This is a genomic window from Ferrovibrio sp. GW821-FHT12F09 (assembly GCF_058806775.1).
The window spans coordinates 1,022,400-1,248,526 of sequence record NZ_JBXAPZ010000002.1 but is presented as its reverse complement, the minus strand read 5'-3'; the positions used below and the strand labels follow the sequence as shown (position 1 = coordinate 1,248,526).

The window sequence follows — 226,127 nt, the reverse complement described above, 5'->3', positions numbered from 1 at the left end:
CACCTTTAATGCCTGTGCCTCGGTTGTACCGGGTGCTGCCGCGAGAGAGATGGCCACCGCCAGTGCGATACGCATAATCGTCATGATTTCCCCTGTTGTTTATATCTGTCAGCCTGATGCTGACATGCGGATTTAACGGGGCTCCAACTGCAGGCTGATTTCCCGGTCGGGTGCCAGCGTGATGCGGGCCTGCATGCCCACCGGCGTGGGGTCGGCCAGGCTCAGGCGATAGCGCTGTACGATCATGGCCAGCATGATCGTCATTTCTGCCAGCGCGAAATGATTGCCGATGCAGGTATGCTTGCCGACGATGAACGGCATGTAGGCCTGTTTCGGCCAGGCATCGTCGAGGAAGCGCTGCGGCCGGAACGCGTCCGGATCGCCCCAGAGCGCCGGATCGCGATGCATGCCGAAAATCGACAGCAGCAGCAGGCTGCCGCGCGGGATCGCCCGGCCACGGAAGTCGTCATCCTCCATTGCCTGCCGTGAGATATGGTAGACCGACGGATAGAGCCGCATCGTCTCGTTGATCGTCGCGGTGGTCAGCGGCAGGCGCTTCATGCTTTCCAGGTCCGGCGCCTCGCCGCCCAGCACCTGGTTCAGCTCGTCATGGATCTGCTCGACCAGCGCCGGTCGGCTGGCCAGCGCATAGAGCATCCAGGCCAGCGCTGTGGCGGTGGTCTCGAACCCGGCGATGAACAGCGTCTTGGTTTCATCGCGCAGGGCTGCATCGTCCAGCGCCACGTTGCCGTCCGGCTCGCGGGCGGCCCGCATGGTCTGCAGGATGTCGTGCTTCACCGGGCAGCCATGGCGACCGGCGATATGGCCGTTCACATAGTCGTCCAGGATGGCGCGAGTCTCGTGCAGGCGGCGGTTGCCCCTGGTCGGGGCCCAGAGCGGGGGCGCGAACCATGAGGTGTTGCGCTTGCGCAGCAGCTGCAGGCTGTCGCGTACGGCGGCGCCGAAGCGTTCGGAATTGTCGCGGCCGACATCGGTGGAGAGCAGGGCGTGGCCGATCACGTTCAGTGACAGATGCTGGGTCTCGGCGATCGCCTGCACCGGCCGGCCGGCGCGGCGTTCGGTCTCCCAGCGGTCCAGCATGGCCTGTGTCGCTTCCTTTGCTGCCGGCGCCATGCGCTGCAGGCCGTCGGGGCGGAAGGCCGGCAGAATCTGGCGGCGGCGCTTCAGCCAGAAGGGGCCATCGGTCGACAGCAGGCCCTGGCCGTTGATCACCTGGCTGTTGCGATACTGGAAGCTGCGTTCGTATTTCTCGTGCCGCGTCACCAGCACCTGGCGGATATAGTCGGCATCGGTCACCGCCAGGAAGCGCTTGTGCAGGATGCGGAACCAGGCGATCCCGCCATGGCCGGCGCCCACCTGGGCCGGCAGGAGATGCGCGGTGGCGGCGAACTGCGCCGCATGGCCGAACAGCCAGTGGCCCCGCGCCTGCGGGAAGCGGTCAAGCGGCGGAGACGGGGCGGTGGCGGTCATGCTCATGGGGCGGTCTCCGTGGCGGCAAGCAGGCGGCGGGTCTCGGTGACGAAGCCGTCGTCCAGTCCTGCAGCATTCTGCAGCAGACCCGACAGTGTGGCGGCGAACCGTGACAACGGTAATCCATCGACGATGGCGTGGTCGGCGCCGGCCGACAGGCAGAGCAGCTTGCGACCGTCGCGCTCCAGCACGCTGCCGATGGCCAGCGTGTAGGTGAAGATGTTGGGTGGCAATGCCCAGAAGGCGTTGGTGACGCCGGGGCTTTGCAGGTTGGTCAGGCCGATGGTGCCATGGAACTGCTTCAGCAGGCGCGGATCGCGGCGGATGCGCCAGGCCAGCAGGTCGCGCACGAAGCCCGGCATGCGGGCGATGCGCCGGCGCAGCTTCACCAGGTCATGCAGCGCGAGATCGGCATCGGTGGCCCGGCGCAGTTCCAGGTTCAGTTCGGCCAGCGAGCGGGTCTGCGCGGCGCGGAAGGTGTAGCCCACTGCCATCTGCATGCCGTTGGGCATGCGCCGGTCGATGGCGGTCGAGACGTCGATGTCGTCAAACCGGATCAGCGATTTGCCATGCCGGAAGGTGTGCATGATCGGATGCTTCTTTGCCGCCTGCGTCAGGCAGTAGGCGACGAAGGCATGGAAGGACACGGCGATGCGCAGTTCGCGGCGGTATTGCGCGATCAGCGCCATGGCGCCGGTCACATCCACTTCGCCGAAGCCGTAGACGGTGTAAGGGCGATGCAGGTTCAGCGTGCCGATCACGGCATTGCGGACCACCGGCCATGGGCGCGACTGGAAGCTGGCATCCTGCTGCATAACTCTTGCCGCTGCGGGTCGCCTGAAGCAACCCGCGATGCTGCGGCTCCCCCGTCTGTTTGGAATCCCCTGGCCGCATCGGCGATGCGCCCACGGAGTCTCTATCAATACCAGGGGTTATCCGCCACTTTTTTGTTCGCTTGCTGGTGGCGGGATCGGCTTGCCGCCGGAGTCGCCGCCCCGTAGATTGCAGCATCCTGTTGTACCGGCCCGATTCGTGGATTGTCGCGTCTCCGGCCCCGTCCCGCGAATGTCGCCATGCTGAATCCCGGCCTCGAGCTTCTGACAGACTATCCGTTCACCCGCCTGCGCGCCCTGCTCGATCACGAGCCGCTGCCGCCGGGTGTCACACCGATCAACCTGTCGATCGGCGAGCCGCAGCATGCGTTGCCGGATTTCGTGGTCGAGACCCTGACGCGCGATCTCTCCAGCCTCAGCCGCTATCCCACCGCCAACGGTTCGCCCGAGCTGCGCGCCGCCTGCGCCAACTGGCTCAATCGCCGCTATCACCTGCCCGATGGTCTGATCGACCCGGAAAAGCAGATTGTGGCGCTGAACGGCACCCGCGAGGGGCTGTTCATGGTGGCCCAGGTGGTAATCCCGCAGAAGAAGGGCCCGAAAGGCGAAAAGCCGCTGGTGCTGATGCCCAACCCCTTCTACCAGACCTATGTGGGTGCGGCGGCGGCCTGCGGCGCCGAGCCCTATTTCGTCGCTGCGACGGCCGAGAACGGCTTCATGCCCGATTTCTCAAGCCTGCCGCGCGAGGTGCTGCAGCGTACGGCGCTGGTCTATCTCTGCTCGCCGGCCAATCCTCAGGGAACGGTGGCCAGCCTGGACTACATGGCACGCCTGATCGAGCTGGCGCGCGAGCATGATTTCGTTATCGCCTTCGATGAATGCTATGCCGAGATTTATTGCGACGCGCCGCCACCGGGTGGGCTGGAAGCCGCGATGAAGCTGTCGGGCGGCAAGGCGACGAAAGACGCGCTGAAGAATGTCGTGGTTTTCCATTCGCTGTCCAAGCGTTCCAGCGCCCCGGGCCTGCGCTCGGGCTTCTGCGCCGGCGATCTCGAGATTCTCCAGGCCTTCATCAAGCTGCGCAATTACGGTTGCGCCGGCCTGATGATGCCGGTGGTCGAGGCCTCCACCGCGCTGTGGAACGACGAGGCCCATGTCGAGGCCAACCGGGCGCTCTACCGCCAGAAATTCGACATGGCGCAGAATGTCCTGGGCAACCGGTTCGGCTTTTTCCGCCCGGCCGGCGGCTTCTACCTCTGGCTGGATGTCGGCGATCCGGAGGCGGCGGCCCTGAAGCTGTGGCGCGAGGCCGGCATTCGCACCCTGCCGGGCAATTATCTGACCCGCCCGGAAAATGACGGCGAAAAGGCCGGAAAACCGTATCTGCGCATTGCCCTGGTGGCCGATCTGGAGACCACCCGCACGGCGCTTCAACGAATCAGTAACGTTCTGGGGGCTTAACTACCCAGGCTAGGGCGAATCGGCTCGGCCTGGCTCCGTTTGTGTTGCCGAATATAGTTAAGAGGATGGCATGGCCGCCAGGTCCAAGAAGAAACGCTCGTTTTTCCCCGAGGGCTTCGACGACTTCCTGCTGCTGCGGGCCCGGGAGGGCGGCGGCATCCTGATTCTCGGTATCGGCTTCCTGCTGGCGCTGGCGCTGGCCACCTTCGATCCGGCCGATCCGAATTTCAATCACGCCACGCCGATGGCGCCGCGGAACTGGCTTGGCCTGCCCGGCGCCTATATCTCCGACGTGCTGCTGCAGACGCTGGGTCTTTCGGCCTGGCTGTTCGTGCTGCTGCTGGCCAGTTGGGGCTTCCGCGTCGTCTCCCATCGCGGCCTGCCGCGCTGGTGGCTGAACGTCGCCCTGGTGCCGCTCACCCTGATCCTGTTCGCCTGCTTTGCCGCCGCCCTGCCGGTGCCCGCCATGTGGGCCATGCGCGCCGGCCTCGGCGGCGTGGTCGGTGACTACATCCTGTATCACCAGCTGGTGCCGTTCGGCGTCATGCTCGGTCTGCCGATCTCGGCGGTGCTGCCGGCCGTCGTCTGCTTCGGCTTTGCCGTGCTCTGCTTCTATTTCGCCTCCGGCCTGTCCACCAGCGAATGGCGCAGCATGGGCGCCGGCCTCGGCTTCGGCGCCGCGGCCACCACTGGCCTGGCGGCGCAGGGCATCTATCATGGCGGCAAGGCGGCCATGCGCGGCGGCCAGGCCGCCCATGGCTTCTTCGGCCGCCTGAAGGAATTCTTCGCCGGCAGCCGTGACGATGACGACGACAAGCCGGTGGTGCGCAAGGCCGAACCGAGCTTCGGCAAGGCCAAGAAGACCCGGGCTGCCGACGACGACTATATCGATCCGGACGATCTCGATGAGGTCGACGACGACGAAGATGACGACCTGCCGCGCCTGCCGGTGGCGAAGAAGGCCGACGAGGGCCGTGTCACCCGGCGTATTGAGAAGCCGAAGAGCGGCAGTCGTGCCGCCCGCGAGGCCCAGACCACGCTGAATCTCGGCGATGCCGGCGATTTCGAACTGCCGGAACTGTCGCTGCTCAAGCCGGCGCCGGCCGACTCTGCGCGCGAAAAGATCAACGAAGATGCGCTGGAACAGAATGCGCGCATGCTGGAATCGGTGCTGAACGAATTCGGCGTGCAGGGCGAGATCACCAAGGTCCGTCCTGGTCCGGTCGTCACCCTCTATGAGCTCGAACCCGCGCCGGGCACCAAGTCCAGCCGCGTCATCGGGCTTTCCGATGATATCGCGCGTTCGATGAGCGCGCTGTCGGCCCGTGTCGCGGTCATCCCCGGCCGCAATGCCATCGGCATCGAACTGCCCAATGCCAAGCGCGAGACGGTTTACCTGCGCGAATTGCTGGCCTCGGCGGAATTCGAGGCGCCGTCGACCAAGCTCGGCCTGGCGCTGGGCAAGGATATCGGCGGTTCGGCCATTATCGCCGACCTGACCAAGATGCCGCATCTGCTCGTCGCCGGCACCACCGGCTCGGGCAAGTCGGTGGCGATCAACACCATGATCCTGTCGCTGCTCTATAAGCTGACGCCGGATCAGTGCCGCTTCATCATGGTCGACCCCAAGATGCTGGAACTTTCCGTCTATGACGGCATCCCGCATCTGCTCGCGCCAGTCGTGACCGAGCCCGGCAAGGCCGTCGTCGCACTGAAATGGACCGTGCGTGAGATGGAGGACCGCTATCGCAAGATGTCGGAACTCGGCGTGCGCAATATCGCCAGCTATAACGAGCGCCTGGCCCAGGCCAAGGCGAAAGACGAGAAGCTCGGCCGCACCGTGCAGACCGGCTTCGATGAAGGCGGCAAGCCGATCTACGAGGAACGCCCGGTCGATCTCAATCCGCTGCCCTTCATCGTCGTGATCGTCGACGAGCTGGCTGACCTGATGCTGGTCGCCGGCAAGGATATCGAGGCCGCCATCCAGCGTCTGGCGCAGATGGCGCGCGCCGCCGGCATTCACCTGATCATGGCCACCCAGCGTCCCTCGGTCGACGTCATCACCGGCACGATCAAGGCGAACTTCCCGACCCGCATCTCCTTCCAGGTGACCTCGAAGATCGACAGCCGCACCATCCTGGGCGAGCAGGGCGCCGAGCAGCTGCTGGGCATGGGCGACATGCTGTTCATGCCGGGCGCCGGCCGCATCAGCCGCGTGCACGGTCCCTTCGTCTCGGACGAAGAGGTCGAGCGTGTGGTCAAGATGCTGAAGGACCAGGCCGAGCCGGTCTATGTCGAGGCGGTCACCGCCGATCTCGATGGCGGCAAATATGGCGCCCCGGGCGGCGGCGGCGAGGGCGGCGGCAGCGAGGAAGACAATTTGTATGACCAGGCCGTGGCCCTGGTCTGCCGCGAGCGTAAGGCCAGCACCTCCTTCATCCAGCGCCATCTGCAGATCGGCTATAATCGTGCCGCCCGCATCATGGAACGCATGGAAAAGGAAGGCGTGGTCGGCACCGCCAACCATGTCGGCAAGCGCGAAGTGCTGGCCCGCAACATCGAGGCGGCCGAGTAGGCTGCCGGGTGCATATTCAAGTATGAAGAAGTCCGGCTGCCACGCCGGACTTTTTTATGCCGCAATCCCACGGCATTATTCACTTGGGTGAATCGCGTGGGCGCGGTTCGGTCGGCAGGATGTGGCAGAATGAAACGCGGGGGGCAGGTTGGCATCTGGTCCAGGGGACTGGCGGCGATGCTTGTCCTCATGCTGTCCTGGCCGCTGCGGGCAGAACCTGCCCTCCCCAATGACGCCTATATCTGGCAGCGCAAATGGACGGCCTCCCTGGCCGACGCGCTGCAAACCTCCACCCCCCTGATCCGGCAATGGCGCGTCCTGGCGATGGATATCGATCGCTATGGCTGGCCGTCGATGACGGCTCCCGATCTGGCGCTGCTGGCGGCTTCCGGCCGGCCGGTCATGATGGTGGTCCGCATCGACGGGCAAAGGATGGATGGCGATATCCGCATCCTTCACAGGGATCTGCCGAACCTGGCGGCGGCATGGCGCCATGCGGGCGTAAACCTGCGCGGTGTGGAGATCGATCATGATGCCGGCACGGCGCGGCTGCCGGCTTATGCCGATGTCCTGGCCGAGCTGCGGGGCGTGCTGCCGCCTGATCTGGTCCTGTCGATCACCGCTTTGCCGACCTGGCTTGGCTCGCCGCTGCTGGAACAGCTGCTGAAAAGCGCCGACGAATGCGTGCTGCAGGTGCATGCCGTGCTCGATCCCATGCGCGGCCTGTTCGATCCGGCGCAGGCAAAGGCCTGGATCGAGGCTTTCGCCCGGCGCACGCCGCGGCCCTGGAGCCTGGCCCTGCCGGCTTACGGCACGCGCATCTCCTGGAATAACGATGGCCGCATGATCGCCATCGAAAGCGAACGACCCGTCCCGGTCGATGGCGCCGCGAGCCGTGAACTGGTGGTGATGCCGCAGGTGCTTGCCAGTTTCCTGCGCGATCTGGGCGAACGCCCGCCGGCGCGGCTGACCGCGATTGCCTGGTTCCGTCTGCCGACGGCTGAGGATACCCGGGCCTGGAGCCTGCCGGCCTGGCATGCAGTGCTGCGGCAGGATTCTCTGCGCAGCGCCTTGACCGCCGCGCCGCGCTCGACGGAGACGCCGGGGCTGTTCGATATCGTGCTGACCAATGCCGGCAACATTGATGACCGCCTGCCGCTGCAGGTCTATCTGCCGTCTGGCTGTGCCGCGGATGGCATCAACGGCTATGCGATCGGGCGTGATGGTGGCGGCACCATGCTGATCCGCCGCCAAGATGGGCTGCTGCGGGTCGGGCGCGAAAGACGGATCGGGTGGCTGCGCTGCGAGGGCGGTGCGCCGGTGGTAAAACTTGAACGATAGGCTGAGGACTATGATGCAGAAGCACAGGGCCATCTTTTGGGCCGCGGGTTTTGCCCTGGCGGGGACCGGTATCGCCGTGGCCTGTGGGCCGAATTTTCCCTGGCAGCTGCTGGATAACCGTGCTGAAACGCTGGAGGCGGTCCCGGCCAACAGCTTCAGCTGGGAAGTCGGGCAACTGGTGCCGTTATCCGGTCCGCGGTTCAGGAGCAGTTATGTCGCGCGCGAAACCGCCGAGGCTGACGGCATGGCCTCGCATCATGTGGCCCTGGTCAAGACCATGCGCATGGTGGCCGATGGCGATGCCGCCTTTGCGGTCGGTGGCGGCTTGCCGCCGGCGGTCCGGCTCTACACGGCTGGCGCGGTGGATTATCTGCGCGCCATCGGCGATGGCCGCATGCCGGCGGCCGAGCGCGTGGTGATGCTGGAGCGAGCCGCCAGTCGCTTCGCCGCGGTGCTGCAACAGCCCGACGCCGCGAGCCGGGCCACCTGGGCCGCTTATATGCTCGGCAAGTCACGAGCCGCCATTGCGCGCCTGGTGCCGCCTGCCGATGCCTGCGATGTGACGTCTGCGGCAGAATCGTTCCAGCAGGTCCGCTCGCTGGCCCGCCAGGGCAGCCCCGATCCGCTTGGCCTGGCGCTGGCCAGCTATGGCGAAGAGGCACGGTTGCATCTCGATATGGCCGATGCGCCGCAATCCTGCGAGGCCGGTCGCAACGGGCAGGCTTTGCTGCGGGCGGTGACGCTCTACGCCGATCAGGCCAATCAGGAAAGTAACAGCAGCGGCAACGATTCGCTGCGGATCGTTTTGCACCGGATTCTTGATGATGACGCTCTGCTGCGCAGCGCCGCGGCGCAGCCGCTGCTGCAGCGCCTGCTGGTGGCCCATCTGCTGTATGGGGAACGCTACGCTGTCGATATCGACGATGGACCGCTTTTGCGCGGACGGAGCGGCGGCAGCGCTGCGGTGGAGCGTCTGCTCGCGGTGCTGGACGCGCAGGGGCTGCCGGCTGTGGCCGGCATCGATCGCCTGGCTGTCCTTGCTTATGACCTTGGCCGGTTCGATCTGGCGGGACGGCTCGCGGATCGGGCTGCCGGACCGCTGGCTGGCTGGGTGAAGGCCAAGCTCGCCCTGCGCGCCGGCGATCGCGACGGCGCCGCGGCGCAGTATGCGATTGCGGTTCGTGCGGTGACGCCGGGCGGCGCTGATCTCGAACCCGGTCTGCGGTTCCGTCTGCGTGGCGAGCAGGGCACGCTGGCCCTGGCGCGCGGCGACTATGTGCAGGCGCTGGAGCATCTGTATGGGGCGGCACCGGTCTACTGGTCGGACCTTGCCTATGTTGCCGAGCGGGTTGTGTCTTCGGATGAACTGAAACGCTTCATCGATGCGGCCGTGCCGGAAAGTGGCGATCAGGGCCCGAAGGATCAATGGGGTCGCATTCCGCCCAAGCCAGATATGGAATTGCGCCAGCTGCTGGCGCGTCGTCTGGTGCGCGAGGGACGGGTCGCCGAGGCCATTCCCTATTTCCCGGTCCGCTGGCAGCCCCACTGGTCAGGGCGGCCGATGCCGGTCCGGCAGCAGGCCGCGGATTATGCGGCGGCCCTGCGGGCCGCCGACAAGGCCTGGACCGGGATCGGCCGCGCGGAAGGATTGTATGCTGCGGCCCGGCTGGCCCGGTACAGCGGCATGGAGATCATGGGCTACGAGCAGGCGCCCGATTTCTTCATCTTCAATGGCGCTTATGATGTCGGCTCCGGGCAGACGGATGTGCAGGTGGGTCCGTTCGTGACGCGAGGCGAGGTCGAGCGCTTCGAGGCCAGCACGCCGGTCTCCGACCAGCGCTTTCACTATCGCTATCTGGCGGTGAGCCAGGTCATTGCGGCGGCCGACCAGCTGCCGCCGCGGTCGCAGGCCTTCGCCGCCGTACTGTGCCATGCCTCCGTCTGGCTGCAGAGCGTCGGCGCCATCGAACAATCCGATGCGATATACCGGCGCTATCTGCGTGAAGGTGCCTATGTATCCTGGGGGGCGCAGTTCGGTCTGGATTGCCCGGCGCCGGATTTTGCCGGCGCGCATAAACGGCAATGGGACTATTATGTGCTGCCGGTCAAACGTTGGCTCAAGGCGAACCTGGCTGTTGTCATCGCCGGTATCGCGCTGGTGGCTGTAGGCGGTGCGGTCGCGATACGACGCCGGCGGCGCACCGCTTAATTGCCGGTCGCCGCGGCCAGCGCCGCCTGGCGCGCATTCTTCAGGGCACGTTGCGACTGTGCCGGATCGTGTTTCAGCGCGCGCGCCAGCAGCAGGCCACCGACCAGCACGGCCAGCACGGCATGGGCACGATCTTCCGCCTGGCGTTTTGTCGACGCCTCGATCACGCCGCTGAAGAGGGTCAGCAGTTTCGCGATGCCGTCCTCGTACGCTGCCTGCACTACGCCGCCGGCGCGCTGGGCTTCCATGCCGACCGACGCCATGACGCAGCCATGCTCCGGCCGGTCGCGATGTGCCTCGGTCAGATAGGTTTCCACCACGGCTTCCAGCGCCTGGCCTTCTGGCGCCTTGGCGGCGATGGCCAGCAGGCGGGCGCGCATGGCCGCCAGGGCCTCGGTTACCGCCGCGGCGGCAAGGTCGTCTTTCGAGGCGAAATGCCGGTAGAAGCCGCCATGGGTGAGGCCGGCTTCAGCCATCACCTCGGCCAGGCCGGTTTCGGCCAGTCCTTTGCCGCGGATCATGCGGCCGGCCGTTTTGACGATCTGGCGGCGGGTTTCCGCCTTTTCCTCGGCCGAGCGACGCATGAAGACCTTTCTGCGCTGCAAAAAAAAGCGCTTGACGGATAGATGATAGCAATCATCTAAATAGGACGGCAAGAGAAATTACGGAGAGCCGCCCATGTCGACCACCCTGTCCGCCCATGATCCCATCGTCATCGCATCCGCCATCCGCACGCCGCTGGGGCGTTTCGGCGGCGCGCTCGCTTCAGTGGCGGCCAACGAACTTGGCGCCGTGGCCATCAAGGCGGCCTTGGAACGTGCCGGGGTGAAGGGCGATGAGATCGACGAGGTGCTGATGGGCTGCGTGCTGCCGGCGGGCCAGGGCCAGGCACCGGCACGGCAGGCGGCACGCAAGGCCGGGCTGCCCGATCACGTTGGCGCCGTCACCATCAACAAGGTCTGCGGTTCGGGCATGCGCGCCACCATGCTGGCCCATGACATGCTGCGCGCCGGTTCGGCCGATATCATGGTGGCCGGCGGCATGGAGAGCATGTCGGGTGCGCCGTATCTGCTGCCGCAGATGCGGTTCGGCCATAAGGCCGGCCATACCAGGGTGCTGGATCACATGGCGCTGGATGGCCTGGAAGACGCCTATGAGCGCGACCGCGCCATGGGCACCTTTGGCGAGGATTGTGCCGCGAAATACGGCTTCACCCGTGCCGAGCAGGATGCCTATGCGATCGAGACGCTGACCCGCGCCCGCAAGGCCGTGGAAAGCGGCTGGTTCGATGCCGAGATCGTCAGCGTCACGCCGACGGTGAAGGGCGCCGAAACCGTCAGCCGCGACGAGAATCCGCTGAAAGTCAGCCCCGAGAAGATTCCGACCCTGAAGGCCGCCTTCAAGGCCAACGGCACCATTACGCCGGCCAGTTCCAGCGCCAATGCCGATGGCGCGGCCGCCATGGTGCTGACCCGTGCCTCGCTGGCACAGGAGCGTGGCCTGCCGGTGGTGGCGCGGATCGTGGGCCATGCCGTGCATGCCCAGGATCCGGCCTGGTTCACCACCGCGCCGATCCCGGCGATCCGAAAGCTGCTGGGCAGGATCGACTGGAGCGTCAACGACGTCGACCTGTTCGAGATCAACGAGGCTTTCGCGGCCGTGCCGATGGCGGCGATGCGCGAGCTGAATATCGGCCACGACCGGGTCAACGTGCTGGGCGGCGCTTGCGCACTCGGCCATCCGATCGGCGCCACCGGCGCGCGGATTATCGTCACCTTGCTCAATGCGCTGGAACGCTCGGGCGGCAAGCGCGGCGTCGCCTCGCTCTGCATCGGCGGCGGCGAAGCCACGGCGATTGCCATCGAGCGCGCCGCATGAAACCCGCCCTGTCCTATGCGCCGCTGATCGTGCTGCTGACGGCGCTGGCCGCTATCGGCATGCTGTCGACCAATATCTATCTGCCGGCCCTGCCGGTGATCGGCCAGGCGTTGCAGGCCGATGCCGATACGGTGCGCCTGACGCTGACGACCTATCTTGCGGTCTTTGCGGTCTGCCAGCTGGTCGCCGGACCGCTTTCGGATCGCTACGGCCGCCGGCCGGTTCTGGTGGTGGGCCTGGCGCTGTTCTTCGCCGCGACGCTGCTTTGCGCCACAGCAATGGATATCGAGACGCTGATCGTCGGACGCGCGTTGCAGGCGGTCGGCGCCTGCGCGGCCTCGGTGGTCGGCCGTGCCATGGCGCGCGATCTGTTCGATGGCGCCGCTCTGGGCAAGGCGCTCGGTCTCATCATGACCGGTGTGGCGGTCGCACCCGGTTTCGGCCCTCTGCTCGGCGGCCTGCTGCAGGAAGCGTTCAACTGGCGCGCGCCGTTCTATGCGGTGGCCGGTTTCGGCATCGTCATCCTGCTGCTGGTGCTGCGCCTCCTGGGCGAGACCCGGCCGGCAACCACCCATCGCCCGGGCCTGGGCGGCGCTTTCGCGGCCTATGGCAGCCTGCTGGCCAGTCCGCTGTTCCTGCAGCCGGCCCTTGCCACCACCTGTGCGCTGGGCGCGCTGTTCGCTTTCTTCGCCGGTGCGCCGGGCCTGTTCATCGCCGCCTATGGCCAGAGCCCGACCGGCTTCGGCCTGATCTCCAGTTTCACGGTGTTTGCTGTCTTTGCCGGCGGCTACAGCGCGCCGAAGCTGATGCGTCGTTTCGGTGCGGCAACGGCCAGTCGCATCGGTTTTCTGGTGCTCAGCGCCGGGGCTGCACTGATGTTGGCACAGGTCAGCATCCTGCCGGGCCTGTGGCCGGCCATCGGCGCCACGCTGGTCTTCCTCTATGGCATCGGCATCGTCAATCCGCTCACCGTGTCAGCCGCCCTGCAGCCGTTTCCGCAGCGCGCCGGTGCAGCCTCTGCCCTGATCGGCGCCCTGCAGATGGCTGGCGCCACCCTCGGCGCGGCGCTGGTCAACCTGCTGCCGCTGCCGGGCGTGCAGCCGATGCCGATGGCCATGCTGGTGATGGCGCTGCTCGGTCTGGTCAGCATGCTGCCGCGGCCGCAGCCGGTGGTCACGCCGGCGTAACCTGAACGATCGTGGCCTGAGGGTTCCCTTCAGGCCTGCCGGGCCTCTATTCTCCTGCGGATCATATCGCAGGAGAATCGCCATGGACGTGCGCGCCGCTGTCGCTTTCGAAGCCAAGAAGCCGCTCAGCATCGAGACCGTGAAGCTGGGCGGCCCGCGCGCCGGCGAAGTGCTGGTCGAGATCAAGGCCACCGGCGTCTGCCATACCGATGCCTATACGCTGTCCGGCCTCGATAGCGAGGGCAAGTTTCCCTGCATCCTCGGCCATGAAGGTGCCGGCGTGGTGGTCGATATCGGTCCCGGTGTCACCAGCGTGAAGAAGGGCGATCACGTCATTCCGCTCTACACGCCGGAATGCCGCCAGTGCGACTACTGTCTGAGCCGCAAGACCAATCTCTGCCAGTCGATCCGCATCACCCAGGGCGCCGGCCAGATGCCTGATGGCACCAGCCGCTTCAAATGCCGCGGCGAAACCGTGTGGCATTACATGGGCACCTCCACCTTCGCCAACTACACGGTGCTGCCCGAGATCGCGGTGGCCAAGATCCGGCCGGATGCGCCGTTCGAGAAGGTCTGCTATATCGGCTGCGGCGTCACCACCGGCATCGGCGCTGTGGTCTACACCGCCAAAGTGCAGGCCGGCGCCAATGTGGTGGTCTTCGGTCTCGGTGGCATCGGGTTGAACGTGATCCAGGGCGCCCGCATGGTTGGCGCCGACCGCATCATCGGCGTCGACATCAATCCGGCGCGTAAAGCGATGGCCGAGAAATTCGGCATGACGCATTTCGTCAATCCGAAAGACATGAAGGACGACGAGCTGGTGCCGCATCTGGTCGAGCTGACCAAGGGCGGTGCCGATTTCAGCTTCGAATGCATCGGCAACACCAAGACGATGCGCCAGGCGCTGGAATGCTGCCACAAGGGCTGGGGCGAATCTGTCATCATTGGTGTGGCGCCCTCGGGCGCGGAAATCTCCACGCGGCCGTTCCAGCTGGTGACGGGTCGGGTCTGGAAGGGCTCGGCCTTCGGCGGCGCGCGCGGGCGCAGCGACGTGCCGCAGATCGTCGACTGGTACATGGACGGCAAGATCAACATCGATGACCTGATCACCCATGTGATGCCGCTGGACAAAATCAACGATGCCTTCGATCTGATGCATGAAGGCAAGTCGATCCGCTCGGTGGTCACGTTTTAATGGAACGCATTAAAAACTGGGCCTGCTTCGACGGTCAGCAACAGGTTTGGCGCCATCGTTCGGCCGTGCTGGGCTGCGACATGGAATTCGCCGTCTACCTGCCGGCCCAGGCCGCCGACAAGGGCACGCATCTGCCGGTGCTGTATTATCTCTCAGGGCTCACCTGCACCTGGGAGAATATGGTGGCCAAGGCCGGCGCCCAGCGCTATGCCGCCGAGCATGGCCTGATCCTGATCGTGCCAGACACCAGTCCGCGCGGCGTGGCCATTCCCGGCGAGGATGATGCTTACGATTTCGGCTCCGGCGCCGGCTTCTATGTCGATGCTTTACTGTCGCCGTGGTCGCGGCATTACCGCATGTATTCCTACGTCACCGAAGAATTGCCGGCACTGGTGGCGCAGCATTTCCCGGTGGAGGCGGCGCGCAGCGGCATCTTCGGCCATTCGATGGGCGGCCATGGCGCGCTGGTCTGCGCCTTTCGCAATCCGCAGCGCTATAAATCCGTCTCGGCCTTCGCGCCGATTGTCGCGCCATCGCAGGTACCCTGGGGCGAGAAGGCCTTCACCGGGTATCTGGGCGCCGACCGTTCCACGTGGAACGCCTGGGATGCCACGCAGCTGGCCGCCACCACCGACTGGCACAAACCGGTGCTGATCGACCAGGGCACGGCGGATGAATTCCTGGAGCCGCAGCTCAAGCCACAGCTGCTGGCCAATGCCTGTGCGGCTGTGGGCATGCCGCTGACACTCCGGCTGCAGGCCGGCTACGACCACAGCTATTATTTCATCGCCAGCTTCATCGGCGACCACATCGCCCATCACGCAGCCCAACTCAAACGCTAGTCGGCGGCGTCGGTCTTCACCGGACCATAGGCATCGGCAGGCGCATGGCTGTCGATGAAATGCAGCAGCATGCTGTGCACGCCAGCATCGCTCATCAGGCGGCGATGACCCAGCCCGTCAACAATGCGGAACTGCGCGGCCGTCCAGGCCGCAGCATTCTCCTGGCTGTGCTGCAGCGGCACCACGCGGTCATCGCGGCTGTGCAGGATCAGGCCTGGCATCGCCAGGCTGCGCAGCTTGGGCGGCAGGTAAAGTGAGTCCATGCTGCGGCCGACCAGCCGCTCGATGGCTGTGAAGACGCGCGCGGTCTGTGCTGCATCCAGTTTCAGCATGGTCATCAGCGCGGCAGCGAACAGGCGCGGATGGTTGGGCGGCGCCAGCAGAGCCAGGCGCTGCGTCTTCAGCCCCAGTTCGGCAGCAGCAAGCACTGTGGCGGTGCCGCCCATGGAATGCGCGATGGTGGTGTGGATCGGCGCGGCACCGATGGCTTCGGCCTCGCGCCCCACAGCGGCAACCGCGGCGGCCAGCACCGGGATCGAGGTCACCCCGGCAGTGCCGACCGCACTGCGGCCATGGCCCGGCAGATCGAGGGCCAGCACGCGAAAGCCGCGTGTCACCAGCTTGTCGATCAGCGGTGCCCAGCTGACATGATCGTCCTCCCAGCCATGCACCAGCAGGATGGTGGGATCGCCGGCCCGGCCGAAGCTCCAGGCAGCGACCGGCCCGAAGGGACTTTCAGCGCCAAAGGGTGTTTCACGTGAAACATACCGGGAACGATCGGGTCGGGGTTTCTGCCAGGGCCGCAGGAACAGCCGTGCGGCCCGTTCGGCGGCCCATGCGGGCGCCAGGGCGAACCCGGCCTGAATCAGGCTGCGCTGGCCTATAAAGGCTAATAATGCACGAATGTTCGTGCTTTTATTGACGTTGGGGGCGGACTTAGCTTTGGACATGATTGGACCTGTGCGGTGGGGAGGGTCTGCCGCAGAATATAGAACGGTCGTACTATTTCAAGTTCTATTTCTCGGTCCGGTCTAGCCGAATTTCTACTTCCCGGTCGACGTATTCCCATTCTGGAGTAGCGCGCAGCGCTGCCAGCAGACCGTCGAAGGCCGCGGTATCGGCGGGCGCGAACTCGAACCAGGTGAGGAAGTCGAAGGGCTCTCCCAGATCGCGGGCATGGAACAGTTTACGCGCGACGGCGGGCAGATAGGTCATGCCGATGGCGATATGGCGCGATTGCTCCTCGATGATCGCCCGCCGCTCGTCCTGGGCCAGCAGCCACCAGGCCGCGGTCTTGCGGATCGGGATCAGCGCGGCGCAGCGCGCCTCGGGACGGCCCAGTCCCGGCTGTATGGCGGTCAGGGCCTTGCGCTCGGCCTCGCTTGTGTAGCGCAGATTGCTGGCCACGCCGCGCAGCTGCCAGGGGGAATCTTCCGCCTCCAGCAACCCGTCATACAGCGACAAGCATGACGCCATCGGCAGGCCGTCGCCGGCCAGTGTGGTGATGGACAGAATCTTCCACGGCCCCGTCGGCCCGCCGACGAAGCTGGTAAAGCGCGATTCCATTTTTGGATTCCCCCGGTGCAACCGGGGCGCTGAGACCCGGCGTCAGCCCAGTTTTACCGCAGTTCCACTGGCGGCGACCATCAACATTTGGCGATCACTGCCGCCGATCTGCTGGTAATCCAGGTCCATGCCGATCACGGCATCGGCGCCCAGTGCCTGGGCTTCCTCCGTCAGGCTTTCCAGCGCCAGCGCCTTGGCCTTGCGCAGTTCCTTTTCGTAAGAGCCCGACCGGCCGCCCAGGATGTCGGTGATGCCGGCGAAAAAGTCGCGGAAGACATTGGTGCCCATCACGGCTTCGCCGGCGACGATGCCGAGATAGCTGGCGACCTTGCGGCCCTCGACGCTGTCGGTGGTGGTGAGGATCATGGCTGGCGCTCCGTGGTTGTCCGACCAGCAGCTTAGGCAGGATGCCTTGATTTCGCCATCTGCCGGGGCTACCCCTCATAGCCATGACTGATCGCCGCCGCTTCCTGCTCGCCATGGCCATCGCCGCAACCGCAGCGCAGGTCCCCTTTGCCGCCGCCTATGCCGCCGCTCCGGCGGGCAGCGCCAAGCTGACGCCCCAGGACCGCACCGATCTCGACCGCATTTCCGAATATTTCAACCGCGTGCGGACCATGCAGGGCCGTTTCCTGCAGGTCGCCCCCGATGGCGGCGCGGCCGAGGGCAAGATCTACATGAGCCGCCCGGGCCGCTTCCGCTTCGAATTCGACCCGCCGGTGCCGATGCTGATCGTGTCGGACGGCGCCTATATCATCATGGAAGACCGCGAGCTGAAATCGGTGGAGCGCATTCCGCTGGGTGCGACCCCGCTGGATCTGCTGCTGCGCGACAAGGTGGTGTTCGACGACAGCGTCGGCATTTCCAAGGTGGAACGCGGGGCCGCCATCCTGCGGGTGACGCTGTTTGCGCCGGACCGACCCAAGGAAGGCTCGCTCACCGTGGTCTTCGGCGACAAGCCGCTGGAATTTGCCGGCTGGACCGTCACCGATGCCCAGGGCAAGGTCACCTCGATCACGCTCAACCAGATCGACTTCAACCCGCAGATCAATCCCCGCCTGTACACCTACGGTGACCGGCCGGCGGTGGAGCGCGCCCTGCAGCAGCGCCGCTGAGCGGCCGGCGACACCATACCGTGGTACCATCAGGTAACTGCCCGGCCCCGTAGAATGGCGGGCGGGTATACCATCTGGTTATGGGGCAGGGTCACGGTGTCATAAGCCGCTGCAATCCCGTGAACTTTCGTCGAAAAACCTGCGATTTGACCGGCACGGCGGTTGCGGCCCTTCCGAAGGCTGCTATAACCTCGGCCCCTGAAGGGCACTCACAGAAACCCGGGTTTTGCCCGGGGTCAGAAAACCCGAAGGTCAGCATGAATATCCATGAATACCAGGCGAAAAGCCTGCTCGCGAAATACGGCGTCGCCGTCCCGCGTGGCGGAGTCGCGTTCACCGCCGATGAGGCGCTCACCGTTGCCAAGCAGCTTGGCGGTCCGGTCTGGGTGGTGAAGGCCCAGATCCATGCCGGCGGCCGCGGCAAGGGCGGCGGCGTCAAGGTGGTGAAGTCGCTCGACGATGTGGCCGCGCAGTCTAAGAGCATTCTCGGCATGACCCTGGTCACTCACCAGACCGGTCCCGAGGGCAAGCTGGTCAAGCGCCTCTATATCGAGGAAGGCTGCGACATCAAGCGCGAGCTTTACCTGAGCTTCCTGGTCGACCGCGCCACCTCGCGCATCACCGTGATGGCTTCGACCGAAGGCGGTATGGAGATCGAAGAGGTCGCCGCCTCGCATCCCGAGAAAATCCTCAAAGTCGCCATCGACCCGGCCAGCGGCCTGCAGCCGCATCATGCGCGCCAGATCGCCTTCGGCCTCGGCCTCGAAGGCAAGCAGGTGCAGTCGGCGGTGAAGTTCATGCAGGCGATGTACGAGGCCTTCGTGGCGCTCGACGCCTCCATCGTTGAAATCAACCCGCTGGTCGTCACCGGTGCCGGCGAGATGATCGCGCTGGATGCCAAGATGAACTTCGACGACAACGCGCTGTACCGCCACAAGGATGTGGAAGACATGCGCGATCCGGACGAGGAAGACGCGTCCGAACTCGAAGCCGCCAAGTGGTCGCTGAATTACGTCAAGCTCGATGGCGAGATTGGCTGCATGGTCAATGGCGCCGGCCTGGCCATGGCCACCATGGATATCATCAAGCTGTACGGCTCCGAGCCGGCCAACTTCCTCGATGTCGGCGGCGGCGCTACCAAGGAACGCGTCACGGCGGCTTTCAAGATCATTCTTGGCGACAAGAGTGTGAAGGGCATCCTGGTCAACATCTTCGGCGGCATCATGCGTTGCGACGTCATCGCCGAGGGCGTGGTCGCCGCGGCCCGCGAGGTCAAACTCGCCGTGCCGCTGGTGGTGCGCCTGGAAGGCACCAACGTCGATCTGGGCAAGAAGATCATGGCCGAGAGCGGCCTGCCGATCATCTCTGCCGACAATCTCGCCGACGCCGCCGAAAAGGTGGTGAAGGCCGTGAAGGGAGCCAAGTAACATGGCTGTTCTCGTCAACAAGGACACCAAGGTCATCTGCCAGGGCATCACCGGCAGCCAGGGCACCTTCCACAGCGAACAGGCGATTGCCTACGGCACCAAGATGGTCGGCGGCGTCACCCCGGGTAAAGGCGGCACGCAGCATATCGGCCTGCCGGTGTTCAACACCGTCGCCGACGCCGTCGAAAAGACCGGCGCCAATGCCTCGGTGATCTATGTCCCGCCGCCGTTCGCGGCCGACTCGATCCTGGAAGCCATCGACGCGGAAATTCCGCTGGTGGTCTGCATCACCGAAGGCATCCCGGTGCTCGACATGGTCAAGGTCAAGCGCGCCCTCACCGGCTCGAAGACCCGCCTGATCGGCCCGAACTGCCCGGGCGTCATCACGCCCGGCGAATGCAAGATCGGCATCATGCCCGGCCATATCCATCGCCGCGGCAAGGTCGGCATCGTGTCGCGTTCCGGCACGCTGACCTACGAAGCCGTCGCACAGACGACCGCCGCGGGTCTGGGTCAGACCACCTGCATCGGCATCGGCGGCGATCCGGTCAACGGCACCAACTTCATCGACGCGCTGGATCTGTTCCTCGGCGACGACGAGACCCAGTACATCATCATGATCGGCGAAATCGGCGGCAGCGCCGAGGAAGAAGCCGCCGAATTCCTGATGAAGTCGAAGGTGAAGAAGCCGACGGTCGGCTTCATCGCCGGTCGTACCGCGCCTCCGGGCCGCCGCATGGGTCATGCCGGCGCCATCATCTCGGGCGGCAAGGGCGATGCGAATACCAAGCTGGAGGCCATGCGTTCGGCCGGCATCCGAGTTTCGGAAAGTCCGGCAGCGCTCGGCACCACCCTGGTCGATTTCTTGAACGGCAAGTAAACGGGAACATAGAGGGCGGCGCCGGCCAACAAGCGGCGCCACGACATCGATGACGGCGCAGCTTGAACGCACGCAATTTCTCTACGGTGGCAACAGCACCTTCGTGGAGGAGCTGTACGCCAAGTACGTAGCCAACCCCGACAGCGTCGACGCCTCGTGGAAGCAATTCTTCGAGGCGCTCGGCGATGACTTCGCCAGGCCGAGCGACGCCCTGAGCCGGGCCTCCTGGGCGCCGGCCAATGCGCTGATCCAGCTGGACGATGAAGGTCTGTTGGGCGCGCAGGGCAAGGCGGCGAAGGCGGCCGACCGCGCGGTCAAGGGCGGCGCTTCGCCGGCCGATGCCCGCAATGCGGCGCTGGACACCATCCGCGCTGCCATGCTGATCCGCAACTACCGCATCCGCGGCCATCTGATGGCCAATCTGGACCCGCTGGGCATCCAGGCGCCGGGCGCGCATCCGGAGCTGGAACCGGAATCCTACGGCTTCACCGAAGCCGACATGGACCGGCCGATCTTCATCGACAATATGCTGGGGCTGGAAAGCTCCACGCTACGTGAAATCCTGCAGATCCTGCGCCGCACCTACTGCGCCAGCATCGGCGTGGAGTTCATGCACATCTACCATCCGGAGCAGAAAGCCTGGATCCAGGAGCGCATCGAAGGCCGCGACAAGGAAGTGCAGTTTACGCCCGAGGGCAAGAAGGCGATCCTGAAGAAGCTGGTGGAAGGCGAGATTTTCGAGCGCTTCTGCCACATGAAGTTCACCGGCACCAAGCGTTTCGGCCTGGAAGGCGGCGAAGCGCTGATCCCGGCGATGGAAGCCATCATCAAGCGTGGCGGCCAGCTCGGCCTGCAGGATATCGAGTTGGGCATGCCGCATCGCGGCCGCCTCAACCTGCTCGCTAACGTGATGGCCAAGCCCTATCGCGCCATCTTCACCGAATTCAAGGGCATGGCCTACCACCCGGACGATTTCCAGGGCTCGGGCGATGTGAAGTACCATCTCGGCGTGTCGTCGGACCGCGAGTTCGATGGCAACAAGGTGCATCTCTCTATGGCGGCCAATCCGTCGCATCTCGAGATCGTCAATCCGGTCTGCCTCGGCAAGTCGCGCGCCAAGCAGACCCAGATGGGCGATATCGAACGCGGCCAGGTGATGACCGTGCTGCTGCATGGCGACGCGGCCTTTGCCGGCCAGGGCGTGGTGGCGGAATGCTTTGCACTGTCTGAGCTGCGCGGCTATCGCACCGGCGGCACCATCCACATCATCGTCAACAACCAGATTGGCTTCACCACCAATCCGTCCTACTCGCGCTCCTCGCCCTATCCGTCGGATGGCGCCAAGGTGGTGCAGGCGCCGATCTTCCATGTGAACGGCGATGATCCGGAAGCCGTGACCCATGTGGCCAAGATCGCCGTGGAGTTCCGCCAGAAGTTCAAGAAGGACGTGGTCGTCGACCTGTTCTGCTATCGCCGTCACGGCCATAATGAGACGGACGATCCGTCCTTCACCCAGCCGATCATGTACCGCACGATCGCGACGCACCCGACCACGCGTCAGATCTATGCCAAGCGCCTGGTCGACGAAGGCACGCTGACCGAGGCCGAAGCCGAGGCGATGGTGACCGACTTCCAGAACCAGCTGGAAGAGGAACTGGAAGCGTCCAAGTCGTTCAAGCCGAACAAGGCCGACTGGCTGGAAGGCAAGTGGGCCGGTCTGGAGATCGCCTCGGGCGACGAGCGCCGCGGCACCACGGCGGTCGAGATCGAGACCCTGAAGAAGGTCGGTCTGGCCATCACGACGGTGCCGGACGGCTTCAACATCCACAAGACGCTGGCACGCAACACCGCCAACCGCCGTGCCGCCATCGAGGCGGGCGAGGGTATCGACTGGGCGACCGGCGAAGCGCTGGCTTTCGGCTCGCTGCAGGTGGAAGGCTATGGCGTGCGCCTGTCGGGCCAGGATTGCGGCCGCGGCACCTTCAGCCAGCGCCACAGCGTCTGGCATGACCAGCAGAGCGAAGAGCGCTATGTGCCGCTCAACCATATCGCCGAGGGTCAGGCCAATTACGAAGTGATCGACAGCCTGCTCTCCGAGGTGGCTGTCCTCGGCTATGAATACGGCTACAGCCTGGCCGAGCCGAACACGCTGGTCATGTGGGAAGGCCAGTTCGGCGATTTCGCCAATGGCGCCCAGGTGGTGTTCGACCAGTTCATCTCTTCGGGCGAAGCCAAGTGGATGCGCATGTCGGGTCTCGCCGTGCTGCTGCCCCATGGCTATGAAGGCCAGGGTCCCGAGCACAGCTCGGCCCGCCTGGAGCGCTATCTGCAGCTCTGCGCCGAAGACAACATGCAGGTGGCGAACTGCACCACGCCGGCCAACTACTTCCACGTCCTGCGCCGGCAGGTGCACCGCAAGTTCCGCAAGCCGCTGATCCTGATGACGCCGAAGTCGCTGCTGCGTCACAAGCTGGCGGTCTCGAAGCTGGAAGAGATGGGTCCCGGCTCGTCCTTCCATCGCGTGCTATGGGACGACGCACAGCCGGCCGACGACGCCAAGGTCAAGCGCGTGATCCTGTGCTCGGGCAAGGTCTATTACGACCTGTTCGAGGAACGTCAGAAGCGCGAGATGAAGGACACCGTGATCCTGCGCCTGGAACAGCTTTACCCGTTCCCGCACAAGGCGCTGATCAAGGAGCTTGGCCGCTACAAGAATGCCAAGACCGTCGTCTGGTGCCAGGAAGAGCCGAAGAACATGGGCGCCTGGGCCTTCGTCGAGCCGTATATCGAAACCACGCTCACCGAGCTGGGGCTGAAGTCGAAGCGTCCGGTCTATGCCGGCCGCGTCGAAGCCGCTTCGCCCGCCACCGGCCTGATGAGCAAGCACAACCAGCAGCAGGCCAAGCTGGTGGATGACGCCTTAACCGCATAATTGCTGAAGACGCACGGGAAACCGAGGGGCGTTTTTTAGGACAAGGGAAGTACATCATGGCAGTTGAAATCCGCGTTCCGCAGCTGGCGGAATCGATCTCCGAGGCGACCATCGGCAAGTGGTCGGTCAAGGCTGGCGATGCGGTCGCCCGCGACCAGCTCCTGGTCGAACTCGAGACCGACAAGGTGACCGTCGAGGTGAATGCGCCGGAAGCCGGCACCCTGGGCGAAATCCTCGCCGCCGAAGGCGCCACCGTGCAGGTCGGCGATCTCTTGGCCACGCTCACCGCTGGCGCCGGCGCTGCGAAGCCCGCCGCCAAGCCCGCTGCGGCTCCGGCCGCGGCCCCCGCTCCGGCGCCGGCTGCCAAGCCCGCCGCCGCTCCGGCTGCTGCGGCACCCGCCGCCGGCCAGGCGCTGCCGGCCGCTGCCAAGCTGGCCGCCGAAAAGAACGTCAATGTCTCGGGCGTCACCGGCTCGGGCCGGGATGGCCGCGTCACCAAGGGCGACGTGATGGATATTATTGCCGGCGGCGCTGCGGCTCCGGCCGCGCGCCCGTCGGTGCCGGCCGGCCCGCGTGCCAATGGCGAGCGCGAAGAACGCCAGCGCATGTCCAAGCTGCGCCAGGTGATCGCCCGTCGCCTCAAGGAAGCCCAGAATACCGCCGCGCTCCTCACCACCTTCAACGAGGTGGACATGTCGGCGCTGATGGCTGCCCGCAAGCTCTATGTCGACAACTTCGAAAAGAAGCACGGCGTGCGGCTGGGCTTCATGTCCTTCTTCGTCAAGGCCTGCGTCCAGGCACTGAAGGAATTCCCGGCGGTGAATGCCGAGATCGAGGGCGACGAGATCGTCTTCAAGAACTACTACAACATCGGCTGCGCCGTTTCGACGCCGACCGGCCTCGTCGTCCCCGTCATCCGTGACGCCGACCAGCTGTCGTTTGCCGGCATCGAGAAGACCATCTCCGACCTGGGCAAGCGCGCCCGCGACGGCAAGCTCGGTATCGACGAGCTGCAGGGCGGCAGCTTCAGCATCACCAATGGCGGCGTGTTCGGCTCGCTGATGTCGACCCCGATCATCAATCCGCCGCAGTCGGCCATTCTGGGCATGCACAAGATCCAGGATCGTCCGATGGCTGTGAACGGCCAGGTGGTGATCCGTCCGATGATGTATGTGGCGCTGACCTACGATCACCGCATCGTCGACGGCCGCGAGGCGGTCAGCTTCCTGGTGCGCGTCAAGGAATCGCTCGAAGATCCACAGCGTCTCCTCTACGAGATGTAAGAGCCAATGGCCGGGGCGATGATCGTCCGCGTCTGGAGCACGGCCTATGCGCCGGGACGGATCGGGGAGTTCATCGCCTTTGCCGACCAGCGTCTGCAGCCTTTCTTCCGCGACCAGAATGGCTGCCTCGCCTGCTTCTTCACCCATGACGAACAGGAATGGCGCACGATCACCTTCTGGCGCGATGCGGCGGCGGTGGAGGCGGTGAAGGACTCTGCCATCTACGCCGCCATCTTGGCCGATCTGGTCGCCAGCGGCCTGCTGATTGGCAGCCAGCAGGTCAAGAAGCTGAATTTCGCCGGCGGCGGCCTATATGGCCCGTTACCGCTTTGAAGACTGGGCCACGTTAAGTTTCCGGAGAACCATCCATGAGTGAACAGGCTTTCGACGTTGTCATCATTGGCGCCGGTCCCGGCGGCTACACCATGGCGATCCGCTGCGCCCAGCTCGGCATGAATACCGCCGTGGTGGAGAAGGATGCCGGCCTGGGCGGCACCTGCACGAATGTCGGCTGCATCCCGTCCAAGGCGCTGTTGCATTCCTCCGAGCTGTATCACACGGCTGCTCACGGCTTCACCCAGCATGGCATCAAGGTCGGCAAGATCGATATCGATCTGCCGGCGATGATGGCGCAGAAGCAGAGCGTGGTGACGGCCTCGAACAAGGGTATCGAATTCCTATTCAAGAAGAACAAGATCACCTGGTTGAAGGGCACCGGCAAGCTGCTGGGCGGCGGCAAGGTGGAAGTGACCGGCGAGAGCAAGGGCACCTATGCGGCCAAGCATATCGTCATTGCAACCGGTTCCGAAGTCACGCCGCTGAAGGGCATCGAGATCGACGAGAAGCAGGTGGTGTCGTCCACCGGCGCGCTCAAACTGCCGGCCGTGCCGAAGAGCCTGGTGGTGATCGGCGGCGGTGTGATCGGGCTGGAACTTGGCTCGGTCTGGCTGCGCCTTGGCGCCGAGGTGACGGTTGTTGAGTTCCTCGATCGCATTCTGCCGACCAATGACGGCGAAGTGTCGAAGCAGATGCAGCGCATCCTGGCCAAGCAGGGCATGAAGTTCAAACTCGGCACCAAGGTGACCGCCGCCAAGCCGGGCAAGGCCGGCGTGGCGCTGACCATGGAGCCGGCAGCCGGCGGCGACAAGGAAGAAGTCACCGCCGATGTGGTGCTGGTCTCGATCGGCCGTCGTCCCTATACCACCGGCCTCGGCCTGGACGCTGCCGGCGTGCAGCTGGACGAGCGCGGCCGCGTGAAGACCGACGGTCATTTCCAGACCACTGCCAAGGGTATCTATGCCATCGGCGACGCCATCATCGGCCCCATGCTGGCGCATAAGGCGGATGAGGAGGGCATGGTGCTGGCCGAGATGCTGGCCGGCCAGAAGCCGCATATCAACTACGACGCCATTCCAGGCGTGGTCTACACCTGGCCGGAAGTGGCCAGTGTCGGCAAGACCGAGGAAGAACTGAAGGCCGCGGGCATCGCCTACAAGACCGGCAAGTTCCCCTTCACGGCCAATGCGCGCGCCCGCGCCATGACCATGACGGACGGTTTCGTGAAAATCCTGGAAGACGAGAAGACCAAGAAGGTGGTCGGCGCCCATATCATCGGCGCCGATGCCGGTCATCTGATCCAGGAACTGGTGATGGCGATCGAGTTCGGCGCCTCGGCCGAGGATATCTACCGCACCGTCCATGCTCATCCGGCGCTGACCGAGGCGGTCAAGGAAGCGGCCCTGGCCGTCGATGGCCATACGATCACGATCTGATCGGCCCGCTCTGTTTGATGCGAAAGGGCGGCTATCCAGCCGCCCTTTCTGTTTTTAGTTGTCACCCTCGGATCAAGCCCGCGCATGACGATGTGAGGTGAGTCCACGTCCATGACCGCCCCTCCTGAATCAAAAGCCGTTGCCGCGCTGTGGGTGCTGGGTGCGGCCTTTGCCTTCTCGCTGCTCTATGCCTCCGGCAAGCTGACCGGCGGTCTCGTGCCGGCGATCCAGATCGTTTTCATCCGCTACCTCAGCGGCTTCGCCACCGTCAGCGGTATTGCCGCCGTGCAGCGCGTGCCGCTCAACCGTCTGCTGGCGCGCGGCCGGCGCCATCTGCATGTGCTGCGGGCGCTGTGCGGTGTCAGCGGCGGCGGCTGCAGCATCTATGGCGCCACCCATATGCCGCTGGCGGATGCCTCGGCGCTGGCGCTGCTGCAGGGTGTTTTCACCATGGGGCTTGCTGTGCTGCTGCTGGGCGAACGCATCACCGTGCGGCAGGCTTTTGCCGCTCTGCTTTGCGTGGCCGGCGCCCTGGTGATCGTGCGCGGCAACACGGCCGGGTTCAGCCTCGACAGCCTGGCGGAAACCGGTGTCGCCCCACTGGCGATGATCGCCGGCGCGTTTCTCACGGCCTGCGAGGTGATCCTGATTAAGGTGCTGTCGCGCCAGGAGAGCATGCTGTCGATGCTGCTGCATGTGAACGGCATTGCCACGCTGCTGCTGGGTGCCGCCATGCTGGTACTCTGGGTGCCGGCGGCGCCACTGACGCTGGCCGCTCTCTGCCTGATCGGCCCGATGGCGATCTTCGGCCAGATGTGCAACGTGCGCGCCTACCGCCTCGCCGATGCGGCCTGGCTGGCGCCATTCACCTATGCCTCGGTGGTGTTCGCCGCGCTGATCGGCTGGGTCGTGTTCGGCACGCTGCCCGGCCTGGTCACCTGGGCCGGCGCCGGGCTGATCGTTGCCGGCGGCCTGCTGCTGCTGCGCCGGAGTTGAATCCGTCTAGTAATGCAATTCCGCGATCACCGCGCGGTCGTCGCTGGCATCCCAGGACTGCACCACGATGGTTTCGGTGGTGTTGAAGCGGCAGACCACGCTGCGTTGCGGCGTGCCGCGCGGCAGGGTCAGGGTCGAGGTCGCATTCACCGGGATGCCCGGCGGAATGCCGGCGCCCGGCTGGCCGTCGAAGGTGACGATGTCGCCGCGGCCCTGGCCGAAATAGCCACGCGGACGGCTGATTGTGATGATCGAGCCGGCCTGGCGGTCGCGGTCGGCCACCACGGCGGTGCGCAGGTGGATCTGCGACGACGAGCGCGGAAAGGGCGAGCGGTAGATATGCGTCTTGGTCTGGCCCGCCACGCTGAGCACGAATTCATAAGTCGCCGTCGGGCTGGCCGTGAAAGGCCCCCAGTAGCCGTCGACGCCAGTGACTTTGGCATGCACCTGGCGTAGCCGCGCGCCGGTCTGCGCATTGGTCTCGTAAATCTCGACCTGCGCGCCTTCGACCGGCAGGTTGGTCGGCACGCCGCGCACCATGCCGTTGACCTTGCCGTTCAGCACCGGTGCGGCTTCCGGCTTGATCGCGGTGGTGGCCGGGGCCGTGCCGATGATGAATTCCCAGGTCGCGGCGAAAGCCTTCTCATGGAAGGCGACCTCGCGATGGTCGAGGCCCGGCAGCACAACATTCTTCGCGCCGGCCAGCGCCGGGCCATCGGCGGTGATGCCGGTCGCCGTCCCGGGCATGCCCAGCGCCGCGCCATCGGGCTGGGCGAATTTGTCGAGTCCGTCGCTGCGCGTGGTCATCCAGGCGACGCCCGGCACGATCTCCGAGCCGGCATTGAGCTGGCGCAGGAAATTGCTACTGCCGTTGAACTCGCTGCCGACCAGCTGGGTGGTTGAGGCGATCACGCCATGATTCGGTGTGCCGCAGAGCACGGCATGGCTGACATAGGCGGCGCCCGGGCCATTCTTCAGGTAGTTGCGGATGGCATTGCCACCGCGCGAGGACCCGACCAGCGCCACGCGGCCGGCCTTGGTTTCGTCCAGCGCCTGGGCGATGGCGGCCGAGAGCTGTTCGAACTGGTCGCGGCTGGAGGACCGGCCGGCCTGGTATTCGTCATCGTTGGTGCGCGACAGCGGATAGGGGAAATCGATGGCGAACAGCCGGCTGGCGGGGAAGCCGTTGCTTTCCCAGCGCCAGAAAGTGGTGTGCCACAATGCCGCCGTGTCGCCATTGCCGTGGACGAAGATCACCGGCGTGGCGCTATCGTATTTTGCCGCCGTGACGGCGGCCTCCTGGGAGCGCGGGGCGCAGGCCAGCAGCGGGGCGAGGCCGAGAGCGGCAGTGCCGGCCAGCATGGCGCGGCGGGTCGGGCGATGGAGCTGGGACATGGATGCTTCCTGGTTCTTATGGGCCAGTTTCATGGCGGAGAAATACGGACGGTCGAACCGGTCTTTTATGACCTGGAATTGTGACGATACTCTGGCGCTTCCGGGCTGATCGTTGAATACTACGTGAGGTATGGCAAGCCCTGTTTTGCCATCAGTCCTTTGTTGATCCGCCCATTGCCGCCGGTTCCATGTCCTCCCGCGCCCTGATTGTCCTGCTCGCCGGCCTGGAAGTGCTGGCCATCCTGCCGATTGCCAGTTTCCCGGCCCTGATGCCGGACTTCATCGCGGCCTGGGGCCTGACCAACACCGAGGCCGGCTGGATCGCCGGCGTCTACTATCTCGGCTATATGCTGGTGGTGACCTGGGCGGTGATGCTGACCGATCGCATCGATGCGCGCCTGGTCTTCGCCGTCGGCGCCGCCGTCACCGGCCTCAGCACCATCGCTTTCGCCCTGCTGGCCGACGGATTCTGGTCCGGCTTCATCCTGCGCGCCATCGGCGGCGCCGGGCAGGCGGCGATCTACATGCCCGGTTTGCGTGCGCTGACCGACCGCCTGAAGGGCGGCGAACAGAGTCGCGCTGTCACATTCTACACCGCCAGCTATTCGATTGCCGTCGCCATGAGCTTCACCGTCACCGGCCTGCTCAGCGAGTGGTTTGGCTGGCGCTGGAGCTTCGGTCTGGTCGGCATCTCCTGCCTGGCTTCGGGTCTGCTGGCCTGGCGTATCCTGGCACCGCAGATACCGGAAGGCGCCACGGCGGCCAGCGGCTTCCAGCTCAAACCCGTGCTGCGCAACCGCGATGCCATGGGCTATATCATCGGTTATGCCGCCCATGGCTTCGAGCTGACCGCCATGCGTGCCTGGCTCACGGCCTTCCTGGTCTTTGTGCTGGCGCGTGAACCGGCGGTGGCCGCCGTGCTGCCCAGCGCCACGGTGCTGGCCGCCATCGTCACCCTGATCGGCCTGCCGGCCAGCCTGCTGGGTAACGAGATGGCGCTGAAATTCGGCCGCCGCCGGGCGCTGATCGCCATCATGACCATCTCCGGAATGTTCGGCATCGGCTTCGGCTTCAGTGCCGTGCTGCCGGTCTGGCTGGTGCTGCTCTACTGCGCCCTCTATTTCATCTTCATCTGCGGCGATTCCGGCGCACTCACCTCAGGGATGATGGCCGCGGCCGAGCCGGCCCATCGCGGCTCCACCATGGCGCTGCATTCAGCGCTGGGCTTCGGCGTCTCGGTGCTAGGACCGCTGTTCGTCGGCTTCGCGCTGGATGCCGCCCAGTATCTGGGCGGCGGCAGCCAGTCGGTGCTGAGCTGGGGACTGGGGCTGGCGATTATGGGGCTGGGTGCCCTCATCGGCCCGCTGGCCCTGCTGCGCACCCGCCGGACGGCAGTCTGAACGCGTACCAATAGCCTGAATTGGTTCGCTTTCCCGGCTCGCGTTGACCGTTCGTGAGCGATCCGGTCTAATCCTTGGCCATGTGCGAACGTTGCGAGATGTTGCCGCCCGGCGTCGAACTGCTGCATGACACGCAGCAGGACCAGATCGCAGCCAAGCGGCGCTACAAACGCCAGCAGCGTATTCTCGACCTGCTGGCGCTGATGGAAAATCCCGACGCCTTGCCGCCGCGCGAGGCCATGCGTATCGGCCAGGAAATCCTCGCCCTGCTGGCCGAGGTCGACGACGATCCGCATATGACCGCCACCCATACTGCTGCTGGCGGCCTGCCGCGCCTGCGTCGTGGTGCCCGCCCGAATTTCAAAGCCTTCTCCTGACGTCAAGAAAGATCGCTCCTATGCATGCTCCGGTGCCGCGCGTCCTCGCTTCCAACAAGAAAGCCGTCTTCGACAGGATCGAGGCCATGCTGCCCGAGCTGGAGCAGATCTATCTCGACCTGCATCGCAACCCTGAACTCTCGATGCAGGAAGTGCGCACCGCCGGTGTCGCGGCGGCCTGGATGAAGAAATACGGCTTCGAGGTGCATGAGCAGATCGGCAAGACCGGTGTGGTGGCGCTGCTGAAGAATGGCGACGGTCCGGTGATCCTGCTGCGCGCCGACATGGACGGGCTTCCCGTGAAGGAGAAGACCGGCCTCGACTATGCCAGCACCCAGACCGGCACGGATCGTTTCGGCCAGCATGTGTCGATCATGCATGCCTGCGGCCATGACATGCATGTCACCTGGCTGATGGCGGTGGGGCGTCTGCTGTCGGAAGCGCGCGACAGCTGGAAGGGCACCGTGATGGCGGTGTTCCAGCCGGCCGAGGAAATCGGCGCCGGCGCCCGCGCCATGCTGAATGACGGCATGGTCAAGAAATTCCCCAAGCCGACGGTGTCGCTGGGCCAGCATGTGGTGCCGATGCCGGCCGGCAGCATCGGCTACAAGCCGGGCGTCGCCATGTCGGCGGCCGATAGCTGGGAAGTGAAGATTTACGGCCGTGGCGCCCATGGCTCCAAGCCGCAGAACAGCATCGATCCCGTGGTGATGGCGGCGGCCACCGTGATGCGTCTGCAGACCGTGGTGTCGCGCGAGGTGGCGATGGCTGATAGTGCCGTCGTAACTGTAGGCACAATGCAAAGCGGCCTGAACGAGAATGTGATCCCCGACGAGGCGTTGCTGCGGCTGAACATCCGCACCTTCAAGGAAAGCGTGCGTACCCGCGTGCTGGCCTCGGTGAAGCGCATCATCGAGGCGGAAGCAGCGGCCTCGGGCGCGCCGAAACCGCCGTCGATTTCCGAGATCAGCCAGTTTCCGCTCACGGTGAATGACGAAGCCGCCACCATGCGCACGGTCGAAGGCATGCAGGCCTGGTTCGGGGCCGAGCGCGTGGTACAGGTGGAGCCGGCCTCGGGCAGCGAGGATTTCGGCCTGTTCGGCACGGCCTGGAATGTCCCGTCGGTCTTCTGGGTGATCGGCGGCACCGACCCTGAGCTGTTCGCCAAGGCGACGGCCGGCGACGATCCCAGCCTGCTGCCGGTCAACCACTCGCCCTTCTTCGCGCCGGTGATCCATCCGACCCTGCGCACCGGCATCGAGGCGATGCTGGCGACGGCCTATACCTGGCTGGACTAGGCGGCCGGCCGCGCGAAAACCCCGCCATCCAGCATCCAGCTGAAGCTGGCGGGGAAATCGAAATCGGGTTCGTTCGAGGCGGCCAGCGCGGCTGCGCCCAGCGACGCGCCATTGGCCAGTTCGGCAAGCAGGCGGTCCTCGCCGTGATTCAGCTTGTGCCACACCACCTCGATGCCGCGGCGCCAGACCAGCAGGCGTTCGCTGCTGCCGGCCATGCGAATGCGGTCGACCACGGGTGAGTCCGGCTGGTGCACCTGCCAGATCTGGCTGACCGGGAAGGGCGTCGACAGCCGCTGGGCCGACGGATGCAGCGGCAGTGGCAACTGCGCGGTCAGCTCGGCTTCGGGCAGGTCTTCCGGATGCAGGATGTCGGTATCTTCCGCATGTTCGGCAAGATTGAGCGCCCATTCGAAGGCGGCGATATCCGGCAGGTAATGGTGGCCGCCCAGATCGGGCAGGGCCGCCAGGAAGGTGGGGAAGCTGCTGCCATAGAGCCGCAGGATCGGCGAACGCGGCGGGTCGAAGATCAGAAAAGCGCGTGCGGTCTGGGCGAAGAAGGCCTCGCCGACCAGAGCGCGGGTGACCGGAAAGATCGTCGCCAGGGTTTCCAGCAGGCCGGCACGGAAGCGGTCGGCATAAATCTGCAGCCGACCTTCCGCCGGAATCGCATCGCCGATCACCTTCTCGGCCACCGCATGCAGTGAACCGGTCAGGGCGTCGGCGAATTCGCGCTGGCGTTCAAGCAGCGCGCTCATCGCTGCCTTCCGTCATGACTGTATCGCCCGGCAGGTCGCTGGGGCGCAGCGCCGCTGCACGCTGGCGCGCCGCATGCTCGGCCTCCGAGATCAGATGCGCCAGCGGCGGCAGGTTGTTGTCCCATTCCAGCAGGGTGGCGGCATGGGGGAACCGCTGTACGGCATTGGCATAGAGGCGCCAGACCGGCTCGGCCACCAGGGCGGCATGGTCGTCGATCAGCATGGGTCGGCCATCGGCGTTGCATTCGCTGTGGCCGGCCAGGCGGATTTCATGCACCGCCGGCGCCGGCAGGCTGTCGAGATAGGCTTCGGCCACGGCCAGGGCGGATTCGCGGCCAACGTGATTGGCGCTGGACACATACAGATTGTTGACGTCGCACAGGATGCCGCAGCCGGTTTCGCTGCTCAGCCGGCTGAGGAATTCCGCCTCGGCGATCTGGCTTTCGCGGAAGCGCAGATAGGTCGCCGGATTGGCCATCAGCAGCGGGCGTTTCAGCCGCGTCTGCACGATATCGACATTGCGGCAGCAGCTCTCAAGGCTGTCCGCTGTATAGGGCAGGGGTAACAGATCATTATAGTACCGCCCCTCGACGCCGACCCAGGCGAGATGCTCCGACACCAGGGCGGGATCGAGCCACTCGACCAGCCGCACCAGGCGTTCCAGATGTTCGGCATCGGGCAATTCGCTGCCGCCCAGGCCCAGGCCGGTGCCCTGGATCGCCACCGGCCAGTGCTGGCGGATCTGTTCCAGGTAATGCCGTGCCGCGCCGCCGCCCATATAGGTCTCGGCATGGATTTCCAGCCAGCCGATCGTGGCGGGGCGTGTCTGCAGCAGGTCGATGTGATGCGGCGGGCGCAGGCCGATGCCGATCTGCTCGGGCGACAGCACCGCGGGCCCGGCCGGGGCGGGGTCGGGTCTGTTCACAGCAATAGGTGCCTGCTCCGTCATGCGGATGCGCAAAATCCCAGTTTCACGGACGGCGCGCGCGGCCTGCCAAGCCCCCCGCGCCCGTTCCGCATACTGTAGCATCCTGTGGACAGAATTACCCGCCGCGATATGGCGGGGATTCAGATCAACTTGGGGTTTCTTCCTGCCGCTGGGCCGCGGGCAGGCCCAGCCGGCCGAGGCCCGGCAGCTTGATCGCCGGGCGCAGCAGATCGACGCCGATGGTGAAGCCGAGCAGGTTCAGCTCCAGGCCCTCGCGGGCCGCTGCCGTCACGCCGGCCAGGCCGAACAGTGACAGCTGCCAGCCGGTGCCGCTCGGCGCCGGCGCGATCAGCCGGGTCGCACCGATCCAATCCTTGCCCACGGCGGTGGGTGGCAGTTGCAGGCCCAGTTCCGGCACCTCGCGGGCGAGGTAAGCCACGAAGCTGTTGGAATTCGGCCCCGGCCACATCACGTAGTCGTCGCGCCAGGGATAGCGTTCGGCGGCCGAGATCAGCAGCGGGATGGCGGCGGCGGCTTCCGGGCCGCGCAGGTCGTGCAGCAGTTCGGGCGCATTGCCGGCCCAGTAGCCGTCGGGCGTGCGCTGGCTGATCCGCACCGGCGAACCGCCCCAGCCGACCACCTCATAGCGGGTATAGCCCGGTGCCCCGGCGGGTTTGACCACCACCCAGGTATGGACGGCCAGTGCGCCGCGCCAGCCCCAGACCCGGGCGGCGTAAACCTGCACAACGGCGTCCTGCATGGAGACCGGATCGGGCGCCAGGCCGGCGGAATCCCAACGCGTCTGCGACCAGTGCTTGCGCTCGGCCGTTGCAATCGATGCTCCGCTGGCCAGCAACGGCACGGCGATCAGGCCGGTGAGAGCCAGAAGGGTGTAGCGGATGAGGGAACGGATTTTGAGGGTCATGTCTGCCTGCACGCCGGGAGCTTGCTTGGAGAGCATAGGATGTCGGTCGATTAAGGCAAAGCTGCGACGCGCCGGTGTGACGGCGATCAACGGAATTGTGTATCAGACCCGGGCGCGCGGATGGGCCGTTGCATAAACCCTGAGCAGGGCCTCGGCATCCACCTCGGTATAGCGCTGGGTGGTGGCCAGAGAGGCATGGCCCAGCAGCTCCTGGATGGTGCGCAGGTCGCCGCCGGCCGCCAGCAGATGCGTGGCAAACGAATGCCGCAGGGCATGCGGTGTGGCGGTTTCCGGCAGGTTCAGGGCGCGGCGTGCATTGCGCATGGCCTTCTGGATGATGGCCGGATCGACGCGCTTGCCGCGCATGCCATAGAACAGCGGCGTGCCGGCGCTGACCGGATACGGGCAGAGCTTCACGTAAGCGGCGATAGCCGCGCGCACGACCGGCAGGATCGGCACCAGCCGCTGCTTGTTGCCCTTGCCGGTGACGGTCAGGCTGTCGCCCTTCGGAATCTCGTCGCCATTGAGGCCAAGCGCCTCGCCCAGACGTAGGCCGGCACCCCAGAGCAGGGTGAGGATCGCCGCATCGCGCGCCTGCAGCCAGGGTGCGGTATCGGCCTCGTCGGCTGTATCGATCACCTGCTGCGCCGACGCCACGCTCAGGGGCTTGGGCACGCTATGCGGTCGCTTGGGCGTGCGGATCAGGTTGGCGGCGGCATTCTCAATCACGCCATCGCGCTGCAGGCGCCGGAAGAAGCTGCGCACAGCGCTTAAATTCCGCGCCAGCGACGTGGCCTCGATGCCATCGTTGCGGCGCCGGCTGAGATAGGCGCGGAAATCGGCCTGGCGCAAACCGCGCAGGTCGTCCATTGCGGCGGCCTCGCCCAGATGGTCGCTCAGGAAAGCCAGAAAACCGGAAAGATCCTGGCCATAGGCGCGCAGCGTATGCTTCGAGAAGCGTTTTTCCTTGGCGAGCCAGCGATACCAGGCTTCCGCCGCCGCCTTCACATCATCGGCGGCGAGGAAGAACGGCAGGCGTTCTTCTGGAGACTCGTTCAGGGCTGCGGCAGATCGAGCCACGAGCGCACCGAACGGCCGAGCACGCCGGCAAGGAATTGCAGCAGCTCAGTGCCCTGGTTGGGCTGGAACTTGTCGCCCTCGCGCGATCCCAGCGCCAGCATGGCCTGCGGCGCGGTGGGGCCGAAATCGAGCCGCGCCAGCGCATCCGATTGCACCAGCGTGGCGGCCGGCCCGTAGAGCCAGTCGGCGGCATCGCATTTGTCGCGCGCGATCGCCGGCATGGCGCCAAGCAGCGTCTCGATGGCGCCGCTGGGCAGCACGACCACGCCGCCGGTAGCGATCTCCTTCATCTTCTCCGGATCGCCTTCGACACAGAGGCTAATGACATCCACCTCCAGCAGGTCGACCCAGTCCTGGGTCGCCATATGGATCATGTGCTCGAAGCTGCCGGCCTCCAGCAGCATCAGCACGGCGGCATGCACGCGCTGGGTGGCCGACAGATTCTGCCGGCTGGCATCCAGCAGTTCGTTGCCGACATGCGACACGCGATGCAGTTCGCCCTGCAGGCGCTGCACCATAAAACGCTGCAGGTCGACCACGTTGTCGCCGCTCTGCGGGCGCGCCGGTGGCAGCAGGATGTCGCAGAGGTCCGGGTGGCGGATCAGCAGATCGGGATGCTGCTGCAGCCAGGCAATCACTTCGGCCTCGGTCAGGCCGGCAAGGGCGGCAAGGGGTGCGGTGGTGCTCTCGGCCATGGTCAGCCTGCGCTCCTCACTTGGCGTCCAGGATGGACTGGCCGGTCTTCTTCCAGTCGGCCAGGAAGGTCTCCAGGCCCTTGTCGGTCAATGGGTGTTTGACCAGGCTCTTGAGCACGTTCGGCGGCAGGGTGGCGACATCGGCGCCCAGCTTGGCTGATTCGATCAGATGGATCGGATGGCGGATCGAGGCGACCAGCACTTCGGTCTTGAAATCGGGATAGCTGTTGTAGATTTGCACGATGTCGGCGATCAGCTGCATGCCGTCCTGGCCGATATCGTCCAGCCGGCCGACGAAAGGCGAAATGAAGGTGGCGCCGGCCTTGGCGGCGAGGATCGCCTGGGCCGGCGAGAAGCAGAGCGTGACATTGACCATGATGCCGTCATCCGACAGCACCTTGCAGGTCTTCAGGCCGTCCATGGTCAGCGGCACTTTCACCGCCACATTGGTGGCCAGCGCGGCGAGTTTGCGGCCCTCGGCCAGCATGGTGGCATGATCGGTGGCAGTCACCTCGGCCGAAACCGGGCCCTTCACGATCTTGCAGATTTCCTTGATGGTGCCGACGAAGTCCTTGCCCGTCTTGGCCACCAGCGACGGGTTGGTGGTCACGCCGTCCAGCAGGCCGGTATCGTTCAGCTCGGCAATCTCGGCGATGTCGGCGGTATCGACGAAAAACTTCATGTCCTAAACTCCATGGGCAACCGGTACGGCCCGAATCGGCCGCGATGCTACAATCCGTTTGGTTAACAATACCCGACCCGCCACGGCCCTTCCACCGGAACAACCCGCTTGACACCAGCCGACCAGATCCGCGTTTTGCTGCCCTTGCCGCTGGCCGAGCCCTTCACCTACCGGGCGGGCGAGGCCGGACCGCTGCAACCTGGCGACATCGTGGAAGTTCCCATCGGCAGCCGCGTGTCGCTCGGCGTGGTCTGGGATGGCGCGCCCGACCCGCTGCCGGAGAAGGCGAAGCTGAAATCGGTGCTGCGGCATTGCGACGCGCCCGGCATCGCTCTGCCGCTGCGCCGGCTGGTCGACTGGGTGGCGGCCTATACACTCAACCCCACCGGCGCGGTGCTGAAGATGTGCCTGCCTGAGCCGCGCGCCCTGATCGAGGCGCCGCCGGTGCGCCAGGTGCTGCGACCCGGCACCGTGCCCCCCGATCTGCGCAGCAGTGCCCAGAGAGATCGTGTCCTGCAGATCGCATCCGAACGCCCCGGCCTGGGCGTCACCGAACTGGCCGAGGCCGCTGCCGTCTCGCCGGCGGTGGTGCGCAAGCTGCTCGAACTGGGCGCGCTGCAGGCTGACAGCGTGCCGGCCTTCCGCGCACCCCCGGTGCCGGAATGGCAGAAGCCCGGCCGGCCGCTCAATCCGCTGCAGGCCGAGGCGGCGGCCGGCCTGCGCGCCGCCGTTGCGGCCCGGGATTTCTCCGTCACTTTGCTGGAAGGCGTCACCGGTGCCGGCAAGACCGAAGTCTATTACGAAGCGATCGCTGAAGCGCTGAAGGACGGTCGTCAGGCGTTGGTGCTGCTGCCGGAAATCGCGCTGACGCAGCAGTCGCTCGATCGCTTCGAGCAGCGCTTCAATGCGCCGGCCTGGGCCTGGCATTCCGAGATGACCGAAGCGCGTCGCGCCGCCACTTTGCGCGCCATCAGCCGCGGCGAAGCCCGCGTGGTGATCGGCGCGCGCTCGGCGCTGTTCCTTCCTTACGCCGATCTGGCGCTGGTCGTGGTTGATGAGGAGCATGACGCCTCCTACAAGCAGGAAGAGGGCGTGATCTACAATGCCCGCGACATGGCGGTGGTGCGCGCCAAGCTGGAGGGCGCCGCCTGTATCCTCGCTTCGGCCACGCCATCGCTGGAAAGCCTGCATAACGTGGCGCGCCGCCGCTATGCCCATGCGGTGCTGCCTGAACGCCATGGCACCGCGGCGCTGCCGCGCATCGACGTGGTGGATCTGCGCAAAGAACGCCTGCCGGCCCAGCGCTTCATCAGCGCGCCGCTGCGCCATGCTATCGAGGAAACCATCGGCAGCGGCGAACAGGCCATGCTGTTCCTCAATCGCCGCGGCTATGCGCCGCTGACGCTCTGCGGCGCCTGCGGTCATCGTCTGGCCTGTCCGAACTGTTCGGCCTGGCTGGTCGAGCACAAGCGCCACGGCCGCCTGCAATGCCATCATTGCGGCCACCAGGAACGCCTGCCGCAGCACTGTCCGCAATGCAATGCCGAGGACAAGTTCAAGGCCTGCGGCCCCGGCGTCGAGCGCCTGGTGGAAGAGGCGGCCAGCCTGTTTCCCGATGCCCGCATCGCCATGATGGCATCCGATACCGCCAATACGCCGACGCAGATTTCCGAAGTGCTGACGCGCATGGAAAACCGCGAGATCGATATCCTGATCGGCACGCAGATCGTGGCGAAGGGCCATCACTTCCCGCTGCTGACGCTGGTCGGTGTGATCGATGCCGATCTCGGCCTGTCCGGCGGCGATCCGCGTGCTGCCGAACGCACGCATCAGTTGCTGACCCAGGTGGCCGGCCGCGCCGGCCGCGCTGCCCATCCCGGCCGGGTGCTGTTGCAGAGCTTCCTGCCCGAGCATCCGGTGATCGATGCCCTGGCCCGCCATGACGGCGCCGGCTTCCTCGCCGCCGAGATGGCCGAGCGCCAGCGCGCCGGCATGCCGCCCTTCGGCCGCCTTGCGGCGCTGATCGTCAGCGGCACCGACCATGCCGAAGTGGAGCAGGCGGCCCGGGCGCTGGCGCGGGCGGCGCCGCGCGGCGCGGGTCTGCTGGTGCTGGGTCCGGCGCCGGCGCCGCTGCATTACCTGCGCGGCCGGTTCCGCGAGCGCCTGCTGCTCAAGGCGGCGCGGGATATCGACGTGCCGGCGGTGCTGCGGGAGTGGGTAGCAAAAGTAAAACTACCCTCAGGTGTAAAGCGCGCCATCGACGTCGATCCGTATAGCTTTCTGTAACTGTTGGGTCTTTAAACTGCCGGCAAGGCCGCATCCGCCAGGGATGACGGCTGCACGACCCGAGGGGAAGATTTCATGCGGTTCCATCGTCCACTGGCCATGTTCGTTCTGGCGCTTGCGACCCTGTCGCTGGCCGGCTGCTTCGAGGCCAAGGAAACCGCGCCCGACCAGCGCCATATGGCGCTCAGCAACTTTGTGCAGTTCATCCAGAAGACTGGTGGCCTGAAGAGCCTGAACACCTTCTTCAAGCGCCGCCCGGAGATCAATTCCGAGGAAAGCCTCGGGGTGATCTACGATGGCGCCCGCACCCAGGGTGAGGTGATGCGCTTCAAGGACAAGCAGCTGGCCAAGGAAATGCTGCCGGCGCTCAAGGCCGTCCGCCAGCGCCTCGGCGAGTCGGAAAACTGCGCTCTGCGCGGCTATTTCATCGCCTGCGGCGAAGAGAAATTCGTCGATATTTTCAAGAAATGGGAATAAGCGCGACCTAATAGCCGCGTTTGTAATCCACCACGCGCAGCAGCGGCTGGCCCGTCTGCAGGCGCTGGATATTGTCGACGATCTGCGGTGCCACATGGGCCGGGATGCTGTCGGCGGCGTTATGCGGCGTCACCGTCACCTTCGGATGGGTCCAGAAGGGATGCTTCTCGCCCAGCGGTTCCTCGTCGAAGACATCCAGCGTGGCGCCTGACAGCCATTCGCTGTCCAGCGCATGCAGCAGGTCGGCCTCAACCACATGGCCGCCGCGCCCGGCATTGATGATATAGGCCCCACGCGGCAGCAGGGAGAGCGAACGGCGGCTGATGATGCCGCGCGTCTGCGGCGTCAGCGGCAGCAGGCAGATCAGCACGTTGCAGAGCCGCAGGAAGCTGTCGAGATGCTCGTCGCCATGGAAGCTGGTGACGCCGTCGATGGCTTTCAGGCCGCGACTCCAGCTCACCATCTGGAAACCGAAGGGCAGCAGCTTCTGCGCCGCCGCCATGCCCAGCGTGCCCATGCCCATGATGCCGATCACCCGTTCGGCGGCATCCACCGGCGGCAGCCATTTCCAGGTCTTGTTGCGCTGGTTCAGCGCCATGGCTTCGACCTGGCGGTGGAAGCGCAGCACATGCAGCAGGATATATTCCGTCATCGCCACGGTCAGGCGGTCGTCCACCACGCGGGCCAGCGGCACCTGGCGCGGCAGGGTGGCATCGGCCAGGATGGCATCGACGCCGGCGCCGAAGGCGTGGATAAGCTTCAGGTTCGGAAAGCTTTTCAGCAGGCCGGGCGGCGGCTTGGCCACCACGGCGGCCTCGATCTCGTTCGGATTGCCGGTATTGGGATGCAGGCGGATATCCAGCGTCGGGTCGACGGCATACATCGCGGCCGCCCATTCGGCCGGGTCATGGGCCCTGGTGTAGATCAGGACGGCCATATCAGCTGCGCACCGCCGTCTCGTGATGCACGGCGATCTCGAAGGCGGCGGCGATCAGCGCCTTGGTATAGTCGGTCTGCGGCGCCTCGAAGATCTGCTTGGCGGTATTTTCCTCCACCACCCTGCCGTCCTTCATCACCATGACGCGGTCGGCCAGCGCGCGGACCACACGCAGGTCGTGGCTGATGAACAGATAGGCGAGGCCGTGCTTTTCCTGAAGATCGCGCAGCAGGTCGACGATCTGCGCCTGCACGCTCATGTCGAGCGCCGAGGTCGGCTCGTCCAGCACGACAAATTTCGGCTTCAGCACCATGGCGCGGGCAATGGCAATGCGCTGGCGCTGACCGCCGGAGAATTCATGCGGATAACGGTCCATGGTGGCAGGATCGAGGCCGACTTCGGTCAGCGCTGCGGCCACCATGACGCGGCGCTCGGCGTCGGAAGCGCCAATACCATGCACCTGCAGGCCTTCGGCGATGATGTGGAACACCGACAGCCGCGGCGACAGCGAGTCGAACGGGTCCTGGAACACGATCTGCATCTGCCGGCGCAAGACGCGCATCTCGCTCCAGCTTTTGCCCTGCAGCGTCTCGCCCTGGAAGCGGATTTCGCCCCGGCTTTTCTGCAGCCGCAGCAGCGCATAGGCCAGCGTCGACTTGCCCGAACCGCTTTCGCCGACCACGCCCAGTGTTTCGCCGGCGCGGACCTGCAGGCTGATGCCATCCACGGCCTTGATATGGCCGACGGTGCGGCGGAGCAGGCCGGCGGTAATCGGGAACCAGACCTTCAGGTCTTTCGTCTCGGCCACGACCGGCGCATCCAGCGCGGCGACCACGGCAATGCCGCGCGGCTCGGCGGCCAGAAGTTTTTTCGTATAGGCGTGGCTCGGCTGGCCGAAGACCTGTGCCACCGGGCCGGCCTCGACGATCAGCCCGTCGGTCATCACGCAGACGCGGTCGGCCACATTGCGCACGATATTGAGGTCATGGGTGATGAGCAGCAGTGCCATGCCGAGCTTGACCTGCAGCTCTTTCAGCAGCTTCAGGATCTGCGCCTGGATGGTGACGTCCAGCGCCGTGGTCGGTTCGTCGGCGATCAGGATATCGGGTTCGTTGGCCAGGGCCATGGCGATCATCACGCGCTGCCGCTGACCGCCCGACAACTGGTGCGGATAGGCGCCGAGCCGCTTTTCGGCATCTGGCAGGCCGACCAGGCGCAATAGTTCCAGCGTTCGGGCGCGGGCCTGGGCGGTGCTCAGGCCCTTGTGCAGGGTCAGCACCTCGTTGACCTGGCGCTCGATGGTGTGCACCGGGTTGAGCGAGGTCATCGGCTCCTGGAACACCATGGCGATGCGGTTGCCGCGGATGCGGCGCAGCACCGGCTCCGGCGCACGGATCAGGTCCTCGCCCTTGAAACGGATGCTGCCCGCCGGATGGCTGGCCAGCGGATAGGGCAGCAGTTGCAGGACCGACAGGGCCGTCACTGACTTGCCCGAACCGCTCTCGCCCACCAGCGCGAGCGTCTCGCCGCGACGCAGGTCGAAACTCACGCCGCGCACGGCGTCGACGGCACGGGCGCCCTCGCCGAAGCGGACCTGCAGGTTATCGACCTGGAGCAAAAGCTCGCTCATCGGAAAATCTTCCGCGGATCGAAGGCGTCGCGCACCGCTTCGCCGATAAAGATGAGCAGGCTGAGCATCACCGCCAGCGTCATGAAGGCGGTGATGCCGAGCCAGGGCGCCTGGATATTGGTCTTGCCCTGGGCCAGCAGTTCACCCAGCGAGGGCGAGCCAGGCGGCAGGCCGAAGCCGAGGAAGTCGAGCGCGGTCAGCGTGGTGATCGAGCCGTTCAGGATGAAGGGCAGCATGGTCAGCGTCGCCACCATGGCATTGGGCAGCAGATGGCGGAACATGATGCCGGCATCGGAGACGCCGAGCGCGCGAGCGGCGCGCACATAGCCGAAGTTGCGGGCACGCAGGAATTCCGCGCGCACCACGCCGACCAGCGCCATCCATGAGAACAGCAGCATGATGCCGAGCAGCCACCAGAAGTTCGGCTGCACGATCGAGGCCAGGATAATCAGCAGGTAGAGCGTGGGCAGGCCCGACCAGATTTCGATGAAGCGCTGGAACAGCAGATCGGTCTTGCCGCCGAAATACCCCTGGACCGCGCCGGCGGTCACGCCGATCACCGAACTGAGGACGGTCAGCACCAGGCCGAACAGCACGCTGATGCGGAAGCCGTAGATCAGGCGGGCCAGCACGTCGCGGCCCTGATCGTCGGTGCCGAGCAGGTTTTCTTTTGACGGCGGCGCCGGGGCCGGGCGGCCGAGATCGTAATTGATGGTGCGGTAGCTGTAGCGGATCGGCGGCCACAGCATCCAGCCGTCCTTCTCCTTGACCAGGTCTTGCACGAAGGCGTCGCGGTATTTCGCCTCGGTCTCGAAATCGCCGCCGAAGGTGGTTTCGGGATAGGCCTTGAAAGCCGGGAAATAGAATTGCCCGTCATAGCGCAGCAGGAAGGGTGAATCGTTGGCGATCAGTTCGGCGCCGAGGCTGAGCACGAACAGGAACAGGAAGATCCACAGCGACCAGAAACCGCGCTTGTTGGCGCGGAAGTTGCGCAGGCGCCGGGCGGTCAGCGGTGAGAGCGTCATGCCGGCGCCTTCATGCCTGCCGGCTTTCGAAATCGATGCGCGGGTCGACCAGCATGTACATCAGGTCGGAAATCAATCCGACCACCAGGCCGAGCAGGGTGAAGATGAACAGCGAGCCGAACATGATCGGGTAGTCGCGCTTCAGCGCCGCCTCGAATCCGAGCAGCCCCAGCCCGTCCAGCGAGAAAATCACCTCAATCAGCAGGGAGGAGGTGAACAGGATGCCGATGAAGGCGGCCGGGAAGCCGGCGATGACGATCAGCATGGCGTTGCGGAAGACATGGCCATACAGCACGCGGTTCTGGGTCAGGCCCTTGGCGCGTGCGGTCAGCACATAGAGCTTGTTGATCTCTTCCATGAAGGAATTCTTGGTCAGCATGGTCAGGCTGGCGAAGCCGCCGATCACCATGGCCAGCACCGGCAGCACCAGATGCCAGAAGTAGTCCAGCACCTTGCCGGCCAGGCTGAGCTGGGCCCAGTTGTCCGAGGTCAGGCCGCGCAGGGGGAACCATTGCAGGAAGCTGCCGCCGGCAAACAGCACCACCAGCAGCACGGCGAACAGGAAGCCCGGGATGGCCTCGCCGATGACGATGGCGGCCGAGGTCCAGATATCAAAGCGGCTGCCGTCGCGCATGGCCTTGGCGATGCCGAGCGGGATCGAGATCAGATAGACCAGCAGCGAGGTCCATAATCCGAGCGAGATCGAGACCGGCAGCTTTTCGATAATCAGCTCGATCACCGGCCGGTCCTTGAAATAGCTCTTGCCGAAATCGAGCCGCAGATACTGCCCCAGCATCAGCAGGAAGCGCTCATGGGCCGGCTTGTCGAAGCCGAACTGCTTCTCGATGCGCTTGATGAATTCCGGGTCCAGGCCCTGGGCGCCGCGATAGCGGCTGCTGGTGTCGCCGGCCTGGGCGAAGGCGCCGGCGCCCGGTCCGGCTTCGCCGCCGGTGGCGCCCGAGACCCGGGCGGTGACATCGGCGGCCGTGCCGGTGACCTGGGCGATCACCTGCTCGACCGGGCCGCCGGGCGCGAACTGCACCACGACGAAGTTGATCAGGATGATGCCGAACAGGGTCGGTACGATCAGCAGCAGGCGGCGGAGGATATAAGCGAGCATCAGCGCTCGGCTTTCGGTCGCCAACTGCGGACGAACGCATCTGATTCAGCGATTTGCGCCGTGCTGAGTTTCTTGGCGGTCAGGTCGCGGTTCTTGATCGCCAGATCGCGGCCGGAGCCGGGCTGCGAGCGAAGCGCGGCCAAGGCGAACCAGCGATATGCATTTTCAATATCCTGTTGCACGCCTTTACCCGAATACAGGGCAACGCCCAGGCTGGTCTGGGCGGGAGCATAACCTTGCAACGCGGCTCGCTGGTACCATTGTGCAGCCGCGACTTCGCTTTTCTCAACACCTTGGCCACGGATATGCAGAATTCCCATAGAATGCTGCAACTCCGGGTCCCCTTGTTCAGCCGCCAGGCGAAGCCATTGCGCCGCTATGACGGAATCGGCCGGTATGCCATCGCCATCAGTATAGACGAGGAATAGCTTCTTCTGTGCTTCCGCATAACCCTTGTCCGCCGCCGCTTGATAAAGGGTGAGTGCTTTCGCTGGATCCTTAGCCAGCCCCTCTCCGGAAGCGTGCATAAAGCCCAGTTTCATCATCCCCTGCGGATCGCCCAGATCGACGGCCTTGCGATACCATTCGGCCGCCTGGGTCAGGTCTCTCGCAACGCCCCAGCCAGAGAAATACAGGAAGCCGACATAGGTATGGGCTTCGGGATGGCCGAGCTCAGCAGCGCTGCGGAACCAACGCATGGCTTCGTTGTAGTCCTTCGGAACGCCAAGACGGCCGGTGACATGCGCGAGGCCGAGGCTTTTCTGCGCCTCGGCATCGCCGGCATTTGCCGCCGCAATGACCTGAGAGGGATCGACCTTGTAGCTGTTTCCGCCTTCGGCGCCAGGCTGGATGACGAATTGCGGCGGACCACCTGCGGGCGTGTCGGCTGCGGCCGCAGAAATCGGCATGGCAAATAGGGCGGTGAGGGCGAGGGCAGGAGCCACTTTCATCATGTGCATTTATGTCATCTCTGGCGCGCCAGGTTCAATGCCTTGTCTTTCACCGGATCGATCCACCAGGTCTCGATCAGGCCGACATCATAGGCCGGTTTGCGGGCCGGGCGGGCAAACCGGTCCCAGTAGCCCAGCTTTACCGTGCCGCTGTACCAGTTCGGCACCACATACCAGCCCCACATCAGCACCCGGTCCAGCGCCCTTGTGGCGGCGCGCATTTCGTCGCGGCTGCGGGCGGAAACGATATGCTCCACCAGGTCGTCGACCACCGGGTCGTCGATGCCGGAATAATTGAAGCTGCCCACCGTGGCAGCCGAGCGCGAGGTCCAGAAGTTGCGCTGTTCGACGCCCGGCGTCAGCGGCTGGGCAAAGCGGCGGCCGATCACGTCGAAATCGAACTTGCGCATGCGGTTCTCGAAGCCCGAGACATCGACGACACGGATCGACACGGTGATGCCGATCATTTCCAGGTTGCGGGCAAAGGGATTGATCAGGCGCTGGAAGCTCGGCTCGTAGAGCAGGAATTCCAGTTCGAAGGGTTTGCCCCTGGCATCCACCAGCTTGCCGGCCTCGACGCGCCAGCCGGCTTCCTTCAGCAGTTCCTGAGCCCGCTTCAGGTTGGCGCGGTTGCGGCCCGAACCATCGCTGACCGGCGGCTGGAATTCTTTTGAGAATACCTCCGGCTGCACGCGGTCGCGGAACGGTTCCAGCAGTTTCAGCTCGGCGGCCGATGGCAGGCCGGTAGCGGCCAGGTCGGAATTCTCGAACATCGAGCGTGTGCGCTTGTACAGGCTGTAGAACAGCGTCTTGTTGGCCCATTCGTAATCGTAGGCCAGATTGATCGCTTCGCGCACGCGGGCATCTTTCAGATGCGGCTTGCGGCTGTTGAGGAACCAGGCCTGCACGCCCGACGGCGTCTCGTCTCGCAGCACCTCGCGCTTGATGCGGCCCTGGTCGAAGGCCGGTTTGCCTTGATACTGCGTCGCCCAGGCGCGGGCGATGATCTCTTCGCGGAAGTCGTATTCGCCGGCGAAAAACGCCTCCAGCGCGATATCGCGGTCGCGGTAGTAATCCTCGCGCACGATGTCGAAATTGTAGCGGCCGCGGTTGACGCCCAGGTCTTTCGCCCACCAGTCCTTCACCCGTTCGAACACCAGCGTGCGGCCGGCATCGATGCGACCAATACGATAGGGGCCGGAACCGGTGATCGGCGTTATGGTCGGCGCGGCGAAATCGCGGCCCTGGAACCAGGCCTTGGGCAGGATCGGCAGCTGCGCCACGATCAGCGGCAGGTCGCGGCGGCTTTCTGTATCCTTGAAGCGGAACAGCACCCGGCGCGGGCCTTCCGCCGTCACGCTTTCCACATCGCGGAGCGTCAACTGATACAGCGGGTGCCCATCGCGCTGGGCATTCTCCATGGTGAAGACCACGTCTTCAGCCGTGATCGGCCTGCCGTCATGCCAGCGCGCCTGAGGATGGATGGTGAAGGCGGCCCAGCTGCGGTCGGGCGCCAGTTCGGCGCTTTCGGCCAGGTCGCCATAAATCGCGTCGGGCTCGTCGACGGCCCGGGTCATCAGGCCCTGGAAGGTGAGGCCCAGATTCTGCGCCAGCACGCCCTTCAGGATCAGCGGATGCAGGTTGTCGAAGCCGTTGAGCTGCCAGCTGCGCAGCTCGCCGCCCTTGGGCGCATCGGGATTGACGTAGTCGTAATGCCGGAAGCCGGCCGGGTATTTCAGTTCGCCGAAGGCCGAGAGGCCATGGCGCGGCTGCGCGGAAATCGCGCCGCTCAGCAGCAGTAAAGCCAGACCGAGGAGCGGCGCCGCCCTCACGCGGGCTGGCCCTCGGCGAGCTTCAGGCGATGGCGCAGATGGGTTTTCACGGCCGACCACTCATTCGGCAGAATGCTGAACACCACGGTGTCGCGCATCGTGCCGTTGCCGGCGATCTGGTGATTGCGCAGGATGCCGTCCTGCTTCGCGCCCAGCTTGGCGATGGCCTCGCGGCTCTGCTGGTTGAAGAAATGCGTGCGGAACTCGACCGCGATGCAATCCAGTGTCTCAAACGCATAAGTCAGCAGCAGCAATTTGCATCGCGTGTTGAGCGCACTGCGCTGCACGCTCTTGCGATACCAGGTCGAGCCGATCTCGACGCGGCGGTTGGCGGCATCCACATTCATGTAGGTGGTCATGCCCACCGGCTTGCCCTGCGTCTTGTCGATCACGGTGAATGGCAGCATCGAGCCTTTCTCGGCCAGGCCCAGTCGACGGTCGATCTCCGCGGTCATCTTGTCCGGCGTCGGGATCAGCGTGTACCACAGGGTCCACAGCTCGCCGTCCTGCACCGCCTCGACCAGCGCATCGTGATGCTCATGGCTCAGCGGCACCAGGGCAACGGCGCTGTCTTCCAGCGTAACGGGCTTCAGCCAGGTCATCGGGATTCGCGTCTTTCTTACTGGGAGCGATTGGCAGGCAGTTTGGCGGCCTTGGCGGGATCGATCCACCAGGCCATGAAGTCGACGCCGTTCTTGGGGTATTTTTCGGGCTTGCCGAACTTGTCCCAGTAGGCGATGCGGGAGGCGTTATAGCCAAGCGTCGGTGCGATATACCAGTTCCAGGTGAGCGCGCGGTCAAGCGCGCGCACGGTGGGGATCAGGGCTGCGCGCGACGGCGCCGCGGCCACGGCATCGATCAGCGCATCGATGGCGGGGTTCTTGATGCCGGCGATGTTGCGGCCGCCGGGATTGTCGGCGGCGGCGCTGGAAAAGAAGCTGCGCTGCTCATTGCCGGGCGAATTCGACTGCGCCCAGCCGGAATAGACAATGTCGAAATCGAAGCTGCGCGTGCGGTTCACATACTGCGCGCTGTCGACCGTACGCATGGTGAGCGTGATGCCCAGACGCTGCAGGCTCTGCACCCAGGGACCGCCCATGCGTTCATAGGTGGCATCCTGCAGCAGCAGTTCCAGCACCAGCGGCTCGCCCTTCGGGTTGACCAGCTTGCCGTTCTTGATCTCCCAGCCGGCAGCTTTCAGCAGTTGCGTGGCCTCGCGCAGGTTCTTGCGGTCCTGACCGCTGCCATCGGAGGCCGGAGCGCGCCATGCCGGGCCGAAGACTTCCTTGGGCAGCTTGTCGCGCAGTGGCTCCAGCAGTTTCAGCTCGTCCGCCGAAGGCTCGCCGCGGGCAGCGAATTCGGAATTATCGAAATAGCTGCTTGGATGATAATAGGCCCCGTAGGCCATATTCTTGTTGTACCACTCGAAGTCCCAGGCCAGTGCCAGCGCCTGGCGCACGCGGGCATCCTGCAGCTTCTCGCGGCGCAGGTTGAACACGAAGCCGCCGATGCCGCCCGGCCGCTCATGTTTCACTTCTTCCTTCTTCACCAGGCCCTGGCTGATGGCCGGGAAGTCGTAGAAGACCGCCCATTCGCGCGCGCTGTTCTCGCTGCGGAAATCATACTGGCCCGACTTGAAGGCCTCGCGCGCCACGGTCTGGTCGCGATAGACGTCGTAACGGATGCGGTCGAAATTGTAGCGGCCCTTGTTGATGGCCAGGTCCTTGCCCCACCAGTCGGCGCGGCGCGCATAGGTGATGGTGCGGTTGGGCTCGACGCTGTCGATGCGGTAGGGGCCGGAGCCTTCCCATTTGTCCAGCGTCACCTTGTCGAAGCCGCGCTTTTCCCACTGCGCCTTCTGCAGCACCGGCAGTTGGCCCATGATCTGCGGCAGCTCGCGGTTCTTCGGGCCGGAGAAATGGAATTTCACCTTGCGCGGGCCCAGCACCTCGGCCTTCTGCACATTGCTGTAGTAATACTGGTACATCGGTTCGCCATTGGCCTTGATCTGGTCGAAGCTCCAGGCCACATCCTCGGCGCTGATCGGCTTGCCATCGGGCCATTTCGCCTCGGCGCGCAGGTTGAAGACGATCCAGCTCAGGTCGTCGGGGACGTCCACCGTCTCGGCGATCAGGCCGTATTCCGACAGGTCGTCGTCGGGTGGCGTGGTCATCAGGGTTTCATAGACCATGCCGAGGCCGGGGGCCTCGTCGCCTTTCGGGATGAAGGGGTTGAGGCTGTCGAAGCCGCCAGGCGTGGACAGCTTCAGTTCGCCGCCCTTGGGGGCTGCGGCATTCACGTAATCGAGCTGGGTGAAGCCGGCCGGGTATTTCGGCGCATCGCCGAGCGTGAGCGCATGGCTGGTCTTGACGGCGGGAGTCTGGGCGAAAGACGGGGCTGCGAGCGAGAGAGCGAGAAGGGCAGGCAGCAGCAGGTTTCGCATCAGGTCACTCCCACGATGTTGTCACGTCCCCGACAGATACTGCATGGCGGCCTGGTGCAGCGCCGGGTTGGCGGCGGCCAGGACGCGGGCCGGGCTCACGGTATCCAGCGGCCGGCCCTCCCAGTCGGTGATCACGCCGCCAGCCCCGGTCACTACCGGGATCAGGGCGGCATAATCATAGGGCTGCACGCGGCTTTCCACCACGATATCGACGAAGCCCGAGGCGATCAGGCCGTACACAATACAGTCACCGGACAGGCGGTTGAGCCAGCAGGCCCCGCGCAGCCGCTCGAAGGCGTCGTGTTCGGCCGCGTTGAACAGGCCCACCGAGGTGGTGGCCACGGCGGCCTTGCCGATATCGGTGCCCGGATTGGCCCGCACCGGCTTGCCGTTGAAGGTGGTGAGGCCCTGCAGGCTGCCGGTCCAGCGGTCGCCGGTGATCGGCTGGTCGATCACGCCCAGCACCGGACGATTCTCGTAGGTCAGAGCGATCAGCGTGCCGAAGATCGGCAGGCCGGTGACGAAACTCTTGGTGCCATCGATGGGATCCAGGATCCACTGCCAGGGCGCATCCGGCCGGGCATGGCCGTATTCCTCGCCATAGATGCCATGGTCGGGATAGGCCTGCTCGATGGCCTGGCGCATCGCCGCTTCGGCGGCGCGGTCGGCCACCGTCACCGGTGAATTGTCGCCCTTGGCTTCCACGTCCAGGCGCTGGCGGTAATGCGGCCGGATGGCGGCGCCGGCCAGATCGGCGAGCTGGCCACCAAAGCGCACCAGCTCGTCGGCGCGCATGAAAAAGGCCGGGATGTCAGACATGGCGACGCTCCCGGCCTTGTTCGATGGTCAATGGAAATGCCTTACGGCAGCGGCTTCGGGCTATCCGACAGGCTGCGCAGATAGGCGATCAGATCGGCGCGCTCCTTCGGGCTCTTGGCGCCGGCGAAGGCCATCTTGGTGCCGGGCGCATAGGCCTTGGGGTTCTTCAGGAAGGTGTAGAGGTTGTCGTAGGTCCAGGCGCCTTCGGTCTTCTTCAGGCCGTCGGAATAGGCGAAGCCGGCCATATGGCCCTTCGGGGCCTGCACGATGTCGAACAGGTTCGGGCCGACCTTGGCCGGGCCACCCTTGTCGACGCCATGGCAGGCGGCGCATTTGCCAAAGGCCTTCTTGCCGTTGTCGACGCTGGCGGCTGCCAGCAGGCCGGCGACCGGCGGATCGGCTTCCTGCGCGGCGGCGGGCGCGCCGCCGGCCGGGGCTTCTTCCGGCACGTCGATCTTGTAGGCGGCTTCAGCCAGTTTCTTCGGATGGACGACCATGTTGCCGACCTGGTGCACGCCCATGATGATCAGCAGGCAGAACAGCACCGCACCGGCAATCTTGTTAATCTCAAAACTATCCATCGGAAGGCTCCTGGGGACCGCGGAGGGACGGCTCTGGCCAAGTGGCCGAAACCGCCCGAAAATCGCCGGGAGATTAGCGGCTTCCCCGACCCGTTCGCAACCCGTATATATCCGCAGGTCCGGGGCCGGCGGCCACTGCGGCTGCGGCGAAGTGCCGCACCGGCCCTGTCCGATCTCGCTGCTTTTTCAAGGCTTAAGAAATGACCGCGGCCCCAGAGAGTCACCTGCCGAAAAACCCCATCGTGCTGATCCCGTCGCGGCTCGCCTCCACCCGGCTGCCCGACAAGCCGCTGGCCGATATCCATGGCCTGCCGATGATCGTGCATTGCCTGCGCCGGGCCCAGGAAGCCGGCTTTGCCCGTGTCGCCGTGGCCTGCGGCGACGCCGCCATCGCCGAGGCGATCCGGGCCCATGGCGGCGAAGCCGTGATGACCGATCCGAACCACCCGTCCGGCTCCGACCGCATCTTCGAGGCGCTGACCCTGCTCGATCCGGACCGTCGCCATGACGCCATCGTCAATTTCCAGGGCGATCTGCCGGCCATCGACCCCGGCGTCATTGCCAAGGTGCTGACGCCGCTGTCCGATGCCGCCATCGACATCGCCACGCTCGCCACGCCGATCGTGGAGAAGCACGAGATCGACGACCCCAATGTGGTGAAGGCCGTGCTCAGTCTGGCACCGGGACAGACGGCCGGGCGTGCGCTTTATTTCAGCCGCCGTCCGGTGCCGTCGGGCGAGGGCCCGCTGTGGCACCATATCGGCATCTACGCCTATCGCCGCGCGGCGCTGGAGCGCTTCGTGTCGCTGCAGCCCTCGCCGCTGGAGCAGCGCGAAAAGCTGGAGCAGCTGCGCGCGCTGGAAAACGGCATGAGCATCGCGGCAGCCGTCGTTGACACGCTTCCACTCGGTGTCGATACTCCGGCCGATCTCGCGCGTATCCGCGCGGTCATGCAGCCGAAATAACCCCGTTAATCCTGCAGAAATCGAGTCCCTCATGTCGCCTGTCGCCACCATCGCCACGGAAGCCACCGATCCCGCCAAGGTCGTGGCCTTTCAGGGTGCGCCGGGCGCCTATTCGCATCTGGCCTGCCGCGAGGCGCTGCCCGATCTGGTGCCGCTGCCCTGCCCGAGTTTCGAGGATGCCTTTGCGGCCGTGCGCGAGGGTAAGGCGGCCTGCGGCCTGATCCCGATCGAGAACTCCACTGCCGGCCGCGTGGCCGACATTCACCAGCTGCTGCCCGAGGGCGGCCTGTTCATCACGGCGGAACATTTCCTGCGGGTGCGGCACCAGCTGCTGGCGCCCAAGGCCGCCTCGCTCAAGAGCGTGAAGCGCGTCTACAGCCATGTGCAGGGCCTGTCGCAATGCCGCAAGGTCATCAAGGAACTCGGCCTGGAAGCGATCGTCGCCAGCGACACCGCCGGTTCGGCCAAGGATGTGGCGGCGCGCAACAGCGCGGAGGAAGCGGCCATCGCCTCCACCATCGCGGGAGAGCTGTATGGCCTGCAGGTGCTGCGTCCCGATATCGAGGATAACAGCACCAACACCACGCGCTTCATCAAGCTGGAGCGTCAGCGCCGCGATCCCGATCCGCAGGCGAAGGGCAGCCTGACCGCCATCATGTTCCGGGTGCGCAGCGTGCCGGCGGCGCTCTACAAGGCGCTGGGCGGGTTCGCCACCAACGGCGTCAACGTGGTGAAGCTGGAAAGCTACCTGTCCGACGGGTTCAAGGTGGCGGAATTCTACGCCGAGATCGAGGGCCACCCGGCCCAGCGCAGCGTCGACCTGGCGCTGCAGGAACTGGCTTATTTCAGCTCCTCGCTGAATGTCATCGGCGTCTTCACCGCGCATCCTTTCCGCACGGCCTGAATCTTCCACCTGACCGCCGGGCTGCACAAATCTTCCAGACCCGTGCGGCCGGCCGTGCTGAACTGGCGGCATGAACCATGAGCAGGTTGCCGCGTTTTTTCTGTTTTCCCTGATCGCCGCGATCACGCCGGGGCCCAGCAACGTGCTGCTGACCGCCACCGGCATGCAGGCCGGGCTGCTGCGCGGCCTGCCCTGCCTGTTCGGCATCGGTGCCGGCATGGGATCGATGATGTTCCTGGCGGCCTATGGTTTCGGCGCGCTGGTGCTGCAGCATCCGCAGGTGATGCAGGCGGTGCGCTTGCTCGGCGCGGCCTTCCTGCTCTGGCTCGCCTGGAAGATCGCCACCGCCCCGGTCGGCGAGAGCGGCAGTGCCGCGCCGCCGCGCCCGACCGGCTTCCTGGGCGCGGCCTTGCTGCAATGGGTCAATCCGAAAGCCTGGCTGGTCTCGGCCGGCGCGGTCGCCACCTATCTGCCGGGCGAGGCCGAGTGCGCGCTGCTGCGCGCGACGATCTTCACGCTGGTCTTTGTCAGCGCGGCGCTGCCCAGCAGTCTCGTCTGGCTCGCCTTCGGCGCGGCGGCGCAGCGGCTGCTGCGCGATCCGCGCCGCCAGCGCGGTTTCAATATCGCGATGGGTCTGGCGCTGACAGCGTCGGTGGCGATGATCCTGCGCTGAACACACCAGTGGAGATTTCATGCGTGGCCGTCGTCTCGCGGAACGCGCGACAGCCCTGACGATTTTGTGCGAATCAACCTGCAAAAAATCATCCTGACAGCCAAGCTTCGCGGCATAATGGCGGCATGACGAAGCTGACGCGACGGCAGGCATTGCTCACCGGCACGGCCGCGGCCCTGCTGCCGCGGGCGCTGTCGGCCACGGCACTGCCGGCGGAGGCCGATGTGGTGATCGTTGGCGCCGGCCTCGCGGGTTTGAGCGCGGCGCGCGCCCTGCAGGAGCGGCAGCGCACGGCCGTGGTGCTGGAGGCGCGCGAGCGTATCGGCGGCCGCATCTGGACCGAGTCGCTGGCATCCGGCATCCGGGTCGATCTCGGCGCGCATCTGCTGCGGTCGGCCGATATCAATCCGCTGGTGGCGGAACTGCGGCGCCGCGACATCCGCCTGCAGGCCGATGACGGCGACTACTGGCTGTTCGATGGCGGCCGCGACGCCGACGAGCATGACTACGATATCCTCGGCTTTGCCTATGACCGGCTGGACGATGCGCTGCTCGATGCCCGCACGCTGCGCAGCGATGTCACCCTGGCCAGCCGGGTCAAGGTCGATGGCAAATGGGCCGACACGGCGCGGGCGCTCGCCGGCCCGCTGCATATCGGCATCGAATACAGCGCGGTGGCGGCGCTGGACGCGCCGCGGCTGGCCGGCACCGGGAATGACGCCTGGTTCAACGGCGGCTTCGGGCCCTGGCTGACGCAATATGCCGAGGGCCTGCCGGTTTTCCTCAACCGCCCCGTCGTGCGGATCGACTGGAGCGGCGATCATGTGGTGGTCGCCACCGCCGAGGGCCAGGTGCGGGCCGAGGCCTGCATCGTCACCGTGCCGGTGGGCCTGCTGAATGTGCGCGAGAGCATCGTCTTCCAGCCCGGCCTGCCCCAGGGCCAGCGCGATGCGCTCGGCCGCCTGTCCATGGGTCTGCTCGATCGCATTGCCCTGCAGTATGAAGCCGGCAGCTTCGAGGCGCCGGCCAACACCCAGGCGCTGCCGCGCATCAGCGGCACTCGCGGCATGAGTTTCCGCATCAACGCGCAGGGCCTGCCGCTGGCGGTGGCCACCGTCGGCGGCGACTATGCGCGCGAGCTGGAGGCCCAGGGCGATGCGGCGATGATTGCCGCGGCGCGGCTACAGCTGAAAGCCATGTTCGGCGAGGCGCTGGACCGCCGTTTCGTCAAAGGCGTGGCGTCGGGCTGGGGCAGGGATCCGTGGAGTCGCGGCGCCATCGCCTGCACGCGGCCTGGCTTCGCCACCGCGCGCCGCAATGCCGGCCGCGCGCTCACCAGCGCCACCGGCCGCGCCCGTGTGCTGTTTGCCGGCGAGGCCTTTGCGTCGGTCGACTGGACCGGCTCGGCCACCGGCGCCTGGCTTTCGGGCCGCCAGGCGGCGGCGGAAGCACTGCGGCTGTTCGGGTAAATTGGTCCGCCCGATTGGTGCGGCTTGCCTGACAATACTGGGCGGGTCGATACTGCCCCGGATTTTTCCTCGCCCCTTCAGCAAGTGAGTCTCGCCCGTGAAATTCCGCAATCTCGGCCGCTCCGGCCTCCTGGTTTCCGAAGTCGGTCTCGGCTGCAACAATTTCGAGATGCGTCTCGATCTCGAAGCCTCGCGCAAGGTGATTCACAAGGCGCTCGATCTCGGCATCACGCTGTTCGACACCGCCGATGTCTACGGCAACAAGGGCGGCTCCGAGACGCAGATGGGCAAGATCCTCGGCGCTCGCCGCAAGGACATCGTGCTGGCGACCAAATTCGCCATGCCGATGGACGATGTGGGCGTCAAGGTCGGTGCCTCGCGGCGCTATATCATGCGTGCGGTGGAAGACAGCCTGACCCGCCTGCAGACCGACTACATCGATCTCTACCAGCAGCACCAGCCCGATCCGCGCACGCCGATCGAAGAGACGCTGCGGGCGCTGGATGACCTGATCCGCCAGGGCAAGGTGCGCTATATCGGCAACTCGAATTTCGCCTCCTGGCAGTTGGCCGATGCCGACTGGACGGCAAAGCAGCTGGGGCTGAACCGCTTCGTCTCGGCGCAGGACGAGCTCAGCTTGGTCTTCCGCAAGGCGGAAGCCGAGCAACTGCCGGCCTGCGAGCGCTTCGGGCTGGGCTTCCTGCCGTTCTTCCCGCTCGCCAGCGGGCTTCTCACCGGCAAGCACAAGGCCGGTGCGGCCGCCGAAGGCTCGCGCCTGGCCAATACCCAGCGCCTAGCTGATCGCTACATGACGCCGGCCAATGTCGCCACGGTGGAACGCCTGCGCGGCTGGTGCGACAAGCGCGGCATCGGCCTGACCGATCTGGCCTTTGCCTGGCTGCTGGCCAGGCCGCAGGTCTCCAGTGTGATCGCCGGCGCCACCAAGCCGGAACAGCTTGAGCAGAATGTGAAGGCCGGCGAGACGAAACTTTCGGCGGAGGACCTGGCCGAGGTGAAGGCGCTGCTGGAGGGCTGATCGCCCGGCCGCTGTCAGGCAATAATATCTGGAATAAGCTGGTTCTCGATCCGGGTGATCTGATCCTTCAGCGCCAGCTTGCGCTTTTTCATGCGCTGAATCTGGATCAGGTTCAGGCTCGGCTGCTCGGCCAGCGCCGAGATGGCATCGTCGAGGTCGCGATGCTCCGCCCGCAGGTCGGACACCTTGCGCTGCAATTCCTCGGTATCGATCGGACCGGGAAAATTCATGCCGTCACTCAAAACCTACCAACGAACCGCGAAAGCCCGGTACCATAGCACGGATGACGGAACACGACACCGGGGCAAAAGCCCTTTCAGACAATGGGGTTAAGGAGGCGGGCAAGGTTCCCGGTTTCTGGACCTTCTCGCTCGCCCTCTATGGCCGGCCGGGCGTGGCGACGGCCTGCCTGGCGCTGCAGGACCGCCATGGCGCCGATGTGAATCTGCTGCTGCTCGGCTTCTGGCGCACGGCGCGCGGCCTGGCGGCCTGGGACGGTGTCGAACTGGCCCATGCGCAATCGGCTGTCGCTCCGGTCAATGCCGTGCTGCAGCCCTTCCGCGAGGCCCGCCGCGCCCTGAAAACCCTGGTCGCCGACGAGCCGGCGGCCGGCCGGCTCTATGACGAGGCCCGCGCGCTGGAGCTGAAGCTGGAGCAAGTGGCGCAGGCCTGGCTCGCCGCCGTCAGCCGCATCAGTCCGGCGCTGCGCCGGCCGCTGCCGCTGTCGCGCGCGGATGAAGTAACAACGGCCGCCGCGCATCTCTCGGCCTATCTGCAGGTGATCGCGCCCGACAACCCGGATGCGATGCAGCTTGCCGCCGATCTGCTGGGTGCCGCGCTCAAAGAGGATTAAACGGCGGGTCGTCCGCTCCAGCGTTTGACCAGACCGCTATCCAGCCCGAAGAGATCGAGCACGCGGCCGACCGTATGGTCGACCAGATCGTCCAGCGTCTTCGGCATGGCATAGAAGGCCGGCATCGGCGGCGCCACGATGGCGCCCATCTCGGTCACCGCCGTCATGTTGCGCAGATGGCCCAGATGCAGCGGCGTCTCGCGCGGCACCAGCACCAGGCGGCGGCGTTCCTTCAGCGCCACATCGGCGGCCCGGCTCAGCAGGGTCGAGGTGACACCGGTGGCGATCTCGGCCAGCGACTTCATCGAGCAGGGCACGATGGCCATGCCGAGCGTCTGGAACGAGCCCGAGGAAATCGCCGCGCCGATATCGCCGATGGCATAGACGGTATGCGCCAGCGCCTTCACATCCTTGATGCTGCGGTCGGTCTCGTAGGCGATCGTCATCTCGGCCGCGCGACTTAAGACCAGATGCGACTCGATGCCGCCGGCCTGCAGCGCCTCCAGCAGGCGGATGCCGTAGATCACGCCCGAGGCGCCGCTGATTCCGACCACGAGGCGACGCTGGGCCGGTTTCCGGATGATTGCAGGCGCAATTTTACCAGGAAGGGTCGCGGCTTGGCTGCGCTTCCTGATGTCGCTCGTAACGCGTGGCGTTTTGCCGGTTGCACGCTTGGGTGCAGATTTGTCCGGGGTTTTCCGTGTGCGGCGCATACAAAAATTCGCTTCTGTGAGAATTTACCAATTTGGGGCTGACAAAGCGGAAGGCGAGTGCTTAGCTACTTCTCAGGCGCGGACCGCAGCGGTCGTGCCGTCGCCGGGCGACCGCAGCAAAGTCGGTTGACGCGCTCCGAACCGAAAGGAGGAGCCCGCGATGAACAATTTGGCGCATCTCGACACTCTCATCGAAAAACATCATGGCCTGCAAGCGGCGATCGATGATGAGATTCACCGCCCGATGCCCGATCAAGCCCGCCTCACTCAGCTCAAACGCGAAAAGCTCAAGCTGAAAGAAGAAATCACCCGATATACGCAGTAGTCGCCGCGCCGGACCAGCGCTTCATTTAAGAGCCCTGGCCTTCTCGCGCAGTTCGAACTTCTGAATCTTGCCGGTCGAGGTTTTCGGCAATTCGCCGAACACCACGGTCTTTGGCACCTTGAACCGTGCCAGGCGCTCCTTGCAGAAGGCGATGATCGCGTCCGACCCGCTCTGGTCGGGCGCGATCGACGCGCCGTTACGCAGCGTGACAAACGCGCAGGGCGTTTCGCCCCAGTGTTCGTCGGGACGCGCGACCACCGCGGCCTCGACGATATCGGGATGCATGTAGAGCACGCCTTCCACTTCGATGGTGGAGATATTCTCGCCGCCCGAGATGATGATGTCCTTCGAGCGGTCCTTGATCTGCATGTAGCCGCCGGGATGCAGCACGCCGAGGTCGCCGGAATGGAACCAGCCGCCGGCAAAGGCTTCCTGCGTCGCCTTCGGGTTCTTCAGGTAGCCCTTCATCACGATATTGCCGCGGAACATGATCTCGCCCATGGTCTGGCCGTCTTCCGGCACGCGCTGCAGGGTCTGCGGATCGAGCACGGTGACGTCTTCTTCCACATGGTAGCGCACGCCCTGGCGGGCTTTCACCGCGGCCTTCTCGGGCAGCGGCAGCGCATCCCATTCGTCATGCCAGTCGCAGACCACCGCCGGGCCGTAGACCTCGGTCAGGCCATACACATGCGTCACGTCGAAGCCCATCTTTTCCATCGCCGCCAGCACCGCGGCCGGCGGGGCGGCACCCGCCGTCATGCATTTGACGCCGGGCTGCAGCTTGGCGCGTACCTCGTCGGGCGCGTTGATCAGCATGGTCAGCACGGTGGGCGCACCGCAGAAATGCGTCACGCCGTGATTGAGGAAGCTGTCGAAGACCTGTGCCGGATCCACCTTGCGCAGGCAGACATGCACGCCGGCCAGCATGGTGATGGTCCAGGGGAAACACCAGCCGTCGCAATGGAACATCGGCAGCGTCCACAGGTAACGCGGATGCTTGGGCAGGTTCCAGGTGACGGCATTGCCCACGGTATTGAGGTAGGCGCCGCGATGATGCGTGACCACACCCTTCGGATTACCGGTCGTGCCCGAGGTGTAGCCCAGCGAGATGGCATCCCATTCGTCCACCACACCGCGCCATTCCCAGTCCACATCGCCGGTCTGCAGGAAGGCTTCGTATTCCATTTCGCCGAACAGCTCGCCGGTGCTGCAGAGATGATCATCGATATCGATCACCAGCGGCTTGTTGCTGGAGATATGCACGGCCGCTTTCACGGTGGCGCTGTATTCGCGGTCGGTGAACAGGATTTTCGCCTCGCCATGCTCCAGGATGAAGGCGATGGCGGCGGGATCGAGGCGCGTGTTGATCGCATTGATCACCGCGCCGGTGGCGGGAATGCCGAAATGCGCTTCCAGATGTGCCGGCGTGTTCGGGGCGATGATCGCCACCGTGTCGCCGCGCGTGATGCCGCGCTTCTCCAGCGCCGAGGCGAGGCGGCGGCAGCGTTCATACAGCTCGATATAGGTATAGCGCAGCTTGCCATGGATCACCGCCAGCCGGTCGGGGAAGACATCGGCGGTGCGGCGCAGGAAGCTCAGCGGCGACAGCGCTTCGTAATTGGCCGGGTTCTTGTCGAGGTCGCGATCGTAAATCGTGGGCATCTGGCGTCTTCCCCTGCAGGCGGGTCAAGCTAGAGCAAACCCAGCATCCGCGGCAACAGCCGGAAATCGCCTCGATACATGAGGAATCCTTGAGTCTTAACGGTCTGGCCTAGAGGAAATGCAGGCCCAGGCCGTCATGCAGCAGCTTCAGGCCGCACAGGAACACCAGCACATAGGCGATACGGAAGAAAATGACGTCGCTCATCTTGTGGTGCAGCCAGATGCCGAGATAGACGCCGCCCACCGCCACCGGCACCAGGACCAGTCCGGTGCCGAGGTTGCTGAGGGTGAACTGTCCCAGGAACCAGTAGGGGATCAGTTTCACGTAGTTGACCACGGCGAAGAAGACGACGGTGGTGCCGACAAAGACGGTTTTGTCCAGGCGCTGTGGCAGCATGTAGACATACAGCGGCGGGCCGCCAGCATGGGCGATGAAGCTGGTGAAGCCGGAGCAGGCACTCCAGACCAGGCCCTTCGGCCAGCTTGGCCGCGCGGCATCGACCGGCGCCCGTTTGAGCCATTTCTGCAGGGTGAAGATGATGGCGATGATGCCGATGATGACCTCGACGCCCTCGTTGCTGATATAGCCGGCGGTGAAGGTGCCGATGGCGATGCCTGCCAATGCGCCCGGCAGGATGATTTTCATGTTCGCCTTGTCCCAGGTGCCGCGATAACCCCACAGGCCGGCGAGGTCCATGGCGCAGAGCACCGGCAGCATGATGGCGGCGGCCTGCAGCGGCGGCAGCACAATGGCCAGCAGCGGCATGGCGACCAGGCTGGAGCCGGGGCCGAAGCCGCCCTTGCTGAGGCCCACGATCAGCACGGCCGGGAAGGCCACCGCGTAGAACCAGGGGTCGGCAATCATGGGAAAATCGGGCATGGCGGCAGGGTCTGGCTGAGCGGAATTACGGCGGGAAGGTGGCGGGCGGTTCGGTTGCCCCGTTGAGTTGCGCGGGAGCGATGCGAAGTTTATCCTCCATATCAAGTTTACCGGCCAAGACCAACGGACAGAAGCAAAGCATGCAAACCGGTGTCGCCGCCGCAGTCGCCGCCATGGAACAGGCGGTTCGCCGCCTGGATGCCGCCCTGGCCCAGCGCGGGGCGGCGTTCCGCAGCCTGGCCGAGCAGCATGGCCAGGTGGCCATCGAGCTGAAGGCCCTGCGCGAGGAGCTGCAGCAGGCCCGCGACGAGGCCGCCAGCCTGCGCGAACGCGCCGCCCTGGTGGATGCCCTGCGCGCCGAACTGGCGCAGATGCAGAGCGATGAGGCTGCGGTGTCGGCCCGGCCGGCGGCGGATAGCGGCATCCTGCGTCAGGCGCTGGCCGACCGCGACAGTGAGATTGCCGCGCTGAAAGGCGAAGTCGATGACCTGCGCACCAAACTGGCCTCCGCCGTGGATGCCAAGGCGGCGCTGCAGGCGATGGTGACGGCGCCGCGGCCTGTGGCCGACCATGCCAATGGCAGCGAGGCGGCGGCACTGAAAGCCGAACTGGCTGTAGCGCGGGCCGCGCAGGCCGAGATGCAGGCCTTCCAGTCCGGCATGGCGGCGCGGCTGGAGGCGACGATGGCGCGGCTGCGTCAGGCGCTGGATGCCGATGCGAAGGTTTAAGGAGGCTTGCGATGGCTGAGATCAATGTCACCGTCAACAACCGCCTCTATCCCATCGGCTGCGACGATGGCGAAGAAGAGCAGGTGCGCCGGCTCTCCGGCCTGGTCGATGGTCGCGTGCGCGAACTGGCGGCCCTGGTGGGTCAGGTGGGCGAGGCGCGGCTTTTGCTGATGACGGCGCTGACACTGGCCGACGACCTGGAACAGGCCCAGCGCGACGTGGCGGCGATGCGGCAGGAGGTTAATGCCCTCTCGGAAGAGCAGAAAACCGCTGCTGGCGGCGCTGATGCGCTGCTTGGGCTGGCAAAACGGCTGGAAGACATTGCCGCAAGGCTGGAGACCACCTAAATAAGGCCTTGGACGGGTTCTGCCCGGTGCGTTGGCGTCCATAACCCTGGGGCCAATGCTCATCTCTAGGGAGCTGTCCCTGGCCGGAGCCCTGGTTCCGATCACACGGCGCCCACCTGGTACGCCAGGCCACAGAGGTTAGTTCATGCTAACGGCCATGGTGGGCCCGTCCACTTCCTCCAGGCTTTTACGCGACAGGTCAGGTTGAGCCCGCAAACCGATCCCGCGCTCGACCAACGCAAGGCGAGCCTCCGCATCAAACTGAAAGCCCGGCGCGCCGAAGCCTTTGCCGCCAACGGCACTGCCATTGCCGCGCTGGCGGCAGACCGGTTCCGCGCCGCCATTCCGGTGCGGCCGGGCCAGGTGGTGGCGGGCTACTGGCCGATGGGCGACGAACTCGATCCGCTGCCGCTGCTGCTCAGCCTGCAGCGGCAGGGCGCGCAGATCGTTTTGCCGGCGGTGCAGAAGGGCACGCGGCTGCTGCAGTTCCGGCTCTGCGAGGATTTGGCCAGTCCGCCGCCGGGCGGCGCCTATGGCATTCCGGCGCCGCAGGAAGGCGCGGCGACGCCGCCGCCCGATATCCTGCTAGTGCCGCTGATCGGTTTCGATACGGCCGGCCGCCGCCTCGGCATGGGCGGCGGCTATTACGATACGACCCTGCAGGCCCTGCGTGCGGCTGTGGATAAGAAGATTGTGGCCGTGGGCTATGCCTTCGCGGTACAGCAGGTGGCAGAGTTGCCCCACGGGGGCCATGACGAATTGCTGGACTGGGCGGTGACCGAACGCGGGTCGCTCAGGTTCGAGAGATAGGACGACGATGAAACTTCTGTATTGCGGCGATATTGTCGGCCGGTCCGGGCGTGATGCCGTGGTGGCGCGGATTCCGGAACTGCGTAAAAGTCTCGGCCTCGATTTCGTGCTGGTCAATGGCGAGAATGCCGCGGCCGGTTTTGGCATCACCGCGAAAATCTGCGAAGACTTCTATGCCGCCGGCGTCGATGTGATCGTGCTGGGCAACCATGCCTGGGACCAGCGCGAGACGCTCAGCTATATCAACACCGACCCGAAGCTGCTGCGGCCGCTGAATTACCCGAAAGGCACGCCCGGCAAGGGCGCGGCCGTGTACACGCTGCAGAACGGCAAGAAGGTTCTGGTGATCCAGGTGATGGGCCGCATCTTCATGGACCCGCTGGACGATCCCTTTGCCGCGGTCGATGGCGAGTTGCAGAAATATCGCCTGGGCGGCGGCGTCGATGCGGTGATCGTCGATATCCATGGCGAGGCGACGTCGGAGAAGATGGCGATGGGCCATTTCTGCGACGGCCGCGCCTCGCTGGTCTGCGGCACCCACAGCCATATCCCCACTGCCGATGCGCAGATCCTGCCCGGCGGCACGGCCTACCAGACCGATGCCGGCATGTGCGGCGACTACAATTCGGTGATCGGCATGGAGAAGACCGAACCGGTGAACCGCTTCGTCAAGCGTGTATCGGGCGGCCGCTTCGAGCCGGCCAATGGCGAGGCCACGCTCTGCGCCGTCTATGTCGAAACCGACGATCGCACCGGCCTTGCCACCCGCATTGCGCCGCTGCGTCTGGGCGGGCGGTTGCAGCAGACGACGCCGTGATGGCATGGGCGGCCGTTTCGACGCGCTGCTGACCGAGGTTCGCGGCTGCACGCTCTGCGCCGCCCATCTGCCGCTCGGGCCGCGCCCTGTGGTGCGGATGAAGCGTTCGGCAAAACTTCTGATCATCGGCCAGGCGCCGGGCACCAAAGTGCATGAAACCGGCCTGCCGTGGAATGATCGCAGCGGTGACGTGCTGCGCGGCTGGCTCGGGATGGACCGCGACAGCTTTTACGACATGACGCAGATCGCGGTGATGCCGATGGGCTTCTGCTATCCCGGCCGTGATCCAAAGGGCGGTGACAATCCGCCGCGTCCCGAATGCGCGCCGCGCTGGCATGACCGGCTGCTCGCGCATCTGCCGGCTCTGAAACTCACCTTGCTGGTCGGACAGTATGCCCAGGCGCATTACCTGGGGACGGGGCGGGCAAAGACGATGACCGATACGGTGCGCCATTTCCGCGCCTATCTGCCCGACGGGTTCTTCCCGTTGCCGCATCCGAGCTGGCGCAATATCGGCTGGCAGAAACGCCAGCCGTGGTTTGCCGAAGAGGTCGTGCCTGCACTGCGCATCGCCGTGCAGGCGGCGCTGGCTCAGTAAAGCGGCTGGCGCATCACGAAGTCGACCACGCAGAACAGCCGGTCGATCTGCGTGCCGTCGCTGGACAGCGGCATCACCATATCGACCACCGAAAGAAAATCCTTGTGCGGGCCGACATAGGGCACGCGGTTGACGCGCGGTTCGCGCGCGGCCGTCACCGTGGCCAGACTGTCCCACAGGCGGCTGCCAGGCTGCTGGTGCGGCAGGTCGCTCATACACTGGCCGGTATAGCGGGCATTCATCATGCCATCGACATGGGTGCCGAGCAGGCGGTAACGGAAATCCAGCGGCCAGCCGGGTTTGGTGTCGCGCAGCACATCCATCAGGATCAGATGCGGCAGCAGGCGCACCATCTCCAGCGGATCGATATCGGCGCGCCCGGGCATCAGCCGGCCGCGGCGCTTGCTGTCCCAGTAAGCATACGCCTCTTGCAGCAGCGGGGTCGCTTCACTCAGGTCCGGTGCCGGCATCTATGCTGTCTTCGGAATGAAATCGACAATCGACATCAGCATATGCACTTCAGCGCCATCATTCGATAGGGGCAGGATCAGGTCGACCAGCGAGAGGAAATCCTTGTGCGGGCCGACATAGGGCACGCGGTTCATCTGCGGCTGCCGGCTGTCCACCGTGCGGGCGAAGTTGCGCCACAGCTGGCTGTCGGGCTGCTGGTGCGACATGTCGCTCAGATGCACGCCGGTGTAGCGCCGCGACATGTGGGTCTCCACGGCGGTGCCGAGCAGGCGGTAACGGAAATCCAGGGGCCAGCCGGGCCTGGCGTCGCGCAGCACATCCATCAGCACCACATTTGACAGGAAGGGCACCATCTCGATCGGGTCGATATCGGCACGCGCGGGCATCAGCCGCCCGCGGCGCTTGGCGTCCCAGTATTCATAACCACGCAGCAGGGCTGGCGTGGCGTGGCGCGCGGCCATGGTGTCGCGCAGGTCGGACAAAGGCGGCAATCCCTCCGGGTGTCCGCCCCAGTCTTCCAGTTATTCCTGCGTTTCAAAAGCAGTTTTCGCTCAACCCCCGGACGAGGATGCGGGGCCGGAGGGCTAACGGAGCGTTAGCCCAGCTGGGTGAACGGGTGGGTGCCGTCGTGCAGCCGCACCGCCGGAAACAGGTCGACGCAGATCAGCAGATGGTCGACCTGCTCGCCGTCGTCGGCCAGCGGCATGACGATATGGAAGATGCTGCTGATGTCGCGGCTGCGCCCCACATAGGGCAGCACGCCCTTGACCGGGGCGCGGCAGTCCACCGCGGCGGTCAGGTGGTCCCAGACCAGGCTCGGCGGCCGCTGATGGGCCACCTCGCTCAGGCGCACGCCGATGTAATCGACATTGCTGAGCGCCTGCATGCGGCTGCCCATCTCGACATAGCGGAAGTCATGCGGCTCGCGCTCGACGGCGACCAGGATGGTCTGCGCCCGCAGCGGCTCCAGGGCCGGATCGGCCATCATGACGCCGCGCGAGGGCATTTCGGTCGGGCCGCGCGCCGCCAGCCACAGGCCATGCGCTAGGGTCAGCAGCGCCGACTGCGGATAGCCGGGCAGGCCATGGGAGCCCGACTTGGTCGGGCCCGGTACTGCCACCAGCTGCGTGAAATTCGTCATGCCCCTGTTAAGGCCTTGTTTCATATTTATTATTTTAGTCAGACGTCAGCCGAACACCGGCTTATGCCGGAGCAAACACTAGCGGTCCCGTTGATTCGGCGCAATCCGACTATCGCCCATGGCAGCCATGGCCGGCGCGGCGGCGCGGAACTGCGGCTTGCTTTTGCACGGGCGGCGCTTTATCCGGCGCTGCATCGTCTGCCGATGACGCGTGAAATATGGTAAACATGCCCGATTCGGTCGCTTTTTCACGATTTAGCCGCAGGTTCCGTCATGGCTGGCCATTCCCAGTTTAAAAACATCATGCATCGCAAGGGCGCGCAGGATGCCAAGCGCGCCAAGATTTTCACCAAGCTGATCCGCGAACTGACCACCGCGGCCCGCTCGGGCCAGCCCGATCCGGCCGCCAATCCGCGGCTGCGCGCCGCCATCCAGGCCGCCCGCGTCGCCAACATGTCGAAGGACACGCTGGAGCGCGCGATCAAGCGCGGCGCCGGCGGCGATGCCGCCGACAATTACGAAGAGGTGCGCTACGAGGGCTACGGCCCCGGCGGCGTCGCCGTCATCGTCGAAGCGCTGACCGACAACCGCAACCGCACCGCCGGTGAAGTCCGCGCCGCGTTTTCCAAGAACGGCGGGGCGCTCGGCGAGACCAATTCGGTCGCCTTCATGTTCGATCGCGTCGGCGAGATCGTCTTCCCGGCATCTGCCGCTTCGGCCGAGGCGCTGTTCGAGGGCGCGCTGGAAGCCGGCGCCGAGGATGTGCAGTCCGACGAGGAAGGCCACAGCGTCACTTGCGCCCAGGATGACTTCGCCGCCGTGCGCGAGGCGCTGGAGAAGAAGTTCGGCGATCCGAAATCGGCCAAGCTGGTGTGGAAGCCCAAGACCACCACGCCGGTCGAGGGCGAGAAGGCCGAGACCCTGTTCAAAATGATCGACGTGCTGGAAGACAGCGACGACGTGCAGACGGTCTATGCCAATTTCGAGATGTCGGACGACGAGCTGAAGAAGCTGGCCGGCTAGGCGCGAAGAAGGAGCGGCTTGAGTTCATCCATGCGCATCATCGGTCTCGATCCGGGCCTGCGTGCCACCGGCTGGGGCGTCATCCTCGCCGAGGGCAACCGGTTGAGCCATGTGGCGCATGGCACCATCCGCACCAACCCCGATGACGAGTTGGCCTATCGCCTGCGCACCGTGCATGACGCGCTGGCCGAGCTGCTGGCCGAATGGCAGCCGCAGGCCGCCGCCGTCGAAGAGACCTTCGTGAACAAGAATCCGTCTTCGACGCTGAAATTGGGCCAGGTGCGCGGCGTGGTGCTGCTGGCGCCGGCCCTGCTCGGGCTGCCGGTCGGCGAATACGCGCCCACCGTCATCAAGAAGGCCGTGGTCGGCACGGGTGCTGCCGACAAGGACCAGGTGCATGCCATGGTCAAACGCCTGCTGCCCGGCTGCAATGTCACCGGCGCCGATGCGGCCGATGCGCTGGCCGTGGCGATATGCCACTCGCATCATGCCGCCACCGCGCGGGTGATCCGCACGGCTGAATTGCGAGCGGCGCGATGATCGCCAAGCTCTCAGGCCTGCTCGACTCTGTGTCGGAAACCGCCTGCATCCTCGATGTCGGCGGCGTCGGCTACCAGGTCTACTGCTCAGGCAGAACGCTGCGGTCGCTGCCGCGGCCGGGCGAGGCGGTGCGTCTGCATATCGAGACCCATGTGCGCGAAGACCATATCCATCTGTTCGGCTTCCTGTCCGAGGCCGAGCGCGGCTGGTTCAATTTGCTTCAAACCGTGCAGGGCGTCGGCGCGAAAGTGGCGCTTGGCATCCAGTCGACGCTGGCGCCGGATGAACTCTTCCGCGCCATCGCCGCGGCCGACAAGACCACGCTGAACCGCTGCGACGGTGTCGGGCCGAAGCTCGCCGTGCGCCTGATCACCGAGCTGAAGGACAAGGTCGGCGGCATCGCGCTCGGGCCGGTGGCGCTGGCGGCGCCGGGCGAGATCGCGGCTGCGGAAGAAAAGACCGGCGGCCCGGTCGCCGATGCGCTCTCGGCCCTGGTCAATCTCGGCTACAAGCGCGCCGATGCCTTCGGCGCCGTTACGACTGCGGCGCGTGCGCTTGGCGATAAGGCGAATGTGCAGCAGCTCATTCCGGCAGCTCTCAAGGAGCTGGCGCGATGAGCGAGGCACCCAGGATTGTGGCTGGCGCGAAAGCCGAGGGCGACGAGTTCGAGCGTCATCTGCGCCCGCAGGTGCTGGGCGACTTCATCGGCCAGGCGCGGGCGCGTGAGAATCTGAGCATCTTCATCCACGCCGCCAAGGAACGTGGTGAGGCGCTCGATCACGTCCTGTTGCACGGCCCGCCGGGCTTAGGGAAAACCACGATGGCGCAGATCGTGGCACGCGAACTCGGCGCCGGCTTCAAGGCCACGTCCGGGCCTGTCATCGCCAAGGCCGGCGATCTCGCCGCCCTGCTGACCAACCTGGAAGCGCGCGACGTGCTGTTCATCGACGAGATCCATCGCCTCAATCCGGCAGTGGAGGAAATCCTCTATCCCGCGATGGAAGATTTCCAGCTCGACCTGATCATCGGCGAGGGGCCGTCGGCGCGCAGCGTGCGCATCGATCTGCCGCCGTTTACGCTGGTCGGCGCCACCACGCGGTCGGGCCTGCTCACCACGCCCTTGCGCGAACGTTTCGGCATTCCGCTGCGGCTCAATTTCTACGAAGTGGAAGAGCTGGAACTGATCGTGCGGCGCGGCGCCCGCATTCTGGATCTCGAACTTGACGCCTCAGGCGCCAGAGAAATCGCCCGCCGCGCCCGCGGCACTCCGCGCGTCGCCGGGCGGCTGCTGCGCCGGGTGCGCGATTTCGCCGTCTATGCCAAGGCCAAGATCGTCGATGCCGCCACCGCCGATGCCGCCCTGTTGCGGCTGGAGGTCGATGCCCGCGGCCTGGATGCCATGGACCGCCGCTACCTCACGGTGATCGCCCGCGACTTCCAGGGCGGCCCGGTCGGCGTCGAGACCATTGCCGCAGCGTTGTCCGAACCGCGCGACGCGCTGGAAGACATCATCGAGCCCTATCTGATCCAGCAGGGCTTCCTGCAGCGCACGCCGCGCGGCCGCCTGCTGACGGCCGCCGCCTTCACCCATCTGGGCCTCAGCCTGCCGGCCAGCCTGGCCACCGCCGGGCAGCTGGATCTGCTGGGAGACGACGATGTCTGACGCCCAGCCCCATCGTTATCCGGTCCGGGTCCAGTGGGAAGACACCGACGCCGCCGGCATCGTCTATTACGCCAATTACCTGCGCTTCATCGAGCGCGGCCGCTCCGACCTGCTGCTGCAGAAGGGCATCAGCCAGCGGGAAGCCCTCGCCGGGCCAAATGGAGATAAGACGGCCGGCGTCGCCTTCGCCGTCCGGGCCTGCCAGATCGACTACCTGAAGCCGGCCCGGCTGCACGAAGAATTGACCGTCACCACCGAAATCACCGACCTGCGCGGCGCCAGCCTGACCGCCCGCCAGGATGTCTGGCGCGGCGCGGAATTGCTGGTCCGGGCGGAGGTTAAGCTGGCCTGTATCGATTCGGCCGGCCGGCCCCGGCGCGTTCCGCCCGCCATTGCGGCGGTTTTCGCCACACTTTCACCAAATTTGTCGCATTGATCTGCTAACTCTTAACCAAAGGATTCGTAACCATGGACAGGACCGTCGCCGCCGCGCAGCTCGGAGGCTCCTCTGCCGCCGCCGATCTCTCGCTCTGGGCGCTCTTCCTCCAGGCCGACTGGATCGTCAAGGCCGTCATGCTGATGCTGATCCTGGCCTCCTTCTGGTCCTGGGCGATCATCTTCGACAAGCTGATCAAGATTCGCCGCACCGTGATCGACACCGACAAGTTCGAAAACGACTTCTGGTCGGGCGGTTCGCTCGACGCCCTCTATGACCGTCTGTCGATGGCCGGCCCGCAGCATCCGATGGCGGTGCTCTTCGTTGCCGCCATGCGCGAATGGCGCCGCTCCACCGAGCGCGGCCTGGTGCGCGGCAAGCAGGGGCTCGGCTCGCTGCAGGTTCGCATCAACCAGGTGATGCGCGTCTCCATCGACCGCGAGATGGAGCGCCTGGAACGCTACCTCGGTTTCCTCGCCTCGGTCGGTTCGGTCTCGCCCTTCGTCGGCCTGTTCGGCACCGTCTGGGGCATCATGAACTCCTTCCACGCCATCGCCTCCAGCAAGAACACCTCGCTGGCCGTGGTGGCGCCGGGCATCGCCGAGGCGCTGTTTGCCACGGCTCTGGGGCTTCTGGCGGCCATTCCGGCGGTCATGGCCTATAACAAATTCTCCAACGATCTCGGCCGGCTCAATGTGCGGCTCGAAGGCTTTGCCGGCGAGTTCTCGGCGCTGATGTCGCGCCAGCTCGACGAAGAGGCCGCCTGATATGGGAATGTCAACCGGAGGCGGCTCGACCCGCGGCGGCCGGCGCCGGCGCGCACCGATGTCGGAGATCAACGTGACGCCGCTGGTCGACGTCATGCTGGTGCTGCTGATCGTCTTCATGGTGGCCGCCCCGCTGCTCACCGTCGGCGTGCAGGTCGACCTGCCCAAGACCCAGGCGGCGGCGATCCAGGGCCAGGACGAACCCTTGAGCATCACCATCGATGCCAAGGGCGGCATTTACCTTCAGGAAAGCCAGATCGAGTTAGACCAGTTGGTGCCGCGCCTGCAGGCGATCGCCGGCAATGCGCCGGACCGCCGCATCTTCGTGCGCGGCGACCAGGCGATCAATTACGGCAAGGTGCTGGAAGTGATGGGGGTCATCAACACCGGCGGTTTCACCAAGGTGGCGCTGGTCGGCAATCCGCCGAACGCGGCACCGGCGCGGCGCTGACGGATCAGTAGAGGGTTGGGTTAAGGGTGCAACGCAAGTCCTACATATTCTCGGCCAGTCTGCATGGCGGCATCGTTGCCTTTGCCGTGTTCGGGCTGCCGCATCTGTTCGACACGCCGCGCGAGCCCGAGCCGATGGTGGTGCTGGCCGAATTCGCGCCCATCGCCGAGAAGACCAACGTCCCCAAGGTCCAGCCCAAGATCGTCGAGACCAAGGCGCCGCCGAAGGAAGAGCCGCTGCCTGAGGCCAAGCCCGAGCCCAAGCCGGAACCGCCCAAGCCGGCGCCGCAGGCGGTGACCCCGCCGCCGCCGCCGCCCCCGCCGACGCCCGAGCCGCCCAAGCAGGTGGAAGCGCCCAAGCCGGCGCCGATCCCCGAGCCGGTGCCGAGCCCGAAGCCGCTGCCGAAACCTGAAAAGGTGGTGGAGGCGCCCGAGCCGCCGAAGGTGGCCGAGAAGCCGAAGCCGGAAGCCAAGCCAGCGCCGCCCAAGCCGCCGCAGAAGACCGAAGAGAAGAGCAAGGCGCCGGACATGTCCGACATCGCCGCGCTGGTCAACAAGATGAAGACGGCGCCGCCGCAGCCCAATCCGGCGCCGCAGACGGCCGCCAAAAGCCCGCCGCCGGCCGCGTCGCCGCGCATGGAAGGCCCGAGCAATCCGAACCTGCCGGTCTCGATGAGCGAGAAGGATTTCATCCGCAAGCAGGTGGAAGACAAATGGCAGTTCGATCTGGGCGCGCGCGATGCGCAGAACCTGATCGTGCGCATCAAGTTCAGCCTGCATCCCGATGGCCGCCTGAAAGGCCAGCCCGAGATTGTCGACGCCGCCCGCATGTATATGCCGGGCCAGGAAGCTTATCGCGCCGCCGCGGAATCCGCGCGTCGCGCCGTGCTCAAGGCCGAACCCTTCCAGTTGCCGCCCGGCGACAAGGACAAGTGGGGCCAGGACATCATTCTGAACTTCGACCCGCGCATGATGCTGGGCGGGTAAATGAACAAGGAGACCATGATGAAGCGGATGCCGATTCTGCCCCTGGGCATGATGAGGACTGGCGTGCTGGCGCTGCTGCTGGCGCTGTTCGCCGCGACTGCCGGCCATGCCGCCGTCGAGATCGACATCACCAAGGGCAACATCAAGCCGATCCCGATCGCGATTTCCGATCTCGATGGCGACAACCCGCAGGCGCTGAAGCTCGGCGTCGATGTCGCCCGCGTCATCCGCGCCGATCTGGAACGCTCGGGCCTGTTCAAGCCGGCCGATCCGCGCGCCCATATCCAGTCGCCCGCCCAGATGCGGGTGCAGCCGCGCTTCGGCGACTGGCGCGTCATCAATGTCGATGCGCTGGTCAACGGCCGCATCGAAGTGCAGCCCGATGGCCGCCTGCGCGGCGAGTTCCGCCTTTGGGATGTGGCCGCTGAAAACCAGATGACCGGCCTGGCGCTGTTCACCACGCCGGATAACTGGCGTCGCCTGGCGCATCTGATCGCCGATGCGATCTACAAGCGCGTCACCGGCGAGGACGGCTATTTCGACACCCGCATCGTCTATGTCGCCGAGAGCGGCCCGCCGGACAAGCGCATCAAGCGCCTCGCCATCATGGACCAGGATGGCGAGAATCATCGCTTCCTCACCGATGGCCGTTTCCTGGTGCTGACGCCGCGCTTCAGCCCGAGCCAGCAGGAAATCACCTATCTCAGCTACTTCAACGACAAGCCGCGCGTGTATCTGTTCAACATCGATACCGGGCAGCAGGAGCTGGTTGGCGATTTTCCCGGCATGACCTTCGCGCCGCGCTTCTCGCCCGATGGCAACCGCGTGATCATGTCGCTGGCAGCGGACGGCAATTCCGATGTCTACATGATGGATCTGCGCACGCGGCAGCGTTCGCGCCTCACCGCCGATCCCGCCATCGACACTTCGCCGTCCTTTGCGCCCGACGGTCGCCGCATCGTGTTCAACTCCGATCGCGGCGGCACCAAGCAGATCTACACGATGAATGTGGATGGCTCGGACCAGAAGCGCATCAGCTTCAACCAGGGCCGCTACTCCACGCCGGTGTGGTCGCCGCGCGGCGATCTGATCGCCTTCACCAAGGAGTATCAGGGCCAGTTCTCCATCGGCGTCATGCGTCCCGATGGCAGCGGCGAGCGCATTCTCTCGTCGAACAGCGTGGTGCAGGAAGCGCCGACCTGGGCGCCGAACGGCCGCGTGCTGATGTTCTATCGCGAGACGCCCTGGAATTCGCAGGGCCGCGGCCAGCGCGTGCGTCTGGTCTCGATTGACCTGACCGGCTTCAACGAGCGGGAGATTCCTACCCCGATCGATGCTTCCGACCCGGCCTGGTCACCACTTTCGCCTCTGGTGCGGTAATCGTTCTGCCTACGGTGATATCCACAGGGGTCCAAAATCGCTCCGGCCTGTGGATAACTAGGACTTATCCCGACCCCTGTGGCAGAAATGCCGCAGGGGTCGGTTTAGTAAATACAAGCCCTTACACCTATTGATTCAGGAAAAACCGGTAGATATAGTCCACCGTGACGTAATGGCTTGAACCAAGGTTCAGCGGCGTAAGCGAACCTAGTCCGTTAGGACTGGGTGCCTCGCGAATGTTCGCTAAATTCTTTGGTTTGTCAGACGGTTCGTCCTGAGAGCGACAAAACTCGACCCCCGGGATGGAACGCAAGTTTTGGTCTCAAGTTTTGTCTTGTAGTTCTCAGGTTCTGACTCACTCATCGAAACCCTTGGAGGGATAATAAAAATGCGCCTCAACACCTTCGGCTCCAAGTTCCTGGCCGTGGCTGCCGTTGGCCTGCTTCTCGCCGCCTGCGAATCCGCCCCGACCCCGACTGCCACCACCAGTGGCGCCGGCGGCGCTCAGACCGCCACCGCGCCGGCCACCAGCATCGCGCCGGGTTCCGTGCAGGACTTCCAGGTCAATGTCGGCGACCGCGTCTTCTTCGACTATGACAAGTTCGAAGTGAAGCCGGCCGGCAAGGCCACGCTCGACAAGCAGGCTGCCTGGCTGAAGCGCTATGGTCAGTGGAAGGTCGTCGTGGAAGGCCATGCTGACGAACGTGGCACCCGCGAATACAACCTGGCGCTCGGCGATCGCCGCGCCAACGCCGTGAAGACCTACCTGGTCAACCAGGGCATCCCGGCGAACCGCGTCACCATCATCTCCTACGGTAAGGAGCGTCCGGTGGCCCTCGGTTCGAACGAGGCCGCCTGGGCCCAGAACCGTCGCGGCGTGACGGTGCTGTCGAACTAATTCAGCCGCGGGCCGTTTCATCACGGCCTGCACTGAGGGTTCTTGGAACACCCGCCTGTCGGAAGACAGGCGGGTGTTTCTTTTTGCGTGCCGCAGTTTCGCCGCAAATCCCGCGTTTTTCCGCCGCAAAGACGCGGCCTTCTGCGGCAGGCAGTGCAAACGAGAAGGGGAGTGCCTTTATGCAGACGAATCAGTGGGTCATCCGGTCGGCTCTGGTCGCCGTTCTGGCCCTGGGGCTGGCGGCTTGTGAGTCCGCCCCGCAATCCAGCAACACCATGTCCGGCAGCGGCCGTGCCACCGATCCGTCGATGAGCGGCACCGGCGGTCGCGGCATCACCAGCAGCGAGCTGGGTGGCGCGCCGGGCAGCCTGGCCGAAGCCCAGCGCATGTTCGCCACCGAAGTGGGCGACCGCGTGCTGTTCGATTACGATTCCTTCGCGCTGAAGGCCGATGGCCCGGCGATCCTCGACAAGCAGGCCGCCTTCCTCAAGCGCTTCGGCCAGTATCGCATCGTCGTCGAAGGCCATGCCGACGAGCGCGGGACGCGCGAATACAATCTGGCCCTGGCCGAGCGCCGCGCCACCACGGTGCGCAACTACCTCGCCAACCAGGGCATCGCCGCCGCCCGTCTCTCGGTGATCTCCTACGGCAAGGAACGGCCGACCGCCGTCACCTCCAACGAGGCTGCCTGGGCGCAGAACCGCCGCGCCGTCACGGTGCTGGCCCAGTAAGACCGGGCGGGATTCGCAGATCACGCCTCACCCGCCGGTCAAACCGGCGGGTGAAATCTGCATCGCCGTTGCGATCCGCCATGCTTTTGACGTAAACCCCGGTAAAATCGATAAACTCGGTTTTCCGCCCCGATTCGGGATCGCCCGGGTCGGCCACCGTGGGGTTCGCCATGTCTGCGTCATCGCTCATCCGCTCCGTCACCCTTCTGCTCCTGCTCGGCACCGCCGCGTTGCCGGCTGCCGCCCAGGACGCACAGACGATCCAGCGCCTCAATCGCCTGGAAGGCGATCTGCAGACCCTGCAGCGCCAAGTCTATCGCGGCACGCCGCCGGGCGTATCGGGCGGTGGCAGCAGCAGCAGCGGCGGCCTGACCGAGGGCGGCGACGGCGCCTCGGCGGCCAATCGCCTGAATGCCCGCATCGACGATCTGGAAAACCAGATCCGCCAGCTCACCGGCCGTTTCGAGGAGGTGGAATTCACCGCCAGCCAGGCCAACCGCCGCATGGACAAGCTGACCGAGGATGTCGACTTCCGCCTCAACCAGCTCGAACGCGGCGGCAGCGCGCCGAGCGGCCAGCAGACCGGCAGCGTCGAGCAGGTGAAGCCGACGCCGGCCCAGCAGGGCGTGCCGGCCGCCGGGACGCCCGTGGTGCGCGGCTCGACCTCGTCGACGCCGGGCCAGGCGCCCACCAAGGAAGGCATCCTCGGTGCCATGCCCGCCGATGCCCAGGGCCGTCCGCTGCCTGGCAACGCTGGCACCGCCGCCGCGCCGCAGGCCGCACAACAAACAGCCCGCGCCCCCGCGCCGCCGCCGCCGTCCGGCAAGGGCAAGCTGCCCAACGGCACGCCGCAGGAGCGCTACAACTACGCCTACAAGCTGCTGGTGCAGAGCGACTATGCCGATGCCGAGGCCGCCTTCCGCGAATTCCTCGGCGCCCATCCGCAGGATGCGCTGGCCGGCAATGCGCAATACTGGCTCGGCGAGACCTATTACGTGCGCGGCCAGTACGAGCCGGCCAGCCAGGCCTTCCTGCAGGGCTATTCGGGCTACAAGGGCAATTCCAAGGGCAAGGCGCCCGACAGCCTGCTCAAGCTCGGCATGTCGCTCGCAGCATTAAAGAAGAACCCGGAAGCCTGTGCCGCACTCGGCCAGCTCAACAAGGATTTCCCCGACGCGCTGCCCCATGTGAAGGACGCCGCCCAGCGCGAGCGCTCCAAGATCGGGTGTAAGTAAGCCGATCCGATGACCGCAGCGCTCACGGCCGCTGATTTCGGCCGGCTGCTGCGGCCGCTGCTGCCGAAAGACGCGACAGCCATCGCCGTTGCGGTGTCGGGCGGTGCCGACAGTCTGGCGCTGGCTTTGCTCACGGCGGACTGGGCCAGAGCGAAGAATATCGCCATCACGGCTTTCATCGTCGATCACGGCCTGCGCAAAGAGTCTGCCGCCGAGGCGAAGCAGGTCGCCGCCTGGCTGAAAGCCGCCGGCATCGCGGTCGCCATCCTGAAATGGACCGGGCCCAAGCCCGCCGCCAATCGCCAGGCCGCCGCCCGCGCCGCGCGCTACGACCTGCTGATGCAGGCCTGCGCCAAAAACAACATCCGCCATCTGCTGGTCGCCCAGCATCGCGACGACCAGGCCGAGACGGTGCTGCTGCGCGCCCTGCGCGGCTCCGGCGTCGACGGGCTGGCGGCGATGGCGCCGGCGCGCCCCTTGAGCGACAGCCTCACCCTGCTGCGGCCGCTGCTCGATATCCCGAAGGCGCGGCTGGTCGCCACGCTGCAGAAGCGCAAACAGCCCTGGATCGAAGACCCCAGCAACGCCAGTCCGGCTTACCTGCGCGTGCGCCTGCGCCGCGCGCTGGATGTCCTGAGCGACAACGATGCGGGGCAACGCGCCGAACTGGTGGCGCATCTGGCACAGACCGCGCGCAACTTCGCCCGCACAAGACAGATGCTGGACGAGGCGGCCTATGACCTGCTGCATCGCCTGGTGCAACTCGATGCCGCCGGCTTCGCCTGGCTCGATCCCGCACCCCTGCGCAGCGCGCCCGACGAGATCGCGTTGCGCAGCCTCAGCCGTCTGCTCGGCGCCATCGGCGGCGATCCGCTGCCGCCACGGCTCGACCGGCTGGAACGGCTGCTGACCGCCCTGCGCGCGAAGACCGTCGCGCCGCAGACCCTGCATCGCTGCCAGATCCGTCCGCTGAAGGGCAGGGCTGCCTTGCTGGTCTGCCGCGAGGCGCGCCATCTGCCAGACGCCATGCTGCTCAAGGCCGGCGCCGACCTGCTGTGGGACGGTCGCTTCCGCATCCATGGCGGCCGCCGCAGCGCCGGCCTGACCCTGGCGCCGCTTGGCCGCACCCGCCCGGACGGCATCGCCGCGGCGGTTCTGGCCGCCGTGCCGCCCGCCGTCTGGCCCGCCCTGCCGGCCTTGTGGCAGCGCAACCGGCTGCTGGCGGTGCCGGCTTTGGGCTGGGGCAAGCTGCCGGCCGGGCTTACAATCGCCTTCCGCCCGGTCCTGGCGGCGCCGGCGGTTGTGACACAGGCCTGAAATCCCGGCGAAAATCGCTCCCGTAACCGCTTGTTTAGCCCTGCCGCGGTCATATCTATGGTCTGGGCCGGCGAAAATCGGCTAAAGTTTTTGGGCCCCGGAGAACAGCCTCCGCCCGGCGCTTTTGTTAGAGGATATCGCTTCTGTGAACATGTTCGGTCGTAACCTGGCTTTGTGGGTCATCATCGGTCTTCTGGTGGTGGCGCTGTTCAACCTGTTCCAGGGCCCGAGCGTGCGCGGCGGCAGCCAGGCGCTCGCCTATTCCGATTTCCTCAACGACGTCGCCAACGGCCAGGTCACCGATGTGACCATCCAGGGCGGCAACACCGTCACCGGCCATTTCCGCGACGGCCGCCTGTTCTCCACCTACACGCCCAACGACCCGACGCTGGTCTCCAAGCTGACCGAGCGCGGCGTGCGCGTGACGGCCGCGCCGCCCGAAGAGGGCAACACGCTGGTCAATATCCTGATCTCCTGGTTCCCCATGCTGCTGCTGATCGGCGTGTGGATCTTTTTCATGCGCCAGATGCAGTCCGGCGGCGGCAAGGCCATGGGCTTCGGCAAGTCCAAGGCGCGCCTGCTGACCGAGCGCCATGGCCGCGTCACTTTCGAGGACGTTGCCGGCATCGAGGAAGCCAAGAGCGAACTCGAAGAGATCGTCGACTTCCTGCGCGACCCGCAGAAATTCCAGCGCCTGGGCGGCAAGATCCCCAAGGGCTGCCTGCTCGTCGGCCCGCCCGGCACCGGCAAGACCCTGCTGGCCCGCGCCATCGCCGGCGAAGCCAACGTGCCCTTCTTCACCATTTCGGGTTCCGACTTCGTCGAGATGTTCGTCGGCGTCGGCGCCAGCCGCGTGCGCGACATGTTCGAGCAGGCCAAGAAGAACGCGCCCTGCATCATCTTCATCGACGAAATCGACGCCGTCGGCCGCCATCGCGGCGCCGGTCTCGGCGGCGGCAACGACGAACGCGAGCAGACGCTGAACCAGCTGCTGGTCGAGATGGACGGCTTCGAGGCCACCGAGGGCGTGATCCTGATCGCCGCCACCAACCGCCCCGACGTGCTCGATCCCGCCCTGCTGCGTCCGGGCCGTTTCGACCGCCAGATCGTGGTCCCCAATCCCGATATCATCGGCCGCGAGCACATCCTGCGCGTCCATATGCGCAAGGTTCCGCTGGGTCCGGATGTCGAGCCCAAGATCATTGCCCGCGGCACGCCTGGATTTTCGGGTGCCGATCTCGCCAATCTGGTGAACGAAGCCGCGCTTCTCGCCGCCCGCCGCAACAAGCGCGTCGTCACCATGGCCGATTTCGAGCATGCCAAGGACAAGGTGATGATGGGTGCCGAGCGCCGCTCGATGGTGATGGGCGAAGAGGAAAAGCGCCTCACCGCCTTCCACGAGGCCGGCCACGCGCTGGTCGGCCTGCATGTGCCCAAGCATGATCCGCTGCACAAGGTGACCATCATCCCGCGCGGCCGTGCGCTGGGCGTCACCATGTCGCTGCCCGAGAAAGACCGCCTGTCGATGTCGCAGCTCGAACTGGAATCGCGCCTGGCGATGATGTTCGGCGGCCGCATGGCCGAGGAGCTGGTCTTCGGCAAGGAAAACATCACCACCGGCGCGTCGAACGACATCCAGCAGGCCACCGGCCTCGCCCGCCGCATGGTCACCGAATGGGGCATGAGCGACAAGCTCGGCCGCCTGCGCTACTCCGACAACGAGGAAGAGGTCTTCCTCGGCCATTCGGTGACGCAGCGCAAGAATGTCTCGGACGCCACCGCGCGCCTGATCGATGAGGAAATCCGCACCATCATCGACACCGCCGAAGGCACCGCGCGCCGCATCCTGACCGACTATCGCGCCGATCTCGACAAGATCGCCCTGGCGCTGCTCGAATACGAGACGCTGTCGGGCGACGAGGTCCGCGCGCTGCTGCGTGGCGAGCCGATCGTGCGCACCGACGACCGCACGCCCACCCCGGGCAGCGACAGCGGCCCGCGCTCGGCGGTGCCGACGTCGAGCCGTGGCGGCAGCAAGCCCGGTTTCGAGCCGGAGCCCCAACCTGGTGCGTAAGCAGTCCGGCGCCTGATACTTTTAAGCTGTCATGCCCGGACTTGATCCGGGCATCCACGAAAACGTCCGGCTCAACACCGGGCGTTTTTCTTTGCCGGTTTCGCTCGTTCACCAAGATCGTCATCCCCGCGAAAGCGGGGATCCCATTTGTGTGTCGCCGAAAGAAATGGGACCCCGGCTCGCGCTGCGCTTGGCCGGGGTGACGATCTTTGAGAAGGGGCGCGCTTACATAAACCGTCACCCCGGGCCTGACCCGGGGTCCAGTTTTTTGTGCCGTTACTTCGCCGTGTCCGCCGCCGGCACGGCAACCGTCTCGGCGAGGAAGCCGGCCAGCCAGCGCATGCCGGTATCGTCCGTCGTCGCCGGCGCCTGGGCCATGCCGGGCTGCGCGGTCTGCTGCGCCATGCAGTCGATCAGGTCGGTGAGGTACGCCTGGCTGAATTCGGGATGGAACTGCACGGATAAAACCGGCGCATCGGTGTAGCGCAAAGCCGCAAAGGCGCAGGCCGCGCTGCTGGCTACAACGTCCGAACCCGGCGGCTGCACGACGATCTGGTCCTGATGAAAGGCCGGCATCGCCACAGTCCGGCTCTCGCCGCCGAGCGTGGTGCTGTACTGCTCCATGCCGATGCGGAAGCCGACAGGGGCTTTCTCCACCCGGCCGCCCAGGGCCTCGGCGATGATCTGGTGGCCGAAGCAGACGCCCACGATAGGGCGCTTCAGCGTCGCCGCCGCGCGGATGAAATTTTTGAGCGGTTCGATCCACGGCAGTGTGTCATAGACGCCGTGGCGCGAGCCGGGGATCAGCCAGGCATCGCAGTCCGTCGGCGCGCCCAGAGCTTCGCCGTTCACCACCGAGATGATCTCGAACCGGGTCGAGGGTAGCAGGGGCCTGAGCTGCGCCGCGAACATCGCGGGATAGCTGCCATAGCGCGCCTGCAGCGGCGCGGGCACCGGCCCGCATTCAATGATGCCGATTTTCATGATTATGCCCGGCTAAATCGCTCTTTCGACAAGCTATACGAATTCAATTGATAAGCCTAGATTTTGGGGACATTCACCCGCCCACACCTGATCAGGGTTTAAGTCATGGATAAATGCAAACGCTGCGGGGCGGACAAGCTTATTCGCGCGCACATAATACCAAGAGCGTTTGGTCATATGGCGCGCGGTGGTGGAACTGACTTGAGTCAAATATCTGAAGATAGCCGTAAGCCTTCAAAAACAGGCCCGTGGGATGATCGTATACTGTGCGACACGTGCGATGGCCTGCTCGGATATTTTGATAATTTCGCCATATCTTTCTTAAGAGACAATGTGGAGAAAGATTTCGGGCAGAAAGATACCCTGTTCGAGATAGATAATGTTGATACTGGGCGTTTAATAAGGTTTGTCATGGCTGTGCTGTGGCGTGCTTCAATTAGCCGTCAAAATATCTTCGATGGAATAAATCTTGGTCCATACGAAGATATTTTTAAAAACACGTTGTTTGGGAATGATCCTGTACCGAAAGAATTTGAGGTTCTTTTTATTAGATACTCAAGTCAGAAGTTTATGATGCATCAGCTTTTGGAGATGCCACAAAGACTTCGAGATGGGAATGTGAATTTTTATTCGTTCCAGATCGCCGGCTTTCGAATTATCACGAAGCTTGGAAAGGCGCCCTTGTCGGATAATATGAAATATTTTGCAGTAAATGAGGGTGAGGATAAAATTCGTAGTGGTGTATGGGATTTTGATACTTCGCCGGAGCTGCAAGGCCTTGTCGAGACGGCTCGCCGATGGCGAGACCGTCGTCGATAGCTTGGCTTGAAAATCACCGCTCCGTCAGCGCCAGCTTCGCCCCCAGCGCCACGAAGGCCGCCGCAAAACTCCGCCGCAGCCACAGCAGCACGCGCGGCCGGCTGATCACATGATCGCGCACGGCGGCGGCAAATAACCCATACAGCGCGAAGACCACAAAGGTCATCGCCATGAACACGCCGCTCAATTCCAGCATGCGCGCCAGCACCGCCGGATCATCGGGGCTGACGAACTGCGGCAGGAAGGCGACGAAAAAGATCGACAGCTTCGGATTGAGGATGTTGATCAGGATCGCCTGCCAGATGATGCGGAACGCCGGCTGGCCCCCGTCGCCGTTGCCATGGCCGCCGCCGGCATCGTCCGCGCTCAGGCGCAGCGTGCCGCGGTCGCGCCACATCTGCACCGCCATCCACAGCAGGTAGGCGACACCGGCATATTTCACCGCATCGAAGGCCAGCGCGCTGGCATGCAGCAGGGCGGCCAGGCCGGTGATCGCCGCCAGCATATGCGGCAGGATCCCGAGCGTGCAGCCGAATGCCGCCACCACGCTGGCGCGACCGCCACGCGAGAGGCCGGCGGCCACGGTGTAGATCATGCCGGTGCCCGGCGTGGCGACGATCACAAGCGCGATCAGCAGGAATTCCAGGGTCATGGTGTCTCCGGCGCAGTCCGGCGCTCTGGTGCGCAGGCCGCAGCTTGCCCGTGGCGCCGGGACACTTGCAAGGGGAAGACTTGCAGGAGGGCAGATTTGTGGGAGCGGCGTGCGGCCGGTGCTGTGGTCAGCGGCCAGGGGTCAGCGATCAGCGGTATACTGGAAATACGACAGCACGTGGTCGATGGCCGCGCCATCGCCGGCCAGCGGGCAATGGCAGTATTCCAGGGCCACCATCTTGACCGCATGGTTGAGCAGCGGCCGGCCCTGGTACAGCACGCTGTGGCCGCATTCCAGCACGGTCTGGCGGCGCTGCAGGGCGCTGTCGCTGCCGGGGATATCGGCCACGATCTCGTCGATATAGCGGCGCAGCATCGGCACCGGACAGGCGGTCAGCACATTTTCGCCCGCCACCCTGGTCAGGAAGCGCGGGGCAGCGCCGGTGCCAGTGCCGCTGCGCTCCACCTGCACCAGCACGATGCCGGGCAGCAATGCTGGAATCCGCAGCGGATCGAAGGCGCTCCGCCCCGGCAGCCGGTCGGCCGGATGGATTTCGATCATATACTCAAGAAACCTGGCCAGCGCGCGCGACTGGGCCAGCGGCAGGAAGCCGTGCAGGGCCTGCAGGTTGGCCTCGGCCAGATCGGCCGGCGCGGCGGAGGCGGCCGGCGAAGGGGTGGGCGGGACGGTCATCGCGTGCTTATCCGCCCACGGCGCGACGCCAGCAAGGTTAATTCTTCATTCGTCCGGCCGGGGCGGGGGGCGGGGATAAGGATCGCCAGGGTAAGGCCGGCCGACGGCTTGCTTTTTCGATGAGAACATGATAAGAACAAATGATCCGGCTGTCCGGCCAGATTTCGCCGATAGGTGGTAAAACCGGTTAACGCGAAGCCGAACGAAGCCAGACGAAGGCCAGGGAAGCCAAACGAAGCCCGGGCGAAGGCAAACGAAGCGAAACGAACGCAAACGAAGCCGAGCGAAGCAAAACGAACAGGCGCGATTCCGGAATGACCCCGTGACAGCACATGCACCGATATGCGGCCTCGACTGGTCGCGGCCATATGTCATGGGCATCGTCAATGTCACCGATGACAGTTTCTCGGGCGACGGCCTGAAGGCCGATGCCGCTGCCGCCATCGCGCAGGCCCGGGCCCAGGTCGCCGCCGGTGCCGACCTGATGGATTTTGGTGCGGAATCGACGCGGCCGGGCGCCGCCACCGTCACGCCCGACCAGGAAATCGCGCGCCTGCTGCCGGTGCTGGCCGGCTTGCAGGATCTCGGCGTCCCCGTCTCGGTCGATACCCGCAACGCCGCCACCATGCAGGCGGTCTCGGCCGCGGGAGCGGCCATTCTCAACGATATTTCGGCGCTGCAAGGGCCGGGCAGCCTGGCGGTTGCGGCGCAAAGCGGCCTGCCGGTGGTGCTGATGCATATGCAGGGCGAGCCCGGCAGCATGCAGCAGGCGCCGCGCTATGCCGATGTGGTGGCCGAGGTGCTGGCCTATCTCGGCCATCGCATCGAAGCCTGCATCGCTGCCGGCATTGCGCGGCAGCGCATCATCCTCGATCCCGGCATCGGTTTCGGCAAAACCGTCGAACACAATCTGCTGCTGCTGCGCCATCTCCATCGGTTCCACGATCTTGGCTGTCCGCTGCTGGTCGGCGTGTCACGCAAGAGCTTCATCGGCGCGGTGGCCGGCGCGGCCGATCCGGCAAAACGCCTGCCCGGGTCGCTGGCGGCGGCGCTGTCCGCCGTGGCGCAGACCCGCCCGGGGCAGGGCCTGATCCTGCGCGTGCATGACGTGGCCGAAACCGTGCAGGCGCTGAAGCTCTGGCGCGCAATCGCCGGCGATATGTAACAAGGCGTTACAGGCCAGGCTGCGGATTCGCTGCGTAAACGCTGCCGTTTCTGAATGGTCTGTGGCATAGTCCGCCGCAGCAAATTCGTAACGGGACCCGAGTCGCATGACCCGCAAATTCTTCGGCACCGACGGCATCCGCGGCCTGGCCAATACCGAGCCGATGACGGCCGCCACCGCGCTGAAAGTCGGCATGGCCGCCGGCGCGTTCTTCACCCGCGGCGACCATCGCCATCGCGTGCTGATCGGCAAGGACACGCGGCTCTCGGGTTACATGCTCGAACCGGCGCTGGTCGCCGGCTTCACCGCTGTCGGCATGGACGTCTTCCAGGTCGGCCCGATGCCGACGCCCGCCGTGGCGATGCTGACGCGGGCGCTGCGCTGCGATCTCGGCGTGATGATTTCTGCCTCGCACAATCCTTTCCACGATAACGGCATCAAATTGTTCGGTCCCGATGGCTACAAGCTGTCGGATGGCGCCGAGGCCGAGATCGAGGCGATGATCCTCGGCGATGCCGATCCGGCGCTGGCCGATGCGTCCAAGCTCGGCCGCGCCCGCCGCCTCGACGATGCCGGTGGCCGTTACGTGGAATTCGCCAAGGCGACGCTGCCCAAGGGCCGCACGCTCGCCGGCCTCAAAGTCGTGATCGACTGCGCCAACGGCGCCGCCTACAAGGTGGCGCCCGCCGTGCTGTGGGAACTCGAGGCCGAGGTGATCCCGGTCGGCGTCAAACCCGACGGCTTCAACATCAACCGCGACTGCGGCTCCACCCATCCGCGCGCCCTGCAGGAAGCCGTGGTCGCCCATGGCGCCCATGTCGGCGTGGCGCTGGATGGCGATGCCGACCGTCTGGTGATGGTGGACGAGCGCGGCCAGGTGATCGACGGCGACCAGCTGATGGCGGTGATCGCCGAAAGCTGGCTGCGCCAGGGCCGCCTGGAAAAGGGCGGCCTGGTCGCCACCGTGATGTCCAATCTGGGCCTGGAGCGGTTCGTCAACAGCATCGGCGTCGAGCTGATCCGCACCAAGGTCGGCGACCGCTATGTGCTCGAGGCCATGCGCGGCGAGGGCTACAATCTCGGCGGCGAACAGTCGGGCCATATCATCCTGTCGGATTTCGCCACCACCGGTGACGGCATCGTCGCCGCCCTGCAGGTTCTGGCGGCGCTCTGTGAATCCGGCAAGCCGGCCAGCGAATTCTGTCGCCGCTTCACACCCTATCCGCAGCTGCTGCGCAACGTGCGCCATGCCGGCGGTGCGCCGCTGGAGCAGGCGACGGTGAAGTCGGCCATCGATGCCGGCGAGAAGCGTCTGGGCAAGAGCGGGCGTCTGGTCATTCGCGCCAGCGGCACCGAACCGCTGATCCGCGTGATGGCCGAAGGCGAGGACGAGACGCTGGTGCAGACCGTGGTCGACGATATCGTCACCGCGCTGGAACAGGCGGCATGAACGTCGCGCCTTCGGCAGCGAAAAAAGGCCGCGTTCTCATCATCGCCGGATCTGATTCCGGCGGCGGCGCCGGCATCCAGGCCGATATCAAGGCGGTGACGGCGCTGGGCGGCTATGCTGCCACCGCCATCACGGCGCTGACCGCCCAGGATACCCGCACGGTCCATGACATCTTCGATGTGCCGGCCGCGTTCATTGCATTACAGCTGAAGGTCGTGCTGCAGGATATCGGCGCCGATGCGATCAAGACCGGCATGCTGCATCGCGCCGACATCATCGAAGCCGTGGTCGATGCGCTCGAACGCTATGCCCCGGATATTCCGCTGGTCGTCGATCCGGTGATGGTGGCCAAGGGCGGTGCCTCGCTGCTGCAGCCTTCGGCGGCCGATGCGCTGCGCACCAAGCTGATTCCGCGCGCCACCCTGATCACGCCGAACCTGCCCGAGGCCGCCGTGCTGTCGGGCCTGACCGTCGAGGCCGAGTCCGACATGGCGGCGGCGGCGGAAGCGCTGCTGCGGCTCGGACCCCAGGCCGTGCTGCTGAAGGGCGGCCATCTCGACGGCGACCGGCTGGTCGATCTGCTGCAGGAAGGCGCGCGGGTCACGGCCTTCACCGATACGCGGCTGCAGACCACCTCCACCCATGGCACCGGCTGCACGCTGGCCTCGGCGATTGCCACCGGGCTGGCCTTCGGCCTGTCGCTGAAGGATGCCGTCACCGAAGCGCGCGCCTATGTGCGTCGCGCCATCGAGACCGCGCCGGGCTTCGGCCATGGCCACGGCCCGCTCAACCACGCGCATACCATCACGCGGATAAAAGTTTAAAGCAGCAGCGTCAGCAGCACGGCCACGATCAGCAGCAGCGGCGCCAGCGCGATCACCACGCGATAGGTCTGGCGCTCGGCGCCGGCGATGCCGGCAAAGGCGCAGGCCATGGCGATCTTGCCCGGGAAGAAGGGCGTGAACAGGCTGCCGGTCACGTTCTGCAGGGCGCTGACCCAGACGACATTCGCTCCGGCCGAGCCGGCCAGTGCCGCCTGCAGCGGCAGCATCAGGCTGTTCGATGCCGTGTTGCTGCCGGTGAGTCCGCCGGCGATGGCGGCAAACAGCGGCGTCGCCAGCAGGGCCTGTTCGCCGGCCACAGATTGCCAGGCGGTCGCCAGTTCTGCGGGAATGCCGCTGGCGGCCATCAGCCGCGCCATCACCAGGAAGATCAGCGTGGTGCCCATGGCGATGCGGCCGGCCTTCCAGCTCTGCGCCATGATGACGGGCCACTGCTGCGGCTTCAGCATGACCGCGCCATAGACCAGGGCCGTCAGCAGCAGCATCACGCCGGCCTGGTAGAGCCAGGGGAAAGCCGGCATGTCGGCAAAGGGCTGCGCCACGCCGTGACTCTGCAGCAGATGCGACAGCGGCGCGATCAGCCGGGTCGACAGCAGCACGGTGAGCAGCAGCAGATAGGGCGCGGCGATGCGCAGCATGCGCTGCGGCGTCGGCCGGTTCGGATCGAGCGCATAGCCCAGCGCCAGCAACGGCGCGGTGGCGATCAGGCCCGCGGTATCCACCGAGGCATAGCGGTTGCCGAGCCACAGCAGGCCGAGCAGCGCCACGGTCCAGGCCAGATCCAGCGCCATGTTTTTCGCCGTGAGGCCGAGCTGCAGGCGCTGCGACCACCACCAGAACCAGCCGAGCAGCACGACCAGGAAGCCCGGCATCAGGCTGGCGCTGTAGAGCCCGAAGGTCTGCAGCGGCAGATGGCCTAATGCGGCCCCGATCAGCGTGCCGATGCCCAGCCCGCCCCAGGGCACCAGCAGCTGGCTCAGCACGCCCATGGCGATGGCGGGCAGCGGCGCGACGCCCAGGCGCAGCAGGCCATGAATGGCCAGCGCATAGCCGACGCCGAAACCGATGGCGGTCTCGATCAGGCCACTGGCGATGAAGCAGAGGAAATAGGCCTGGCGATGCCGCGAGACGGCGACCTTCGGCGTCGCGGCCTCTGCCGCCGGCGGCGCGGCGGCCAGGATCACGTGATGCACGGTGAGGCCGGCGAAGGTGACGGCGATCGCATGCCAGGCCAGCCAGGCGCCCTTCAGGCTTTCCAGCGCGAAGAAGGGCAGCAGCGGCTGCTGTCCGTGCAGCGCCACGATGGCAGCGGGCAGGGTGGCGATCAGGCCGGCGAGGCTCGCCTTGATCAGCGAGACGCGGCCGGTCGCCACCAGCCCGATCACGATGGCGATCGGCGCCAGATACAGCAGGATGGTCACAGGAACTCCGGACTAGACGATGGCCTGGCGGGCTTCCGGGCCACGCTCGATCAGGCTGCGCAGGCGGCGCAGGCCTTCGGCAATATCGCGCCGGTCGGGCGAGGGCGCCAGCGAGATGCGCACCCAGGGCGCCGGATTGGGCCGGGTATCGAGCAGGAAGGATGTGCAGCTGGCGATCCGCACGCCCTGGCCCAGCGCCTGGTTGGTGAAGGCATTGGGTTTCCACGGCGCGGGCAGTTCCAGATAGCAGTGCAGGCTGGCCGGATTGCTGCGCAGCGTCAGGCCCTCGAAAGCCTCAACCGCCATGGCGTTGCGGATCGCGGCTTCCTCGCGCAGGCGTTCGACCAGGGCGGCGGCGGTGCCGTCCTCGATCCATTGCCGCACGATCTCCTGGTTCATGCGCGGATTGTTGACCGCGATGGCATGCAGGGCATCGGTGAACCGCTCGATCAGCGCCGGCGGCGCGGCGATCCAGCCCACGCGCAGGCCGGGCGCCATGCATTTCGAGGCACTGGTGATGTAGATGGTGCGTTCCGGCGCCAGCGACGCCACCGGCAGCGGCCGTTCGCGCACCAGGAAGCCGTAGACATCGTCCTCGATGATGGTGAGGTCGTATTTGCGCGCGACGGCGACGATGGCAGCGCGGCGTTCGGCACCCATCATCACGGTTGTCGGATTATGGATGGTGGGCTGGATCAGCACCAGACGGCTGCCGGTGCGGCGCGCGGCCTCGGCCAGCGCCTCGGGGATCATGCCCTCGTCGTCCATCGCCACGCCTTCCATGCGGATCGGGCGCTGCTGGGCGTTCTCGTGTACGCCGCCATAGGTCAGCGCTTCCACCAGCATGATCTCGTTCGGCATGGTCATCGCGGTGATGACGATGGCCAGCGCCTGCTGGGCACCGGCGGTGGCGATCACCTGTTCCGGCGCGACCACCAGCCCGGTGCGGGCGATCCACTGGGCGGCGGCGACGCGATGGGCCGGGTCACCCAGCGTGCGGCTGTAGCCGAGCAGGTTCTGCAGGCCGCGCTTGGCCGACAGCTTCTGCAGCGACCGCCGCAGCAGGTCTTCGTAATCGGGCAGGGAGGGTTCGTTGCGCGACAGTTCGATCACGCCCGGCGTGCCGAGACGGGCGATCTCCATCTGCTCGGGCGCGATGATCTCGCTGCTGCCCAGCATGGGGCCGGTCATCGGCGACGGGCTGTTGGTCATGCTGTCGATCGGCTTCACGAAAGTGCCGCGTCCGACTTCGCCTGAGAGCAGGCCCTTCTGCTCGGCCAGCATATAGCCACGACTGACGGTGCCGACGGTGACGCCGAGCTTCCAGGCGAGGTTGCGCTGGGGCGGCAGCTTGGCGCCGACCGGCAGTTCGCCGGTCTGGACCGCAGCTTCGATGGCCGAGGCCAGCGCCTGGTAGCGCGGGCCGGGGAACTGTTCGAGATTGGGGATCCACATTGTCATGGTGACAATACTGCCATTGACTCAATGAGTGAGTCAATCAATTATCGCAATCACCCGGATTGACCGGGTTCAATCATTAGAATTGATACAAACAATGGAGCGTGTCATGACAAATTGGACCAGTACAATCGACCGGCCTTCCGAAATTGGCCCGGTCGAACGCGCGGGCAGCACGATCGGCCGGGTTATCGACCGCACTGTGACTGTCAGCGCCCAGGGCGCGACGTCGGTGGTGCTGATGCTGCTCGACTGGCAGCGCCAGGCCCGTGAACGGTCCGACCTGGAAGCCCTGCCGCCTGAGATTCTGAAAGATGTCGGGCTGACCCGTGCCGATGTGCATGCGGAAACCCGCAAACCGGTGTGGCTTCGATAACAAGTCCCGGTTCTACGCTTAAGCCCCCCGGCTGCCGGCGTCGCGCGGCATAGTTGCCCGCCGCGACGCCGGCTTTTCCCAGGCCATCCATGTCCGCTGTTCCGCCTGATTCCGTGTTCCTGCTGGCCCCGCTGGCGATCTTCGCCGCGGTCACCTCGATCACGCCGGGCCCGAACAACATCCTGCTCACCGCGTCGGGCGCCAATTTCGGTTTCCGCCGCAGCGTGCCGCATATGCTGGGCATCAGCATCGGCTTTCTCTCTCTCATTATCGTTTCCGGTCTTGGTGTCGGCGCGCTGGTTGCTGCCACGCCCTGGCTGCATGGCGCGCTGAAAATCGTCGGCGCCGCTTATCTGGTCTGGCTGGCCTGGCAACTGGCCCGTGCCGGCGCTGCCGACACGATGAGCCAAGCGCGTCCCATGCGGTTCCACGAGGCGGCACTGTTCCAGTATGTCAATCCGAAGGCCTGGATGATGGCGGTGGGTGCGATCGCCGCCTTCACCACGCCGGGCGGCGACTATGGCATCGAGCTGGCGCTGATCGCGGCGATCTTCACCCTTATCAATCTGCCCTGTGTTTCGCTGTGGGCGCTGTTCGGCGTGGGCATCGGCCGCTTCCTCACCGATGCGCGCGCCCGGCTGGTGTTCAATCTGCTGATGGCGGGCCTGACCCTGCTCTCCGCCCTGCTGCTGTTCGTGTAAGGAAGCTTGCGATGAAACTGCCGATCTATCAGGTCGATGCCTTCGCCGATGCGGTGTTCAAGGGTAATCCGGCCGCGGTGATGCCGCTGGAAAGCTGGCTGCCCGACGATGTGATGCAGAACATCGCCGCCGAGAACAATGTGGCCGAGACCGCTTTCTTCGTGCCTGAGAATGACGGCTTCCGCCTGCGCTGGTTCACACCGGAAGTGGAGGTGGATCTTTGCGGCCATGCGACTCTGGCCAGTGCCTGGGTACTGTTCAACCGGCTGCAGTCGTCGCGCCGGCATGTCGATTTCTATACCAAAAGCGGCACGCTCACCGTGACCCAGGACGATGCTAGCCGTCGTTTGTCGCTGGATTTCCCGATCCGTCCGGCCCAGCCGGTGACGCCCGGTCCTGGTGTGGTGGAAGCCATGGGTGTGACGCCCGTCGAAGTGCTGGCGGCGCGCGACTATCTGCTGGTCTATGACGACGCGGCGAAAGTCCGTGCCATGAAGCCCGACATGATGGCACTGATGAAGATCGACAAATTCGCCGTCATCGTCACCGCACCCGGCGACAAGCCCGGCATCGACTGCGTCTCGCGCTTCTTCGCGCCGGCGAAGGGCATCCCGGAAGATCCGGTCACCGGCTCGGCCCATTGCAGCATCGTGCCTTATTGGGCCGCGAAGCTGGGGAAGACAGAAATCACGGCCTATCAGGCTTCGGCGCGCGGCGGCACGCTGCATTGCCGGCTGGAGGGTGAGCGCCTGCATATGGCCGGCACGGCCAAGCCCTTCCTGGAAGGTACGGTTACGCTTTGAGGCCAGCGAACAAGGTTCAGTTTCGGCGGTTGCCCCGATAATCGCCGGAAACCGGTGCAAGCCGGTCGGGCGCGGTGCTGTCCCCTGTTGAGCACCGCGCCCTTTTTCCTGTCTGATAGGCCTATGACCGACTCGCCAGACGCCACCATCTCTCCCGCTGCCGGCCCGGCCGATATGGTCGCGGTGCGCCGGCTGTTCACCGCCTATGCCGAGTCGCTGGATTTCAGCCTTTGCTTCCAGGGCTTCGACGAAGAACTGGCGGGGCTGCCGGGCAAATATGCGCCGGCAGAAAAGGGCGCCCTGCTGCTCGGTCGTCTCGGCGCCGATCCCGTGGGCGTCGTCGGCCTGCGCGACCTGGGCGACGGGATCGCCGAGATGAAACGGCTCTATATCGCACCGGAAGGCCGCGGCCAGAATCTGGGCCGGCGCCTGGCCGATGCCGTGATTGCCGAGGCCCGGCGTCTGGGCTACCGGGCGATCCGGCTGGATACCTTCCCCTCGATGGTGGCGGCCAATCGCATCTACGACACCTTGGGTTTTGGCGATATTCCGGCCTATTACGACAATCCCTTGCCCGGTGCGCGGTATCGTGAGCTGAAATTATGAACATTGTTCATTTTTATGAACGGTGATATGGTTTTCTCCAGAAACGGAGGAAACCATGAGCCAGGAACCCGCCAAAAAAGAGCCCATCGTCCTGTATGAGCGCGACGGCCGCGTCGCCCGCATCACGCTCAATCGTCCCGAACACCTGAACGCCATCCATGAGGACACGCCGGATGCGCTGCGCGCCGCCGTGGAGCGCGCCAACCAGGATGACGATGTGCATGTGATCCTGCTGACCGGCGCCGGGCGCGCCTTCTGCGCCGGCTACGACCTCAAGGAATACGCCGAGAAGCCCCGCCCGGTGAAAGGCAGCCAGGACATGCCCTGGGATCCGCTGGTGGATTACCAGTGGATGCGGCATTCGACCGACTGCTTCATGAGCCTGTGGCGCTCGCTGAAACCGGTGGTGGCCAAGGTGCGCGGCTTCGCCGTGGCAGGCGGCAGCGACATCGCGCTGTGCTGCGATCTGGTGGTGATGGCCGAGGATGCGAAGATCGGCTATCCGCCGGCGCGCATCTGGGGCTGCCCGACAACGGCCATGTGGGTCTATCGCCTGGGCGCCGAGAAGGCCAAGCGCATGCTGCTGACCGGCGATCTCATCGATGGTCGCACGGCCAAGGACTACGGCCTGGTGATCGACACGGTGCCCGAGGCCGCACTGGACGATCATGTGGAAGCGCTGGTGGCACGCATGGCCAGCGTGCCGAAGAACCAGCTGATGATGCAGAAAATGATGATCAACCAGGCCTATGACAATATGGGCCTGAATTCGACGCAGACGCTGGCGACGCTGTTCGATGGCATCACGCGGCATTCGCCCGAGGGCGTCGCTTTCAAGGCGCGCTGCGAGCAGATCGGTTTCAAGGCCGCCGTGAAGGAACGTGATGGCGGCGATCCGCTGGCCTGGAAAAATGCCCGCTGAAACCGCCGCGATAAGCGAAAAGAAGAAAAGCGGGCGGCGCGATGCCGTCCGCGCCTTCAAGCGCGATGCCATCCTGACGGCGGCGCGTGTGCTGTTTGCCCGCGACGGGCTGGATGGCACGACGCTGCGCGCCATCGCCGCCGAAGTCGGGGTCGCCGTCGGCACGGTGTATCTGCATTATCCCAGCAAGGAGGCGCTTTATGCCGACCTGCTGGCGGGATCGCTGGCCGACCTGCACAAACATCTGCGCGAAGCGGTGGCGAAGGCCGCCGCCGATGAGCAGCTGATGGCCGGGGCGCTGGCGTTCTATGACTTCTACCGTCGACGTCCCGATGACCTCTATCTCGGCCTCTACCTGGGTCAGGGCTTCCGTCCCACCAGCCTGACGCCGGAGCTGGACCGCCTGCTCAACGGGCGGATGATCCAGGGCTATACCGTGCTGGGCGATGCCATGCAGCGTCTGAGCAAGCTGGATCCGGAAGCGGTGCGGGCGGAAACCGTATCGCTGGTGGCGGCCGTCGGCGGCGCCCTGATGCTGGAAACCACCGGGCGGCTTAAGGTGCTGGGCGATACCGGCGAAGCCGTGGTGCGCCGCCATGTGGATCACCTGATCGGGCGGTTGCGCGCCGGGCCCTGAGCGGCGAACATAGAGGCCCGCCCTGCGTTCTTCCGGTTCCATTTCAGAGAGTCTGCCGTGAGCAATTTCCGCGAAACCTTCCGCGGTTCTGTCGCCGCCTGGGAATGCGACCAGTACGGTCATATGAACGTGCAGTTCTATACCGCCCGCATCAGCGATGCGGCGGCCAGCGTGATGCTGGCGGCCGGTTTCGGCCAGGAGGCCTTCAAGGTCCACAAGCTGGGCATTGCCGCCGTCAATGCCGAGACCCGGTTCGTCAACGAGCTGCATGCGGGCGACCTGATCCGCATGGAAAGCGGCGTGACCCTGGCCGAGGGCAAGAAGATCAAGTTCCACCATCGCGTCTACAATGTGGAGACCGGTGCGCTCTGCATGCAGGCCGATGTGCTGGCCCTGTGCTTCGATCTGGTCCAGCGCAAGTCCGTGGCTTTGCCGGCCGACCTGCAGGCGGGCTTCAAGCGCGTGCTGATCGACGCCAATGCCGCGCCGGTGCAGGAAGCGCTGCCGCCGGTGGAAGACGGCTTCGTGCCGACCGGACGCTCGCCGGTGCAGCCCTGGGAATGCGACCGCATGGGGCATCTGAACGTGCAGTTCTATCTCTCGCGGTTTGCCGAAGCCGAGAAACAGCTCCTGATGTCGCTGGGTTATGGCCCGACGCGGCGCCAGGCCGACAAGGTGGCAGTGCGCCCGCTACGGCATCGCATCCAGTTCAAGCGCGAGAATCACGAAGGCGCGGTGCTGCGCCTGCGTACCGGCATCCGCCGCGTGGCCGCTGATCGCCTGCATCTCTGTCATGAACTCTACGAGGCCGAGACCAACACGCTGTCGGCCACCTGTGAGGCCCTGCTGATTCTCGACCGTCTGGATGGCGGCGGTCCGCTGGCGCTGCCCGCCGATGTGCGGCAGGCGGCGGAAAGCCTGAGCGCACAGTTGCAGGCGCCACCCGCGCCGGAACTGCCGACCGGCCCGCCGGTGCCGGAGCTGCCGGTGCAGGGCATGCAGGAAACCTGTCGCGGGTCAGTGGATCGCTGGGAGGCCGAAGAAACCGGCCGCATGGCGACGCGCTTCTATATGGCGCAGTTCTCGCAGGCGGCCGGCAACATGCTGGCCGGCGGCGAGATGACGGCGGACAGCATGCGCGGGCAGGGTCTGGGTTCGGCGGCGCTGGATTACACCATCGACTATTTCCGCCCCCTCAATATTGGCGACGCCTATCTGGTGTGCACCGGTATCCTGGAGCTGCGCGAGAAGACCTGGCGGTTCTGCCATTTCTTGCTCGACAGCAACACGCAGCAGCCGCTGGCGCGCGCCGAGATCGTCGCGGTGCTGTTCGACCTCAAGGCCCGCAAGTCCATCGCGATGCCGGACAATGTGCGGCAGGCCTTCGCCAAGCGGCTGGTGACGCCGCAACCGGCGGAATAGGCCGGAGGAGAGGGCGCGATGGGAACCCTGCTGAATGTCTCGCTGCCCTTCTTCGGCCTGATCTTCGTCGGCTATGCCGCCGGCTATACCCGCATCATCACCGCGCAGGCCTATCTCGGCCTGAACGCCTTCGTGATCTGGTTCGCGCTGCCGGCGATGCTGTTCATCAAGATGGCGCAGGCGCCGGTCTTCACGGCCTTCGATCCGAAATTCGTCGCCGCCTATACCGGCGGTGGCCTGATCGCCTGGGCCTTCACCGTGGGTTTGAGCCGCCTGCTGTTCCCGATCAGCTGGGGCGAGCGCGCCGTGCAGGGCATGGGCGCATCCTTCGGTAATGTCGGCTTCATGGGACTCCCGATCCTGGTGACGCTGTTCGGCGATGCCGCCGTGCTGCCGGCCGTACTGATTATCGTGTTCGACCACATCATCCTGATCCCGCTGACCACGGCGATCATCGAAGGCTCCAACGGCGGCCAGGCCTCGCTGGGCGCGATCTTCCGCCGCGTCGCTATTGGCATGGCGCGCAACCCGCTGATCATCTCCACCTTCGCCGGCCTGTTCTGGGGGCTGACCGGGCTGTCGCTGTTCGGCCCGTTGGAGACCTTGCTCAACCTGCTGGCCAATGCATCGGCGCCCTGCGCGCTGTTCGCGCTCGGTCTGACGCTGGTCGGCCGGCCGATCTCGGAAGGGCTGGAACAGATCTCGCTCACTGCCATCGGCAAGCTGGCGGTGCATCCGATCATGGTCTGGATGCTGGCGGCCTTCGTGCTCAAGCTCGATCCGTTCCTCACGGCGGTGGCGGTGATCCAGGCCTCGATGCCGACCGCGGCGAATGTTTATATCCTCGCCACCCAGCAGAATACCTATGTGCAGCGGGCGTCATCCACGATCCTGGTGACGACGGTGATCGCCACCGTCACCGTCTCGGCCTTCATGGTGCTGTTCACGGCCTACTAGAGTTTGGTCCTGACCGACCAGAGTTCGGGGAAGAAGCTGCGTTCCAGGGCCTGTCTCAGGTAAGCCACACCGGCGCTGCCGCCTGTCCCCTGGCGCATGCCGATGATGCGTTCCACCGTCTTCATGTGGCGGAAGCGCCATTGCTGGAAGCTGTCCTCCACATCGACCAGTTCCTCGGCCAGTTCGTAGAGATCGAAATGGGTCTCGGACTCGCGGTAGATGGTGCCCCAGACGGCGTCGACGCGCTCGTCGGCCTGGTGCGGTTTGGTCACGTCGCGCTTCAGGATGTCATCGGGGACGGCGAGGCCGCGCCGGGCCAGCAGCCGCAGGGCCTCGTCATAGAGGCTCGGTGCCTCGAAGGCGGCCAGCAGCGGGCCATGGATGTCGAGGCGGTGCTGATGCGGTTTCAGCATCAGGGCATTCTTGGCGCCGAGCTTGAATTCGATCTGGCGGTACTGCCAGGACTGGAAGCCGGACGACGAGCCCAGCGCCGGCCGGAAGCGCAGATAGTCGGCCGGGGTCATGGTGGCCAGCACGTCCCAGGCCTGGATCAGCTGGACCTGGATGCGCGAGACGCGCGACAGGCATTTGAAGCTGGGGCCGAGATCGTCGCTGCGGATGCAGGCCATGGCCCGGTCCAGCTCGGCATTCAGCAGTTTCATCCACAACTCCTGGACCTGGTGGATGGTGATGAACAACAGCTCGTCGGGCTCGCCCGACAACGGCTGCTGTGCCGCCAGCAGGGTATCCAGCCGCAGGTAGTCGCCATAGCTCATGCGGTCGGAGAAGTCGGTCTGGATGCCGTCCGTCGTCATGGTTCTTGCTCCCGGAAACGTTTTAAACCTAAAATATTTCCTGACAGACGGGAAGATGGAAAGCGCATGGCCCTGCTCGACCTGAAACGGCATTTCACGCATTTCCTCGGGGCCGATGCAGCCCGGCTGCATTTTGCCGCCCACAGCCATCATCCCTGGCCCGATGTCAGCCGCACGGCCCAGCTCTTGGCCTGGGATCAGGCGGCAGAACTGATCGACGACAAATGGGAGACCGTGCTGGGGCCGGTGCTGCAGGGCGTGCAGGGTCATATCGCCCGGCAACTGAGCCTGCCCGATCCGGCCAGCCTGGTCTTTGCGCCCAACACCCATGAGCTGGTGAAGCGGCTGCTGTCCTGTTTCCCGGCCAACCGCGCCATCCGCATCCTCACCAGCGATGGCGAATTCCATTCCTTCAGCCGGCAGATCGCCCGCATGGAGGAAGAGGGGCTGGCGCGGGTGCAGCGGGTCGCCACCGAACCCTTCGAGAGCTTCGCCGAGCGCTTTGCCGAAGCGGCGCTGATCGGCCATGACCTGATCTATGTCAGCCAGGTGTTTTTCAATTCCGGCTTCGCGCTGGAGGATTTCGACCGGCTGGTCGCCGCGGCCGGCGAAGCCATGCTGGTGGTGGACGGCTATCACGGTTTCATGGCGCGGCCGACCGACTGGTCGGCCCATGCCGCGCGGGTCTTCTATCTGGCCGGCGGCTACAAATACGCCATGGCGGGCGAGGGCGCCTGTTTCATGCATTGCCCGCCCGGCTGGGGCGCGCGGCCGCGCGATACCGGCTGGTATGCCGCTTTCGGGGCGCTGAGCAGCAGCGATGGCGGCGTGGGCTATGCCGCCGATGGCTGGCGCTTCATGGGCGCCACCTTCGATCCTTCGGGGCTGTACCGCTTCCGCGCGGTGCAGGACTGGCTGCAGGCCGAGGGCATCACCGTGGCCATGATCCATGACCATGTGCGCGAACTGCAGCACCGCTTCATTGCCGGCCTGCCGAAGGGGCCGCTGACCGCGCAGCAACTGCTGCTGCCGGTGCAGCTGCCGCACGGCAATTTCCTCACCTTCGATCTCGATGACGCCGAGGCCGTGCAGCAGCGGCTGTCAAAGGCCGGCGTGATCACCGATCACCGCGGCCGCCGCCTGCGCATCGGTTTCGGCCTGTATCACAGTGCCGCCGATATCGATGCGCTGCTGCTGCGGCTTCAGGACTTGTAAGATGGGTCCTTGGCATCCAGCAGCCGCAGCAGGCCGGCCCAGGCCAGGCCGCTGACATCGATCTTCATGCCCTGGACCTGCTGCTTCACCATCTCCTGCACGCCGGGCTGCGGCGGATGCAGCCTGGCGCCGCCGCTCATGGCGCGCACCTGGGCCTGACAGGCGCGTTCCAGCAGGTGGATGTTAAGGAAGGCCTGGGCCACGGTTTTGCCGCAGGCCAGCGTGCCGTGGTTGCGCAGGATCATCAGGTTGTTCTGGCCCAGATCGGCGACCAGCCGCTCGCGTTCATCGAGGTTGAGCGCGATGCCTTCAAACTCGTGGTAGCTCAGTGTGCTCAGCGCCACCATGGCGGTCTGGCTCAACGGCAGCAGGCCCTCGGCCATGGCCGAAACCGCGATGCCGTCGCCGGTATGCAGATGCAGCACGCAGCCGACATCGTGACGGGCGGCATGGACGGCGGAATGGATGGTGAAGCCGGCCGGATTGATGATGTAGGCGGTGGGCGAGACGATATTGCCGTCCAAATCCACCTTCACCAGCGACGAGGCCGTGATCTCGTGGAACATCCAGCCATAGGGGTTGATCAGGAAATGCTCCTGCGGCCCCGGCACCCGGGCGGAAATATGGGTGAAAATCAGGTCGTCCCAGCCGTAATGCGCCACCAGGCGATAGGCGGCAGCAAGATCGGTGCGGGTCTGCCATTCTTCCGGCGACACCTGTGTGCGGATATCGGCAACCGGCTGAAGGGCTGCGGCAGCGGGCGGGGTCATTTGTGTTCCTCCGGTTCTTTTTATTGGACTTTAGTCTGATCCATCGGCGGCAAACGGTCAAATCGGCTGACGTCTGTCCAATGGTGCAGTGCAGGGCGTAACGCGCACATAAAATTTTCTTGCTCCGAGCAACGTATACGACCAATGATGGCGACGCTCGATTTACATTCCGAATCAAAACACAGCCGGAAACCGGCGAAACATCCTTGGGAGGATACGATGACCGAGCGTAAAGATACCCCCATTGCGTCCAAAAACTCGGGCGCGTCCAAGAAGCCCGGCCGTCGCCAGTTCCTGCGTGGCGCCGGTCTGGCTGGCGCCGCCGCCGTTGCCACCGTGGCAATGCCGAGCGTGTCGCGGGCCCAGACGGTGACGCTGAAATACCAGTCGACCTGGCCGACCAAGGACATCTTCCACGAGATGGCCTCCGACTTCGCCACCCGCGTCAACGATCTTTCGGGCGGTCGCCTGAAGCTGGACGTGCTGGCCGCTGGTTCGGTGGTGCCCGCCTTCGGCATGCAGGATGCCGTGCATAGCGGCGTGCTGGATGCCGGCCATGGCGTGTCGGCCTACTGGTATGGCAAGCACAAGGCCTTTTCGCTGTTCGGCACCGTGCCGCCCTATGGCTGGGATGCCAACGGCGTGATGGCCTGGATGAACTACGGCGGTGGCTACAAGCTCTATAACGAGCTGATGCATGACATCCTTAAGCTGAACCTCGTCGGCTTCATGTCGGGCCCGATGCCGGCGCAGCCGCTCGGCTGGTTCAAGAAGGAAATCAAGACCGCCGACGACCTGAAGGGTATGAAATACCGCACGGTCGGTCTTTCGGCCGATCTGTTCAAGGAAATGGGCGCGGCCGTCACCATCGTGGCCGGCGGTGAAATCGTGCCGGCGATGGATCGCGGCCTGCTCGACGGTGCCGAGTTCAACAACCCGTCGTCAGATCGCGTGCTGGGCTTCCCGGACGTTTCGAAGGTCTACATGCTGCAGAGCTATCACCAGGCTGCAGAAATGTTCGAAATCCTGTTCAACAAGACCAAGTACGACAGCCTGCCGGCTGAGCAGAAGCAGATCCTGAAATATGCTGCCGAGGCTTCTTCCGCCGATATGTCGTGGAAGGCGCTCGACCGCTATTCGAAGGACCTGGCCGAGATGCAGACCAAGGACAAGGTGCGCGTCTTCCGCACGCCGCGCGTGGTACAGGATGCGCAGCTCAAGGCCTGGGATGTCGTGCTGAAGGCGCAGAACGAGGAATCCTTCTTCGCCAAGGTCAGCAAGTCGCAGATCGATTGGGTGCGCCGTACGGTGCGCTACGAACTGCTGAACAACCCGAGCAAGGAAGTGGCTTACAACCATTTCTTCAATCGCAAGGGCTGATACGAAGCACGTCGAGTATTTGCGGGAACCGCCGGGCGACCGGCGGTTCCCGTCGTTTAAGTGGGACACGCATAAACGCCGCATAAAACAGGCGGAATACGCGGAACAGGGACGCGCATGGATAACAAGCTGGTTTTCTGGATCGACACCATCAACACCTGGCTGGGCAAAGCATTCGGCTGGTGCATCCTGCTGCTGACGGCGGCGACGAGCTACGAGGTCTTCGCCCGCTATGTGCTGGGCGCGCCCACGGAATGGGCTTTCGATGCGGCCTACATCCTTTATGGCACGCTGTTCATGATGGCCGGCGCCTATACGCTGGCCCGCAACAGCCATGTGCGCGGCGACTGGATCTATCGCAACTGGAAGCCGAGCACCCAGGCCAAGTCGGACCTGATCCTCTATTTCCTGTTCTTCTTTCCCGGCATCATCACGCTGTTCTACATCGGCTGGGACTATGCCGCCTATTCATGGTCGGTGAAGGAGCGCAGCCTGTTCACGCCGGCTGGCCCGATCATCTATCCCTTCAAGACCATTATTCCGATTGCCGGCGTGATGCTGATCGCCCAGGGCATCGCAGAGGTGCTGCGCTGCATCTATTGCATCAAAAATGGAAACTGGCCGCCCCGCCTGGGCGATGTTGAGGAGCTGGAACAGGTGTTGCAGAAGCAGTATGGCACTGAAGGTGCCAACGGGGAGAAGGTGTGATGACGGATCCCCAGGTCGGCATCCTGATGCTGGTGGTGTTCCTGTTCGCCATCGGCTTCGGCTTCCCCATCGCCTTCACCCTCATGGCCATCGGCGTCGGCTTCGGCTACTACGCCATGGGCAGCCATATCTTCGAACTCTTCGTGCAGCGCACCTTCAGCGTCATGGCCAATGACGTGCTGATATCCGTGCCGCTATTCCTGTTCATGGGCTACATCGTCGAACGCGCGAACATCCTGGACCGATTATTCTTGAGTATCGAGCTGGCAGCGAAAAACCTGCCAGGCTCGCTGGCGGTGGCGACATTGCTGACCTGCGCGCTGTTTGCCACGGCCACCGGCATCGTCGGCGCCGTGGTGACGCTGATGAGCCTGCTGGCCCTGCCGGCCATGCTGCGCGCGGGCTATGACCCCAAGCTGGCGGCTGGCGTGGTCTGCGCCGGTGGCTGTCTGGGCATTCTGATCCCACCCAGCGTGTTGCTGATCCTGTACGGCGCCACGGCGGGTGTGTCGGTGGTCAAGCTCTATGCCGGCGCCTTCCTGCCGGGCCTGATGCTGGCTGGCCTGTATATGGCCTATGTGATCGGTCGTGCGGTGATCAATCCCTCGCTGGCGCCCAAGCCGCCGAAGGAAATCCTCGATGTGCCGCTCAGCAAGGTGATCTGGGCTCTGGCAACGTCTTTCCTGCCGCTGGCCCTGCTGATCGTCACTGTGCTGGGCGCCATCCTGTTCGGCCTGGCAACGCCGACCGAAGCGGCCGCCGTGGGTGCCGCGGGCGCCATCGTGCTGGCGATCAGCTACAATAGCTTCAGCTTTGCCAAACTGACGGAATCGGTCTACCTGACCGCCCGGTCGGCGGCGATGGTGTGCTGGCTGTTCGTCGGTTCGGCCACCTTCTCGGCGGTGTTTGCCTATCTGAATGGCCATGAAGTGGTGCGCGCGCTGATCGACTATCTCGATCTGTCAGGCACGCAGTTCATGATCCTGGCCCAGTTCATCATCTTCCTGCTGGGCTGGCCGCTGGAATGGACCGAGATCATCATTATCTTCGTGCCAATCTTCCTGCCGCTGCTGCAGCATTACGGTGTCGATCCGCTGTTCTTCGGCATCCTGGTGGCGCTGAACCTGCAGACCTCCTTCCTCACCCCACCGGTGGCGATGGCGGCCTTCTACTGCAAGGGCGTGGCGCCAAAATCGCTGTCGATCGATGACATCTTCAAGGGCATCTATCCCTTCGTCTTCATCGTCTTGCTGGCGATGGTGCTGATGTACATCTTCCCGGAGATCGCACTCTGGCTGCCGGATCAGCTCTATGGCAGCGGTGCCGATACCGGGAGCATCCAGCCGGGTGGCGAAACCGGCAGCACGACACTGTTCGAGCCGGATGCGCCGGTCGACAACGAGGGCGAGGTTGCCGCGCCGGCTGACTGACCATCACCCGCGACAGTCAAAAAAAGGGCCGGAGAGATCCGGCCCTTTTCATGTGGCTGTGTTGCAGATCAGGCGGCGTAGAAGCTCTTGCCGCCAGCTGCCATGTCACGCAGCAGCTTGGGCGGCGTGAAGCGGGCGCCATGCTTCTGCGCCAGCTGGTCGCATTCGGCGACAAACGGCTGCACGCCGACAGTGTCGATATTGCTGATCGTACCGCCACGGAAGGGCGGGAAGCCCCAACCCATGATCGAGCCGACATCGGCATCACGGACGTCGATGATGACGTTTTCCTCGACGCAGCGGGCGGTCTCGACCGACTGGATATAGACCATGCGCTTGATCACATCGGCCAGCGCCGGCTGCTCGGCCTTGACCGGGAACTGCTCGGCGAGGCCGGACCACAGCTTCTTCTTGCCGTCGGCCGGATACTCGTAAAAGCCCTTGCCGGCCTTCTTGCCCAGACGGCTGAGCTTTTCCACCATCAGCGTCAGCACCGGGGCCGAGCCATCGGGCTTGTAAGCCGCGCCGAGGTCCTTCTGCGTCTGGGCGCGGACGCGATGCATCAGCTCCAGCGACACTTCGTCGGCCAGGGCCAGCGGACCGACCGGCATGCCGGCGGCCTTGCCGGCATTCTCGATCAGCGCCGGGGCGACACCCTCGGCCAGCAGGGTCAGGCCTTCGTTCACATAGGTGGCGAAGACGCGGCTGGTGTAGAAGCCGCGGCTGTCATTGACGACAATCGGCGTCTTGCGAATCTTCTTCACGAAGTCCATGGCGCGCGCCAGGGTCTCGTCGGAAGTCTGCTTGCCGCGGATGATCTCCACCAGCGGCATCTTGTCGACCGGCGAGAAGAAATGCAGGCCGATGAAGTTGGTCGGCCGGCTGCTGGCTTCGGCCAGGCCGCTGATCGGCAGCGTCGAGGTGTTGGAGGCGAAGATGGCGGTCGGTGCGATCTGTGCCTCGGCCTTCTTGGTCACGTCGGCCTTAATAGCGCGGTCCTCGAACACCGCCTCGATCACCATGTCGCAGCCCTTGAGGTCGTCATAAGACGTCGTGGCCGTGATCAGACCGAGCTGCTTCTCCTTGTCGGCCTCGCTGGCTTTCCTGGCCTTGACGCGCTTGTCGAGCAGGCCGGCAGTATAGGCCTTGCCCTTGTCGGCCGACTCCTGCGTGCTGTCCAGCAGCACGACCTGGAGGCCGGCCGATGAGGCGGAGTAGGCGATGCCCGCACCCATCATGCCTGCGCCGAGGATGCCGATCTTGGTATAGGCCTGCGTCGGCACGTTCTTCGGGCGATTGGCCAGCTTGTTGGCGTCGCCGATCGAGAAGAACAGCGAGCGGATCATGTTGCGCGCTTCCTTCGACTGCGTGCAGGCGACGAAATAGCGGCTTTCGATCTTCAGGCCGGTATCGATATCGACCAGCATGCCCTCATAGACGCAGGACATGATGTATTGCGCATTGGGATAGTTGCCGAGCGTCTTGGCGCGCAGCATGGCATTGCCGGCGGTGAAGATCTGCGCACCCTTGGGCGTGTTGGCGGCTTCCGGCACGCGGAAGCCCTTCTGATCCCAGGGTTTCACATGACCGGCCTGGCCCTCGGCCAGGATCCAGGCCTTGGCACGGGCGAGCAGTTCTGCGGGCGCGACGACCTCGTCGACCATGCCGAGCGCCAGGGCGGCCTTGGGATCGACCTTCTTGCCTTCCAGCATCATGGGGAGCGCCTTGGACACGCCGATCAGGCGCGGCAGGCGCTGGGTACCGCCGGCACCCGGCAGCAGCCCGATGGTGGCTTCCGGCAGGCCGATCAGCGCTTTCGGATTATCGGCGGCGATGCGGCGATGGCAGGACAGGCATATCTCGTAGCCGCCGCCCAGCGCCGTACCGTTCATGGCGGCGACGAAGGGCTTGCCGGCCTTTTCGATGTCGCGGAACAGCTTCTGCAGGCCGAAGCTGTTCTGCAGCGCCTGGGCCGCATCTTTGCTTTCCTTCAGCAGGTTGGTCAGGTCGGCGCCGGCGACAAAGTCGTTCTTCGCCGAGGTGACGATCACACCCTTCACGGCCTTGTCGCCAATCGCCTTGTAGACCGCCTCGCGGAAGGCGGCGAGGCTGTCGCCGTTCATCACGTTCATCGGCCGGTCGGCCATGTTCCAGGTAATGGAGGCGACGCCGTCGCCGTCAACGCTATAGTCGATCATGTTTCTGCCCTGATCCTGTATGGCGCTTAGACGCGCTCGATGATGGTGGCGGTGCCCATGCCGGCGCCGACGCAGAGCGTGACCAGCGCCGTGCTCTTGCCGGTACGCTCCAGTTCGTCGACCATAGTGCCCAGGATCATTGCGCCGGTAGCACCCAGCGGATGACCCAGCGCGATGGCGCCGCCATTCACGTTGATCTTGTCATGCGGGATATTCAGCGCCTGCATGAAGCGCAGCACCACCGAGGCGAAGGCCTCGTTCAGCTCGTAGAGGTCGATATCCGAGGGCTTCATGCCGGCCAGCCGCAGTGCCTTTTCGGCGGCAAACGAAGGTCCGGTCAGCATGATGGTCGGCTCCGAGCCGATGGAGGCGAAGCTGCGGATGCGGGCGCGCGGCTTCAGGCCGGATGCCTTGCCGGCTTCCTTGTTGCCGATCAGCACGGCGGCGGCGCCGTCGACGATGCCGGATGAATTGCCGGCATGATGCACATGCTCGATGCGCTCGACCTCGGGGTAGCGCTGGGTGGCGACGGAATCGAAGCCGAACTGCTCGCCCATCACGGCGAAGGACGGATCGAGCGAAGCCAGGGTCTGCATGGTGGTTTCGGGGCGCAGATGCTCGTCGCGGTCGAGAATCGTCAGGCCGTTGATGTCCTTGACCGGAATGATCGACTTCTTGAAGCGGCCTTCGTCCCAGGAGCGCTTGGCGCGCTTCTGGCTTTCAACCGCGTAAGAATCGACATCGTCGCGGCTGAAGCCGTATTTGGTGGCGATCAGGTCGGCCGAGATGCCCTGCGGCACGAAATAGGTCGAGATCGCCACGGCCGGATCGGTGGCCCAGGCGCCGCCATCGGAACCCATCGGCACGCGGCTCATGCTTTCGACGCCGCCGCCAATCGCCATCTGCGACTGGCCGGACATGACCTGTGCGGCCGCCATGTTGCAGGCCTCCAGACCGGAGGCGCAGAAGCGGTTGATCTGCACGCCGGCGGTGGTCTCGGCATAACCGGACTGGATCACGGCGACGCGGGCGATATCGGCGCCTTGTTCGCCCACCGGCATGACGCAGCCCAGCACCACGTCGTCCACGAGCGAGGTGTCGAGCTCGTTGCGGTCCCGCACGGCTTCCAGGGCCGTGGTGGCGAGGCGCATCGGGGTCACTTCATGCAGGGCGCCGCTGGCGCGGCCCTTGCCGCGCGGCGTGCGCACGGCGTCATAGATGAAGGCTTCGGTCATGGTTTCTCTCCCTGGGCTTGTTATTCCGCCGGATTCCCGGATTACAAAGTACGGCTGATCAGTTCCTTCATGATTTCGTTGGTGCCGCCATAGATGCGCTGCACGCGGGCATCGGCATAGGCGCGGGTGATCGGATATTCCCACATGAAGCCGTAGCCACCGAACAGCTGCAGGCAGCGGTCGAGCAGCTTGCACTGCAGGTCGCTGCACCAGTATTTCGCCATCGCCGCGGTGGCCGGGTCCAGCTTGTGCTGGGCGACCAGTTCGATGCACTTGTCGACAAAGACGCGGGCGATCTGGGTTTCGGTCTTCAGCTCGGCCAGCTCGAACTTGGTGTTCTGGAAATCGATGACCGACTTGCCGAAAGCCTTGCGCTCGCGGGTGTAGTCGATGGTCCATTTCAAGGCGCCCTCGCAGCCGGCCACCGCCATGATGGCGATCTGCAGCCGCTCCCAGGCCAGTTCCTGCATCAGGTAGAAGAAGCCCTGGCCTTCGCCGCCCAGCATGTTTTCCGGCGGCACGCGCACATCGGAGAAGAACAGCTCCGAGGTATCCTGAGCCTTCATGCCCAGCTTTTCCAGGTTGCGGCCCTTGGTGAAACCCTCGCGGCCGGCTTCCACCAGGAACAGCGTGGTGCCCTTGGCGCCTTCCTTCGGGTTGGTCTTGGTCACCACAATCACAAGGTCGGCATTCTGGCCGTTGGTGATGAAGGTCTTTTGGCCATTGATGACGTATTCGTTGCCGTCCTTGATCGCGGTGGTCTTCACGGCCTGCAGGTCGCTGCCGCCGCTCGGCTCGGTCATGGCGATGGCGCCGATCACCTCGCCGGTGGCCATCTTGGGCAGCCACTTTTTTTTCTGCTCTTCCGAACCATAGGCGAGGATATAGGGCGCGACGATGTCGGAATGCAGCGAGAAGCCCGGGCCAGTGCAGCCGGTACAGGCCTGCTCTTCCATCAGGATGGCGGAATAGAGCCGGTCGACGCCCGAGCCGCCGTATTCCTCCGGCATGGTGGCGCAGAGGAAGCCGTTCTCGCCGGCCTTGCGCCAGATTTCCTTCGGCACCACGCCGTCTTCTTCCCATTTGGCGTGATTGGGGATGACTTCGCGCTCAAAGAACTTGCGCGCCGCCTCGCGGAACATCTGATGATCTTCCGTGTAGATGCTCCGCGGGATGCCGTATTCGGTCATTCTCGTTATTTCCTCCGGCTAGACTTGGGCCATGCACTGCACGGCTAGTCCTGTTTAGAAATTGGCGGCCTTCAGCATCATGGTGCTTTCCGAGCCGGCCTGGATCTTGGCCAGCTGTGCCGCCGTATCGGGCAGCATGCGCTCCATGAAGAAGCGGGCGGTGATCAGCTTGGTCTCGTAGAAATCCTTGTCCTCGGCGCCCTCGGCCAGCTTCTGCTTGGCCACCTGGGCCATGCGGGCCCACATGAAGCCGAGCGTGACCAGAGCGAAGAGGTTGAGGTAATCCCACGAGGCCGCGCCGGCCTCGTCGGGGTTCTTCAGGCCGCGTTCGCTGACCACGGCGGTGGCGGTCTGCAGGCGGGCAAAGGCCTTGGCCAGCGGCATGACGAAATCCTTGCCGATGCCGGGATTCATCATGTTCTCTTCGATGAAGCTTGAGACGGGGTGGAAGAAGCGGCGGGCGAGGCGGCCGATACCGGTCGGCAGCTTGCGGCCGACCAGGTCGAGCGCCTGGATGCCATTGGCGCCTTCATAGATCATGGCAATGCGGGCATCGCGCACGAACTGCTCCATGCCCCATTCGGCGATATAGCCGTGGCCGCCATAGACCTGCTGGGCCATGGTTGCGCACTGGTAGCCGTAATCGGTCATGTAGGCCTTCACCATCGGCGTCAGGAAGGCGACCAGATCGTCGGCCTCCTGGCGGCGCTCCTCATCGGGATGCTTGGCGGCGATGTCCAACTCGATGCCGGTCCACAGCGCCAGCGCGCGGCTGCCCTCGACGAAAGCCTTGATGGTCAGCAGCATGCGCCGGATGTCGGGATGCACGATGATCGGATCGGCCGGCTTTTCCGGATTCTTGGTGCCGGTGATCGAACGGCCCTGGAGCCGGTCATTGGCATAGGTGAGTGCGTTCTGGTAGGCGACCTCGGCCTGGGAGAGGCCCTGTACGCCGACGCCGAGGCGGGCGGCGTTCATCATCACGAACATCGCCTGCATGCCCTTGTGCATCTTGCCGACCAGCCAGCCCTTGGCATTGTCGTAGTTCAGCACGCAGGTGGAGTTGCCGTGGATGCCCATCTTGTGTTCGATCGAGCCGCAGGAGACGCCGTTGCGGGCACCCAGCGAGCCATCGGCATTGACCAGGAATTTCGGCACCACGAAGAGGCTGACGCCCTTGATGCCTTCCGGGCCGCCCGGAATCTTGGCCAGCACCAGATGGATGATGTTTTCGGCCATGTCATGTTCGCCGGCCGAGATGAAGATCTTGGTGCCGGTGATCAGGTAGCTGCCGTCCGCCTGCGGCTCGGCCTTGGTGCGCATCAGGCCCAGATCAGTGCCGCAATGGGGCTCGGTCAGGTTCATGGTGCCGGTCCATTTGCCGGACGCCATGTTGGGCAGATACGTGTCCTTCTGCTCTTCCGAGCCATGCCGCAGCAGCGCCTCGTAGGCGCCATGGGTCAGGCCGGGATACATGGCAAAGGCCATGTTGGCCGAAGACTGGATTTCTGCCATGGCGATGCCCAGCACATGGGGCAGGCCCTGGCCGCCGTATTTTTCCTCGGCGGTCAGCGCGCCCCAGCCGGCCTCGCAATACTTCTCATAGGCGGCCTTGAAGCCGGTCGGCGTGGTGACCACGCCGTTGTCCCATTTGCAGCCTTCCAGATCGCCAACGCGGTTCAGCGGCGCGGTGACCTCGCTCATGAACTTGCCGCCTTCTTCCAGCACGGCATCGATCACATCGCGGCTGGCATCGGTGAAGCCCAGCAGGTTGCTCATCTTTTCCATCTGCAGCACATCGTGCAGCACGAACTGGAAGTCCTTGATCGGGGCGGTATAGCTCGGCATGGCCTGTCTCCCTCAATCCCTGCTTAATTGCGCAGGGGCTTGCCCTTGGTGAGCATATGTTCGATGCGGTCCAGCGTGGCGTTGGTCTTGATCAGCGCCATGAAGTTCTCGCGTTCCAGCTCCAGCAGCTTCTTCTCGGTCACCACTTCGGTGATGTCGGTGTTGCCGCCCGAGACCACATTGGCCAGCGCGCCGGAGACAACGACATCATGCTTGGTGGCCTTGCCCTGCTGGGCGAAGCCTTCGACGGCCAGGCTCATCGCTGCCTTGGCCGTGGGGCCGGGCAGGCTGATCTCCACCGGCACCGGCGGCTTGTAGTCTTCCGCCAGCTTCAGCGCCTTGGCTTTGGCATCGGCCAGCAGGCGACGACGGTTCATGGTGATGCCGTCGCTGTCGCGCAGGATCAGCATGTCGCGGGCTTCCATCGCCGAGGTCGCAACCTTGGCGGTCGAGATCGCCTCGAACACCTGGGCCAGGGCCGGCATCGGACCGCCGGGGCGACGCTTGTTGGTGATGGCGCGGGTGATCAGCTCCTTGCAGCCGCCCCAGCCCGGGATGACGCCGACGCCCACTTCCACCAGACCCATATAGCTTTCGGCATGGGCCTGAATGGCGGAGGAATGCAGCGTGATCTCGCAACCGCCGCCCAGCGCCATGCCGGCGACCGCCGACACGACCGGGAAGGGCGCGTATTTCAGCTTCATATAGGCGTCCTGGCCTTCGCTGATGCCCTGCTCGATGGCGGGCCACATGGCGATATTGGCCTGGAACAAGGCAATGCCGACATTGGCGCCGACCGAGAAGTTGTCGGCGTCATGGCCGATGATCAGGGCCTTGAAGCCCTTCTTGTCGATTTTGCCGGCTTCCTTGACCATGGCGATGATGTCGGCATCCACCGCATTCATCTTGGTGTGGAATTCCAGGCAGGCGACGCCGTCGCCCACATCCCACAGGCTGGCACCCTTGTTCGATGAAATCGGCTGCTTGCCGCGCTTCTTGTCGGCCAGCATCCAGGCATCGGGCGCCACCACGATCTCGGCATAGTCGCCCGACGGCATCAGGCGATAGGCCTTGTCGCCCTCTTCCTTGTAGAAGGGGCGGCCGGCGGCAATTTCCACCATCTTCGGGATCGGCAGACCGGAGGCCTTCAGCTTGTCGGCAAACCACTGGGTGCCGAGCTGGTCGATCTGCTGGTAGGGGCCGTATTTCCAGGCATAGCCGGTCTTCATCGCGGTATCGACGGCGGCGATGTCGTCAACGATCTCCGGGACCAGGTCGGCGGCATAGGACAGCACGCGGCTCAGCACGCCCCAGGCATACTGGCCGCCCTTGTCGGGGTGTTCGACCAGCGCGCGCAGGCCCTTGCGAGCCACCTTGGCGGATTCGAGATTGGCGCGGATGCTGGCGCGGAATTCACCGGTCTTGAGATCGAGCGCTTCCTTGCCGCGGGCGCGGTAGAAGCCGCCCTTGCCCTTGCGGCCGGTATAGCCGTCCTTGATCAGCTTCTGCATCAGGGCGTTCAGCGGGTGATCCGCCTTGTAGAACTGATGCAGCGGATCGGTCTTGGGCAGGGTCTTCAGCATCGAACCGACCACATAGGGGCCGAGGTCGATGCCGGTGAGGTCGGCCAGACCGAAGATGCCGGTCTTGGGCACGCCCATCGGCTTGCCGACGATGCTGTCGGCTTCCTCGACGGTGAGGCCGAGGTCATAGGCCAGCGCGGTGGCCACCGTGGACCAGTAGATGCCGATGCGGTTGGCGATGAAGCCGGGACGATCCTTGCAGTCGACCACTTCCTTACCGAGCTTGACGTCGCCGAACTGGCGCAGCGATTCCACCACGTCGGTCTTGGTCTTCGGACCCTTCACCAGTTCGAACAGCCGCATGTAGCGCGGCGGGTTGAAGAAATGCGTGACGGCGAAATCGGCGGCGAAGCTTTCCGGCAGGCCTTCGGTCAGCAGGTCGAGCGGGATCGTCGAGGTATTCGAAGTGACGATCGAACCCTTCTTGCGCTTCTGCTCAAGCTGGGCGTAGAGCTTCCGCTTCAGCTCGACATTCTCGATGATCGCCTCGCAGATCCAATCCACGTCGGCCAGCTTGTCGAGGTCGTCTTCCAGATTGCCCGGGGTGACCAGCTTGGCCACGCGCGGATGCATGAACGGCGCTGGCTTGGTCTTCAGCATCTTCTCGATGGCGCCCTTGGCCAGCGCGCTGCGGTCATTGGCACCCTGCGGCACGATATCCAGCAGGATGACGGGGATGCCGGCATTGGCGACATGGGCGGCAATGCCGGACCCCATCACACCGGCGCCGATCACCGCGACTTTCTTGATCTCGGTCATGATCTGACTGCTCCGGTGCGACTTAGACGGCTTCCAGAACGGTGGCGATGCCCTGACCGCCGCCGATGCACTGGGTGGCCAGCGCGAACTGCTTGCCTTCACGCTTCAGCAGCGACGCGGCCTTGCCGGTGATGCGTGCACCGGTGGCGCCCATCGGATGACCTAAGGCGATGGCGCCGCCGTCCAGATTGACCTTCTTCATGTCGTATTTGGCTTCGGCGACGCAGGCGAGCGCCTGGGCGCCGAAGGCTTCGTTCAGTTCGATGATGTCGATATCGCCGAGCTTCAGCCCGGCGCGCTCCAGCGCCTTCTTGGTGGCCGGCACCGGACCGATGCCCATCATCTCCGGCGCACAGCCGGCGACAGCCACCGACTTGATGCGGGCCAGGACCTTGAGGCCATGGGCTTTGGCGAAATCTTCCGAGCAGACCAGCGTGGCGGACGCGCCATCGGTCAGCGGTGACGAGGTGCCGGCAGTGACGGTGCCCTTCTCATCAAAAGCCGGATTGAGGCCGGCGAGGCCTTCCGCCGTGGTCTCCGGGCGGATGCAGCCGTCGAGTTCGACGCGGTTGTTGCCGTCGACGATGGCGACGATCTCGTCCTTCAGCTTGCCGGCCTTCTGGGCCGCCAGCGCCTTGGCATGGCTTTCGACAGCCATCTGTTCCTGGGCCTTGCGGTCGATGCCGTATTTCTTGGCCAGATTTTCCGCGGTGATGCCCATGGAGACATAGGCCTGCGGATATTCCTTCAGCAGGGTCGGGTTGGGCAGGGTGTTGAAGCCACCCATCGGCACGCGGGTCATGCTTTCGACGCCGGCGCAGATGAAGGCCTCGCCGGCGTTCATCTGGATGGCGCCGGCAGCCTGATGGATGCTCTGCATGGACGAACCGCAGAAGCGGTTCACCGTGGTGCCGGCCGCATCCTGCGGGATGCCGGCCAGGAAGCTGATCAGGCGGGCGACGTTCAGGCCCTGCTCGCCCTCAGGGAAGGCGCAGCCGACAATCACGTCCTCGATGGCTTTGGGGTCGACGCCGGTGCGCTCGATCAGGGCCTTGATCACCTGCGCGGTCAGGTCGTCGGGGCGAACCTTGGCCAGCGCGCCCTTGCGGGCCAGCGTGAAGGGCGAGCGGGCGTAGCCGGCAATCACCACGTTGCGCATCATGACGGAGTCTCCTTCGAGAACGGACAGACGTTTATCTGGTTATAAAAAGGCGGACGGGAAGAGACGGTGGCGCCGGAATGCGGCGCCACCCGCTTATTCGGCGACGGCAGCCAGGTCCTGCATGCGGCCATGCACGAAATCCTTGAAGGTGACGGCGGCCGGGCGGTCGCGGTTCAGCTTCAGGAAATCGTCCAGGATGCGGACATCCTGCTTCAGCTGCGTGATGGCGTCGTCGATATCCTTGCGCTGGAGTTCCAGGGCGGACAGGCGGTCGCGCGAACGCTTCAGCGTCAGGGTCAGTTGTTCGACGCGGCCATCGCCCAGGTCGTAGAGGTCGATCATCTCGCGGATTTCGGCCAAGCTGAAGCCCAGGCGCTTGCCACGCAGGATCAGCAGCAGGCGGGCGCGGTCGCGCTTCGCATAGACCCGCATCATGCCCTGACGGGACGGATGCAGCAGCCCCTTGTCCTCATAGAAGCGGATGGCGCGCGCAGTGACTTTGAATTCGTGCGCCAGATCGGTGATCGTGTAGGTTATATCCGACACGGCAGGCCCTCCCTAAAGGCTCAAATTTTGATCGGGTCGAGTCTTAGTTTACGCTTACGTCAACGTCAACTCGAATCTCGTTCGTAGGCAAATGTTGAATTAATTACCGGAAATCCGGCAAATATGGCAAAAGCCATAGGCTGGCAATTATGGAGGAAACAACAATGTCCGACAATCGGATATCTACCTATGCGGAGTTCTGGCCCTTCTATCTGCGGGAGCATGCCAAGCCGGTCACCCGGGCCTGGCACTACTTCGGCACCACCCTGGCGCTGGCCAGCCTGGCCGCCCTGATCCTGACCGGCCAGTGGTACTGGCTGGTGGGCGCCCTGCTGATCGGCTACGGCCCGGCCTGGATCGGACATTTCTTCGTCGAGAAGAATAAACCGGCCAGTTTCAAATACCCGCTCTGGTCCTTCATTTCGGACTTCCGCATGTATTTCGCCTTCCTGTCCGGCGGCATCGGCCGCGAGCTGGAACGGGCCGGCGTGTCCGTGGCGGGGCCGGCAACGGCCTCTGCGGCAAAATAACAGACGCAACAAAATCGCAACGATAACCGTGCCACTTTGCTAAAAGGCTTCTAAGCTGGCCTGCCAAGCCGGTCGCGCGTTCGTCAGGGTCTTTCGACAATTATGCAGATCTACCTCCCCATCGCCGAGCTTTCGGTCAGCATCTGGCTGCTGCTCGGGCTCGGCGGGGCGGTGGGTTATCTCTCTGGCCTGTTCGGCGTCGGCGGTGGCTTCCTGCTCACGCCCATGCTGATCTTCATCGGCGTGCCGCCCCCGGTGGCGGTGGCCACCTCGGCCAACCAGGTGGTGGCGGCCAGCGTTTCGGCGGTCTACGCTCACTGGCGCAAGGACAATGTCGATTTCAAGATGGGCGGCGTGCTGCTGGTCGGCGGCCTCATCGGGTCCAGTTTCGGTGCCTATCTCTTCACCGTGCTCAAGCGCCTCGGCCAGCTCGATGCGGTGATCGCGCTGTCTTACGTCATCATCCTCGGCACCATCGGCAGCATGATGCTGACCGAAAGCATTCGGGCGCTGCGGGCCAAGCCGAGCAGCAAGCCGCCGGTGCGACGCAAGCGGCTGAACGATCATCCACTGATCCGCGCGCTGCCGTTCAAGATGCGGTTCCGCAAGTCGCAGCTCTATATCAGCATGCTGCTGCCACTGGTGCTCGGCGTCCTGGTCGGCATTCTGGCGGCCATCATGGGCGTGGGCGCCGGCTTCCTGCTGGTGCCGGCGATGATCTACCTGCTCGGCATGCCCACCGCCATCGTTGTTGGCACCTCGCTGTTCCAGATCATCTTCGTCACCGCCAATGTGACCATGCTGCATGCCATCACCACCCAAACGGTGGATGTGACGCTGGCGCTGCTTTTGCTGGTGGGCTCGGTGATCGGGGCGCAATACGGCGTGCGCCATGGGGCGCGCCTGCGTGGCGAACAGATCCGCGGCCTGCTGGCCGCCCTGGTGCTGGCCGTCGCCATTGCGCTTGCCATCGAACTGATCCTGCCGCCCGATGACCAGTTCTTCCTTGAGGCGGGGCCACGATGACGCGGCTGCTGCTGGTCCTGCTGCTGCTGTTCGGCGCCGGAAAAGCCCTGGCGCAGGCGACGCCGAACGCACCGCGCGGCCCGGCGCCGGCCGATGCGCCGCTGATTACCGACCTGTCATCGCATCTGATCGCCATCACCTCCAGCTTCACCGGCACGGAACTGCTGCTGTTCGGCGCCATCGATGAACCCGGCGAGGTGATTGTGGTGGTGCGCGGCCCCACCGCCACCTCGGTGGTGCGGCGCAAGCGGCCGACGCTCGGCCTGTGGCTGACACGGCGCTCGGAGAGCTTTGACAACGTGCCGTCCTATTATGCGGTGGCGACCAGCAAGCCGCTGGACCAGATCGCGCCGCGCAGCCTGTTGCAGCGCCTGCAGATCGGCACCGGCAATCTGCGCTTCCGCTATCTCGGCCTGCGTCGCGGCGAAACCATCGGCGATTACGAGAAATCCATCGTGCGTCTGAAAATCCGCGACGGGCTCTATCGCGAGAATATCGGCGCCATCGATTTCCTGGGCCCAAAGCTGTTCCGCACCGAAATCAGCTTTCCCTCCACCGTGCCGGTCGGCACCTACCAGACCGAAGTCTATCTGGTGCGCGACGAACGCATCGTTGCCGCGCAGTCGACGCCGCTGTTCATCGACAAGCAGGGCATCGAGCAGGAGGTCTATGATTTCTCGCGCACCGAGCCGGCGGTCTACGGCCTGGTCGCCGTGCTGCTGGCAGTGTTTTCCGGCTGGCTCGCGGCGATTGCGTTCCGGCGCGGGTGAGGGCGAAGTTTTTTCCTGTCCGTCTTGCGCCTGTGCCTGATTGTGCCAAGCTGGCGCCAGACCTTTTGGCAGAGTGACGACGATGGATACGGATACCCTTGAACAGACCCGGCAGGGTCTGCGCCGCTTCGTTCGCGAGCGGCTGGTTCCCCTCGAACAGCAGGTGGCCGAGGAAGACAGGGTGCCGGACGATATCCGCCGGGCCTTTGCCGATATGGGCCTGTTCGGTCTTTCCATCCCGGAAGAATACGGCGGCCTCGGCCTCAACCTGGCCGAAGAGGTCGATCTGGTCTTCGAGCTGGGTTGGACCTCGCCGGCCTTCCGCAGCCTGTTCGGCACCAATGTCGGCATCGGCAGCCAGGGCATCCTGATCGACGGCACACCGGAGCAGAAGGCAACCTGGCTGCCGAAGCTGGCGAGCGGGGCAGTGATCTCATCCTTTGCGCTCACCGAACCCGATGCCGGCTCCGATGCGGCCAGCGTGAAGACCCGTGCCGAGAAACAAGGCGATCATTACATCGTCAATGGCACCAAGCGCTTCATCACCAATGCACCCCATGCCGGCATCTTCACCCTGATGGCGCGCACCGATCCCGCGAACAAGGGCGCCGGCGGCGTCACCGCCTTCATCGTCGAGGCCAATACGCCAGGCATCACGATCGGAAAACCCGACAAGAAGATGGGCCAGCGCGGCTCGCATACCGCCGACGTGATCTTCGACAATGCGAAAGTGCCGGCGGTGAATATCATCGGCGGCCGCGAAGGCCAGGGCTTCAAGACGGCGATGAAGGTGCTGGATCGCGGCCGGCTGCATATCTCCGCCATGTGTGTTGGTGCCGCCGAACGCCTGATCCATGAATCGCTGAGCTATGCGCGCGAGCGCAGGCAGTTCGGCCAGGCGATTGCCGAGTTCCAGCTGATCCAGGCCATGCTGGCCGACAGCAAGACCGAGGCCTATGCGGCGCGCTGCATGGTGCGCGACGCGGCCAAGCGCTATGCCGCCGGCGAGAATGTGTCGATGGAGGCCAGCAGCTGCAAGCTGTTCGCCTCCGAGATGGTTGGTCGCGTGGCGGATCGCGCCGTGCAGATTCATGGCGGCGCCGGTTATATCCAGGACTATGCGGTCGAGCGCTTCTACCGCGATGTGCGGCTGTTCCGGCTGTATGAAGGCACCAGCCAGATCCAGCAGCTGGTGATCGCCCGGCAAATGCTGCGCCAGGCCGAAGCCGGCATGGAGTCCTGATCGCATGCCGGAGGACGGAACAGGACGCGCATCGGCGGCCCGCACGGCTTTCCTTCTGGTCGGCATCTGCTTTGTGCTGAATGTGCTGTCACGCGGCAGCGGCGAGGCCTTTACCACCTTCCTGCTGGCGCTGACGGTGGAGTTCCAGGCCAACCGCGCCGATGTGGCCGCGATCTATTCGCTGCAGATGCTGCTGGCCGGCATCTGCGCGCCGCTGGCCGGCTACTGCTTCGACCGCTTCGGCCCGTTGCGGCTCTATGCCGGCGGCCTGATCCTGCTGGCGGCCGGCCTGCTGCTTGCCTCCTTTGCCGGATCGCTATGGCAGCTCTACCTGTTCATCGGCCTCGGTCTCGGCAGCGGTGCGGCCTGCCTGGGCAACGCGCCGCATTCGGCGCTGCTGGCGCGCTGGTTCGAAAATGTGAAACTCTCGCGCGCCATGAGCGTGGTCTATGCCGGTCTGGGCATCGGTTCGCTGCTGCTGGTGCCGCTGGCCCAGTTCGTGATCGAGACCTGGGGCTGGCGCAATGCCTATCGCATGCTAGCCGCGATTGCGGTGCTGGTATCGCCCATCCTGCTGCTGGTGTCCTGGCCCACGGCCCAGGTTGGCCGCATCCGTCCGCCGCCGCCGGTCAATCGTGATGGCACGGATGTGGTGGAAAAGATCGTCGCCATCGAATGGACCATCGGCACAGCGATGCGCAACCCGGCCTTCTGGGGTTTGGCCTCAGTCTTCTTCTTTACCTCGGCGGGCATGTTCTCGGTGATGGTGCAGGCGGTCGTCTATCTGGTCGAACTGGGTTACGCGCCGCTGAAAGCCGCCTCGATCTACGGCCTGATCGGCGTGCTGACGCCGGTCGGCATTCTCGGCTTCGCCTGGATGGATGGGCGCATCGGCCGCCACACCTCGGCGGCACTGTCCTATGCCTTCAGTCTGGCAGGGCTGGGCGCGCTCTGGCTGCTGAAGCTGTGGCCCGCCGATATCGTGCTGTGGGCGTTTGTCCTGCTGGTCGGTCTGTCGTTCGGCGCCCGCGGCCCGATGGTGGGCGCCACGGCGGCGCGGATTTTCCACGGTCCCCGCTTCGGCATGATTTTCGGCACCATCCTGGTGGGCGGCGGTCTTGGCGTCGCCTTCGGCACGCTCTGCGGCGCGACGCTGCACGATCTGACCGGCGGCTACACCGCGGTCTTCCTGTTCTCGGGCGCCTGCGTGATCATGGGTGCGCTGCCCTTCTGGACCTATCGTTCGCTGCGCGCCTACGGGCCATAAGGCACCGGGAAGTGCCTGGGGACCGGATTGCATCCGTGCAATCCGACGGGTTGAAAGGGCAGGCGGAATGCCTATCATTTGTCCCCAAAATGCCCCCCGTGGCGCCGGCAAGGCGCCTGCCCTGAAAGGATTGCCCGCATGACCAAGTTCGGCCAGAGCCAGCCGGTTCGCCGTGTCGAGGACCAGCGCTTCATCACCGGCAAGGGCCGCTATGCCGATGACATCAGCCTGGCTGGTCAGGCCTATGGTGTCTTCCTGCGTTCGCCGCACGCCCATGCGAAAATCCTCAAGATCGACACCACCACCGCAAAGGACGCCCCTGGCGTGCTGGCGGTCTACACGGTGGCCGATCTCAAGGCCGCCAATATCGGCGACCTGCCCTGCACCATCCCGCTCAAGAACCGCGATGGCAGCAACCGCGCCGACCCGCCGCGTCCGGCGCTGGCCGACGGCATGGTGCGCCATGTGGGCGATCCGGTCGCCTTCGTCGTCGCCGAGACGGTGGCGCAGGCGCGCGATGCCGCCGAACTGATCGAGGTGGATTACGACAGCCTGCCGGCAGCGGCCGATCTGGCCACCGCCATGGATGCCGGCCAGCCGCAGATCTGGCCGCAGGCGCCGAACAACCGCGTCTTCGACTGGGAAGTGGGCGACAAGGCGAAGGTGGATGGCATCTTCGCCGGTGCCGCCAAGACCGTAAAGCTGACGCTGGAAAACAACCGCATCGTCGTCGCCTCGATGGAAGCACGCGTGTCGCTCGCCGCCTTCGACAAGCAGACCGGCCGGTTCTCCCTGCATGTGCCGACCCAGGGCGTCTGGGTCCAGAAAAAGCTGCTGGCCAAGATCTTCGGCCTGCCGGACGAGAAATTCGCCGTCTTCACCGATGACGTCGGCGGCGGCTTCGGCATGAAGATCTTCATCTATCCCGAACAGGTGCTCACCCTGTTTGCCGCCCGCGCGCTCGGCCGTCCGGTCAAATGGACTTCAGAACGCAGCGAGGCCTTCCTCACCGATACGCATGGCCGCGCCAACCTGACCCATGCCGAGATGGCGCTGGACAAGGATCACAACTTCCTGGCGCTGCGGATTCACAACATCGCCGATATGGGTGCTTACCTGTCGACCTATGCGCCGATGATTCCCACCATGGCCGGCACCAAGGTGCTGTCCTCGGTCTATCGTTTCCAGGCGGTGCACAGCCGTGTCGAGGGCGTGTTCACCAATACCGTGCCGGTGGATGCCTATCGCGGCGCCGGCCGCCCGGAATCGAACTACATCATGGAGCGCCTGATCGATGTCGCCGCGCGCGAGCTGGGCATCGACCGCGCCGAGCTGCGCCGCAAGAACTACATTCCGCCGACCGCCTTCCCCTGGACCAGCGCCATGGGCCTGGTCTACGACTCCGGCGAGTTCGAAAACACCGCCGATACTGCGCTGAAGGCCATCGACTGGGCCGGCTTCGAGGCACGGCGTACCGCAGCGAAGAAGAACGGCAAACGCCGCGGCATCGGCATGGCCTATTACCTGGAAGCCACCGGCGGGGCGCCGACCGAACGGGCGGAAATCCGCTTTGCCGAAGACGGCTATGTCGATGTCTATGTCGGTACGCAGTCGACAGGCCAGGGCCATGAAACCGCCTATACCGAGATCGTCGCCGATCAGCTTGGCGTAGACTTCGACAAGATCCGCATCAAGCAGGGCGACAGCGACATGATCCCCACCGGTGGCGGCACCGGCGGTGCGCGCTCGCTCTATTCGCAGGGTGGCGCCATCCTGAAGACCAAGGATGCGATCGTCGAGAAGGGCAAGGCGGTGGCTGCCGACATGCTGGAAACCGCGGCCGGCGATATCGAATTCGCCGCTGGCCGCTTCAGCGTTGCCGGCACCGACCGCGCCGTCGGCATCATGGATGTCGCGGAGGAGGCGCGGAAGCGCTCAGGGGTTGCCTACGGCCAGGCTGCCGGGCTCGACACGGCCGTCGATCATCAGATTCAGGCGATCACCTTCCCCAATGGCTGCCATGCTTGCGAGGTGGAGATCGACGAGGCCACCGGTACAGCCGAAGTGGTGCGCTATGTGGTGGCCGACGATATGGGCAAGGTCATCAACCCCACCATCGTGAAAGGCCAGATTCATGGCGGTGTGGTGCAGGGCGTGGGCCAGGCGCTGTATGAGCGGACCGTCTATGACGCAGACGGCCAGTTGCTGACCGGCAGTTTCACCGACTATTGCATGCCGCGCGCCGACAATTTCCCCGAGATCGACGTGATCCTGTGCGAAGTGCCGTGCAAGACCAATCCGCTGGGCGTCAAGGGCGCAGGCGAGGCGGGTGCGGTGGGCTCGGCGCCGGCCACGATCAGTGCCGTGGTCGATGCGCTGGCCGATCTGGGCGTCAAGCATGTCGATATGCCGGCGACCGCAGAGAAGCTGTGGCAGATCCTGCATGGAGATGTGAGCCAGGCTGCCGAATAAAAGGCCACGGCCCAGCAAACGAAAACGGCGACCATCGGTCGCCGTTTTTCTTGCGCCTGTCGGCAGCGGTCAGTGCTTGCCGTTCTCGGGCACCTGCATCACGGTCAGGAACAGGCCGAGCTGGCGGATCGCCTGGGCGAAATTCTCATAGTTGACCGGCTTGGTGATATAGACGTTGCAGCCCAGCTCGTAGCAGCGCTGGATTTCGGTCTTGTCGTCGGTCGTGGTCAGCACCACCACCGGCGACAGGCTGACGCCGGGACTGGCCTTGACCGCCTTCAGGATATCGGTGCCCTGCATGTCAGGCAGGTTGAGATCGAGCAGGATCAGCAGCGCATGGCCCGTATGCTCGCTGCCGCTGCCGTCGCGGCCGAGCAGGAATTCCAGCGCCGGCGCGCCAGCACTGAAGGGCACGATCTCGTTGTTGACGCCGGCACGGCGGATATTCTTTTCGATCAACCGCGCATGACCTTCGTCATCCTCGATCATCACGATGGTTACGGGCTTATTCTCAGGCATCGGAACGCTTTCTGCACATCAGTTCTAGGGTGTCCATTTTTTCGGTAAAAATACCGTAAAGGTCGTGCCCTTGTTCAAGGCGCTGTCGACCTTGATGGCGCCGCCGATGCGGCGCACCAGCGTACGCACATGCGCCAGGCCGATCCCTTCGCCGGGACGATCCTGGGTGCCCGCACGTCGGAATAACTCGAAGATGCGCTCATGGTCCTTGGGGTCGATGCCGCGGCCGTTATCGGCCACCTGAATGACGGCGAAATTGCCACGCTCGCTGGCGGAGATATCGATCAGGCCGGGAATGTCTGTGCGCAGGTATTTGATCGCATTGTCCAGCAGGTTGGAGAAGATCTGCTCCAGCGCCAGGCGGTCGCTGGTGAGGACAGGCAAGGCGCCGATCTCGATGGTCGCGTTGGCTTCCTGGGCGCGGTGGGCGATGTCGGCCGCCAGCGTTTTCAACAGGGCGCCCAGATCAATCGGCTGCGCGGTGAATTCACGCCGGCCGGCGCGCGACAGCTGCAGGATCGCATTGATCAGGCGATCCATCTTGGCGATCGAGGTCTTGATGAAGCCAAGTGCTTCCGTGAAGTCCTTGCGCTGTTCCTCGCGTTTGGCAGGCGGCTCATCCGGTTTGTGTTCGGCGAAGATGTCGTCCTGCAGGGTCTCCAACTCGCTGGTGAAGCCCATGATGTTGACCAGCGGCGAGCGCAGGTCGTGACTGACAATGAAAGCGAAGCGCTGGATCTCGTCGTTCGCCTCGCGCAGATCGGCGGTGCGTTCGGCGACGCGTTCCTCCAGCTGCAGGTTGGTGTTGGCGAGTTCGGCATTGGCCTGCGCCAGTTCCGCATGGGCCTGTGCCAGCTGCCCACTGCGCTTGCGGATCAGAGAAATCGAGGCCAGCGCCAGGATGGCGATGATCAGGCCGCCGACGAAATTGACGATGAACAGCAGCAGGTTGGTGCGGTCGGAATAGTCGCGCCGCTCTTCCAGCAACCTGCGTTCGTCGTTCAGCATGGCGAAAATCTGCGCCAGGACCTTGTTCATCAGGTCGAGGCCCTGCCCGGAACGGGTGATGGCAATGGCTTCCTCGCTACGGCCGGCCTGCACCAGCCCGATGGTCTGCTCCAGTTCGGACAGCTTTTCTTTCAGCAGCGGCTGGATCGCGGCGAATTTTTGCTGTTGTGACGGGTTGTCGGCGATCAGCTTCTCCAGGTCGCTGTGGATTTCGCGCAGGCGGCGCAGGCCGATTTCGTAATCCGCCAGATAACTGCTGTCGCGCGTCAGCAGATAACCGCGCTGGCCGCTTTCCGCCCGCCGGATTGCGCCCTGATAGGTGACGATGGCGGCGTTGACCTCCAGCGTATGGGCGACCTCTTCCGAGGCAGCATCCGACTCGCGCGCCAGCCACAGCGAGGTCAGGCTCATGGTGACCAGCACGATGAAGCCAGCGACCAGCAGCCCCAGCTGGATCGGAATGCGCAGGCGCAATGGACGGATTTCAATCATGAAATGGCGATAATCACAGATAAACTATTGATGATATTGTACTTATAGCGAAAATCAGTGCCCGGCGCAAAGCTCCTTCCGGTTCCGGCTGCGGCATAACGATCCGCCAGCCTGTTCGAGCCGTCCCCCAAGATATTTCCCCGGCGTTTTTTGCTACGGTCCGGTCCATCTCGGACGATGGAGCATCAGGTCATGTCGCGTGAATACCCCCTGCAGCCGCTGGTCGGGCTGGGTGCCATCGTCTGGAAAGAGGGGCGGGTCCTGATGGTGCAGCGTGGCAAGCCGCCGCGGGCCGGCATCTGGAGCCTGCCAGGGGGCGCCCAGGACCTGGGCGAGACGGTGGCCGCCGGTATCCGGCGCGAGATCGCCGAGGAAACCGGGGTCGAGATCGAATTGCTCGGCTTGGTCGAGGTCATCGATTCGATCCAGCGGGATGCAGCCGGCCAGGTTCTGTATCACTACACCATCGTCGATTACGTCGCCCGCTGGACCGGCGGCGAGGCCGTGGCGGGCGACGATGCTGCTGCGGTGGCCTGGGTCGATCCGGCCGATCTGCACCGGATGGATCTCTGGGACGAAACCATCCGGGTCATTGAAAAATCGCGCGCCTGGCTCGCGGTCTGAGCCCAGATCGTTTGCGCCGCCCGCGCCTTGTGATTAAGTAGGCGTGAGAGTTTTGCTATTCTACCGTCAGGCGTGGGGATGAATTTTCCAAAAGGTGCCGGGCACCAGTTTCAGCCCACCAAGTTCGAGGAGCGCGGCACGGCGGTGGCTTTTACCACACCGGCCCTGAGCCAGGCGCGTGTGCGCATGGACAGCCGCGACCAGCTGGAACTGACGGTTTCCGCCTTTTCCGGCGTGAAGGGCAACTACGTCATCCGCTGGAAGGACGTGCCCGACATCTTCTCGCTGACCATGCATGACCGGGCGTTGCAGGAGGCGATCTTCGCGGGCAATTCCTGTCTGCCGCCGAATGTGCGACGCGCCACCCTGGAGACCGCCAAAACCGGGCTTGCCGGTCCGGAGGCGCAGCGCGCCGCCGAGGAGGCGATTGCCGACGATGACAACGAGGTGCTGCTGACGCGCTTCTATCTGTTCAAGCAGGCGCTGGAACGGCTGTCGGGCGGACAGATGAATCTGCATGTCTCCGACTTTGCATCCGCCGGCGGCCGCGAGCGTATCAAGAGCGGCCTGGGCGATATCGCCAAACGGCTGGGCACCAATGCCAACGAGCTTTATGCCCGCCTGGAGCAATGGGGTGGCATGGTGGCGCCGCTGGGCATGCCGGGCACGACCAAGGACTGCCGAGTGCGGCGTCTGGTCAAGGGCATCGGCGATCTGTCGGACCAGCTGAACCAGTGGGCGGCCACCGACAAGTCGGAAGCCGCCGATCTGGCCCGCGGCATTGCCAAGGTGGCGGCGTTTACCGAGGATTTTGCCGCGGATCTGGCCGAGGCGGCGATCCGTCCGGTCGACTATGCCGAACGCGTATTGGCCAACTGGGACAAGGCGACCGCCAGCCTGCAGAAGGATATCGAGCGGCTGTATTGGACGGTGGATGGCTGGGAGTTCATCCTGCTGCTGTGGAAGGACGCGGAGGGTCAGGATCGCGACCATCAGCGTTCGGCGGTAACGGAAATTTATCGAGTTCTGCCCATCATCCCTGAGAAAGAAGCGTTGAACCGGCCGAACGCGCAGGCAATGCAGGAGAACACGCGCATGCAGGTGCGTGCCCTTGAAGGGTGGAATTCGGGCTCGCTCGACATCGAGATGGTGCGCCGCGTCGAGCATGTGAAACGGAGACGGATATGACCGATCTGGCCTCCGAACTGCGCGATATCGAGCGCAAGCTTTTCGAGATCCCCGACGAAAAGGTGGCGCAGCTTACCCTGCTGATCGAGCGCTCGCGCGCCGTCATCCTGTCGGCGGCCATGGCCGATGCCGCCCTTGGCACCCTGCGTCCGCGCCTGGCGAAGACCCGGCCGCCGCGGCATCTCACGCTGCAGCGTATTTTCTGCCATCCCTTCGAGGATCTGCTGGTATTGCCCGAGGATGGTGACAAGCAGTTCGGCCGCATCTCTCGTACATCGCTGGCGCCCTGCTGGGACTTCGTCCTGCAATGCCTCGACCAGGCCGCGGTGAAGCAGCTTGAAGCCAGTGTGCGGACCGAGACGCCGCCGGCTCTGGGGGCCGTCGAGGACCCGCGTATCCCCAGGCTGGGCGAGACGCTGTGGGGCATTGCCGCGCGCCGCCTGCGCGAAGAGGTTTCACGCAGCCAGGCCGAGCCCGCCTATCGCGCTGAACTGGTCACGAAGCTGGGTGGCGAAACCGCTCTGCTCGATCTGATCGACATGCTGGGCATGCTGGAGATCGCCGCCTTCCTGGAGACGTTACGCGAAGAACTGTCGCCCAAACCGGTCGGCAGGTTCCTCGACAGCCAGGTCGAAGTGATCAAGGAAACCTACACGGCCCTGTGCAACTTCGGTGCGGGCCAGCCCGGCTACATGATCGCCTTCGTGCTGGCGCGCATGAGCGACCCGTTCCAGGCCCTGCCGGTCTTTGGCGAGATGGGCGACCTGCCGACCGGGATCCCCGATCTCAAGCCCGGCCAGTATGCCCGCCGGATGATTGCCGGCGACAGCAAGCGTTTCTTCAAGTCGATCGGGCGCAGCGACAGCAGCAAGATGGAAGCCGGCAATATTGCCGGCATGGTGGACGATTTCGTCCGTATGATCGGCCGGCTCAAATCCGACGGTATGGCGGACGGCCCGCAGCCGGAGATGGATGCGGCCGGCGTGAAACTGCGTGATATGGTGAAGACCGGCGTGCTCGCCGGTGCTGATGCCAAGGTTCTGGACGCCCTGGCAACGCCCGCGACCATCGAGCCGGGCCAGGAAGCGGCCGTAAAGCAGGCTATCTTCGATGCCAAGGTGGAGGCCGAGAATCGCGTCTATGCCATTCAGAAAGTGGCGCGCGTTGCCGGAGAGATTGGCGCCGACAAGGATGTGAGCGGCACGCTGAAGCAGCTTGGCGGTCAGATCGAGCAGGGTGGCAGTACACTGATCAACGACATCAAGGCCGGTAAGTTCAATGCATTGGGCAAGGAAGCTGTGAAACAGCAACTTTATGGTGCAGTGCGCATGCTCGAACTGGTCAGCGGTGGCCCCGCGGCGACCAAGCTGATGAAGGATGGCCTTGCTGCCATTGAAAAGATGCCCACCTGATCCCATTTTTCTTCTACGGGCTGATGCCCGGCGGAGGAGATGATGGACAGCAGTCCGAAGGCTCTGGCGGCTGATACGGCGCCGCCCAAATCCGGCACGGTCCGCAAAAAGCCGACCCAGGCCGAGATCGCCAAAATTGTCAAACTGCATCAGGATTATCGCAACGGCGTGTTCGGCGGCCGGCGCGCCATCCTGTCCTTCCACGATCTGGAAGGCATGATGTTTGCCGGTGCCGACCTGAGCGATGCGGATTTCACCGGCGCGGCGCTGTATGGCGCCAGCCTGGGCGGCTGCAACCTCGATCGTGCGGTGCTGTTCGGCGCCGATCTGCGCAATGCCAATCTCACCGGTGCCAGCCTGGTGCGCGCCGATTTGCGCGGCGCCATTCTCCAGGGCGCCAATCTGACCCATGCCAACCTGTTCGATGCCGACCTGCGCGATGGCGTGATCGCCGAGCGCGACGAAGTCACCCGCGATATCCGCGCCATGGAACACAAGCATGGCGCCGTCGAGATGCAGGGGGCCGCCATGAAGGGCGCCAACCTGACCAGGGCACGCATGAGCGGCGCCGTGGCGCATCACACCGATTTCACCGATGCCATCATGGTTGGCTGCAATCTTGTGCGCGCCAATCTCGCCCATGCCAACCTGACCAATGCAGACTTGTCCGGCGCCGATCTGTCCGGCGCGCGGCTCACCGGAGCAACGCTTACCAATGCGGTGCTGACCGATGCCAAGCTGCAGCAGGCCGATCTCTCGGGTGCCAAGACCGACGGCATGCTGGGCGACAAGCCGGCTGGCAAGGCGCTGGATGAGTTGGGCATGAGCCCGGAAGAGGCATTGCGCCTGCATGCGCTCTGGGTGACGTCCGGCGGTGCGCAGGGTCAGCTGGTCGATTTCAGCGATTTCGACCTGCGCAAGATCGGCAGCCTCTACAAGGCGCAGCTCACCGGCCTGATGGCGATGAAGGCGGTATTCTTCGGTCTCAATCTGGAAGGCGCAGCCATGCAGGGTGCGCGGCTGGCCGGCGCCGATCTGCGCAACTGCCGCCTGGCGGGAGCCGATTTGCGCGGCGCCAACCTGAAGGGGGCCAAGCTCGGCCATGCCGATCTGCGCAAGGCCGATCTGGGACCGCTGGTGGTGGCGGCGACGCGCAGTTTCCCCACCCATCTGGACGGCGCCAATCTGCGCCATGCCGATCTGCGCGGCGCCATCCTGAAGGCGGCCGTGCTGGTGGATGCTGATCTGCAGGAGGCCGATCTGGCCGGCGCCGCACTCGATGGCGCCGACCTGACAAACGCGGCCGGCTATAAGCCCGACTGATCAGCCGCGCGGCGTGCTGCGCGCCAGGGCGATCAACCCGCCGGTGGCGGAATCATGCGGGTGCAGCACCGAGGCATCGCTGAGCTCTTCCAGGATCGGCTTGGCCAGCTGCTTGCCCAGCTCGACGCCCCACTGGTCGAAGGAATTCACGCCCCAGATGGTGCCCTGCACGAAAATCTTGTGCTCGTAGAGCGCGATCAGCATGCCGAGATGATAGGGATCCATCTGCGGCAGCAGGATGGTCGTGCTCGGCCGGTTGCCGGCGAAGACCTTATGCGGCGCGGTTGCAGCCACCGCCGCATCCTCGGCGCCGGCGGCGCGCAGTTCGGCTTCGGCCTCCTCGCGGGTCTTGCCGCGCATCAGCGCTTCGGCCTGGGCGAAGACATTGGCCAGCAGGATGTCGTGATGGCGGCCGATCGGGTAGCGGCTTTTCAGCGGCGCGATGAAATCGCAGGCAATCGTCTGCGGTCCCTGATGCAGCAACTGGTAGAAGGCATGCTGACCATTGGTGCCGGGCTCGCCGAACACGATAGGTCCGGTATCGTAACCCAGCGGGCGGCCCCAGCGGTCGACGCTCTTGCCGTTGCTCTCCATATCGGCCTGCTGCAGATAGGGAGCCAGCTTGGACAGCCCCTGGTCATAGGGTAGCACGGCCAGCGCGGTCGAGCGCAGGAAGTTGACATTCCATACGCCGGCCAGCGCCATCAGCACCGGCAGGTTCTCGTTCAGCGGCGTGGTGGCGAAATGGTGGTCCATCGCATGGGCGCCATCCAGCATCTGGCGGAACTTGTCCATGCCGATGCCGAGCGCGATGGGAAAACCGATGGCCGACCACAGCGAATAGCGGCCGCCGACCCAGTCCCAGAACTGCAGCACCTGCTCCGGCCGGATGCCGAACTTGCCCGGCACCGTGGTATTGGCCGACAGGCCCATGAAATGCCGCGGCCAGTCGATGATGCCGGGGCCGAGTTTTTCCTGCAGCCAGGCCCGCGCCGTTTCGGCATTGGCCATGGTTTCCTGGGTGGTGAAGGTCTTGGACGCCACGATGAACAGCGTGGTCTCGGCTTCGCATTTCTCCAGCGTGCGGGCGATATCGGCGCCATCCACATTGCTGACGAAATGGATGTCGATGCCGGGCAGGCGGTCGGGGCTAAGCGCTTCCAGCGCCATGCGGGGGCCGAGATCGGAACCGCCGATGCCCATGGCGACCACGCTGCGGAACGGCTTCTCGGTGGTGCCGCGCCAGGTGCCGTCGCGGATCGCATCGATGATCTCGCCCATGCGCACCAGTTCGCCCTGCACCAAGGCGACGATATCGGTGCCATCGACGGTCAGGCTGCCGGTGGCCGGCAGGCGCAGCGCGGTATGCAGCGCCGCGCGATTCTCGGTGGTATTGATCGGTTCGCCGCGCAGCATGCGGTCGCGCCAGCCTTCCACATCGGCCGTGCGGGCGAGATCGAGCAGCAGCTCCAGCGTCTCGGCTTCGATGCGCTGGCGCGACAGGTCCAGCAGCAGGTCGCCGCAGCGAAACGACAGGCTGTTGAAGCGTTCGGGATCGGCAGCGAACAGGTCGCGCAGATGCCGGTTGCGTGCAGCCAGGGCATGGGCAGCCAAGGCGCGCCAGGCAGGTGTCTGGTCGATCGGCGGCGGCAACGACATCATCCCTCCGACGGTTTGTTCAAACCTTACGTGATCACATCCGGCCCGGTCCGGCCACTGCTGGCGCAGAGTCCGGTCTGGCGTTCGGCAAAGGCGATCAGCGGCTGCAGGCGAGCCTGCACGTCATCGCCCTGCCGGGCCGGTTCGGCCTCGAACAGCTCGAAGTACAAACGAACGGTGGCGCCTTCAGTGCCGGTGCCCGAAAGCCGGGCGATCAGGCGGGCCTGCTCGCCGCAGATCACCCGCAGGCCCTGGCCTTTACTGACCGAGGCATCGATCGGGTCGGTATAGGCGAAATCGTCGGTGGCGGTGACGGTCATGCCGCCGATAGCGGTGCCGGCCAGATCGGGCAGGGCGGCGCGCAGACGGTCCAGCGCCCGGCTGGCCACCGTGGCATCCACGGCCTCGTAATCGTGCCGGCTGTAATAATGCCTGCCAAAGCGCTTCCAGTGCGCCTGCAGCAGCGACAGCACGGTCTCGCCGGGCCGGGCCGCCAGCAGGTTGAGCCAGAACAGCACGGCCCACAGGCCGTCCTTCTCGCGCACATGGCTCGAACTGGTGCCGTAGCTTTCCTCGCCGCAGAGCGTGATGCGGCCGCTGTCCATCAGGTTGCCAAAGAATTTCCAGCCGGTCGGCGTCTCGAAGCTTTCGATTCCGAGCGCGGCCGCCACGGCATCGCTGGCGCGGCTGGTCGGCATCGAGCGTGCGACGCCGCTGATGCCTTTGGTATAGCCGGGCACCAGCGTGGCATTGGCGGCCAGTACGGCCAGGCTGTCGCTGGGCGAGACGGCGATGCCCTTGCCCAGGATCATGTTGCGGTCGCCGTCGCCGTCCGAGGCGGCGGCAAAATCCAGCGTGCCATCCAGCACCGCGGCCTTGTACAGCTCCGGCGCATAGACGGGGTTGGGGTCGGGATGGCCGCCGCCGAAGTCTTCCTTCGGTTCGGCATTGATCACGCTGGCCGCCGAGGCGCCAAGCATCTGGATGAACAGCCGCTTGGCATAAGGCCCGGTGACGGCATGCATGGCATCGAAGCGGAAGCGGAATCCCGGCATGGCGATCAGCCGGCGGATGGCGTCGAAATCAAACAGGGTCTGCAGCAGCGCGGCATAGTCGGCGACCGGGTCGAAGACGCTGACCGTCATGCTGCCGAGTTTGCTCTCACCGATACGGTCGAGATTCGGCGCGTCGACTTCCAGGGTGCGGTACCGGTCGATGCTGCGGGTGCGCTGATAGATCGCCTCGGTCACGGCTTCGGGTGCCGGGCCGCCATTGGCGATATTGAACTTGATGCCGAAATCGCCGTCCGGGCCGCCGGGATTGTGGCTGGCCGAGAGCACCAGGCCACCCTGGGCCTGACGGGCGCGGATCACCGCGCTGGCCGCCGGCGTCGACAGGATACCGCCTTGGCCGACCAGCACGCGGGCGACGCCATTGGCGGCTGCCATGCGCAGGATGATGCGGATCGCTTCACGGTTGAAGAAACGGCCGTCGCCGCCCAGCACCAGCGTGCCGCCCTGCAGGCCGGCCTGGGTGTCGAACACCGCCTGTACGAAGGCTTCCAGATAGCCGGGCTGCCGGAAGACAGACACCTTCTTGCGCAGGCCCGATGTGCCGGGCTTCTGCCCGTCGAAGGGCTTGATCGCAACCTCGCGCGGACTCATGGCGGGACTCTGTTTCAGGCTACGGGAAAGCGGCTGGAGATGTCGTAGCGCGCGCCGGTCTTCGCCATCAGGATCACGCTGTGGGTATAGGCCGTGCCGCCCTGGATGCTGACGCCGCGGCAGACGGGCCCGGAGTTAATACCGGTGGCGACGAAGACGGCGTCGTCGCTCTTCACCAGTTCGGTGCCGGACAGCCACTTGCCGCTGTCGAGGCCGAACGCCTTCACCTTCTGGGCTTCCTCGTCGCCCTGCGGATCGACGCGGCCGAAGAATTCGCCACCCATGGCGCGGACGAAGATCGCGGTGATGATGCCTTCGGGCGAACCACCGGTGCCGAACAGGGCGTCGACGCTGCTGCCCTTCTGCACCGCCATGAAGGCGCCGGCGACATCGCCGTTTTCCTGCAGCACGGTGCGGGCGCCTGCGTCGTGAATCTCTTTGATCATGGCGTGATGGCGCTTGCGGTTCAGCACGAAGATGCGCAGATCCGAGACGGGCTTGTTCAGTGCGGCGGCCAGCGCCTCCAGCTTCTTCTTCACCGGCCAGGTCGGATCGACCTTGCCCTTGGCCGGCGCGGGCAGCACCAGCTTGTCCATGTAGAAGCTCGGGCCGAGATCGAACATGGCGCCGCGCGGCGCCAGCGCCATCACGGCCATCGAATTGTCGGTGCCGTTGGCCATGTTGGTGGTGCCTTCGATCGGATCGACGGCGATCTCGATTTCCGGTTCACCGGCGCCGATGCGCTCGCCGCGATACAGCAGCGGTGCGTTATCTTTCTCGCCTTCGCCGATCATCACGATGGCGTTGATGTTGATGCTGCCCAGCGCTTTGCGCATGGCCTCCACCGCGGCACCGTCGCCATCTTCCTTCTTGCTGCGGCCGACCCAGTCATGGGCGGCAATCGCCGCCGCTTCGGTCACAAGGCGCAGGGCGAACGGAAAGTCGGCGCGGTCGAACGGACCGGGACGGGTGGTCATGGGAATACTCCGAGGCAGCAGAAAATCAGGTATGGCCGGGATGGTTTTCAGTCCGGTCGGTTATTCCTCGGAAATACGGCAAAAACCGGGCGAGGCCAAGGCATTGGCCGGTGATTTCGGCGGGATTTCCTACTGATCCATCCGCCGGCGCCAGAAGTCCTGGCTTTGCCGTTCGCCGATATCGCAGCCTTTCGGGTAGCGATAGGCACCCTGGGCCTTCTGCAGCAGCACCGGCGGGCCAGCCCGCTGCCAGGCCGGCGGCACCATGGGGGCCGAGGCGATTTCCAGGATCAGCTTGCGCCGCACGGCTTCGCCAAAGCTCTGGAAATTCTCCGCCGTCACCACGAACGAGCCGGGGCCGCCGATCACGCAGCCTTCGTAATAGCGGTCGAGGTCTTCGAGCGCGGGGAAGCCCCAGGGGCTCGGGCGGTTGTTGTTGATCGGCAGGCCATTGATGACGATGCCGGCCGCCAGCGCCTTGTCGCGGGCGATATCGACCGGGCCGCCATCGTTGTTGGGGCCGTCGCCGGAGACGTCGAGCACCTGGCGAACGCCCTTGTAGGGGCCGCTGCCGAAGCGCGGGATGGCATAGGCGATGGCGCCGGTGATGCTGGTGCGGCGCGCCGTGCGGGTCGGCTGTTCCATGAGCTTGCGCGATGCGGCCTCGGCGCTGGCCTGATCGGAGATCAGCATCCAGTCCATCACTTCGGTCTGCATGTAGGAATCGGACCAGTCGAAATAATACAGCGCGATCTTGCCATGGATGCCGCCGCGGATCGCCTTGATCACCTGGGGATCGATCAGCGCCTTGGCATAGCCTTCGCGCTGCATGCGGGCTTCCTCGGCATCGATGCTGCCCGAGATATCGATGGCCAGCATCAATTCCAGATCGACGGGAATCTTCTCGGCGGCCAGGACCGGGAAGCCCGTCAGCCAGGCCAGCACCAGAGCGGTCAGCGGCTTGAACTGCATGCAGGCAGGCTAGTACGCCCGATTGTCGCAGTCCAAAGAAAATACGGGGTGCGGTCTGGACAAGTAGGGTCCGGCTGCGGATGGTACCGCCATGACCGCCCCGATGACTTCCACCACAGACCTGTTCGATGCTGCCGTGATCGGCGGCGGCCTGAACGGCCTGACCCAGGCCATCGCCTTGGCCCGCCACGGTCTTTCGGTGGCGGTGATCGATCGCGAGGACCCCGCCAGGGCGCTCGCCGCCGGCTTCGACGGGCGGGTTTCGGCCATCGCGCTGGCCTCCCAGCGCATGCTGGATGCCATCGGCCTGTGGCAGCATGTGCCGGCCGCCCAGCCGATGTGGGATATCCGGGTCTCCGACGGCGACTCGCTGCTGTTCCTGCACTACGACCACCGCGATCTCGGCGACCGCCCCTTTGGCTATCTGGTCGAGAACCGTCTGTTGCGCGTCGCCCAGCAGGCCGCCATCCAGGCCCAGCCGAAGATCGAGCTGATTGCCCCGATGACGCTGCGGCGGATCGCGTATGGCCAGTCCGGCGCCGGGGCGCCGGCCGAGCTGGAACTCGACAACGGCCGCCGCCTGCATGCCCGTCTGGTGGTCGGCGCCGATGGCAAGCAGTCAGCCATCCGCAAGGCTGCCGGCATTGCCACGCTGGACTGGTCTTACGATCAGACCGGTATCGTCTGTACCGTGCAGCATGAGCTGCCGCATGAAGGCGTGGCGCAGGAACGCTTCCTGCCGGCCGGGCCCTTCGCCATCCTGCCGATGACCGACAGCGAAGACGGCCGGCACCGGTCCTCCCTGGTCTGGACCGAACCCACGGCCCGCGCCGCCGCCATCATGGCGCTGGACGATGCCGCCTTTGCCGCCGAGATGCGCCAGCGTTTCGGTAGCGGGTATGGGGCCTGCGACGTCACCGGCCCGCGCTGGTCCTATCCGCTCAGCTTCCTGCTGGCGCAGCGCTACACCGATCACCGCCTGGCGCTGATCGGCGATGCGGCCCATGGCATCCATCCGATTGCCGGCCAGGGGCTGAATCTGGGCCTGCGTGACATTGCCGCGCTGACCGAAGCCCTGGTGGAGGCGAAACGCCTCGGCCTCGATATCGGTCGTTCGGATGTGCTCGACCGCTACGAGCGCTGGCGCCGGGTCGACAATGTGGTTCTGGGCGCCGTGACCGACGGTCTGACCCGGCTGTTCTCCAATGACATCGCGCCGTTGCGCCTGGCCCGCGATCTGGGCCTGGGGCTGGTCGACCGCATAGTCCCGCTGAAAAAGCTGTTCATGCGGCATGCCATGGGCGATCTGGGCCAGCTGCCCCGCCTGCTGAAGGGCGAGCCGATCTGAGCGCTGCAGAAGGCTGAAATTTCCATTCCGGTTTTTGCGTTACGATTCGTCTTATCAGGCGATCCCCATGTTCGCGCCCGGAGCTACTCCGCATGACTGTCAAAACCTTCAAGATCTGGTACCTGGCCCACAAATGGACGAGCCTGGTCTGCACGGTCTTCCTGCTGATGCTCTGCATCACCGGCCTGCCGCTGATCTTTCATCACGAGATCGAGCACCTGCTGGGCGATGCGGTGGAGCCAGCTGCCATGCCGGCCGATACGGCCTTTGCGCCACTTGACCGCATGGTCGAGATCGCGCGCGAGAAACGGCCGGGCGAGACGGTGATGTTCATGTCCTGGGACCCGGAGGAACCGGCGCTGGTTTTTGTCACCACCGGGCCCGATCCCAAGGTGAACGAGAACCTGCATTTCTTCACCTTCGACGGCCGGACGACAGAAATTCTGTCGCAGCAGCCGCAGAACCAGATGACCTTCATGCATGTGATGCTGCAACTGCATGTCGACATGTTCGCCGGCCTGCCGGGCAAGCTGTTCCTCGGTTTCATGGGCCTGCTGTTCGTGGTCGCCATCGTCACCGGCATCGCCGTCTACGGCCCGCTGATGCGCAAGCTGGATTTCGGCACCGTGCGCAAACAGCGCAGCACCCGCATCAAATGGCTCGACTTGCATAACATGCTGGGCATCGTCACGGTGGCCTGGGCGCTGGTGGTCGGCGGCACTGGCGTCATCAACACCTGGGCCGATCTGATCTTCAAATACTGGCAGTATGACCAGTTGGCGGCGATGACCGCGCCCTATGCTGGCCAGCCGGTGCAGGAAACGCTGGGATCGCTGGATGCCGCCATGATGACCGCAAAGGCTCATGCGCCGGGTATGAGTCCGGGTTTTGTCGCCTATCCCGGCGGCAATTTCAGCAGCCCGCACCACTATGCCATCTTTATGCGCGGCAACACGCCGCTGACCGCGCGGCTGTTCAAGCCGGTGCTGGCCGATGCGCAGACCGGCGCCTTCACCGACAGCCGCGACCTGCCGTGGTACGCCACCGGCCTGCTGTTGTCGCAGCCGCTGCATTTCGGCGATTACGGTGGCATGCCGCTCAAGATTCTCTGGGCGCTGTTCGACATCGTCACCATCGTGGTGCTGGGCAGCGGTCTGTATCTGTGGTTGCAGCGCCGGCGCAATCCGGTCGAGCAGCGCATCCGCGAACTGGAGCAGGATACCGGCGCGAGTCTCGATCTCGCTGCACGGAGTACTGTGCCATGAATATGAAGCTCTGGGGAATGCCTATCCTGCTCGGTGTCCTGAGCTGCGTCGGCCTGATATCGGCGCTTCTCGAAGACGGCCTCTGGGATGCGCTGTCCTGGCTCATGCTCGGCATCCCGGCGATGCTGATGCTGTGGTACTGGCGACCCGGCTTGCGTTGACCGGCGCGTTGAACAGGTCTTCATCGTGAAACTTGCGACTCATTCGCAGTTACCCTAGGGTGACTACCGGCTGCCGGTTGCGGCCGGAAAGGGTCCGGGGTGAAGCGTACATTCGATATCGGCCGGCTGTTCGTGCTGCATCGCGACGAACTGCAGCGTTTCGCGTTGCGCCGGCTGGGCGATCGCGACCGTGCCGCCGATGTGGTGCAGGACACCTTCGTGCGGTTGGCCAATGCGGTGAACGAGAGCAATCCGCTGCTGGATAACCCGCGCGCCTATCTGTTCCGGGTCACGGGCAATCTGGCGACTGACGCCCTGCGCCACGGCCGCGTCGTCGACAGCGTGGTGGACCGCGATGGCCTGAACGACCGGCTGCCGGCGGGCCAGCCTTCGCCTGAAACTGTCACGCTGGACCGCGACCTGCTGCGCCGGTTGCAGGTCGGTCTGGCGGCGTTGCCGATGCAGCAGCGGCAGGTGCTGACCATGAAGCGCCTGCAGGGGCTCAGCCATGCCGAGATTGCCCGCCGGACCGGTTTGAGCCCGGCGGCGGTGGAAAAGAACCTGACCCGGGCGCTGCAGCGCCTGCGCGCCGTGTTGGGGGAGGATTGGCCATGATGGCGATTGCAGAGTCGGGATTGCCCAGCCTGACTCGTCATACCTTCTGAAACAGACGACCAGCCATCATGCCGATATCCGATTTTACTTCCGTCACCGACGACGCGCTTGCCGAGCAGGCCGCGCGCTGGCTGATGCGCGTCAGCGATGCGCCGGCCGGCAGCGCCGAGCATGACGCCTGTGTCGTCTGGCGCCGGAGCAATCCGGCCCATGAACGGGCCTGGCAGCAGGCGGTGCAATTCTGGCAACGCGACGAACTGACCCATGCGCTGGCGGCTGTTGATGCCGCGCGCGTCGCCGGTGGGATCTGGCGGCGTGCCGTCTCGATGACCGCCATCGCTGCTGTCCTGCTGCTGGCGGTGATCGTCGGCGGACTCTTTCTGCTGCCGGGTTTCGGCACCTGGGTGGTGGCGGATCGCCATGCGCCACTGTACCGCATGATGCCGATGGTGCTGCCCGATGGCACCCAGATCACGCTGGATGCCGGCACTGCGGTCGATATCGATTACACCCCGCAGCGGCGGCGCATCGTGCTGCGCAAGGGCAGTATTGCCGTGGAAGCCATGTCCGATGCACAGCGGCCGCTGGCCGTGGAATCCGCTCGCAGCACGGTGACGGTGATCGGCACGCGTTTCCTGGTGGTGCAGGAACCGGCGGCCGACCGGGTGGCCGTACAGCGCGGTCGTGTTGCCGTGCGCAACCAGGCCGGTGCCGAAATCCAGCTCAACGCGGGCCAGCAGGCGATGACGGATGGGATGCGGCTGGAAGGACCGAAGCCGGTGGATCCGAGCAGTGTTGCCGATTTCGCCGCGGGCTGGCGCAGCTTCGAGGGCGTGCCACTGAAAGCCGTATTGGCCGAGATCGGGCGGTACCGTTTCGCGCCGATCCTGCTGGCCGAAGGTGCGGTTGGCGATCTGCGGGTCACGGCGCGCCTGCAGGTGGCGGAGCCCGAGCGCGCGCTAGCCGCCCTTGAGGCGACCCTGCCGCTGCAGGTTCAGAAGTGGCCTGGTGGCGTGATGCGTATCCGCGCCAGCCGCTGATTGAAAAAATCCGTCCGGGTTCGGGAAACTGCCTCGTCTCAGAATGCAAAGAACACGCATTTGCATTTGGGGGTCGGTATGAGCGGACGTCGCACAGGTCAGGTTCTGGCCGGGATTATTGCTGGATTTTCGGCATTCTCAGCTGTTGCCCAACCTGCCCCGACCTCCGGCACTGTCCAGCTGGCCCAGGCCGAGCGGCGCTATGATTTCGATCTGCCGGCCCAGCCGCTGACTGCAGCCCTTGCCGGATTCAGCCGTATCACCGGCCTGCAGACCGTCACCACCGGCACCTCGCTGCAAAACCGCCAGGCGGGCCTAGTGCGCGGCAACCTCACGGCCGCCGAAGCGTTGCGTCGCCTGCTGGCAGGCACCGGCGTCACCTGGCGCATGGTGGATGGCAATACCGTGGCGCTGGTCGAGGCACCGCAGGGCGGCGGCGGTGTCGTGCTGGATGCCCTGACGGTCAGCGGTGAGAAAACTGACCGCTCGCTGCAGGATACAGCAACCAGCGTAGCGGTGTTCGACCGCCAGATGCTGGAAGACCGTCCCTATATGCCCAGCACCAACAGTCTGATCGAACGCGTGCCCAATGTTGTGGCGACACCGGGCAACAACTTCGCGCCCACGGTCCGCGGCATCGACGGCACCGGTCCGACCAACGGTGGCTATGCCTATGTCGCCGGCATCCGGCCGCGCCTCAATCTGCAGGTCGACGGTCGTCCGGCCACGTTCAACGAACTGGTCTATGGCGATTTCTCGCTGTGGGATGTCGATCAGGTGGAAGTGCTGCGTGGGCCGCAGAGCACCATGCAGGGCCGTAACGCCATTGCGGGCGCCATCGTGGTGAAGACCATGGACCCGACCTGGGACTGGGAAAGCGGCGGTCGTGTGATGATGGGCAACGAGCGACAGCGCCAGTACGGAGCCTATGTCTCCGGTCCTGTGGTCGATGACCAGCTTGCCTTCCGCCTGGCGATGGAGCGCCGCACGAGTCAGAGTTATGTCGGGTTCTCGCCCTTCAAGGATGTGCCGAACCCGGGGGAATTTGAATCCAATCTTGTGCGTGGCAAGCTTTTGTTCGAGCCGCGACATTGGGACGGCTTCTCGACATTGCTGACCCTGAACTACAGCGAGACGCTGCAGCCGCAGGGCCAGCAGGTGCGCTGGCCCGAGACCGGCCTAAGGGCAGCCTATCTCCAGATGCCGACGTTTGAGCCGCGCGCGTTCAGCGGCATCGCCGAGAGCAAATACGTGATGAGCGATGCCATGACGCTGGAGAATACCTTCTCCTATACCGATCTCGGCATCACCCGCCTGGCGCCGCCCGGCGAAGGCTTCGCGCGCATCGACGGCTATGAAATGCTGGAGGAGCCGCGCCTGCGCTTCGCCGCGCTTGATGGCCGCCTGAAAGGGTTGGCCGGTCTGCATGCCTTTCATGCCAGCCAGGATGAAATTTTCGTCTATGACTTCTTCGGGGGCAACAACACCTTCAAGGACCTGACCACGACCTACGCCGCCTTCGGCGAGGGCACTTACAGCGTACTGTCCGATGTGGATCTGACGCTAGGCGGCCGTCTGGAGCGGGAGAACCGCCGCCGCCAGCGCCTCCAGGGCGGCGTGACGCCGGTAAATTTCGACGAGACCTATGAAGTCTTCCTGCCCAAGATCGGCGCGGCCTGGCATGTGGAAAAGAACTGGACTGTCGGCACCGCGGTGTCACGCGGCTACAACGGTGGCGGTGCCGGCATCACCTTCTTCGCCCCGATTATCTCCTACCAGTTCAAGCCGGAGTATGTCTGGAACTACGAGGCCTATACCCGCATCGACCTGCTGGACGGTCGTCTCAACCTGACCGGCAACATCTTCTATGCCGACTATAAAAGCATGCAAATGCCCTATACGCCTGCGGGCAGCAACGACGCTATCGTGGTCAACGCACCCAAGGCGCATACGGTGGGCAGTGAGATCGGTGCGCGGTACCTGGTCACCAAAGGCCTGACTGTGTTCGGCAATGTCGGCCTGCTGAAGACCGAGATCGACGAATTCACCGGCTTTACCGGCAACGACCTGCCCAAGTCGCCAGCGCTCACGGCCGATCTCGGTTTCACCTACAAATTCGGCGGCGGGTTCGATGTGGGCGCCGACGCGCGCTATTCCGAAACCTATTATTCGGATATCAGCAACTCGCGGCGCGGCAAGGTGCCGGCCTATTGGGTGGCCAACAGTCAGGCCGGCTATGAATTCGGCAATGCCCGGGTCTTCGCCTTTGTCCGAAACATCATGGATTCGCGTGACGCGTTGCAGATCTACACGTCCGACAACTCCGCCGACATCCTGCGGCCGCGCACCTTCGGCCTCGGGCTGGATGTGAAATTCTAGAGTCTAGCGTGCGCGGGGTTCGCGGCTGAGGCCGCGCGCTTCCAGCCGGCTGAGATAGTCCTGCCACAGGACATCCTGGTCATGGCCGCGGTCGTAGAACCATTCCCAGCTATAGATGCCGCTGTCGTGCAGGTCGTCGAATTTCAGCCGCACGGCATAGGTGCCCACCGGCTCGATGCCGATGATGCCGACATGGGAACGACCGGGCACCAGGGTCTTCTGGCCGGCGCCATGGCCCTGCACTTCGGCCGACGGGCTTTCGATGCGCAGGAATTCCGACGTGAAGCTGAAGCTCTTGCCATCCTCGAACACCACGTCCAGACGCTTCTCGGCCGAGACATAGCGCAGGTCGGTGCAGGCCGGCCGCCCGGCCTTCTGGTAGATGCCGTATTCGGTCATCGGGAAATTACGGGGTGTCGTCGATCTGGCGCGCTTCGTCCACCAGCATGATCGGAATGCCGTCGCGGATCGGGAAGGCGAGGCCGGCCTTCTCGCTGACCAGTTCGCCGCGCGCGCGGTCATAGGTCAGCGGCCCCTTGGTCACCGGGCAGACCAGCAGCTCCAGCAGTTTCGGATCGACCGGCGCATTGCTGTGTGCCGGCGGCAGCGGCTGTTGCGGAACGGCCAGGGGATTGGGCGGGGTGAAGCCTTCGGTCATGTTCTCTGATCCTTCAGTTCGGCTTGCGGCCGCGCGGCAGCGTGGTTTTGTCGAGCAGCGCCAGTTCCAGCAGGCCGACCAGCAGGGCGGCGCGGGCCTTGAAATCCCGGGCTTCCAGCAGGGCCTGTTTCTCGCCAGCGCTGAAGGGGCAGATCATGCCCAGCGAATGCACCAGCAGGTCGTCGTTCACCGCGCCGATGGCGTCCCAGTCGGCCGGCAGGTTGTGATGGGCGCAATAGCCGCGCAACGCATTGAGCAGGCGGCTGCGGTCGCACAGGCCGTCCACCTGCGGCGTCAGGTCATCGGCATAGGGCGTGTAATCCGCTTCCACCTGGCGATAGGGCGTATCGGCTTCCAGTTCGCGGGCGATCTGGAAGCGGCACAGGCCGCGCAGGGTCAGCAGCATGCGGCCGTCGTCGGTCTCGGTGGCGGAGACGATCTGGCCCAGGCAGCCGACCGGCTGCACATCGGCCGCATTCGACGGCGACTGGCCGCTGCGGCCGGCATATTCGCTCGGCTGCACCATGCCGATCTGCTTGGCGCCATCCAGCGCCGCCCGCGTCATCGCCAGATAGCGCGGCTCGAAGATATTCAGCGGCAGCAGGCCGCGCGGCAGCAGCAGCACGCCGCTGAGCGGGAAGATCGGAATCGTCGGGCTCAGGTCGCCGATGCCGGCGGGCGTATCCTGCTCGAAGGGCGAGGGTTCCCGCATGGCGCGATCAGGAGAACAGGATCGACGACAGCTTGCGGCGGGCTTCCACCACCAGCGGATCCATCGGCCCCAGCGCCTCGAACATGGTCACCAGCTGCTTGCGCGCGGCTTCCTCGTTCCATTTGCGGTCGCGCTTGACGATATCGAGCAACTGGTCGAGCGCTTCGCCCTGGCGGTTGTCGCCCACCAGCGCCAGCGCATAGTCGTAGCGCGCCTGGTGGTCGTTCGGATTGGCGGCCACGGCGTCTTCCAGCGGCTTCAGGTTGCCGGCCGCCTTGGCGCCGTCTTCCAGCAGCTGCAGCGCCGAGCGCGCGGCGGCGATCTCGGCATGTTCGGCGATCGCCGGCGGCACGTTGGCCAGGATTTCCTTGGCTTCCTCCACCTCGCCCATGCCGATCAGCGCGCGGGCCAGACCGCCGAGCGCTGCGGGATTCTCCGGCTCGGTGCCCAGCGCGGTGGAGAAGGCGGTGGCCGCATCTTCGAAGGCCTGCTCGCCCAGGGCGGTTTTGCCGGCTTCGATCGCTTCGGCAGCCGTGTCCTCGATGGCGCCGGCGCCCGGCAGGCTTTCGACGAATTTCTTGAGCTGGCTTTCCGGCAGCGCGCCGACGAAGCCGTCGACCGGCTGGCCGCCGGAGAAGGCATAGACCGCCGGGATCGACTGGATGCGCAGCTGCTGGGCCAGCGGCTGATTCTTCGGATCGTCGACATTGATCTTGACCAGCTTCAGCTTGCCGTTCGCCGCCTTGACCAGCTTTTCCAGCGCCGGGGTCAGCTGCTTGCAGGGGCCGCACCACGGCGCCCAGAAGTCGACCAGCACTGGGGTCTTCATCGAGGCTTCCACCACATCCTGCATGAAGGTGGTGATATCGGCATCCTTGATCGCGTCGGCAGCCACAGCGGGTGCGCCGGCAGCGGCGGGGTCGGTGACAAAGCCGGTCAGGCCGGGCGTAGCGGCGGCGGGCTTGGGCGAAAGGTCCATGGCGGTCTTCACAATCGAAAAGGGTTGGCGACGAAAACAGGGTGTCGGCTGGGATCAGAGATAATGGCGTGGGGGGCAAAAGCCAACAGCCCCCGGTGCAAATGCCGACAAGGCTGGCGAAAATATAGGCATCAGCGGGCCGGTGCCAGACGGCTATTGCAGCCAGGAATCGCCTTTTCCCGCTGGTATGTCTCTTGCTTTGCTTTCCAAACCCGTATGACGCCCGCCGCATGACCGCTGACCGCATCGATATCGTCTGGATCCTGGTAGCCACCTGCATGATCTTCACCATGCAGGCCGGCTTCTGCTGCCTGGAGAGCGGCTTCGTCCGCGCCAAGAACAGCATCAACGTGGCGTTGAAAAACCTGGCGGATTTCTGCATCGCCGGCCTGCTGTTCTGGGCCTTCGGCTTCGCCCTGGCCTTCGGGGCGGGCGCGACCGGCTGGGTCGGCGCCAGCCACTGGCTGTTCGATGGCCGCGGCGAGATCACCATGGGCGCCTTTTTCCTGTTCCAGCTGATGTTCTGCGGCACCTCGGCCACCATCGTCTCGGGCGCGGTGGCCGAACGGGTCAGCTTTGCCAGCTACATGCTGATCACCATCGTGATCTCCGGCCTGATCTATCCGGTCTATGCCCACTGGGCCTGGAACACCGGGCAGTTCGGCGGCAGCGCCGGCTGGCTGGCGGCGCTCGGCTTTATCGATTTCGCCGGTTCCAGCGTGGTGCATTCGATCGGCGGCTGGGTCTCGCTCGCTGCCGTCCTGATCATCGGCCCGCGCGCCGGGCGTTTCAGCAGCGGCCAGACCGCCATGCGCGGCCATGATCTGGTGATGTCGACGCTGGGCACCATGCTGCTGTGGTTCGGCTGGTTCGGCTTCAACGGCGGGTCGACGCTCGCGCTCAACGAAACCGTGCCCTCCATCCTGGTCAACACCACGCTGGGCGGCTGCGCCGGCGCGGTGGCCACCCTGATCCTGTCGCAGCTGGTGCATGGCAAGATCCGCGTCGAGGATTTCCTCAACGGCACGCTGGCCGGCCTGGTGGCGATCACCGCCAACTGCCACAACACGTCGGGCCTCGGCGCCGTCATCATCGGTGCCATCGGCGGCGCCGTGGCGCTGGGCGCGGCCGAAGCGATGGAGCGGCTGAAGATCGACGATGCGGTCGGCGCCGTGCCGGTGCATCTGTGCGCCGGCGTCTGGGGCACGCTGGCGGTGGCGCTGTTCGGCGATCCGGCCGGCTGGCCCGCCAATGCGAACGGGATGGAATACGACCGCCTGACCCAGTTCGGCATCCAGGCGCTGGGCTGCGCGGCCGCCGCCGTCTACGGCTTCGGCATCACCTATGCGATCCTGCGCCTGATCAACCTGGTGCTGCCGCTGCGCGTGACGCTGGATGCCGAGACCGTCGGCCTCAACCAGGCCGAACACGGCGCCGGCTCGGCCATGCTCGACCTGGTCAACGACATGGAGCGCCAGCGCGGCCAGGGCCGCTTCGACCAGCCGGTGCGCGTGGCGGTCGGTTCCGAGGTCGAGCCGATCGCCCTGCAGTACAATCGCGTCATCGCCCGCGTGAATCGCGATGCCGAGGCCCTGCGCCGCGCCATCGACGACCTGACCCGCGCCAAGATCGCCGCCGAGGAAGCCAATCACGCCAAGAGCGCCTTCCTCGCCAATATGAGTCACGAGCTGCGCACGCCGCTCAATGCCGTGATCGGTTTTTCCGAAATCCTCACCAACCAGCTGTTCGGCACGCTCGGCGATCCGCGCTACAAGGAATACGCCAACGATATCCTCGCCAGCGGCCGTCACCTGCTCAGCCTGGTCAACGACCTGCTCGATCACACCCGCATCGAGGCTGGCCGCGTCGAGCTGACCGAGGCCGAGCTGGATGTGCAGGAGCAGTGCGAGATGGCCCTGCGCATGATCCGCGAACGTGCCGCCGCGGCCGATGTGGCGCTGCAGGCCGATCTTGGCGCCGGGCTGCCCTATCTGCAGGCCGACGAGCGCGCGCTGCGCCAGGTGCTGCTCAACCTGCTGGGCAACGCGGTGAAATTCACCCCCGCCGGCGGCAGCGTCACGCTCAGCGCGCGTCTGGAAGGCGACGGCCGTCTGGCGATCGTCATCAGCGATACCGGCATCGGCATGAAGCGCGAGGATGTGCCCAAGGCCTTCGAGCCCTTCGTGCAGCTGCACCATCATATGAACAAGGCCTATGGCGGCACCGGCCTGGGATTGCCGCTGGTGCAGGCGATGATCCGGCTGCATGGCGGCTCGGTCACCATCGACAGCCGCGAGAACGAAGGCACGGTCGTCACCGTGCGTTTCCCGCGCAGCCGCGTGCGGCTGCTGTCCGCTGTCGTGGCCGGCTAGGCGGCTCTTATCAGTCCGTCATGCCACGCCCAGGGCGTGGCATCCACGATTTGAATATGGGGCTGTTACGCCGCTTTGCGCTTCTGTTTGTCGATATCGCGGCCGACCGCGATCAGATGCTGGCGCAGCCAGATCGAACCGGGGTCGTTCTGGTTGCGCGTCGGCCAGAACACATATTCGGTATCGCCTTCGGGCGCGACCGGCGGCGGCACGGCCATGATGCCGAGCTGATCGCTGAGCGACGCGATCATGCGGCTGGGGACGAAGGCGACCAGGTCGCTGCGCGCCACCACATGCAGGGCCTGCAGATAGCTTGGCACGGTGAGCGCCAGCGAGCGGGTGAAGCCGGCATTGGCCTGCAGCCAGGTGTCGATCAGGTCCTCGCGCAGACCGCGGCCGATCACGCCGACATGGCGGGCCGCCAGGAAGACCTCCTGCCGCTTCAGCTTCGCGGCCAGCGGATGGCCGCGCCGCACCGCCAGCACATCGGAATCGCCGAAGACGCGATGATGATGGAAGCCGGGGAAGGCGTCGGCATGGCAGTTCACCACGAAATCGACGCTGCGGGCGAAATCGGGCCCGAGATAGGAAATCCCGCGCCACGGCACGACGTCGAGCCGGATGCCGGGCGCCGCGCCCGCCACGCGCATCACCAGCGGCGGCAGGATCAGGTTGGACAGATGGTCGGGCACCATCAGGGTGAAGCGCCGGCTGCTGCGGGCGGGATCGAAGCCGTCGGCCACGAACAGCCCGCGCACCTGCTCCAGCGTTTCGCGCAGGGGCGTGCGCAGGCCCCGCGCCCGCGGGGTCAGCTCCATGCCGGTGCCAACCCGCACCAGCAGGGGATCGTTCAGGATGTCGCGCAGGCGCCGTAGCGCATGGCTCATCGCCGGTTGCGACAGGCCGACGCGCAGGGCGGCGCGGCCAACATGGGCATCGGTGACCAGCGCATCCAGCGCCACCAGCAGGTTGAGGTCGAGGGCCTGTAAATTCATGGTGCGAATATAGATCATACAATCTATCGATTGGAAGAATGATTCCATCAGGGCCATGGTGCGTGGGCCAACCGCTATCGGAGATCTCGTCCATGATGACCGCGCATCAGCCTTCGCCCCGCATCGATCCGGCCCCGCCGCCCTATGCCCCCGATATCCAGGCCGTGTTCGACCGTCTGCCGGCCGGCTGGCAGCCGCCCTTTGCGCTGTTCACCACGCTCGCCCGCGACGGCAACCTGTTGCACCGTTTCATCCGCGGCGCGCCGATCTATTTCGCCGGCAGCAACCTCACGGTCCGTCAGCGCGAGGTGCTGCTGCTGCGCGTCACGGCGAATTGCCGCTGCGAATATGAATGGGGCCTGCGCATCCATTTCTTCCAGGCCGAGGCGGGCCTGAGTGACGATCAGGCCTATGCCAGCGTCTTCGGCAATGCCGAGGATGCCTGCTGGACTGTGGAGGACGCGCTGCTGGTCCGGCTCGCCGATGCCCTGCATGCCAGTGCCGATATCCCCGAGGGCCTCTGGGGCGTGGTCAGCCGCAGCTTCACGCCGGAAGCGGTGATGGAGCTGCTGCTGCTCGCCGGCTACTACCGCACGGTGGCCTGTCTGGCCAATGGCCTGCGCCTGCCGCCCGAGCCGATGAGCCGCCGTTTTCCCATTGCCATCGCGGCTTGAGGCGAAGGTCATGGATGCCGCAACCAACAAGCGTCTGCTGCAGGAGGCCTTTGCCGAAACCGCCAAGGGCAACGGCCGGCTGTTCGTCGGGCTGATGGCCGATGACGTGACCTGGACGATTGCCGGCGGCACTGACTGGCCGCGCCGTTACGACGGCAAGGCCGCGGTGCTGGGCGATCTGCTGGCCCGCGTCGGCGCGCAGTTCGATGGGCCCAACCGCTGCGTGGCCGACAGCTTCATCGCCGAGGGAGACCGCGTGGTGGTGGAGGCGCACGGTCTGAACCGCACGCGCCACGGCGCCTACGAAAACCGCTACTGTTTCGTGATCGTCTTCCGCGCTGGCTGCATCGCGGCGATCACCGAATACATGGACACCGCGCTAGCCGAGCGGATGCTGCCTTACGCCGGATAGCCGCTCAGGCCGGGTCGGATCTTGCGCACCGCCAGGATGCCGAGCACGACGAACAGCGCCAGCGTCAGGCTTTCGGTGATCAGGAAGGGCGGCTCCGACTGTGTCGGCGCCACGGCCTTGAGCGATGGCACCTTGGCAAAGACCTGGGCGATGGCCACGAAGACCAGCAGGAACAGGCTGGCCACCGCGCCCCCGGCATAGATCGCGCCCCAGAGACCGCGCATCCCGAAGCGATAGCGCGCCGGCAGGGTCACGGCCAGCACCAGCAGCGCCACGATGGCGGTGCCATGCGAAGGCAGGAAGACGGTGAAGGGGAACAGGAAACCGGTGGCGCTGGTCAGCAGCGCGGTGGCCAGGAAGCTGGTGGTCAGGCCGGCGCTGTCGCGGCCGCGCAGCAGGTCGGCCACCACGGCAATGCCGGTGACGATGGCGGCGACGCTGATCAGCGTATGGCCGATGGTGAGCAGGGTGAGATACATGACGGGCCTCGGGGCGGGAGGAAGAGGGGCAGGAGAAAAGCGGGCTGGCTGACGGCATCATGCGCCGGCCGGAGCGGCCACGATACTATACTGAGGTTTAGGCCGGGTGACGGTTCGCCCCGGCCCCATTCACTTCCGTCCGATTCACGTCAGCCCGATTCACTTCGGCCTGGCGCCGCACCAGATCGCGGTCGATCACAGCCGGCCGGCCCGCGGCATCGAAGGGCGCCTGCCAGTGGAAGGCCTGCGCCGAGGCGCCGTGATCGTGCAGATGCTCCAGCCGTGCCACGGCCTCCCGCCAGTCGGGCCGATGGTTTTGGGCCACCCACCACAGCACATAGGGCGGCCAGGCGGGTTTCAGCGGCGGCAGGGCCGGCTTCAGGAACCAGTCGCGGCCATGGGCCAGCGCCTCGGCATGGAGGCCGTGATAGGTGTAGGCCATCGGCGATTCCAGGTCGGCCCACAGCGACAGCGTCGACGGCGAATGGGCATCGGCATGCTGGGTGTAGAAGCGTGGATAGGCATGCGGCCCCCAGCTCGCCGGTCCCGGATCGCCGTCATAACCGGATCGCGCGATGAAGCCGGCGGCGCGTTCGGCGGCGGCCAGGTTGGCGTCGTTGCGCGCATGGAATCCGTCATTGGCCGGATCGGCCGAGGGGCGAGTGAAAATACCGAAGGTATAGAGGGCGAGGCGGGCTGGCAGCATGCGACGGAAATTAGCCCGTCATGTCAGCTGACGTCGATCACAATCTTCCCGAAGTGGCTGCCGCTGCCCATGTGGTTGAAAGCCGCGCGCACGCCGGCTTCGGAGAATTCAAAACTCTCGTCCAGCACCGGCCGCGTCTCGGCCAGCGCCATGGCGCGCAGCATGGCATCCAGGCCTTCCTTGCTGCCCACGGTCACGCCCTGCAGCCGCACCTGCTGCATCACCACCAGCGGCAGCAGCAGATCGTTGCTGCTGGCGCCCGACAGCACGCCGATCATGGCGATGAAGCCGCCGGGCCGGATGGCGCGGATCGACTGCATGAGCGTGCCGGCGCCGCCCAGCTCGACGATATGGTCCAGCCCGGCGCCATCGGTGAGCGCACGGGCGTTGCGGCCCCATTGCGGATCGGTCTTGTAATTGATCAGATGGTCGGCGCCCATGTCGCGGGCCTTTTCCAGCTTGGCGTCGCTCGATGAGGTGACGATCACCTCGGCGCCGCAGAGCTTGGCGAATTGCAGCGCAAACAGCGCGACGCCGCCGGTACCCTGGATCAGCACGCGGTCGCCGGGCTGCACCTTGCCCAGCGTGACGATGGCGCTCCAGGCGGTGAGCGCCGCACAGGGCAGCGCCGCGGCTTCCTCAAACGACAGATGCTCGGGGATATGCGCCAGCGCCCGGGCCGGGAACAGCCGCTGCTCGCAGAGCCAGCCATCCAGCGGCCCGCCCATGGAGACCGAGAATTTTTCCACGCTGGGTTCGCCGCTCAGCCAGGCCGGAAAGAAATGACCCAGCACACGGTCGCCGGGCTTGAACGCCGTGACGCCGGGGCCGACGCCGATCACCTCGCCGGCGCCGTCCGACACCGGAATCAGCGGCAGCTTCTGCTTCGGGTTGTACTGGCCCAGCGCCATCAGCCAGTCGCGGAAATTCAGCGACACGGCTTTCACCCGCACCAGCACCTCGCCGGCATGGGGCACCGGATCGGGCCGCTCCGCCATGCGCAGACTGTCGACCGAGAAGCTCTGCAGTTCGATGGCGCGCATGACGGTGTTCCTCTTGTGCCTAGCTGGCGAAACTCACAGCGCAGCGGCCGAGACCCTCGGCCGTCACCTCGAACTGGTCGCCGGGCGCGGCCGGCAGCATGGCGAAAAACGTTCCGGTCATGATGACGTCGCCGGCCTTCAGCGGCATCTCGTCCTGCACCAGGCGGCCGGCCAGCCAGGCCAGCGCATGCAGCGGATTGCCATAGACCAGCTCGCCGGTGCCCCTGGCTGCGGCTTCGCCGTTCTTGGTCATGCTCATGGTCATGCGGCGCAGGTCGAGGCCGTCGAGCCGCCGCGCCGGATTGCCCAGCACGAAGGCGCCGCCATTGGCATTGTCGGCGATCAGGTCCAGCGGCTTGGCGTCCAGATTGGCGATGCGGCCGCCCACCACCTCGATGGCCGGCACGCAATAGGCCACGGCGCGGTAGATATCGGCCAGCGTCGGCTGCTCCATGGTCAGGTCGCGGTCCAGCACGATGGCCACTTCGCCCTCGACGCGCGGCTGCATCACGCGGCCCGGGGCCACCTCGTCGCCGTCGCCCATCAGCATGTCGGCATAGAGGATGCCATAGGCCGGCTCCTTCAGGTTCATCGCCTTCTGCGCGGCTTTCGCGCTCAGCGCCACCTTGCGGCCGATCATGCGCCGGCCCTGTTTCACCCAGTGATCGCGGTTCAGCGCCTGCACGGCATAGGCCGAGGCGAGATCGCCCTCGGGGAAGAGGTCGCGCACCGGCGCGCAGGGCTGGCCGGTTTCGCCGGCCTGGCGCAGCCGCAGGGCGGCGGTCTGGATCGGATCGTCCTTGGCCATCAGCTCAGGCTCCTTACGTCAGACCGGCAGCAGCATTGGTTTCAGAGGCGGCGACCTGCACGGATTCACCGGCGGCGATGATCTCGTTCCAGGTGGTGGTATCCACCGGAATGCCCTCGGCATTGCGTTTCGCCTTGGATTTGCGCTCGGGCTCGCCGGCCACCATCACGCCCTTGCCATCGGGACCGGGCGGGGATTTCTTCACCCAGTCGACAAAGGCGGCAGTCTCCGTCTTCCAGGTTTCGGCGCCGCCCAGCTTGGCTGGATCGATAATGATCGACAGCATGTTGTTGGTGATGGTGTTTTTCGCCCAGCTGCCGTCATGCATGGTGATGCCGCCGGTCAGCGCGCCGGCCAGCAGTTCGGCGATCACGGCAAGGCCGTAGCCCTTGTGGCCGCCAAAGGCGAGGATGGCGCCGATGGGGGCATTGAACATCGTGGTCGGGTCGGTGGTGCCGGCGCCCTGTGAATCGATCAGCGTGCCGGGTGCGATCTGCTCGCCCTTGTTCATGGCGACGCGCACCTTGCCCATGGCGATCATGCTGGTGGCCATGTCGAGCACGATCGGTTCGCCGCCCGGTTCGGTGGCGGGCAGGGCGCAGCAATAGGGATTGGTGGCGAAACGCGCATCCGATCCGCCAAACGGCGCGACCAGGGCCGGACGGCCGACCACATTCACATAATGCGTCGAGACCATGCCGGCGGCGGCGCATTGCTCGCCCCAGTGGCCGATGCGGCCGATATGATGGCTGTTGCGCAAGCTCACGATGCAGGCGCCGAGGTCGCGGGCGCGGCGGATGCCCAGCTCCATGGCCTCATGGCCGATCACCTGGCCATAGCCCCAGTCGCCATCGAGGTTGAGGATGGCGCCGGCGTCGCTCAGCAGCGTCACCGATTGATTGACCTTCAGGCGCTTTTCCACCACGGCGAGGATATATTGCGGCAGCATGCCGACGCCATGGCTGTCATGGCCGGTCAGGTTGGCCAGCACCAGGTTGTCGGCGACCAGGGCGGCCTCGCGCGCATTGCTGCCACCGGCCAGGCAGATATGGCGCACGGCGGCGCGCAGCTTCTCTGGTTTGACAATGACGGTGCCAGCCATGGTCTCGGGTCCTCCTGATTGCCGTCCGGTTTAACGCAACGGCGGCAGCGGAACAACGGGCATGCGGTATTTGACCGGGACGGCGGCTTCCGGCAAAGTGATCTTATGCACAAGATTCTGCCGCTCGCCGCTCTGCTGCCCCTGATCGCTGCCTGCGCCTCGCCGCTGGAGGAAAAGGCCGAACGCGCCCGCAGCGCGATGATCGGGTTCAGCGATGCCCAGCTGATGGCCTGCGCCGGCGAGCCGACCGCCCGCAACCGCGAAGGTGATGCCGATCTGTGGAGCTATTTCCGCGAGACCAGCCGTTCGGCCGAAGCGCGTTCCGACCTGGTCGGCTACACGCCGACCGGCCGCGGCGATGCGGCCTACGATTACTTCCGCTATTGCGAGGCGACCTTTGTGCTGCAGCGCGGCCGGGTCAGCGCCATCGAATTCCGCGGCCGCACTGCGACAGGCCGCGAGATCATGGAACCCTGCGGCGCCATCGTCGACCGCTGCGTGCCGGATAAGAAATAAGCCTTCGCACTCACCGTCGTCATTCCCGCTTTCGCGGGGACGACGAAAAAGCTAATGCGCCTCTTCCCAGTTCAGGCCGATGCCGGCTTCCACGGTCAGCGGCACCGACAGGCTGGCGGCATTCTGCATCACCCGCTTGGCCACCGCGATCAGCGCCTCGACTTCCGCGTCCTGCGCCTCGAATACCAGTTCGTCATGCACCTGCAGCAGCATGCGGGCCTTGAGCCCCTCGGCGGCCAGCGCGGCAGGCAGCTTCGCCATGGCGCGCTTGATGATATCGGCGGCCGAGCCCTGGATCGGCGCGTTGATGGCGGCGCGTTCGAGGAAATTGCGCTCGGCTGGATTCTTCGAATTGATATTGGGAAAATGCACGCGCCGGCCATAGAGCGTCGTGACGAAGCCGTGCTCCTTCACCTGCTTTTTCGTGCTGTCCATATAGGCGCGGATGCCGGGATAGCGCTGGAAATAGGCTTCGATATAGCTCTGCGCCTCGCGCTGCGGGATGCCCAGCTGGGCCGCCAGGCCGAAGGCGCTCATGCCATAGATGATGCCGAAGTTGATGGCCTTGGCGGCGCGGCGCACCATCGGGTCCATGCCTTCCACCGGCGTGTTGAACACCTGGCTGGCGGTCAGCGCATGAATGTCGATGCCGTCGCGGAAGGCATCCTTCAGCGTGTTGATATCGGCGATATGGGCGAGGATGCGCAGCTCGATCTGCGAATAATCCGCCGAGACCAGTTTGTGGCCGGCTTCGGCGACGAAGGCCTTGCGGATCTTGCGGCCTTCCTCGGTGCGCACCGGAATATTCTGCAGGTTGGGATCAGACGACGCGAAGCGCCCCGTATTGGTGGCCGAGAGTGCGAATGAGGTATGCACGCGGCCGGTCTTGGGGTTGATCTGCACCACCAGCGCATCGGCATAGGTGCTTTTCAGCTTGGCGAGCTGGCGCCAGTCGACCACCACGCGCGGCAGTTCATGGCCCTCGGCGGCGAGTTCTTCCAGGATATCGGCGCCGGTCGAATAGGCGCCGGTCTTGCCCTTCTTGCCGCCGGGCAGCTTCATCTTGTCGAACAGGATCTCGCCGAGCTGCTTGGGCGAGCCGATGTTGAAGCTCTCTTCCGCCAGCTCATGGGCTTTCTTCTCGAACGCCTCCATGCGCTGGGCGAAGTCGGCCGAGAGGCGATTGAGTTCGGCCGGATCGACCTTGATGCCGGCCACTTCCATGGCGCAGACGACCGCGGGCAGCGGCCGTTCGATGGTCTCGTAGAGCGCGGTCTGCTTCTCGGCCAGCAGGCGCGGCTTCAGCACATGATAGAGCCGCAGCGTCACATCGGCGTCTTCGGCGGCATAGTCGCGCGCCTTGTCCAGCGCCACTTCGGCAAACGAGATGCGCGCCTTGCCGGTGCCGGTCACTTCGTCATAGCTGATCGGTGTATGGTTCAGATGGCGCTGCGACAGCTCGTCCATGCCATGGCCGTGTTTGCCGGCATCGAGGGAATACGAAATCAGCATGGTGTCGTCGTAGGACACGATGCCGATACCGTATTTGTCGAGCACCGCCATGTCGTATTTGATGTTCTGGCCGATTTTCAGCACGCTCGGATCGGCGAGCAAAGGCTTGAGCGCCTCCAGCGCCTCGGTCACGCCAAGCTGCTTGATCGCGCCCGCGCCGGAAAAATCCAGCCCGCCGCCGCCCGGCGGCACATGCCCGACCGGGATATAGCAGGCTGCGCCCGGCGCAATGGCGAGACTAATCCCAACCAAGCTTGCCTTGGTTGGAGATAAGTCGGTGGTCTCGGTGTCGAAGGCGATGATCCCGGATTCAAAACCGCGCGCGATCCAGCGCTGCAGTGCGCCCAGATCCTGCACCAGCTCGTAATGGTCGCGGCCGACGGGCGGCGTCTCCGGTCCGCCTTCGCCGGCATAAGCGATCGGCGTCGTCGATTTATGCGCGGATGCCACCGGCGCGCTGTACATGGTCTCCGGCCGTGCCGTGACGCCGGGCGCGCCGCCGCTCATATCCACGCCGCGCGACTTCAGCCGGTTCTCGATGCGGCTGGTCAGCGTGCGGAATTCCATCTCGTTGAGGAAGGCCGAGAGCTTGGGCCATTCCACCGGCCCGAGCTTGAGATCGTCCAGCCCCAGCTCCAGCGGCACGTCGTCCTTCAGCTTCACCAGCTGATACGAGATGCGCGCCTTGTCGGCGTTGTTGAGCAGTGTCTCGCGGCGCTTGGGCTGCTTGATCTCAGCCGCACGCGCCAGCAGTGTTTCCAGGTCGCCATAGATGTTGATCAGTTCGGCGGCGGTCTTGATGCCGATGCCGGGCACGCCGGGCACGTTGTCGGTGCTGTCGCCGGCCAGCGCCTGCACGTCGATCACCTTGTCGGGCGAAACGCCGAATTTCTCCATCACCTCGGCCGGACCGATGCTGCGATCCTTCATCGGATCCATCATGCCGACGCCGTCGCGTACAAGCTGCATGAGGTCCTTGTCGGACGACACGACGCAGACCTCCATGCCGGCTTCGTTGGCGATGCGGGCATAGGTCGCGATGATGTCGTCGGCCTCGAAGCCGTCTTTTTCGATGGAGGGCAGGCCGAAGGCGCGGGTGGCCTCGCGGATCGGGGCGAATTGCGGGATCAGGTCTTCCGGCGTCTCGCTGCGGTTGGCCTTGTATGCGGGATAGATCTCGCTGCGGAAGGTTTCGCGGCCGGCATCGAAGATCACCGCCATATGGCTGACGGCCTCGTCATGCTCGGCCTTGTCGCGCAAGGACGAGAGCATGTTGCAGAAGCCCGACACGGCGCCGATCGGCAGGCCGTCGGATTTGCGCGTCAGCGGCGGCAGCGCGTGATAGGCACGGAAGATGTAGCCGGAGCCGTCGACGAGATAGAGGCGGTGCTTGGATGCCATAACAGATACGCTCTCCGATTTACCACCACGTCATCCCCGCGGAAGCGGGGATCCATCCTGTCTGGCCGCGCATAGGACGGTGACGGCAGAGCATGGTACTGGCGGCGGCTGGGTGCCCGCTTTCGCGGGCATGACGGTATTCTTGTTAATGGCCGTGCCCGTGGCCGGCACCCTCTTTGAGCAGATACTGCCGGCCGCAATAGGGGCAGTCGATCTCGTGCTTGTCGCCCATGTTCAGGTAGACGCGCGGATGGCCCAGCGCACCGCCGCCGCCATCGCAGGCGACAACCGGGCTTTCAACGGTGATCGTCTCGGGAGCAGATGATTTGGCGGCCTGCATGGTCTTCTCCGGGTCGGTTCGGGCCCCGGTCCTTTGACCTTGGGGGCACGGGATGATACCTAGCCCAGTGCCGTCCGCCACGCCAGCCTTTCAGGCCATAAACGCATGTCAGAAGCCCCGTCGACCGACTCCGTTCCGGACCGGAATGCCGCCATTTCCGTGCGCAATCTGGTCAAGGTCTACGGCAAGGGTGCCAAGGCCAAGCAGGCTTTGCACGGCGTGTCGCTGGATATTCCGCGCGGCAGCTTTTTCGGTCTGCTCGGCCCGAACGGGGCCGGCAAATCCACGCTGATCAATATCCTGGCCGGCCTGGTCAGCAAGACCGGCGGCCAGGCCATGGTCTGGGGCCATGATATCGACCGCGAGACGCGGCTGGCGCGCGCCGCCATCGGCGTGGTGCCGCAGGAACTCAATCTCGATCCGTTTTTCACGCCGGAAGAGGCGCTGGAATTCCAGGCCGGCCTCTATGGCGTGCCCAGGGCCGAACGCCGCACGGCCGAAATCCTCGCCGCCATGGGGCTGAGCGACAAGGCGAAAGCCTATGCGCGCACGCTGTCGGGCGGCATGCGCCGTCGCCTGCTGGTGGCGAAGGCGCTGGTGCATGCGCCGCCGGTGCTGGTGCTGGATGAGCCTACCGCCGGCGTCGATATCGAACTGCGCCAGCAGCTCTGGGCCTATATCCGCCGGCTGAATGCGTCCGGCGTCACCGTGGTGCTGACCACGCACTATCTGGAAGAGGCCGAGGCGCTTTGCGATCATATCGCCATTGTCAACCACGGCCGCATCGTGGCCCATGATGCGACGCCGAAGCTGCTGGCGCGGCTCGACCGCAAGGATGTAATCGTCACGCTCAGCGCCGATCTGGCCGCGCCGCCGGCCAGCCTGGCCAACCTGGGCGCCGAACTGCTCGGGCCGCGGCGGCTGCGGCTGCACTACCGCCCGAGCCAGACGCCCTTCCCGCAGGTGCTGGCGCAGTTGCAGGCGGCCGGACTGGAGATCGTCGATCTCTCGACCCAGGAAGCCGACCTGGAAGACCTGTTCCTGGAACTGACGCGCAAGGCCGCATAAGGCTGTAAGCCGCGGAAAATAGTTGCTGTCCCCGCTTCGGCTCTGGCATCAATTCCGCAACTGGAATCGATTCCGCGAAACGGTTGAACCCCGTGATTATCCTTGTCGAAAACGGACAGACCTTCATCCCGCCGACCGGCCGCAAGGTTGCCATCGTCACCCTCGTCATCGGCGACCGTTATGTCGATATCTGGCAACGGCTGTGCAGCGAGTCCTGGCAGAGATACGCCGACCTCTGCGGCTTCGACCTGATCGTGGTGTCCGGCGCGCTGGACACCGGCACGCGGGCTGCGGCGCGTTCGCCGGCCTGGCAGAAACTGCTGATCCTCAATCAGGCCTGGTCGCAGCAGTATGAGCGCATCATCTGGCTCGACTCAGACATCATCATCGCGCCCAGGGCGATCAACATCATGGAGCAGGCCGGCCCGCCCGAGAAGATCAGCCTCTGTCCGGTCGGCGGCCAGATGTCCGATGCCGCCCGGGCCATTTACATCGAACATTTCCACAAGGTCCGCATCAATCCGGCTTTCGAGCGCGATATGTGGAAATGGGAGATGCACAATCTCTTCCAGGCCCATGGCATCGGGCCGCTGGACACCATGTTCAATACCGGGGTGATGGTGCTCTCGCCGGCGCATCACAATGCACTGTTCCTGGAATGCTACGAGGGTGAACATGTCGGGCGGCTTTACGAGCAGCCGCAGCTCTCGGCCTTCATCACGGCCCGCGACCTGGCGCATCCGATCAGCAGCCGGTTCAACTGGGGCATCCAGGAGGCGCTGGTGCTCTATCTGCCCGAAACTATCGGGGTGAAGCAGATAGCCGAGGAAATTCGCGACGATGTGATGAAGCTGACGCGGTTTTTCATCCGGCGCGAACTGGCGAACAGCTATTTCCTGCACTTCTACGGGTCGATGGGCGTCCTGGCGCGGCTGACCCATGACGATGTGTTCGGCGGCGATCTGTACGGGAATGTATGACGCCACAGGGCGGCGTCGGCCTCGCGATCCCGGAAGCCGACCTGGAAGATCTGTTCCTGGAGCTGACGCGCTGCGCGGCTCAGGCCATGCGGCGGCCTGGCATGCAGGCCGAGACCGCCGCTAAGCGGATTTGCGCAGGGCATTTTGAAAGCGCTGGTGCACGGCGTCCAGGTCATAGGGTTTGCGGATCATCGGATCGAGGCCATGCTCGCAATCCAGCGCGACACCGGAGGTGATGATCACCGGTACGGCTGGGTGATGCATCATGACCCATTGGGCCAGGCCGGCGCCATCCATGCTGCCGGGCATCTGCAGGTCGGTAAAGACCAGATCGATGATCTCGCTCTCGAACCAGAGCACCGCTTCGGCCGCATCCTCGGCCTGCAGCACGGTATAGCCGCGGCTTTCCAGGTAATCGGCGGTGGTCAGGCGGATCAGCAGATCGTCTTCCACCAGCAGGATGGTTTGTGCGGTCACGGGCGGTGTTTCCACCTGCATGACGCTGAGTCCGCTGGTGGAGGGGAGACCGGTTTTGACAGATGCGGCCTGAGCCTGAGCGCGGTTTGCGACAATGCCCGCAGGCAATACAATACCTGCAGACAGTTTGGCTGTCCGCGCGGCAAAATCCATGATGTCTGGGGAAGTCACTGGCAATACTCCGGTGCCGGCTTCAGTTGCGTATACTGGCACGCATCAGCAACCCATGCACGGCCTTATGGTTCCGGTTTCGGCCAGCCGGGGCTGGTTGGTGGATTTTTGTCACAGGAATGGTGGAAGAGTGACGGAAGCGGGTGGCATTAGCTCGTGGCTGCGCACTTGGGCAAGGTCGCGCGGGAAGGCGATGGTCACCTTGGTGCCGCTGCCATTGTCCTGTGCGCCGAAGCTGATCTGGCCGCGCAGTTGCTTGACCAGCAGTCCGATCACCTTCATGCCGAAGCCACGGCTGGGCTGGTCGATCTGGCCTGCTGGCATGCCGGGGCCTTCATCGGATACCGACAGCGTATAGCCGCTTTGGGTATCGGCGAAATGCACCGCGACATTGCCCCTGCCGTATTTGATCGCATTGGTCACCAGCTCGTTGATGATCAGGCCGATGGCCACGATCCGCGCGGTGGGCAGTCTCACCTCGGCGCCACTGACCGCGATGGCGCCGCGGTTGCTGGCCTGCAGCACGTTGGACAGATCGTCGCAGATGCGCTGCAGATACTGCGTCACATCGGCATGCTCGATGCCTTCGTTCAGGTAGATATGCTGATGCACGCGGGCGATGGCCGAGACGCGGCTGGCCGCCTGTTTCAGTTGTGACGATACGTCGTCGTCGCTTTTGCTGCGGCTCTGCATCGACAGCAGTCCGGCTACCAGCTGCAGGCTGTTCATCACCCGGTGGTCGATCTCGTTGGCCATGATGGCGGCCAGGCGCAGGGCCTTTTCCTTGTCGGCTGCCACCTCGGACAGGGCGGCGGCGGCCTGCCGCGCGGTTCTCCGCTGTTCCAGTTGGCTCATGGCGATCGCGGCCAGGCTGCCCAGGTTGGCGATCTGCCGGCGGGTCACGTCGCGCGGCTTGCGGTCCATGACACAGAGCGTGCCGATATTGGAGCCGTCCCCGGCCTGCAGCGGGATGCCGAGATAGAAGCGCAGGCCGAAGTCGCCAGTGACCAGCGGATGCGCCTCGGCGCGGGGGTCGGCGGCGGCATTCGCCACCAGCCAGGGGCGCTTTTGCAGGATGGCCGATACGCACAGGCCGGGATCGCGGCCGATCTCAGGCAGCGCCATGCCATGGCGCGATTTGAACCAGACGCGGCCCTCATCGACGATGCTGATCAGCGCGACCGGGGCGCGCAGCAGGTCGGCAGCCAGATCGGTGATGTGGTCGAACGAACTTTCGGGCGGGGTGTCCAGGATATCGTAATGCCGCACGGTGGCGATGCGGATCGCTTCCGACTGGGGGCTCGCGGTAAGCCGATGGAAAGACGACGTCATTGCATGCGTCTCGTGGCGGCTTGGGTTTTGGTCAAGGCGACACCCTACGCCCGAAACGCGCATCTTCAAAGGTGACTCTCCGTAAAAATTGTAGCGCATTGGAGGTAGTTACAATTTTAAGGTGTATGTGATTTGGGGGCATAGGACTGGACTTGACTATTTGTTCTCTTTTTGTATCATATTGTCTGAATACCGTCTGGGCCCCCCGGCTGCGGCCATGAAAGCCTTCGCCTTCGATCTGTACGCCCGTTACCCGGATGGCCGGCAGCAGCCGCTGCGCGGCCGGATCTCCGGTCCCGCAGCCGATGCCGCGCGCGGTTATGTCTGCGCCTGGACCTGCTCGCTGTTCGGCGGCGGCAGCTTTCATTCCGCCTATCCGGAATGGGCCTATGCGAAAGCCGTGTCTTTCATCCGCATCGAATGCGAGACGCAGCACGCAACGCTCTGCGATACCGAAGGCCGCGAGATCGCGTTGCAGCCGCCGACCGTCGACGGTTACGGCCTGCCCTGTTTCCCGGAGGCGCGCTTTCGCGGCCGCACGTTGCAGAACGGGGTCTGGACCGATTTCACGGCTGGCGTGCGACCGCCGGAACGCCGCCCGCCGCAAACCGGCATGACCGATGTCTGGGGCTGTGAGGTCGCGTGTTCCCTGCTGGATATCCGGGGGCCGATTCTGTCCTCCTGGCCCGAGCATGCCTATGAACTGGCGTATCGCTTCCTGCGCCGCCTGCTGGAGCGCGAGGCGCCGGTCACTGCCATGAATGGCGCCGCCCTGCTGCTACGGGCGCCGGTGCGGCCGCCGCGCCGGCACTGACTGATCGCCCAGGATGTAAAAGGCATCGCCTTGGACAGGGAGAAGGCGAGCAACGCAGAATAAGACGGAATAAGCATCGGATAAGACCGGATAAGCCGGAATAAGGCGCAACAGGCGGCGGATAAGCCGGACCACGCCCGTAACAAGACGATATAAGCCCGGATCATGATCGCGCCGCCGGCCGGATCGCCACCCGCCCGGTCCTGCCTGCCCGGCCTTGCCGGGTGGCGGCGCCGCCCGGATTGCCCAAGGATTCCCGCAGGATGCCCGGGCTTATCGGCCCGCCGGCCCGTCTTGCCCGGGGCCGGCGGCTCCTGTATGGTCCGCGCCATCACGCCGGCCCCGGCGCACCCGTAGCTCAGCTGGATAGAGCGCTGCCCTCCGAAGGCAGAGGTCACAAGTTCGAATCTTGTCGGGTGCACCATTCCGCCGGCCTTCCGCACCGCCCCGCATTAACCCGATCGCTACCCGGTACGGGCGATGCTGCGGCAGGATCGCAACAGGACGGCGCCATGCGGGTGGTTTTCGCAGCGAATATCCCGCCCCAGCAGCCGGCGGAGCAGAGCGGCCATCTGGCCAGCGCGCGCTATCGCGGCCTGATCCCGGCGGCGGCCCTGCGCCAGGACGGCGTGCCGGCCACGGTGATCTCCTTCCTCGACCTGTTCAAACCGGATTTCGATCCCGCCATCGATCTGCTGGTGCTGCACCAGCCGAAAGACGACATCGTCCATTTCGCCAAGGTGATCTCGGTCTTCCTCGATCGCATGGAGGCGGTGCGGGCGCGCGGCGGCGTCATCCTGCTCGATGTGTCCGACTTCAAGTTCAGCGCCGAATATGCCGCCCGGCTGACCGAGAAGCTGGGCCGCGAGGGCGCCGAGACCTACCGCCTGATCCTCGACAACATCTTCGCCCGCAGCAGCGCCGTCACCGCGCCCACCGAGGCGCTGGCCGCCATGCTGCGCACGGTGCTGCGCGACAAGCTGCCGGTTTTCGTGGTCGACGATGTGGTGGAGGTGGAACAGCGCGCGCCGCACTTCGCGCCCGGCCCGGTGCTCAAGCTGCTGTGGTTCGGCATGATGTCGTCGCATGCCGAGGCGATGCAGCGTTTCCTGAAATACGATCTGCCGCGCATCGATGCGCAGCAGTCGGTGCAACTGCAGCTGATCTGCGAACCGCTGAGTGCCGCGCCCGATGGCGTACTGGAGCTGGAAGAGGGCGGCAAGACCCATCGCGTGATGGTGACGCCCTGGTCGGTGCCGGCTGTGCAGCAGGGATTGGAGGATTGCGACATCGTGGTGCTGCCCTTCGATGTCGAGTCGCATCTCTCGCGCGGCAAGAGCAACAACCGCGCCCTGCAGGCCCTCTATGCCGGCCGCTACACGGTGGCACATCCGATCGACAGCTACCTGCCGTTGGGAGAGTATGTCGGTCTCGACCGCGATCTGGCGGCGGCGGTGGCCACGGCGCTGGCCGATCCGGCTGCGGCGCTGGAGCGGATCGCGCGCGGCCAGGCCCATGTGGCGGCGCAGTACAGTCCCCAGGCCATCGGCCGGCGCTGGCTGGCCCTGGTCCGGCAGCTGCTGCCGCCCGCTTCTTAACCGCCGGACTTCTTAACGTATCGTCAGGTTTCGGCCGCTAGTCTGCCGGGGCCGGAACCCGGTCCGGCGCAGAAGGATACAGTCAAGCCGATGCGGATCATCGCCACCGACCTGCCCGATGTGTTCATCATCGAGATGCGCGCTTTCTCGGATGCCCGCGGCTTCATCAAGGAGCTGTGGAACGCACCGCGTTATCTCAACAACGGCCTCGGCGTCCCCTCGGTGCAGACGAATTTCTCCCGCTCCGGCAAGGGCGTGGTGCGTGGCCTGCATTTCCAGGAGCCCCATGCCCAGGGCAAGCTGGTCACCGCGCTGGCCGGCGAGGTGTTCGACGTGGCCGTCGACATCCGCAAGGGCTCGCCGCATTTCGGCAAATGGACCGGCACCGTGCTGTCGGGCGACAACCATCGCCAGCTGTGGATTCCGCCGGGCTTCGCCCATGGCTTTGCCGTGCTCAGCGACAGCGCCGATTTCCTCTACCAGTGCACCGCGCCCTATGATCCGAACTGCGAGCATGCGATCCGCTGGGACGATCCCGCCATCGGCATCGACTGGAAGGTGAGCAACCCGGTCATCGCCGACAAGGACCGCGCCGCGCCGCTGCTGCGGGATGTGAAAGTCCTGCCGCCGTATTATCCGCTGCCGCCGCTGATCACGACGCAGAATGGCATCGGGGTCTGACAACACCGGGCGGCTGCGCGTCGCCGTCATCGGGCAGAGCGGCCAGCTCGCCCGTGCCCTGGCCGAGGCTGCAGCGGAGTCCGGCTGCGATGTCGTGTGCCTGGGTCGGCCGCAGCTCGATCTGGCGCATCCGGCCACGATATCGCCTGCGTTGGCGGCTGCCGATATCGTCATCAATACCGCGGCCTATACCGCCGTCGACAAGGCCGAGGCTGAACCCGATCTCGCTTTCCGCATCAACCGCGATGGCGCCGCCGCCGTGGCGCAGGCCTGCGCCGCTGCCGGCCTGCCGCTGATCCACGTCTCCACCGATTATGTCTTCGACGGCATGGCGACGCAGGCTTACCGCGAGAGCAATGCCTGCAACCCGCAGACGGCCTATGGCCGGTCCAAGCTGGCCGGCGAGCAGGCGGTGCTGCAGGCGTATCCCGCCGCGGTGATCGTTCGCACCGCCTGGCTGCACAGTCCCTATGGCAGCAACTTTGTCCGTACCATGCTGCGTCTGGCCGGCGAGCGCGACAGCTTGCGGGTGGTGGCCGACCAGCAGGGTTCGCCCACCTATGCGCCGGATCTCGCCGTGGCGTTGCTTGCCATGGCGCGGATGCGTGCGGTGGCGCCAGACGATCCACGGTTCGCCGGCCTGTTCCATCTGGCCGGCAGCGGCATGGCCAGCTGGCATGCCGTGGCGCAAGCCATCATGGAAACCGCAGCGGCACTGGGCCAGCGCGCCGTGCCGGTGGCGCCGATCACGACGGTCGACTATCCGACGCCGGCACAGCGGCCGGCCTTCTCGGTTCTCGATACCGCAAAGGTGGCGCAGGTCTATGGCATTCGCCTGCCGCCCTGGCGCGACGGGCTGAATCGTGGCGTCGCCCGCCTGCTGGCGCCGGCTTCTGCCTTGCCTGCCTCATAACTCCATGCGATGAGCATCCGATGTCCGAGATCAAACTCTGCTGTCTGACCGTCACGCCGCTGCCCCGTCACCGGGCCGCCGGCGGCCTGCTGGCACTGACCGGCTTGACCGCGGAACGACTGGCCGCTGCAGCGCCCGCTGTCGTGGTGCTGCCGGCAGCCGTACAGCCGGCCGTGCTGCAGGCCGCATCCTGGGCGCGACAGCAGGGCGCGCGGGTGCTGATCGATTGCCATGACGGGCAGCTGGAGACGCTGGTTCAGCCGGGCGTGCTGCGGACGCTGGCGGCGTCGGCCGATGGCTTCGCTGCGGCTTCGCCCGGGCTTGCCGCGCTGGTGCGCCAGGAAACCGGACGGACGGCGTCTCTGGTCAGTGATCCCTGCAGTCTGCCGGTCCTGCCGCCACGCTTTGCCCCGCAGCCGGGCCAGCCCCTGCAGCTGGTGTGGTTCGGCGATGCCGTCGACCTGCCTGAACTTGGCCCGCTGGCCAATGAGCTGCTGTCCTATACGTCGCTGCGCCCGCTTGCTCTGACCATCCTCGGCACCTTGCCGGAGCCGCTGGCCGGTACGCTGCGCCGCATGCATGAGGTGACCGGTGGTCGCCTGACCGTGATGGTGCGCGAGGGCGACGACGCAGCCATTGCCGCGGCGCTGGACTCTTGCGACGCGGTGGTGCTGCCGGCATCGCCGGACGAACGCGGCCGTTTGCGCAGCGCAAGCCGCGCGGTGACCGCGATCCGCGCCGGCCGGCTGGTTGTCGCTGTGCCGCAGCCGGCCCTGCAGGCCTTCGATGGGGGTCTGTTGCTGGATGGCTCACTGGCCAATGCGCTGCGTCGGGCCGAGCAGGAGCCGCAGGCCATGGTGGCGCGCATCGCTGCCGGTCAGGCGCTGGTCGAAGCGCAGTGTTCGACTGCGGCCGTGGCCGCGCAATGGCAGGCCGCTGCCGCTGCGGCACTGGCGGCCGAACCGGTTGCCGTGCCGGCCGCGGTGGCGGTCATGTCCGGCGTGAAGCTCAATCTCGGCTGCGGCGACAAGATTCTGCCCGGCTATATCAATTGCGATGCGCTGGCCTCGCGCGGCCAGGGCGGCGCGGTGGATGTCCAGTGCAATATCACCCAGCCGCTGCCCTTTGCCGACAATGTCGCCGGCGAGGTCCTGGCCGTGCATGTGGTGGAGCATATCTGGCGCTGGCAGGTCGCCGATGTGCTGCGCGACTGGCGTCGCGTGCTGCAGCCCGGCGGCAAGATCGTGCTGGAATGCCCGAACCTGCTGAGCGCGGCGATGGAGCTGGTGAAGAACCCGATGCTGGCGGCCGGGCCCGGTCCGGAAGGCCAACGCAGCATGTGGGTGTTCTACGGCGATCCGCGCTGGCGCGATCCGCTGATGAATCACTGCTGGGGCTATACGCCACAGAGCCTGGCGGCCCTGCTGGTCGAGACCGGGTTTGTCGAGGTGCGGCAGGAGCCGGCGCAGTTCAAGTTGCGCGAGCCGCGCGACATGCGCATCGTGGGCGTGAAGCCGGCGTAAGCCGTCAGGCCGGCCACTCGCCAGGATCGATCAGGTTCTTGTCGACCAGGTAGCGCGCCAGGTGCAGATCGATGGGACGGTCGATCGCCACCGAATGCAGATCATCCATGACCAGGCCGTAGCTGTTCGGCGGATCGCCGTAAATCTTGCCGGTGCGCTTGAAGGTCTGCCAGTCGAACAGGTAGAGGCTGCCGTTCATGGTGACTTCGTCCTTGAAGTCCTGGCGGCGCAGCGTGTGCATGTTGGCGATACGGTCGACAATGGTGGCGATCGAACCGTCGGGGCCGATCGGCGCGACGAAGATCGATGGCATCGTCACCTGGCGCACGCCGACCACCAGCGTCGCCTTGCGCGCCTTGTACAGCGCAATGGCCTTGGCGTAGTCCTCGGCACGGGCGAAGGGCGAAGCCGGCTCAAGCAGCAGGATGGCGTCGTAGGAGATGCCCTCCTCGCGTTCGAACCAGTCGATGGCATGCTGTACCACCTCGACCGCCTGGGTGGTGTCGCTGGCGAGTTCGGCCGGGCGCAGGAACGGGCATTCGACGCCATGACGGCGGGCTTCGGCCTGGATTTCCTCGGACTCGGTCGAGATCACCAGCCGGGTGCATTGGTTGCGCGCCGACCGGGCCTTGTAGCCGATCAGCGACAGGCCGCCGACTTCCTGCAGGTTCTTGCGCGGCACGCCTTTGGACCCGGCGCGGGCAACAATCAGGCCGAGGATGCGCAGGTCGGGATCGCCGGTCATGCCGGATGCGCCGCCGTGGTTGCGGCCACGACGCTCTGCATGGCCGAGAGCGGCGCAATCAGTGCCATGTTCGGCGCCGGCATCAGCACACCGACGCCCTCAATGCCCAGCATCTTGGCGGCCGCATGCACGAACAGCTTGCATTCACGGTGGTTCAGCAGCGGCCAGCGGCGCTCCATCGACTTGTCGGCACCGAAATTCTTGACCGAACGCATCGGCGTGAGGGCGAGATCGGCAAAGGTGCAGGCCGGCGGATCGAGCGCATCGAATGCATCAAGCGTTTCCTGCACCACGAAGTTGTCGACGCCGAAGATATACTTGCGGATGATATCCAGGCTTTCCGGATAGGGCTGCTTGATCTGTTCCAGCGCATTCTCCGGTCCCAGGGCGGGCACCAGCGTGGAGCTGAACATCTGGTCGGCCTCGGCCATGAAGTTGCCGACCTGCTTGTCCAGCAGCAAGGCCTCCAGGCCGGTGGTGCAGTTGCCTTGCAGCACGGCGTCGGCGGCCAGCAGCCACGGCACGATCGGCCCGCTGTCTTCGACGAAAACCTTCGGCAGATGCTGCAGGCGGTCACGCCAGATCTGCGGATTCTCATGCGGGTGCGGTCGCACGATGACCGTTTTGCCTTCCGCCGACAGCTTTTCGCTGAGCAGGACGATGGTGGCGATGCCGATCTGCTCGCGCTCATGCTGTTCGGAGAAGTAGTCCCGCTGCATGTCGCGGGCCAGGCTGTTATAGCCGGCGCGTTCCTGTTCGACCGGGCGGAAGCTGCCGCTCAGTCCGAACGAGGAGGTGATCAGGGTGAAGTCGCCGAACTGCTGCTTGATGGCCTGGACCGCCGGCATGTACAGCGCACGCGTATGCGGACGCAACAGCTCGATACGGGCGTTGCCGATGGTCAGGACCTTGCCGAAGGGCATGGCCTTGGCCATCCGTGCATCCAGCGAGGTCGAAGACAGATAGACGTCGACATGCTGCGCCGTGGCCTCGTTGTAATGAATCTTGGCGTAGTCGGCGCCGTAGTCGTTGTCGGCGATGTTGATGATTTCCTCACAGCTGCCGACGGTGCGGCTGCCGTGCTGATGGGCGAGGGCATAATAATGCGCGCATTGCCGGCTCACGGTCTTGTGCCAGAAAATGCCGGCCGGCAGGTTGGGCAGATTGGCGCGCATGATCAGCTTTTGGGTGAGCATGCTGGTGTAGCCGCGGGCTGCCGCCGCCACGGCAAAGAACAGCCGCGCGTTCAATTCGCGCCGCTGCACCTCGCACGACATGTAAATCGGTCTGATCTTCATCGGTGGGCGCGCGGCCTTTGGCGCTTTGTTAACGAAATCACAGCATTCTCGCGGGTATATATATAACAAGGTGTTAAAAAGACCAGCGGGTTTTGCGATGCGGGACGGTACAGGACAGCGGCGCGAATCCGGCAATGCACGGTCGCTCGACAACTGCCTTGCCGATCTGAGCGCCTCCATTCTCGACGTGATTCGCTGCCTGCATATCAATGGCCTGCGGATCGTGCTGATCCACGAAAACGGCTTTCTGCGCGGCACCGTCACCGACGGCGATATCCGGCGGGCGATCCTGGCCAACATCTCGCTGGAGAGCGCAGCCCATACGATCATGAATGCGCAGCCGATGGTGATCGATTCCTCGGTCAACCATGTCCGTGCCCTGGAGACTATGCGGCGCAATGCCATCACGGTTCTGCCGGTTGTCGATGGCGAAGGCCGTATCCTCGACCTGCTCGAGATGCGGCAGCTGCTCAGCGAGCAATCGCATCGCAACTGGGTGGTGCTGATGGCGGGCGGACTGGGCACGCGGCTGCGTCCGCTGACCGAGACGATTCCGAAGCCGATGGTGGTGGTGGGTGGGCGGCCGATTCTGGAAACCACCATCATCCAGTTCGCCGGCCAGGGTTTCCACGAACTGTTCGTATCGGTCAACTACAAGGCCGAGATCATCGAATCCTATTTCGGCAATGGGCAGCGCTACAATGCGGATATCCGGTATCTGCGCGAGCCTTCCCGGCTGGGCACCGCCGGCGCCCTGTCGCTGCTGCCGCAGCGTCCGGAGCATCCGGTGATCGTCATGAATGGCGATATCCTGACGACGCTGTGGTTTCCGAGCCTGGTCGAGGCGCATGAGAAATCCGGCGCGCTGGCCACGGTGGCGCTGACCGAGCATACCTATACGGTGCCGTTCGGGGTGGTCTCGGTCGATGGCGCGCGGGTCGCACGCATCGAGGAAAAGCCGTCGCAGAAGATGAAGGTCAATTCCGGCATCTATGTACTGAGTCCCGACGCCTGGGACTGGATCAAGCCGGGCGAGCTGCTCGACATGCCCAGCTTGCTGGCACGCATGCTGGAGGCCGGTGCGCCGGTCGGCGCCTGGCAGATCGAGGGCTACTGGACCGATATCGGCCGCTACGAGGATCTCGGCATGGCCAATGCAAAATTCGACGAGATTTTTGGCGGGATCGGCTGAAACTGCAGCAGATCAGCCTAGCGGTGCCCGGTATCGAAGAAGCCCACCAGCTGCGCCAACTGGTTTGCCTGCGTGGCAAGCTGCTGGGCTGAAGCCGAGGTTTCTTCCACCAGGGCGCCGTTGCGCTGCGTCATCTCGTCCATCTGGCCGACAGCGGTGTTGATCTGGTCCAAGCCGGTGGCCTGCTCCCGGCTGGCCGCCGTGATCTCGGCGACGATGTCGGAAACCTTCTTCACGGATTCCATGATGTCGGTGAGCGAGCGGCCGGCCTGACCGACCAGTTCGGCACCGGTCCTGACCTGGGTGCTGGACGTGCCGATCAGCGTCTTGATGTCCTTCGATGCGCTGGCTGAACGCTGGGCGAGCCCGCGGACTTCCTGGGCCACCACGGCAAAGCCCTTGCCGGCTTCGCCGGCGCGGGCGGCTTCGACGCTGGCATTCAGCGCCAGGAGATTGGTCTGGAAGGCGATCTCGTCGATCAGGCCGACGATGTCGGAAATCTTCCGCGCGCTCTCTTCGATGCCGCCCATGGCGCCGACAACTTCGGTCATGATATGGCCGCCACGCTCGGCGGCATTGCGGGCAGCCGAAGCCATCTGGTTGCCGGCCTCGGCATTGTCGGCATTCTGTTTCACCGTGGTGGTGATCTCGTGCATCGAGGCCGCGGTTTCCTCGATCGATGCGGCCTGGGATTCCGTGCGCTGGGCCAGATCCTGGCTGGCGGTGGAAATCTCGGCGGAGGCATTGCGGACCACCTGGGCGGTTTCGGCCAGGCGGGCGGCGAAGTCGCGCAGCTTGCCGGCCATGCTGTTGACGCTGTCCTTGAGCTGACCATAAACACCGCTGTAGCTGCCATCGACCGACCGTGTCAGTGTGCCGTTTGCCATGGCGCCGGTCACATCGGCCAGTTCGCGCGTCATCTGCTGCAGCGTTTCGGTCAGGGTGTTGAGCTGCTGGCTGATCGTCAGCAGGAAGCCGTCTTTGCCGGCCTCGTCGAGACGGCCGGCGAGGTCGCCGCCCGCGACGCGCTCGCAAAGGTTCGAAATCTCGGCAATCGCCTGGCGCTCGCGGGCTTCCCGTGCGTTGCGCTCGCGTTCGGTTTCCGCCCGTTGCGCTGCCGCACTCGCCTCAGCGTTGCGTTTATCGATGGCATTCTGGCGGAACACCAGCAGCGCACGTCCGATCAGGCCGACCTCGTCGCGGCGGCCGTCATCGGCAATCTCGATGTTCAGGTCATCCTGGGCCAGGCGTTCCATCCCCGAGATCATGCGGCGCAGCGGTCGGCTGATCGCCGCCAGCGTGATCAGGATGGCAAGCCCGAGGCCGATGGCGCCGCCGATGCCCGACTGCACCAGCATGGCGGTGACGGCGCGGTCGCCATCCACACGCGCCTTGGCGCTGAACTCGGTTATCTCCTTGGAGATTGCATCCTCCATGGGCCGGATGCGATTGCGAATCTCCTCGGCCTGCACCGCGCCGGCGGCGGCGGCCTGCCGGCTGGCCTCGGCATTGCCCTGTTCGGCTGCCTGCAGCACGCTGCGATGCACGGCTTCATAGGCCTCGACTGCCTGGACCATCGCGGCCAGCCGCTGCTGCGCTTCCGCGCCATGCAACAGGCCCTTCAGGTTGTCGATGCGCACGCCAAGCCGGCGCCGTTCATCGGCGGCCCTGGCGGCGACCTCGCTGCGTGTGGCCGGCGTCGTGGCATGGGGGATGCTCTCCACCATGCGGATCCAGCTCAGGGCGTTGGCGGTGCCGCGTCCGGCATTCTCGACCCGCTTAGCCTGCAGCTCCAGTTCAGCGATATCGGTGGAGAGCTCGTGCAGGCCGCGATAGCCGGTCCAGACGCTGGCGGCCATGGCGGCCAGCAGGACCAGGATGACGGTCATGATTTTCCAGAGAATGCCCCAACTCTTGAATGACAGCATGCCAGTATCCCCCTGCAGCAGACCGGTGCTTCCAGAGGGTATTGAATGCCCAAAGCGGTGGTTGGAGCTACCGGATTCTATTTTTGCTGGTGCCTGCGCGGTAAAAACCGCTTGACATTTCAATATAATCTGTGTACGGATTAAGTGACTGAGGCAAATATGCCCGGTACGCGGGGGGGGATTTATGACACAGGCACAGGATCGTCCGGTCATCGTTGTCGGCGGCGGTATTGGCGGACTGGCATCCGCGCTGGCGCTGGCGCTCAAGGGTATCCGCAGCATCCTGCTGGAGCAGTCGGCTGAATTCCGTGAGGTCGGCGCCGGCATCCAACTCGGCCCGAATGTGTTCAAGCGCTTCGATGCCCTGGGCATTCGCGCCGGCATCGATGCCAAGGCGGTGTTTCCCGACAACCTGATCATGCGCGATGCCCTGACCGGCGACGAGGTGACGCGCATGCCGCTGGGCGAGCAGGTGGTAAAGCGCTGGGGCACGCCTTATGCCGTGACCCATCGTGCCGACCTGCATATCACGCTGGTGGAGGCCTGCCGCGCCCAGCCGCAGATCGAACTGCGCAACAACGCCAAGGTCGCCGCCTATACGGATACCGGTGACGGTGTAACCGTAACGCTGGCCGATGGAGAAATGCTTACCGGCACCGCCATGATCGCCTGCGACGGCCTGTGGTCTGCCGTGCGCGAGGATATCGTCGGCGACGGCAAGCCGCGCGTTTCCGGCCATGTCGCCTATCGCGCCGTGCTGCCGGCCGCAGACGTGCCGCAGGGCCAGTTCGAAAACAACGTCGTGCTCTGGGCCGGGCCGAAAACCCATCTGGTGCATTACCCGCTGCGCCGTGGCGAGCTGTACAATCTGGTCGCCGTGTTCCACTCAAACCGCTACGAGGAAGGCTGGAATGCGTTTGGCGATGTGGATGAGCTGAACGAGCGCTTCCAGAACCAGCAGCCGCAGGTGCACAAGCTGCTCGACAAGATTGAGTCCTGGCGCATGTGGGTGCTGTGTGATCGCGAGCCGGTGGCGAACTGGACCAAGGGCCGCATCACGCTGCTGGGCGATGCGGCGCATCCGATGCTGCAGTATCTGGCCCAGGGCGCCTGCATGGCCATCGAGGATGCGGTCTGCCTCGCCGATTGCCTCAGCCAGTCGCGCGGCGATCCGAACAAGGCTTTCCTCGCCTACCAGCAGGCGCGTTACCTGCGCACGGCGCGGGTGCAGGTGATGGCAAGGGTCTATGGCGATTTCTATCATGCGACCGGGCCGGTGCGCGAATTGCGCAACATGGCGCTGTCGGGCCGTACGACGGAGCAGGCCTATGCTGGGAATGACTGGCTGTATGGCGGCTAAAGCGTATCCAGCGGAATTTTAAGATAGCGCCGGCCATTCGTTTCGGGCGGCGGCAGATGGCCGGCGCGCATGTTGACCTGCACGGACGGCAACATCAGCTTCGGCATGTCCAGTTCGGCATCACGCGCGGTCCGCATGGTCACGAAACTGTCTTCATCCACACCGTCGCGGATATGCACGTTCGACCGGCGCTGCTCGGCAACCGTGGTTTCCCAGCGATAATCGTTGCGGCCCGGCGCCTTGTAGTCATGACAGAGAAACAGCCGTGTCTGCGGCGGCAGCGCCAGGATGCGGCGGATCGAGCGATACAGTTGCCGGGCATCGCCGCCGGGGAAGTCGCAGCGCGCCGTGCCGTAATCGGGCATAAACAGCGTATCGCCGACAAAAGCCGCGTCGCCGATCACATAGGTGGCGCAGGCCGGTGTGTGGCCAGGCGTGTGCAGCACCTGCACGGGCAGGCTGCCGATCATGAAGGTGTCGCCATCTGCGAACAGGCGGTCGAACTGGCTGCCGTCGCAGGCGAAGTCCGCGCCGGCATTGAAGATGCGGGCAAAGGCGCCCTGGACCTGGGTCACATCGCTGCCGATGCCGAGCCGGCCGCCGCTGCGCCGGCGCAGATAGGGCGCCGCCGACAGATGATCGGCATGCACATGGGTTTCCAGCACCCAGTCGGTCTGCAGGCCCTGTGCCGCCACATGCTTCAGGATGGCGTCGGCACTGGTGGTGGCGGTGCGGCCCGACGCGGCATCGAAATCCAGCACGCTGTCGATGATGGCACAGCGTTGCGTCGCGGGATCGGCGACCACGTAGCTTACCGTGTAGGTGGCGGAATCGAAGAAGGCGTGAACGAGCGGATGCATGACGATATCCTGCGCGCCCGGGCTGATTCTTACAATCCTATTCTGTGGATTTTACGGGCGGGTTGCGGGCGAAAATCGTCAGCAGCATCGCCGCGAAAATACCACCGGCGCCCAGGGCGAACAGCAGGTTGTAGGAATGCGTCTGCTCGAACAGGTAGGAAAACAGGTAACCGACGCCGGCCGAAGCGCCGGCAAACCCGGCGGTGAGCCAGCCCCAGACCTGGCGATGGGCGGCAAAGCCGACCAGTTCGACCACGCGTCCGGATGCCAGCGCCGAGATGCCCGGCGTCATCGCGCCGACGGTGACGGCCGAAATGCCCAACGCGATCGGATGCTGCGACACCAGCGGGATCGCGATGGCGAAGCTCTTGATGGTGAGCACGCCGATGATGCTGCGATAGAAACCGAAGCGCTCGGCCACGAAGCCGACCAGGATCGGCCCGCTCAGGGCACCGATGCCGAACAGCACCCAGGAGAGGCCGCCGGCGGCGACGCCGCGGCCGAGCCCGCGCGCCACGTAATCGGCCAGGAAAACCGTGTGCGGCACGAAGCCGGCGGAATCCAGCGTGTAGGCAGCCAGCAGCAGGGCGACCGGCAGGGTGAAGGCGCGCGCCGGCGCATCGCCGAGCGCCGGTGATGGCAGGGTGGCATCGCTGTCCCACTGTTTCCATGTCAGGGCCGCGATGATCAGCGCGAGGAGGCCCATGCCGGCCCAGATCGGTGCGGGGCCGAGGCCGGCCAGCGCCGGCACCAGCGTTCCGGCCGTGATGATACCGGTGCCGACGCCGGTGAAGATGATGCCATTGGTGCGGCCGCGCTGGGCCAGCGGCGCGCGGCTCAGGATCAGCGGAATCGCCGCCACCATCAGCAGGCCGCCGGTGAAGCCGGCGAGAAACCGCCAGGGCGCAAACCAGAAAAACCCCCAGGGCAGGGCGCAGACGATCAGGCTGACAGCCGTCAGCACCATGGAGATGCGCGTCAGGCGCGCCACCGGCACCAGCCGCGCCAAGGTGGCCGCCAGCAGGCTGCCGGCGACATAGCCGAACAGGTTGGTGGCGCCGAGATAACCGGCCTCGCCAGCGCTGAGCCAGTCGTTCTCGATCAGCACCGGCACCAGCGGCGTATAGCCGAAGCGGCCGAGACCTAGACCGAGCAACAGGGCGCCAAAGCCGGCCAGGGCGTTACGCACAACAGGATTGATCATGGGGAAAACACACCGGAAGCTGGCCAGAAAGCCGAAGCCCTATGCTAGCCCAGCGACCGGGTGTCGACGACCATCGCCGCTATAATATTTAGCGATGGCACATATGCATTTTATGGCACGTACGCATTATTGATGCAGCCATCTACTTGCCGAGCAGGCCTTTCAGCTTGTCCGTGGCCGAGCCAGTACCGCCGGTGCTGCCGCCCGTGCCGCTGCCGCCGAGCAGGCCGCCGGCCTGGTTCTTCAGCAGATCGCCCGCCTGCTTCTGCAGTTCGCCGGTGGCGACGCGGCTGGCCTGGGCGGTGATCGCGCCGATCACCTTGTCCGTCACTTCAGCCGGCGTGGCGCCACCCTTGTCCTTGCCGATATCCTTCAACTGGATGGTCGGCAGCGGCGCTGACAGCGTGCGGCCCTGCAGCGCGCTATGGGTAATGGCGATCCTGCCGTCGCGGATGATCAGGTTCTCGATGATGACTTTCTTTTCCGGCTGCTTGCTGGCGGCCTTATCCTTGTCCTCGGCGGCGCCGGCGGTCTTGTCGGGTTCTTTCTTGCCGCCACTGAACTTGGCCGCGTAGGACTGCACGTTCTTCTGCAGGGTTTCCAGATTGCCGCCGGCAGAGGCGTATTCATAGGAGATCGCCGGCTGCAGGATGGTGACATCCTTGATGATGATGGTGTTGGACTGCAGGCTTGCGATATCAAGCGCGATCTTGATGTCGCCCAGCGCAATCGCTTCGGGGCCATTGAAGCCTTTCGGGTTCTTCACCACCAGGCCGCTCAGCTCGCCGCTGCCGCTGGTGGGCGCGAGCTTGACGCTTTTCAGGGTGACGCTGGCCTGGGTGGACTCGGTGCCGTAGCGCTCGATCACCGCCTTGACGATGCTGTCGAGGTTGGACGCGAAGTAATAGGCCGCGCCGGCAATGGCGATCACGACGATGGCGACGGCGAGAGCGATTTTCTTGATCATGGCCTGTCCTCTTCTGGGCGGTTTCCTGCCGATGGCGATTATCCGCCGCTCGCTGCGGCGCGGCAAGAGATTGCCATGGCGGCCCCATGCCAGCGACTAGGCAGGTGCCGGGAAAGCCGGTAAAGTCCGGTCAACTGATATATCAGATGGGAGAGAAAATGACCGAGACCCCGTCGACCGGCTCTCTGGCCGATCGTCTGAGCCGGTGCTACGCCTCGGCTGTCCATGATGTGCTGCGCGCCCAGGGCCATGATAACTGCCTGCTGCCGCAGGAGATTCGCCCGATCGATCCGGCCCATACCCTGGCCGGTGAAATCTGGACGGTCAGCGGCCATATCGACCGCACCAGATCCGCCCACGAAACCCTGCTGGAATGGACCGGGGTGCTGTCCAAGGCACCCGGCGGCCGGGTGGTGATCTGCCAGCCCAACAACAAGGAAGTCGCGCTGATGGGCGAGCTGTCGGCCTCGGCGTTGCAGCTCAAAGGCGTGCGCGGCTATATCGTCGATGGCGGCTGCCGCGACGTGGCGATGATCGAGGGAATCGGTTTCCCGGTCTGGTGCAGCTTCTTCACGCCCTCCGATATCGTATCGCGCTGGGTGCCCGATCGCTTCGGTGCGCCGATCACCATCGGCACGGTGACGATCAGCAGCGGCGACTATGTGATTGCCGACCGCGATGGCGTGGTGATCGTGCCTGCCGCCATGGCGGAAGCGGTTGTCACCCGCACGGAAGAGGTGATGAGCACCGAAGGCGAAGTGCGTCGCCATATCATGGCCGGCATGGACCCGCAGGAGGCCTACAAGCGCTATGGCAAGTTCTGAGACCGATCCGCGCCTGCTGATCCTGGCATCCGGCGACAACATCGCCGTGGCGCGTCAGGAAATCGCGGCCGACACGGCGGTCGAAGTCGCCGGCCGTCGCGTGATCCTGCAGCGTGCACTCGGCTTCGGCCACAAGATCGCAATACGGGATATCGCCGCCGGCGAGAAGATCGTCAAATACGGCGCCCCGATCGGCCGTGCCACGGCGGCGATTGCACTGGGCGAGTATGTGCATAACCACAATGTCGCCAGCGATTACATGGCCAATACCGTGGCGGTGGAGGCAGCCCCATGACACAGACAGAGATGCGCGGCTGGCGTCGCGCCGACGGCCGCAAGGGTATCCGCAATTATGTCGCGGTAGCCTATCTGGTCGAATGCGCCCATCACGTGTCGAAAGAGATCGCCTGGCCCTATCGCGAGCAGGGCGCCCATGTGATCGGCTTTCCCGGCTGCTATCCCAATGCCTATGCGCTGAAGATGATGCAGCGGCTGTGCACCCATCCCAATGTGGGTGCGGTGCTGCTGATCTCGCTGGGCTGTGAGGGCTTCAACAAGAAACTGCTGGAGCGCACCATCAAGGACAGCGGCCGTCCGGTGGAGCTGCTGGCGATCCAGGAGCATGGCGGCACCCGCTCCACCATTGAAAAGGGTCGCGCCTGGGTCGAAGCGCAGCTCAAAAACCTTGCCGTACAGCCGACCGAACCGATGGATGTCTCCGAGCTGGTGGTGGGCACCATCTGCGGCGGTTCCGATGCCACTTCGGGCCTGACCGCCAATCCGGCCATGGGGCGCGCTTTCGATTTCCTGGTTGCGGAAAAGGCGGCAGCGATCTTCGAGGAGACCGGCGAGCTGATCGGCATGGAAGGCTGGATGGCGGAACGTGCCGTCACGCCCGAACTGGGCATCGAGCTCAAGGCCTGCGTCGCCAAGGCGGCGCGCTATTACGAGACGCTGGGATATCCCAGCTTTGCGCCGGGCAATGCCGATGGCGGCCTGACCACCATCGAGGAGAAATCGCTGGGGGCCTATGCCAAGAGCGGCGCCTCGCCGATCAGCGGCATCATCAAGCCGGGCGATATTCCGCCGCGCGGCGGCCTCTATCTTCTGGATGTCGTACCCGATGGCGAGGTGCGCTTCGGCTTTCCCAATATCAGCGACAATGCCGAGATCGCGGAACTGATTGCCTGCGGCTCGCATGTGATCCTGTTTTCCACCGGGCGCGGTTCGGTGGTCGGTTCCGCCCTGGCGCCGGTGATCAAGGTCTGCGCCAATCCGCGGACCTATGCCCGCATGGCCGATGATATGGATGTCAATGCCGGCCGGATTCTCGACGGCACTGCCGATCTCGATACCGTCGGCCGCGAGATATTTGATCTGATCAAGCAGGTGGGCGCCGGTGCCGCTACCAAATCCGAGGGTCTGGGGCATCAGGAATTCATCCTCACCTACAAGAGTTTCGAGCCCATCGGTCCGGCCTGCCTGCCGGCGGTGGCCTGATATCTGACAGCAGGAGAAGCGTATGCGTCTGGAAGGGAAAACAGCAGTCATCACGGCAGCGGCGCAAGGGATCGGTCGAGCCTCGGCAATCGCTTTTGCCCAGGAGGGCGCCAGGGTGATCGCTACGGATATCAACGAAGAAAAGCTGAAGCAACTCGGCGCGCTGCCCAATATCCGCACCCGCAAGCTGGATGTCCTGGATGCCGGCGCCATCGCCGCTTTCGCCAAGGAGATCGGCCCAGTCGACGCGCTGTTCAACTGCGCCGGCTTCGTGCATCACGGCACCATTCTGGAGACCGAAGAGAAAGACTGGGATTTCTCCTTCGACCTCAATGTGCGTGCCATGTATCGCATGGTGAAGGCCTTCCTGCCCGGCATGATCGCGGCGGGCAAGGGCGGTTCCATCGTCAACATGTCGTCGGCCTGCTCTTCGGTGAAGGGCGCGCCGAACCGCTTTGTCTACGGCACGACCAAGGCGGCCGTGATCGGCCTGACCAAGTCGATTGCCGCCGACTTCATCAAGCAGGGCATCCGTTGCAATGCGATCTGCCCGGGCACCATCCAGACGCCGTCGCTGGACGACCGCATTGCCGCCCAGGCAGCGGCGGTCGGCGGTGTGGAGCAGGCGCGCGCCGGTTTCGTGTCGCGCCAGCCGCTTGGCCGGCTCGGCACGCCGGAGGAAATCGCGGCGCTGGCCGTCTATCTGTCCGCCGATGAGTCCGCCTTCACCACCGGTACGATCCATGTGATCGATGGCGGCTGGTCGATCTGATCGTTCTGCAAGGAGAAACGTGAGATGAAACTGTTGCGTTACGGCCCGGTGGGCCAGGAAAAGCCCGGCCTGCTCGATGCGGCGGGCACCATCCGAGACTTGTCCACCGTGGTGCCCGATATTGCCGGCAGCACATTGAGTCCCGCTGGACTGGACAAGCTCAAGTCGCTCGATCCGAAGGCTTTGCCTGTTGTATCCGGCAACCCGCGCATCGGGCCCTGCGTCAACCGTGTCGGCAAGTTCATCTGCATCGGCCTGAATTATTCCGACCATGCGGCCGAGACCGGCGCCACGGTGCCGCCGGAGCCGATCATTTTCATGAAGGCCACCTCGGCGATCATGGGACCGGATGACGACATCATCATCCCGAAGAACTCGCAGAAGACCGACTGGGAGGTCGAGCTTGGCGTCGTGATCGGTTCGGTGGCGCGTTATGTCAGCGAAGCCGATGCGATGAAGCATGTCGCCGGCTATTGCCTGATCAACGATGTCTCCGAGCGCGCGTTCCAGACCGAGCGGCACGGCCAGTGGACCAAGGGCAAGAGCTGCGACAGCTTCGGCCCGATCGGACCGTGGCTGGTAACGGCCGACGAAGTGCCGGATCCGCAGAACCTGACAATGTTCTGCGATGTGAACGGCAAGCGTTTCCAGAATGGCTCGACCAAAACCATGGTCTATGGCGTGCGTTATCTGGTCAGTTATCTCAGCCAGTTCATGTCGCTGCAGCCCGGCGATATCATCTCGACCGGCACGCCGCCGGGCGTTGGCCTGGGCCAGAAGCCGCCAGTCTATCTGCAAGACGGCGACAAGGTTCATCTCGGCATCCAGGGTCTGGGCGAGCAGCGCCAGACCGCGCGAGACTACAAGGCCTGATCAGAAGGGCTGCGGCACCGTACGGCCGATCGAGGTGAAGAAGGCCTCGACGGCGGTGCGGCGCGGGATCGGCGCCACAGCGCCGTAGCCGATGGTGGTGAGGGCTGCCGCGGCATTGGCGTAAGTTGCGGCCTGCAACGGGTCGGCGCCGCGGACCAGCTCTGCCAGGAAGGCGCCGTCGAAACAGTCGCCGGCGCCGGTGGCATCCACGGTCGATACGCGATGACCGGCCAGTCGCCAGCGGCCTTCGGCGCTGGCGACAAGAACGCCATCGGCGCCGCATTTCAGCACCACCAGCGGGATGCCCATGGCGCGGTAGAAATCGAGGATCGCCACCGGATCGCTCAGGCCGCTGAGCGCTGTCGCGTCCTCCAGGCTCGGCAAAGCAATATCGCTCAGACGCAGCGCGGCATGGATCGCCTCGCGTGCCGTCTCGATCGGCCAGAGCTTGAGCCGCAGGTTGGTGTCGAAGGATACCTTGCGGCCGGCCTTGCGCATGCGCGCGATGGCGGCCATCGCCGTATCGCGCATGCTCTGGCTGACCGCCAGCGTGATGCCCGAGACATGCAGCAGCTTGGCGGCTTCCAGCGCGTCACCGGGCAGGTCGGCCGGTGACATGCGGCTGGCGGCCGAGCCCTTGCGATAATAAGTGAAAGTATGGCCCTGCTCGCCATGGGTGACGAAATAGATCGCTGTCGGGGCATCGTCGCGCTGTGCAACCGTGCTGGTATCGACGCCCTCGGTGCGCCAGAGACCGAGCAGCAGGTCGCCAAACGGATCATGTCCCAGTAAAGTGCAGTAGGCGCTCGCAGCGCCCTGCCGCGCTGCAGCAATCGCACAGTTCGAGGTATCGCCGCCAAAACCGCGCAGATACTGGTCACTGCCAGCGCCACCGGTCTGGTTGAACTCGACCATGGCCTCGCCAAGGCAGAGAATATCGAACGCCATCGCGTCAGCGCCTCCCTGTTGCTCCTTTCCTAGCTGACAGGGGCGACGGGAGCAAGTCATCTGACATATCAGATATTAACTTGAGGCGGTCCAGTGGCGCTGCTACGGTGCGATCTGGCAGGAAACAAGGTCTCGTCATGGCAAAAACCACCGCCGCCCGCACCACGCGGCTTGAGCGTCCGAAATCCCTCACCGAACTGGTCAAGGATCACGTCCGTTCGCGGATCACCAATGGCGAATTAATGATGGGCGAGGCGCTGTCGGAAAACGTGCTGGCGGCACAGCTGGGCATTTCCAAGACACCGGTTCGCGAGGCGCTGCTGCAGCTCAAGCTGGAAGGTCTGGTGGATATCCAGCCGCAGCGTGGCAGTTTTGTATTCTCGCTGGCGCCGGAAGAGGCGGCCGAGATGTGCCAGTATCGCGTGATCTTGGAATCGGCGGCTCTGCGCGATGCCCTGGCCAACGATGAGCCCGGGCTGGTCGAGGCGCTGGAGCAGAATGTGCGCCGCATGGCCAAGGCGGTGCAGGATGGCGACATGCCGGCCTATCGCCGGCTGGATACGGAATACCATCTGCATATCCTGGCCCGGGCCAACAACCGCTTCCTGACCCAGGCGCATCAGCAGCTTGAGATGAAAATCCAGGCGTTGCGCGCCCGCGTTACCTCGAAAGAACGCACGGTGGGGGATTCGCTTGCCGAGCATCAGAATATTGTCAAGCTGCTGCGCGCCAAGGAACGCACCAAGGCGCTGAACCTGCTGGGTGTTCATATCCGGGCGGCCTCGCGCGACTACCAGATCATCCTGCAGGAGCAGGCGCGCGGCCGGGAGCGCAAGAGCGGCTGATCATGCGGGTGTATCATGGCTGAGCGCAGCCTGGGCGGAACTGCCGCAGGCATCGAGGCGGCCGGGCACTGGCGCGGCATCGCCTTCATGCTGCTGGGCACGGCGCTCTTCACCTTTAACGATGCTCTGGGCAAATGGATGATCGCCAGCGTGGCGGTCGGCCAGCTGCTGTTCATCCGGTCTGCGGCGGCGCTGGTCGTGCTGCTGCCGATGATTCACAAGGCCGGCTGGCGCGAGACCTTCGTGCTGGCGCAGCCGGGCCGTCAGGTGCTGCGGTTGCTGCTGATCGTGGCCGAGGTGGCCTGTTTCTACATGTCCGTCCGCTATCTGCCTCTGGCGGACGTGATGTCGGTTTACCAGGCCACGCCGCTGATCGTGACCGTTCTTGCCATCCCGTTGCTGGGGGAGACGGTCGGCTGGCGTCGCGGCCTGGCAGTCGGATTCGGGTTCATCGGCGTGCTGCTGGTGCTGCAGCCGGAAGGCGGCGTGTTCACCGCGCCGGCCCTGATCGCACTCGCCGGTTCTACAGCCTATGCGCTGATGATGGTCGTCACCCGGCAGCTTCGTGCCACCGGCGCGCTGTCGATGATCGTCTATCACACGCTTGCGGTCGGGGCCGCCGGCCTGCTGACCCTGCCCTGGGGCTGGGAAGCGATCGACCTGCAGGGTATCGCCTATCTGGTGCTGATCGGCGTGGTGGCGACGGCTGCGCATGCCTGCATCAACCAGGGCCTGCGGCTGACGCCGGCTGCCGTGGTGGTGCCCTACACCTACACCTCTCTGCTCTGGGCGATCCTGCTCGGCTGGATTTTCTTCGCCGACCTGCCCACGCCGCTGATGTTGCTGGGCGCCGCTATTATCGTCGCCAGCGGACTGTTCGTTCTGCATCGCGAGAGGCAGATCAAGAAGACGTAAAGTACGATTTGGTTCGAGGGAGCCCGACATGACCGAGAAGAAACGCCTGCGCAGCCGCGAATGGTTCGACAATCCCCATGATCCGGGCATGACCGCCCTGTATCTGGAGCGGTACCTGAATTTCGGCCTGACGCTGGCCGAGCTGCGTGGCGGCAAGCCGATCATCGGCATCGCCCAGTCAGGCAGCGACCTGTCGCCCTGCAATCGCCACCATATCGAGCTGGCCAAGCGTGTGCGCGAAGGCATCCGCGATGCCGGCGGCATTCCGTTCGAATTCCCGACCCATCCGATCCAGGAAACCGGCAAGCGGCCCACGGCGGCGCTGGACCGCAACCTGCTGTATCTGACGCTGGCCGAGCTGCTGTATTCCTATCCGATCGACGGCGTGGTGCTGACCACCGGCTGCGACAAGACCACGCCGGGCATGCTGATGGCGGCGGCCACCGTGGATATTCCGGCCATTGTGCTCTCGGGCGGTCCGATGCTGGATGGCTGGTACAAGGGCCAGCGTGCCGGCTCTGGCACCGTCGTCTGGTTCGCGCGCCAGGAGCTGGCGGCCGGCCGCATCAACTACGACCAGTTCCTCGAGATGGTGGCGTCCTCGGCGCCCAGCCCGGGCCACTGCAATACCATGGGCACGGCGCTGTCGATGAACAGCATGGCCGAGGCGCTGGGCATGTCGCTGCCCGGCTGCGCCTCGATCCCGGCGCCCTATCGCGAGCGCGCACAGATGGCCTACGAGACCGGCCGCCGCGCCGTCGAGATCGTGCATGAGGATCTCAAGCCCTCGCAGATCATGACCCGCAAGGCCTTCGAGAATGCCATCGTGGCGGCCAGTGCGCTTGGCGCCTCCACCAACTGCCCGCCGCATCTGAACGCGATCGCCCGCCATATGGGTGTCGAACTGGATGTGACGGACTGGGACAAGGTCGGCTACGACATTCCCCTGCTGGTCAACCTGATGCCGGCCGGTGAGCATCTGGGCGAAGGCTTCCATCATGCCGGCGGTGTGCCGGTGGTGATGCGCGAGCTGCTGGAAGCCGGCAAGCTGCATGCCGATGCCCTGACCGTGAATGGCAAGAGCATGGGCGAGAATGTGAAGGCAGCGGTCTGTGAAGACCGCAATGTGATCTGGCCCTATGCCAAACCGATGCTACCGGAAGCCGGTTTCGCCGTGCTTTCGGGAAGCCTGTTCGAGTCCGCCGTGATGAAGACCTCGGTGGTCTCGGCGGAATTCCGCAAGAAGTATCTGGAACGGCCCGGCGATCCGAATGCGTTCGAGGGCACCGCTATCGTCTTCGAAGGACCGGAGGATTATCACGCGCGGATCAACGATCCGGCCCTGCCCATCGATGAAAACAGCATTCTGGTGATTCGCAATACCGGTCCGATCGGCTATCCCGGCGCGGCCGAAGTGGTCAACATGCTGCCGCCCGACCGTCTGGTCAAACAGGGGATCAACCTGCTGCCCTGCATCGGGGACGGTCGCCAGAGCGGGACTTCGGGCAGTCCGTCGATTCTCAATGCATCGCCGGAAGCGGCCATTGGCGGTGGCCTCGCCCTGCTGCAGACCGGTGACAAAATCCGCATCGACCTGAACAAGCGCAGTGCCGACATCATGATTTCCAAAGACGAGCTGGACCGCCGGCGCAAGGCCTGGGTGCCGCCCAAACTCGTCAACCAGACGCCGTGGCAGGAGTTGCAGCGTAAGTATGTCGGCCAGTTGTCCACAGGCGGCTGCCTGGACTTTGCCACCGACTACCAGAAGATCGCCGAAACCTTCGGCGTGCCGCGGCATAACCATTGAGCCGCCGTTTGCAGCCCGGACACAGCTTCGCCACAGGTTGAACGTGTCCGGGCGGGATACCAGCCGAAAGCCGCGTGCGGATTTCGCACGAATGACACTTGGCAGGGCCGGGAGGGCTGGCTAAACTGATATATGAGATGCAACGTCGGCTAGCCGATGTTGCATTGAAAGGCATAGCAGAACCCACAACGGGTCTGTGGTTCAGGGAGGACCGAGAAGATGCGTAAAGCATTAGGATTGATTCTGGCGACGACTGCTCTGGCCGGCATGGCGTCCTTCGCGACGCCTGCTGCGGCCCAGCAGCAGCTGACGGTTTGGTTTACCAAGGGTTTTTACGAAGCCGAAGACAAAGCGCTGTTCGCCTTCATCGAGCGTTTCGAAAAGAAGCATAATGCCAAGGTGCAGCTCAGCCTGTTCAGCACCGAGGACATGATCACCAAGACGGTCAGCGCCGTCGAAGCCGGCTCGCCGCCGGATGTGGGCTTCGGCACCACCTACGATTTCCGCACCACTGGCAAGTGGGCGAATGACAACAAGATCGAAGATCTGACCGACATCATCACGCCGATCAAGGACAAGTTCCTGCCCGGTACGCTGGAGACGGTGTGGCTGAACAATGCCACCACCAAGAAGCGCGCCTATTACGCCATGCCGGTGCAGCAGCAGACCATTCATACCTTCTACTGGAAGGACATGATCGAGGATGCCGGCTTCAAGGTTACAGACATCCCGACCGACTGGAAGGGCTACTGGGGCTTCTGGTGCGACAAGGTGCAGCCGGCCCTGCGTGCCAAGGGCAAGCGCGTTTACGGCATCGGCCATCCCAGCTCGATCGCCGCCAGCGACACCTTCTACAGCTTCCTGACCTTCGTGAACGCCTATGACGCGTCGCCGGTCGACAAGGACGGCAACCTGACGGTCGATAACCCGAAGGTGAAGCAGGGCCTGGTCAATGCGCTGAAGGATTACGCCGACGTCAACCTCAAGGGTTGCACGCCGCCGTCCTCGGTGACCTGGACCGATACCGACAACAACGTCAACTTCCACAACAAGACGACCGTGATGACGCATAACGCGACCATCTCGATCCCGTCGTCGCACCTGGACAATGCCAACAAGGGCGATGCCCAGGCGAAGATCAACTACGAGACGCTGATCCAGACCGCCGGCTGGCCGAAAAAGCCCGATGGCGGCACGCTGCCGAACCTCGCCGCGGTGAAGACCGCCGTGGTGTTCGCCGATGCCAAGCAGAAGGCGCTGGGCAAGCAGTTCCTCGCCATGCTGCTGGAAGACGAGAACCTCAATCCCTTCGTCGAAGGCGCGCTGGGCCGCTGGTTCACCGTGACCAAGGCGGGTGCGGAGCGTCCGTTCTGGACCGATGGCAAAGACCCGCACCGCAAGCAGGTCTACCAGCAGTTCATCAAGGAAGGCACGATCCCCTTCCAGTTCGTCTATGACTATCACTTCACCACGATCAACGCTGAGAATGTCTGGGGCCGTGCCATTGCGCGCGTCGCTGGCGACAAGATCAGCCCGGAACAGGCGGTCGATGAAATGATCGCCCGTATCAAGGTCCTGGTTAAGAGCTGACGCGTAACGGGAGGGCCGCGACGATGGTATCAATCGCGCAAGACGTCGCGCCCTCCCACCGCTCTGGCCGTTTATCGGCTGAGGCTACCTGGGGGATCATCATGCTGATCCCCTACATCGCCATTTTCCTGACCTTCGTGCTGTTCCCGGTCGGATACGGGATTTATCTTGGCACGGACGCGCGGGCCTATAACCGGATCTTCGACGACCCGATTTTCCTACGCACGCTCGCCAACACCGTGATTTTCCTCGGGCTGGCAGTGAATATCAAACTGATGCTGGCTCTGCTGCTGTCCGGATTCTTCGTGCACGAGCGCCGCTGGATTCGCTGGATCAGCTTCATCTTCATCCTGCCCTGGGCGATCCCATCCATTCCCACCATCCTGTCCTTCCGCTGGATGCTGAATGCGGAGTGGGGCATGATCAATTCACTGATCTTCCAGTTCACTCTCCAGGATGGACCGGGCTGGCTGCTCGACCGCACCTATGGTCTGGGCTCGATCATCACCATCCATATCTGGAAATACCTGCCGTTCTGGACCCTGATCCTGGTCGCCGCCCGGCTGACCATCTCGAAAGATCTCTATGAATCGGCCGATGTGGATGGCGCCAGTGGCCTGCAGAAATTCCTCTACATCACCTTCCCCGGCGTGCGGAACATGTACATCACCTCCACGCTGCTTTCGACCATCTGGACGCTGGGCGATTTCAACTCGATCTACCTGCTGACCGGCGGCGGCCCGGCCGACTCCACCCAGGTTCTGGCCACGCTCGGTATCCGCTATGCTTTCGGCATGAGTGAAATCCGCTCCGGCGTCGCGACCGTGATCGTGGCATTGCCGTTCATGGTGCCGATTGTGGTTCTGATGGTGCGTCGCCTGCGCGGAGACAACCAATGAATATCCGCAAGGCTTTCGATGAGGCGCGGCTGATGCTGGTCGCGGTCCTGATCCTGATCTGGACCCTGATTCCGATTTACCACCTCTTCGTCATGTCGATCACGCCCCAGGCCGAGGCCTTTGCCGGGGCGGTCTGGCCGAAAGCGCCAACACTCGACAATTACAAGACCGTGCTGACTCAGGGGCATTACTTTCTCGGCCATTTCTGGACCCAGCTCTGGAATTCCGCGCTGGTTGCCGTCGCGGTCGCCGTTCTGACCCTGGCGGTTGGCACCTGTGCCAGTTTCGCCATCAGCCGCCTGAAGGTGCGTTTCGGTGAAACCGTGTCGAATATGGCGCTGCTCACTTATCTGATCCCGGCCGCCTTCCTGGCCATCCCGATGTATACGACCATGGGACAGTACGGTCTGCTCGGCAGTCGCTGGTCGCTGATCCTCACCATGGTCACCTTCGCCAGCCCTTACGCGATCTGGATGCTGCGGCAATATGCCGACAAGCTGCCCTATGAGCTGGACGAGGCGGCTCGTATCGATGGCGCCAGTCCGATCCAGATTTTCTGGCTGATCTACCTGCCGCTGATGATGCCTTCGATGGTGGCCATCGGTACTTACGCGCTGCTGCTGGCCTGGAACGAGTATCTCTATGCCTTCCTACTGCTGTCGGCGGAAACCGAGATCACGCTGTCGGTGGCGCTGGGACACTTCCTCAGCACCGACGACGCACCATGGAATCTGCTGATGGCGACCGGCATCATCTATGCGCTGCCGCCGGCCGCGGTTTATTACGCCTTCCGCCGCTACATGGTGGCGGGGCTCACTGCGGGGGCAGTGAAGTCCTGACGCGGAAGATAAAGACAAGAAGAGTAACAGGGAGTTAGACATGGCGAGTGTGAGTGTTGAGGCTGTGCGCAAGCGCTACGGCGCCCTGGAAGTCATCCACGGTATCGACATCAAGATTCCGGATGGCGAGTTCGTCGTTCTGGTCGGGCCTTCGGGCTGCGGCAAGTCGACGCTACTGCGCATGATTGCCGGGCTGGAAGAAATTACCGGCGGCCATATCCGCATCGGCGACAGGGTGGTCAACGACGTGGCGTCGAAAGACCGCGACATTGCCATGGTGTTTCAGAATTATGCGCTCTATCCGCATATGACAGTGCGCGAGAACATGGGCTTCTCGCTGAAGCTGCGGAAAGCCGAAAAGCCGATCATTGCCGAGCGGGTGGAGCGTGCGGCGCAGATTCTCAGCCTGGGGCAACTGCTGGATCGCTATCCCAAGCAGCTGTCGGGCGGCCAGCGGCAGCGCGTTGCTATGGGGCGCGCCATCGTCCGCAATCCGCAGGTCTTCCTGTTCGACGAACCGCTCAGCAACCTGGATGCCAAGCTGCGGGTGCAGATGCGCACCGAGATCAAGGCGCTGCATCAGCAGCTCCGGACGACGTCGATTTATGTCACCCACGATCAGATCGAAGCCATGACCATGGCCGACCGTATCGTGGTGATGCATGACGGCATCGTCGAGCAGGTCGGCACGCCGCTCGATCTTTACGACCGTCCGAATAACCTCTTTGTGGCCGGCTTTATCGGCTCGCCGGCGATCAATCTGATCCGGGGCACGCTGCGCCGCGATGGCGGCCGCAACTGGGTGGCGACCGAAGCGGGAATCGATCTGCCGCTGGATGGCGCGGCGGCGGGCCAGGATGGGCAGCCGGTGGTCTATGGCATCCGCCCCGAACATCTTTCGCCTTCCGATCACAGCGGCCTGCCGGTGACGATAGGCGTGGTCGAGCCCACGGGCGCCAACACCTTCGTCTATGCCGATCTGAGCGGTGCGCAGGTTTGCGGCGTTTTCAGCGAGCGGCGCAGCTTCAGCCCGGGCAGCACGGTGCATTTTGTGCCGCAGCAGGATCGGGTGCATCTCTTCGATGCCGGAACGGGCAAGCGCCTGGCGGCGTGATCGCCCGTGATCGCGGTCGACTGGGGCAGCAGCGGGTTCCGGGCCTACCGGCTTGGCCCTGACGGCAGCATTCTTGATATCCGCATGGCCGTGTCCGGCATCGCCAGTCTGACACCGACCGACTATGTCGCCGTGCTGCGCGATCAGATCGGCGATTGGCTGGATGCCGAGCCAGATGTACCGGTTCTGCTTTCCGGCATGGTCGGCAGCCGCCAGGGCTGGCGTGAAGCGCCTTACGCTGCCTGCCCGGCCAATCTGACTGATCTCGCTGCCAAGCTCTGCCAGGTCGAACTGGGGCACGGGCGTATGGCGCAGATCGTGCCCGGCCTGTCCTGTCGCACGCCCGCGGGCATTCCCGATGTGATGCGTGGCGAGGAGATGCAGATCTTCGGCCTGGATGATGCACAGGATGCCACCATCTGTTTGCCGGGCACCCATTCCAAGCATGTCCATGTGAAAGACGGTCGTATCGCCGGATTTGCCACGGCGATGACCGGGGAGATTTTCGCCCAGCTCAAAAGCCATGGCCTGATCGCCGCGATGCTGGCTCCTGAACAGACTGCGGACCCTGATACCGCGGCTGCGGCCTTTGCCGATGGCATCGCACGGTCGGGTCAGCCGGGCGGTTTGCTGCACCATCTTTTCGGTGTGCGCACACGGCGGCTGTTCAATGAAGTGTGCGCTGCAGCAGGTGCGGATTACCTGTCCGGCATCCTGATCGGCCACGAATTGCGCGGGACAGACTGGGTCGGTCGTGTGATGATTGTCGGAACCGGCGCTCTGGCGTCGCGTTACCGGAACGCCTTTGCCCTCCTTGGCATTGCAGCCGATATCGCGCCGGACCATGCGGCGGCCCGCGGTCTTTTCCGTCTGGGCCAGCTGCTGCAAGGGAGAATGCCATGATTGATTTCAATACCTGGCTGCGCAGCTGTCCCTTTATCGCCATCCTGCGTGGCGTCAAACCAGAAGAAGTGGTGGATATTGCCGCCGCATTGATCGAAACCGGCATCCGCATCATCGAAGTGCCGATGAATTCGCCCGAGCCGCTGACCAGCATCAAGGCGCTGGCCAAGCGCTATGGCGGCGAAGCGCTGATCGGCGCCGGCACCGTGGTCGATCCGGCCAATGTGAAGCGCATCTGCCAGGCCGGCGGCCAGCTGATCGTGGCGCCGCATGCCTGCGCGGATGTGGTGCACAAGGCCAAGGTGCTCGACATGGTGGCGGTGCCTGGCTTCGCCACGCCGACCGAAGCCTTCGCCATGATCCATGCCGGCGCCGATGCGCTGAAGCTGTTTCCGGCCGAGGCCTTTTCGCCGGCGGTGGTGAAAAGCCTGCGCGCCGTGCTGCCGCCCACCATGCCGATCCTGCCGGTCGGTGGCATCAATGCCGATAACATGGATGCCTGGTTCGAAGCGGGCGCGGCCGGTTTCGGCTTGGGCAGTTCGATTTATAAGCCCGGCTTTACGCCGCAGAAGGTGGCCAAGCGTGCCCGTGCCGTGATGCGCGTTCTGCAGCCGGCGAAGGCCGCCTAGAGGAACCTGGCGGTAATATCGGTGCTGGAGGCTTTGCCGACGACATCGAAATGCTTGCGCAGGAAGGTGCCGCCCTGCCGACGGCCCAGCGTGAACAGGCTTTGCAGGAAATCCCAGTCGACATTGTATTTGCTGGTGGCGCCGTAACGCGCCAGCTGTTCCTCGGCATCCACAGTGTGGATCAGCATGCGTTTGAGGCGGCCGCCATCATCGAACCCTGAGTCGAGCAGCTTGCTGACGAAGGCGATGGCGCGCATTTCGCGCACCAGACTGGAATTGAAGCTGAGGGTGTTGGCGCGATCGAGGATGGTCTGCGGCGTTTTCGGCACCTCGGGAATGCGCATCGGGTTGATCTGGACGATCAGAACATCCCGGCAATCGCAGTTGTAGATGATGGGATAGATCGGTGGATTGCCCATGAAACCGCCATCCCAGTAATAACTGCGGCCGATCTTCACGGCCTGGAACAGTTGCGGCAGACAGGCTGAGGCTAGCAGGGCGTCGAGGCTGAGTTCCTGATTCTGAAAAACCTTGATCTTGCCTTCCAGCACATCGGTGGCGCAGACGAACAGCTTGACCGCCGTGCAGTCCTGCAGCGCCTTGCAGTCTATGGTTGCTTCCAGAATATCGCGCAGTGGATTCTTGTTGTTCGGATTGCTCTGGTAGGGCGAGGCGAGCTTGGTGCTCAGCTCCATGAGCTGATAGCTGGGTGAATAATCGATGCCGCCGAATTTGAACCAGTGGTCGAGCAGGGTCGGACGGAATGGCGACAGGGCGGCGGCATCGGCGACCTGCCGCCAGAAGTCATGCAGGCTCTGGCGTGCCGCTTCCGGTCCGCCTTTCGCCAGTCCATGCGCCATCACGGCCGCATTCATGGCGCCGGCCGAAGTGCCGCTGATGCCCTCGAAGTCGAAGCAGTCTTCTTCAAGCAGTCGATCCAGGACACCCCAGGTGAAGGCGCCATGGGTGCCGCCGCCCTGAAGCGCCAGGTTCAGAGGCTTGCGCTTTACGGTCCGACGCGCTGCCGGTTTCTTGGCAATTTTTTCCGGTGCCGCCATGGCGAGGTCGTCATGCCCGTGTCAAAATGCAGCGATGTCCGACACTATGCAGGTCTTCGATCGCAGCGCCAAGCGGCGTCAGCGCCAGCGGGTGGCCCGCAAGGGCGGGGATTACGATTTCCTGCGTGCTGCCGTGGCTGATCGCCTGCTCGATCGCCTGGATGATATCCGCCGCAGCTTTCCGCTGGCCCTTGTTCAGGGCTGCGATGCGGCCTGGCTAGAAGCGCGCCTGCAGGGACGCGGTGGCATCGAAACGCTGGTTGGCATGGATGCGGTCGCCGGCCAGGAAGCGCACCGGGGCCTGCATGTTGTCGGCGATGAGGAATTCCTGCCGTTCGCCGCGCAGAAATTCGACCTCGTGATCGCGCTGCTCAACCTGCACTGGATCAACGATCTGCCGGGGGCGCTGATCCAGATTCGCCGCGTGCTGAAACCCGATGGCCTTTTCCTTGGCGCCATGCTGGGGGGCTCGACTCTCACCGAGTTGCGGCAATCCTGGCTGGCGGCGGAATCCGAGCTGGAAGGGGGCGTCAGTCCGCGTGTTTCGCCGATGGCGGAAACACTGGATGCCGCTGCCCTGCTGCAGCGCGCCGGCTTTGCCCTGCCAGTCGCCGACAGCGAAGTGATCCCCGTGACATACGGCAATGCCTTTCGTCTGATGCAGGACCTGCGCGGCATGGGCGAGACCAATGCCGCACTCGGCCGGCGCAAGGCCTTCACGCGCCGGGCCACCCTGCTGCGCATGGCAGAACTGTACCAGCAGACTTATGCGGATACCGAAGGCCGCATTCCGGCCAGCTTCGAGATGATCGCGCTGACCGGCTGGTCGCCTCATGACAGCCAGCAGAAGCCGTTGCGGCCGGGGCAGGCGACCACGTGCCTGTCGGATGCGCTCGGCACTGTGGCGCATCCGGTCGGCGGACCGCCCAAAGGCTACTGATCAACCATCAGGCGTGAAAATTAGCTCCAGGATGCGCTTCAGAACCGCATCGGCAGCCCTGCGGGCGGCGGCTTCATCCTTGGCTTCGGCCAGCCAGAGCGCGGCCTCGTTCATCGCACCGCTCAGCAGATAGGTGAGGGCTTCCGGCGGCAGCCGCTGACCGCGGGGCAGATCAGCCAGCGCCGCCTCAATGCCCTGCCGCAGCGAGCCCATGCCATGGCGGGCATCGATCTCGCGCCATTTCTGCCAGCCGATCACCGACGGGGCGTCGATCAGGTAGATCTGCCGTGCGCCGGGTTCGAGGCAGGCATCCATGAAGGCATGGCTGCCCTTCACCAGCGCCTCGAGCGGGGATTTCGCCCTGGCAGCGGCGCGTTCGATTTCGACCAGAACCTCCTGCGCCACCTGCTCGACTACCGCGGCAAACAGCGCCTGCTTGTCGGCGAAGTGATAGTACAGCGCGCCACGCGTGACATTGGCCTGCGCCACCACCTCTTCGGTGCCGGTGGCGGCATAGCCCTTCTCGGCAAATAGCGCGCGCGCGGTGGTCAGCAGGGCTGCCCGGGTCGCCGCGTGTTTTTCAGCCTTGCTCCGACGTTTTTCTTGCATACATACAGCCTGTATGTTTATACTCACCCCAACCGGTCACGTCAACCCTCATTGCCATAACCCGGAGTGTTCCCATGAAACTCACCAGCTATTATCCCGTGATCTGCACGGCCAAGCTCGCCCAGACCCGCGCGTTCTATGAAACCCATTTCGGCTTCGCGCCGGCCTTTGAAAGCGACTGGTATGTGCATCTCACCAGCCAGACCGATTCGCGCGTCCATCTTGCCATACTGGACCATACTCATCCGACCATTCCGGAAGGCTATCGCAAACCGGCGCAGGGCCTGCTGCTCAATTTCGAGGTCGAGGATGTGGATGCCGAATATGAACGCGCCCGGGTGGATGGCCTGGATATCCGCCTGACGCTGCGCGATGAAGCCTTCGGCCAGCGGCATTTCATCGTGGCCGACCCGAACGGGGTGCTGGTGGATGTGATCCGGCCGATTCCGCCATCGGCTGAATTCGCTGCCCAGTATGCGCCCGATGTGCTGGACCGGATTTCCGGCTAGTCGAGCAGGTCGCGCAGCATGGCGACCAGTGGCAGGTCGGCCGGCGGCATCTCCAGGTCGCGCATCTTGATCGGGCGCAGCCATTTCATGGCCTGGCCCTCGCGCGGCTGCGGCTGGCCGGCCCAGCGCCGGCAGACATAAAGCGGCATCAGCAGGTGGAAGTCGTCATAGGCATGACTGGCGAAGGCGAACGGCGCCAGGCAGGCGGCGCTGATATCCAGATGCAGCTCTTCGTGCAATTCGCGCACCAGGGCTGCTTCCGGCGTCTCGTTCTTTTCCACCTTGCCGCCAGGAAACTCCCACATGCCGGCCAGTTTCTTGCCGGGCGGGCGCTGGGTCAGCAGAACGCGGCCGTCCTGATCGACCAGGGCGGCCGCGACGACCAGAACCACCGGCTTGGGTGCCAGCAACGCCGCAGCGTCGCCGGGGCAGAGCGGGTCGTCAGCTGCGATAGTCGGCATTGATGTCGATGTAGCCGTGCGTCAGATCACAGGTCCAGACGCGCGCCGCACCCTTGCCAACGGCAACGTCGACATCGATCCGCACATCCTGGCTCTTGAAATGCTTGGTCGCCGCCGCGTCGTCGTGATCGGGGCGCACCATGCCGTTCTTGGTCACGGCCTTGCCACCGATCTTGATCACCAGCTTGTCGCGGTTGGCCGGCTCGGCCGACTTGCCCACCGCCATGATGATGCGGCCCCAGTTGGCGTCGGCGCCGGCAATCGCCGTCTTCACCAGCGGCGAATTGGCAATCGCCCGTGCCATGATGCGGGCGGAGGCATCGCTCTTGGCGCCGGTGACGTTGATGGTCACCAGCTTCTGCGCGCCTTCGCCATCGCGCGCGATCAGCTGCGCCAGCTCGCCCATCACATCGGTGAGCGCACGGCGGAAATCAGCCAGCCGCTTGTCGGAGGCCTTGGCATGCGGCGCGTTGCCGGCCTTGCCGGTGGCGAACAGCAGCACGGTATCCGAGGTCGAGGTATCGCCATCGACAGTGAGGCAGTTGAAGCTCTGGTTGTTGGCCCCCTTGAGCAGGGCCTGCAATGTCTCGGCTGGCAGCTTGGCGTCGGTGACCAGGAAGGCCAGCATGGTCGCCATATCGGGTGCGATCATCCCTGAGCCCTTACAGAAGCCATTGATGGTCACCGTCTTGCCATCGATCTTGCAGGTGGCGGTGGCCAGCTTGGGGAAGGTGTCGGTGGTCATGATCGCCCGGGCGGCGGCCATCCAGCCATCGGCTTTCAACCCGCTTTTCAGCTTCGGCATCTGCGCCACGATCTTGTCGGCCGGCAGGATCTGGCCAATCACGCCGGTGGAGGCGAGATAAACTTCCGTCGCTTTGCAGCCGACAGCCTTGGCGGCACCGTCAGCCGTGGCTTTCACGGCCTGGGCGCCAGCCTTGCCGGTGAAGACATTGGCGATGCCGGCATTGACCACGAGGGCGCGGGCTGCGCCGTTGGGCAGCACCTTGCGGCACCACTCCACCGGAGCGCCCGGCATCGAGGAGCGCGTGAACAGGCCGGCGGCCTGGGTGCCGGGGGCGAATTCGATCAGCAGCAGATCATCACGCCCCTTGTAGCGCATGCCCGAGAGGGCGGTGGCAAGCTGTGCGCCGGCAATCGCGGGCAGGCTGGGTTGCTTCTGCGGTGCCAGCGGGGAAACCGGATGCGCGGCCATCGATATCGTCCTTACGTCGTCTTACGGTTTTTTCTTCGGTTCGGCCGGAGCGATCGTCGGCAGCTTGCTACCCGGCGGGACCCAGTCATACTGCTCGATCTTGGCGGTCTTGCGCAGCTCGGCCACCATCTTCTCGACAACCTCGCCGGCCATCATCTCCTGGACCTGCGCGCGCACATCCTCGAATTTCGGCGGGTCGGATTTGCGGCGCGCCTCCACCTTGATGATGTGCCAGCCGAACTGGGTCTTGACCGGCGTCTCGGTCACCTGGCCGGGCTGCAGCTTGAAGGCGGCTTCGGCGAATTCCGGCACCATCTTGTCCTTGGTGAAGAAACCAAGATCGCCGCCGCTGGCCGCAGTCGGACCGGTGGAGCGCTTCTTCGACACTTCGGTGAAATCGGCACCCTTTTTCACTTCGGCCAGCGCCGTCACGGCATCGGCTTCGGAGGCGGTCAGGATGTGACGGGCGTGAACTTCTTCCTGCGGCGGCTGCTGCTTGATGAGTTCGTCGTAGCGGGCGCGCAGCTTGGCATCGGTCACTTCAGCCTTCACCTTGCGGTCCAGATAGGCCTGCTGCAGCACCTGCTCGCGGGCCGACTGCAGCTGCGCCTTCACGGTCGGATCATCGCCCAGCTTAGCCTTCTCGGCGGCATCACCCAGCAGCTTACGCGCCGTCAGTTCATTGATGATGCCGGGCAGGATCTGCTCCAGCGGAATTTGGGCCATCTGCGGCGGCAGTTGGCTGTAGAAGTCGATCACGGCCGAACGCATGATCGGCTGGCCATTGACGCGCGCCACGACCGGATCGTCGGCAGTCTTCTTGGCGGCCGGCTGCGCCAGCACAACGGGGCTCAGCGCCAGCGTGGCGGCAGCGATGATGAGGGCAGAACGGATCGGACGGGTCACGGCGAAGCTCGCTTGATGTGAGGAGGCGGCCGAGCATAGCGTTTTTCCATGCCCGGACAAGACGCGGAACCCGCGTTTCAGGCGGCTTTTCCGGCGGCTATGGCATCCAGTTCATGGCGGAGATCCGCGACCAGCGTGCGACTGACCGCCAAGTTGGCGGCCTCGCGATCCAGCACCAGACGGAAGGCTTTCAGCTTGATATCGGTACGGTCGAAGGTTTCATCCTGATCGTGCCCCCTGCCGGCGTCGTAGACGATGTCGATCAGGCGGTCGACGGCATGCAGGCGGCCCCAGAGATAGTCATTCTCACGGTGCGCCCGGCTGAAGAAGCCGCCGAAACGGCCAAGGTTGACGCCCTTCAGCGTATTGCCCCGGCGGATCGCCACGGCATCCTCCGGGCTGATGCGGTCGATGCGGATTTCGTTGAACTCGCCCAGGTCGCGCCAGTTGGTGATGGTGAAGGTCAGGACATCCCAGAACGGGAAGCCGATATACCCGACCAGCAGATCGCGTCGTGCCGCCACGCTCCAGTCTTCCGGTGCCAGCTCGGCCAGCAGGGCATCCAGCTGGTCGGTGCGGCGGTTCAGGTCGATATCCGCGGCCATCGCATCGACGATCGCATCGATGGACGAAAGATTCTGCTGCGCGAATTCCAAGGCGCGTTCGTCGATCCTTTCCGCCTGCTGGCGGTCGATGCGGCGAAACAGCAGGGTCTTGATGCGCTCTGTGGTGTCGGCGCTCAGGCAGGCGGCGGTATCGAAATGACGCAACGTGCCCTGCGCTTCGTAGAGCGCGCGTTTCATCTGGTCGAGCTGATCGGTCTTCAGGCCGCGATGTTCGGGCTCGTCCAGCTTGCCGTAAAGCTGGTTGAGGCGCTGGATCAGGAAGCTGACACGGCGCTGGCGGAAGGCGACATCGAAGCGCAGCAGGAACCGCACCCAGCCGGGCAGGGTGTCGATGGAGGCACCGGGCCGGGCTTTGGCGAAATGCGAGACGGTGTGGCAGACTTCGCGGTCTTCGGCCCAGTGCAGCAGAACCTGGCGCGCCCACAGCGCCTCGGCCGAGCGTTCGCCGTAGCCGCAGACGGCGCAGACCAGCGTTGTCACGAAATCCAGCACCGACCCGAGCTTGAGCCGCACATAGCCTTCATAGGCAAAGCCGGCCTCGCGTACGGCGCGTTCGCTGGCCTGCATGCGCCACAGCCGTACTTCCATTTCGCTTAAGGGCGCATCCAGATGCTGCGGCGCGCTTTCTTCCACCAGCCGGGCGATCTGCGGCTGGGTGGCATCGATGACGCCGCGCAGATGCCGGACCTGCTCGTTGAACTGGCTCACCCAGATCAACTCGTCGGCAATCGGTTCGTTACGCGGAATGTCGCTCAGGGCGCCTTTCAAAACGCGAAAGAATCCGGGCACGCGCCCGGTCGGCGGCGGAGCGGGACGCAGTGGCTGGGGATCGATGTAAACCAGGCGGCGGTCGACTTCGCGATAGGCCGGGCGACCGCGGATCGCCTTCATGGCGGCGGCAAAGGGTTTGTTGGCCAGCACGCCGCCATCGACGAAGGAGGTCAGCTCCGGATCCAGCCCGGCTTTCAGGTAATCCTGGAAATTGGCGGCCACGAAAGCCGGCTTGGTTTCCCATTTGCGGTTCTGCTGCGCCAGCAGGCGGTCGACTTCGGCCAGCTGTGCCGGTGGAAAGGCGCCGGGGAAAGCCGAGGTGGCGCGGCCGGCAAAGGCCAGCGCCGGTGCGTTGCTGCTGGTGAAGTCGGACTGCTCCTCGCCGCTGGCCCAGCGGCGGTAGCCGAAATGCAGCACATGGCGGTGTTCGCGATCCTGCACATAGGGCGGGTCGTGGATCGGAATATGCTGCAGGAAGCCGTAGAAGTCGGTCATGGTCACCGACAGGTCGAGCGCCAGCTGCGCCGGCATCAGCGATTCGCCGGGTTTGGCCGGATCGCCCATCGCCTCCAGACCTGCGAGCAGCTGCCGCAGCAGATGCTGGTCGTCGAACGGCGGCTGGAACCAGCGCGACCGTGTGAACAGCGAGATTTTCTCGCGGACCTCGCCATCGCCAAGCAGCAACCGGCCAAAGCGCGAGCGGGCCGCCAGCCACAGCAACGGCCGCATGTAGGCCTTGCTGAACCGGCTGGCACGTTTGCTCGGATCGAGCAGGCGCGAGACATCGGCCTCGTGGAGCCAGAGATTGCGGAAATGGTCGATGCGCAGATCATGCGCGAGCGCGCGGCCAAGGATGATGCCGTTGATGGCGCCGGCCGATGCGCCGGAGATCACGTCGACGACGACGCGAAGATCGACCTGCTTGCCGATTTCCTGCAGCAGTTCGAAATAGGCATGCTCGCTGTCGTATTCAGTGTCGCTGGGATGCACATGGTCGGCGAAGCGTGCCGTTTCACGGGCCGGACCCTTGGGCAGGGCGTGATAGGCGCGCGATGCCCGCACGAGCTTGAGGATTTCCTTGGTGACGCCGTGCATGTAGATGGCCAGCGAGACACCGCCGAAGCACACCAATGCGAAGCGCAGTTCTTTTTCCTGCAAGCACAGCTCCCGTCCGGGCGAATCATCCTGTGCGATTCGCTCCTTACGCGTGGAGTCTGGCCTGTGTGGCGGGCCGGCTCAAGCGGCAGCTTCGGTCAGACTGGCGGCGACCGCGCGCAGGCAGGCATCGGCCTCCGGCATCAGGCCGGCGAAATTCGGCCAGGCATGCGGCAGGCCATGCCAGACCGTCAGTTGCACCGCCGTGCCGGCCGTCCGGGCCCGTTCGGCCAGATGCAGGGAATCATCGCGCAGCAATTCGGAATCGCTGACATGCAGGATCATCGGCGGCAGACCGGCGAGATCGCCATGCAGGGGGGAGAGACCGGACTGGACGGGATCGGCACCGCCGGCATAAAGCCCGGCGGCAAAGCGCAGCTGTGCGGCCGTGAACCAGGCGCAACGCCCGGCATTGTCCTGCAGGGCCGGCGCGGTGCAGGTGAGGTCGGTCCAGGGCGAGAAGAGTGCCGCCCTGGCGGGTAATGGCAGGCCCTGCCGCCGGCAGGTCTGCATCAGGGCGAGCGCCAGACCGCCGCCAGCGGAGTCGCCAGCCAGCCAGAGCCGGTCGGCACGCAGGCCGAGGCCGAGCAGCCAGCGCCAGGCGGCTTCCGCATCCTGGAGCGCGGCAGGATAGGGATGCTCCGGTGCCAGGCGGTAGTCGGGCACAAAGACGCTGACCTGCAGCAGCAGGGCCAGCCGGGCGGTGATGGCCCGATGGGTGGCAGGGCTGCCGGCGATATAGCCGCCGCCATGCAGATACAGCAGCGCCCGGCCGCGTCGGGGCTGGCGTGGATGCAGCCATTCCCCCGGCACCGGGCCACGGACGCGTTCGGCCCGCACGTCAGGCGGCAGGCGGCTGCGGGTGAAGGCTCCCATCAGGGTGCGGATCAGCGGCAGATCGGCCGGGGTAACCTGACGCGGCTTGACCAGACGTCGCAGGAACCGCGCGATCAGGCGTGCCTGCAGGCTGGGCATGCGCGGGAGCGGGGCGGGCTGTTTCGGCGGCATCTTCTCCCTGGGGTAACCGGCGTCACGGTCGGGCCGTTTCGGCCGCCAGGACAGCCCCGGCAGGCTCCGGTGCCTTGCCGGGCTGCGTCCAGAGTCGTACATCGGATCGGTCATGACCACGCTTTCCCATTCTGCCGCCGCCATTGCCGTCGACCGCGCCGGCCATGAACTGCGTCGCGGCCGCCCGGTTCTCCTGACCATGGCGGATGGTGCAGGCGTGCTGGTGCTGGCTGCCGAGACCCTGACCGAGGCCATGCTGGATGCCGTGCTGCCGCTCAGCGGGGAAGCGGCGCTGGTTCTGCCGGCGTCGCGTGCTGCCGTGCTGCATATCGGCCCGACCGGGCATGACATGATTCTGTTACCGCTGCATGACCTGCCGGTGGATGCGGTCGGCCGTGCCGCCCTGGTCCGCGATCTGGCCGATGCCAGTCGCGACCTCGCCGCACCGCTGCGTGGACCGTTCACCCGCATCAAGGCCGCCCCTCCGCCCTCGGCGGCCCTGGCGGTCAAGCTGGCCAAGACGGCCTATCTGCTGCCGGCCGCGCTGCATCTGACGGTGGCGGCCAATGCCACGCTGCCGGCCGATATCCTGACCGTGCCCGGCGAGGCCGTGGGGGTTTATGACCTTGCTGCCGCCGAGACGCTTGCCCCGGTCAGCCGGGCGCGCCTACCGGTCATCGATGCGGAAGATGCGCAGCTTTATGCGTTCCGCCCGGCCGATGGTCGTCAGGAGCATTTTGCCCTGGTGATCGGCGCCCCCGACCCGACCGGGCCGGTGCTGGCGCGCCTGCATTCGGAATGTTTCACCGGCGATCTGCTGGGGTCTTTACGCTGCGACTGCGGCGAGCAGCTGCGTGGTGCGGTGCGCACCATTGCCGAGGCCGGCGGGGGCATCCTGCTCTATCTGGCCCAGGAGGGCCGCGGTATCGGCCTGGTCAACAAGCTGCGCGCCTATCAGCTCCAGGATCAGGGTTTCGACACCGTTGATGCCAACCAGCGGCTGGGTTTCGATGCCGACGAGCGCTGGTTCCTGCCAGCGGCCCGGATGCTGCAGCGACTGGGCTACAACAGCGTGCGGCTGCTGACCAACAACCCGGAAAAAGTGAAGGGGCTGGAAGCCTGCGGCATCGCCGTGGCCGAGCGCGTGCCGCATAAATTCCCCTCCAATGCCCATAACGAGGCCTATCTCGCGGCCAAGCGCAAACGGTCCGGCCACTATCTCTGACGGCCCGGCAGGAATTGCCGGGGCCGGGCACTGGTCCGGCTAACATATTGATCTGTAAGGGCCTGAATATGGCCCATGGCTTGCAACATGATGTCCGAGAAAGGACTGTCATGCCGAGCCCGATCCCCGCAACCGCCTACAACGCTGCCGCTGCATCCCAGCTCACGGCCCAGAAAGCCGTGTCAGGTGAGGACAAGGGCGGCAGCCCGATGTTTGGCAAGGACGGGTTCACCTTCGGTGACTTCCTCGACATCATCAATCCGCTGCAGCATATCCCGATCGTTTCGACGATTTACCGCGCTGTGACCGGCGACAAGATCGATCCCGGCGCGCGTATCATCGGCGGTGGCGTGTTCGGCGGTCCGATCGGACTGGTCGCGTCGATGATCAGCGGAATCGTTGAGGACGCGACCGGTAAGGATCCGGGCGAGCATGCCCTGGCCGCGCTCGGCATCGATATCGGTCCGAACCACAACAAGGACCTGCCGCAGACCATGCTGGCGGCGGCCCCCTCGACGCAGCCTGACAGCACGGTATCGCCCGATCTGGTGGCGGCCGCGCAGCCGCAGGTGATGGAAGCCCAGGCCGCACAGGCCCAGCCGATCCAGGACAAGAGCCAGGATCTGAAAATCGGCGTCAGAATGGATGAAGGCCGCGCGGCAGAGCGGGCACGCAAGACGACGGATAAAGATGCCGACAAGCCGGATACCCGCTCCGATGCCCCGATTGAACTGCCGGCCGATCTGTTCCAGGCCCTGAAGCAGACCGCCGCGGCCCAGCAGGCCGAAGCCAAATCGGCGGCCAGCAATGCTGCCACCGCCCTGCCGCTTCCCGCCGGTGCCGCCGCCCCGCTGCCGCGTGCTGCCGGACCGATGCAGACGAACACCGTGCCGTCGAACACCGTGCCGTCGAACTCTGGGCCGACCAGCGCCATGCCGAACAATGCCATCCAGGCCGCTGACGGTCGCAACTGGTATCCGGCCTCTCCGATGGGCGGCGGCGGTGTGCCGACGCGCGGTGTCGGCACCCAGCCGGTCACCCAGCTCAATGCCACCTCGAAATTCGGTTCGGCGCGCAGCACGCCGTTCCCGGCCTCGCCGCAGGCCGCCACTGCAGCCGCGGCCACGACCATCCAGGCCGGCGACAGCAAGCAGAATGACTGGGCCAACCGCGCCACCGACGCCTATCAGAAGTATTTCGAGATGCAGGAACAGAAGAACCTGCGCAGCGGCATTACCCGCGGCGGCACCCCGGCCTTCTGAGTCTTGCATTGGCGGGTTGATTGCCGCCTGATTGCGGCATGAGCGACATTCTCGTCACCTCCGATGGATTTCTGGCCTATGGCGGCTTGCGGTTCCGCTGCGCCCTGGGCAAGGGCGGCGTGCGGGCGGAAGCCGACAAGCGCGAGGGCGACGGTGCCACGCCACTGGGCCGTTATCCCATTCGCCAGGTGCTGTATCGGGCAGACCGCATGGCGGCGCCGGATACGCGGTTGCCAGTGCAGGCGCTGACGCCGGCCGATGGCTGGTGCGACGATCCGAACGATCCTGACTACAATCGCTTTGTCGCCCTGCCGCATGACGCCAGTCATGAAAAACTCTGGCGCGAAGATGCGGTCTACGACGTGATCGTGGTGCTGGGGCATAATGACGATCCGCCCGTACCGGGCCTGGGCAGTGCGATTTTCCTGCATGTGGCGCGGCCCGATTACAGCGGCACGGAAGGCTGCGTCGCCCTGGCGCTGTCCGATCTGCTGGCGCTGCTCGCAGCACTGCCGGCGAAAGCCGCCCTGCGGATCGTCAGCGCCTGAGAGCGGCGCGCGCTGCCGCCCGGTCGATGGTATCCAGCACGATCTGCGACCGGGTGAAATGCAGCGGATGGCCGCCGCCTTGCACCTCGATCAGGTCTGCATTCGGCACAGCCGCCGCCAGTGGCCGGCTGTGGATGATGGGCGAGGCGGCATTGTCCTCGTCGCTCACCAGGATGAACAACGGCACGGTCAGGAACGGATAGCGCGGCGCCTGTTCGGCCAGGAAGGGCTTCAGCGTGCGGATGTCTTCCGCATTGGCATGATAGCTGTCGGGCCGCAGGCTTAAGGCGACCGGCGCCCTGGCATAGGCGGGCGCCACGGGTGCGGGCTTGAACACGCCTTCGATGCCACTGTCGACGATCAGATGGCCGGCGGGTGTCACCACGGTGTAGCGCAGCAGCGGGCCGACCAGCGGCACGGCGTCCAGGCGGTAGGAGAGTTCCACCGGCGTCGGCCAGGGATGGCTGGCCGTATTGATCAGCACCACCGCGCCGACATCGTCCGGGTATTGCAGCGCGTAAGACAGCACGACGGCGCCGCCGAAGGAAAACCCGAGCAGCACCGGTTTCCGGACATTCAGCGCCTGCAGGGCCGCATGCAGGTAGCGCGCCTGCTTGTCCGGGGTCACCGGCGCATCCTCGCCACGGTCGCTGTAGCCATGGCCCGGGCGGTCGATGGCGATGCTGCGATAGCGCTGTGCGGTCTGCGGCATGATGCTGATGGCGAAATCCTCGGCTGCCCCGAAGGCGCCATGGACCATCACCAGCGGCGGACCATCGGCCGGGCCCTGTTCGATCACATGCTGGCGGATGCCGCCGGCCTCGATCATGCGGCCGGCCGGCGGGAAATCGCGCTCGGCCTTGTGGCTCAGATGCTGGGTGGTGGCGCCCAGTCCGAACAGGGCGACGCCGGCGAGAATGAGAACTGTGATCATGGTGCCCGCTATATGTATTTCACTGTCTTATACGGGGAATCCGGTATCCCGGATGACTTCCGCAGCGTCAATCTGGCGCGATTGCACGCCCTGTGCTGCCTGCTAATCTTGGCGGCAACAAATCCTATGGAGAGGAAGCCATGACCGTTCCCGCCGTCCTCAAGGGTCGCCTGTCGCTGCCGGTGATCGGCTCGCCGATGTTCATCGTCTCCGGGCCGGAGTTGGTGATCGCCCAGTGCAAGGCCGGTATCGTCGGATCCTTCCCGGCGCTGAACGCCCGCCCGGCCGAGATGCTGGAAGAATGGCTCAAGCGCATCACCACCGAACTGGACGACTACCGCGCCAAGCATCCGGACAAGCCGGTGGCGCCCTTTGCCGTCAACCAGATCGTGCACCAGTCCAACGACCGCCTGCAGCATGACGTGGAGATGTGCGTCAAGTACAAGGTGCCGATCGTCATCACCTCTCTGCGTGCACCCAACGAGGTGGTCGACGCCATCCATTCCTATGGCGGCATCGTGCTGCATGACGTGATCAACATCCGCCATGCCAAGAAAGCACTGGAAGCTGGTGTCGATGGCCTGATCCTGGTCTGCGCCGGCGCTGGCGGTCATGCCGGCACGCTCAGCCCGTTTGCACTGGTCTCCGAGGTGCGGCAGTTCTTCGACGGGCCGATTGCGCTGTCGGGGTCGATTACGCATGGCAGCCAGGTTCTGGCTGCGCAGGCCATGGGCGCTGATTTCGCCTATATCGGCACGCGCTTCATTGCCACCGAGGAAGCCAATGCCATGCCAGACTACAAGCAGATGCTGATCGATTCCGCTGCCGGCGACATCGTGTATTCCTCGCTGTTCACCGGCGTACACGGCAATTACCTGAAGAAGAGCATTGTCAAGGCCGGCATGGATCCGGATAACCTGCCGGAAGCCGACAAGACCACGATGAGCTTCGGCTCGGGCGGCAGTTCGAAGTCCAAGGCCTGGCGCGACATCTGGGGCGCTGGCCAGGGCGTCGGTCTGATCGCGGATTCTCCGCCAGTGGGCGAGTTGGTTGCTCGCCTGAAGCGCGAATACGATGCGGCCAGGGCCAGCCTGCTGGGCGGGAGCGCGGCGCTGGCGGCGGAGTAGTAAACGGTTCTCGTCTGCGTTGACCATCTGCTAAGATCGGCGTCATAACAAAAAGACGTCGGGAGAAGCAGATGGCCAAGCGCTACGAGGAAGTCTACGCCGCGGCGATGGCCGACCCGGAGGCCTTCTGGGCGCAGGCAGCCGAGGCGCTGCACTGGACCAAGCGCTGGGACAGCGTGTTGGATGCCAGCAACGCACCGTTCTTCCGCTGGTTTTCCGGTGGCGAATGCAACACCTGCTATAACGCGCTGGACCGCCATATCGAGGCCGGGCACGGTGATCGCGTCGCGCTGATCTATGATTCGCCAGTCACCAACACGGTGCGGCAGTTCACCAATACCCAGTTGCGCGACCGCGTGGCCAAACTGGCTGGTGCGCTCAAGGCCCATGGCGTGCAGAAGGGTGACCGCGTCATCATCTATATGGCGATGACGCCCGAAGCGGCCATGGCCATGCTGGCTTGTGCGCGTATCGGCGCCATCCATTCGGTGGTGTTCGGCGGGTTTGCGCCGCGCGAACTGGCAACACGCTTTGACGATGCAAAACCGAAGCTGGTGATTGCCTCATCCTGCGGGCTGGAGCCCGGGCGGGTGGTGGAATATAAACCGCTGCTCGACCAGGCCATCGATCTGGCGGCGCACAAACCCGAAACCTGCCTGATTTTCCAGCGCCCGATGTATCGGGCACCGCTGGTCGAGGGGCGCGATTTCGATTTCGATACGGAAGTCGATAAAGCCGAACCGGCGGATTGCGTGCCGGTCAAGGCGACCGATCCGCTGTACATTCTCTATACCTCGGGCACCACGGGCATCCCCAAGGGCGTCGTGCGTCAGAATGGCGGCCATATGGTGGCACTGCACTGGTCGATGAAAAACGTCTACGGCATGAATCCCGGCGACGTCTATTGGGCTGCGTCGGATGTCGGCTGGGTGGTCGGGCATTCCTATATCGTCTATGCGCCGCTGCTCTATGGCTGCACCACCGTGCTCTACGAGGGCAAGCCGGTCGGCACACCCGATGCCGGCGCCTACTGGCGGGTGATCCAGCAACATAAGGTGGCGGCGCTGTTTACGGCGCCGACAGCCTTCCGGGCGATCAAGAAGGAAGATCCGAAGGCCGCGCTGCTGAAGAACTATGACCTGTCGCATTTCCGCACCCTGTTCCTGGCCGGCGAACGTGCCGATCCCGATACGGTGAAATGGGCGGAAGACAATCTGAAGAAGCCGGTGATCGATCACTGGTGGCAGACCGAAACCGGTTGGCCGGTGGCGTCGAACTGCATGGGTATCGAAGTGCTGCCGGTCAAGCATGGCTCGCCGACGCGGATCGTGCCCGGCTATGACGTGCGGGTGATCGATGACGATGGCCAGCCGGTGAAGGCCGGCGATATCGGCAATATCGTGATCAAGCTGCCGTTGCCGCCGGGTTGCCTGCCGACGCTGTGGAACAACGACGAGGGCTTCCGCAAAAGCTATCTCAACCGCTTTCCGGGTTATTACAATACCGGCGATGCCGGTTTCATCGATGAGGATGGCTACATCTACATCATGAGCCGCACTGACGACATCATCAATGTCGCCGGCCATCGCCTGTCCACCGGTGGCATGGAAGAGGTGCTGGCTTCGCATCCCGATGTGGCGGAATGCGCCGTGGTCGGTGTCGCCGATCCGCTCAAGGGCCAGGTGCCGCTAGGCTTCGTGGTGCTGAAGGCCGGTGTGGTCAAACCGGAAGACCAGATCCAGCGCGAACTGGTTCAGCTGGTGCGCGAGAGAATCGGCCCGGTGGCAGCCTTCAAGCAGGCCGCCGTAGTGAAACGGTTGCCGAAAACCCGTTCGGGCAAGATACTGCGCGCCACGATGCAGAAAATTGCCGACGCGCAGGACTATCGCATGCCCGCCACGATCGACGATCCCGCCATCCTTGGCGAGATCAGCGAGGCCCTGCAGCCGCTCGGCTACGCCAGACGGGACTGACGGGTGAACCCACAGCGTCTGCGTGACGGGCTGGCCGCCTTTGCGGTCTATCGCGACCGCCGGGTCCTGGCCATTGTGGTTCTCGGTCTTGCCTCGGGCCTGCCGCTGGCATTGACCGGGCAGACGCTGCAGGCCTGGCTGAAGGATTCGAATGTCTCGCTGCAGTCGATCGGGCTGTTTGCCCTGGTCGGTGTGCCCTACACCCTGAAATTCCTCTGGGCGCCGCTGGTCGATCGCCTGCCGTTGCCCGGGCTGACGCGCTGGCTCGGGCGCCGGCGCGGCTGGCTGATTTTCGCGCAGGCCCTGCTGATGGCGGCGATTGTCGCCCTGGCGTTCAGCAATCCGGCGCAGGCCCTGGCCGTCACGGCGCTCTGCGCTGTCGCGGTGGCCTTCGCCTCTGCCACCCAGGACATCGTGATCGATGCCTGGCGCGTCGAGATTCTGGAGGAGCGCCAGCTTGCCGCCGGCGCTGCCGCCATCGTCTTCGGCTACCGGGTTGGCATGCTGGTCTCGTCGGCCGGCGCGCTCTACCTGGCCGACCGTTTCGCCTGGCCGCTGGTTTATCTGGCGATGGCGGCCATCCTGCTGATCGGCGTCATCATCGTTCTGCTGGTGGCCGAGCCCAAGGCGCAGCCGCGCGGCGATGCCGAGCGCCGTTTCGCCGAGGCCCAGGCCTGGCTGCAGCAGCGGCCGCATCTGTCCGGCGGCACGGCGCGGCTGATGGCCTGGCTCTATGCCAGCGTCGCCGGCCCCTTCCTGCAGTTCATCAGCCGCCGTGGCTGGATCGGCATCCTGCTGTTCGTCATGCTGTTCAAGCTGGGCGACAGCCTGGCTGGCGTGCTGGCCACCAGCTTTTACCTCGATATCGGGTTCACCAAGAGCGAGATCGCCGAGATCGGTAAACTCTACGGCTTCGGCGCCACCATGCTCGGCCTGTTCCTCGGAGGCTGGCTGATGCAGGCTGTCGGGCTGTACCGGGCGCTCTGGGTCTGCGGCATCCTGCAGATGGGGTCGAACCTGCTGTTTGCCGTCTTGGCCATGCGCGGCCATGACCTGTGGTTCCTGGCGCTCACCGTGGGTGTCGAAAACCTGGCCAGCGGCATGGGGACGGCGGCCCTGGTCGCCTATCTCTCGGCGCTCTGCGATGTTGCCTATACCGCCACCCAGTATGCCCTGCTGTCCTCCCTGACGGCGGTGGCGCGGACGGTCCTGTCCTCCTATGCCGGCTTCCTGGCCGAGGCCGTGGGCTGGCCGTTCTTCTTCCTGCTCACCACCCTGGCGGCTCTGCCCGGGCTGATTCTGCTGGCCTGGCTGACCCGGCAGGGGGCGGCGACTCGGGTGGAGCCGGGACAGGGTAAACCTGCCCTGGCGGCCGAGGACTGATTCCGGCTCGCAAAACCTGCCAATTTTATGTCAGATTTATTTCGCCTATTCCCTACATATGGGCGCCGGCTTTACGCTGGCAGCTAGATGTTTCTCTCGGGAGTGGTTTTTAGTATATGTGTCATATATTTGACACGATTGCGTCATGGTGTGTGGCGATAGTCCGGAGCATGAATATGCAATTGCCTCTCCCCGTTCCATCGGCCCTGACGGCTACACGTCCGGCGCGCAGCGGCTGGCATTGCGTCTCGGCCGACGGACGTTTTGAGGTCCGGCTGACTCGCAGCCAGGACGACATCGCGGCAGCGCAGCGGCTGCGCTATCAGGTTTTTTACGAGGAAATGGCAGCCCAGCCTTCGCCGGAAATGGCGCGCCTCGGCCTCGACTTCGACCAGTTCGACCGTCTTTGCGATCACCTGATGGTTTTCGACCGCAGCCGCCCCGAAGGCGAACAGGTGGTTGGCACTTATCGCCTGTTGCGCCGGACCATGGCCGAAATGCATGGCGGTTTCTATTCGGCCTCGGAATACGATCTGCAGCCGATGCTGGATTACACCGGCCTTGGCGGCGGCCTGCTCGAACTGGGCCGATCCTGCGTACATCGCGACTACCGCACCAATGCGACGATCCAGCTGCTCTGGCGCGGTATTTCCACCTATGTCGCCGATCATGGCATCAGCTTCATGTTCGGCTGCGCCTCTTTCCCCGGCACCGATCCGCAGCAGCATGCGGTGGCGCTCAGCTATCTGCATCACAACCACCTGCCGCCGCCGGAATGGCGCGTCCGCGCCCTGCCCGAGCGTTTCGTGTCGATGAACATGATGGCGTCCGATCAGGTCAGCCCACGCGCCGCCCTGCATGCGCTGCCGCCGCTGATCAAAGGCTACCTGCGACTCGGCGCCTATATCGGCGATGGCGCGGTGATCGACCATCAGTTCGGCACCACCGACGTGTTCATCCTGCTGCCGGTGGACCGGATCGCGCCGAAATACCAGAACCGCTTTTCGGCCGATGAAGGCCTGGTGCAGACCGAATATCACGCCTGATTTCGAGGCACTCTCGAATCTGACAGAGCGGCACCCATTGTGGGTGCCGCTTTTGTTTGCGTAACATCGCTCCTGAGGAAACAACCCGGGGCGACCATGAATCTGGCGCATCTGCTGCACCGCGCGGCGAAGGTATGGGGCGAGCGGCCGGCTCTCTCTGTCGGCGACACCGTCCGGCACAGCTATGCCGATTTTGGCGCCCGGGTGCCGCGGCTGGCAGCCGGCCTGATCGCTGCCGGCCGCCTGCAGCCGGGCGACCGTGTCGCCTTGGTGCTGAAGAACTGTCCGGAATACTGGGAGCTGATGCTTGCGCTCTGGCATGCCGGCCTCGCCGCCGCGCCGATCAATGCCAAACTGCATGCCCGCGAGGTCGCCTGGATTCTGGACAACAGCCAGGCGAAGCTGGTAGTCGCCTCGGCTGCGTTCGCCGAAGACCTCGCGCCACTTGCCAAAGACATCCCGACGCTGCAGCGGCTGATCGTCGCCGAGGATGCCGAATTCGCGACACTCTATCGGGCGGAGCCGGCCGCCATGGCGCCGGTTGCTCCCGGTGACTTGGCCTGGCTGTTCTATACCTCGGGCACCACCGGTCGGCCCAAGGGGGCGATGCTGACCCATGCCAATATCTGGTCGGCGACGATGAACTATTTTGCCGATGTCGATTGTATCGATCCGCAGGACTGCATGATCCATTGCGCGCCGATCAGCCATGGCTCCGGCATGTATGGCGTGCCGCATCTGGCCCGCGGTGCCAACCAGATCGTGCCGGCATCGGGTGGTTTCGATCCGGCCGAGACGCTGGACCTGATCGCCCGCTGGCCGGGCGCCAGCTTCTTCTTCGCCCCCACCATGGTGCATCGCCTGATCCATGCGCCGCAGATCGCCTCGGCCAATACGGACAACCTGAAGACCATCGTCTATGGCGGCGGGCCGATGTATGTGGCCGACCTGCAGGCGGCGATGGCGGCGCTGGGCCCGAAGCTGGCGCAGATCTACGGCCAGGGCGAAGCGCCGATGACCATCACGGGCATGGACAAGCGGATGCATCTGGATGACGGCCATCCGCGCTACCTCCAGCGGCTGGGCTCGGCCGGCGTGGCCCGCACCGATGTGGAGGTGCGCGTGATAGATGCCGACGATAATCCGCTGCCGGCCGGCGAGATCGGTGAAATCATCTGCCGCGGTCCGGTGGTGATGGCTGGCTACTGGCGCAATCCGGATGCCTCCGCGCAGACCCTGCGCAATGGCTGGCTGCATACCGGTGATGTCGGCAGCTTCGATGAAGACGGCTACCTGACCCTGAAGGACCGCTCCAAGGACATGATCATTTCCGGCGGCAGCAACATCTACCCCCGCGAGGTGGAGGAGGTTCTGCTGCAGCATGCTGACGTCAGCGAGGTTTCCGTGGTCGGCAAGCCGCATGCCGATTGGGGCGAGGAGGTGATCGCCTTCGTGGTGCCGCGCGATGGTGCGCAGGTGACGCCCGAGGCGCTGGACCGCCTCTGCCTGGATCATATCGCCCGTTTCAAGCGGCCCAAGCAGTATCGCTTCGTGCCGGCCCTGCCGAAAAACAATTATGGCAAGGTGTTGAAGACCGAGCTGCGCAGCGTTCTGCAAAAGGAAGACTGAGTTGTCCGATCTCGTCTACATCACGGAACATGCCCGCAAGACCCCGGAAAAGCCGGCGCTCATCATGGCCGAGACCGGTGCGGTGACCACCTTCGGCCAGCTGGAAGCCGCATCCAACCGCGCCGCCCAGCTGTTCCGCAGGCTGGGGCTTTTACCGCGCAGCCATATGGCGCTGGTGATCGAGAACCGGCCGGAATTCTTCGAGGTCTGTTTCGGCGCCGATCGTGCCGGCTTGTACTACACCCCGATCAGCACGCGGCTCAGTGCGCCCGAGATCGCGCATATCGTGAGCGATTCCGGGGCGCGTGTGCTGGTGATTACCGACGAGTTTCGCGAGATGGCCGCCGAGTTGCATCAGCTTTGCCCGGCTGTCGAGCGGTTCTACATGATCGGGGCCATGGTGGATGGCTATGAGAGCTGGGAAGCGGCCACAGCCGCGATGCCGGCGGTGCCGGTGGCCGACGAGCTGCAGGGCCGCGACATGCTGTATTCCTCGGGCACCACCGGTAAGCCCAAAGGCATCAAGCGCACGATCACCGGCGATCCGGTCGGTGCGCGCAGCTATTTCGTCGACAACGGCTACAGCCTCTACGGCTACGGGCCGGACATGGTCTATCTCTCGCCGGCACCGCTCTATCATGCCGCACCGCTGCGCTACTGCATGCTGGTCTCGAAGGTGGGCGGCACGCTGGTGATTATGGCGGGCTTCGATGCGGAAGCGTCGTTGAAGCTGATCGAGACATACAAGGTCACCCACTCCAACTGGGTGCCGACCATGTTCGTGCGCATGCTCAAGCTCCCGCCGGACGTGCGCAAGCGCTACGAACTGTCGTCGCATCGCGTCGCCATTCATGGCGCCGGGCCGGTCTCGCAGGCAACCAAGCAGCAGATCATCGACTGGTGGGGTCCGATCCTGTTCGAATATTATGCCGCTTCCGAAGGCAACGGCATGACCTTCATCACCAGCGAAGAGTGGCTGACCCATAAGGGTTCGGTCGGTCGCGCCACCATCGGCGAGCTGCATATCGTCGATGACGAAAGCGGCGAGGAACTGCCGGCCGGCCAGTCGGGCCTGGTCTATTTCGCCAAGGGCCAGCCCTTCACCTATCACAACGACGACGGCAAGACGCAGCAGGCCTTCAATGACAGGGGCTGGAGCACGCTCGGCGATGTCGGGTATCTCGATGCCGAAGGCTATCTCTACCTGACCGACCGCAAGGCCTTCATGATCATTTCCGGCGGCGTGAATATCTATCCGCAGGAAGCCGAGAATGTGCTGATTGAGCACCCGAAGGTCGCCGATGTGGCGGTGATCGGCGTGCCGGACGAGGATTTCGGCGAAGAAGTGAAGGCGGTGGTGCAGCCGGTCGACATGAAGGATGCCGGGCCGGCGCTGGCGGAAGAACTGCTGGCCTTCTGCCGACAGCATCTGGCCTCGATCAAATGCCCGCGCTCGGTGGATTTCGAGGAAACCCTGCCACGGCACCCGACCGGCAAGCTGTACAAGCGGCTGATCAAGGATCGCTACTGGGGCAACCGCACCAGCCGCATCGTTTAAGGCTTCGCGGCCCCCGGCATGCCCTTCGAGGTCGAATATTCGAAATGCAGCGGCTGGCCATCATGCAGCAACGGGTAGATGGCATGGGCCGCTGAGGCCGCCTCGGCGAAGCCGGTCAGGATCAGCTTGAGCTTGCCGCGATAGGTCGCCACGTCGCCGATGGCGAAAATACCCGGCACCGAGGTCTGGCAGCTGGCCGGATCGACCGGCAGATGGTGACGGTCGAGGTCGATGCCCCAGCCGGCAATCGGGCCGAGATCGCTTTTCAGGCCGAAAAAGGCGAGCAGGGCGTCGGCCGGCAGGCGCTTCTCGTCGCCATCCAGCGACTTGATGCGCACGCCGGTCAGCACGTTGTTGCTGCCCTCCAGCGCATCGAGCTGATAGGGCACCACGATATCCAGGCCATGGCCGTTCAGTGCGCGCAGCTTGGCCACGCTGTCGGGTGCGGCACGGAACTGGTCGCGGCGATGCACGAACCAGATTTGCTGTGCCACGCCATGCAGTGCCAGCGCCCAGTCGATGGCGGAATCGCCACCACCGGCAATCACGATGCGGCGACCGCGGAAATCGTCGGGCCGGCGCACCAGGTAATGCACGCCGCTGCCGCCGGGCTGGCCTTCATAGTCTTCGATGTTGCCGAGCGGCGGGCGGTTGGGACCGAAGGCGCCGGCACCGGCGGCGATGATCACGGCGCCTGCCTCGATCGCGATGCCTTTGGAGGTGGTCAGCCGGAAGCCGCCCTTCTCCAGCCGCGCCAGCGCATCGACCCGCTGGCCCAGATGATAGACGGGGGCGAAGGGCGCGGCTTGCTGCTCCAGCTGCTCGACCAGACCGGCACCGGAAATCTTCGGGAAGCCGGGAATGTCGTAGATCGGCTTGTCGGGATACAGCGCACTGCACTGGCCGCCGATGGCGTCGAGCGCGTCCACCACATGACAGCGCAGACCGACCATGCCGCATTCGAAAATGGCAAACAGGCCGACCGGGCCGGCGCCGATCACGACAACATCAGTCTTGTGCAGCATGGACAGCATGAATCCGGAGAAACAAGGCGGAAATATGTAACGATTTCAGGCGTCCACCGCTAGCCGCCGCGGTCTTGGCCCGGCCTGCCCGGCGCCAAACCGGGCCAAACTTGTCCAAACCGAGCCAAACTTGTCCTGTTTTTTGGCCAAACCGGTCCAGCCCCAGCCTGGTTCCGCCAGCCCGCCCGGATCGCGGCGGCTGGCGACCTCAGCCCATATAGGGAACGGCGGTGCAGAATCCAGCCCCCCGCGGCCGCCGAGCGGGCCGTGTCATCATATCCACGTAACCGGAAAATCACTGCCCGGCGGCCCGTAAACTCTGTCGTTATGCAGGATGACAAATACGGAATCCAGTCATGCTCATGCAGTTGAAACACCGGGTGTTCAGTTACGAAGATGCGGGCGGCAGCGCCACGATCGCCCATCCTCGCCTGCGCGCGTTGTTCGATTTGTGGGACGCCCGGCGCGGCACCCGGCAGGCACCGCCGCGCAGCGATTTCTCGGTCGAGGACCTACGTCCCTGGCTGGGGCATCTGATGATTCTCGACTGCCTCGATAACGACGATTTCCGCTACCGGCTCTATGGCACCGACCTGACGATCCTGTTCGGCTTCGACCTGACCAACCGCGTGGTCAGCGAAACGGCCGAGATGATTGGCGACAAGCCGCTGCAGGAATACCGCCAGGTCTGCCGCATCGGCGCGCCGGTGCATGCCTCGCGCATCAGCCCCTCGGCGCGCGAGCATCTTCAGGTCGACAAACTGGCCCTGCCGCTGATGGAGGGCGGCGTGGTCACCAAGATTCTCGGTGCTCTCTATCGTTCGGATGATGCGGCGTGAACAGGGATGACTCGCGCAGAGACGGCGGAGGAGCAACCACGGTGTCCGAGATAGGCGGAGCGGATCGCGAGCCGCTGAACAGCGCCATCTGGAATCCGCAGCCCTCGGATTGCCAGGGCGAGGTGGCGCGTGAAATCCTCGATTACTGGCTGCACAAATGCCGCGGGCGCAAGATGCCGGCACGCGCCGATCTCGATCCGCTGGAGATGCGCCGGGCACTGGGCCAGATGGTGATGATCGAAATCCATCGCGAGCCGCTGCGATTCCGCACCCGGCTGGTCGGCACCGAGCAGGCCAAGAAGCGCGGCTTCGACTTCTCGGCCCGCTGGCTCGACGAACTGCCCGAAGATTATCGCGCTGTGGTGCTGCCGCGGGCGGAAGCCGTGGCGCTGCGCGGGGAAGCGGTCTGTTCGCGCATCCGGCGCAAGCTGGACGACCGCTGGATGGATTACGAGGCGCTGTGGCTGCCACTGGGCGCCGATGGCGACACCGCCACCATGATTATGGTCGTGCAGACCTTCTTCTAGAGCGCCGGTTTTTTCCGCGCCGGCAGCGACATCGCCGCCACTCCCACCAATACGAAAACCAGGCCGATCCCTAAGGTGGACGACAGCGTCTCGCCCAGGAACAGCACGCCGATGCCGACGCCGATCGGGATGCGCAGATAGGCCTGCGAGGTGGTCCCCACCGAGCCGAGCGTGCGCACCAGCCGGAAATAGATGGTGAAGGCCAAAGCCGTGGACAGCACCGACAGGCCGAGCAGCGCGCCGATGGAGGCCTCCGAGGGCGTGAGCGTCCATGGCCGGTCGACAATCAGGCTGAGTGGCACCAGCATGACGGCGCCGCAGAGCATCGAGCCGGTAGCCGGCACCATGGAATCGAGATGCTTGAAGTTATGGCCGTAGATGGCGGCGGCGCCATAGAACAGCGAGGCCAGCAGCATGGCGAACTGGCCCCAGAGGTCGTTGCCGAGCTGGGTGAGCGCGCCGATGCCGATGATGAAGCAGATGCCGAGCATGCCGGTGACCGTGCCGAACAGCTTGCGCGCCGTCACGGCTTCATGGCGGGTGATCGCCCAGGTCAGCAGGAAGGCGAAGATCGGCGTGGTGGAGTTCAGGATCGTCGCCAGGCCGGCATCGATGCGGGTTTCGGCCCAGGCGATCAGTGTGAAGGGCAGCACCGAATTGAGGCAAGCCTGGATCGCCAGGCTGCGCCAGATCCGCGGATCGCGCGGCAGCCGGATGCCACGCAGCCGCATCACCAGCAGCAGCACGGCGCCAGCGATCACCGTGCGGGCGGCGATCAGGGTGATCGGCGGAATGGTGGCGACGCCGACTTTGATGAAGGTGAAGGACGCGCCCCAGAGCGTGGCCAGCACCGCCAACAGCAGGAATTCGATGGCCAGCGAACGGGGCTGGGCCGTGGTGGCGGTGTGGACGGTCATTCTGGCGACTCGTGGCGGGAGCGAAACTGACAGCACCATGCCATGTCATCATCGCCGGGTCAGCCGGCGATCCTACGGTGCCGGCCGAAGTATTGTCGGGATGCAATCGGACGTGACCTGTGAGGCCATCGATGTTTACAGACCCTCACCCCAACCCTCTCCCACAGGGTGGGAGAGGGAGGGCCCCGACGCGAAGCGGCGGGAGGGTGAGGGCAACCTCAGTGCTTCGGCGTCACCAGGATTTTGCCCTTGCGGCTGTCACGGCCGGCATGGGCCAGCGCGTCCTTGATCTGCTCCAGCGGATAGGTGGCTTCCACCGCCACTGAGATGGTGCCATCGGCGACATAGCCGGCCAGTTCGCCATAGACTTTGGCCATCTCGTCGGGTTTCGCCGTGGCAAACCAGCGCGCCAGCCAGAAGCCGCGCAAGGCGATATCGCGGAACACCACATCGCCCGGCGGCATGGCGCAGGGCTCGCCCGACATCATGCCGTAATTCACCACCGTGCCGCCTTCGGCCAGGGCCTGGCCGATGCGACCGGTGGCAGCACCCGCCACTGCATCGATGCCGAGTTTCGGTTTCGCCTCATCGGTGATCGCCGCCACGCGTTTGGCCAGATCGGGCCCATCGACCAGGACTTCGTCACCGCCGGCTTTCTTCAGGTCGGCGACCTGATCCGCACGCCGCACCACGCTGATGCTACGCAGGCCCATGCGTTTGGCCAGCGCGATGACATTCTGGCCGACGCCGGAATTGCCGGCATTCTGGATCACCCAGTCGCCCGGCTGCAGCGTGACGAAGTTTTTCAGCATCAGCAGGGCGGTCGGCGGATTGACCGTGAGCATGGCGAGCTGCAGCGGATCGGCCTTGGGCAGCGGGAACAGTTTGGCCGCCTTGGCGATCAGGCTGCTGCGCCAGTTACCGCGGCCGGCGAACAGCAGCAGCACGCGGTCGCCGGCTTTCAGATGCGTCACGCCATCGCCAACCTTGCGCACCAGCCCCACGCCTTCGCCGCCGGCCATCACCGGCAGCGGCGGCGGCGCGGCGCCGTATTTGCCTTCGAACTGCAGCAGATCGGCCGGGTTGATGGCGGAAGCTTCCACATCGATCAGCGCCTCGCCCGCAGCCGGTTCGCCCGGATCGGGCAGGTCGATCAGTTCGGCGACCTCATGGGCCTTGCCGAAGGTGGAAAAGCGGACGGCTTTCATGGCGCGATCTCCCGGGGTTTCAAGTCCGGACATTTATGGCGCAGATCGCGCGGGGCAAGCCAGCCCCTGGCGGAGTGCTGCATCGGGCTGACGCAACGTCAATGCTGGAACCCGTGATGGAATCCCCATGATGGAAACTCTGGCGGGCATCGCCTAATCTCGGGCGCGCGGCCAATCAGAAGCCGCACAGGACAAGGCCGCGCAGCCGGCAGGAGGAAACGGGTCATGGACGGCGATATCGTAACCGGCATTCTGCTGCCGGGCATTCTGGCGTTCATCATGTTCTCGCTCGGCCTCGGTCTCACCGGTGCGGATTTCGTCCGAATCGTGCGACAGCCGCGCGCGCTGCTGGTCGGCGTGGTCTGTCATTTCGTGCTGCTGCCGCTGATCTGCTTCGCGCTGCTCAAGCTGGTGGGCATGACCGGGACATTCGCCATCGGCTTCATGATCCTGGCGGCCTGCCCGACCGGCACGACCTCGAACCTGCTCACCTATATCGCGCGCGGCGATGTGGCGCTGGCGGTCAGCTTCACCGCGGTGGCCAGCGTGGCGACGATTTTCACCCTGCCGCCGATCGTGATCTGGTCGATGCAGCATTTCGCCGGCAGTGCCGCCCAGGCGGCGGTCAGCGTGCCGGTCGGCCTGATGATGGGCCAGATTTTCCTGATGCTGGGCGTGCCGGTGGGCCTGGGCATGCTGGTGCGCCAGCGCTGGTCGGGCACTGCGCTCAAATGGGAGCCGCGGGCAACGCGCCTCGCTGCCGTGCTGTTCATCCTGATCGTACTGGGCGCCGTGGCCAGGAACTGGGCGCTCTTGCGCGACAATGCCGGCACGCTGGCTGGTTTCGCCATCCTGCTCAACCTGCTGATGCTGGCGGTCGGATTCGGGGTCGCGTGGCTGGCGAAGCTGTCGCGGCCGCAGGCGGTGACGCTCGGCATCGAAACCGCCGTGCAGAATGCCACGCTGGCCATCGTGATCGCCAGCAGCGTGCTGCAGGACGACGCGCTGGCGATCCCGGGCGGGCTCTACGGCGTGCTGATGTATGCCGGCGGCCTGCTATTTGCCTTTGGCATGCGGCGGGTGATCAGCGCGGCGCCGGCGCGCTAACGCACAAAGGCCAGCCTTCGATAGCTGAGCGCTTCCGCCACATGGCTGCGCTTCACGCTGTCCGCGCCATCGAGATCGGCCAGGGTGCGTGCGACCCGCAGAACCCGGTGATAGCCGCGCGCGGTCAGATGCATGGCTTCGGTCGCCTTGCCCAATAACTCGCGGCCGGGCGCATCGGGCGCGGCCACTTGTTCCAGCAACTCGCCATCGGCCTCGGCATTGGTGCGGATGTTTTGTCCGCGATAGCGCGCGCGCTGGATGTCGCGCGCGGCAGCGACCCGCGCAGCCACGGTGGCTGAATCCTCGCGTGGCGGCGGCGCGGCCAGATCGGCCGCGGCCACCGCCGGCACAGCCAGCGTGAGATCGATGCGATCCAGCAAAGGCCCGCTCAGGCGTGCCTGGTAGTCGCCGGCGCATTTCGGCGCGCGGGCGCAGGCCAGCGCCGCATCGTCCAGATGGCCGCAGCGGCAGGGATTCATCGCTGCCACCAGCTGCACGCGCGCCGGATAGCTGACATGGGCATTGGCACGCGCCACCACCGCCTGTCCGGTTTCCAGCGGCTGACGCAGGCTGTCGAGCGTCTGGCGGTTGAACTCGGGCAGCTCATCCAGAAACAGCACGCCGAGATGCGCCAGGCTGACCTCGCCGGGTTTGGCGCGCAGCCCGCCTGAGAATTAAGGCTAACGGAGACAAAGATGCCTCACTATCGGAGACAAATATCAACAGATCGACCCGGCTCGGACCGAAATTGGTGGTCTTACTATGACCCAACATTTGATTTGTCGGGTTAGCCGAGACAACGATTCATTCGCATCGCACTAAGTATTTGAAAAAACTATATAAAATATGGAGGCGAGCGGCGCGAGCTTTTGTTGAACTATCCCCAATGGCTGCGTCACAAGGGACCAGCATAAAATTGCATGCAGAAATGGATTTATCGTACCGCCCTCCTCTTATGGTAGATCGTTCTGAGGGGGCGCGCCGGGATGATCGAATATTACGTTGGGGTGGCTAAGGCAGTTGGTGCCGGCGTGTCACTGGGCAAATTGGGGTGGAACGCACTGAAGCCGTTCCTGGCCCAGCGTAAGGCCGCCGCGGGCGAAAAGTACGAGTTACCCCAAATCCGCCAGCACCTGGATCCCATTTTCGACGTCCTAGGTAGTATCTCTTCGTCAAATCCGGGAAAGGCCTTAAACGCGGTCAAAGTTTTGCTCGCGAACCCTCCTGCCAGATTCAGGGGGGCGGGGCCGCGCGCCTGGGTAAATGACCCTAGAACGCGCATTGCCCTCACAGGTGCGTTCGTAGCCGCTATAGCCGGAGATTCGAGTGCCGACGAAGAAGAGGCCGCAATTCGGCTTTTCGAGGACATCACGGGTGAATCGAAGGTTATCGGAAAGCTCGCAGTTGAAGATGCTCTACAATTCCTGCTGTGGTCGACGAGCTCAGAACTAAAGCTGGGCGACTTCCTAGGATTCGCCGCCGTTGAAGCCGCGGCAGCGGCAGTTCTCTCCTCAGTCGAAGACGCTAAAGATAAAATCCTCCAAAAACTCGATGAAATGTCGAGCCCGGTCGATCTAGGCCGGCAGTTTGAGCCAAGTTCGCTGTCGAAGCAGGCATTGAACGAGTTGCTTCGGAACAGATATGAGCGAGCACTACGCGAACGCACCTTTCCAGAGATCGACCATCTAAATGATCTGATTGAACTGGCGACCTATGAAAAGGCAAATGAGCTTGCACATGCAGATCCACGAATTCGAGCTGACATAGTAGCGGAACTTGCGGCGGAGTTTTCGCGTAGGGAAAATCAGAAGGAAGCGCGCACATGGCTCGTGTTCGCGAAGTCAATTGACGCTTCCCGAGACTATGCCCTCGATGAAGCTCGAATTTTGATCGGTGAGAAGGAGTATTCCAAGGCTGCTGCTGCGATTGGCGAGCGAGTTGACAATCTTTCACGAAGTTTATCAATTTCGATTGTATCGCATAGAGACGGTTTCGACGCCGAGCGCACCTATATTCGAAAGTACGTAAAGCCTCAGGAAATCACTGGTTACCATCTGGTTGCTTATACGCATAAGCTCGCTGTCGACAATTTCAGAGAGGAGGCTCTGGAATTTCTAAACCAGGCGTCCGCCGATCAAATTAATCAGTGCCCGAATGTCGTCGGTCTGCGAGCAATTCTGAAATTCAACCTATGCACTTCTGATACATTTCATGATCACATCCTTCAAATATCAGCGATAAATCCACACGCAGTTCCTATCGCTGATACACCTGAAGCCAAAAGTCTTCGTATTTCGGCGTTAGACGATACGCGCCGGTTTCTAGCGCTCACATCTGATCTAAGGATTCCGCAATATCGGGACGCGATGGCGGAGCTGGAAGTATGGCTTTCTTTAACGCACCCGGAAGCGAGTACGCGCAAAACCGAGCGTGAAAATATCCAGTCAAAGCTAAAGGATCTGGAATACGCAGTTCGCTTCGCACGATACACGCTTCCATATGGCCTACAATTCGACCAGCCCGGTGTTGAAAGATTTCTGCAAAGTAAAGCCCCGATTGATGGCTGGACTCTGCCGCAGGCGCTAACCGCACTTTCGATCGCAGCGCATAACGAAAGTCCTGTGGTACTTATCGGACTAATCCGGGAGTTTAGGCCATATCTGGAGGCCGTCCTAGAACCGGACCAACTTCTCGGTCTCGAATGTTCGGCATTGTCCGCGGTGGGCAAGGCGTCTGAAGCGCTCGAAATAATTCGCTCCAAGCAATCCGACATTGCACCTGAAACGTTTGCTTCACTTGAGCAAGTTCTCACGGGCCACATGAAGGGTAATATTCTAGAGGCACGTCGCCGAGCATTTGACGAATCACAGTCTGCAGTGGATCGCCGCCTCCTCGCCGAAGAGCTTATAAAGACGAAAGTCCATGATGAGGCGGCCGACCACCTGATAGTACTTTTCAATCAAGTCGCATCGGCACCCGACGCCTACCGTGCGATCGATCATTTATTCGTGGTCAATCGTTTCTCCGACATCATCGCTTTTGCAGAAGGAGATCGCGCCGGTCCAATCGTCGAAGAGCACGTCGCAATTCATACCAAGATTGCAAGATCAAAGTATCACCTGGGAGACATCAAGGGTGCTGTCGCGCTTTTCAATCAGATAAAGAAGCGGTTTCCTGATGGCTACGATCGTAACTTTGAGGTGATGCTTTCCGTTGAAGCGGGGCGCTGGGAAGATCTCCATAATCAAGTCACCTTCGTAATGGAAACGCAGCTTGACAGGACGTTGAGCGACCTAATGAATGCGGCGCAAATCGCGAAGACGCTTCGTTCTGTTAATTCAGAACAAGTGCTGAAGGCCTTCGGAGGTCGCGCCTACGAATGCAACGATGCTGCCATGCTGGCAACGGCATTTCATATGGCTGTTGAATTAGGCTTGGAACGCGGAGGGAGCCCATATTCCGATTGGATAGAGAAAGCAAAGTCCCTAAGTACTGTGGAAGGACCATTTAAGAAATTTCCGATTGAAAATGTGGTCGAACTCGTACGAGAGGAGAACAAAAAGATCTCCTCGATCGGGGACATGATAAATAGAGCGGAAGTCCCTCTGTCCTTATCGACAGACGTCCTAAACACCACGATTTCGAATATTATTCTGGGGCACTTCTTACGAAACAAATCGAAGAAGCGGTCGATGGATGGATACCTTGTACCGGTTTTCTCCGGAGCAAGGCTGCCGACCAAATTTCCAGGCAGAAGGTTGGCATTGGACCGGACCTCTCTGCTAGTGCTTCAGTCGATTGGATGTGTGGAGAAGGTTTTCAAATACGCTAATGAAGTAACGATTGGCGCCCACGCATTAAGCGAGTTGATACACGATCTTGGCCGGGCTGCATTTCATCAGCCATCGAGAGTCGACCTCGCCAAATCGGTGCTTCAAATCATCAAAGAGTACAGCGTATTCGTCATTCGAGGTTGGAAGATCCGAGATCGAAAGTTGGTTTCGGAGGTCGGCATAGAGCTCGCCATACTTATGGAGAAGGCCAGAGACGAGGAGGGGGTGGTAATAGTATCTCCTCCGATTTATCGCCCCTCTACCTACATGAAAGAGACCTTTGATCCATGTGGGTACGAGCATCGTTTGTGCGATTTACAGGGAGTAATCGACTTCTTAGTCAGTGAAGGCGAGCTCAGCGAAGAAGAGGAAGAGGCGGCCCGACGGAATGTTTTTGATGGCGGGGTGCGTTGGCTTGAAGCAGGCACGCTCTCAAAAGGCCAGAGTATACTCGTTGATAACCTAGCCTTCGAAAGGATGGCGGAAACTGGATTGCTGCCAAAGCTGGCAAGGTTGTGCCCGAAAATATCAGTGGTATCAGACATATGCGACGATGCAGAAGGGCTTATTGAATATGCGGCAGTACAAGAAGAAGTAGCAAAAAATATTGATGCACTTCGGATAAGTCTTCGCGAAGGTATTTCATCGGGGAAGGTGCGGCTAAGCGCAAGTCAACCGATGAAAAAGAGGGATTTGGACGGCGCAAATGCGTCGTTGGTGAATATAGTTAGAAACTGCGGTCATGCGGATGTGGTGATTTGCGACGACCGCGCGATTAATAAAACTGGAACGGTAACCGACGAAGGAGGCCGAGTTGTTCCACTCATGACAACTCTGGATCTGCTAGAGACGCTCAAAGAAGAGCGCGAGATTACAGTAAATGAGCATCGGAGCTATATTAGGCAACTTCGTGTGATGGGCGCAGCCCTAGTGCCAGTTACCCTTGAAGAAGTGTATGCGGCGCTGAGCAGGTCGAAAGGAGTGGGGCAGCTCAGTTTCGAGCTTCGTGCTTTAGTAAATTATATTGATTTATGTTGCCTGCGACACATTGCTGTGCTGCCACAGGAAAAGTTCTGGGTGTCAGGTAGCACGCTGGCATTTATGCACGCTTCTAAAAATATGTGGGACGGCACTAGAAGCGAGCTCGAGGCCAACGCTCTATGCGAGTTGGGTTTCGGTTTGCTGAACGACGCCCATGAGTGGCTGGGTGCTACTGCAAATTCTGAGCAGCGAAATTGGGCCGATCATCAGAATCTTATGCGACTGGTCTTTTTCTGCAATGGGATGATCGTTCCAGATCATCTGCGTCCTTCATACTTTGTCTGGGTTGAAAAGCGGGTAATTCAGCTGGCGCTGCAGGTTGGTGTGCGGAAGGACTTGGTATCTGCGCATGCGCGATGGCTGTTGAGAAGCACAATTGACAATTTGGATGCCGAAGATGATGGATAGCGCTCTTCGTCGGGCCTTGGCCATTGATATGCTAGAGAAGTGGACGCCCACCATGCAGCAATGGATGATGGACGACCAAGAGTTTCTAGCAGAGTACGGCATCCGTACGAGACGAGCGGCAAAATTCGGCGGGACAAGCCTTCTAGAAAAAGATTTGGTCGAAAGTTTGTTGAAGGCAGCGCTTATTGATATTCAATCCGCGCAAGCTTGGCTAACCGAGCGTGCGCCAGGGTTTACTGTGCAGATTCTGCCTGATGGCGATGTCGTGGTGAGCGGCACGGATTTCCATATGAGGGTAGGGGCGCCTGAGGTTCTTTTAGATGATTCGAGCAAAAGGCTGGCAGCAGTGGCGAGAATCTCGTCGGAAGCTCTGCTTTCTGAGCGTCAGCACAAGCGTTGGCTGGCTCTAGCCGCCGAGCGTCCGTTCAATTCAACAGAGTTTATGGGTTTACAAAAGGACTTGATGGAAGCTGCTGCGCCATTCTTTGAACGAATTGCGAGTAGTTTTTTCGGTACTGGAAATGTTGATGAAAGCGAATTGACGCCTTCTAGCGCAGAAATCTTTGATGCTGTTATTGGCCCATTGGGTAATTCTTCCGATTACGGCCACTTTATTGACGATCGGCTTTTTGCGGCGCGCACATGGTTGGTCAGCGGAGATTTAACGCGAGGGCTGAAATTTATTGGGCCTACAAATTTCATCCATCATAAGAAGTTTATAGAGCGCACCGCTCTTTTTGGTGCAGAACAACTGCTTACTCCGATAGACGAGCTTATCACCCAAGGTGACATCTTCAGCATTATTCTTGCGCTCGATTTGTGTGGCGCTTTGTTAGGTACTCATGCGGATATCGAGGGTCTCGGTGCAAAAGCTCTCATCGCCCTGAGCAACACAGAGACAAATACTGACAGAATATTAGAATTATCAGCAGGCTTGGCGATCTCTATCGGCGCTATGGCGGCGCGCCAGTACATGGCTGGAATGGCTCCCTATGAACGAAGGTGGGCAGCCTGGGTAAATGCTTCGTACTTTGCAGCGGGCCTGTCTAGGTTCGATTTTGACCGCGAGAAAATGCATGAGCAGACACTCAAGCAATCCACGTTGAAGACATTTTATGCGGCCACTTTTGAACGTCGCTTCGAGCCGTATTGGCGTATCGACCGTATTTCGCCAGATGCTGTCAGGGGGATGGTCTATCGGCGAATTATAGCGACCCTTTCGGCAATGGAGGCGGAATTACCCGAGTCGTGGAGTCCTGCATTCGCTTCTTTAAGAGAGGGCGATGCCGGCTTGCGCAGACAGCTGTATGGTTTGCAGTTTGGCCCTATGGATGGCTTTGTTGTTGGGGAAGAGGGGCTCGAACAAGAGGCGGAAACGGCAGAAGGCCTCCTGAATGAAGAACCCGATCCCTTAGTAGCAGTCGGGAAGCTTCTAGGCCTTGCAGCTGTTACTGTGATTTCCCCGACTGCTGTGGATCGTATTAAACGGATTATGAATGACGCGCTCGACCGCGGTATTTCAGATGTACCACTAGCGCATATCGGTGGAGCGCTGGAGACGTGCTCGTATGTGGCTGGGATAAAAAGAGATCGTGAGGTGGCAGAACTCTGTATCCCCTGGTGCGCGGAATTAACCGAAGCGTATGGCAGTGAGGGTTTCCGCTTCGCGGTAAATGTCCTTGTGGATGCGTCATCTGCATTTCAAATGCCGGCAGAAGCGGACGAATTCCTGTCGCGCGGACTTCTGAATCTACCGATGGGTATGCTGGACAAGAAAGCGGTCGACTTTACCTTTGTGCAACTTCAGCACATGTGGGCTGTTCGGCCGGAAATCATCGGTACTATTGGACGGTTTTCATCAAAACTGAGGCTGCATAAAGCAGATCTTCGATAGAATGAGGGTGGGGGGATTTGGCTGACAGCCTTGTATATCTTGGAGATGGCCTTCCGGGCATACCCGAAGAGCTTCTTCTGGCCAGAGATCGAGGAGATGTACTTTTTATTGCAGGCGCTGGGATATCGCGCCCAGCTCCTACCAACTTGCCTGCTTTTTCAGGCCTCGTACTTGATATTTACGCGACTGTTGACAAGGCGTTGGCAAAAGCCGTGGAGATCTCCTCGAAACTGCTAGACCCAGTTCAGGAACTGCAAGCCAATCCGGCAAAGTTTGGTTCCCTCGATATGAGGCAATGTGCCGAACTGAGACGTTTTCTCGTTGGCGATTTTGATATCGCACTCGGAATGTTGGAGAGACGACAGGATGGGGCGATTCGTGGGGCGATGTCCATGCGCGCACGAGCGGTAGAGGTGCTCGGACGCAGCAAGAAGACAAACGTTCTGCATGCTTCTCTTGTGCGAATTGGTCAAAGAAGCGGTAGAGCATTTCTCGCTACGACTAACTTTGACTTGTTATTGGAGGAAGCGGCGCGCCGGCGTAGAGTTCAATTCAGGAGCCACAGCTTACCTGCTTTGCCTCGACCCAGCCGACAGCCGGAGTTTAATGGAGTTTTTCACATCCATGGCTCTGTTCCGCATCCCGGTAATGAGGACGGCGCAATGGTCCTCACTGATCAGGATTTTGGCGATGTCTATCTGAGGCGCCGACTTGCGGCGGACTTTATCTACGATGCAGCGCGAATATTTAATATTGTTCTCGTTGGTTACTCCTTAAATGATGCGCCAATGCGTTATCTCCTAAATGCGATCGCTGGCGACGAAATTCATTTTTCCGATATAAAGAAACGTTACGCATTTGTACCAGTCACCGCCGGAGATCCGAAGATCGAGCATGATTGGCTCGGCCGTGAAATTGTGCCTATCTGCTACGACGATAAGAATCATCATCAAGTGTTGCAGGAATTGTTCGCGGCATGGGCAGACGCGGTACCGTTGCATGGTGAAACAGGCTGGGCTGAGAAGCGTCTAAAGAAAATTGTGGGAAAGGAAGTAACGGCTGCGAATCCAGAAGAAATATCTTTATTTAGATACATATTGAAGCGATCGACGCCGCATGAGCGGAGTAAGCTCATTAGCGCCATTTCAGCTAAGGCAAAATTTGGTTGGCTCGACGAGGTCAATCGAATGACGCGGGGGGCTTGATATGGGCCCATCCACAGAAAATCGAATTCATCGAAATACGATCGATTTTGTCTCACGCCGCATGAACGAGCGGGAGACATTTGAATGGGCGGCGAACCTAGGCATAGAGAATTTGCCAGAACGCCGTGCGGTCCAGGCGCTTATTGAGCATAGTCGCGACACAATTGATCCGATTTTTCAGACAGCATGGGGACTGCTTCTAGAGAAATGGGCGGATGATACACAGCTGTCAGCTCATGCAGAGCACTATGTTATTCATAGAGTGAAGCGCCTTGGCGCTTCCGGGCGAACATTGCAGGAATTGGTCGACGTTGTTCGACCAAGGTTAGAGATATCTGCGAAAGCCTCATGGCGGTTGTACGGTGGAAAGCCGCCTCCGAAGAGACCGCGAAAGCTCAAGGACATTGCGCGGTTCAGCATTACGAGTGGGAACTTTGTTCATCTAGATGAGGCGGGGTTTTCTCGGGATCACCTGCATCGGGACTTGGCGGTCGAATTGCTCGATCAGCTGGAGGCGCGGTTAGTGGCGGGCCTTCATATCGCATGTCGAGCCGAATTCGTCGTACGTCCAGCTGGCCTCAGCGGTTTGGTTCGCATTGTTTTCCCGATCAAAAATGGCGTCGACGGGAGGCGTCCAGCCGATAATGATCCAGATGCCTATCACAAAGGTTTCGCTCCTATCGTTAAGTTGATCTTTGAAACTATGGAGCGATTGGCGGAACTTGATGTCGATATGGCGAAGTCTCGTGTTGCCAATTGGTGGAAGAGCGAATGGGTAATATTTAAGCGCCTCTGGGCAGCTTTGGCAGTTCGTAAGGAGTTGGCACCAGCTATAGTTGTTGGGCATTTCTTAAGTTCACTTGAAGATGAACAATTTTGGTTCTCTCACTGGTACCCCGAGTTTGCACGGTTGCGGAGTGAGCGATTTGTAGATTTGAACGATAATTACCGGGCGGGCATAGAGGCGCGGATATTGAAGCGGCCACCAGCGAGGATTCTTTCGAAGCGCCTCAGGGATCAGTCAGTTCGATATCGGTACGCGCTCACGGAGTTACAGAGGATTGAGAAGGGTGGGGGCGTCTTATCCGCAGAAGCCAACGAGTGGCGGGCAATCGCGGTTAAGGCGGTTGAAAGTCCGGTAGAGCTGTCGTCGACGTTATCGGACGTGATATCACCTCGTATCCGCGACCTAAGCGGCAGGCGTGAGAGCTCATTTGAACCCACAAGTGCAGCTACAATGCTGGACGAACTAGAAGTGGTTTTATCCGAGCATAGTGATATGTGGGGCGTTTCAGCGGCCGCGGACTGGGTTAGAGATAACTATCGCAAAGTCCTTCAGCAGTTTCTTGACGACATTGAGCAGATTGGGCTTTGGCCGCATACCTTGAATGCGTTCCTGCGGTCTACTGCTGCAAACAATGACGTGGCATCAGTAGATGCCGGACAAATACTGGATTTACTCTCAGTAGTACGAGTTGCCGCGGGCGACGTGTTTGTAGCGGCGGCGTCGGACTGGATGTCACATTGGGCAGAGGCGCTCATAGATAAACCTACTTTTGTTCAGGTCTGGCTAAAGCTGTGGCCAAACGCAGTCCAGGAAACGAACCTCCGTGAAGCGGAGAGGCAAGCAAATGCATCGAGCGGCACAGACGGGCATGATATTACAACCGCTGCGTACAACAGTTCTGTCGGTGACCTTCTCGATGCCTTTAAGAAGCTTTGGCCGAAGGAGCCAAGTCAGTCATCTGAGCTTTTCAATAGAGAACCTTACAAGCGGTTTGTAAGTGCGACGCTGGACGCCACGGGTGCTGCGAAGACGTTGGTCTTGTACCTTTATCTTGAGCAGTTGAATTATGTCCGGTGGGTTCATCCCCAGTGGGCGGACGAGTATCTCATCAGTCCTTTGCTGAGTGAGAAAGAGGAAGACTTGGTGCTGTGGGAGGCGATCGGCTACAGCAGAGGCCTTCCGTATGCAGTAATGAAAATCATCGGCGATCGGATGTCGGTCGTAGCGGCTTCTACAAAGCTGTCGGATTCTATTAGGCGGAACCTGGCAGAACGAGTGATATACACCTTATTGCTAGACTTTGTGGAAGAGCGTGAGTTTGCGATCGACCCGGCATCAGTCCAACAGATGTTACGCAAGGGCGACGATGCCGTGCGGTCATCAGCCGCATCAGTTATTCCAGATTTTCTCAGCTCTCTGGATGCGCATCCTAATAGCGCTCACCTTCGTTTCACGAAGGCAGTTGTGCCGCTTTTCCAGAACATATGGCCTCGCGATTTGGTCCTACGTTCGAAAGTGCTATCGGCAGTTCTTGCTCGTATTCCAGCTAGCTCTAATGGCGGCTTCGCTCAAGCAGTTACGTTGTTGGAGAGATTCCTGACGCCCTTCGATTGTTGGTCTCTCTGGGACTATCGATTGTTTGGGGATAGCGTCGACCGTGAGGCGATCGTGCTGCCTTCAAATCCTCCGAATGCTGAGGCATTGCTTCAGCTTCTGCATGTGACCATAGGCGTAGAAGAAGGAGCGGTTTGCCCGTTTGATCTGGAGAAAGGGTTGTTGTGGATTAGGGCCATTACACCCGCGTTGATGCGCGATCCAAGATATGGCCGGTTGGCGGAAATAGCGCGAACCTTGCAGAACTAGCTCAAATTAGAGCCGGACAAGCGGGCAAGGCTCTCTATCCAATCGGGAAACGACTATGACACCAGAGACATTGGGCGAGTACCTGCCAAAGACGATGGCGACGCAGTTATTGCTCACCGAGAAGAGGGCTGATGGGTATTTCTCATTAGCAGTTGATGGTTACGCAGAGCGATGCGCAACCTGGATTTTGCAGTCCCAAGAAAAGCTCAAGGCTAAAGATAAATCGGCATTGTTTGAGCTGACAGGAGCGGTGCTTGATGACCTGGAGCTTTGGCTACCTCTGCCACTGGAGAAAGCGGAGCTCGAGCGAATAAACATTATCCGGATGTTAGCTGCCATTGCACCGGTCGAAGTGTGTATGGCCATAGGGCAAAAAGCAGAAGCTTATGAATGGATTGTACGGAGCTTAATACGAGTATCTGCTTCTCCGTCAGGGTATATGCTGTGGTTTCCTTTTATAAATGAAAGTGATCGAAACCTCGCTGACATATACAAAGAAAACTTTGCGCGATGGATGTACTGCTATTTTATCTTGGCGCGTACATACGACGGTGGCGGGATAGCCGAAAAGATTGTTGGTTATTGTGGTCACCTCGGCTTGGATCTGCCAGAAGAAGAGACCCTTGAGCAAAAAATTAATGCCCTGCTGTCACTTGCGACTTACATCGCTGACCAGGAGAAGAAAGAAGACGAAGTAAGAGAGGTTCTAAAAGTTATAACGGAAGCTTTCTTACGTCTTTGGCAGAGCGAAGGGTTTCCGGAAAGGCTGAAGGCAAGAGTCGCTGGCCTATTCATTACCAGCGCCAGTGACTACACCACAAAGCCCGCTGCTCAATGGGCCCAAGAAACTATTTCTCGCTATAAAGTATACATGGAGGAGCACGAGCTCGTGCAGTTCATGGCAGTAGCTGTGGATTCAAAAATCACATGGGAGAGTATGAAGAAGGAGGTGCTCGCTGAAGTCCGACGCTATTCCAAGTTCGCGGAGGAGTTCTCGAGAAGAAGATCCTTATATGTCGGTGAAGTAAGAGAGGAGCGCGTCGCTGTATTGCAGCCGATAATTTATCGTCTGGCTAGATGGGGTTTCCTTGATGAACTGACAGAACTGATGACGGCCTGGTATGCGCCGCATGCTAGCTCTTCCCCTGAGAGTGGAATCTTTATCGCAACGACACTGCATAGTGGGGCGGCAAGGCTGACGCCCGGGGAGATCATTACAATTCCAGATACGGAGAATTCCGTCGAGGAGCTCACTGCTGCGATGTGCTCTGCTTTCAACGTCCAATTCAATGGCAATATAGCAGAATCACCGGAGCGATCAGGATATCCTGTATACTCGGAAGGCCCTGACTTCCATGCGATGATGAAGAAATATTATTGCAGTGCCGAGGCTGGCGTAAAAACAGAACGTCGAAGATTCAGTTCTCTTCTGGTTTATCCATCCCTGGGTGATCCGGTGCAAGCCACACTCTTAGTGGAGGAAAATATCGAGGCACCAATACTTGCTAGTTTCGCGGCGCCGCTACCTGAAGCGCACGTTTCCAGCATAGCTATCTGGGCCGGGAAATCTTTGTTCACTACATTTGAGGTCGACATATTAAAAGCAGCGGCGAAGAAGTATGGCTGGCGTTGCACTGTGGTTGAAGAAGACGATGGTCGTCAGTTCAAAGAGTTCTATGAGGACGGCGAGCCCGATGTTCTGTGGGTAATTGGGCATGGTGCTTTCGATTACCATTCGTCAAGTAGCAGTGGCATCATCCTGGGTGACTCAACGCTACTGCCCATGACAGAGGCAGCAAAATTCCAATTGCGTCGCACTACGCGCCGCCTCGCGATACTGAACATATGCTCGAGCGGCACTGCTCAAGTCCGAGGGAGCATTTCAAAGCTCGGCCTGGCTCAAGAAGTGGTTTCGAGTGAGCAGGCGGTTATTGCAAATCAATGGCCTATTCGGCCTATTGCGGGGATCGCCTATACAGCGGTCTTGGCGTCAAAGCTCGGGCAGAAATTGGATTACTTGAGTGCCCATTCCGCGGCCA

209 protein-coding genes, 1 tRNA gene, 1 other RNA gene and 1 pseudogene (2 of these 212 cut by a window edge) are annotated in these 226,127 nt (G+C 64.2%); 127 read left to right on the top strand and 85 right to left on the bottom strand.

The window, feature by feature from the left end; all coding sequences use genetic code 11:
• The 3 genes in view from AC1ROB_RS19115 to AC1ROB_RS19105 are tightly spaced (at most 48 nt apart) and all read right to left on the bottom strand, a layout consistent with a single transcriptional unit that may run on beyond the window.
• On the bottom strand, positions 1-84 hold the beginning of the coding sequence (locus tag AC1ROB_RS19115; protein ID WP_492969520.1) for a hypothetical protein. The gene continues 354 nt to the left of window position 1, outside the view; the window shows 84 of its 438 coding nt (coding positions 1-84); it begins with the start codon at positions 82-84; its stop codon lies off the left edge, out of view.
• A gap of 48 nt (positions 85-132) precedes the next feature.
• Positions 133-1,497 (bottom strand): cytochrome P450, encoded by a 1,365-nt coding sequence (locus AC1ROB_RS19110; protein ID WP_492969521.1) that lies wholly within the window; start codon positions 1,495-1,497, stop codon positions 133-135.
• Entirely contained in the window at positions 1,494-2,306 is an 813-nt protein-coding gene (locus tag AC1ROB_RS19105; protein WP_492969522.1) for a 2-oxo acid dehydrogenase subunit E2, read from the bottom strand. Before AC1ROB_RS19105 ends, AC1ROB_RS19110 begins: the two co-directional genes overlap by 4 nt.
• Before the next feature lie 258 nt (positions 2,307-2,564).
• Between AC1ROB_RS19105 and dapC the strand changes: the two genes are divergently transcribed.
• The 4 genes from dapC (at position 2,565) to AC1ROB_RS19085 (ending at position 9,910) form a co-directional block, all read left to right on the top strand.
• On the top strand, positions 2,565-3,785 hold the full coding sequence (gene dapC, locus AC1ROB_RS19100) for a succinyldiaminopimelate transaminase (protein WP_492969523.1): 1,221 nt from the start codon (positions 2,565-2,567) through the stop codon (positions 3,783-3,785).
• A 70-nt stretch (positions 3,786-3,855) separates the two neighbouring features.
• A complete protein-coding gene (locus AC1ROB_RS19095) occupies positions 3,856-6,360 on the top strand; it encodes a DNA translocase FtsK (protein ID WP_492969524.1) in 2,505 nt (834 codons plus the stop codon).
• Between the two features lie 177 nt (positions 6,361-6,537).
• The gene (locus AC1ROB_RS19090; RefSeq protein WP_492969525.1) at positions 6,538-7,701 is read left to right on the top strand and encodes a DUF3142 domain-containing protein; all 1,164 of its coding nucleotides are present in this window, start codon (positions 6,538-6,540) and stop codon (positions 7,699-7,701) included.
• Between the two features lie 10 nt (positions 7,702-7,711).
• The gene (locus tag AC1ROB_RS19085) at positions 7,712-9,910 is read left to right on the top strand and encodes a hypothetical protein (RefSeq protein ID WP_492969526.1); all 2,199 of its coding nucleotides are present in this window, start codon (positions 7,712-7,714) and stop codon (positions 9,908-9,910) included.
• Here the strand turns inward: AC1ROB_RS19085 and AC1ROB_RS19080 are convergent.
• Complete coding sequence (locus AC1ROB_RS19080; RefSeq protein ID WP_492969527.1) at positions 9,907-10,494, bottom strand: TetR/AcrR family transcriptional regulator; 588 nt, start codon at positions 10,492-10,494, stop codon at positions 9,907-9,909. The two genes, AC1ROB_RS19085 and AC1ROB_RS19080, sit on opposite strands and share 4 nt — an antisense overlap.
• 94 nt (positions 10,495-10,588) lie before the next feature.
• On the opposite strand from AC1ROB_RS19080, the gene AC1ROB_RS19075 reads away from it, so the two are divergent.
• From AC1ROB_RS19075 to fghA, 4 genes are all read left to right on the top strand, one after another.
• Positions 10,589-11,788, top strand: a complete 1,200-nt coding sequence (locus tag AC1ROB_RS19075; RefSeq protein WP_492969528.1) for an acetyl-CoA C-acyltransferase — start codon at positions 10,589-10,591, stop codon at positions 11,786-11,788.
• Positions 11,785-12,975, top strand: coding sequence for a multidrug effflux MFS transporter (locus tag AC1ROB_RS19070; protein WP_492969529.1), 1,191 nt, complete (start codon positions 11,785-11,787; stop codon positions 12,973-12,975). Before AC1ROB_RS19075 ends, AC1ROB_RS19070 begins: the two co-directional genes overlap by 4 nt.
• Before the next feature lie 82 nt (positions 12,976-13,057).
• Positions 13,058-14,170 (top strand): S-(hydroxymethyl)glutathione dehydrogenase/class III alcohol dehydrogenase, encoded by a 1,113-nt coding sequence (locus AC1ROB_RS19065; protein WP_492969530.1) that lies wholly within the window; start codon positions 13,058-13,060, stop codon positions 14,168-14,170.
• Positions 14,170-15,012: an S-formylglutathione hydrolase gene (fghA, locus tag AC1ROB_RS19060; RefSeq protein ID WP_492969531.1), complete on the top strand. Its 843-nt coding sequence runs from the start codon at positions 14,170-14,172 to the stop codon at positions 15,010-15,012. Before AC1ROB_RS19065 ends, fghA begins: the two co-directional genes overlap by 1 nt.
• On the opposite strand, the gene AC1ROB_RS19055 is transcribed toward fghA, so the two are convergent.
• The 3 genes from AC1ROB_RS19055 to AC1ROB_RS19045 all read right to left on the bottom strand — a co-directional run bounded on the left by AC1ROB_RS19055 (position 15,009) and on the right by AC1ROB_RS19045 (position 16,944).
• Positions 15,009-15,962: an alpha/beta hydrolase gene (locus AC1ROB_RS19055; RefSeq protein ID WP_492969532.1), complete on the bottom strand. Its 954-nt coding sequence runs from the start codon at positions 15,960-15,962 to the stop codon at positions 15,009-15,011. The genes fghA and AC1ROB_RS19055 overlap by 4 nt on opposite strands.
• Positions 15,963-16,026: 64 nt before the next feature.
• The gene (locus tag AC1ROB_RS19050; RefSeq protein WP_492969533.1) at positions 16,027-16,578 is read right to left on the bottom strand and encodes a chlorite dismutase family protein; all 552 of its coding nucleotides are present in this window, start codon (positions 16,576-16,578) and stop codon (positions 16,027-16,029) included.
• Positions 16,579-16,620: 42 nt separating this feature from the next.
• Positions 16,621-16,944 carry a YbjQ family protein gene (locus tag AC1ROB_RS19045; protein WP_492969534.1) on the bottom strand — a complete coding sequence of 108 codons (324 nt, stop codon included), beginning with the start codon at positions 16,942-16,944 and terminating at the stop codon, positions 16,621-16,623.
• Positions 16,945-17,027: 83 nt separating this feature from the next.
• Between AC1ROB_RS19045 and AC1ROB_RS19040 the strand changes: the two genes are divergently transcribed.
• The 8 genes from AC1ROB_RS19040 (at position 17,028) to AC1ROB_RS19005 (ending at position 26,983) form a co-directional block, all read left to right on the top strand.
• Positions 17,028-17,693 carry a LolA family protein gene (locus tag AC1ROB_RS19040; protein ID WP_492969535.1) on the top strand — a complete coding sequence of 222 codons (666 nt, stop codon included), beginning with the start codon at positions 17,028-17,030 and terminating at the stop codon, positions 17,691-17,693.
• A gap of 257 nt (positions 17,694-17,950) precedes the next feature.
• Positions 17,951-19,120 carry an ADP-forming succinate--CoA ligase subunit beta gene (gene sucC, locus AC1ROB_RS19035; RefSeq protein WP_492969536.1) on the top strand — a complete coding sequence of 390 codons (1,170 nt, stop codon included), beginning with the start codon at positions 17,951-17,953 and terminating at the stop codon, positions 19,118-19,120.
• Between the two features lies 1 nt (position 19,121).
• A complete protein-coding gene (gene sucD / locus AC1ROB_RS19030) occupies positions 19,122-20,000 on the top strand; it encodes a succinate--CoA ligase subunit alpha (protein WP_492969537.1) in 879 nt (292 codons plus the stop codon).
• Positions 20,001-20,049: 49 nt separating this feature from the next.
• A complete protein-coding gene (locus AC1ROB_RS19025; protein WP_492969538.1) occupies positions 20,050-22,932 on the top strand; it encodes a 2-oxoglutarate dehydrogenase E1 component in 2,883 nt (960 codons plus the stop codon).
• Between the two features lie 56 nt (positions 22,933-22,988).
• Positions 22,989-24,215 (top strand): 2-oxoglutarate dehydrogenase complex dihydrolipoyllysine-residue succinyltransferase, encoded by a 1,227-nt coding sequence (gene odhB, locus AC1ROB_RS19020; RefSeq protein ID WP_492969539.1) that lies wholly within the window; start codon positions 22,989-22,991, stop codon positions 24,213-24,215.
• Between the two features lie 18 nt (positions 24,216-24,233).
• On the top strand, positions 24,234-24,548 hold the full coding sequence (locus tag AC1ROB_RS19015) for an antibiotic biosynthesis monooxygenase (protein WP_492969540.1): 315 nt from the start codon (positions 24,234-24,236) through the stop codon (positions 24,546-24,548).
• 35 nt (positions 24,549-24,583) lie between these two features.
• The gene (gene lpdA / locus AC1ROB_RS19010) at positions 24,584-25,987 is read left to right on the top strand and encodes a dihydrolipoyl dehydrogenase (RefSeq protein ID WP_492969541.1); all 1,404 of its coding nucleotides are present in this window, start codon (positions 24,584-24,586) and stop codon (positions 25,985-25,987) included.
• Positions 25,988-26,098: 111 nt separating this feature from the next.
• Positions 26,099-26,983 (top strand): DMT family transporter, encoded by an 885-nt coding sequence (locus AC1ROB_RS19005; RefSeq protein ID WP_492969542.1) that lies wholly within the window; start codon positions 26,099-26,101, stop codon positions 26,981-26,983.
• Positions 26,984-26,989: 6 nt separating this feature from the next.
• On the opposite strand, the gene AC1ROB_RS19000 is transcribed toward AC1ROB_RS19005, so the two are convergent.
• Positions 26,990-28,378 carry an alpha/beta fold hydrolase gene (locus AC1ROB_RS19000; protein ID WP_492969543.1) on the bottom strand — a complete coding sequence of 463 codons (1,389 nt, stop codon included), beginning with the start codon at positions 28,376-28,378 and terminating at the stop codon, positions 26,990-26,992.
• A gap of 188 nt (positions 28,379-28,566) precedes the next feature.
• Between AC1ROB_RS19000 and AC1ROB_RS18995 the strand changes: the two genes are divergently transcribed.
• From AC1ROB_RS18995 to AC1ROB_RS18985, 3 genes are all read left to right on the top strand, one after another.
• A complete protein-coding gene (locus tag AC1ROB_RS18995; RefSeq protein ID WP_492969544.1) occupies positions 28,567-29,778 on the top strand; it encodes an MFS transporter in 1,212 nt (403 codons plus the stop codon).
• 98 nt (positions 29,779-29,876) lie between these two features.
• Positions 29,877-30,155, top strand: coding sequence for a hypothetical protein (locus tag AC1ROB_RS18990; protein WP_492969545.1), 279 nt, complete (start codon positions 29,877-29,879; stop codon positions 30,153-30,155).
• Between the two features lie 20 nt (positions 30,156-30,175).
• Positions 30,176-31,453 carry a M20 family metallopeptidase gene (locus tag AC1ROB_RS18985; RefSeq protein WP_492969546.1) on the top strand — a complete coding sequence of 426 codons (1,278 nt, stop codon included), beginning with the start codon at positions 30,176-30,178 and terminating at the stop codon, positions 31,451-31,453.
• Here the strand turns inward: AC1ROB_RS18985 and AC1ROB_RS18980 are convergent.
• The 6 genes from AC1ROB_RS18980 to fsa form a co-directional block, all read right to left on the bottom strand.
• Positions 31,450-32,208 carry an HvfC/BufC family peptide modification chaperone gene (locus AC1ROB_RS18980; RefSeq protein ID WP_492969547.1) on the bottom strand — a complete coding sequence of 253 codons (759 nt, stop codon included), beginning with the start codon at positions 32,206-32,208 and terminating at the stop codon, positions 31,450-31,452. The two genes, AC1ROB_RS18985 and AC1ROB_RS18980, sit on opposite strands and share 4 nt — an antisense overlap.
• Entirely contained in the window at positions 32,192-33,133 is a 942-nt protein-coding gene (gene bufB / locus AC1ROB_RS18975) for an MNIO family bufferin maturase (RefSeq protein WP_492969548.1), read from the bottom strand. The genes AC1ROB_RS18980 and bufB overlap by 17 nt, the downstream gene beginning before the upstream one ends.
• Positions 33,134-33,281: 148 nt before the next feature.
• Positions 33,282-34,061 carry a DUF3750 domain-containing protein gene (locus AC1ROB_RS18970; protein WP_492969549.1) on the bottom strand — a complete coding sequence of 260 codons (780 nt, stop codon included), beginning with the start codon at positions 34,059-34,061 and terminating at the stop codon, positions 33,282-33,284.
• Positions 34,062-34,163: 102 nt separating this feature from the next.
• Positions 34,164-35,141, bottom strand: a complete 978-nt coding sequence (locus tag AC1ROB_RS18965; protein ID WP_492969550.1) for a tyrosine recombinase XerC — start codon at positions 35,139-35,141, stop codon at positions 34,164-34,166.
• Positions 35,117-35,836, bottom strand: a complete 720-nt coding sequence (locus AC1ROB_RS18960; RefSeq protein ID WP_492969551.1) for a DUF484 family protein — start codon at positions 35,834-35,836, stop codon at positions 35,117-35,119. The genes AC1ROB_RS18965 and AC1ROB_RS18960 overlap by 25 nt, the downstream gene beginning before the upstream one ends.
• 16 nt (positions 35,837-35,852) lie before the next feature.
• A complete protein-coding gene (gene fsa, locus AC1ROB_RS18955; RefSeq protein WP_492969552.1) occupies positions 35,853-36,518 on the bottom strand; it encodes a fructose-6-phosphate aldolase in 666 nt (221 codons plus the stop codon).
• A 108-nt stretch (positions 36,519-36,626) separates the two neighbouring features.
• Between fsa and AC1ROB_RS18950 the strand changes: the two genes are divergently transcribed.
• The gene (locus AC1ROB_RS18950) at positions 36,627-38,804 is read left to right on the top strand and encodes a primosomal protein N' (protein WP_492969553.1); all 2,178 of its coding nucleotides are present in this window, start codon (positions 36,627-36,629) and stop codon (positions 38,802-38,804) included.
• Positions 38,805-38,879: 75 nt separating this feature from the next.
• Positions 38,880-39,281 carry a hypothetical protein gene (locus AC1ROB_RS18945; protein ID WP_492969554.1) on the top strand — a complete coding sequence of 134 codons (402 nt, stop codon included), beginning with the start codon at positions 38,880-38,882 and terminating at the stop codon, positions 39,279-39,281.
• A gap of 7 nt (positions 39,282-39,288) precedes the next feature.
• On the opposite strand, the gene AC1ROB_RS18940 is transcribed toward AC1ROB_RS18945, so the two are convergent.
• The 10 genes from AC1ROB_RS18940 to AC1ROB_RS18895 are packed head-to-tail and all read right to left on the bottom strand — an operon-like array spanning position 39,289 to position 50,618.
• Positions 39,289-40,218, bottom strand: a complete 930-nt coding sequence (locus tag AC1ROB_RS18940) for a 2-hydroxyacid dehydrogenase (RefSeq protein WP_492969555.1) — start codon at positions 40,216-40,218, stop codon at positions 39,289-39,291.
• 1 nt (position 40,219) lies between these two features.
• Positions 40,220-41,848, bottom strand: a complete 1,629-nt coding sequence (locus AC1ROB_RS18935) for an ABC transporter ATP-binding protein (protein ID WP_492969556.1) — start codon at positions 41,846-41,848, stop codon at positions 40,220-40,222.
• Positions 41,845-42,873 (bottom strand): ABC transporter permease, encoded by a 1,029-nt coding sequence (locus AC1ROB_RS18930; protein ID WP_492969557.1) that lies wholly within the window; start codon positions 42,871-42,873, stop codon positions 41,845-41,847. The genes AC1ROB_RS18935 and AC1ROB_RS18930 overlap by 4 nt, the downstream gene beginning before the upstream one ends.
• A gap of 10 nt (positions 42,874-42,883) precedes the next feature.
• Positions 42,884-43,993, bottom strand: a complete 1,110-nt coding sequence (locus AC1ROB_RS18925; RefSeq protein ID WP_492969558.1) for a microcin C ABC transporter permease YejB — start codon at positions 43,991-43,993, stop codon at positions 42,884-42,886.
• Positions 43,993-44,952 (bottom strand): tetratricopeptide repeat protein, encoded by a 960-nt coding sequence (locus tag AC1ROB_RS18920; RefSeq protein ID WP_492969559.1) that lies wholly within the window; start codon positions 44,950-44,952, stop codon positions 43,993-43,995. The genes AC1ROB_RS18925 and AC1ROB_RS18920 overlap by 1 nt, the downstream gene beginning before the upstream one ends.
• A gap of 5 nt (positions 44,953-44,957) precedes the next feature.
• Positions 44,958-46,775 (bottom strand): extracellular solute-binding protein, encoded by a 1,818-nt coding sequence (locus AC1ROB_RS18915; RefSeq protein ID WP_492969560.1) that lies wholly within the window; start codon positions 46,773-46,775, stop codon positions 44,958-44,960.
• Positions 46,772-47,377, bottom strand: coding sequence for a GNAT family N-acetyltransferase (locus AC1ROB_RS18910; RefSeq protein ID WP_492969561.1), 606 nt, complete (start codon positions 47,375-47,377; stop codon positions 46,772-46,774). The genes AC1ROB_RS18915 and AC1ROB_RS18910 overlap by 4 nt, the downstream gene beginning before the upstream one ends.
• 17 nt (positions 47,378-47,394) lie before the next feature.
• Positions 47,395-49,218: an extracellular solute-binding protein gene (locus AC1ROB_RS18905; RefSeq protein WP_492969562.1), complete on the bottom strand. Its 1,824-nt coding sequence runs from the start codon at positions 49,216-49,218 to the stop codon at positions 47,395-47,397.
• A 21-nt stretch (positions 49,219-49,239) separates the two neighbouring features.
• Complete coding sequence (hisN, locus tag AC1ROB_RS18900; protein ID WP_492969563.1) at positions 49,240-50,037, bottom strand: histidinol-phosphatase; 798 nt, start codon at positions 50,035-50,037, stop codon at positions 49,240-49,242.
• A gap of 41 nt (positions 50,038-50,078) precedes the next feature.
• Positions 50,079-50,618 (bottom strand): c-type cytochrome, encoded by a 540-nt coding sequence (locus AC1ROB_RS18895; RefSeq protein ID WP_492969564.1) that lies wholly within the window; start codon positions 50,616-50,618, stop codon positions 50,079-50,081.
• Between the two features lie 200 nt (positions 50,619-50,818).
• Here AC1ROB_RS18895 and AC1ROB_RS18890 point away from each other — a divergent pair, with 200 nt between their 5' ends.
• The 5 genes from AC1ROB_RS18890 (at position 50,819) to AC1ROB_RS18870 (ending at position 55,665) form a co-directional block, all read left to right on the top strand.
• Entirely contained in the window at positions 50,819-51,583 is a 765-nt protein-coding gene (locus AC1ROB_RS18890) for a 3-deoxy-manno-octulosonate cytidylyltransferase (RefSeq protein ID WP_492969565.1), read from the top strand.
• 31 nt (positions 51,584-51,614) lie between these two features.
• Positions 51,615-52,487 (top strand): prephenate dehydratase, encoded by an 873-nt coding sequence (locus tag AC1ROB_RS18885; protein WP_492969566.1) that lies wholly within the window; start codon positions 51,615-51,617, stop codon positions 52,485-52,487.
• Between the two features lie 70 nt (positions 52,488-52,557).
• Positions 52,558-53,160 carry a LysE family translocator gene (locus AC1ROB_RS18880; protein WP_492969567.1) on the top strand — a complete coding sequence of 201 codons (603 nt, stop codon included), beginning with the start codon at positions 52,558-52,560 and terminating at the stop codon, positions 53,158-53,160.
• Positions 53,161-53,285: 125 nt separating this feature from the next.
• The gene (locus tag AC1ROB_RS18875) at positions 53,286-54,629 is read left to right on the top strand and encodes a flavin monoamine oxidase family protein (RefSeq protein ID WP_492969568.1); all 1,344 of its coding nucleotides are present in this window, start codon (positions 53,286-53,288) and stop codon (positions 54,627-54,629) included.
• Between the two features lie 97 nt (positions 54,630-54,726).
• Complete coding sequence (locus AC1ROB_RS18870) at positions 54,727-55,665, top strand: aldo/keto reductase (protein ID WP_492969569.1); 939 nt, start codon at positions 54,727-54,729, stop codon at positions 55,663-55,665.
• 14 nt (positions 55,666-55,679) lie between these two features.
• Here AC1ROB_RS18870 and AC1ROB_RS18865 read toward each other — a convergent pair whose 3' ends face one another.
• Positions 55,680-55,895, bottom strand: a complete 216-nt coding sequence (locus AC1ROB_RS18865) for a YdcH family protein (protein WP_492969570.1) — start codon at positions 55,893-55,895, stop codon at positions 55,680-55,682.
• Between the two features lie 53 nt (positions 55,896-55,948).
• Between AC1ROB_RS18865 and AC1ROB_RS18860 the strand changes: the two genes are divergently transcribed.
• Positions 55,949-56,518 (top strand): TIGR02444 family protein, encoded by a 570-nt coding sequence (locus AC1ROB_RS18860; protein WP_492969571.1) that lies wholly within the window; start codon positions 55,949-55,951, stop codon positions 56,516-56,518.
• Here the strand turns inward: AC1ROB_RS18860 and AC1ROB_RS18855 are convergent.
• A complete protein-coding gene (locus AC1ROB_RS18855) occupies positions 56,515-57,099 on the bottom strand; it encodes a UbiX family flavin prenyltransferase (protein ID WP_492970756.1) in 585 nt (194 codons plus the stop codon). The two genes, AC1ROB_RS18860 and AC1ROB_RS18855, sit on opposite strands and share 4 nt — an antisense overlap.
• Positions 57,100-57,391: 292 nt before the next feature.
• Here AC1ROB_RS18855 and AC1ROB_RS18850 point away from each other — a divergent pair, with 292 nt between their 5' ends.
• Positions 57,392-57,556, top strand: coding sequence for a YdcH family protein (locus AC1ROB_RS18850; protein WP_492969572.1), 165 nt, complete (start codon positions 57,392-57,394; stop codon positions 57,554-57,556).
• Between the two features lie 21 nt (positions 57,557-57,577).
• Here AC1ROB_RS18850 and AC1ROB_RS18845 read toward each other — a convergent pair whose 3' ends face one another.
• Positions 57,578-59,218: an acyl-CoA synthetase gene (locus AC1ROB_RS18845; RefSeq protein ID WP_492969573.1), complete on the bottom strand. Its 1,641-nt coding sequence runs from the start codon at positions 59,216-59,218 to the stop codon at positions 57,578-57,580.
• Between the two features lie 109 nt (positions 59,219-59,327).
• Entirely contained in the window at positions 59,328-60,098 is a 771-nt protein-coding gene (locus AC1ROB_RS18840; RefSeq protein WP_492969574.1) for a sulfite exporter TauE/SafE family protein, read from the bottom strand.
• A 140-nt stretch (positions 60,099-60,238) separates the two neighbouring features.
• Between AC1ROB_RS18840 and AC1ROB_RS18835 the strand changes: the two genes are divergently transcribed.
• From AC1ROB_RS18835 to AC1ROB_RS18810, 6 genes are all read left to right on the top strand, one after another.
• The gene (locus tag AC1ROB_RS18835; RefSeq protein ID WP_492969575.1) at positions 60,239-60,826 is read left to right on the top strand and encodes a hypothetical protein; all 588 of its coding nucleotides are present in this window, start codon (positions 60,239-60,241) and stop codon (positions 60,824-60,826) included.
• 11 nt (positions 60,827-60,837) lie between these two features.
• Positions 60,838-61,173: a cell division protein ZapA gene (locus tag AC1ROB_RS18830; protein ID WP_492969576.1), complete on the top strand. Its 336-nt coding sequence runs from the start codon at positions 60,838-60,840 to the stop codon at positions 61,171-61,173.
• A 13-nt stretch (positions 61,174-61,186) separates the two neighbouring features.
• A non-coding RNA gene (gene ssrS, locus AC1ROB_RS18825) (6S RNA) lies at positions 61,187-61,344 on the top strand.
• A gap of 33 nt (positions 61,345-61,377) precedes the next feature.
• Positions 61,378-61,983, top strand: coding sequence for a 5-formyltetrahydrofolate cyclo-ligase (locus tag AC1ROB_RS18820; protein ID WP_492969577.1), 606 nt, complete (start codon positions 61,378-61,380; stop codon positions 61,981-61,983).
• A 7-nt stretch (positions 61,984-61,990) separates the two neighbouring features.
• Positions 61,991-62,800 (top strand): TIGR00282 family metallophosphoesterase, encoded by an 810-nt coding sequence (locus AC1ROB_RS18815; protein WP_492969578.1) that lies wholly within the window; start codon positions 61,991-61,993, stop codon positions 62,798-62,800.
• 4 nt (positions 62,801-62,804) lie between these two features.
• Positions 62,805-63,398 (top strand): uracil-DNA glycosylase family protein, encoded by a 594-nt coding sequence (locus tag AC1ROB_RS18810; RefSeq protein WP_492969579.1) that lies wholly within the window; start codon positions 62,805-62,807, stop codon positions 63,396-63,398.
• Here the strand turns inward: AC1ROB_RS18810 and AC1ROB_RS18805 are convergent.
• The 3 genes from AC1ROB_RS18805 to AC1ROB_RS18795 form a co-directional block, all read right to left on the bottom strand.
• The gene (locus AC1ROB_RS18805) at positions 63,392-63,868 is read right to left on the bottom strand and encodes a PAS domain-containing protein (protein ID WP_492969580.1); all 477 of its coding nucleotides are present in this window, start codon (positions 63,866-63,868) and stop codon (positions 63,392-63,394) included. The genes AC1ROB_RS18810 and AC1ROB_RS18805 overlap by 7 nt on opposite strands.
• Entirely contained in the window at positions 63,869-64,351 is a 483-nt protein-coding gene (locus tag AC1ROB_RS18800; protein WP_492969581.1) for a PAS domain-containing protein, read from the bottom strand. It lies immediately after the preceding gene.
• Between the two features lie 113 nt (positions 64,352-64,464).
• A complete protein-coding gene (locus tag AC1ROB_RS18795; RefSeq protein WP_492969582.1) occupies positions 64,465-65,010 on the bottom strand; it encodes a PAS domain-containing protein in 546 nt (181 codons plus the stop codon).
• A gap of 273 nt (positions 65,011-65,283) precedes the next feature.
• On the opposite strand from AC1ROB_RS18795, the gene AC1ROB_RS18790 reads away from it, so the two are divergent.
• The 11 genes from AC1ROB_RS18790 (at position 65,284) to pal (AC1ROB_RS18740) (ending at position 73,885) form a co-directional block, all read left to right on the top strand.
• A complete protein-coding gene (locus tag AC1ROB_RS18790) occupies positions 65,284-66,033 on the top strand; it encodes a YebC/PmpR family DNA-binding transcriptional regulator (RefSeq protein WP_492969583.1) in 750 nt (249 codons plus the stop codon).
• Positions 66,034-66,063: 30 nt separating this feature from the next.
• Positions 66,064-66,573 carry a crossover junction endodeoxyribonuclease RuvC gene (ruvC, locus tag AC1ROB_RS18785; protein WP_492969584.1) on the top strand — a complete coding sequence of 170 codons (510 nt, stop codon included), beginning with the start codon at positions 66,064-66,066 and terminating at the stop codon, positions 66,571-66,573.
• On the top strand, positions 66,570-67,190 hold the full coding sequence (ruvA, locus tag AC1ROB_RS18780) for a Holliday junction branch migration protein RuvA (protein WP_492969585.1): 621 nt from the start codon (positions 66,570-66,572) through the stop codon (positions 67,188-67,190). The genes ruvC and ruvA overlap by 4 nt, the downstream gene beginning before the upstream one ends.
• The gene (ruvB, locus tag AC1ROB_RS18775; protein ID WP_492969586.1) at positions 67,187-68,236 is read left to right on the top strand and encodes a Holliday junction branch migration DNA helicase RuvB; all 1,050 of its coding nucleotides are present in this window, start codon (positions 67,187-67,189) and stop codon (positions 68,234-68,236) included. The genes ruvA and ruvB overlap by 4 nt, the downstream gene beginning before the upstream one ends.
• Positions 68,229-68,672 (top strand): YbgC/FadM family acyl-CoA thioesterase, encoded by a 444-nt coding sequence (locus AC1ROB_RS18770; protein ID WP_492969587.1) that lies wholly within the window; start codon positions 68,229-68,231, stop codon positions 68,670-68,672. The genes ruvB and AC1ROB_RS18770 overlap by 8 nt, the downstream gene beginning before the upstream one ends.
• A 32-nt stretch (positions 68,673-68,704) precedes the next feature.
• The gene (tolQ, locus tag AC1ROB_RS18765; protein WP_492969588.1) at positions 68,705-69,439 is read left to right on the top strand and encodes a protein TolQ; all 735 of its coding nucleotides are present in this window, start codon (positions 68,705-68,707) and stop codon (positions 69,437-69,439) included.
• Between the two features lie 7 nt (positions 69,440-69,446).
• Positions 69,447-69,890 (top strand): protein TolR, encoded by a 444-nt coding sequence (tolR, locus tag AC1ROB_RS18760; RefSeq protein WP_492969589.1) that lies wholly within the window; start codon positions 69,447-69,449, stop codon positions 69,888-69,890.
• Positions 69,891-69,916: 26 nt separating this feature from the next.
• Complete coding sequence (locus AC1ROB_RS18755; protein ID WP_492969590.1) at positions 69,917-70,876, top strand: TonB C-terminal domain-containing protein; 960 nt, start codon at positions 69,917-69,919, stop codon at positions 70,874-70,876.
• A gap of 27 nt (positions 70,877-70,903) precedes the next feature.
• Positions 70,904-72,256: a Tol-Pal system beta propeller repeat protein TolB gene (gene tolB / locus AC1ROB_RS18750; RefSeq protein ID WP_492969591.1), complete on the top strand. Its 1,353-nt coding sequence runs from the start codon at positions 70,904-70,906 to the stop codon at positions 72,254-72,256.
• Positions 72,257-72,644: 388 nt separating this feature from the next.
• Positions 72,645-73,154: a peptidoglycan-associated lipoprotein Pal gene (pal, locus tag AC1ROB_RS18745; RefSeq protein WP_492969592.1), complete on the top strand. Its 510-nt coding sequence runs from the start codon at positions 72,645-72,647 to the stop codon at positions 73,152-73,154.
• A gap of 179 nt (positions 73,155-73,333) precedes the next feature.
• A complete protein-coding gene (pal, locus tag AC1ROB_RS18740; protein ID WP_492969593.1) occupies positions 73,334-73,885 on the top strand; it encodes a peptidoglycan-associated lipoprotein Pal in 552 nt (183 codons plus the stop codon).
• Here the strand turns inward: pal (AC1ROB_RS18740) and AC1ROB_RS18735 are convergent.
• On the bottom strand, positions 73,866-74,057 hold the full coding sequence (locus AC1ROB_RS18735; RefSeq protein ID WP_493031530.1) for a hypothetical protein: 192 nt from the start codon (positions 74,055-74,057) through the stop codon (positions 73,866-73,868). The two genes, pal (AC1ROB_RS18740) and AC1ROB_RS18735, sit on opposite strands and share 20 nt — an antisense overlap.
• On the opposite strand from AC1ROB_RS18735, the gene ybgF reads away from it, so the two are divergent.
• The 3 genes from ybgF (at position 74,056) to ftsH (ending at position 78,511) form a co-directional block, all read left to right on the top strand.
• The gene (gene ybgF / locus AC1ROB_RS18730; protein WP_492969594.1) at positions 74,056-75,120 is read left to right on the top strand and encodes a tol-pal system protein YbgF; all 1,065 of its coding nucleotides are present in this window, start codon (positions 74,056-74,058) and stop codon (positions 75,118-75,120) included. The genes AC1ROB_RS18735 and ybgF overlap by 2 nt on opposite strands.
• A 9-nt stretch (positions 75,121-75,129) precedes the next feature.
• Positions 75,130-76,437, top strand: coding sequence for a tRNA lysidine(34) synthetase TilS (gene tilS, locus AC1ROB_RS18725; protein WP_492969595.1), 1,308 nt, complete (start codon positions 75,130-75,132; stop codon positions 76,435-76,437).
• A gap of 145 nt (positions 76,438-76,582) precedes the next feature.
• Complete coding sequence (gene ftsH / locus AC1ROB_RS18720) at positions 76,583-78,511, top strand: ATP-dependent zinc metalloprotease FtsH (RefSeq protein WP_492969596.1); 1,929 nt, start codon at positions 76,583-76,585, stop codon at positions 78,509-78,511.
• A gap of 276 nt (positions 78,512-78,787) precedes the next feature.
• Here ftsH and AC1ROB_RS18715 read toward each other — a convergent pair whose 3' ends face one another.
• Positions 78,788-79,495 (bottom strand): type 1 glutamine amidotransferase, encoded by a 708-nt coding sequence (locus AC1ROB_RS18715; RefSeq protein ID WP_492969597.1) that lies wholly within the window; start codon positions 79,493-79,495, stop codon positions 78,788-78,790.
• Between the two features lie 105 nt (positions 79,496-79,600).
• On the opposite strand from AC1ROB_RS18715, the gene AC1ROB_RS18710 reads away from it, so the two are divergent.
• Positions 79,601-80,314: a hypothetical protein gene (locus AC1ROB_RS18710; RefSeq protein ID WP_492969598.1), complete on the top strand. Its 714-nt coding sequence runs from the start codon at positions 79,601-79,603 to the stop codon at positions 80,312-80,314.
• A 13-nt stretch (positions 80,315-80,327) separates the two neighbouring features.
• Here the strand turns inward: AC1ROB_RS18710 and AC1ROB_RS18705 are convergent, their stop codons facing one another.
• Together AC1ROB_RS18705 and AC1ROB_RS18700 are read right to left on the bottom strand one after the other, a co-directional pair.
• Entirely contained in the window at positions 80,328-80,966 is a 639-nt protein-coding gene (locus AC1ROB_RS18705) for a LysE family translocator (protein ID WP_492969599.1), read from the bottom strand.
• Positions 80,967-81,107: 141 nt separating this feature from the next.
• Positions 81,108-81,659 carry a PAS domain-containing protein gene (locus tag AC1ROB_RS18700; protein WP_492969600.1) on the bottom strand — a complete coding sequence of 184 codons (552 nt, stop codon included), beginning with the start codon at positions 81,657-81,659 and terminating at the stop codon, positions 81,108-81,110.
• 322 nt (positions 81,660-81,981) lie between these two features.
• On the opposite strand from AC1ROB_RS18700, the gene folP reads away from it, so the two are divergent.
• The 3 genes from folP (at position 81,982) to thiD (ending at position 85,098) form a co-directional block, all read left to right on the top strand.
• Positions 81,982-82,824, top strand: a complete 843-nt coding sequence (gene folP, locus AC1ROB_RS18695) for a dihydropteroate synthase (protein WP_492969601.1) — start codon at positions 81,982-81,984, stop codon at positions 82,822-82,824.
• 106 nt (positions 82,825-82,930) lie between these two features.
• Entirely contained in the window at positions 82,931-84,274 is a 1,344-nt protein-coding gene (gene glmM / locus AC1ROB_RS18690) for a phosphoglucosamine mutase (RefSeq protein WP_492969602.1), read from the top strand.
• Complete coding sequence (gene thiD / locus AC1ROB_RS18685; protein ID WP_492969603.1) at positions 84,271-85,098, top strand: bifunctional hydroxymethylpyrimidine kinase/phosphomethylpyrimidine kinase; 828 nt, start codon at positions 84,271-84,273, stop codon at positions 85,096-85,098. The genes glmM and thiD overlap by 4 nt, the downstream gene beginning before the upstream one ends.
• On the opposite strand, the gene AC1ROB_RS18680 is transcribed toward thiD, so the two are convergent.
• Both AC1ROB_RS18680 and AC1ROB_RS18675 read right to left on the bottom strand, forming a co-directional pair.
• Positions 85,095-86,537: an L-lactate permease gene (locus tag AC1ROB_RS18680; RefSeq protein ID WP_492969604.1), complete on the bottom strand. Its 1,443-nt coding sequence runs from the start codon at positions 86,535-86,537 to the stop codon at positions 85,095-85,097. The genes thiD and AC1ROB_RS18680 overlap by 4 nt on opposite strands.
• A gap of 12 nt (positions 86,538-86,549) precedes the next feature.
• The gene (locus AC1ROB_RS18675) at positions 86,550-87,998 is read right to left on the bottom strand and encodes an aminotransferase-like domain-containing protein (protein ID WP_492969605.1); all 1,449 of its coding nucleotides are present in this window, start codon (positions 87,996-87,998) and stop codon (positions 86,550-86,552) included.
• 106 nt (positions 87,999-88,104) lie between these two features.
• Here AC1ROB_RS18675 and AC1ROB_RS18670 point away from each other — a divergent pair, with 106 nt between their 5' ends.
• The 8 genes from AC1ROB_RS18670 (at position 88,105) to AC1ROB_RS18635 (ending at position 94,419) form a co-directional block, all read left to right on the top strand.
• Positions 88,105-88,371, top strand: coding sequence for a DUF1127 domain-containing protein (locus tag AC1ROB_RS18670; RefSeq protein ID WP_492969606.1), 267 nt, complete (start codon positions 88,105-88,107; stop codon positions 88,369-88,371).
• A gap of 89 nt (positions 88,372-88,460) precedes the next feature.
• Entirely contained in the window at positions 88,461-89,072 is a 612-nt protein-coding gene (locus AC1ROB_RS18665) for a LysE family translocator (protein WP_492969607.1), read from the top strand.
• Between the two features lie 11 nt (positions 89,073-89,083).
• Positions 89,084-89,875, top strand: a complete 792-nt coding sequence (locus AC1ROB_RS18660) for a PhzF family phenazine biosynthesis protein (protein WP_492969608.1) — start codon at positions 89,084-89,086, stop codon at positions 89,873-89,875.
• Positions 89,876-89,998: 123 nt separating this feature from the next.
• A complete protein-coding gene (locus AC1ROB_RS18655; RefSeq protein ID WP_492969609.1) occupies positions 89,999-90,481 on the top strand; it encodes a GNAT family N-acetyltransferase in 483 nt (160 codons plus the stop codon).
• A gap of 55 nt (positions 90,482-90,536) precedes the next feature.
• Complete coding sequence (locus tag AC1ROB_RS18650) at positions 90,537-91,403, top strand: crotonase/enoyl-CoA hydratase family protein (protein WP_492969610.1); 867 nt, start codon at positions 90,537-90,539, stop codon at positions 91,401-91,403.
• Positions 91,393-92,040: a TetR/AcrR family transcriptional regulator gene (locus tag AC1ROB_RS18645; RefSeq protein ID WP_492969611.1), complete on the top strand. Its 648-nt coding sequence runs from the start codon at positions 91,393-91,395 to the stop codon at positions 92,038-92,040. Before AC1ROB_RS18650 ends, AC1ROB_RS18645 begins: the two co-directional genes overlap by 11 nt.
• A 57-nt stretch (positions 92,041-92,097) precedes the next feature.
• Positions 92,098-93,462 (top strand): acyl-CoA thioesterase, encoded by a 1,365-nt coding sequence (locus tag AC1ROB_RS18640; RefSeq protein WP_492969612.1) that lies wholly within the window; start codon positions 92,098-92,100, stop codon positions 93,460-93,462.
• Between the two features lie 18 nt (positions 93,463-93,480).
• Positions 93,481-94,419 carry an AEC family transporter gene (locus AC1ROB_RS18635; RefSeq protein WP_492969613.1) on the top strand — a complete coding sequence of 313 codons (939 nt, stop codon included), beginning with the start codon at positions 93,481-93,483 and terminating at the stop codon, positions 94,417-94,419.
• On the opposite strand, the gene kynA is transcribed toward AC1ROB_RS18635, so the two are convergent.
• Positions 94,416-95,234 carry a tryptophan 2,3-dioxygenase gene (gene kynA / locus AC1ROB_RS18630; protein WP_492969614.1) on the bottom strand — a complete coding sequence of 273 codons (819 nt, stop codon included), beginning with the start codon at positions 95,232-95,234 and terminating at the stop codon, positions 94,416-94,418. The two genes, AC1ROB_RS18635 and kynA, sit on opposite strands and share 4 nt — an antisense overlap.
• 66 nt (positions 95,235-95,300) lie before the next feature.
• Between kynA and AC1ROB_RS18625 the strand changes: the two genes are divergently transcribed.
• Positions 95,301-96,449 carry an aminotransferase class V-fold PLP-dependent enzyme gene (locus AC1ROB_RS18625; protein ID WP_492969615.1) on the top strand — a complete coding sequence of 383 codons (1,149 nt, stop codon included), beginning with the start codon at positions 95,301-95,303 and terminating at the stop codon, positions 96,447-96,449.
• Here the strand turns inward: AC1ROB_RS18625 and AC1ROB_RS18620 are convergent.
• On the bottom strand, positions 96,437-97,219 hold the full coding sequence (locus tag AC1ROB_RS18620) for a class II aldolase/adducin family protein (protein WP_492969616.1): 783 nt from the start codon (positions 97,217-97,219) through the stop codon (positions 96,437-96,439). The two genes, AC1ROB_RS18625 and AC1ROB_RS18620, sit on opposite strands and share 13 nt — an antisense overlap.
• A gap of 219 nt (positions 97,220-97,438) precedes the next feature.
• On the opposite strand from AC1ROB_RS18620, the gene AC1ROB_RS18615 reads away from it, so the two are divergent.
• From AC1ROB_RS18615 to AC1ROB_RS18605, 3 genes are all read left to right on the top strand, one after another.
• Positions 97,439-98,599 (top strand): TRAP transporter substrate-binding protein, encoded by a 1,161-nt coding sequence (locus tag AC1ROB_RS18615; protein ID WP_492969617.1) that lies wholly within the window; start codon positions 97,439-97,441, stop codon positions 98,597-98,599.
• Positions 98,600-98,716: 117 nt separating this feature from the next.
• On the top strand, positions 98,717-99,307 hold the full coding sequence (locus tag AC1ROB_RS18610) for a TRAP transporter small permease subunit (protein ID WP_492969618.1): 591 nt from the start codon (positions 98,717-98,719) through the stop codon (positions 99,305-99,307).
• Positions 99,307-100,737: a TRAP transporter large permease gene (locus tag AC1ROB_RS18605; protein ID WP_492969619.1), complete on the top strand. Its 1,431-nt coding sequence runs from the start codon at positions 99,307-99,309 to the stop codon at positions 100,735-100,737. The genes AC1ROB_RS18610 and AC1ROB_RS18605 overlap by 1 nt, the downstream gene beginning before the upstream one ends.
• 68 nt (positions 100,738-100,805) lie before the next feature.
• On the opposite strand, the gene AC1ROB_RS18600 is transcribed toward AC1ROB_RS18605, so the two are convergent.
• From AC1ROB_RS18600 to AC1ROB_RS18570, 7 genes are all read right to left on the bottom strand, one after another.
• Positions 100,806-102,935 carry a 3-hydroxyacyl-CoA dehydrogenase NAD-binding domain-containing protein gene (locus AC1ROB_RS18600; RefSeq protein ID WP_492969620.1) on the bottom strand — a complete coding sequence of 710 codons (2,130 nt, stop codon included), beginning with the start codon at positions 102,933-102,935 and terminating at the stop codon, positions 100,806-100,808.
• A 26-nt stretch (positions 102,936-102,961) separates the two neighbouring features.
• Positions 102,962-104,170: an acetyl-CoA C-acetyltransferase gene (locus AC1ROB_RS18595; protein WP_492969621.1), complete on the bottom strand. Its 1,209-nt coding sequence runs from the start codon at positions 104,168-104,170 to the stop codon at positions 102,962-102,964.
• A 41-nt stretch (positions 104,171-104,211) separates the two neighbouring features.
• Complete coding sequence (locus AC1ROB_RS18590) at positions 104,212-105,360, bottom strand: acyl-CoA dehydrogenase family protein (RefSeq protein WP_492969622.1); 1,149 nt, start codon at positions 105,358-105,360, stop codon at positions 104,212-104,214.
• Positions 105,361-105,414: 54 nt separating this feature from the next.
• Complete coding sequence (locus AC1ROB_RS18585) at positions 105,415-107,208, bottom strand: acyl-CoA dehydrogenase C-terminal domain-containing protein (protein ID WP_492969623.1); 1,794 nt, start codon at positions 107,206-107,208, stop codon at positions 105,415-105,417.
• 23 nt (positions 107,209-107,231) lie between these two features.
• Entirely contained in the window at positions 107,232-109,550 is a 2,319-nt protein-coding gene (locus AC1ROB_RS18580) for a 3-hydroxyacyl-CoA dehydrogenase/enoyl-CoA hydratase family protein (protein WP_492969624.1), read from the bottom strand.
• Positions 109,551-109,572: 22 nt separating this feature from the next.
• On the bottom strand, positions 109,573-110,709 hold the full coding sequence (locus AC1ROB_RS18575; protein ID WP_492970757.1) for a thiolase family protein: 1,137 nt from the start codon (positions 110,707-110,709) through the stop codon (positions 109,573-109,575).
• 96 nt (positions 110,710-110,805) lie between these two features.
• Entirely contained in the window at positions 110,806-111,258 is a 453-nt protein-coding gene (locus AC1ROB_RS18570; protein WP_492969625.1) for a MerR family transcriptional regulator, read from the bottom strand.
• Between the two features lie 164 nt (positions 111,259-111,422).
• Here AC1ROB_RS18570 and AC1ROB_RS18565 point away from each other — a divergent pair, with 164 nt between their 5' ends.
• The 6 genes from AC1ROB_RS18565 to AC1ROB_RS18540 all read left to right on the top strand — a co-directional run bounded on the left by AC1ROB_RS18565 (position 111,423) and on the right by AC1ROB_RS18540 (position 118,566).
• Positions 111,423-111,788 (top strand): Mpo1-like protein, encoded by a 366-nt coding sequence (locus AC1ROB_RS18565; protein ID WP_492969626.1) that lies wholly within the window; start codon positions 111,423-111,425, stop codon positions 111,786-111,788.
• A 102-nt stretch (positions 111,789-111,890) separates the two neighbouring features.
• Positions 111,891-112,814, top strand: a complete 924-nt coding sequence (locus AC1ROB_RS18560) for a sulfite exporter TauE/SafE family protein (RefSeq protein WP_492969627.1) — start codon at positions 111,891-111,893, stop codon at positions 112,812-112,814.
• Positions 112,811-113,584 (top strand): TIGR02186 family protein, encoded by a 774-nt coding sequence (locus tag AC1ROB_RS18555; RefSeq protein ID WP_492969628.1) that lies wholly within the window; start codon positions 112,811-112,813, stop codon positions 113,582-113,584. Before AC1ROB_RS18560 ends, AC1ROB_RS18555 begins: the two co-directional genes overlap by 4 nt.
• An 82-nt stretch (positions 113,585-113,666) precedes the next feature.
• Positions 113,667-114,827, top strand: coding sequence for an acyl-CoA dehydrogenase family protein (locus tag AC1ROB_RS18550; RefSeq protein WP_492969629.1), 1,161 nt, complete (start codon positions 113,667-113,669; stop codon positions 114,825-114,827).
• Between the two features lie 4 nt (positions 114,828-114,831).
• Complete coding sequence (locus AC1ROB_RS18545; protein WP_492969630.1) at positions 114,832-116,094, top strand: MFS transporter; 1,263 nt, start codon at positions 114,832-114,834, stop codon at positions 116,092-116,094.
• A gap of 138 nt (positions 116,095-116,232) precedes the next feature.
• Entirely contained in the window at positions 116,233-118,566 is a 2,334-nt protein-coding gene (locus AC1ROB_RS18540; protein WP_492969631.1) for a xanthine dehydrogenase family protein molybdopterin-binding subunit, read from the top strand.
• Between the two features lie 69 nt (positions 118,567-118,635).
• Here the strand turns inward: AC1ROB_RS18540 and AC1ROB_RS18535 are convergent, their stop codons facing one another.
• Both AC1ROB_RS18535 and AC1ROB_RS18530 read right to left on the bottom strand, forming a co-directional pair.
• On the bottom strand, positions 118,636-119,085 hold the full coding sequence (locus tag AC1ROB_RS18535) for a response regulator (RefSeq protein WP_492969632.1): 450 nt from the start codon (positions 119,083-119,085) through the stop codon (positions 118,636-118,638).
• A gap of 24 nt (positions 119,086-119,109) precedes the next feature.
• Positions 119,110-120,585 (bottom strand): sensor histidine kinase, encoded by a 1,476-nt coding sequence (locus AC1ROB_RS18530; RefSeq protein ID WP_492969633.1) that lies wholly within the window; start codon positions 120,583-120,585, stop codon positions 119,110-119,112.
• A gap of 192 nt (positions 120,586-120,777) precedes the next feature.
• On the opposite strand from AC1ROB_RS18530, the gene AC1ROB_RS18525 reads away from it, so the two are divergent.
• The 4 genes from AC1ROB_RS18525 (at position 120,778) to AC1ROB_RS18510 (ending at position 125,132) form a co-directional block, all read left to right on the top strand.
• Complete coding sequence (locus AC1ROB_RS18525; RefSeq protein WP_492969634.1) at positions 120,778-121,209, top strand: NUDIX hydrolase; 432 nt, start codon at positions 120,778-120,780, stop codon at positions 121,207-121,209.
• A 78-nt stretch (positions 121,210-121,287) separates the two neighbouring features.
• On the top strand, positions 121,288-122,397 hold the full coding sequence (locus AC1ROB_RS18520; protein WP_492969635.1) for a hypothetical protein: 1,110 nt from the start codon (positions 121,288-121,290) through the stop codon (positions 122,395-122,397).
• Positions 122,394-123,809: a hypothetical protein gene (locus AC1ROB_RS18515; RefSeq protein WP_492969636.1), complete on the top strand. Its 1,416-nt coding sequence runs from the start codon at positions 122,394-122,396 to the stop codon at positions 123,807-123,809. Before AC1ROB_RS18520 ends, AC1ROB_RS18515 begins: the two co-directional genes overlap by 4 nt.
• Before the next feature lie 39 nt (positions 123,810-123,848).
• The gene (locus tag AC1ROB_RS18510) at positions 123,849-125,132 is read left to right on the top strand and encodes a pentapeptide repeat-containing protein (protein WP_492969637.1); all 1,284 of its coding nucleotides are present in this window, start codon (positions 123,849-123,851) and stop codon (positions 125,130-125,132) included.
• On the opposite strand, the gene pgi is transcribed toward AC1ROB_RS18510, so the two are convergent.
• From pgi to AC1ROB_RS18490, 4 genes are all read right to left on the bottom strand, one after another.
• Positions 125,133-126,785 (bottom strand): glucose-6-phosphate isomerase, encoded by a 1,653-nt coding sequence (gene pgi / locus AC1ROB_RS18505; protein ID WP_492970758.1) that lies wholly within the window; start codon positions 126,783-126,785, stop codon positions 125,133-125,135.
• Positions 126,786-126,817: 32 nt separating this feature from the next.
• Positions 126,818-128,455: an alpha-D-glucose phosphate-specific phosphoglucomutase gene (locus tag AC1ROB_RS18500; RefSeq protein ID WP_492969638.1), complete on the bottom strand. Its 1,638-nt coding sequence runs from the start codon at positions 128,453-128,455 to the stop codon at positions 126,818-126,820.
• Positions 128,456-128,469: 14 nt separating this feature from the next.
• Positions 128,470-129,432, bottom strand: a complete 963-nt coding sequence (glpX, locus tag AC1ROB_RS18495; RefSeq protein ID WP_492969639.1) for a class II fructose-bisphosphatase — start codon at positions 129,430-129,432, stop codon at positions 128,470-128,472.
• A gap of 129 nt (positions 129,433-129,561) precedes the next feature.
• Positions 129,562-130,404, bottom strand: a complete 843-nt coding sequence (locus AC1ROB_RS18490) for a DUF1194 domain-containing protein (protein ID WP_492969640.1) — start codon at positions 130,402-130,404, stop codon at positions 129,562-129,564.
• A gap of 91 nt (positions 130,405-130,495) precedes the next feature.
• On the opposite strand from AC1ROB_RS18490, the gene AC1ROB_RS18485 reads away from it, so the two are divergent.
• The 6 genes from AC1ROB_RS18485 to AC1ROB_RS18460 all read left to right on the top strand — a co-directional run bounded on the left by AC1ROB_RS18485 (position 130,496) and on the right by AC1ROB_RS18460 (position 137,212).
• On the top strand, positions 130,496-131,752 hold the full coding sequence (locus tag AC1ROB_RS18485; RefSeq protein ID WP_492969641.1) for a UbiH/UbiF/VisC/COQ6 family ubiquinone biosynthesis hydroxylase: 1,257 nt from the start codon (positions 130,496-130,498) through the stop codon (positions 131,750-131,752).
• Between the two features lie 92 nt (positions 131,753-131,844).
• Positions 131,845-133,017: a PepSY-associated TM helix domain-containing protein gene (locus tag AC1ROB_RS18480; protein ID WP_492969642.1), complete on the top strand. Its 1,173-nt coding sequence runs from the start codon at positions 131,845-131,847 to the stop codon at positions 133,015-133,017.
• Positions 133,014-133,178, top strand: coding sequence for a hypothetical protein (locus AC1ROB_RS18475; RefSeq protein ID WP_492969643.1), 165 nt, complete (start codon positions 133,014-133,016; stop codon positions 133,176-133,178). Before AC1ROB_RS18480 ends, AC1ROB_RS18475 begins: the two co-directional genes overlap by 4 nt.
• A gap of 99 nt (positions 133,179-133,277) precedes the next feature.
• Positions 133,278-133,793, top strand: a complete 516-nt coding sequence (locus tag AC1ROB_RS18470; protein ID WP_492969644.1) for an RNA polymerase sigma factor — start codon at positions 133,278-133,280, stop codon at positions 133,791-133,793.
• 68 nt (positions 133,794-133,861) lie between these two features.
• Positions 133,862-134,833 (top strand): FecR family protein, encoded by a 972-nt coding sequence (locus tag AC1ROB_RS18465; RefSeq protein WP_492969645.1) that lies wholly within the window; start codon positions 133,862-133,864, stop codon positions 134,831-134,833.
• 78 nt (positions 134,834-134,911) lie between these two features.
• Positions 134,912-137,212 carry a TonB-dependent receptor gene (locus AC1ROB_RS18460; RefSeq protein WP_492969646.1) on the top strand — a complete coding sequence of 767 codons (2,301 nt, stop codon included), beginning with the start codon at positions 134,912-134,914 and terminating at the stop codon, positions 137,210-137,212.
• Between the two features lie 3 nt (positions 137,213-137,215).
• Here the strand turns inward: AC1ROB_RS18460 and AC1ROB_RS18455 are convergent, their stop codons facing one another.
• Genes AC1ROB_RS18455 through AC1ROB_RS18440 form a run of 4 tightly spaced genes read right to left on the bottom strand, consistent with a single transcriptional unit; the run spans position 137,216 to position 139,561 of the window.
• Positions 137,216-137,611, bottom strand: a complete 396-nt coding sequence (locus AC1ROB_RS18455) for a gamma-butyrobetaine hydroxylase family protein (RefSeq protein WP_492969647.1) — start codon at positions 137,609-137,611, stop codon at positions 137,216-137,218.
• A gap of 7 nt (positions 137,612-137,618) precedes the next feature.
• Positions 137,619-137,870 (bottom strand): Trm112 family protein, encoded by a 252-nt coding sequence (locus tag AC1ROB_RS18450; RefSeq protein WP_492969648.1) that lies wholly within the window; start codon positions 137,868-137,870, stop codon positions 137,619-137,621.
• Between the two features lie 13 nt (positions 137,871-137,883).
• Positions 137,884-138,582: an LON peptidase substrate-binding domain-containing protein gene (locus tag AC1ROB_RS18445; protein ID WP_492969649.1), complete on the bottom strand. Its 699-nt coding sequence runs from the start codon at positions 138,580-138,582 to the stop codon at positions 137,884-137,886.
• 7 nt (positions 138,583-138,589) lie between these two features.
• On the bottom strand, positions 138,590-139,561 hold the full coding sequence (locus tag AC1ROB_RS18440) for a tetratricopeptide repeat protein (RefSeq protein WP_492969650.1): 972 nt from the start codon (positions 139,559-139,561) through the stop codon (positions 138,590-138,592).
• A gap of 230 nt (positions 139,562-139,791) precedes the next feature.
• Between AC1ROB_RS18440 and amt the strand changes: the two genes are divergently transcribed.
• Complete coding sequence (gene amt / locus AC1ROB_RS18435; protein ID WP_492969651.1) at positions 139,792-141,933, top strand: ammonium transporter; 2,142 nt, start codon at positions 139,792-139,794, stop codon at positions 141,931-141,933.
• A gap of 65 nt (positions 141,934-141,998) precedes the next feature.
• Here the strand turns inward: amt and AC1ROB_RS18430 are convergent, their stop codons facing one another.
• Positions 141,999-142,946: a LysR family transcriptional regulator gene (locus AC1ROB_RS18430; RefSeq protein WP_492969652.1), complete on the bottom strand. Its 948-nt coding sequence runs from the start codon at positions 142,944-142,946 to the stop codon at positions 141,999-142,001.
• 74 nt (positions 142,947-143,020) lie between these two features.
• On the opposite strand from AC1ROB_RS18430, the gene AC1ROB_RS18425 reads away from it, so the two are divergent.
• The gene (locus AC1ROB_RS18425; RefSeq protein WP_492969653.1) at positions 143,021-143,602 is read left to right on the top strand and encodes a carboxymuconolactone decarboxylase family protein; all 582 of its coding nucleotides are present in this window, start codon (positions 143,021-143,023) and stop codon (positions 143,600-143,602) included.
• 10 nt (positions 143,603-143,612) lie between these two features.
• Entirely contained in the window at positions 143,613-144,014 is a 402-nt protein-coding gene (locus AC1ROB_RS18420) for a nuclear transport factor 2 family protein (RefSeq protein WP_492969654.1), read from the top strand.
• Here the strand turns inward: AC1ROB_RS18420 and AC1ROB_RS18415 are convergent.
• The 5 genes from AC1ROB_RS18415 to AC1ROB_RS18395 form a co-directional block, all read right to left on the bottom strand.
• Positions 144,002-144,493 carry a hypothetical protein gene (locus AC1ROB_RS18415; protein ID WP_492969655.1) on the bottom strand — a complete coding sequence of 164 codons (492 nt, stop codon included), beginning with the start codon at positions 144,491-144,493 and terminating at the stop codon, positions 144,002-144,004. The two genes, AC1ROB_RS18420 and AC1ROB_RS18415, sit on opposite strands and share 13 nt — an antisense overlap.
• Before the next feature lie 97 nt (positions 144,494-144,590).
• Positions 144,591-145,199 (bottom strand): DUF3291 domain-containing protein, encoded by a 609-nt coding sequence (locus tag AC1ROB_RS18410; RefSeq protein WP_492969656.1) that lies wholly within the window; start codon positions 145,197-145,199, stop codon positions 144,591-144,593.
• 23 nt (positions 145,200-145,222) lie between these two features.
• Positions 145,223-146,242 carry a zinc-dependent alcohol dehydrogenase family protein gene (locus AC1ROB_RS18405; protein WP_492969657.1) on the bottom strand — a complete coding sequence of 340 codons (1,020 nt, stop codon included), beginning with the start codon at positions 146,240-146,242 and terminating at the stop codon, positions 145,223-145,225.
• A gap of 19 nt (positions 146,243-146,261) precedes the next feature.
• Entirely contained in the window at positions 146,262-147,050 is a 789-nt protein-coding gene (locus AC1ROB_RS18400) for a 2-keto-4-pentenoate hydratase (protein WP_492969658.1), read from the bottom strand.
• Positions 147,051-147,063: 13 nt separating this feature from the next.
• Positions 147,064-148,152, bottom strand: a complete 1,089-nt coding sequence (locus tag AC1ROB_RS18395; RefSeq protein ID WP_492969660.1) for a malate/lactate/ureidoglycolate dehydrogenase — start codon at positions 148,150-148,152, stop codon at positions 147,064-147,066.
• A 105-nt stretch (positions 148,153-148,257) separates the two neighbouring features.
• Here AC1ROB_RS18395 and AC1ROB_RS18390 point away from each other — a divergent pair, with 105 nt between their 5' ends.
• The gene (locus AC1ROB_RS18390) at positions 148,258-148,668 is read left to right on the top strand and encodes a hypothetical protein (RefSeq protein WP_492969661.1); all 411 of its coding nucleotides are present in this window, start codon (positions 148,258-148,260) and stop codon (positions 148,666-148,668) included.
• A gap of 51 nt (positions 148,669-148,719) precedes the next feature.
• Here the strand turns inward: AC1ROB_RS18390 and polA are convergent, their stop codons facing one another.
• Together polA and AC1ROB_RS18380 are read right to left on the bottom strand one after the other, a co-directional pair.
• Positions 148,720-151,581: a DNA polymerase I gene (gene polA, locus AC1ROB_RS18385; protein ID WP_492969662.1), complete on the bottom strand. Its 2,862-nt coding sequence runs from the start codon at positions 151,579-151,581 to the stop codon at positions 148,720-148,722.
• 145 nt (positions 151,582-151,726) lie between these two features.
• Complete coding sequence (locus AC1ROB_RS18380) at positions 151,727-151,921, bottom strand: zinc-finger domain-containing protein (protein ID WP_492969663.1); 195 nt, start codon at positions 151,919-151,921, stop codon at positions 151,727-151,729.
• 105 nt (positions 151,922-152,026) lie between these two features.
• Between AC1ROB_RS18380 and AC1ROB_RS18375 the strand changes: the two genes are divergently transcribed.
• Both AC1ROB_RS18375 and AC1ROB_RS18370 read left to right on the top strand, forming a co-directional pair.
• Positions 152,027-152,989: an ABC transporter ATP-binding protein gene (locus AC1ROB_RS18375; protein WP_492969664.1), complete on the top strand. Its 963-nt coding sequence runs from the start codon at positions 152,027-152,029 to the stop codon at positions 152,987-152,989.
• A 92-nt stretch (positions 152,990-153,081) separates the two neighbouring features.
• A complete protein-coding gene (locus tag AC1ROB_RS18370) occupies positions 153,082-153,969 on the top strand; it encodes a hypothetical protein (RefSeq protein WP_492969665.1) in 888 nt (295 codons plus the stop codon).
• A gap of 120 nt (positions 153,970-154,089) precedes the next feature.
• Here the strand turns inward: AC1ROB_RS18370 and AC1ROB_RS18365 are convergent, their stop codons facing one another.
• Both AC1ROB_RS18365 and AC1ROB_RS18360 read right to left on the bottom strand, forming a co-directional pair.
• Positions 154,090-154,446, bottom strand: a complete 357-nt coding sequence (locus AC1ROB_RS18365; protein ID WP_492969666.1) for a response regulator — start codon at positions 154,444-154,446, stop codon at positions 154,090-154,092.
• A 282-nt stretch (positions 154,447-154,728) separates the two neighbouring features.
• Positions 154,729-155,949, bottom strand: coding sequence for a histidine kinase dimerization/phosphoacceptor domain -containing protein (locus AC1ROB_RS18360; RefSeq protein ID WP_492969667.1), 1,221 nt, complete (start codon positions 155,947-155,949; stop codon positions 154,729-154,731).
• 217 nt (positions 155,950-156,166) lie between these two features.
• Between AC1ROB_RS18360 and AC1ROB_RS18355 the strand changes: the two genes are divergently transcribed.
• The 6 genes from AC1ROB_RS18355 (at position 156,167) to AC1ROB_RS18330 (ending at position 161,478) form a co-directional block, all read left to right on the top strand.
• The gene (locus AC1ROB_RS18355) at positions 156,167-156,763 is read left to right on the top strand and encodes a hypothetical protein (RefSeq protein WP_492969668.1); all 597 of its coding nucleotides are present in this window, start codon (positions 156,167-156,169) and stop codon (positions 156,761-156,763) included.
• A 347-nt stretch (positions 156,764-157,110) separates the two neighbouring features.
• Positions 157,111-157,187: transfer RNA gene (locus AC1ROB_RS18350), tRNA-Arg, on the top strand.
• An 88-nt stretch (positions 157,188-157,275) separates the two neighbouring features.
• Positions 157,276-158,361 (top strand): hypothetical protein, encoded by a 1,086-nt coding sequence (locus AC1ROB_RS18345; protein WP_492969669.1) that lies wholly within the window; start codon positions 157,276-157,278, stop codon positions 158,359-158,361.
• 90 nt (positions 158,362-158,451) lie between these two features.
• Entirely contained in the window at positions 158,452-159,042 is a 591-nt protein-coding gene (gene rfbC, locus AC1ROB_RS18340; RefSeq protein WP_492969670.1) for a dTDP-4-dehydrorhamnose 3,5-epimerase, read from the top strand.
• A complete protein-coding gene (gene rfbD / locus AC1ROB_RS18335; RefSeq protein ID WP_492969671.1) occupies positions 159,026-159,955 on the top strand; it encodes a dTDP-4-dehydrorhamnose reductase in 930 nt (309 codons plus the stop codon). The genes rfbC and rfbD overlap by 17 nt, the downstream gene beginning before the upstream one ends.
• Before the next feature lie 20 nt (positions 159,956-159,975).
• Positions 159,976-161,478, top strand: a complete 1,503-nt coding sequence (locus AC1ROB_RS18330; protein ID WP_492969672.1) for a class I SAM-dependent methyltransferase — start codon at positions 159,976-159,978, stop codon at positions 161,476-161,478.
• Positions 161,479-161,482: 4 nt separating this feature from the next.
• Here the strand turns inward: AC1ROB_RS18330 and AC1ROB_RS18325 are convergent, their stop codons facing one another.
• Together AC1ROB_RS18325 and AC1ROB_RS18320 are read right to left on the bottom strand one after the other, a co-directional pair.
• Positions 161,483-162,223, bottom strand: a complete 741-nt coding sequence (locus AC1ROB_RS18325) for an acylneuraminate cytidylyltransferase family protein (protein WP_492969673.1) — start codon at positions 162,221-162,223, stop codon at positions 161,483-161,485.
• Positions 162,220-163,521, bottom strand: a complete 1,302-nt coding sequence (locus AC1ROB_RS18320; protein WP_492969674.1) for a surface carbohydrate biosynthesis protein — start codon at positions 163,519-163,521, stop codon at positions 162,220-162,222. The genes AC1ROB_RS18325 and AC1ROB_RS18320 overlap by 4 nt, the downstream gene beginning before the upstream one ends.
• A 97-nt stretch (positions 163,522-163,618) precedes the next feature.
• Between AC1ROB_RS18320 and AC1ROB_RS18315 the strand changes: the two genes are divergently transcribed.
• Positions 163,619-164,713, top strand: coding sequence for a nucleotidyltransferase family protein (locus AC1ROB_RS18315; RefSeq protein ID WP_492969675.1), 1,095 nt, complete (start codon positions 163,619-163,621; stop codon positions 164,711-164,713).
• Positions 164,714-164,730: 17 nt separating this feature from the next.
• Here the strand turns inward: AC1ROB_RS18315 and AC1ROB_RS18310 are convergent, their stop codons facing one another.
• Positions 164,731-166,641, bottom strand: a complete 1,911-nt coding sequence (locus AC1ROB_RS18310; protein WP_492969676.1) for a methyl-accepting chemotaxis protein — start codon at positions 166,639-166,641, stop codon at positions 164,731-164,733.
• Between the two features lie 184 nt (positions 166,642-166,825).
• Between AC1ROB_RS18310 and AC1ROB_RS18305 the strand changes: the two genes are divergently transcribed.
• Entirely contained in the window at positions 166,826-168,001 is a 1,176-nt protein-coding gene (locus AC1ROB_RS18305) for a 3-hydroxybenzoate 6-monooxygenase (protein ID WP_492969677.1), read from the top strand.
• Here AC1ROB_RS18305 and AC1ROB_RS18300 read toward each other — a convergent pair.
• The 3 genes from AC1ROB_RS18300 to AC1ROB_RS18290 all read right to left on the bottom strand — a co-directional run bounded on the left by AC1ROB_RS18300 (position 167,998) and on the right by AC1ROB_RS18290 (position 171,032).
• Complete coding sequence (locus AC1ROB_RS18300; protein WP_492969678.1) at positions 167,998-168,861, bottom strand: MBL fold metallo-hydrolase; 864 nt, start codon at positions 168,859-168,861, stop codon at positions 167,998-168,000. The two genes, AC1ROB_RS18305 and AC1ROB_RS18300, sit on opposite strands and share 4 nt — an antisense overlap.
• 37 nt (positions 168,862-168,898) lie before the next feature.
• Positions 168,899-170,065 carry a YbfB/YjiJ family MFS transporter gene (locus tag AC1ROB_RS18295; protein WP_492969679.1) on the bottom strand — a complete coding sequence of 389 codons (1,167 nt, stop codon included), beginning with the start codon at positions 170,063-170,065 and terminating at the stop codon, positions 168,899-168,901.
• A gap of 142 nt (positions 170,066-170,207) precedes the next feature.
• On the bottom strand, positions 170,208-171,032 hold the full coding sequence (locus tag AC1ROB_RS18290; protein WP_492969680.1) for an AsmA family protein: 825 nt from the start codon (positions 171,030-171,032) through the stop codon (positions 170,208-170,210).
• A gap of 158 nt (positions 171,033-171,190) precedes the next feature.
• Between AC1ROB_RS18290 and AC1ROB_RS18285 the strand changes: the two genes are divergently transcribed.
• From AC1ROB_RS18285 to AC1ROB_RS18265, 5 genes are read left to right on the top strand one after another with little or no spacing between them, the layout of a single operon-like run.
• Positions 171,191-171,856: an RraA family protein gene (locus tag AC1ROB_RS18285; protein WP_492969681.1), complete on the top strand. Its 666-nt coding sequence runs from the start codon at positions 171,191-171,193 to the stop codon at positions 171,854-171,856.
• Positions 171,843-172,151: a UxaA family hydrolase gene (locus AC1ROB_RS18280; protein WP_492969682.1), complete on the top strand. Its 309-nt coding sequence runs from the start codon at positions 171,843-171,845 to the stop codon at positions 172,149-172,151. The genes AC1ROB_RS18285 and AC1ROB_RS18280 overlap by 14 nt, the downstream gene beginning before the upstream one ends.
• Complete coding sequence (locus tag AC1ROB_RS18275; protein WP_492969683.1) at positions 172,148-173,356, top strand: UxaA family hydrolase; 1,209 nt, start codon at positions 172,148-172,150, stop codon at positions 173,354-173,356. The genes AC1ROB_RS18280 and AC1ROB_RS18275 overlap by 4 nt, the downstream gene beginning before the upstream one ends.
• Positions 173,357-173,378: 22 nt before the next feature.
• Positions 173,379-174,128, top strand: coding sequence for an SDR family oxidoreductase (locus AC1ROB_RS18270; RefSeq protein WP_492969684.1), 750 nt, complete (start codon positions 173,379-173,381; stop codon positions 174,126-174,128).
• 24 nt (positions 174,129-174,152) lie between these two features.
• Positions 174,153-175,001, top strand: coding sequence for a fumarylacetoacetate hydrolase family protein (locus tag AC1ROB_RS18265; RefSeq protein ID WP_492969685.1), 849 nt, complete (start codon positions 174,153-174,155; stop codon positions 174,999-175,001).
• On the opposite strand, the gene AC1ROB_RS18260 is transcribed toward AC1ROB_RS18265, so the two are convergent.
• Positions 175,002-175,949, bottom strand: a complete 948-nt coding sequence (locus AC1ROB_RS18260) for a sugar kinase (RefSeq protein ID WP_492969686.1) — start codon at positions 175,947-175,949, stop codon at positions 175,002-175,004.
• A gap of 137 nt (positions 175,950-176,086) precedes the next feature.
• On the opposite strand from AC1ROB_RS18260, the gene AC1ROB_RS18255 reads away from it, so the two are divergent.
• From AC1ROB_RS18255 to AC1ROB_RS18215, 9 genes are all read left to right on the top strand, one after another.
• Positions 176,087-176,794, top strand: coding sequence for a GntR family transcriptional regulator (locus AC1ROB_RS18255; protein ID WP_492969687.1), 708 nt, complete (start codon positions 176,087-176,089; stop codon positions 176,792-176,794).
• Between the two features lie 15 nt (positions 176,795-176,809).
• Positions 176,810-177,709: a DMT family transporter gene (locus AC1ROB_RS18250; protein ID WP_492969688.1), complete on the top strand. Its 900-nt coding sequence runs from the start codon at positions 176,810-176,812 to the stop codon at positions 177,707-177,709.
• Between the two features lie 28 nt (positions 177,710-177,737).
• On the top strand, positions 177,738-179,516 hold the full coding sequence (locus tag AC1ROB_RS18245) for an IlvD/Edd family dehydratase (protein WP_492969689.1): 1,779 nt from the start codon (positions 177,738-177,740) through the stop codon (positions 179,514-179,516).
• A gap of 219 nt (positions 179,517-179,735) precedes the next feature.
• On the top strand, positions 179,736-181,106 hold the full coding sequence (locus AC1ROB_RS18240) for an ABC transporter substrate-binding protein (RefSeq protein WP_492969690.1): 1,371 nt from the start codon (positions 179,736-179,738) through the stop codon (positions 181,104-181,106).
• Positions 181,107-181,207: 101 nt separating this feature from the next.
• On the top strand, positions 181,208-182,005 hold the full coding sequence (locus tag AC1ROB_RS18235; protein ID WP_492969691.1) for a carbohydrate ABC transporter permease: 798 nt from the start codon (positions 181,208-181,210) through the stop codon (positions 182,003-182,005).
• Positions 182,002-182,844 carry a carbohydrate ABC transporter permease gene (locus AC1ROB_RS18230; protein WP_492969692.1) on the top strand — a complete coding sequence of 281 codons (843 nt, stop codon included), beginning with the start codon at positions 182,002-182,004 and terminating at the stop codon, positions 182,842-182,844. Before AC1ROB_RS18235 ends, AC1ROB_RS18230 begins: the two co-directional genes overlap by 4 nt.
• A 40-nt stretch (positions 182,845-182,884) precedes the next feature.
• Positions 182,885-183,958: an ABC transporter ATP-binding protein gene (locus AC1ROB_RS18225; RefSeq protein ID WP_492969693.1), complete on the top strand. Its 1,074-nt coding sequence runs from the start codon at positions 182,885-182,887 to the stop codon at positions 183,956-183,958.
• 6 nt (positions 183,959-183,964) lie between these two features.
• Entirely contained in the window at positions 183,965-184,861 is an 897-nt protein-coding gene (locus tag AC1ROB_RS18220; RefSeq protein ID WP_492969694.1) for a 2-dehydro-3-deoxygalactonokinase, read from the top strand.
• A complete protein-coding gene (locus tag AC1ROB_RS18215) occupies positions 184,858-185,490 on the top strand; it encodes a 2-dehydro-3-deoxy-6-phosphogalactonate aldolase (protein ID WP_492969695.1) in 633 nt (210 codons plus the stop codon). Before AC1ROB_RS18220 ends, AC1ROB_RS18215 begins: the two co-directional genes overlap by 4 nt.
• Here AC1ROB_RS18215 and AC1ROB_RS18210 read toward each other — a convergent pair.
• Positions 185,487-186,548 (bottom strand): patatin-like phospholipase family protein, encoded by a 1,062-nt coding sequence (locus tag AC1ROB_RS18210; RefSeq protein WP_492969696.1) that lies wholly within the window; start codon positions 186,546-186,548, stop codon positions 185,487-185,489. The genes AC1ROB_RS18215 and AC1ROB_RS18210 overlap by 4 nt on opposite strands.
• Before the next feature lie 34 nt (positions 186,549-186,582).
• Between AC1ROB_RS18210 and AC1ROB_RS18205 the strand changes: the two genes are divergently transcribed.
• Entirely contained in the window at positions 186,583-187,488 is a 906-nt protein-coding gene (locus tag AC1ROB_RS18205) for a methyltransferase domain-containing protein (protein WP_492969697.1), read from the top strand.
• On the opposite strand, the gene AC1ROB_RS18200 is transcribed toward AC1ROB_RS18205, so the two are convergent.
• Positions 187,489-188,097: a TetR/AcrR family transcriptional regulator gene (locus tag AC1ROB_RS18200; RefSeq protein WP_492969699.1), complete on the bottom strand. Its 609-nt coding sequence runs from the start codon at positions 188,095-188,097 to the stop codon at positions 187,489-187,491.
• Between the two features lie 74 nt (positions 188,098-188,171).
• Here AC1ROB_RS18200 and AC1ROB_RS18195 point away from each other — a divergent pair, with 74 nt between their 5' ends.
• A complete protein-coding gene (locus tag AC1ROB_RS18195) occupies positions 188,172-188,606 on the top strand; it encodes a VOC family protein (protein WP_492969700.1) in 435 nt (144 codons plus the stop codon).
• Here AC1ROB_RS18195 and AC1ROB_RS18190 read toward each other — a convergent pair.
• The 5 genes from AC1ROB_RS18190 to AC1ROB_RS18170 form a co-directional block, all read right to left on the bottom strand.
• A complete protein-coding gene (locus AC1ROB_RS18190; RefSeq protein WP_492969701.1) occupies positions 188,603-189,067 on the bottom strand; it encodes a (deoxy)nucleoside triphosphate pyrophosphohydrolase in 465 nt (154 codons plus the stop codon). The two genes, AC1ROB_RS18195 and AC1ROB_RS18190, sit on opposite strands and share 4 nt — an antisense overlap.
• Complete coding sequence (gene argJ, locus AC1ROB_RS18185) at positions 189,048-190,283, bottom strand: bifunctional glutamate N-acetyltransferase/amino-acid acetyltransferase ArgJ (RefSeq protein WP_492969702.1); 1,236 nt, start codon at positions 190,281-190,283, stop codon at positions 189,048-189,050. Before argJ ends, AC1ROB_RS18190 begins: the two co-directional genes overlap by 20 nt.
• A gap of 21 nt (positions 190,284-190,304) precedes the next feature.
• Positions 190,305-191,189 (bottom strand): peptidylprolyl isomerase, encoded by an 885-nt coding sequence (locus AC1ROB_RS18180; RefSeq protein ID WP_492969703.1) that lies wholly within the window; start codon positions 191,187-191,189, stop codon positions 190,305-190,307.
• A 77-nt stretch (positions 191,190-191,266) separates the two neighbouring features.
• Positions 191,267-193,744, bottom strand: a complete 2,478-nt coding sequence (locus AC1ROB_RS18175) for a patatin-like protein (RefSeq protein WP_492969704.1) — start codon at positions 193,742-193,744, stop codon at positions 191,267-191,269.
• A gap of 78 nt (positions 193,745-193,822) precedes the next feature.
• Positions 193,823-194,863 carry an alpha/beta hydrolase gene (locus tag AC1ROB_RS18170; RefSeq protein WP_492969705.1) on the bottom strand — a complete coding sequence of 347 codons (1,041 nt, stop codon included), beginning with the start codon at positions 194,861-194,863 and terminating at the stop codon, positions 193,823-193,825.
• On the opposite strand from AC1ROB_RS18170, the gene ribA reads away from it, so the two are divergent.
• From ribA to AC1ROB_RS18155, 3 genes are all read left to right on the top strand, one after another.
• Positions 194,862-195,974, top strand: a complete 1,113-nt coding sequence (gene ribA, locus AC1ROB_RS18165; RefSeq protein ID WP_492969707.1) for a GTP cyclohydrolase II — start codon at positions 194,862-194,864, stop codon at positions 195,972-195,974. The two genes, AC1ROB_RS18170 and ribA, sit on opposite strands and share 2 nt — an antisense overlap.
• A 110-nt stretch (positions 195,975-196,084) precedes the next feature.
• Positions 196,085-197,236: a hypothetical protein gene (locus tag AC1ROB_RS18160; RefSeq protein WP_492969708.1), complete on the top strand. Its 1,152-nt coding sequence runs from the start codon at positions 196,085-196,087 to the stop codon at positions 197,234-197,236.
• A 38-nt stretch (positions 197,237-197,274) separates the two neighbouring features.
• Positions 197,275-197,784: a L,D-transpeptidase family protein gene (locus AC1ROB_RS18155; protein WP_492969710.1), complete on the top strand. Its 510-nt coding sequence runs from the start codon at positions 197,275-197,277 to the stop codon at positions 197,782-197,784.
• Here the strand turns inward: AC1ROB_RS18155 and AC1ROB_RS18150 are convergent.
• Positions 197,774-198,718, bottom strand: coding sequence for an alpha/beta fold hydrolase (locus tag AC1ROB_RS18150; protein WP_492969711.1), 945 nt, complete (start codon positions 198,716-198,718; stop codon positions 197,774-197,776). The two genes, AC1ROB_RS18155 and AC1ROB_RS18150, sit on opposite strands and share 11 nt — an antisense overlap.
• A 140-nt stretch (positions 198,719-198,858) precedes the next feature.
• Between AC1ROB_RS18150 and AC1ROB_RS18145 the strand changes: the two genes are divergently transcribed.
• The 6 genes from AC1ROB_RS18145 (at position 198,859) to AC1ROB_RS18120 (ending at position 207,434) form a co-directional block, all read left to right on the top strand.
• The gene (locus AC1ROB_RS18145; protein ID WP_492969712.1) at positions 198,859-199,845 is read left to right on the top strand and encodes an NAD(P)H-dependent flavin oxidoreductase; all 987 of its coding nucleotides are present in this window, start codon (positions 198,859-198,861) and stop codon (positions 199,843-199,845) included.
• 71 nt (positions 199,846-199,916) lie between these two features.
• Positions 199,917-201,818, top strand: a complete 1,902-nt coding sequence (locus AC1ROB_RS18140) for a propionyl-CoA synthetase (RefSeq protein WP_492969713.1) — start codon at positions 199,917-199,919, stop codon at positions 201,816-201,818.
• 3 nt (positions 201,819-201,821) lie between these two features.
• Positions 201,822-203,201 (top strand): AmpG family muropeptide MFS transporter, encoded by a 1,380-nt coding sequence (locus AC1ROB_RS18135; RefSeq protein ID WP_492969714.1) that lies wholly within the window; start codon positions 201,822-201,824, stop codon positions 203,199-203,201.
• A gap of 176 nt (positions 203,202-203,377) precedes the next feature.
• Positions 203,378-204,247 carry a l-ornithine N(alpha)-acyltransferase gene (gene olsB / locus AC1ROB_RS18130; protein ID WP_492969715.1) on the top strand — a complete coding sequence of 290 codons (870 nt, stop codon included), beginning with the start codon at positions 203,378-203,380 and terminating at the stop codon, positions 204,245-204,247.
• A gap of 96 nt (positions 204,248-204,343) precedes the next feature.
• Positions 204,344-205,876: an acyl-CoA synthetase gene (locus AC1ROB_RS18125; protein WP_492969716.1), complete on the top strand. Its 1,533-nt coding sequence runs from the start codon at positions 204,344-204,346 to the stop codon at positions 205,874-205,876.
• Position 205,877: 1 nt separating this feature from the next.
• A complete protein-coding gene (locus AC1ROB_RS18120) occupies positions 205,878-207,434 on the top strand; it encodes an acyl-CoA synthetase (protein ID WP_492969717.1) in 1,557 nt (518 codons plus the stop codon).
• Here AC1ROB_RS18120 and AC1ROB_RS18115 read toward each other — a convergent pair.
• Entirely contained in the window at positions 207,431-208,468 is a 1,038-nt protein-coding gene (locus tag AC1ROB_RS18115) for an NAD(P)/FAD-dependent oxidoreductase (RefSeq protein ID WP_492969718.1), read from the bottom strand. The two genes, AC1ROB_RS18120 and AC1ROB_RS18115, sit on opposite strands and share 4 nt — an antisense overlap.
• Before the next feature lie 347 nt (positions 208,469-208,815).
• Between AC1ROB_RS18115 and AC1ROB_RS18110 the strand changes: the two genes are divergently transcribed.
• Together AC1ROB_RS18110 and AC1ROB_RS18105 are read left to right on the top strand one after the other, a co-directional pair.
• On the top strand, positions 208,816-209,298 hold the full coding sequence (locus AC1ROB_RS18110; protein ID WP_492969719.1) for a PAS domain-containing protein: 483 nt from the start codon (positions 208,816-208,818) through the stop codon (positions 209,296-209,298).
• 41 nt (positions 209,299-209,339) lie between these two features.
• Positions 209,340-209,825 (top strand): PAS domain-containing protein, encoded by a 486-nt coding sequence (locus AC1ROB_RS18105; protein ID WP_492969720.1) that lies wholly within the window; start codon positions 209,340-209,342, stop codon positions 209,823-209,825.
• Here the strand turns inward: AC1ROB_RS18105 and AC1ROB_RS18100 are convergent.
• Both AC1ROB_RS18100 and AC1ROB_RS18095 read right to left on the bottom strand, forming a co-directional pair.
• Complete coding sequence (locus AC1ROB_RS18100; RefSeq protein ID WP_492969721.1) at positions 209,822-210,742, bottom strand: DMT family transporter; 921 nt, start codon at positions 210,740-210,742, stop codon at positions 209,822-209,824. The genes AC1ROB_RS18105 and AC1ROB_RS18100 overlap by 4 nt on opposite strands.
• 218 nt (positions 210,743-210,960) lie before the next feature.
• Positions 210,961-211,950, bottom strand: coding sequence for a zinc-dependent alcohol dehydrogenase family protein (locus AC1ROB_RS18095; protein ID WP_492969722.1), 990 nt, complete (start codon positions 211,948-211,950; stop codon positions 210,961-210,963).
• A gap of 225 nt (positions 211,951-212,175) precedes the next feature.
• On the opposite strand from AC1ROB_RS18095, the gene AC1ROB_RS18090 reads away from it, so the two are divergent.
• Positions 212,176-213,057, top strand: a complete 882-nt coding sequence (locus tag AC1ROB_RS18090; RefSeq protein ID WP_492969723.1) for a bile acid:sodium symporter family protein — start codon at positions 212,176-212,178, stop codon at positions 213,055-213,057.
• Here the strand turns inward: AC1ROB_RS18090 and AC1ROB_RS18085 are convergent.
• Positions 213,054-213,725 (bottom strand): annotated as a pseudogene (locus tag AC1ROB_RS18085) (ATP-binding protein); the annotation flags it as partial. The gene AC1ROB_RS18090 and the pseudogene AC1ROB_RS18085 overlap by 4 nt on opposite strands.
• A 318-nt stretch (positions 213,726-214,043) precedes the next feature.
• Here AC1ROB_RS18085 and AC1ROB_RS18080 point away from each other — a divergent pair.
• The 5 genes in view from AC1ROB_RS18080 to AC1ROB_RS18060 are tightly spaced (at most 55 nt apart) and all read left to right on the top strand, a layout consistent with a single transcriptional unit that may run on beyond the window.
• Positions 214,044-218,339 carry an HTH domain-containing protein gene (locus AC1ROB_RS18080; protein ID WP_492969724.1) on the top strand — a complete coding sequence of 1,432 codons (4,296 nt, stop codon included), beginning with the start codon at positions 214,044-214,046 and terminating at the stop codon, positions 218,337-218,339.
• A complete protein-coding gene (locus AC1ROB_RS18075) occupies positions 218,329-220,233 on the top strand; it encodes a hypothetical protein (RefSeq protein ID WP_492969725.1) in 1,905 nt (634 codons plus the stop codon). The genes AC1ROB_RS18080 and AC1ROB_RS18075 overlap by 11 nt, the downstream gene beginning before the upstream one ends.
• Positions 220,234-220,250: 17 nt before the next feature.
• Complete coding sequence (locus AC1ROB_RS18070; protein WP_492969726.1) at positions 220,251-221,438, top strand: SIR2 family protein; 1,188 nt, start codon at positions 220,251-220,253, stop codon at positions 221,436-221,438.
• 1 nt (position 221,439) lies between these two features.
• Positions 221,440-224,088, top strand: a complete 2,649-nt coding sequence (locus tag AC1ROB_RS18065) for a hypothetical protein (protein ID WP_492969727.1) — start codon at positions 221,440-221,442, stop codon at positions 224,086-224,088.
• Positions 224,089-224,143: 55 nt separating this feature from the next.
• A protein-coding gene (locus tag AC1ROB_RS18060; protein ID WP_492969728.1) for a CHAT domain-containing protein crosses the window boundary here: on the top strand, positions 224,144-226,127 show its 5' portion. 146 nt of this gene lie beyond the right edge of the window; 1,984 of the gene's 2,130 nt are visible here — the first part of the coding sequence; it begins with the start codon at positions 224,144-224,146; the stop codon falls past the right edge of the window.

Excerpts from the sequence above, each read along its gene's own strand:
- glpX (WP_492969639.1), bottom strand. The coding sequence starts at position 129,432 with ATGACCACCCGTCCCGGTCCGTTCGACCGCGCCGACTTTCCGTTCGCC.
- AC1ROB_RS19065 (WP_492969530.1), top strand. The coding sequence starts at position 13,058 with ATGGACGTGCGCGCCGCTGTCGCTTTCGAAGCCAAGAAGCCGCTCAGC.
- AC1ROB_RS19005 (WP_492969542.1), top strand. The coding sequence starts at position 26,099 with ATGACCGCCCCTCCTGAATCAAAAGCCGTTGCCGCGCTGTGGGTGCTG.
- AC1ROB_RS18330 (WP_492969672.1), top strand. The coding sequence starts at position 159,976 with ATGTCCGAGATCAAACTCTGCTGTCTGACCGTCACGCCGCTGCCCCGT.
- AC1ROB_RS18345 (WP_492969669.1), top strand. The coding sequence starts at position 157,276 with ATGCGGGTGGTTTTCGCAGCGAATATCCCGCCCCAGCAGCCGGCGGAG.
- AC1ROB_RS19075 (WP_492969528.1), top strand. The coding sequence starts at position 10,589 with ATGTCGACCACCCTGTCCGCCCATGATCCCATCGTCATCGCATCCGCC.
- AC1ROB_RS18475 (WP_492969643.1), top strand. The coding sequence starts at position 133,014 with ATGAATATGAAGCTCTGGGGAATGCCTATCCTGCTCGGTGTCCTGAGC.
- AC1ROB_RS18455 (WP_492969647.1), bottom strand. The coding sequence starts at position 137,611 with ATGACCGAATACGGCATCTACCAGAAGGCCGGGCGGCCGGCCTGCACC.
- AC1ROB_RS18145 (WP_492969712.1), top strand. The coding sequence starts at position 198,859 with ATGACCGTTCCCGCCGTCCTCAAGGGTCGCCTGTCGCTGCCGGTGATC.
- sucC (WP_492969536.1), top strand. The coding sequence starts at position 17,951 with ATGAATATCCATGAATACCAGGCGAAAAGCCTGCTCGCGAAATACGGC.
- AC1ROB_RS19015 (WP_492969540.1), top strand. The coding sequence starts at position 24,234 with ATGATCGTCCGCGTCTGGAGCACGGCCTATGCGCCGGGACGGATCGGG.
- AC1ROB_RS19050 (WP_492969533.1), bottom strand. The coding sequence starts at position 16,578 with ATGGAATCGCGCTTTACCAGCTTCGTCGGCGGGCCGACGGGGCCGTGG.
- AC1ROB_RS18845 (WP_492969573.1), bottom strand. The coding sequence starts at position 59,218 with ATGCCCACGATTTACGATCGCGACCTCGACAAGAACCCGGCCAATTAC.
- AC1ROB_RS18520 (WP_492969635.1), top strand. The coding sequence starts at position 121,288 with ATGAATTTTCCAAAAGGTGCCGGGCACCAGTTTCAGCCCACCAAGTTC.
- AC1ROB_RS18735 (WP_493031530.1), bottom strand. The coding sequence starts at position 74,057 with ATGGCGAACCCCACGGTGGCCGACCCGGGCGATCCCGAATCGGGGCGG.
- AC1ROB_RS18790 (WP_492969583.1), top strand. The coding sequence starts at position 65,284 with ATGGCTGGCCATTCCCAGTTTAAAAACATCATGCATCGCAAGGGCGCG.
- AC1ROB_RS18865 (WP_492969570.1), bottom strand. The coding sequence starts at position 55,895 with ATGAATTTTCCCGGTCCGATCGATACCGAGGAATTGCAGCGCAAGGTG.
- dapC (WP_492969523.1), top strand. The coding sequence starts at position 2,565 with ATGCTGAATCCCGGCCTCGAGCTTCTGACAGACTATCCGTTCACCCGC.
- AC1ROB_RS18115 (WP_492969718.1), bottom strand. The coding sequence starts at position 208,468 with ATGCTGTCCATGCTGCACAAGACTGATGTTGTCGTGATCGGCGCCGGC.
- odhB (WP_492969539.1), top strand. The coding sequence starts at position 22,989 with ATGGCAGTTGAAATCCGCGTTCCGCAGCTGGCGGAATCGATCTCCGAG.
- tilS (WP_492969595.1), top strand. The coding sequence starts at position 75,130 with ATGACCGCAGCGCTCACGGCCGCTGATTTCGGCCGGCTGCTGCGGCCG.
- AC1ROB_RS18170 (WP_492969705.1), bottom strand. The coding sequence starts at position 194,863 with ATGACCGATCCGATGTACGACTCTGGACGCAGCCCGGCAAGGCACCGG.
- AC1ROB_RS18700 (WP_492969600.1), bottom strand. The coding sequence starts at position 81,659 with ATGACCGTCCCGCCCACCCCTTCGCCGGCCGCCTCCGCCGCGCCGGCC.
- AC1ROB_RS18995 (WP_492969544.1), top strand. The coding sequence starts at position 28,567 with ATGTCCTCCCGCGCCCTGATTGTCCTGCTCGCCGGCCTGGAAGTGCTG.
- AC1ROB_RS18360 (WP_492969667.1), bottom strand. The coding sequence starts at position 155,949 with ATGACGTCGTCTTTCCATCGGCTTACCGCGAGCCCCCAGTCGGAAGCG.
- AC1ROB_RS18490 (WP_492969640.1), bottom strand. The coding sequence starts at position 130,404 with ATGCAGTTCAAGCCGCTGACCGCTCTGGTGCTGGCCTGGCTGACGGGC.
- AC1ROB_RS18885 (WP_492969566.1), top strand. The coding sequence starts at position 51,615 with ATGTCGCCTGTCGCCACCATCGCCACGGAAGCCACCGATCCCGCCAAG.
- AC1ROB_RS18485 (WP_492969641.1), top strand. The coding sequence starts at position 130,496 with ATGACCGCCCCGATGACTTCCACCACAGACCTGTTCGATGCTGCCGTG.
- AC1ROB_RS19070 (WP_492969529.1), top strand. The coding sequence starts at position 11,785 with ATGAAACCCGCCCTGTCCTATGCGCCGCTGATCGTGCTGCTGACGGCG.
- AC1ROB_RS18670 (WP_492969606.1), top strand. The coding sequence starts at position 88,105 with ATGACAAATTGGACCAGTACAATCGACCGGCCTTCCGAAATTGGCCCG.
- kynA (WP_492969614.1), bottom strand. The coding sequence starts at position 95,234 with ATGACGACGGACGGCATCCAGACCGACTTCTCCGACCGCATGAGCTAT.
- AC1ROB_RS18535 (WP_492969632.1), bottom strand. The coding sequence starts at position 119,085 with ATGCCTGAGAATAAGCCCGTAACCATCGTGATGATCGAGGATGACGAA.
- AC1ROB_RS18530 (WP_492969633.1), bottom strand. The coding sequence starts at position 120,585 with ATGATTGAAATCCGTCCATTGCGCCTGCGCATTCCGATCCAGCTGGGG.
- AC1ROB_RS18510 (WP_492969637.1), top strand. The coding sequence starts at position 123,849 with ATGATGGACAGCAGTCCGAAGGCTCTGGCGGCTGATACGGCGCCGCCC.
- AC1ROB_RS18810 (WP_492969579.1), top strand. The coding sequence starts at position 62,805 with ATGGGCGGCCGTTTCGACGCGCTGCTGACCGAGGTTCGCGGCTGCACG.
- AC1ROB_RS19090 (WP_492969525.1), top strand. The coding sequence starts at position 6,538 with ATGCTTGTCCTCATGCTGTCCTGGCCGCTGCGGGCAGAACCTGCCCTC.
- AC1ROB_RS18460 (WP_492969646.1), top strand. The coding sequence starts at position 134,912 with ATGAGCGGACGTCGCACAGGTCAGGTTCTGGCCGGGATTATTGCTGGA.
- AC1ROB_RS18125 (WP_492969716.1), top strand. The coding sequence starts at position 204,344 with ATGAATCTGGCGCATCTGCTGCACCGCGCGGCGAAGGTATGGGGCGAG.
- AC1ROB_RS19040 (WP_492969535.1), top strand. The coding sequence starts at position 17,028 with ATGACTGATCGCCGCCGCTTCCTGCTCGCCATGGCCATCGCCGCAACC.
- AC1ROB_RS18415 (WP_492969655.1), bottom strand. The coding sequence starts at position 144,493 with ATGTATCTCACCCTGCTCACCATCGGCCATACGCTGATCAGCGTCGCC.
- AC1ROB_RS18620 (WP_492969616.1), bottom strand. The coding sequence starts at position 97,219 with ATGACCCCGCCCGCTGCCGCAGCCCTTCAGCCGGTTGCCGATATCCGC.
- AC1ROB_RS18080 (WP_492969724.1), top strand. The coding sequence starts at position 214,044 with ATGATCGAATATTACGTTGGGGTGGCTAAGGCAGTTGGTGCCGGCGTG.
- AC1ROB_RS18500 (WP_492969638.1), bottom strand. The coding sequence starts at position 128,455 with ATGAGTCCGCGCGAGGTTGCGATCAAGCCCTTCGACGGGCAGAAGCCC.
- AC1ROB_RS18990 (WP_492969545.1), top strand. The coding sequence starts at position 29,877 with ATGTTGCCGCCCGGCGTCGAACTGCTGCATGACACGCAGCAGGACCAG.
- AC1ROB_RS18595 (WP_492969621.1), bottom strand. The coding sequence starts at position 104,170 with ATGACCGAAGCCTTCATCTATGACGCCGTGCGCACGCCGCGCGGCAAG.
- AC1ROB_RS18910 (WP_492969561.1), bottom strand. The coding sequence starts at position 47,377 with ATGACCTGGCTGAAGCCCGTTACGCTGGAAGACAGCGCCGTTGCCCTG.
- AC1ROB_RS18540 (WP_492969631.1), top strand. The coding sequence starts at position 116,233 with ATGACCAAGTTCGGCCAGAGCCAGCCGGTTCGCCGTGTCGAGGACCAG.
- AC1ROB_RS18200 (WP_492969699.1), bottom strand. The coding sequence starts at position 188,097 with ATGCAAGAAAAACGTCGGAGCAAGGCTGAAAAACACGCGGCGACCCGG.
- AC1ROB_RS18615 (WP_492969617.1), top strand. The coding sequence starts at position 97,439 with ATGACCGAGCGTAAAGATACCCCCATTGCGTCCAAAAACTCGGGCGCG.
- AC1ROB_RS18325 (WP_492969673.1), bottom strand. The coding sequence starts at position 162,223 with ATGACCGGCGATCCCGACCTGCGCATCCTCGGCCTGATTGTTGCCCGC.
- AC1ROB_RS18705 (WP_492969599.1), bottom strand. The coding sequence starts at position 80,966 with ATGACCCTGGAATTCCTGCTGATCGCGCTTGTGATCGTCGCCACGCCG.
- AC1ROB_RS18805 (WP_492969580.1), bottom strand. The coding sequence starts at position 63,868 with ATGCCGGCACCGGACCTGAGTGAAGCGACCCCGCTGCTGCAAGAGGCG.
- AC1ROB_RS18440 (WP_492969650.1), bottom strand. The coding sequence starts at position 139,561 with ATGGACCTTTCGCCCAAGCCCGCCGCCGCTACGCCCGGCCTGACCGGC.
- AC1ROB_RS18625 (WP_492969615.1), top strand. The coding sequence starts at position 95,301 with ATGGCCCTGCTCGACCTGAAACGGCATTTCACGCATTTCCTCGGGGCC.
- AC1ROB_RS18140 (WP_492969713.1), top strand. The coding sequence starts at position 199,917 with ATGGCCAAGCGCTACGAGGAAGTCTACGCCGCGGCGATGGCCGACCCG.
- AC1ROB_RS18550 (WP_492969629.1), top strand. The coding sequence starts at position 113,667 with ATGGATACGGATACCCTTGAACAGACCCGGCAGGGTCTGCGCCGCTTC.
- AC1ROB_RS18770 (WP_492969587.1), top strand. The coding sequence starts at position 68,229 with ATGTCTGACGCCCAGCCCCATCGTTATCCGGTCCGGGTCCAGTGGGAA.
- AC1ROB_RS18875 (WP_492969568.1), top strand. The coding sequence starts at position 53,286 with ATGACGAAGCTGACGCGACGGCAGGCATTGCTCACCGGCACGGCCGCG.
- AC1ROB_RS18935 (WP_492969556.1), bottom strand. The coding sequence starts at position 41,848 with ATGAGCGAGCTTTTGCTCCAGGTCGATAACCTGCAGGTCCGCTTCGGC.
- AC1ROB_RS18970 (WP_492969549.1), bottom strand. The coding sequence starts at position 34,061 with ATGACCCTCAAAATCCGTTCCCTCATCCGCTACACCCTTCTGGCTCTC.
- fsa (WP_492969552.1), bottom strand. The coding sequence starts at position 36,518 with ATGAAGTTTTTCGTCGATACCGCCGACATCGCCGAGATTGCCGAGCTG.
- AC1ROB_RS18235 (WP_492969691.1), top strand. The coding sequence starts at position 181,208 with ATGCTGATCCCCTACATCGCCATTTTCCTGACCTTCGTGCTGTTCCCG.
- AC1ROB_RS18300 (WP_492969678.1), bottom strand. The coding sequence starts at position 168,861 with ATGCATCCGCTCGTTCACGCCTTCTTCGATTCCGCCACCTACACGGTA.
- AC1ROB_RS18425 (WP_492969653.1), top strand. The coding sequence starts at position 143,021 with ATGATGACCGCGCATCAGCCTTCGCCCCGCATCGATCCGGCCCCGCCG.
- AC1ROB_RS18515 (WP_492969636.1), top strand. The coding sequence starts at position 122,394 with ATGACCGATCTGGCCTCCGAACTGCGCGATATCGAGCGCAAGCTTTTC.
- AC1ROB_RS18110 (WP_492969719.1), top strand. The coding sequence starts at position 208,816 with ATGCTCATGCAGTTGAAACACCGGGTGTTCAGTTACGAAGATGCGGGC.
- AC1ROB_RS18075 (WP_492969725.1), top strand. The coding sequence starts at position 218,329 with ATGATGGATAGCGCTCTTCGTCGGGCCTTGGCCATTGATATGCTAGAG.
- polA (WP_492969662.1), bottom strand. The coding sequence starts at position 151,581 with ATGGCATCCAAGCACCGCCTCTATCTCGTCGACGGCTCCGGCTACATC.
- AC1ROB_RS19000 (WP_492969543.1), bottom strand. The coding sequence starts at position 28,378 with ATGTCCCAGCTCCATCGCCCGACCCGCCGCGCCATGCTGGCCGGCACT.
- rfbD (WP_492969671.1), top strand. The coding sequence starts at position 159,026 with ATGGCATCGGGGTCTGACAACACCGGGCGGCTGCGCGTCGCCGTCATC.
- glmM (WP_492969602.1), top strand. The coding sequence starts at position 82,931 with ATGACCCGCAAATTCTTCGGCACCGACGGCATCCGCGGCCTGGCCAAT.
- AC1ROB_RS18265 (WP_492969685.1), top strand. The coding sequence starts at position 174,153 with ATGAAACTGTTGCGTTACGGCCCGGTGGGCCAGGAAAAGCCCGGCCTG.
- sucD (WP_492969537.1), top strand. The coding sequence starts at position 19,122 with ATGGCTGTTCTCGTCAACAAGGACACCAAGGTCATCTGCCAGGGCATC.
- AC1ROB_RS18985 (WP_492969546.1), top strand. The coding sequence starts at position 30,176 with ATGCATGCTCCGGTGCCGCGCGTCCTCGCTTCCAACAAGAAAGCCGTC.
- AC1ROB_RS19055 (WP_492969532.1), bottom strand. The coding sequence starts at position 15,962 with ATGTCCAAAGCTAAGTCCGCCCCCAACGTCAATAAAAGCACGAACATT.
- AC1ROB_RS18840 (WP_492969574.1), bottom strand. The coding sequence starts at position 60,098 with ATGCCCGATTTTCCCATGATTGCCGACCCCTGGTTCTACGCGGTGGCC.
- argJ (WP_492969702.1), bottom strand. The coding sequence starts at position 190,283 with ATGGCCGCGCATCCGGTTTCCCCGCTGGCACCGCAGAAGCAACCCAGC.
- tolB (WP_492969591.1), top strand. The coding sequence starts at position 70,904 with ATGCCGATTCTGCCCCTGGGCATGATGAGGACTGGCGTGCTGGCGCTG.
- AC1ROB_RS18160 (WP_492969708.1), top strand. The coding sequence starts at position 196,085 with ATGCCGAGCCCGATCCCCGCAACCGCCTACAACGCTGCCGCTGCATCC.
- AC1ROB_RS18215 (WP_492969695.1), top strand. The coding sequence starts at position 184,858 with ATGATTGATTTCAATACCTGGCTGCGCAGCTGTCCCTTTATCGCCATC.
- AC1ROB_RS18545 (WP_492969630.1), top strand. The coding sequence starts at position 114,832 with ATGCCGGAGGACGGAACAGGACGCGCATCGGCGGCCCGCACGGCTTTC.
- ribA (WP_492969707.1), top strand. The coding sequence starts at position 194,862 with ATGACCACGCTTTCCCATTCTGCCGCCGCCATTGCCGTCGACCGCGCC.
- AC1ROB_RS18230 (WP_492969692.1), top strand. The coding sequence starts at position 182,002 with ATGAATATCCGCAAGGCTTTCGATGAGGCGCGGCTGATGCTGGTCGCG.
- AC1ROB_RS18420 (WP_492969654.1), top strand. The coding sequence starts at position 143,613 with ATGGATGCCGCAACCAACAAGCGTCTGCTGCAGGAGGCCTTTGCCGAA.
- AC1ROB_RS18225 (WP_492969693.1), top strand. The coding sequence starts at position 182,885 with ATGGCGAGTGTGAGTGTTGAGGCTGTGCGCAAGCGCTACGGCGCCCTG.
- AC1ROB_RS18445 (WP_492969649.1), bottom strand. The coding sequence starts at position 138,582 with ATGCGGGAACCCTCGCCCTTCGAGCAGGATACGCCCGCCGGCATCGGC.
- AC1ROB_RS18930 (WP_492969557.1), bottom strand. The coding sequence starts at position 42,873 with ATGACGCTCTCACCGCTGACCGCCCGGCGCCTGCGCAACTTCCGCGCC.
- AC1ROB_RS18650 (WP_492969610.1), top strand. The coding sequence starts at position 90,537 with ATGAGCCAGGAACCCGCCAAAAAAGAGCCCATCGTCCTGTATGAGCGC.
- AC1ROB_RS18830 (WP_492969576.1), top strand. The coding sequence starts at position 60,838 with ATGGCTGAGATCAATGTCACCGTCAACAACCGCCTCTATCCCATCGGC.
- ruvB (WP_492969586.1), top strand. The coding sequence starts at position 67,187 with ATGAGCGAGGCACCCAGGATTGTGGCTGGCGCGAAAGCCGAGGGCGAC.
- AC1ROB_RS18555 (WP_492969628.1), top strand. The coding sequence starts at position 112,811 with ATGACGCGGCTGCTGCTGGTCCTGCTGCTGCTGTTCGGCGCCGGAAAA.
- AC1ROB_RS18245 (WP_492969689.1), top strand. The coding sequence starts at position 177,738 with ATGACCGAGAAGAAACGCCTGCGCAGCCGCGAATGGTTCGACAATCCC.
- AC1ROB_RS18270 (WP_492969684.1), top strand. The coding sequence starts at position 173,379 with ATGCGTCTGGAAGGGAAAACAGCAGTCATCACGGCAGCGGCGCAAGGG.
- AC1ROB_RS18560 (WP_492969627.1), top strand. The coding sequence starts at position 111,891 with ATGCAGATCTACCTCCCCATCGCCGAGCTTTCGGTCAGCATCTGGCTG.
- AC1ROB_RS19045 (WP_492969534.1), bottom strand. The coding sequence starts at position 16,944 with ATGATCCTCACCACCACCGACAGCGTCGAGGGCCGCAAGGTCGCCAGC.
- AC1ROB_RS18205 (WP_492969697.1), top strand. The coding sequence starts at position 186,583 with ATGTCCGACACTATGCAGGTCTTCGATCGCAGCGCCAAGCGGCGTCAG.
- AC1ROB_RS18150 (WP_492969711.1), bottom strand. The coding sequence starts at position 198,718 with ATGATCACAGTTCTCATTCTCGCCGGCGTCGCCCTGTTCGGACTGGGC.
- AC1ROB_RS18395 (WP_492969660.1), bottom strand. The coding sequence starts at position 148,152 with ATGGCTGGCACCGTCATTGTCAAACCAGAGAAGCTGCGCGCCGCCGTG.
- AC1ROB_RS18525 (WP_492969634.1), top strand. The coding sequence starts at position 120,778 with ATGTCGCGTGAATACCCCCTGCAGCCGCTGGTCGGGCTGGGTGCCATC.
- AC1ROB_RS18315 (WP_492969675.1), top strand. The coding sequence starts at position 163,619 with ATGCGGGACGGTACAGGACAGCGGCGCGAATCCGGCAATGCACGGTCG.
- AC1ROB_RS18890 (WP_492969565.1), top strand. The coding sequence starts at position 50,819 with ATGACCGCGGCCCCAGAGAGTCACCTGCCGAAAAACCCCATCGTGCTG.
- AC1ROB_RS18450 (WP_492969648.1), bottom strand. The coding sequence starts at position 137,870 with ATGACCGAAGGCTTCACCCCGCCCAATCCCCTGGCCGTTCCGCAACAG.
- pal (WP_492969592.1), top strand. The coding sequence starts at position 72,645 with ATGCGCCTCAACACCTTCGGCTCCAAGTTCCTGGCCGTGGCTGCCGTT.
- ruvA (WP_492969585.1), top strand. The coding sequence starts at position 66,570 with ATGATCGCCAAGCTCTCAGGCCTGCTCGACTCTGTGTCGGAAACCGCC.
- AC1ROB_RS18380 (WP_492969663.1), bottom strand. The coding sequence starts at position 151,921 with ATGCAGGCCGCCAAATCATCTGCTCCCGAGACGATCACCGTTGAAAGC.
- AC1ROB_RS18240 (WP_492969690.1), top strand. The coding sequence starts at position 179,736 with ATGCGTAAAGCATTAGGATTGATTCTGGCGACGACTGCTCTGGCCGGC.
- AC1ROB_RS18715 (WP_492969597.1), bottom strand. The coding sequence starts at position 79,495 with ATGAAAATCGGCATCATTGAATGCGGGCCGGTGCCCGCGCCGCTGCAG.
- AC1ROB_RS18960 (WP_492969551.1), bottom strand. The coding sequence starts at position 35,836 with ATGGCCGAGAGCACCACCGCACCCCTTGCCGCCCTTGCCGGCCTGACC.
- ruvC (WP_492969584.1), top strand. The coding sequence starts at position 66,064 with ATGCGCATCATCGGTCTCGATCCGGGCCTGCGTGCCACCGGCTGGGGC.
- AC1ROB_RS18210 (WP_492969696.1), bottom strand. The coding sequence starts at position 186,548 with ATGGCGGCACCGGAAAAAATTGCCAAGAAACCGGCAGCGCGTCGGACC.
- AC1ROB_RS18585 (WP_492969623.1), bottom strand. The coding sequence starts at position 107,208 with ATGCCGAGCTATACCGCCCCGATCAAGGACTTCCAGTTCGTGCTGCAC.
- AC1ROB_RS18405 (WP_492969657.1), bottom strand. The coding sequence starts at position 146,242 with ATGCGCGCCATCGAACTGCAGAGCTTCTCGGTCGACAGTCTGCGCATG.
- olsB (WP_492969715.1), top strand. The coding sequence starts at position 203,378 with ATGCAATTGCCTCTCCCCGTTCCATCGGCCCTGACGGCTACACGTCCG.
- AC1ROB_RS18565 (WP_492969626.1), top strand. The coding sequence starts at position 111,423 with ATGTCCGACAATCGGATATCTACCTATGCGGAGTTCTGGCCCTTCTAT.
- AC1ROB_RS18065 (WP_492969727.1), top strand. The coding sequence starts at position 221,440 with ATGGGCCCATCCACAGAAAATCGAATTCATCGAAATACGATCGATTTT.
- AC1ROB_RS18430 (WP_492969652.1), bottom strand. The coding sequence starts at position 142,946 with ATGATCTATATTCGCACCATGAATTTACAGGCCCTCGACCTCAACCTG.
- thiD (WP_492969603.1), top strand. The coding sequence starts at position 84,271 with ATGAACGTCGCGCCTTCGGCAGCGAAAAAAGGCCGCGTTCTCATCATC.
- AC1ROB_RS18290 (WP_492969680.1), bottom strand. The coding sequence starts at position 171,032 with ATGATCAAGAAAATCGCTCTCGCCGTCGCCATCGTCGTGATCGCCATT.
- AC1ROB_RS18255 (WP_492969687.1), top strand. The coding sequence starts at position 176,087 with ATGGCAAAAACCACCGCCGCCCGCACCACGCGGCTTGAGCGTCCGAAA.
- AC1ROB_RS18575 (WP_492970757.1), bottom strand. The coding sequence starts at position 110,709 with ATGCGCAACGTGGTGATTGCCGGCTACGCCCGCTCGCCCTTCACGCTG.
- AC1ROB_RS18095 (WP_492969722.1), bottom strand. The coding sequence starts at position 211,950 with ATGAAAGCCGTCCGCTTTTCCACCTTCGGCAAGGCCCATGAGGTCGCC.
- AC1ROB_RS18665 (WP_492969607.1), top strand. The coding sequence starts at position 88,461 with ATGTCCGCTGTTCCGCCTGATTCCGTGTTCCTGCTGGCCCCGCTGGCG.
- AC1ROB_RS18260 (WP_492969686.1), bottom strand. The coding sequence starts at position 175,949 with ATGGCGTTCGATATTCTCTGCCTTGGCGAGGCCATGGTCGAGTTCAAC.
- tolQ (WP_492969588.1), top strand. The coding sequence starts at position 68,705 with ATGGACAGGACCGTCGCCGCCGCGCAGCTCGGAGGCTCCTCTGCCGCC.
- AC1ROB_RS18285 (WP_492969681.1), top strand. The coding sequence starts at position 171,191 with ATGACCGAGACCCCGTCGACCGGCTCTCTGGCCGATCGTCTGAGCCGG.
- AC1ROB_RS18250 (WP_492969688.1), top strand. The coding sequence starts at position 176,810 with ATGGCTGAGCGCAGCCTGGGCGGAACTGCCGCAGGCATCGAGGCGGCC.
- AC1ROB_RS18655 (WP_492969609.1), top strand. The coding sequence starts at position 89,999 with ATGACCGACTCGCCAGACGCCACCATCTCTCCCGCTGCCGGCCCGGCC.
- AC1ROB_RS18635 (WP_492969613.1), top strand. The coding sequence starts at position 93,481 with ATGGGAACCCTGCTGAATGTCTCGCTGCCCTTCTTCGGCCTGATCTTC.
- rfbC (WP_492969670.1), top strand. The coding sequence starts at position 158,452 with ATGCGGATCATCGCCACCGACCTGCCCGATGTGTTCATCATCGAGATG.
- AC1ROB_RS18600 (WP_492969620.1), bottom strand. The coding sequence starts at position 102,935 with ATGATCGACTATAGCGTTGACGGCGACGGCGTCGCCTCCATTACCTGG.
- AC1ROB_RS18305 (WP_492969677.1), top strand. The coding sequence starts at position 166,826 with ATGACACAGGCACAGGATCGTCCGGTCATCGTTGTCGGCGGCGGTATT.
- AC1ROB_RS18465 (WP_492969645.1), top strand. The coding sequence starts at position 133,862 with ATGCCGATATCCGATTTTACTTCCGTCACCGACGACGCGCTTGCCGAG.
- AC1ROB_RS18605 (WP_492969619.1), top strand. The coding sequence starts at position 99,307 with ATGACGGATCCCCAGGTCGGCATCCTGATGCTGGTGGTGTTCCTGTTC.
- AC1ROB_RS18320 (WP_492969674.1), bottom strand. The coding sequence starts at position 163,521 with ATGAAGATCAGACCGATTTACATGTCGTGCGAGGTGCAGCGGCGCGAA.
- tolR (WP_492969589.1), top strand. The coding sequence starts at position 69,447 with ATGTCAACCGGAGGCGGCTCGACCCGCGGCGGCCGGCGCCGGCGCGCA.
- AC1ROB_RS19095 (WP_492969524.1), top strand. The coding sequence starts at position 3,856 with ATGGCCGCCAGGTCCAAGAAGAAACGCTCGTTTTTCCCCGAGGGCTTC.
- AC1ROB_RS18375 (WP_492969664.1), top strand. The coding sequence starts at position 152,027 with ATGTCAGAAGCCCCGTCGACCGACTCCGTTCCGGACCGGAATGCCGCC.
- fghA (WP_492969531.1), top strand. The coding sequence starts at position 14,170 with ATGGAACGCATTAAAAACTGGGCCTGCTTCGACGGTCAGCAACAGGTT.
- amt (WP_492969651.1), top strand. The coding sequence starts at position 139,792 with ATGACCGCTGACCGCATCGATATCGTCTGGATCCTGGTAGCCACCTGC.
- AC1ROB_RS18100 (WP_492969721.1), bottom strand. The coding sequence starts at position 210,742 with ATGACCGTCCACACCGCCACCACGGCCCAGCCCCGTTCGCTGGCCATC.
- AC1ROB_RS18355 (WP_492969668.1), top strand. The coding sequence starts at position 156,167 with ATGAAAGCCTTCGCCTTCGATCTGTACGCCCGTTACCCGGATGGCCGG.
- AC1ROB_RS18310 (WP_492969676.1), bottom strand. The coding sequence starts at position 166,641 with ATGCTGTCATTCAAGAGTTGGGGCATTCTCTGGAAAATCATGACCGTC.
- AC1ROB_RS18400 (WP_492969658.1), bottom strand. The coding sequence starts at position 147,050 with ATGGCCAAGGACGATCCGATCCAGACCGCCGCCCTGCGGCTGCGCCAG.
- AC1ROB_RS19085 (WP_492969526.1), top strand. The coding sequence starts at position 7,712 with ATGATGCAGAAGCACAGGGCCATCTTTTGGGCCGCGGGTTTTGCCCTG.
- AC1ROB_RS18925 (WP_492969558.1), bottom strand. The coding sequence starts at position 43,993 with ATGCTCGCTTATATCCTCCGCCGCCTGCTGCTGATCGTACCGACCCTG.
- AC1ROB_RS18795 (WP_492969582.1), bottom strand. The coding sequence starts at position 65,010 with ATGACGAATTTCACGCAGCTGGTGGCAGTACCGGGCCCGACCAAGTCG.
- AC1ROB_RS18880 (WP_492969567.1), top strand. The coding sequence starts at position 52,558 with ATGAACCATGAGCAGGTTGCCGCGTTTTTTCTGTTTTCCCTGATCGCC.
- AC1ROB_RS18090 (WP_492969723.1), top strand. The coding sequence starts at position 212,176 with ATGGACGGCGATATCGTAACCGGCATTCTGCTGCCGGGCATTCTGGCG.
- AC1ROB_RS19110 (WP_492969521.1), bottom strand. The coding sequence starts at position 1,497 with ATGAGCATGACCGCCACCGCCCCGTCTCCGCCGCTTGACCGCTTCCCG.
- AC1ROB_RS19105 (WP_492969522.1), bottom strand. The coding sequence starts at position 2,306 with ATGCAGCAGGATGCCAGCTTCCAGTCGCGCCCATGGCCGGTGGTCCGC.
- AC1ROB_RS18660 (WP_492969608.1), top strand. The coding sequence starts at position 89,084 with ATGAAACTGCCGATCTATCAGGTCGATGCCTTCGCCGATGCGGTGTTC.
- AC1ROB_RS18850 (WP_492969572.1), top strand. The coding sequence starts at position 57,392 with ATGAACAATTTGGCGCATCTCGACACTCTCATCGAAAAACATCATGGC.
- ybgF (WP_492969594.1), top strand. The coding sequence starts at position 74,056 with ATGTCTGCGTCATCGCTCATCCGCTCCGTCACCCTTCTGCTCCTGCTC.
- AC1ROB_RS18390 (WP_492969661.1), top strand. The coding sequence starts at position 148,258 with ATGCACAAGATTCTGCCGCTCGCCGCTCTGCTGCCCCTGATCGCTGCC.
- AC1ROB_RS18945 (WP_492969554.1), top strand. The coding sequence starts at position 38,880 with ATGCGGTTCCATCGTCCACTGGCCATGTTCGTTCTGGCGCTTGCGACC.
- pal (WP_492969593.1), top strand. The coding sequence starts at position 73,334 with ATGCAGACGAATCAGTGGGTCATCCGGTCGGCTCTGGTCGCCGTTCTG.
- AC1ROB_RS18645 (WP_492969611.1), top strand. The coding sequence starts at position 91,393 with ATGCCCGCTGAAACCGCCGCGATAAGCGAAAAGAAGAAAAGCGGGCGG.
- AC1ROB_RS18920 (WP_492969559.1), bottom strand. The coding sequence starts at position 44,952 with ATGCACATGATGAAAGTGGCTCCTGCCCTCGCCCTCACCGCCCTATTT.
- AC1ROB_RS18280 (WP_492969682.1), top strand. The coding sequence starts at position 171,843 with ATGGCAAGTTCTGAGACCGATCCGCGCCTGCTGATCCTGGCATCCGGC.
- AC1ROB_RS18195 (WP_492969700.1), top strand. The coding sequence starts at position 188,172 with ATGAAACTCACCAGCTATTATCCCGTGATCTGCACGGCCAAGCTCGCC.
- lpdA (WP_492969541.1), top strand. The coding sequence starts at position 24,584 with ATGAGTGAACAGGCTTTCGACGTTGTCATCATTGGCGCCGGTCCCGGC.
- hisN (WP_492969563.1), bottom strand. The coding sequence starts at position 50,037 with ATGTCTGACATCCCGGCCTTTTTCATGCGCGCCGACGAGCTGGTGCGC.
- AC1ROB_RS18815 (WP_492969578.1), top strand. The coding sequence starts at position 61,991 with ATGAAACTTCTGTATTGCGGCGATATTGTCGGCCGGTCCGGGCGTGAT.
- AC1ROB_RS18410 (WP_492969656.1), bottom strand. The coding sequence starts at position 145,199 with ATGCTGCCAGCCCGCCTCGCCCTCTATACCTTCGGTATTTTCACTCGC.
- AC1ROB_RS19080 (WP_492969527.1), bottom strand. The coding sequence starts at position 10,494 with ATGCGTCGCTCGGCCGAGGAAAAGGCGGAAACCCGCCGCCAGATCGTC.
- AC1ROB_RS18580 (WP_492969624.1), bottom strand. The coding sequence starts at position 109,550 with ATGACCGAGATCAAGAAAGTCGCGGTGATCGGCGCCGGTGTGATGGGG.
- AC1ROB_RS18980 (WP_492969547.1), bottom strand. The coding sequence starts at position 32,208 with ATGAGCGCGCTGCTTGAACGCCAGCGCGAATTCGCCGACGCCCTGACC.
- AC1ROB_RS18835 (WP_492969575.1), top strand. The coding sequence starts at position 60,239 with ATGCAAACCGGTGTCGCCGCCGCAGTCGCCGCCATGGAACAGGCGGTT.
- AC1ROB_RS18940 (WP_492969555.1), bottom strand. The coding sequence starts at position 40,218 with ATGGCCGTCCTGATCTACACCAGGGCCCATGACCCGGCCGAATGGGCG.
- AC1ROB_RS18895 (WP_492969564.1), bottom strand. The coding sequence starts at position 50,618 with ATGGATAGTTTTGAGATTAACAAGATTGCCGGTGCGGTGCTGTTCTGC.
- AC1ROB_RS18275 (WP_492969683.1), top strand. The coding sequence starts at position 172,148 with ATGACACAGACAGAGATGCGCGGCTGGCGTCGCGCCGACGGCCGCAAG.
- AC1ROB_RS18155 (WP_492969710.1), top strand. The coding sequence starts at position 197,275 with ATGAGCGACATTCTCGTCACCTCCGATGGATTTCTGGCCTATGGCGGC.
- AC1ROB_RS18860 (WP_492969571.1), top strand. The coding sequence starts at position 55,949 with ATGACGGAACACGACACCGGGGCAAAAGCCCTTTCAGACAATGGGGTT.
- AC1ROB_RS18480 (WP_492969642.1), top strand. The coding sequence starts at position 131,845 with ATGACTGTCAAAACCTTCAAGATCTGGTACCTGGCCCACAAATGGACG.
- AC1ROB_RS18710 (WP_492969598.1), top strand. The coding sequence starts at position 79,601 with ATGGATAAATGCAAACGCTGCGGGGCGGACAAGCTTATTCGCGCGCAC.
- AC1ROB_RS18295 (WP_492969679.1), bottom strand. The coding sequence starts at position 170,065 with ATGATCAATCCTGTTGTGCGTAACGCCCTGGCCGGCTTTGGCGCCCTG.
- AC1ROB_RS18675 (WP_492969605.1), bottom strand. The coding sequence starts at position 87,998 with ATGACAATGTGGATCCCCAATCTCGAACAGTTCCCCGGCCCGCGCTAC.
- AC1ROB_RS18905 (WP_492969562.1), bottom strand. The coding sequence starts at position 49,218 with ATGCGAAACCTGCTGCTGCCTGCCCTTCTCGCTCTCTCGCTCGCAGCC.
- AC1ROB_RS18610 (WP_492969618.1), top strand. The coding sequence starts at position 98,717 with ATGGATAACAAGCTGGTTTTCTGGATCGACACCATCAACACCTGGCTG.
- AC1ROB_RS19025 (WP_492969538.1), top strand. The coding sequence starts at position 20,050 with ATGACGGCGCAGCTTGAACGCACGCAATTTCTCTACGGTGGCAACAGC.
- AC1ROB_RS18590 (WP_492969622.1), bottom strand. The coding sequence starts at position 105,360 with ATGACCGAATACGGCATCCCGCGGAGCATCTACACGGAAGATCATCAG.
- AC1ROB_RS18190 (WP_492969701.1), bottom strand. The coding sequence starts at position 189,067 with ATGCCGACTATCGCAGCTGACGACCCGCTCTGCCCCGGCGACGCTGCG.